We start from the raw sequence: 220866 nt of genomic DNA, 5'->3' as shown, positions 1-220866 counted from the left end.
CCGCGACCGAAGCCCACTCCTCGACGGTCAGGTTCGCCCCGGTCGGGTTGTGACAACACCCGTGCAGCAGGACGAGATCGCCCGCCTTCACGCCCTTGAGGTCTTCCATCATGCCGGCGAAGTCGACGCCGCGGGACTCGCCGTCGAAATAGCGATACTCGCGCATCGGGATGCCGAGATACTTAACGATGGTCAGGTGGTTCGGCCAGGTCGGCGACGAGATCCAGATCGTCGCATCCTTGTCGGCATAGCGCATCAGCTCCAGGCCCTGCCGGATCGCCCCGGTGCCGCCAGGTGTCGCCGCCACAGCGACCCGTCCCGCCTCTACGGCGTCACCGAGGACGAGCCGCCGCATTGCCTCCGTGAAGGCCGGGTCGCCTGCGAGGCCTGTGTATGCCTTCGTTTCCTGAGTCTCGACCAGCCGCCGCTCGGCCGCCTTGACCGCACGCATGACCGGGGTCCGACCGTCGGCATCCTTGTAGACGCCGACGCCAAGGTCGACCTTTCCCTCGCGCGGGTCGTCCCGATAGAGCTGCATCAGCTCGAGGATCTTGTCGGCGGGTTGCGGGGTCAGTTCGCTCAGCATGAAAGGGTCCTCAGGACGGGATTCGGGACAGGTCTCGGTCGCGGGTCAGGATTCGCGTCTTCGTCTCCTGACGGACAGGGGTGAAGCCGGTTTTCTGATAGAGCGCAAGGGCGCGGGGATGGTCCAGCGTGCAGGTGTCGACGATCAGCTTCTCCGTCCCCGCCATGTCCCAGGCGGTCAGGATCGCCGTCTTCAGAAGCCATGTCCCCAGACCGCTTCCGACCGCTTCCGGGACGAGGCCGAAGTAGTCGAGTTCCGTCACTCCGCTCGGTTTCGGTCCGTCGAGAAGGAAGAAGCCTTGCGGCCATCCCTTGTGCATGAGGGTGAAGAGCGACGACCGCGCGAGATAAGCCGCGATCTCGTCGCGGGGGCGGGCAAACATGTCCTCCCACGCATAGTCCTCTCCGACGGCGCCATAAAGCGACAGGAAATACCAGACCGGCGGGGTCTCGGCCTTGAAGAGCGCCGCCGAGACGCCCAGCGGAAGGCGCGGCCAGTTGTAGGTCGGACGCTCGTCCATCTCGAGGTAAGTGACGGTGTACTCGACCTCGGTTCCGGCCTTTTGGACCGTCATTCCGTCTCGACCTTCAGGTCGCCGTACATGCCCCACTCGGCCCAGGAACCGTCGTAAAGCGAATGGTTGCGGTGCCCGGTGCGCTCCAGCGCAAGCGACAGGATCGCCGCCGTCACGCCCGAACCGCAGGAGGTGATGACGGGCTTGCGAAGGTCGACGCCCGAAGACTCGAAGATCGCCTTCAACTCCGGCACGGGTCGAAGCGTGCCGTCGTCATTCAGCAGGCGGCGGTAGTGGACGCTCTTCGAGCCTGGAATGTGACCCGCGCGAAGGCCCGGCCTTGGCTCGGGTTCCTCGCCACGAAAGCGGGCGGGCGCACGGGCGTCGACTATTTCTTGGTCACCAAGCTTCGAGGCTGCGGCGACTTGCGTTACGTCCTTCACAAGCTGGTTCTGGCGGCTGACCGTGATGTGGCGGTCGCGCATGACGGGCGCCATATCCTCGACTGGACGTCCTTCGGCGCGCCACTTCGGAAAGCCCCCGTCCAGCACCGCGACGTCGGTCTTTCCCATCAGGCGAAACAGCCACCAGACGCGTGCGGCCGAAAACAGCCCGGCGCCGTCATAGACGACGACCTGATGTCCGTCACCCACGCCCATGGCACGCATCCGGCTGATGAACTTCTCGACCGGCGGCACCATGTGCGGCAGGTCGGAACGGTGGTCGCTCAGATCGTCGATGTCGAAGAACCGCGCACCGGGAATGTGCGCCTTGTCGTACTCGGCCTTGCCGTCCCGCTTCATGTCCGGAAGATACCACGAGGCATCGAGAACCCTGAGATCCGGGTCATCCAGATGCTGCGCCAGCCACTCGGTCGAGACGAGCGTTTTCGGATCGTCGGCCATGAGTTTCGTCCCTCGGTCGTCCGAGTTCCCTGCTACGACGAGGCGTGCCGCGACGCAAGGCAGGGCCGTGAGGCGGCAATTGTAGCAACCGGGGCCATCCGCTAGTGTCGCGCCGGGGATCGGCGTAACGCACGGGGGGCAGTTGACCGTACTGGCGGAATACCAGCGGCTCGAGGCCGAGGGCGTGTGGCGCCCCGACCCCGAGGCGCAGCGGCGCAACGTCGTCGTCTCGGTCGGCGAGGCGACGCTGACGATTTCCGACTTCAACGGCAGCGCGCTGACCCACTGGTCCCTTCCCGCCGTGCAGCGCCTGAACCCCGGCGAGCGCCCTGCCCTCTACGGACCGGGCGATGACGCGCCCGAGACGCTGGAAGTATCCGACGACGAGATGGTCGCCGCCCTCAATCGCGTCCTGAAGGCCATCCGCCGCGGCGCCGCCCGGCCGGGCCGGGTACGGGGTCTCACAACGCTTGCCGTCGTCCTGGGCGCGGCGGCAATCGCTTTTTTCTGGCTTCCCGGCGCCATCGTCCGCCACACCGCATCGCTTGTGCCCGAAAGCGCCCGCACCGGCATCGGGGCCGCCCTCGTCGAGGAAGTAGAGACCGTCGCCGGCGCCGCCTGCGACAACCCCTCGGGGCAACGCGCGCTTTCCAGCCTCAGCGACGTGCTTTTCCCCGGCAAGCCCACCACGCTGGTCGTCCTGCCGTCGGCGCTGACCGGAACCGCGAACCTGCCGGGCGGGACAATCCTGATTTCCCACACCCTCGTCGAGGATTACGAGACGCCCGAAGTGCTGGCGGGCTATCTTATCGCCGAAGACATGCGGCGGACCCGGCAGGACCCGCTGTCGGAACTTCTCAAGGCGGCCGGGCTCAATGCAGCGCTTACTCTTCTGACAACAGGCAAGCTGTCCGAGGAAACGCTTCGCCCGATGTCTGAGTGGCTGGTGACGCACCCGCCCGCCCGGGTCCCGCAGCCCGTTCTGGCGATGCGGATGAAGGAAGCGGGCATCTCGGGCAAGCCCTACGCCCTTGCCGTCGATTATACCGGCAAGACGACGGACACCGTGGCGGACGCTATTCCCGCGGTGCCGCGACCCGTGCTCGAGGATGGGGACTGGATCGCGCTTCAGCGCATCTGCGAGGACTAGAGCGTCTTGGCGTCGCGGTCGTCCGGGATCGCCTTGCGGCAGTCCGTATCGGTTGGCTCGGCCTGGACCCAAAGCTCCCACCCCGCGATGCGGCGCAGGACGAACGTGCATCCCCGCGCGTCGGTGAAGACCGGGGCGTCGTAACCGGGCGGCGGCACCTTTCGCACGGGATCGGCCTGCTGCGCGCAGGCCGACGAAAACGAGGCCAGGACACCCAGGCCGATGGCAGTCAGCAGCTTCACCGAGACATCCCCACGATTCCCCAGCGTCACTTTGCGTTTCGGGGGGTGCAGGGTAAAGAATTTCTACTTCGTTCCGAACATCCTGTCGCCAGCGTCGCCAAGGCCGGGGACGATATAACCCTTCTCGTTCAGACGTTCGTCGAGTGCGGCCGTGACGATCGGCACGTCGGGATGCGCCTCCTTCATCCGCGCGACGCCTTCGGGCGCGGCGAGCAGGCAGAGGAAGCGGATGTTGTCGGCGCCCGCCTTCTTCAGAAGATCCACGGCCGCCACGGAGCTGTTGCCCGTTGCAAGCATCGGGTCGACCGCGATGACCAGCCGGTTGTCCAGTTCGCCCGGCAGTTTGCAGTAGTACTGGACCGGCTTCAGCGTCGCCTCGTCGCGGTAAAGTCCGACGAAGCCGACCCGCGCCGAGGGGATCAGGTCCAGCATCCCGTCCAGCAAACCGTTCCCCGCCCTCAGGATCGAGACCAGCGCGAGCTTCCGTCCCGAGAGCACCGGCGCATCCATGTCGCAGAGCGGTGTCTCGATGGACCGGGTCGTCATCGGCAGAGACCGCGTCACCTCGTAGGCGAGAAGCGTGCTGATCTCGCGCAGGAGTTGGCGGAAGACGGCGGTCGAGGTGTCCTTCTCGCGCATCAGTGTCAGCTTGTGCTGAACCAGCGGGTGATCGACGACGGTGAGGTGATCGCTCATCTCGGCTCCTGTGCTGTGAAGGGCGTGCCGGCGCCACGAGATGGAACGCCGAGGTGCGTGGCGACGGTTGCGGCGACGTCGACGAAGGCCACCTGTCCGGCCGCCATCGGCGAAGGTCCCTTGCCTACGACGGCCACACGTTCGCGGGTGTGATCGGTGCCCGACCAGGTCGGGTCGTTGCCGTGGTCGGCGGTGAAGAGGATCAGGTCGTCGTCTCGGAGGTTCGCCAAAAGGCGCGGCACCTGGCTGTCGAACCATTCGAGCGCGCGGGCATAGCCCGAGACGTCGCGCCTGTGCCCGTAGAGCGTGTCGAACTCGACGAAGTTGGCGAACGTCAGGCTTCCGTCCTCTGCTTCGGCGATCAGGCGCACAAGATGCTCCATCAGCTCGTCGTCGCTGCCCTTGGCAACGTCGTCTATGCCTCGCATCGAGAAGATGTCGCCGATCTTGCCGACCGCGTGGACCTTGCGCCCCGCCTCCGAGACCCAATCGCACAGCGTCGGAGACGGTGGCTCGATGGCGAAGTCCTTGCGGTTCTTCGTGCGCTTGAAGTCGAGCGCCGTCTCGCCGAGGAAGGGCCGGGCGATGACGCGACCGACCTTCATGGCGTGGAGCGTCGGAGCCAGCCCCTTGCACGTCGACATCAGGCGCTCCAGCCCGAAGCGTTCCTCGTGCGCCGCGATCTGGAAGACGCTGTCGACGGACGTATAGCAGATCGGCCAGCCGGTCCGCAGATGCTCTTCGCCAAGGTCCTCGATGATCTGCGTGCCAGAGGCGTGGCAATTGCCGAGAGTGCCCTCGGTGCCAGCAAGCCGCGCCGCCTCTGCCATGAGGTCGGGCGGGAAAGCGGGCTGCGCGTCGGGGAAGTAGTGCCAGTCCCAGGGAACGGGCACGCCCGCCAGTTCCCAGTGACCCGACGGCGTATCCTTGCCTTGCGACACCTCGGTCGCCGCCGCCCAGACGCCCTCCGGTCTCGCATCGAGTCCCGGCGTCGCCTCACCTCCGGCCAGCCTCACCGCAGCACCAAGGCCTAGGCGGTCGAGATGAGGCATCTTCAGCGGACCCGTCCGGCCTTCTTCCGCCTCGCCGCGCGCACAGGCCTGGGCGATGTGGGCAAGCGTGTTCGATCCTGTATCGGGCCGGTCGCCGTTGAAGTAAGCGGCCGCGTCCGGAGCGCCGCCTGCGCCCGCGCTGTCGAGGACGACGAGGAACGCCCGCGGCATCAGCCCACCCTCTCGATCATCAGCGGCAAGGGTTCGGCGCGCTCCCCGATCGTAAGGGCGTCGAGATAGGCGCGCTCGGCCTCCTGCGCTGCTTTCTCGCCGGCGGCGTGGAGGCGCGCGACGGGCTCACCCTTCGACACCTCGGCCCCAAGGGGCAGAATGTCCGAGAACCCGACCGAGGGGTCGATCCTGTCGCCTTCGCGCAACCGTCCCCCGCCGAGACGCACCACGGCGAGCCCGATCGCATGGCCGTCCAGCGCGGCGATCTTCCCGGACTGTGGCGCCGCGATTTCGCGGATGACGTTGGCCTCGGGCAAGCGGCTCTGCCAATCTTCGCTGAACCGTGCGGGACCGCCGAGAGCTTCTATCATCGCGTCGAACTTCTCGGCGGCCCTGCCTGACTTCAATGTATCTAGAAGCTTGCCCGCCGCCACCTCCGGCGACACGTCGACCTTCGCAAGCAGCATCAACTCTGCCCCCAGGGCCAAAGTCAGGTCGACGAGGCGCGAGTTGCGCGGAGCGGTCAGCGCCTGCATCACCTCGGCCACTTCGAGCGCGTTCCCGGCGGTCGAGGCAAGTGGCTGGTCCATGGCGGTCACCAGCGCCGCCGTACGGCACCCCGCCCCGTTCGCCGTCGAAACGAGCGATCTGGCCAAGGCAACGGCATCATCGCGTGTCTTCATGAAGGCGCCCGAACCGCACTTCACGTCGAGGATCAGCGATCCCAGACCCGCCGCCAGTTTCTTTGACAAGATCGACGCCGTGATGAGGTCGATGCTTTCCACCGTTCCCGTCACGTCGCGCACCGCATAAAGCCGCTTGTCCGCCGGCGCGATCCGCTTCGAGGCCGAGACGATGGCGCAGCCGATGTCATCGACCATGCGGCGGAAGGTGGTCTCGTCCACGTCGGTCGACACACCGGGGATGGCCTCGAGCTTGTCGAGCGTCCCTCCGGTATGTCCAAGGCCCCGGCCCGAGATCATCGGGTTCGCGACGCCGACAGCCGCCAGCATGGGTGCGAGCAAGAGGGACACGCAATCACCGATACCGCCCGTCGAATGCTTGTCGACGACAGGCGTCTTCAGCTTCCATTCCAGAACATCGCCTGAATCCCGCATCGCGAGGGTCAGCGCGACCCGCGCCTCTTCCGACAACCCCCGCAGGCAGACAGCCATGGCGAAGGCCCCGGCCTGGGCGTCGGTCACGGCCCCGGTGGCAAGACCGTTGGCGAACCAGGTCATCTGAGCCTGAGTGGGCTCGCCCCCGTCGCGCAGGGTCTCGATGATCGCGCGGGCGTCCATGCTCAGCGGTCCATCGCGGATTTTGCGAAGGCACCGGGAAGAAGGTCCGACATCGTCATGGTCAGCGTCGCGCCCGAAACCGACGCCATGGTGACGGGAGTGTCCGGAGCAGCGAATTCCGAGAGCTTCTGGCGGCACCCGCCGCACGGCGTGACGGGCTCGGGGCTGTCGGCGATGACGGCGACCTCGGCGATGCGGGTCTCGCCGCCCGCGATCATCGCGGCGATGGCGCCGGCCTCGGCGCAGGTGCCCTGCGGATAGGCGGCGTTCTCGACGTTGACGCCCACGAAGACCTTGCCCGAGGAGGTCCTGAGTGCGGCTCCGACCTTGAAGCCGGAATAGGGGGCATAGGCATTCGGCCGCGCTGCCGCGGCCTCGTCGATCAGGCTCATGGGCTATGTCCTTTTCGGCCAACGTGACCCGTGGCATTGGGGATGGCAAGAGTGCGAGAGGCTTGCTCCGTCAGGAACTTCAACGCAGACTGCGACGCGACCGATGTCCCCCATTGACGCCAAAGAGCAGTGGGGCTACGCGCCGGTCCAAGATTGTTTAACGCTAAACTATCCGGGGGAGGACGCCATGACCAACGACACGCGCGAGATCGCGCTTCGGCAGGCTGCGCTCGATTACCACGAGTTTCCAAAGCCCGGTAAGCTTGAGATCCGCGCCACGAAGCCGCTGGCAAACGGTCGTGATCTGGCCCGCGCCTATAGCCCCGGCGTCGCCGAAGCCTGCCTCGAGATAAAGGCCGACCCACTGACCGCCAGCCGCTATACCGCGCGCGGCAACATGGTCGCCGTGGTGACGAACGGCACCGCTGTCCTCGGGCTGGGCAACATCGGAGCATTGGCGGCAAAGCCCGTGATGGAGGGCAAGGCGGTCCTCTTCAAGAAATTCGGCAACATCGATTGCTTCGACATCGAACTGAACGAGAGCGACCCCGAGAAGCTCGCCGACATCGTCTGTGCGCTTGAACCGACCTTCGGCGCGATCAACCTCGAGGACATCAAGGCACCGGACTGCTTCATCGTCGAGAAGCTGTGCCACGAACGCATGAACATACCCGTCTTCCACGACGACCAGCACGGAACGGCCATCGTGGTCGCCGCCGCCGCGATGAACGCCATGACAGTGTCCGACAGGCGGTTCGAGGACATCAAGGTCGTCTCGACCGGAGGGGGTGCAGCCGGCATCGCTTGCCTGAACATGCTCCTGAAGCTGGGCGTTCGGCGCGAGAACGTCTTCCTCTGCGACCTCGCGGGGCTCGTCCACGAGGGCCGAACTGTCGAGATGACACCGCAAAAGGCCGAGTTTGCGCAACCCGGCGGGCCCCGCAGCCTTGGTGACGTCATCGAAGGCGCAGACCTCTTCCTCGGACTGTCTGGCCCGGGCGTCATGACGCCCGACATGGTGACGCGGATGAACAGACCCCCCATCATCTTCGCACTGGCCAATCCCACGCCCGAGATCGACCCCGTGCTCGCCCGCGCCGCCGCGCCCGACGCCATCATCGCGACCGGACGGTCCGACGTGCCGAACCAGGTCAACAACGTCCTCTGCTTCCCCTTCATTTTCCGCGGCGCTCTCGATGTCGGCGCGACGGGCATCAACGACGAGATGAAGCTCGCCTGCGCCGAGGCCATCGCAAAGCTCGCCCGCGCCACGACCTCGGCCGAGGCAGCCGCAGCCTACAAGGGCGAGGAAATGACCTTTGGACCGAATTACCTGATCCCCAAGCCATTCGACCCGCGTCTCATGGGAGTCGTTGCATCGGCCGTTGCCTTGGCGGCGATGGAGACGGGCGTCGCCACCAAGCCCATCGCCGATGTCGGGGCGTACAAGCGCAAGCTGGACGGATCGGTCTTCAAGTCGACCATGATCATGCGACCGGTCTTCGAGGCCGCCGCCACCGCGCGGCGCCGGATCATCTTCGCCGAAGGCGAGAACGAGCGCGTCCTGCGCGCTGCGACGGCCATGATCGAGGAGACGACCGACGTTCCCATCCTGATCGGCCGTCCCGACGTCGTGAGTTCACGCATCGAGCGGCTTGGTCTGCCGATGCGCGCGGGTGAGGACTTCGAGCTCGTGAACCCCGAGAACGACCCCCGCTACCGCGATTACTGGCAGGACTATCACACCCTCATGGAACGGCGCGGCGTGACGCCCGAGCTGTCGCGGGCGATCATGCGGACCAACACCACCGCGATCGCGGCCGTCATGGTCCATCGCGGCGAGGCCGACAGCCTGATCTGCGGAACCTTCGGGCAGTATCTCTGGCACCTACGCTATATCACCGAGGTTCTGGCGACCGAGGGCCGTCATCCCATTGGCGCGCTGTCTCTTCTGATCCTCGAGGACGGTCCGCTTTTCGTCGCGGATACGCACGTTCACCCCGAACCCACGCCCGAACAGATCGCGGAGGTGGTCGTCGGGGCCGCGCGTCACGTCCGCCGCTTCGGACTGGAGCCGAAGATCGCGCTCTGCTCTCACAGCCAGTTCGGCAACCTCGATTGCGACACCGGCCGCCGGATGCGCGCCGCGCTCGCCATCCTCGATGCCGAGCCGCGCGACTTTCTCTACGAAGGCGAGATGCACACGGACACCGCGCTCGACATCGAGATCCGCGAGCGCATCATGCCGAATTCGCGCTTCCAGGGTCCGGCAAACGTGCTGGTCTTCGCCAACACCGATGCCGCATCTGCGGTGCGTAATATCCTCAAGATGAAGGCCGGCGGTCTCGAGGTCGGGCCGATCCTCATGGGAATGGCGAACCGGGCACATATCGTGACCCCGTCGATCACGGCGCGGGGGCTTCTGAACATCTCGGCGCTGGCCGGAACGCCGGTGTCGATCTACGGCTGACGGCCAATACGCCGCCGGGCGTCCCGGCGGCGCGTTGCTCGTCGGAAACCTTACTTCTTGGTGGTTTTTGTCGCGGGTTTCGCTGGCTTCTGCTTCTTGTCGCCCATGGGCTTACCTCAAGAGAACGGACGCGCGGGATTGCGCGCCCTAGAAGAATCGGAACACCTTTTTCCCTGAGTCGGGCAAAGGATTTTCGAGGACATAGGCGGATCGTGGCCTTCGCAATTTTGCAGAGGCTCATCGGAATTTGCCCTGGCTGCCATGTCTCGCTCGAATCTGCAAAACTTTGCAGGACATGATGGCAAACACTGCAAAAAATTCGCGGCACTCTGCCGCTGCAGGTGCCATCGCACTTGCCTGACCCAAGCCGGCGGTCGTAGCACTCTGCCATCGAGGAGGAGCGTCGCATGGGATACCGTGATGTCTACGCGGCCTGGAAGGCCGACCCGGAGCAGTTCTGGATGGAGGCGGCCGAGGCCATCGACTGGGAGCGGATGCCCTCGAAAGCGCTGTCCGACGAGAACGCACCCTTCTTCGAGTGGTTCGCCGATGGCATGGTGAATACCTGCTGGAACGCCGTCGACCGTCACGTCGAGGCCGGACGCGGCGCGCAGACGGCCATCATTCACGACAGCCCCGTCACCGGCACGATCCACAAGATCAGCTACGCCGAACTGCGCGACCGCGTCGCGTCGCTTGCTGGCGCACTTCGGGCCAGGGGCATCGACAAGGGCGACCGCGTCATCATCTACATGCCGATGGTCCCCGAAGCGGTCGAGGCCATGCTGGCCTGCGCGCGGATCGGCGCCATCCATTCCGTCGTCTTCGGCGGCTTCGCGGCGCACGAACTCGCCGTCCGCATCGACGACGCCAAGCCCAAGGCCATCATCGCGGCCTCCTGCGGGATCGAGCCGGGGCGCGTCGTCCACTACAAGCCGCTTCTGGACGGCGCCATCGAGCAGGCCGCTCACAAGGTCGACTTCTGCGTCATCTTCCAGCGTGAACAGGAGGTCGCAAAGCTGATCGAGGGCCGCGACGTCGACTGGTTCGCCTTCCAGTATGGCGTCGAGCCCGCAGACTGCCTGCCGGTGGAGGGCAACCACCCCGCCTACATCCTCTATACCTCCGGCACGACCGGTCAGCCCAAGGGCGTCGTGCGCCACACCGGCGGTCATCTCGTCGCGCTGAACTGGTCGATGAAGAACATTTATGGCGTCGATCCCGGCGAGGTGTTCTGGGCCGCCTCGGACGTGGGCTGGGTCGTGGGCCACAGTTATATCTGCTACGGACCCCTCATCCACGGGAACACCACCATCGTGTTCGAGGGCAAGCCCGTGGGTACGCCTGACGCAGGGACCTTCTGGCGCGTCATCCAGGACCACAAGGTGCGGGCGTTCTTCACGGCACCCACGGCGTTTCGTGCCATCAAGCGCGAGGATCCGAAGGGCGAATTCCTGAAGAACTACGACATCTCGTCCCTGCGGACCCTCTTCCTCGCCGGCGAACGCGCAGACCCCGACACGGTGCTCTGGGCGCAGGACATGCTCAAGGTGCCGGTCATCGACCACTGGTGGCAGACCGAAACCGGCTGGCCCATGGTCGGCAACCCCATGGGGATCGAGCCGCTGCCGGTGAAGGTCGGCTCTCCCACGGTGCCGATGCCGGGTTACGACATTCACATCCTCGACGAGGCGGGACAGCCGATGGAAGCCGGCCAACTCGGCGCCATCGCAGTGAAACTGCCCTTGCCCCCCGGAACCCTGCCGACGCTCTGGAACGCGGAGGGGCGCTTCCGCAAAGCGTATCTCGACCATTTTCCCGGCTACTACGAGACAGGCGACGCGGGCTACATCGACGAAGAGGGATACCTCTACATCATGGCGCGCACCGACGACGTCATCAACGTCGCGGGCCACAGGCTGTCGACCGGCGGAATGGAGGAGATCCTGGCCTCGCACCCCGACGTTGCGGAATGCGCGGTGATCGGCGTCACGGACCAGCTCAAGGGTCAGCTTCCGCTCGGCTTTCTCTGTACCAACACCGGCACCAATCGCTCGGACGAGGACATCGTGTCGGAATGCGTGAAGCTGGTGCGCGATCGCATCGGACCCGTCGCCGCCTTCAAGCACGCCATCGTGGTCAAGCGGCTTCCCAAGACACGGTCGGGCAAGATCCTTCGCGCCACGATGGTCAAGATCGCCGACAGCGCCGACTTCAAGGTGCCCGCCACCATCGACGATCCCGCGATCATCGATGAAATCCGAGAGGCGCTCAGGACGATCGGTTACGCCTCATAGGCGCAAGGGTTTCGGCCGCGCGAAGAAATGGCTTGTCTCGACGCCTTGAGGCATCACGCGCCCGTTGCGGTCGGTGGTGACGCTGATATAGCCCTCGCCCTCGCGGAAATAGGCCCCGCACACGTCCCCGTAGGAGATGAGCTGCGCGAGCAATAGCTCCTGCAAGAGACTTCGCTGTCCTGGCGTCAGTGTCCCGTCGAAGACCAGGTCGGCGTTGCGCATGTCGCCGCAATAGCGGGTGTCCTCGATCTGGAAGTCGACCTTTAGGCGCATGTTGATCGGATCGCTCGGCCCCGGAACGAGGGCGAACGCCTCGTAGAAGATCCGGTCGCCTTTGACCCGCCGGGTCACTAGGCCCTCGCAACTGTCGCTGCGCAAATCGTAGTTCACGCATTCATATGGGAGCGCGGAATTATCCGACAGAACCTTGCGGATCGGCTCGACCTCGAGGTCGGGCAGCGTCGGACCGCAGGCAGTCAGCCCAGCCAGGATGACGGAAAAAAGGGCGATACGGGTCACGATGGATTTCTCCGTGAAAGGCGCTTGGCAGGCAGCGTAGGACGCAAACATGGCGCGATTGCGGACGTTCATTGGAATTGCTCGCGGATCAGCCGCTCCTCGAGCCCGTGACCCGGATCGAAGAGAATGCGGTGCCGGATGCTCGGCTCGCTCGTGACCTCGACCCACTGGACGTTTCGGACCGGGCGGCCATTGGCATCCGCCATCACGGGCCGCTTCTCGTGCTGGAGGACGTCGAAGCGAACCGTCGCGGTCTTGGGCAGAAGCGCGCCCCGCCAGCGCCTCGGTCGGAAGGGCGCCACTGCGGTCAGGGCGAGGATTTCGGAGCCGATCGGGAGGATCGGACCGTGTGCGGAATAATTGTACGCCGTCGACCCGGCAGGGGTCGCCACAAGCGCGCCGTCGCAGACCAGTTCGTCCAGGCGCGGCTTGCCGTCGACCGAGATGCGCAGCCGCGCGGCCTGAGGACCCTCGCGCAGGAGAGAGACCTCGTTGATCGCAAGCCCCTCGCTGACCATGCCGTCCGCCGTCGCCGCGCGCATCCGGAGGGGGTTGATCACCGCCTCCTCGGCCTCGGCCAGTCTGGCCGGCAGATCGTCGGCGCCGTATTCGTTCATCAGGAAGCCGACCGTCCCGCGGTTCATCCCGTAGACCGGCTTGTCCAGGGGACGCACGTCGTTCAGCGTCTCGAGCATGAACCCGTCGCCCCCGAGAGCGACGACCACGTCCGCCTCCTCGGGCGATACCTGGCCGTATCTCTCGATCAGATTGCGGGCGGCATCCTGCGCGAGACGTGCGTCGCTCGCGCGGAACGAGATGGCATTCGACGGGCGCATGTGCCCTCCCCTGTTGCGGACGCACGATTGCCCGTGCGTCTGAGAAACTCAAGGCCCGCTCCTGCGGCGCTTCCCGCCTCCATGCGTCGGTTTCGCGCCTTCCGGCCCGAGGGCTTTCCGTCTATGGATCGCCAACCGTCCAGACCGGAGACAAGCCCATGAACGCCCCGCACCGTGACACCGGCTTCTTTACCGAACCTCTCGAGACCCGCGATCCCGAGCTCCACGCCGCAATCAGGAACGAGCTGGGACGCCAGCGCGACGAGATCGAGCTGATCGCGTCGGAAAACATCGTCAGCCGCGCGGTTCTGGAGGCTCAGGGATCGGTCCTGACCAACAAGTACGCCGAGGGCTATCCGGGCAAGCGCTACTATGGCGGCTGCCAGTTCGTGGACGTGGCCGAGGAATTGGCCATCGAACGCGCGAAGCAACTGTTCGGAGCGGGCTTCGCCAACGTCCAGCCGAATTCGGGCAGCCAGATGAACCAGGCGGTGTTCCTGGCCCTTCTGAAGCCCGGCGACACCTTCATGGGACTCGACCTCAACTCGGGCGGGCATCTGACGCACGGCTCGCCGGTGAACATGTCGGGGAAATGGTTCAATGTAGTGCCTTACGGTGTCCGGCAGCAGGATCATCGGCTGGACCTGGAGGATATTCGGGCCAAGGCCCACGAGAAGAAACCGAAGCTGATCCTTGCGGGCGGCACGGCCTATAGCCGCGTCTGGGACTGGGCCGAGTTCCGCAAGATAGCGGACGAAGTGGGCGCCTACCTGATGGTCGACATGGCGCATATCGCCGGCCTCGTCGCCGGCGGCGTTCACCCGTCGCCCCTGCCCCACGCCCATGTCGTCACCTCGACCACGCACAAGTCGCTGCGCGGACCGCGGGGGGGTCTGATCCTGACGAATGACGCGGACATCGCGAAGAAGATCAACTCGGCTGTCTTCCCCGGTCTTCAGGGAGGCCCGCTGATGCACGTCATCGCGGCCAAGGCCGTGGCCTTCGGAGAGGCGCTGCGTCCCGAGTTCAAGGCCTACGCCGCACAGGTCGTCGCAAACGCCAAGGCGACGGCGGACGAGTTGATGAAAGGCGGCATCGACATCGTCTCGGGCGGCACCGACAATCACTTGATGCTGGCCGACCTTCGCCCGAAAAAAGTCACCGGCAAAGCGACGGAGGCGGCTCTTGGCCGCGCCCATATCACGACGAACAAGAACGGCATTCCCTTCGATCCGGAGAAGCCCTTCGTCACCAGCGGCATCCGCATCGGTACACCCGCCGGGACGACGCGCGGCTTCGCCGAGGAGGAGTTTCGCCAGATCGCCCGCTGGATCGTGCAGGTGACGGAAGGATTGTCGGCCGACGGCGACGAGGGCAACGCCGGGCTCGAGGCGCGCATCCGGGACGAGGTCGCAGACCTCTGCGGACGCTTCCCGCTTTACCCGGGACTGTGACGCTAGCGGAACGCGCCCTGTTGCACGAGGACGTAGAACAAGACGCCGGCGACCACGAGAACGACGAAGCCCACGGCGGCGAGGCGGTCCAGGATCTCGGCCCGCTTTTCCGATCCGGAGTCGAGCCGGTCGAGGTAGGCCCGCAGCCGTCGCTCGGCCTTCAGGACACGTGCCTGATCCACACGACGCCCGAGTTTGGGATTGCGCGCAAGGGCCTGCGCCTCGATCAGGACCGTCGCCTCGGCCCGCAGCCGTCGGGGCAACTTGCGCCCGGCACGCGAGACGACATCGGTCAAGTCGGTTCCCTTGACGCGAAGCTGCGTCGCCATGCGCTCGGCAAGGTCGCGGGTGGTCCGATCGAGGTCCATACGCTGGCGATAGCGCGTCGCAGAGGGTAAGGAAAGTCATGCTGTCGACTGTCATCCATGGCACCGATACGGGTGCGCCGCCGCTGCTGATCGCTCACGGGCTATTCGGATCGGCGCGGAATTGGGGCGTCATCGCCAAGCGCCTGTCGGAACGGCGCCAAGTGACGGCCGTAGACATGCGCAACCATGCGGACAGCCCGTGGCGCGACGCGCATGGCTATGCCGAAATGGCCGACGATATGGCGCAAGTCATTGACGGCGCTTGGGATGTCCTCGGACATTCCATGGGTGGCAAGGCTGCGATGGTGCTGGCACTCACGCATCCCGAAAAGGTCCGGCGGCTGGTGGTGGCTGATATCGCGCCGGTCGCCTACGGGCATTCGCAGAGCCATCTGATCGAGGCGATGCGGGCGCTGGATTTGGGAGCTGTGACCTCGCGGCGGGAGGCGGACGAGGCGCTGAAGGACGCTATTGCGGAGCCGGGGACGAGGGCTTTTCTCCTGCAATCCCTTGATGTTGGCGAGAAGAGGTGGCGGTTGAACCTGGACGTGCTGGACCGCGAGATGGAGCGGATCACCGGGTTTCCAGACATGGGAGAGCGGGAGTTCGGAGAGCCGGTTCTGTTCCTATCGGGTGACGACAGTTCCTACGTCCAGAGAGAGCACAGGGCGTTGATCCTGAAGCATTTTCCCAAGGCGAGGTTCGCGCGCATTCCAGGTGCCGGCCATTGGCTTCATGCCGACAAGCCGCGTGAATTCGAAGCTGCCGTGGAAACCTTTCTTTCCGCCTAACAGGCGGATCCGGTTCAGTTGCCGATCCGGGACATGCTGCCCGCGACACCGTTCGCGAGCCCCGAAGCACCGCCCCCGACGGAGCGGCCGACCCCAGTTGCGGCCCCGTAACCCCCCGCGAAACCACCGGAAAAGGCACCGTCTATGAGGTTGTAGGCGCGGCGGACTCCGAGGTCTCGGCCGGAGGAGACCTCGGCGAAATAGAGGGCCACGACGAGCGTGACGACGATAACGGCGAAACGCGACATGATGGCGGATATTAACACAAGGTGCAGGCCTCACCTATACTCCGGATGGCGTATGGGTGGCTGCGCGGCACATGATGTGGGGAAACTGAGAAGGCGCCAGGTGGCGGACCGAAGTCCAGCCCGTGCCGTGGGGCACACCCTGACGCCTTCCTGAACCATTTCCCCCCAGAGGGCGACTGGCCCAGTTTTCGAAACAAGACCAAGGCCTTGCTACGAACCGCTGGGGTTCCTTCCACCCGGACTGCCGGACCTGGGCTCATGTCCCCTGCCCTGCCGCCCTGGCTTTCGGAGCCGTCGCGGATCACGATTGCTCGTGACAGGATCAAGGTGCCCCAGCGTCTTGAGTCGGACAAGAAAATTCGCTTGGGTCCCCACAGATTCATGGGGATAAATCCTTGGAAAGACTGTGGAAATACCTGTGGAGAAGAGCTCTTTCGGAAGTCCCCGCAAGGACTTGCCGCAGCGCGACATGGATCGGTTCGAGGGTGGTGCAGAGGGGGTCGCGTGAGACCGAAGACGGGCGGGAACGGCCGCGAATCGGGACAGCCCTTGCTGCGGAGCTTCGGCGCATTAACCTTCTAGGGAAGACATTTTCCCTGGAGGGGCTGCCATGACCACGAAAATCTTTCTTTTCCTTGCACTTACCCTGTCCGCGACGCTGACTTCGGGCTGCGTGCCCGCGGCACTCGGCGCGGCCGGAGCCGTCGCTGCGGACGAAGCCGCAGAGGACCGGGGCGACAACCTGTTCTGATCGGTATCGCGTCGGTATCACGTCGGTATTGCGTCGGTGCGCGTCCGGGCCTCCGGGCGCGCAAATCGGGCCGCTCAGCGGTTCCGGATGAGACGCCGCGCCACGGCCCAGGACACCGGCAGCGACAGCACCGCCCCCGCGAGGGCGGCCACGACGATCGAGCGCGCGTCGGTCATCCCCAGCGTCAGCGCCGCGATGACGGCCGCGCCCGCGAGGGTGGAGCCGATGAAGATGTGCAGGATGAGGGTCAGGGGGAGCATGGGTGCCTCCGGTCGGGTTGCCGTTCGGCCCAAGGGTAGAGGGGGGCTGGAGGTCTGGCTTTGATTTGGGTCAGGAGGAGTCCACGTCTTGCCTACCGTGGCGCAAGCGCCAACGCCGTCTCAGGTTGAACATCTCCGACAAGTCGTCCGGCTTGTTGATCTCTGGCCCGTCCGCCGCCTCCTCCACGGCGACCGCGGGTTCGACGGCGTGGGACCGTTCCTGAGGTTCATGGCGGGCTGACTTCGGCCTGGGCGACCAGCCCGGGCCGCGCCCGACCCTCCCGAAGGGAGGGCGCATTGCGACGTATCACCCCCGTTCAGCCGTCGGAGGAACGTGACGGGATAAATCACACACGCCGACCGGTCCGAAGCGCCGTCCCAGGGTCGGCCGCAGCCCTCGTGCAAACCAAAGATTTAGCGGAGGAAGACGCTTTCGCTTGGCAAGTGAGAGACTTCCAATGTGAAGGGGTCATCGGCGTGACATGTCGGGCCCCACATAAGATGAACGACCCAATGTCGCGTTCCATCTGCGTTTGTCACAAGGACGTCGTCAGTGGCGCCATCTGCGGCAATGACCGTCACCTCATCCCACAACGGGTAAAGCTGATGCCCGTAGTTCATTTCTCGGTGCAATCTGGCGGTAAGGGCCTCCGACCTTTCCGCATCGACGCGTTCCCACGTCGAGCCGTCTGGAATGGTGAACCCGGACTTCATCTCTCGACAACCCACCTGAATCCCACCATATCTCCGCCACCATGACCGACCTCGCACGCATCCGCAATTTCTCGATCGTCGCCCACATCGACCACGGGAAATCCACGCTCGCCGACCGGCTGATCCAGCTCACCGGCACCGTGGCCGAGCGGGACATGAAGGCCCAGATGCTCGACTCGATGGATATCGAACGCGAGCGCGGCATCACCATCAAGGCCAACACCGTGCGGATCGAATACCCCGCGAAGGACGGCCAGACCTATATCCTCAACCTGATCGACACGCCGGGGCACGTCGACTTCGCCTACGAGGTCTCGCGCTCGATGCGCGCGGTCGAGGGCTCGCTTCTCGTCGTCGACGCCTCCCAGGGCGTCGAGGCGCAGACGCTGGCCAACGTCTATCAGGCCATCGACGCCAACCACGAGATCGTTCCCGTCCTCAACAAGATCGACCTGCCCGCCGCCGAGCCCGCGCGCGTCAAGGAACAGATCGAGGATGTCATCGGCATTGACGCCTCGCAGGCCCTCGAGATCTCGGCCAAGACCGGCCTCGGCATCCCCGAGGTGCTGGAGGCCATCGTCACCCGCCTGCCCGCGCCCAAGGGCGACCGCGATGCGCCGCTCAAGGCCATGCTGGTCGACAGCTGGTACGACAGCTATCTCGGCGTCGTCGTGATGATCCGCATCATCGACGGGGTCGTCCGCAAGGGCGACATGATCAAGATGATGCAGACCGGCGCGCGCTACGGCATCGACAAGCTCGCCGTCCTCAAGCCGCAGATGGTCGACATCAAGGAACTGGGGCCCGGCGAGATCGGCATCTTCACCGCATCGATCAAGCAGGTTCGCGACACCCGCGTCGGCGACACCATCACCCACGAGAAGCGCCCCTGCGCCAAGGCGTTGCCCGGCTTCAAGCCGTCGATTCCCGTCGTCTTCTGCGGCCTCTTCCCCGTCGACGCCAACGACTTCGACGACCTCCGCGACGCCATCGAGAAGCTCCAGCTCAACGACGCCTCCTTCACCGCCGAGATGGAGACGTCGGCCGCCCTCGGCTTCGGCTTCCGCTGCGGCTTCCTGGGGCTTCTGCACCTCGAGGTCATCCGCGACCGGCTCGAGCGCGAGTACGACATCGACCTCATCACCACCGCGCCCTCGGTCGTCTACCATATCCACATGAAGGACGGCACGATGCGGGAGCTTCACAACCCCGCCGACATGCCCGACCTCACCTATGTCGAGCGCATCGAGGAGCCGCGGATCAAGGCGACCATCCTCGTCCCCGACGAGTACCTGGGCGCGGTGCTGAAGCTCTGCGAGGACCGCCGCGGCATCCAGATGGACCTGACCTATGCCGGGCAGCGGGCGATGGTCGTCTATGACCTGCCCTTGAACGAGGTCGTCTTCGACTTCTACGACCGCCTGAAGTCGGTGACCAAGGGCTATGCCAGTTTCGACTACCAGATGCAGGGCTACCGCGAGGACAAGCTGGTCAAGATGTCCATCCTCGTGAACGACGAGCCCGTCGACGCACTGTCCATGATGGTCCACCGCGACCGGGCCGACGCGCGCGGCCGCGCCATGTGCGAGAAGCTGAAGGAGCTGATCCCGCGCCACATGTTCAAGATCCCGATCCAGGCCGCCATCGGCGGCAAGGTCATCGCGCGGGAGACGCTCTCGGCCTTGCGCAAGGACGTGACGGCGAAGTGCTATGGCGGGGACGCGACGCGGAAGAAGAAGCTCCTCGAGAAGCAGAAGGCCGGGAAGAAGAAGATGCGCCAGTTCGGGAAGGTGGAGATCCCGCAGGAGGCGTTTATCAACGCGTTGAAGATGGACTCGTAGGGCGGGGTTTACCCCATCGGCAAGGGTTGGATGATGTCCGACGGCGGGGTGGCCCCGCCAGTCCGTCACGCAACACAGGAGGCACATTGGCCTTGGGAACAATGGTTTTTGTGGTTGGCGCTGGGGCCAGCGCTGAGTTCAAATTGCCTGTTGGGCGCCGTCTAGCTGAAATGATCTCGAAAGATTTTCGGTTTGATTTGACGGACAAGATGGATTTTGCGGGTGGGTCCAAAATTGCTTTCGATTTCGCAACCGCTTTAGCCGAACAAATTTGCATTCCGAAACGCTCTAATCTGGCCTCTCTTTCGGAGAGGTTGTTTAATGGCGTTGCTCTCGCGCCTTCTATCGACAACTACTTGCATTCTCATGTATCTGATGAGTTTCGAGTAAGATTTGGAAAGTATTTGATTGCTGAAACCATAGCAAGAAGTGAGAAGGCGAGCATCCTGAATTTTCGAGGTAAAGGTTCATTCGACTTTTCGCTCACAGCGAACACCTGGCTGCACGGACTGTTTGCGCTTCTGGTAACTGCTGGTGACATAGCTTCCTTTAAAGCCAGACTTCGGAATATTTCCTTCATTTGTTTCAACTATGACAGAATAATTGAGTGGTTTCTTTTTCTTGCGGTGCAGACAATGTTCGACCTCTCTGAGGACGAAGCTGCCGATTTGCTTTTGGAATACTTAGATATTTACCATCCATACGGAGTCTTCGCAAAACTTGACTACAGCAACATTGCTTCTGGGTTTGGAGAAGTTAGAGGGCATTCCGCCTACGTAGAAGGTAAGAGTGAGCTGAAGACCTTCACAGAGCAGGCAAACGCGGCCACCATTAGCATTGTAAGAGAAAAGATTGCTCGCGCAGATAAGCTGTTCTTCTTGGGGTTTTCTTACATGAAGATCAACATGGAGTTCCTGACGCCAGAGGCTGGGTGCGACGCATCCCACGTAATTGGAACTGCACGAGGCGTTTCTGAATACAACTTGGACGTAACGAGGGGGCGAGTTAGAAGCTGGTTCGATTACGGGAGGATGGATTCTCTTAGATTTCAGCCGAGCACATGCAGTGAACTCATCAGAGATTTCTCGGAAATGATTCTGGAGGACTAGCACCCGTAGGGTGGGGTTTCACCCCACCATCCCCCCCAAACCGCGCCGCCACGGTGGGTTGAAAACCCACCTTACGCCTCTCGCCTGAACGACGAATACGGCCAATCCTCGGGCCGCTCGACATACCCATGCTTCACCGGGTTGCAACAACGACACCCCTCATGCCCGCGGCAAACCCTCTCCTCCCGGCCGCAACGCTCCCGTAAACCCGCAACCTCCCCTACCTCGCCATGAACCTCAGGAACGGGCCCACGCCGTCGAACTCGCGGTTGCCGTGGAGGAGGCGTCTCACCGGCCAGAGGAGGTGGCCGAGCGGCGCGAAGAGGCGGGCGCGGCGGCGGGCGGTGTCCCAGGTGGCGGGGGCTGCGGCGGCGACGTAGGCGTCTCGGGCGGCGGTCAGGGCGGGGAGGTCGCCTCCGGTTTCGACGGCGACGGAGAAGAGGAAGACGAGGAGGTCGAGGGCGGCGTCGCCCTTCCCGGCCCGTTCGAAGTCGAGAAAGGTGATGCCGCCGTCGCGCAGGCAGATGTCCTTGAGGCCGGGGCGGCCGTGGGTCTCGCCCGCCGCGTGGAAGGCGGCGAGCGCCCGGGCGGCGCGGGCCAGGGCGTCGAGGAAGGCCGGGTCGGAGGGAGACAGGCGGGCCATGCCGCGGATCGGAGTGCCCACGTCTTCGGTCACGACGAAGCTTTCGCCGGAGGCCACGATGCCCGGCACGGGCAGACCCTTCGCGGCGAAGCGTTCATGCGCGGCGCGCTCGCGGGCGAAGGCGGCGCGGGGATCGCCTTTCTGAACGCGCATGCGCGAGGACAGGCTCTCGGGCCGCTTGATCCAGAAGGTCCGGCCCTCGGCCTCGACCCTTTCGATGCGGGGGCCATCCGCCTGTCCGCGCGCCGCGAGGGTGTCGGCGAGGCTCACGCGCCCGGGCCGGCCCAGGGGCCGTGGAAGCCCTTGCCGTCGCGGTCCGTGCGCTGGAAGCCGTGGCGTCCGAAGAAGTCGCGCTGCGCCTGGATCAGGTCGGCGGTGCCGCGCGCGCGGCGCATCGCGTCGAACCACGAGAGCGCCGCCGACATGGCAGGGACGGGCTGGCCGGTCTCGGTCGCACGCGCGACCGTGCGGCGAAGCGCGGGCGTCGTGGCGCGGAGAGTATCGGCGAAGGAGGGTGCGAGGAAAAGCTGGCCCTCGGGCAGGCCATCGCGGATCGCGGTCGCGATGTCGTCGAGCAGCGCCGAGCGGATGATGCAGCCCGCCCGCCAGATTTCGGCCACGCGGGCGAGGTCGACGGACCAGTCGAACGCCTCGGACGCGGCCTGGAGGAGCGAGAAGCCCTGGCCGTAGCCAAGGACGCGCGCGGCGAGGACGGCGTCGTGGAGCGTGGCGTCGTCGAGACCGGGCGCTTCGCTTTGGCCGGGAAAAGCCGCTTCGCCCGCGGCCCGGGTCGAGACCTGCGCCGAGATCGCGCGGGCGGCGACGGCGGCTTCGATGGCGGTGGCGCTTTGCCCGAGCTTCAGGGCCTCGATCACCGTCCAGCGGCCTGTGCCCTTCTGGCCCGCGCTGTCGAGGATGACGTCGAGGATGGGCTTGCCGGTGTCAGTGTCGGAGGTGGCAAGGATCTCGGCCGTGATCTCGACGAGGTAGCCTTTCAGCGGGCCGTCGTTCCAGTCGCGGAACACGGGCGCAAGGTCCGCGGGCGCGCGGCCGTCGGCGCGCATCAGGCCCGTGACCTCGGCCAGCACCTGCATGTCGGCGTATTCGATGCCGTTGTGGACGGTCTTGACGAAGTGCCCCGCCCCATCCGCGCCGAGACGGGCGGCGCAGGGCTCGCCCTCGTAGCGGGCCGCGATGGCGGTGACGATATCGGCGATGCGGTCCCAGGCGTCCTGCGGGCCGCCGACCATGATCGACGGGCCGTGACGCGCGCCCTCCTCCCCGCCCGAGACGCCCATGCCGAGGAAGGCGATGCCCTTCCCGGCCAGCGCGGCGCTGCGGCGGCGGGTGTCGTTGAAGTCGGCGTTGCCCGCGTCGACGATGCAGTCGCCCGGGTCGAGATGGGGCACGAGGCCGCCAATGACCTGATCGACCGGATCGCCGGCGGCGACCATGATGATGACGGTGCGCGGGCTGTCGACCCGGGCCGCGAGAGCGGCAAGGCTGTCGGTCGGCGTCATGGTGGCGGCGAGGTCGCCTGCGTGCCTCATCAAATCGTCCGTGACGCTTCCGGTGCGGTTGTGGACGGCGATCGGAAAGCCCTTCTCGGCGATGTTCATCGCCAGCGCCGCACCCATCGTGCCCAGTCCCGTCAGTCCGATCCGTGCCATGCCGTCTCCCGTCAGATCTTGTGAACGACCGCCACCTGGTTGCGCCGGGTCTTGGTGTAGTGGGTCTGGAAGACGAAGCAACCCGAGATCATGGGAGCCACTGCGCGAAAGGCGGCTTCGGTATCCGGATCGCGATGGCGGAACGTGCGGGTCTCGGCGAACCCGCGAAACAGGGCAGCGGTCTTGGTGATGCCGGGCTTCTCGAAGGTCTCGGGCTGCCAGCGCAGGTCCTCGATGATGTAGAGGGGCCCCGACGGCATCGTGGGAAAGATCTCGAGGAAGGCGTTCTGCTGATGGTGCGAGGCGTGGCTGGCGTCGTCGATGGCGATGTCGACGGGGCCGATCTCGCGCGCCGCGCGGGCGATCAGGGCGCGGTCGTCCATGTCGCACTGGACGAAGCGGAACCTGGGGTGGCGGAACCAGGCGAAATCCGAGATGTCGAGGCCGATGACCTGGGCCTGCGAGAAATAGTCGAGCCACATGCGGATCGACGGCAGATCGCGCGTTTCGCGCGAGGCGTCCTTGCCGTGCTCGGGTCCGCCGATCAGGAGGCCCATCTCGAGGAACGAGACAGGCCGGTCCCGGAAGGGGCGGAACAGCATGTCGTAGAGTTCGGTATAGCGGTGCTTTCGCGCGCCCTTGTCCGATCCATAGGTCTCGGCCAGGGCCGTCAGGCTGGGCTCGGTTGCCGAAATGTCTTCCATCGACTCCTCCCCTCTCTCTGGGGCGCGAGTCTAGGGTGCCGCGCGCGGCGGGTGAAGAGGCGTCGTCAGGCTGCGCGGGGCGCCATGACGTCGACGAGGGCGTCGACGAGTGCGTCCTCGCGCAGGCGCAGCGGTGCGTTCAGCGCGTGGGCCATCGACATGCGCAGGACGAGGCCGAGAAGTGCGGTATGCATCGCGGCGGAGGCACGGCGGGCGTCGATCAGGCGTTCATAGCGGCCCTTGTCGACGAGCTTGGCGGCGAGGATGTCGTACATCTCGGTCGTGGCCGGGTGGATGCGGCCAAGGGTTGTCAGCATGGTGCCGTTGCGGCCGGGACGCTGGCCGATCTGGGGCGTCACGTACATCAGTCGGAAGCGGTCGAGGTCCGAGGTGTGGAACACGGCGAGGGCGCCGATGAAGGCGCGGATCGCTTCGGAGGCGGACAGGTTCTTCGAGATGGCGCCCTTGCCGGCGGCGCTTTCGGCCTCGAGCGCGGGGCGGACGAGCGCCTCGATCAGCCGGGCCTTGTTGGGGAACCAATAGAGCACCGCCTGCTTCGACACGCCCACGCGGGCGGCGACGGCATCGAAGGTGAGCTGGTCGGGTCCGTCGGACTTAACGATGTCACGGGCGGCCGCAAGAATGCGTTCCGCGGTTTCGCCGCGTTTGGATGCCATCGTTACGTCCCCCGATACTCTTACCAACGGTGAAGCTGTGACATGAGCAAGAGCGGCGGGATAGATGCCCTGATGTGCAGAAACCGATGGTTTCGCGGATGGGGACAGTGAACATGAAAAGGCCCCGCCGAAGCGGGGCCTTCTCGAACCGGCTGATCCGGTCTTTTACTTTTCGTCGCCCTTGAGCGCGGCGCCGAGGATGTCGCCGAGAGACGCGCCCGAGTCGGACGAGCCGTACTGTTCCACGGCTTCCTTCTCTTCCGCGATCTCGCGGGCCTTGATCGAGAGGCCGAGGCGGCGCGTCTTGGGATCGACGTTGGTGACGCGGACGTCCACCTTGTCGCCGACCGAGAAGCGGTCGGGGCGCTGCTCGGAGCGGTCGCGGCTGAGGTCGGAGCGGCGGATGAAGGACTTCATGCCCTCGTATTCCACCTCGATCCCGCCGTCCTCGATCGCGGTCACCACGACGGTGACGATCGAGCCGCGCTTCACGCCGTCGACGACTTCGGTGAAGCTGTCGTCGAGCGCCTTGATCGAGAGCGAGATGCGCTCCTTGTCGACGTCGACCTCGGTGACGACGGCCTTGACCATGTCGCCCTTGCGGAAGTTCTGGATCGCCTCTTCGCCACGCTGGTCCCAGCTGATGTCGGAGAGGTGAACCATGCCGTCGATGTCGTTCTCGAGACCGATGAACAGACCGAATTCGGTGATGTTCTTGACCTCACCCTCGACCGGAGTACCCGACGGATGGGTCTCGGCGAAGACTTCCCACGGGTTGCGCTGGGTCTGCTTGAGACCGAGCGACACGCGGCGCTTGGCGCTGTCGATCTCGAGCACCATGACGTCCACTTCCTGCGAGGTGGAGACGATCTTGCCCGGATGGACGTTCTTCTTGGTCCAGCTCATCTCGGAGACGTGGACGAGGCCCTCGACCCCCGGCTCCAGCTCCACGAAGGCGCCGTAGTCGGTGATGTTGGTGACGCGGCCCTGATGGACCGAGCCGAGCGGGAAGTTCGCCTCGACGGCATCCCACGGATCGGCCTGAAGCTGCTTCATGCCGAGCGAGATGCGGTGCGTCTCCTTGTTGATCTTGACGATCTGGACCTTCACCGTCTCGCCGATCGATACGATCTCGGAGGGGTGGTTGACGCGGCGCCAGGCCATGTCGGTGACGTGCAGAAGACCGTCCACACCGCCGAGGTCGACGAAGGCGCCGTACTCGGTGATGTTCTTGACTACGCCGTCAACCGCCTGACCTTCCTCGATCTGGCTGATGACCTCGGCGCGCTGCTCGGCGCGGCTTTCTTCGAGGATCGCGCGGCGCGACACGACGATGTTGCCACGGCGACGGTCCATCTTGAGGATCTGGAACGGCTGCTTCATGCCCATGAGCGGGCCGGCGTCGCGCACCGGGCGCACGTCGACCTGAGAGCCGGGCAGGAACGCCACGGCGCCGCCGAGGTCGACCGTGAAGCCACCCTTGACGCGGCCGAAGATCGCGCCTTCGACGCGCTGCTCGTCGGCATAGGCCTTCTCGAGACGGTCCCAGGCGGCCTCGCGGCGGGCCTTGTCACGGCTGATGACGGCTTCGCCCCGCGCGTTCTCGACACGGTCGAGATAGACCTCGACTTCGTCGCCGACCTGGATCTCGGCGGTCTCGCCGGGGTTCGCGAATTCCTTGAGATCGACGCGGCCTTCCATCTTGTAGCCGACGTCGATGATGGCCTGGCCCGCCTCGATGGCGATGACCCGGCCCTTGACGACAGACCCCTCGGAGGGGGTGTCGATGTCGAGGCTTTCATTAAGGAGGGCCTCGAATTCCTCCATGGATGTGTTGTGAGCCATGTGGCTTTTCGTTTCCTTTGTCTTTGGTTTCACTGGCCGGGCGGTTGTCTCCGCCGGTCTTGGGTTGGTCTGGCGATCCGGGCGTGGTGCGAAACAAGAAGGGTCGGCTGTTGACCGACCCTGCCCAGTCTCTGCGCTCACGACTGTTCCGCCGCTTCGACGCGCGCTCTATAGGCGGAATGCGCTTCGCTGGCAAGGCCCGGAGGAGGGCATGGGGCGGAACCCGCAAAGGGTTGGCCGCGTCTCGTCGAGACCATGACCGTCATTCTGGTTATCATCGTCACCTCGGCCTCGCAGATTGCAGGGGCGGCGATCGGCGTATGGGCCGGGACGGCCGCACTTCTCGCCGGTGCGCCTCTTCTGGGTTACTACGCCCTCGCCGGCGTCTCGGACACGACGCTGTCGTTCATCAGTTGCTTCGCAGCGGGTGCGGTCGTGGCGTCGCTTGCGATAGAAGTCTTCCCTCAGGCCTTCCGCGAGGATCACAAGCTGTCGGGCATCGCCGCTGCGCTGGGGCTGATCCTTGCCTAGGGTCTGACGAAACTGGGCGGCTAGCTGTAGCGTTCGGGTCCGACCCACTGGTCGGCCGAATAGCGGTCGCCGTGCGCCCATCCGACGGGCAGCACCTTTTCGATTGCGGCGATGTCTTCGCGAGTCAGGTCGATCTCGGTGCCGCGGACCAGTTCGGCGAAGTGCGTCCGCGACTTGGTCCCGGGGATCGGCAGGACCTGGTCGCCCTGCGCGATGAGCCAGGCGATGGCGAGAGCTGCGGCGGGTTCGCCCCTGTCGCGCGCCAGCGCGCGGAAGCGGTCCGTCGCGGCGATGTTGGCGGCGTAGTTCGGCTGGAGAAAGCGCGGGTTGGCCTTGGTGAAGACGAGGCCCTGCGCCTTGTCGTGCGGGAAAGGGGCATCCGTCAGGAACGACCGTCCCACGGGCGAGAAGGCGACAAGCGAGGTGCCGAGGTCGCGGCAGGCCTGCACCAGGCCCAGTTCAGGCGCGCGCGTCGAGAGCGAGTATTCCGACTGCACGGCGGCAATGGGCATCACGGCAGCGGCGCGGCGCAGGGTCGAGGGCGCAACCTCGGAGAGGCCCACGGCGCGGGTCTTGCCGGTCTTCAGGATTGCGGCCAGGCCTTCGGCCGTGTCCTCCACGGGACGCTCCGCTTCCAGCCGGTGGACATAGAACAGGTCGACGTGGTCCACGCCGAGGCGCTTGAGGCTGGCGTCCAACTCGGATTCGAGGTGGGCGCGGCTGTTGTCGAAGGCGCGCTTGCCATCCTTCTGGGTGATCCCCGCCTTGGTGGCGATGGTGGTCTCGCCGCGGGCGCCGGTGCGGGCGGCGAACCAGGCGCCGATGATCTCCTCCGACCGGCCCATGCCGTAGACGTTCGAGGTGTCGATATGGGTCACGCCGGCCTCGCGCGCAGCGTCGAGCACAGCGTGGCTTTCGGCCTCGGTCGCATCGCCGTAGACGCCGGCAAAGGACATGGCGCCGACGCCCAGTTGCGAGACGCGGGGGCCGTTTGCGCCGAGGGTCGTGGTCTTCATGCGTGTCGTTCCTTGCGGTCGCGGACATGGGCGAGCGCGGTCTCGAGGGCGGCGTCGATGCTCATGTCCGAGGTGTCGAGGAGGATGGCGTCGGGCGCCTGCTTCATGGGGGCGTCGGCGCGGCCGGCGTCGCGGGCGTCGCGGGCCTTCACGTCGGCGAGGACCTGCGCCTCGTCTGCGTCGTGGCCCGCCTGCGTGAGTTCGAGCCAGCGGCGGTGCGCGCGGATTTCGGCGCTGGCGGTGACGAAGAGCTTGGCCTCGGCCTCGGGGCAGATGACGGTGCCGATGTCGCGCCCGTCGAGAACGGCGCCGCCCTCGCGCCGGGCGAAGTCCTTCTGGAAGGCGACGAGGGCCGCGCGGACCTGCGGGTTGGCGGCGACCTCGCTTGCGGCCTGCGCCACCTCTTGCGTGCGGAGGTCGGTGCGCGAAAGGTCCGAGATGCGCAGCGTAGAGGCCGCGATGACGGCGGGCACCCCGTCGAGCGTCCTGCGCCCAACGGCGCGGTAAAGGAGCCCGGTGTCGAGATGCGCGAAACCGAAGTGCGCGGCCAGCGCCCGCGATATGGTCCCCTTCCCCGCCGCGGCGGGTCCGTCGATGGCAACTGTGAATTGCACGGCCTTCGCTCCAGTGCGGCTCATCTTGACCGTGCATAGCGGGCCGCGCCGATGGTCACAACCTGCGGGGGCGAGCCGTCGGCAGATCTTCGTTGACGACACTTGGCAACAGAGAGCCGGGCAGTAGTGTGATCGGGTGAAGCGAGTTTTCGGCAAGATCCTCGACGGGTCAGGGCTCCTGTCCCTCGACCAAAGAACGCCCAAGCCGTGGCGCGGACGGGCGAGCGCTCCGCCTGCAAATGTGTCTCTCTGGGCAGCTTTCGGTCGCGCGCGAAAGCTGACCTCGAATTTCACAGGGACCTGCCGGTTGAGACGTCGCCAGCCTGGACGAAGCTTCTGGAGCTGATCGATCAGGCCGCCACAGATGGACGCACCGTGTTCGAGCCGGGTACTCACACGTTCATGCACGTTCGGCGGCCTGCGTGCAGGCGCTGTCCACCCCGCCCCAGGACTACATCGACAGGCCGCACAAAGGCGGGCTGGGGCAGGCGCAACCTCGCAGGTGCTAGGGCTTGGGACGCCTCACACCGCCCCCTTCAGCGCCTCCGCCAGATCCGACCGCTCCCACGAGAATCCGCCTTCGGCGTCCGGCGCGCGGCCGAAGTGGCCGTAGGCGGCGGTGCGCTGGTAGATGGGCTTGTTCATCTTCAGCATCTGGCGGATGCCGCGGGGGCTCAGGTCGGCGACCTGGCGGATGGCGGTCTCGATGGCGGCCTCGCCCACCTCTCCCGTGCCGAAGGTGTCGATGTAGACCGAGAGCGGCTTCGACACGCCGATGGCGTAGGAGAGCTGGATCAGGCAGCGCTGCGCCAGGCCGGCGTCGACCACGTTGCGGGCGAGGTAGCGCGCGGCGTAGGCGGCCGAGCGGTCGACCTTGGTGGGGTCCTTGCCGGAGAAGGCTCCGCCGCCGTGGGGCGCGGCCCCGCCGTAGGTGTCGACGATGATCTTGCGGCCGGTGAGGCCAGCGTCGCCGTCGGGTCCGCCGATCACGAAGGTGCCGGTGGGGTTCACCCACCACTCCGTCTTGTCGTCGATCCAACCCTCGGGCAGGACTTCGCGGATGTACGGCTCGACGATGGCGCGGATGTCGTCCGAGGTCTGGTCCTCGCTCTCGTGCTGTGTGGACAGCACGATTGAGGCGACGCCGACCGGGCGGCCGCCCTCGTAGCGGACCGAAAGCTGGGACTTGGCGTCGGGGCGCAGCGTCGGCTCCTGCCCGGACTTCCGCACCTCGGCCAGACGGCGGAGGATGGCGTGGGCGTACTGGATCGGCGCCGGCATCAGCTCAGGCGTCTCGTCGGTGGCATAGCCGAACATGATGCCCTGGTCGCCTGCGCCCTCGTCCTTGTTGCCGACGGCGTCGACGCCCTTGGCGATGTGGGCGGACTGGGCGTGAAGGTAGTTGTCGACTTTCAGGTTCGCCCAATGGAAGCCCTGCTGTTCGTAGCCGATGTCGCGGACGCAGTCGCGCGCGATCTCCTCGACCCGGAGGATCACGTTGCCCGGACCGCGCACCTCGCCGCCGATGACGACGCGGTCCGTCGTGGCGAAGGTCTCGCAGGCCACGCGCGCCTCGGGCTCTTCGGTGAGGAAGGCGTCGAGGACGGCGTCCGAAATACGGTCGCAGACCTTGTCGGGGTGGCCCTCGGAGACGCTTTCCGAGGTGAAGATGTAGTCTTGCCGGTTCATGGGGACGTGCTCCGCTGGTGCTCCGCCGTCACGCCAGGAAGCCGTTGTGACGGTGCCCTGCGGTTACGACGAAGAGGCCCGGTTTGCAATGGCGTTGCGGCGGCCCGCAACGATGAGCACGGCAAGCGTTAACAAAAGGATAAGACCCGTGGGGCGGTCGCCGGTCCGGGCATAGATCGTGGGCGGCAGGGGCCGCGGCATGGCGGCGTCGAGATGGCCGTCCGTGCCGAGGGGAAGCGAGGCGGTCACGCGGCCGGTGGCGTCGATCACGGCCGAGATGCCGGTGTTCGCGGCGCGGATGAGCGGCAGCCCCTGCTCGGCCGCGCGGAAGCGGGCCTGATCCAGGTGCTGGTAGGGCCCCGAGAAGGTGCCGAACCAAGCGTCGTTGGTGATCTGGAGGAGGTAATCGGGACGTCCGGCGTCCCAGCCGTGGCGGGGGAAGATCGCCTCGTAACAGATCAGCGGCAAGGCCGTCCCGAGCGGTGTGTCGACAAGGCGAACGGCCTCGCCCGGCGTGAAACCGAAGCCCGAGAAGCCCGCCATCGAGCGCAGAAGGTCGATCCTGAGCGGAATGTATTCACCGAAGGGGACGAGGTGGACCTTGTCGTAGGTGTCGGCCAGTTCGCCCTCGCCATCGAGGAGGACGAGGCTGTTGAACCAGAGCCCGTCGGGCGTGCGGCGGTTGATGCCGGTGACGAGGCTTGCCTGCCCTGCCGCGTCGGCCGCCGCCTCGAGGATCGGTCCCGCCATGTCGAGCGGCCAGGGAATGGCGCTTTCGGGCCAGACGATCAGATCGGGCGCGCCGTGTTCGCCGCTGAGGCGGATCGCACGGTCGACGTAGATGCGGGCGCGGTCCGGGTCCCATTTCTCGTCCTGCGGCGCGTTCGGCTGGACGATCCGGACGGTGCCCCTGGGGTCGGGGACGAGGTCAAATCGCGTCCAGCCCGCAGCGAAGGCCGCCGCAAGGATGAGAGCGCCGAGGGCCGTGCCCGAGAGCGGCCTGCGCGTCGCGGCGGGAAGGGCCGTGGCGAAAAGTGTCAGCGCCGTCAGTCCGAAGGGTCCGACCCAGGCCGAAGCCAGCCGCAGGGGCGTGTCGGCCCAGACGTACGCGGGCAGCGCCCAGGGAAATCCCGTCAGGATGTAACCCCGCGCCAGTTCCGCCAGCGAGAGTGCGGCGACCCAGCCAAGTGCGCGGGGTCGTGTGCGCGTGGCGACCCAAGCGGCGGCGGCCCAAAGAAGTCCCAGCCCGCCCGCGAGCAGGATCAGCGCGAAGGGCGCCATCCAGCCATGGCGCGCGACGTCGATCAGGAAGGGCTGGACGATCCAGTGCAGCGCCGTGGCGAAGTAGCCGAGACCCCCGAGCCAACCTGCGCTGACGGGACGCGCGGAACGCGAGACGATGAGTGCGAGCCAGGCGAAGCCCGCGAGCGAGACGGGCCAGAGACCGAAGGGCGCATGGCCGAGGGCGGCGAGCGCGCCTGCGGGCAGCGCGAAGACCGCCCGCGATCCCAGCCTGTGGGCCAGGGTCACTCGGCCGCTTTCGCCATGTTCAGTCGGACGCGCAGGCGCTTGATGCGACGCGGATCGGCATCGACGACCTCGAAGTCGAGACCGTCGGGGTGCTTGATGACCTCTCCCCGCGACGGGACGCGGCCCGCCAGCATGAAGACAAGACCGCCAAGCGTGTCGATCTCCTCCTCGTCGTCGCCGATGAGGATCTTGTGGCCAATGGCGTCCTCGAAATCCTCGATCGGCGTGCGCGCCTGGGCAAGCCAGACGTTCGAGCCTTCGCTGGTCCAGAGATCGGCCTCGTCGATGTCATGCTCGTCCTCGATCTCGCCCAGGACCTGTTCGATGAGGTCTTCGATGGTGACGAGGCCATCCACGCCGCCGTATTCGTCGATGACGAGCGCCATGTGCAGACGTTCGGTCTGCATCTTCTGGAGCAGGACGCCGATCGGCATGGACGGCGGAGCATAGAGCAGGGGACGCAGCATCCGGCCAAGCTGGAACTTCTCGCCCGAGCCGTTGAAGCCGTGGCGGAGCGCGAAATCCTTGAGGTGGACAAGGCCCATGGGCTGGTCCAGCGTCTCGCGGAACACGGGCAGGCGCGTCATTCCGCTTTCGCGGAAGACCTCGACCAACTCGTCCTTGCCGATGTCGACAGGCACCGCCACGACCTCGACCTTCGGGATCATCACGTCCTCGACGCGAAGCCGCGTCAGGTTCGCAAGACCGCCGGTGAAACCGTCGCCTGCGGAGATCATCGCACCTTCGCCTGGTTCGTCCGTTCTGTCAGTGGATCCGCTGAGGGCCGACAACCAGCGTGTCAGGATGCCTCTCGAACTGTCGTCCTCGTCCGGCGCGCCCTGCGCCGCGTTAGAGGAGCCTTCGGTTTCGCCCATCAATCCTTTCCATCACAAGTCATCCGGGAAACGGTGTGACCCCCATATGGGTTCCCGATGCCCAGATCCGCAAGTATCGCGATTTCGGTCGATTCCATCAAGTCTCCGTCTCCATCGCGGATGTGATCGTAGCCCAGAAGATGCAGCGTGCCGTGAACGATCAGGTGCGTCGCATGGCCCTCGAGGCTGAGACCCGCCTCGGCGGCTTCCCGCGCGCAGGTGTCGAAGGCGATGGCGACGTCGCCAAGCTCGGGGTCTCCGGACGGCGGCTCTGGCGGCGTCCCCTCGGCCTCGGACCCGCGTTCCTCGGACGGCCAGGACAGCACGTTGGTGGCCTGCGCCTTGTCGCGGAAGCCTTCGTTCAGCGCAGCGATCCGCGTGTCGTCACAGGCCAGAAGGGCGATATCCCAGTCACCGGGCTTCAGGCCCAGGTGTGCAAGCGTGGCGTCGGTGGCGCGAGTCGCCAGCGTTTCGATCCCCGCAGCCTGCCAGCGGTCGTCCTCGATGATGCACTCGACGGTCATGCCGTTTCCCCTACACGCGGCGCGCGGAGGCCGCTAGGGTCGGCGACATGGGAGACGAGACGTTCCGCGCGCAGGTGGCGGCGATCAGCCGGGAGCTTCCGGGGGCCGAGGTGTCCGACCCCTGGGGCGGCGGGCATGACGCCTGGAAGGTGGGCGGCAAGATGTTCGCCTGCATCGGCGCGGCGATGACGGGCGTGGCCGTGAAATGCGCAGACGTCGAGACGGCGGAAATGCTGATCGAGACCGGCGTCGGCGAGCGCGCGCCATACTTCCACCGAAGCTGGGTGAAGCTGCCCGAGGATGGCGACCTGGACGAGTTGAGGCACCGGATCGTGACCTCGTACGACATCGTCCGCGCCGGTCTTCCGAAGAAGGTCCGCACCGCGCTGCCCGACCGCGCTTGATTTCCCGCGCGGTTTCGCGCCTTCTCCGCCGCATGACCGACCGCATCGCCGCCGAATGGATCGCCGTTGACTGGGGCACGTCCAGCCTGCGCGCCTGGGCGATGCGCGGACGCGATATGCTGGCCGAGGCGTCGTCTGAACGCGGGATGGGGTCGCTGTCGCCCGGCGATTACGAGAGCGCGCTTCTAGACCTCATCGGCGACTGGCTTGGCGGCGGCGTGACGCCGGTCGTCGTCTGCGGCATGGCCGGAGCGCGACAGGGCTGGCGCGAGGCCGGTTATGCGGCGGTTCCCTGCCCTCCCGTCGGTCAGGGGGCGGTGCGGCCCGACGTGTCGGATCCGCGCCTGTCGGTCGCGATCCTACCGGGACTCAGCCAGACCCAGCCGGCGGACGTAATGCGGGGCGAGGAGACGCAGATCGCAGGCTTCCTGTCGCAGACGCCGGGCTTCGACGGGGTGATCTGCCTGCCGGGGACGCATACGAAATGGGTCCATGTCTCGGCCGGCGAGGTGATCAGCTTCCGCACCTTCATGACGGGAGAGATCTTCGCGCTGCTGTCGAACCAGTCCGTCCTGCGCCATTCGGTCGGCGACGGTTGGGACGAGGCCGCCTTCGCCGACGCGGTGCGCGACGGGATGGCGCGGCCCGAGGCGCTGGCGGCACGGCTGTTTTCGCTGCGTGCCGAGAGCCTGCTTGCGGGGCTGTCGGCGGCCTCCGCGCGCGCTCGGCTGTCGGGGCTGCTGATCGGGGCCGAACTGACGGCGGCCCGGCCCTACTGGCTGGGGCAGAGGGTCGCCGTCGTGGGGGCCGGTTCGCTGTCGCGGCTCTATGCCTCGGCGCTGGCGCCAGAGGGCGTCGTGGCCGAGACGGCGGATGCGACGAGGGTCACGCTGGCGGGGCTGGCGCAGGCCTATGAGACGCTGAGGGAGACGACATGAGCCGACCCATCATCGCGATCCTGCGCGGGATCACCCCCGACGAGGCGGTACCGGTGGCCGAGGCGCTGATCGAAGCCGGTATCGACCGGATCGAAGTGCCGCTGAACTCGCCGCACCCCATGACCTCGATCGAGCGGATGACCCATGCCGTCGGTCACCATGCGCTGATCGGTGCCGGGACCGTGCTGACGGTGCGCGATGTCGAAGAGGTCCGCGACGCGGGCGGACGGCTGGTCGTGTCGCCCAACTGCGACGCGGACGTGATCCGCGCCACGAAGGCGGCGGGACTGCAGAGCTTTCCGGGCGTCCTGACGCCGTCCGAGTGCTTCGCGGCGCTGAAGGCCGGCGCGGACGGGCTGAAGATCTTCCCGGCCTTCGTGCCGGGGACGGAAGGGCTGAAGGCGGTGCGGGCGGTGCTGCCGGACGCGACGCAGATCTACATGGTCGGCGGCGTGGGACCGGAGAACTTCGCGGAATGGGTGCGCGCCGGGGCCGATGGCTTTGGCCTGGGATCGAGCCTCTACAAGCCGGGCGACAAACCACAGGCAGTCGCCGCAAAGGCGCGCGCGGCGGTGCAGGCATGGGAGGCGCTGTGATGCCCGAGATATTCGACACGACGCGATGCGGGCTTGGCGAGGGGCCGCTCTGGCATCCGACGCGGGGTCAGCTTTTCTGGTTCGACATCGTGGGCCACCGGCTTCACACGCAGGAGAAGGGCAAGACCCGCACGCTCCAGTTCGACGAACATGTCTCGGCGGCGGGCTGGGTGGACGACGCGACGCTTCTGATCGCCTCCGAGACGCGGCTGTTCCTTCTGAACCTCGAGACCGAGAAGCGCGAGGACGTCGAGGGGCTGGAGGCGAGCGACGCCACGACGCGGTCGAACGACGGGCGCGCGGATCCCTGGGGCGGGTTCTGGATCGGTACGATGGCGAAGCAGAATGCGCGGAACGGCGAGGGCGCGATCTATCGCTATTATCGCGGCGCGTTGCGGAAAATGTTCCCCGGGATCTCGATCCCGAACGCCATCTGCTTCTCGCCCGACCGAAAGCACGCCTATTTCGCGGACACCCCGACACGCAAGATCATGCGGGTGAGGCTCGAAGCCGACTTCGGATGGCCGGAGGGCAACCCAGAGGTTTTCCTGGACCTGACCGAAGAAGGTCTCTGGCCCGACGGTGCGGTGACGGATGCCGAGGGCAACCTGTGGAACGCGCAATGGGGAGCGTGGCGGGTGGCCTGCTATGCGCCGGACGGGACTTTCCTTCGCGAGGTGCGCGTCGACGCCGCGCATTCCTCTTGCCCGGCCTTTGGAGGAGCGGACCTGTCGACGCTCTTCTGCACCACGGCCCTTCAAGCGCTGTCGGTCGAGGACAAGGCAGCGTCGGCGCACAACGGCATGACCTTTGCCGCGCCCGAGACGGGGCGGGGTGTGCCGGAATACAGGGTCAGGCTTTAGGAGATCGCCCGTGGACCTGACCGGACTGACCGCCTTCGCGCTGGTGACGGCTCTGCTCGTGATGTCGCCCGGACCGAACGGCGTCCTGATCGCGCGGACGGTGCCCACCTCGGGCAAGTCGGCGGGGTTCGCGAACATCGCGGGCTTCGTCGCGGCCTTCTACGTCCACGGGACGCTGTCGATCCTGGGGATCTCGGTGATCCTCGTCCAATCGGCGGCGGCCTTCACGGCGGTCAAGCTTCTGGGTGCCGCCTACCTGGTCTGGATCGGGCTCAAGGCGCTTCACGCGGCATGGCGCGGCGGCGTCTCACAGGTTGCGGTTGCCCCCGCCCGGCGCGAACGCACTCTCGCGCGCGCCTTCGTCGAGGGATTCCTGACCAACGCGCTTAACCCCAAGGTGTCTATGTTCTACCTCGCCGCCTTTCCCCAGTTCGTCAGCCACGGCGAGAGCGCGGCGGCGGCCTATGCGCTTGTCTCGGTCCACTCCAGCATCAACGTGCTGTGGTTCGGGTCGATGGTCCTTCTGTTCTCGAAGGTGTCGCAGGCGGCGCGGGGTCCCGGGTTCCAGCGCGGTGTCAAATTGGTGACCGGCGTGGTTTTCATAGGCTTCGGCCTGAAGCTCGCGACGCAGCGGGCGCCCGTTTAGTCGGTCGTCCAGAAGAACGGCTCGCCGGGATCGCGCGCCACGATCTCGTCCGGGATGACGCCGGGACCGGTAAGAAAGACGGCGGCGCCGAACTTCGTTGTCATGCGCGACAGCTTTTCCATCCGGGGCGAGGTGATCGCCTCCCACAGCGCCGCATTCGCGGGATCGGCACGAAGGGTGGCGGCGCGGGCGCTGTGCCAGGCCACGGCTCCCGCATGGGCTTCGGCGACGCCCGGAAGGGCCAGAAGCCGCGCCTTCTCGGCCTCGACGCGGGGGGAGAGGCGGAGGATCGAGGTTTCTTCCTCGGCGTTGTGGTTCATGCGGAACCAATAGGCGAGGCCCTGCGCCCTGTCGGTGTGGTTCACCCGGCCCCGCTCGCGCTTGACGAGGAAGCTCTCGCAGGTCCGGACCGCGTAATGGTTCAGCGTCACGAGGTCATAGCCCCAGTTGGCCTTCGACATCCGCCAGGCCGCGCGCCAGGTTGCAGGCGGCAAGGGCCGCCCTGCCCCATCGATCCAGCGGATCTGACCCTGCGTGTCGCCGACAAGACCCTTGGGGCGGTGGACGCCGAGACGGCGGAAGAGACCTTCGTTGCGGAAGAGGCTCTTGAAGGCCCAGGCCTGAAGCGGGCGCGGGGCATAGGCGGGTGCCGCGCGGGTGAACAACTCCGTCACCGGGCGATCATCGTAGGCATGGCGGTCGGCGTTGCCGAACAGCCGCCAGGGCATCGACAGGACATGCGCCTCGGGCGCGGCGGCGAAGAGGTCGGCCAGCCTCCCCTCGCCCGCGTGGATGTTGACGTACTCGTCCACGTCGAGCGTCATCAGCCAGTCGGAGGAGGTGACGGCCGCCTCGTCCTCGGCGGCGCGGAACGCGGCGTGTTGAGGCACGCCGCCGGTCTCGCGGAAGGGGTTGTCGCGTCGCGTGACGCCCGCTTCGGACAGGGCGTCGAGCAGGCGGTCGGTGCCGTCGGCGCAATCGTTGGTGTAGACGAGGTGCCGGGCGACGCCGAGGACGCGGTTGTGCGCGATCCAGTCGAGGATGAAGGGACCTTCGTTCTTCATCGCGGTCACCACCGTGACGCGGGCCGAGGCAGGACGCGGCGGGATGGTCTTCTTCTCGGGCAGGCGGATCGGCTGGTGGCCGGGGAAGGCCTGCGCCAGCCAGTCGACCAGCGCCGGATCCTCGACGAGGTCGGCCTTGCGGACAAGGCGATTCACCTCGACACCTGCGAAGGTCACGCCGAGGGCCCGGCGGAATTGCGCGGGGCGCGCGTCGGTCGCCTCGGCCCCCATCATGCGGACCGGCAGCCAGAGCGCGTCCTGGGGCAGTCCGGCCGGCGCGGCGGCCCAGCTTGTCAGCCAGCGCCGTTCGTTCCGGCGGACGGCAATGTGATCGGCATGGGGCGCCACGGCCCCTTGTCGCAGCCGCCAGGGATAGGTCTCGACCCCGTGGAGGAAGAGGATCCGCGAGGGGTCGGACAGCACGCGGTCGAAGGGCGATCCGTCGGGATCGGGAAGCCAAAGGTCCCCGATGTCGAAGAACGCGACCGCCGCAGCGCGCGACAGGAAGCGGTGGTGGAGAAGTTCATGGAGCGTCAGCTCTCCCAGCGGCGCGTGCCAGGCGTCCGGCGGCGGCAGATCGCGCTGCGGCGCACCTGGGGCAAGGGCCGGATGCCGTGCGTCGGGGGCATCGGCAAGGCCCAGGGGACGGGACAGTGTTACGACGACGACGGGCAAGTCGGGGGCGAGGGCCGCAATGTCGCTGGCGAAGGACCCGCCGGGCGGGTCGCGGTCCACGATCAGGGCGGCGTCCGCCCCGGTCTCACGCGCATGGCAGGCCAGCCAGTCGGAAGCGGCCCGCGCCGTCTCGCCGTTGCGGATCGCGACGAGGGTACGCCTGCCGGCGAACAGCTCGGCCTCCGCCGGGTCGGCATCGAGCGTGCCGTGAGGCAGCCGGGCAAGGATGCCCCGTCCGATCTGGCGCAGCCCCGACACCTCGGGACAGGCCTGCCGCAGCGCCTCGGACGAGGTCCCGGCCGGCAGGGCCGCGACGATGCCTCGCGGCGTTGCGACCGAGCCCAGAACGGGCAGAAGGCCCAGCCGCAGCGAGCGGACGTGGCGCGTGGCGACCGTCATGCCGGGGTTCGAGGGTCGCGCCGGCTCATACGATGACCGTATTCGGAAGGGCGGCGATGGCGTCGAGGTCCTCGGCGAAGCGTTGTTCGAGAAGGATGCCCGTGACCTTGTCGATGCCGAGACGCGCGGCTACGTCGGCCCGGTCGGTTCGCCGCCGGAAAGCCGTGTGAAGCTCGTCGAGCGGAGGCGGCGTGCCTTCGAACAGCATCCGATCGAGCACGGCCGTGCCTGTTTCGGTCATCGCCGCCCGCGTGAGACTGTAGAGGTCCGGCAGCGCCGACGAGGCGGGTCCGAACACGCGGTCGAGCACCTCGCGCGGACGGGTCGCGGTGCCGCGCGGGGTCAGGACGGTCAGCGTCGCGTCGGGGACAGCTTCGACGATCTCGCGCGCGAGGTCGGCCCAGGACAGTTCGTAAAGCGTCTCCCAGACCGTCCGGCGGGCGCGGGCCTCCAGCACCTCGGACCCGGCTGCCAGCAGGAAGTCCGGCAGAGGTTCGGGCATCAGGACAAGGTGTGCGGCGCCGGCGAGGTCGCCCAGCCCCGCCAGCCCGGCTGCGGCGTCGGGGAAAAGCTCGCCCCGGTGCAGTGCGGTTTCGGGCGGACCGAGAAGGTTGACGGCCGACAGGAGGGCGGGACGGGGCGTTGTCGCCCGCGAGAAATCGATGACCCGCTCGGAGGCCGAAAGATGCAGGTCGAGGTTGCGGCGGATGAGCGGCGAGGCGATGCGGCTCGGGAGAGCCGTCAGTCCTGCCTTCGCCAGGCGCTGGCGCTGCGTGCGGATGAGAGCGTTCAGCGACAGGCCATGCGAGGATTGCGGCCCGATCACGATGGTGAGCGATGGCGTGTCCAGGGTCATCCCCTGAAGATGTCTTCGAAATCCGAGCGCGCGGCCTCGAGATCGTCGATCCGGCCGATGTCGCGCCAGTAGTCGCGCAAAGGATAGACGCCGACACGGCCGCCCGCGTCACGCAGACGCGTCAGAAGCGTCGGCATGTCCAGCGGTTCGCCCTCGCGGACGTGGTCCAGCGCCCGGGGCGACAGGACATAGATGCCTCCGTTCACGAAATGCCGCGCGACGGGCTTCTCCTCGATGCCCGTCATCAGGCCGTCCTCGGCCCGGACCACCCCGTAGGGCACCTGTTGTTCGTACTCGCGCACGACGAGGGTGCCGTCGGCGCGCTTTTCGCGGTGGAAGGCCAGAAGCTCGGAGAACTGGAGCGACACGAGAAGGTCGCCGTTCATCACGATGAAGGGCTCGTCAGGACGCTCCTTCAGCAGGGACAGCGCCCCGGCGGTGCCTAGGGCGCGGTCCTCTTCGATGTAGTCGATCGACACGCCAAAGGCCGAGCCGTCGCCGAAATGCTCCTGCACCATCTCGCGGCGGTAATTGACCGAGATCGAGATGCGCCAGAACCCCTGGTCGGCGAAGACGCCGATGATCTGTTCCAGAAGCGGCCGCCCGCCCACGTCGATCATCGGCTTCGGGATCGTCTCGGTCAGGGGGCGGAGGCGCGTGCCGAGACCGCCCGCCATCAGGATGACGCGCGTGGACTTGGGCGTGACCCCGAAGAGGTCCTCGACGGTCGCGAGGTCGACGGGCCGGCCCTCGGCGTCGAGGACGGGGACGTGGTGCAGCTTTCGCGCCCGGATGAGCGCGCGGGTTTCGGCGTCAGGCGCGCCCTCGGTCACGGTGGTGGGCGCGGTGTGCATCACCTGCGACACCGGCCCGTCGAGGTCGACGCCCCGCAGGATGCCGCGCCGCACGTCGCCATCCGTCACGGTGGCGACGAGACGCCCGGTGTCGTCCACCACCAGCGCGATCTGCCGCCGCGACCGGTCGATGGCTTCGATCGCCGCGCGGACGGTCGCGTCCGGCTTGACGGTCAGGGCTGTCAGGTCCGCTCGGTTCATGGCGCGGATACTGTCGCGGTTGCGGCGGAGATTCCAGCGGGAGTTTCCGGACGCCTTGACGCCATTCGCGGTCAAGCCAGGCCCCGGCCGATGATGTTCTCGAGCGTCTTCCCTCTGGCCTGAACGGACTTCGGTTCGCGGCGCGACACGAGCCAGTCAGGAGTGCCCTGCCGTCTGCGGGCCTGTCGGGAATAGATAAAACCATGACCGACAGACAAGGAAATGCGTCGGGCGAGGTCCGCGTGCAGGAATTCGTCGACATGAGTTTGGAGTTCGATGCGCAGGAGACTTCATCGTCTGGCGCATCAATGCCGAAAGCCGCGTCGTCTGCTTCTCATGCTGTTTCTTCTGTCGGACACCGGGCCGGACGACGCACTCACCCGACCGCGCCTCGGCTCCCATCGCATCGTGGCGCGGGAGCTTGCGTCTCGCGGTGGCGAGGGAATGACACTGGGGGAGTTGTCGGCCGATGGCTATGTCTCGACGGCGGATTGCGAGGAGGTGGCGGCCACCGGTGCAGCGGGCACCGTCTGGCTTTGCCACCCCTTCATCGTCCACGCCGCACAGGCTCTCAGGGGACGGCGGCCGCGCTTCATGGCCCAGCCGCCGCTTCTTCCGCGCGGTCCGCAGGATCCGGCGTCGCCGGTGCAGACCGCGATCCGCCTTGCGATGCAGGACGGAGGCTGATGCCTCAGACGATCTCGACGAGTTCGATCTGGAAGGTCAGGTCCTTGCCGGCGAGCGGGTGGTTCGCGTCAAGCACGACCACCTCGTCCGTTACCTCGGCTACGACGACCTGGACAGGCTGGCCGGACGGCGTCTCGAGTTGAAGCCGCGTGCCGATGTCGAGCGGCACGTCGGAGGGCACCTTCTCGCGCGGGAAGTTCTGCTTGCCGTTCGGATCGTGGGGACCGTAGGCCTTCTCGGCCGGGATCTCGACCGTCTTCTGCTCGCCGACCTCCATGCCGGCCACGGCATCGTCGAAACCGGGAATCACCTGGCCGGTGCCGAGCGTGAACTGGAGCGGATCGCGCCCCTGCGAGGAATCGAACGGCGCGCCGTCGTCGAGGGTGCCGGTATAGTGGATGCGGACCGTGTCGCCGGTCTTGGCTTCTTGCATGTCGTGTCTCTCAGTCTGGGATTGTTGGACGGGCGCACATCGTGGCGCGCCCTCGGGTGATGCCCGAATCCAACATGTCTGAGCCTCTGTGTAAACCCCCGGGGCCTACGCGGGCCCGCGCGCGCGGGGTTCCGCCGGAACGCGGGGCGTGCCACTGTCGGCGCTGAAGGAGGTCGTCCATGCCCATAACAACCTGTGTTTTCGACGCTTACGGCACTCTCTTCGACGTTGCCGCCGCCGCCAGAATCGCGGCGGAGGAACCAGATGGCGCGCGTCTGGCGAAGGTCTGGCCCAAGCTTGCGGCCGATTGGCGGTCGAAGCAGTTGCAGTACACCTGGCTGCGGGCTGTGATGGGCCAGCACGCGGACTTCTGGCAGGTCACGCAGGACGGGCTCGACTGGGCGATGGAGGCCTCGGGGCTGGACGATGCCGAGATGCGGGAGAGGCTTCTGGCGCTCTACTGGGAGCTTCCGGCCTATCCTGAGGTGCCCGCAATGCTGGCGGAACTGAAGCAGCGCGGCTTCGCGACGGCGATCCTGTCGAACGGCTCGCCCGAGATGCTGGCGGGCGCGGTGGACCACGCCGGCGTGGGAGAGTTCCTCGACGCCGTGCTCTCGGTCGAAGAGGTCGGCGTCTTCAAGCCCGCGCGTGCAGTCTACGACCTTGTCGGCGAACGGATGAAGGCGATGCCCGAGGCGGTGCTCTTCGTGTCCTCGAACGGCTGGGACGCCGCGGCAGCGGCGGGATACGGCTTCCGCACGGCCTGGGTGAACCGGGCGGGCGAACCGGTCGACAGGCTGCCGGCGCGGCCGGAGCGGATCCTGTCGGACCTGACAGGCATTCCGGACCTGGCAGGGTCGGTCTGATGGCAAGCTTCACGGCGCCCGACGGCGCGCGGATCGCCTATGACGACGAGGGCGGCGGCGTGCCGATCCTCGCCCTGTCGGGGCTGACGCGGAACGCGACCGACTTCGACTACCTCGCGCCGCACCTGAAGGGCGTCCGCCTGATCCGCATGGATTACCGCGGGCGCGGCCGGTCGGAGTGGACGGGAGCCTCGACCTACACCATCGCGACCGAAGCCGGCGACGCGATCGCTCTTCTCGACCACCTGGGTCTGACGAAGGCCGCGATCCTCGGCACCTCGCGCGGCGGGCTGATAGCACTTGTGCTGGCGGCCATCGCCCGCGACCGGCTGACGGGTGTGGCCTTCGTCGACATCGGTCCCGAAGTGGCGCCCGAGGGGCTCGAGGTCATCAAGGGCTATGTCGGGCGCAACCCCTCGCAGAAGACCCACGCCGAGGCTGCGGCGATGCGGGCGACGCTGATGGCCGGGTTCGAGGGCGTGCCGGACAGCCGTTGGCTGGAGGAGGTGCGCAAGCACTATCACGAGACGCCGGAGGGTCTGAGGATCAACTACGACCCCGCGCTGCGCGACGCGCTTCTTGCCCCGCAGGAGGGTCCGACGCCGGATCTCTGGCCGCTCTACGACGCTCTGGCGGGACTGCCGGTGGCGCTTGTCCGTGGAGCGAACTCTGACCTCCTGTCCGTCGAGACGGCAGACGAAATGCAGAGGCGTCGGCCGGACCTGATCCGCGCCGAAGTGCCAGGGCGCGGACATGTGCCCTTCCTCGACGAACCCGAGGCGGTGGAAGCGATCAGAACATGGATCGGGCGACTGGAATGACGACGATAGACGACATCGAAGCCGCGGCGGAACGGCTGGCTGGGCATGCGGTAAGGACACCCCTCCTCCATGCGCCGCTCCTCGACGCATTGGCCGGGCGGCGGGTCTTCGTGAAGGCCGAGTGCCTGCAGAAGACCGGGTCGTTCAAGTACCGCGGCGCGCGGGCGGCGGTGTCGTCACTGGACGCGGCGACACGGGCGCGGGGTGTCCTCGCCTTCTCGTCGGGCAACCACGCGCAGGGCGTTGCTCTCGCCGCGCAGGAAATGGGCGTGCCGGCGGTCATCGTAATGCCCTCCGACGCGCCCGACCTGAAGATCGTCAACACCCGTGCCTATGGTGCCGAAATCGTCCTCTACGACCGCGAGCGCGAAGACCGGGACGCCATTGGCGAGGCGCTGGCCGAGGAACGCGGGCTGACGCTGATCCGGCCCTTCGACGATGCCCGCGTGATCGCGGGCCAGGGCACCTGCGGGCTGGAAATCGCCGAGCAGGCGGCGGAGGCCGGGATCGGCGCGGCGGACGTTTTCGTGTGTTGCGGTGGCGGCGGTCTGACCTCGGGCATAGCACTTGCGCTCGAGGCGCGGGCCCCGCGGTTGCGGGTCAGGCCGGTCGAACCCGAGGGCTTCGACGACGTGGCACGCTCAATGGCGGCAGGGCGGATCGAGAAGAACGCGCGCGCCACGGGGTCGATCTGCGACGCGATCCTGACGCCCGCGCCGGGCAAGCTGACCTTTCCGGTGATGGCACGGCTGTGCGGACCAGCGGTCGCCGTCACGGACGACGAGGCGCTTCGGGCAATGGCGGCGGCGCTCATCCGCCTGAAGATCGCACTGGAGCCCGGCGGTGCGGTCGCGCTCGCGGCAGCGCTGTTTCGGGCCGAGGGCGACGGCGACGTGATCGCGCTCACCTCGGGCGGCAACGCGGATCCGGCGATGCTGGCGCGCGCGGTGCAGAGGGGTTTTGATTGACACTGACAACCAGTAGAGGTTGAAGTGTCATGGGGAGGACAGGCGATGCAGATCGCGCGGCTCGACGGCGTCGACATCCATTACCGCGAGGACGGCAGGCGCGACGGCGCGCCGGTGGTCTTCCTCAATTCGCTCGGCACCGACCTGCGGCTTTGGGACGACGTGCTGCCGCACCTGCCCGACACGCTCCGCCTGATCCGTTGCGACAAGCGCGGCCACGGGCTGTCGTCCTGCCCGCCCGCCCCCTACTCGATGGGCTCCCTCGTCACGGACGTCGAGAGGCTGCTCGACCTGTTGGACGTCCGCGAAGCGGTCGTCGTCGGCTGCTCCATCGGAGGCATGATCGCGCAAGGACTGGCGGTGAAGCGGCTGGACCAGATCCGCGCCATCGTCCTTTCGAACACCGCGGCCAGGATCGGCACCGCGCAGATGTGGGACGACCGGATCGCTGCCGTGCGCTCGGGCGGGATCGAGTCGCTGGCCGACAGCATCATGGAGCGCTGGTTCTCGGCCGCCTTCCGCGCAACGCCCGAACTTGCGGCATGGCGTGCCATGCTGGTCCGTCAGCCGGCCGAGGGCTATGTCGGCTGCTCGGCCGCGATCTCGGGCACGGATTTCTTCACGCCGACATCCGGTCTGACCCTGCCGACGCTCGCCATCGCGGGCAGCGAGGATGGCTCGACCCCGCCCGACCTCGTGCGCGAGACGGCGGGTCTCATCAAGGGCAGCCGTTTCGAGTTGATGCGCGGGGCAGGTCACCTGCCGATGGTCGAGAAGCCGGAAGAGTATGCGCTGTTGTTGACGGGCTTCCTGAAGGACATCGGCCATGTCTGAGCATCACGACAAGGGCATGTCCATCCGCCGGCGCGTTCTGGGCGATGCGCATGTCGACCGGGCCGAGGCCGCGAAGACCGACTTCGACGCGCCCTTCCAGGAGATGATTACCGAAGGCGCCTGGGGCACGGTCTGGGCGCGCGACACGATCCCGCTGCGCGAACGCTCGATGCTGACCATCGCGCTTCTGGCGGCGACGGGAAACTTCGAGGAAATCCCGATGCACATCCGCGCCACCCGCAATACCGGCGCCACCGAGGCCGACGTGATCGAGGCGCTTCTGCACGTCGCGGTCTATGCCGGCGTGCCGAAAGCGAACCACGCCATCAAGCTGGCCAAGACCACGTTCAAGGAAATGGAGGACAACGCATGAGCGGCACCCTGATCCCGCGCGACCGGACCGCGCATCCCGAGCCCTACGATCCGGGCTACAAGACCTCGGTCGTCCGCTCGCCGCGCAATGCGCTTCTGTCGCTCGACGCGACGGTGACCGAGAACACGGGTCCGACCTTCGGCCACGACCTGATCGGGCCGCTCGACAACAACCTGATCCTGAACTTCACCCAAGGTAAGGCCCCTGCCGTGGGCGAGCGCATCCGCATGCACGGCCGCGTCATCGACGAGACCGGGCGCGCCGTTCCGAACACACTGGTCGAGATCTGGCAGGCCAACGCGGGCGGGCGCTATCGCCATATCCGGGACACCTACTTCGCGCCGCTCGACCCCAACTTCGGCGGGTGCGGACGGACCCTGACGGACGACGAGGGGTACTACGAATTCCTGACCATTCGCCCTGGCGCCTATCCCTGGCCGAACCGGGGCAACGACTGGCGGCCCATGCACATCCACGTCTCGGTCTTCGGCTCGGGCTTCGGGCAGCGGCTGATCACCCAGATGTATTTCCAGGGCGATCCGCTGATCGACCTCTGCCCAATCGCGCACACAGTCAAGGACCGGGGCCAGCTCGACAGCCTCGTGGCACCCCTCGACATGGCCGGATCGCGGCCGATGGACTATCTCGCCTACAAGTTCGACATCGTGCTGCGCGGCCGCCGCCAGACGATGTTCGAGAACCGCCCGGAGGGCCTGTGACATGCCTCAACCCCTGACGCGCCACCGCGAGACCGCCAGCCAGACCGGCGGACCCTATGTCCACATCGGCTGCATCCCGACCTTCGCCGGGCTCGAGGGCGTATACCCCGAGGATCTGGGCAAGCGCGCCATCGAGGAGGGCGCGAAGGGCGAAATCATCGAGATTTCGGGCGAGGTCTTCGACGGAACCGGCTGGGCGCTGCGCGACGCGATGATCGAAAGCTGGCAGGCCGACGCCGAGGGTCGCTATCCCGGACAGGAGGGCGCCGACCCCAAGGTCAACGGCTTCTGCCGTTTCGCGGCCGACAAGGACACCGGGCTGTTCACCCTGCGCACCGTCAAACCGGGCCGCGCCGGCGGGCAGGCGCCTCACATCGCGCTCTGGATCGCGGCGCGGGGCATCAACGTGGGCCTTCAGACGCGCATCTACTTCGACGACGAGGACAACGCGGGCGACCCGGTCCTGTCGCGCATCGAGCAGAAGAACCGCGCTTCCACGCTGATCGCGAAGAAGGACGGCGCGAGCCGCTACCGCTTCGACATCAAGCTTCAGGGCGAGGGCGAGACCGTCTTCCTCGACATGTAGGATGGCGCGCTTCCTGCTGATCCACGGCGCGATGCACGGGGCGTGGTGCTGGCACAAGGTCGTGCCGCTCCTCGAGGCGCACGGCCACGAAGCCGTGGCGATCGACCTTCCGTCTCACGGAGACGACCCGACCGCGCCCGAGGGTGTCACCATCTCCGATTACGTCGCGCGGGCGGTCGAGCACCTGGAGCCTCAGACGGTCCTCGTCGGCCACTCTCTCGGAGGGCTGACGATCACGCTGGCTGCGGCGGCACGGCCGGACCTCGCGGGTGCGCTCGTCTATCTCTGCGCCTTCGTGCCGCCGCCCGGCGTGGCGGCCTCGTCCTATCGCCGCGACGCGGTGACGGACGAACTGGTCGCGGCGCAGGAAGGGCATCGCGACCGGGGCGTGACGACCCCCGTGCTCGACCGGGCGGGACCTGTGTTTTATTCCGGGTGCTCGGCGGAGGACGTGGCCTTCGCCCTGCCGCGCCTGTCGCCGCAGCCGGTGGCGATCATGCAGGAGGTTCTGGACTTCGATCTGCCTGACATCCCGCGCCACTACATCCGCTGCCTCGAGGACCGGACGGTTAAGCCCTCCTACCAGCGCGCCATGACCGAGGGTTGGCCGGAGGGCACCGTCCACGACATGCAGAGCGGGCACTCGCCGTTCTTCTCGGACCCCGATGGCCTTGTGCGCATCCTCGATGCTATTGCGGATACATGACGCAAGACTGGAGCGACCATGCCCGCCTCCCCCGCTGACAGCGCGATCTACGGCAAGCTTTTCGGCGACGCCGAGGTCGGCCAGCTCTTCACCGACAGCGCCGAAGTGCGGGCGATGATGTTGGTCGAGGGTGCGCTGGCCAAGGTTCAGGGCGAGCTTGGGCTGATCCCCGAGATCTCGGCCCGCGCAATCCACCGGGCGTCGATGGAGCTGCAGCTTGATCCGAGTGGTCTGGGGACAAGTGTCGCGTCGAACGCCGTCCCCGTGCCGGAGTTCGTGGCGATGTTCCGCGCCGCAATGCAGGCGCCGGAACATGCGGCGTGGCTGCACTGGGGCGCGACGAGCCAGGACATCATGGACACCGGCCAGGCCTTGAGGCTGCGGCAGGCGCTCGCGATCCTCGACACCCGGCTGTCGCGAACGGCGAAGGCGCTGGCGACGCTGGCCGAGACCCACGCCGCGACGCCCATGGTGGCGCGGACCTACGGGCAGGCGGCGGTGGTGACCTCTTTCGGAGCCGTCGTCGCCTCATGGGGCGCCCCCCTGCTGCGACACCGGGCGAGGCTCCGCGCGGTCCGCGAGGACGTGCAGATCGTCAGCCTCTCGGGCGCGGCGGGCACTCTGTCCGCCATGGGCGACCGGGGACCGAAGGTCCGCGCCGCCTTGGCCGAGGCCCTTGGTTTGCGCGACCCGCAAGCGAGCTGGCACAGCGAGAGGGACGGGATCGCGGCGCTGGCGGGCTGGCTGGCAGGCGTTGCCGGATCGCTCGGCAAGATGGGCGAGGACCTGCTGACGCTGACGCTTTCCGGCCTGAACGAGGTGCGGCTTGGCGCGGGCGGCGGCTCGTCGACCATGCCGCAGAAGTCGAACCCCGTCCTGCCCTCCGTGCTATCGGCGCTGGCACGTCAGACGGCGGCGCTGAACGGGGCGATCCAGTCGGCCCTGCCGCACCGCCAGCAGAGGGACGCGGCGGCCTGGCTGACCGAATGGATGAGCCTGCCGCAACTGGTGATCCTGTCGGGACGCGCGCTGGCCATCGCCGAGGAGCTGGCCCAAACGCTGACGCCGGATGAAAGCGCCATGCGGGCCCAGATCGAGGCCACCGGCGGAATGATCTTCGCCGAGGCCCTCAGCTTCGCGCTTGCCGCGGCCATGCCGAGACCGGACGCGCAGGCGGCTTCGAAGATGCTGGTCGGACGCGCAAAGGACACGGGCCGCTCGCTTGGAGACATCGCGCGCGAGGCGCACCCCGGCCTCGACCTGTCGGCGGTGTTCGACCCCTCGCAGCAACTCGGCACCGCCCCCGCGGAGGCGCGCGCCTTCGCGAAGGCGGCGCGGTCGGAGGCATGACACGCGCCGCCCCGCCCCGCACCCGTGTCTAGTCGGCGTGGAAAACGCCGGCGAAGTCAACATCCGACCCGGCCTCGGTCGCGCTGCCGGAATAGGTTCCGGCGACGACCTGCGCTGCGTCGCCATAGAAGCGTCCGGTGGCCGTCCCCTCGTTCAGCGTCGCGGTGGCGCTGAATATCTCGAGATCGCCGCTGAACGTGTTGCCGACGATCGGAACCGGCCCGTCGAAGGCGAGCGTCGTGCCGCCGCCGACGAAGACGTTTCCCCCGACCGTCTGTGCCCCGAAGTCAGCCGTGAGGTTGGCCGCCCCGGTGTCGAAGAACGGCACATCATTCACGGTTCCGTGCAGCTCGGATCCTCCCAAGAAGTTGGCGACGACAGCAGCCTCTGGAACGTCCTCGGGCCGCGTCTCGAGACCGAAGACCCCGGTCGCGACCAGCACGTTGCCCATGCCGTCGGTGACCTCAAGCCCAAGACCTTCGAGGAAGTCGTGCCCCCAGCCCAAGCTGGTCAGAAAGTAGTCCGACCCGTTCAGCGAACCGGTAAAGTTCATGCCGCCGCCATCGGTCAATTCGACCGTACCGGCGGGCGTGGTCAGGTTCGCCGTGGTGCCCGAGGTGAACTCGATCGTATAGGTCGACAGGCCCGCATTTGCGGTGGTGAACCCGTCATCGCTGGTCAGCCGCGCAGAGCGGAGCGGGAACTGGAGCCCCACGATCTCGTCGATGGACGCCGGTGACGGACCATCGGCGTAGACCGCGCCGCCGCCTCCGCCGCTGCAACCCGACAGCGTCGCGAGGGCGAGAAGTCCGGGAATCAGTGCCTTGCATGTCATGTTGCGTTTCCTTTCGTTGCGAGCGCCCGACCCAGAGCGTCAATCCGTGACGAAGAAGCCTGAAAGCGTTGCCGGTGCCCCGCCATCCAGGCCTCTCCAGAAAAGGTCCCGACGCGTACGCCGGGTCGCCCTCAGCTGGCGGTGACGACGTGACAGGCGTCGACGGACGCGGACAGGATCGGCAGCGGAAACGCGGAACCTTTACGGAAATGCACTCCGTCAAATGCGCCGCATTCGGCGCGCCGAGTTGACCGAAGGCAACGAAAAACGCGCCGCGTTTTCGCCGGTCGATCCTGCAGGATTTCCTCTTGCAAGCCTGCGACTCGATTTCCCGCTGGCGCACCCTTCGTTCCCTTGGCAGGGTCGCGCCGACTAGGGGAGATCGTCCATGACCCGCATCCGCGCCGCCGTCTGCACCGCCTTCGGAGATCCCCTGCGCATCGAAGACCTGGACCTGGCCGCGCCAGAGGGCCGCGAAGTTGAGGTGACGCTCGAAGCCTGCGCGATCTGCCACTCGGACATCACCTATGCCGAAGGTCGGTGGGGCGGGCCCTTGCCGGCGGTCTACGGCCACGAAGCGGCGGGCCATGTGACGGCGACCGGCCCCGACACGGTCGGAGTGTCGATCGGAGATCGGGTCATCGTGACCCTGATCCGCTCCTGCGGAGCCTGCGCTTCCTGCGCGACAGGGCAGCCGTACATCTGCTACACCGCGAAGCGCACGGCGCCCCTCACCCGGCCCGACGGAACGGCGGTGTTCCAGGCGATGAACTGCGGCGCTTTCGCCGACAAGGTCGTGGTCGATCCCAGCCAGATCGCGCGCGTTCCGGACGAGATGCCGCTCGACGTGGCCTCGCTCCTCTCCTGCGGCGTCATCACAGGCGTGGGTGCGGTGGTGAATGCGGGCCGCGTTCGGGCGGGCGAGGACGTGGTGGTGATCGGCGCGGGCGGCGTCGGCCTCAACGCCATCCAGGGCGCGCGGATCGCGGGCGCGCGGCGGATCGTGGCCGTCGACATGGTGCCCGAAAAGCTCGAGGATGCCCGCGCCTTCGGCGCGACAGACGGCATTCTCGCCTCGGAGGACAAACCCTGGGAACGGCTCGCGGACCTGACGGGGCGTCTGGCCGATGTCGTCCTCGTCACCGTGGGCCATACCGGCGCCTACGACCAGGCGCCACGCTACATCGGGCCGAACGGGCGGCTGGTGATGGTGGGGATGCCCGGCAACGACCGCATGTCCTCTTATGCCCCCGACATGATCGCCAGCTACGGGCAAAGCCTCATCGGGACCAAGATGGGGGATACGGTGCTGGCGCGGGACATTCCGTGGATGTGCGATCTTTACCTTCAGGGTCGCCTGAAGCTCGACGAGCTGATCTCGAACCGCTGGCCGCTGGACCGCATCAACGAGGCAATCGCCGACACCAAGGCGGGCCGCGCCCGGCGCAACGTCATCATGTTCTAGGGCGTCAGCCCTCGTCCCACTCGTACATCACGATGTCGCCCGTCTCGCGCCCACTCAGCGCGGAATAGAGAGCGCGCGCCTCCACGTTGTCGCCCTCCGTCGCCACCCAGATCGCCGCGCAGCCCCGGTCGCGCGCAAGGTCCCTGATCCGCTCGACCAGCCGGCGGCCGATGCCCTGCCTGCGATAATCGGCATGGACCGAGACCTCGTTGACGAAGAACGCGGTCGGCTTGTCGGGATGCATCAGTACCGTGCCAGACACGAAACCGACCACCTCGCCCCGATCCAGCGCCACGACGATCTCGTTCACCCGCGTGGCCAGGAACCCGTAGGCCCACCCCGGGTCCACGGGATTGTCGAAGGTGCCGGGGCGGACCCGGTCGAGGACATGCGCCTCCTCTGGACCGAGATTGCGAATGGTGATTGGGTTCGGGGACATGGTTAACGACGTAAGGGCAAGGTCACGGTGAAACTTAGCGATATCGACGTGATTGTCACGGCTCCTCCCGCACCGGGCTGGGGCGGGCGCTACTGGATCCTCGTGAAGCTGACCACCGACACCGGACTTACCGGCTGGGGCGAGTGCTATGCCTCGACCGTGGGGCCGCAGGCGATGACCGCCGTCATCCGCGACGTCTTCGCCCGGCACGTCGAGGGCGAAAACCCCGAGAACGTCGAGATGATGTTCCGGCGGGTCTATTCCTCCGGCTTCACGCAGCGACCCGATCCGACCGTCATCGGCGCCTTCTCGGGTATCGAAATCGCCTGCTGGGACATTCTCGGCAAGGACCGCGACCGCCCGGTCTGGGCTCTGATGGGCGGGCGGATGAACGACCGCGTTCGCGCCTACACCTATCTCTACCCGATGGACAAGCACCCCCTCCCGGCCTTCTGGGGCGACGCCGACATGGCGGCCGAGGCGGCGCTCGACCTCGTCGGCAAGGGGTGGACGGCGCTGAAGTTCGATCCCGCCGGGCCCTACACCGTCCGCGGCGGGCACCAGCCGTCGCTTTTCGACGTCGAGACCAGTGCCGCCTTTTGCACCACGCTCCGCAGAGCGGTCGGGCCGCGCGCCGACCTGCTCTTCGGCACGCATGGCCAGTTCACCGCCTCGGGTGCGATCCGGCTGGCGCGCGCGATTGTCGCCGCCGATCCGCTCTGGTTCGAGGAGCCGGTGCCGCCCGACGACTGGGAAGGTCTGGCGAAGGTCGCCCGTGCCACGTCGATCCCCGTAGCCACGGGCGAACGGCTCACCACGAAGGCTGAGTTTGCCCTGGCCCTGCGCGCGGGCGCATCGATCCTGCAACCCGCGCTAGGCCGCGCGGGCGGTCTGTGGGAGGGAAAGAAGATCGCCGTCCTCGCCGAAGCTGCCGGCGCCCAGATCGCGCCGCATCTTTACGCCGGGCCGGTCGAATGGGCGGCGAACATCCACCTCGCCGTCACCTGCCCGAACCTCCTCATGGCCGAGACGATAGAGACGCCCTTCCACGACGCGCTCATCAAGGGTGCGATCCGGGTCGAGGACGGCCACATCGCCGCGCCCGAGGCACCGGGGCTCGGGATCGAGGTCGACGAGGCGCTCGCCCGCGCCCATCCCTACGAGGGCGACGGCCTGCATCTCCAGATGCAAGAGGCGCCAATTTCCCATGCCGCCCCGAACCTGTTCGAAGGCGGCGCGCCGGTGAAGCGCGCCTGACTCTTCTTCTGTCGAAAAATACTCCGGAGGGGGCCGGGAGAGGCGGCGCCTCCCCCTCCCCGCTCACTGACCGAGCATCCGGCGGTGAACCGAAAACGCCTCGTCGAGATCGTCGAACCAGGCCGCGCGCCCCTCTTCCAGGACGACGCCCGATTGGCAGACCCGGCGCAGGAAGCCCGCGCTGTGCGACACGACCACGGCGCCCGCATGGCGCAGACGGTCCGCCAGGGCTTCCTCGCATCGTGTCCGGAACTCGGCGTCGCCGACGGCGGTGACCTCGTCGATCAGGTAGGTGTCGAAGGCGATACCCATGGACAGCGCGAAGCCCAGGCGCGCACGCATCCCCTGGCTGTAGCCGCGGACCGGAAGCGCCAGCTTCTCGCCAAGCCCAGAAAACCCGCGGACCGCATCGACCAGCACGTCGCTGTCGACGCCGTAGAGCCGCGCGACGAAGCGGACATTCTGCACACCCGTGAGGTCGCCGTGGAAACTGCCCGCGAAGCCCACCGGCCAGGACACCGTTCCCGCGATCTCGATGCGCCCCGATGCCGGCTTCAGCGTCCCGGCGATCATCCGCAGCAGCGTCGATTTCCCCGCCCCGTTCCGTCCCAGGAGAGCCACTGAGGCGCCCGCGGGGAACGCAAGGCTCAACCGGTCCGCGACGACGGTCTCGACGCCGCCCGAGTGGAAGGACTTCGAAACCTCGTGGAGACGGATCATCGCCGGTCGCGGATCGAATAATAGAGAAGGACGACGACGCCCCAGCCCGAGAGAAGGAAGAAGGCGAGCGCCGCGAGAAGGACCTCCTTGCGCGGAAACTCGGAGGCTTCCGCCGTGGTGGGGCGGATGTAGGCGGCAAGGTAGCGGCTCTTGCGCCGCGCCTCGGCCAGCGCCTGGTCATAGGCCGCAAGGGCGACCGTATAGGCCTCCTCGGCGAACTGACGATCCACGGCGAGCCGTTCGTATTCGGCCAGAAGCGTGGCATAGTCCTGCCCGCTTTCGCCCGTACCCACGCCAAGCTTGCGCCGCTCCTCCGCGATGCGCGCCTCGATGACGCGGATGCGCAGGTCGGCCTGCTGGATGCGGGGGTCGCTGTCCCGCGTGCTGTCGCGCAGAAGATCCGCCGCGATCAGCGCTTCGGCGAGTTGCGTCTCGAGCGTCGACAGAAGGCCCATCTGCCCCTGAAGGTCGGCGGTCGGATCGACGATCTGCGTGCGCGAACGGTACTCCGTGACCGCCTCGCGCGCCGCCTTCAGCCTTTCGACGGCGCGGGCAAGCTCAACCTCGGCAAAGGCGATGGTGTCGGCGCGCGCAATGGCGGACAGATCCTCGACCAGCCTCGCGCTTTCGTCGAATACGGCCGTGGTGATGCGCCTCGCGTCCTCGGGCGTGAAGGCCAGGGCGCGGACCTCTATCAACTCGGTCGACGTGTCGTAGGTGACCCGTACCATGCGGCGCCAGAAGTCGCGCAGATCCTCGACGGTGCCCGACGCCTCGTGCGCGAAGACCGGATCGTCGTCCGGCTGCGACCACAGCGTCGACAGCCCGATCTGCGCCTCGAGCGTCTCGACGATCTCCTGGCTCTGAATGAATTCATAGAGGATGTCGCTGTCCGAGCTGCCCGACGAGGAGATGTCGGCGATGCCGCCGAAAAGCTCTATCGGCGAGGCGACCTCTTCCTTCCTCACCGAAAACCCGACGGTCGAGGCGTATTGGTCGGCGGCGACCCACCAGAGATACCATGCCGCCAGCCCGAGGGGGAGCGCGACCGTGGCGAGAAACAGCGTGGCAAGCCCATAGTGTCGAGCCCGCGCCCGCAACGGCGGCGCCGGCTGCGGCAGAAGCGTCAGGCGCGGAGCGCCCAGGTCGGCGAGGGAGCTGTCAGGGGCGGCCATGTGCAGCACCTCGTTCACGGATTGGAAAGGAATGCAGCCTATCGACGGGGCGCCTGATCAGGGGGGCCCATTGATCCGTACCGCACAGGACACCGCCCTTGCCGCGCGCCCTCCGCGCCACCGGACCGCGCGCGCCATCTTCGCCCTCGTGCTGCGCGAGATGTCGACGACCTATGGCCGGTCTCCGGGCGGCTACCTCTGGGCCGTGGCCGAGCCCGTGGCCGCCATTGCCCTTCTGTCCTTCGCCTTCTCGCTCGCCTTCCGGGCGCCCTCTCTCGGCGACAGCTTTCCGCTGTTCTACGCCACGGGCTACCTGCCCTACATGCTGTTCCACGACACCGCGGGACGTGTCGCCACGGCGGTTCGCTTTTCCAAGCCGCTGATGAACTTCGGCGCCGTCACCTGGGCCGACATCCTTCTGGCGCGCTTCCTTCTGTCCGTCTTCACCCATGTCGTGATCGCGATCCTCATCCTCGTGGCCCTGATGCCGCTTGCCGACCTGTCCTATGTCGCGGACCCCCTGAGCCTCGCCGGCGCGATGGCCATGGCTGCGCTTCTCGCCCTCGGGGTTGGAAGCCTGAACGCCTACCTCTTCCTGGCCTTCCCCGCATGGGAAAGGGTGTGGACGGTCCTGACCCGCCCCCTTTTCATCGTCTCGGGCATCTTTTTCCTGTTCGAGGATGTACCGCACGAATACCGCGACCTTCTCTGGTTCAATCCGTTGTTCCACGTCACGGGCGCCATGCGGGCGGGCATCTATGCCACCTATGAGGGCGCCCATGTCTCGCCCGCCTTCGTTTGCGCGACCAGCCTCGGCCTTCTCGTCCTGGGCCTTCTCCTGATGTCGCGTCACGCCAGCGGACTGGTCCACAAATGACGCGCATTCTTAAGGAAATCGTTAACCACGATGCCCTGGGACGCTCGGTCCCGTTGGCCGAGGAGACGGGACCCGAGCACGTCCGCATCCTCCTCGGGCTCCACGACGGCGCAGCCACGCTCGGCGCGCAACTGGGGAGCATCGCCGCGCAGGACCATACGGACTGGTCGCTGATCCTTTCGGACGACGGTAGCCGGGACGACTGGCGGCCGCTGGTGACCGCCTTCGCCGAACGCCGGGCGCCGGGCCGAACTTTCGTCATGCAGGGGCCAAATGCCGGCTTCGCACGGAATTTTCTCGGCCTCGCCCGTGCAGCAGGGCCACTGGTGCCCTATGCCGCCTTCTGCGATCAGGACGACGTCTGGACACCCTGCAAGCTGGCCCGGGCAATCTCGGCGCTGCGAGAGGTGCCCGAGGGCCGTCCCGGCCTCTATTGCAGCCGCACCCTGATCTGCGGTCCGGACCTCGCGCCGCTCCGGCTGTCGCCTGCGTTTCTCCGGCCGCCCGCTTTCCAGAACGCGATGACGCAGAATATCGCGGGCGGAAACACGATGGTGATGAACCGCGCCGCGCTCGATCTCGTGCAGGACACCGCGTCAATGGCCTCGGGCGTCGTGGCACACGACTGGTGGACCTACCAGATCGTCACCGGCGCCGGCGGCGAGGTTCTCTACGACAGCCTGCCCACGGTCCACTACCGCCAGCACGCCTCAAACCTGATCGGAGCGAACGACACGCTGGCCGCGGGGTTGAGGCGGGTCGCGGGCGTCCTGTCGGGCCGATATCGCGACTGGAACGGCACGAACATCGCCGCGCTAAGGCGTGCGGGTTACCTGTTGACGCCCGATGCGAAAGCGACGCTCGACCGCTTCGCCGATGCTAGGCGCGGATCCCTACCCAAGCGTCTCAAGGCCCTGCGTGCGTCGGGCGTCTATCGCCAGCGCCGCCGCGGCACTGCGGCGCTTTGGCTTGCCGCCGTCGGCGGCCGCCTCTAGCACGCGCTTTTCCTTTCGCGACCGGCGGAATCCCGCTAGAACCCGACGGATTCGAGTTCATTTGGTGGTGTCATGGCTGCGAAGACCAAACCCACGACCCAGGCGCCCGCCCTGGACGCGGCGCGGCAACAATCGCGGCACTTCCTGAGCTACGCATTTCTCTTCAGCGTCTTCGTCAACATACTGATGCTGACCGGCCCGCTCTTCATGCTCCAGGTCTATGACCGTGTGCTGGGCTCGCGGTCGGAAGAGACGCTCGTCGCACTCCTGATCCTCGTCATCATGCTCTACGGGCTGATGTGGCTTCTGGACTTCGCGCGCTCCCGGCTCGTGGCGCGCTACGGCGCGCGGTTCCAGTCGGCTCTCGACGACCGCGTCTTCCGCGCCCAGATCCTCCAGAGGCAAGGGGCGTCGACACCCGAGGCGCTGTCGGCCAGCCGGGACCTCGAGGCGATCCAGGCCTATTACGCCTCCCCCGCCTTCACCGCGCTGATGGACCTGCCGTTCACGCCGCTCTTTCTCGGTGCGATCTTCGTCTTTCACAGCTGGCTCGGCTGGTTCGCCGTCGCAGGCGGACTTGTCCTCGTCGCGATCACGGTCCTGACCCAGGTTCTGACGTCCGAGCGCGTGCGCGATGCTCAGGCGACCTCCGAGGCCGCGCACCGCTTCGGCGAGAACGCCCGCCGCGCCAGCGAAATCATCCGCAGCCAGGGCATGATGGACCCGGTGGCCGAGCGCTGGATGGCCCGACGCGTCGCGGCGCTGTCGCAGAACATGTCGGCGGTGGACTGGACCTCCAGCTTCTCGACCTTCACGCGCGCCTTCCGCCTGGCACTTCAGTCCTTCGTCCTCGCACTGGGCGCCTGGCTCGTGCTGCGGGGCGAAATGACGGCGGGCGCGATGATCGCGGGCTCCATCCTCCTTGGCCGTGCCCTGTCGCCCATCGAGCAGCTTCTCGCCCGCTGGCCGCAGGTCGCGAGGGCGCGTCAGGGCCGCAAGTCGCTCGCCGCCTTCCTGGAGGCGACGCCCGAGCCCGAAAAGCGCACCCGCCTGCCCCGTCCCGAGGGTCGTATCGAAGCCAAGGGCGTCACCGTCACGCGCGGACCGGGACGTCACTGCTCTACAACGTCAGCTTCGCGCTGGCGCCCGGAGAGGCGCTCGGCGTCATCGGTCGCAGCGGGTCCGGCAAGACCACCATCGCCAAGACGCTTCTCGGCCTGATCGAGCCCAACGTGGGCGAGGTTCGGCTCGGCGGCGCGCTTCTGTCGCACTACGATCCCGCCGACCTTGGGGCCTACGTCGGCTACCTGCCGCAGGAGCCGACGCTGATCTCGGGAAGCATCGCCGAGAACATCGCGCGGATGTCGCTTCGGCCCGACAGCGACAAGATCGTGGCGGCGGCAATGAAGGCGCAGGCTCACGAGTTGATCCTGAACCTGCCTGACGGCTACGAGACGCGCGTCGAGGACAACACCGTCGGTCTTTCGGGCGGCCAGCGTCAGCGTATCGCTCTAGCGCGCGCGCTTTACGGCGATCCTGTCCTCCTGGTCCTGGACGAGCCCAACTCGGCCCTCGATCTCGAGGGGACCGAGGCCCTGAACGCCGCCATCCGCGCCATGAAGGCCGAGGGGCGCTCGGTCATCGTCATGACGCACCGTCCGATGGCGATCTCGGAGTGCGACCGTCTCATGGTCATCGAGGCGGGATGCGTGAAGGCCGACGGCCCGCGCGACGAGATCGTCCGCTCGATGATGAAGAACGCGGGCGACATTCAGCGCACCCTCGCGCGGACGGGAGAGATCACGTGACCGAGGCTCCCCGCTACAGCGCGCGCCTGCCGCTCTTCGTCGGCTTTCTTGCGCTGGCCCTCCTGGTCGGCGGCGTCGGCTGGTGGAGCGGGCAGACCCGTATTGCTGGCGCGGTCATCGCCAGCGGCATGATCGTTCTCGAAAGCAACCGGCAGGTCGTTCAGCACGCCGAGGGCGGCACCGTGGGCGAAATCGCCGCCCGCGACGGCGACCGCGTGCAGGCCGGCGACCTTCTGATCCGGCTGGACGACACCCTGCTCAAGTCCGAACTGAACGTGATCGAGACGCAGCTCGTCGAGATCCGCGCCCGCCGCGCCCGTCTCGAAGCCGAACGCGACGGCAAGGACGCGATCGTCTTCCCGGCCGACCTTCTGGTCCAGGCCGAAGCCGCTCCGGGGGCCGCCGAGCAGGTCGAGGGCCAGCGCAGTCTTTTCGTCGCAAGGCGCGACACGCTGGAAAAGGAGCTGGGACAGCTCGCCGAGCGCATTGCCCAGACCGGCAACCAGATCGAAGGCGCCGAAGCCCAGCTTGCGGCGCTCGCCACGCAGGAGGAACTGATCCGCGAGGAGCTGACCGACCAGGAGACGCTTCTCGAGAAGGGGCTCGTGCAGATGCAGCGTGTGACCGCACTCCGGCGGGAAGCTGCGCGTCTGGCGGGCGAGATCGGACGGCTGACATCGGACGCGGCACAATTCCGCGGCCAGATCGCGGGCCTCGAGATCGAAAAGCTGAAGCTGGAAACCGCCCGGCGCGAGGAAGCGATCGTGACGCTGCGCGACCTCCAGTTCCGCGAGCTGGAGTTGACGGAACAGCGCGTGGGCCTTCTGGAACGCATGGCGCGGCTCGAACTTCGGGCGCCGGTGTCGGGCGCCGTCTACGGCTCGACCGTCTTCGCGGTGAAGTCGGTGATCCAGCCCGCAGAGGCACTGATGTACGTCATCCCGCAGGACCAGCCCCTTGTCGTGTCGGCGCGGGTCGAGGCGATCCACATCGACCAGATACACGTCGGGCAGGACGCGACCCTTCGGTTCACCGCCTTCAACCAGCGCCAGACGCCCGAGATCGAGGGCCGTGTCACGGACGTCTCGGCCGACGTGTTCACGGACGAGGTGACGGGGATCAACTATTATCGCGTCGAGGTCGTGCCAGACGAAACTGACCTCCTCAAGCTGGAAAGCCAGGAACTGCTGCCGGGCATGCCCGTCGAGGCATACCTGAGAACCGACGAGCGCACGCCGCTCTCCTATCTCATGAAGCCCGTCACCGACTATTTCGACCGCGCGATGCGCGAAGGTTGAGCCTCAGCGCGCGGGTTCGAGACGCGTGACGCCAGGCGTGACCTCTGCGCCCCGCGACGCCTTGACCGCGCGCAGGCGCCGTTCCGACAGCCTGATCGGGATGAGCCGCGAGAAGGTGCGCCACAGGATGACGAGGTTGAGCCAGGGGCCGCGCCGGTCCCGGTAGAGCAGGTCGAGCCGTGCCTTCACGGGAATGCAGCGGCGGCGATAGACGGCTTCCGTCTCTGCGGCAGAACGGCAGGCGGACAGAAGCCGTTCTTCCCGCGCGTGAAGCATGACGGTAGCGAGACCCGTGATGCCGGGCGGCGTGTCAGCGAGGATCGCCGCGTATAGGGACGGATAGGCGTCGACATAGCGACGAGCTGGCGGACGCGGTCCGATGAAGCGCATGTCGCCCCTGAGCACGTTGAAAATTTGCGGCAACTCATCCAGCCGCAGGCGGCGAAGCCAGAGACCGAGCGGCGTGATGCGCGCCATCTGGTGCCCGCCAAGCGCACCAAGCTCGGCCGCCGGGTCGGGCGGATGCATGGTGCGGACCTTGAACAGGGTGAAGGCCGCGTCGCGCGACTTCATCCGTTCGGACGCGAAGATGAAGGGCCGTCCCTGAAGCGGAACGACCACCACGAAAAGCACCGCCAGAACTACCAGAACCACCGGAAGGAGGAGGGCGGCGACGACCTGATCGAGGTTGATTCGGACGGGCATGACGACCCCACCTTGAGGTTCCGATTCGGAACTTGCGGAAACGGACTCGAGCTACGACGGTGTCTGTTTCCCAGAAAGCGGTAAGCAAACCCTTAGCGGCGATCCTCGCCTCGGGCCGTGATGAACGATGCCTTAACTCATCCGCGCCAGAAGCTTGGGGATGCAGCTGAGACGCCTCCGCTCGATTCCCCGGATGTCGTGCCGGGTCATGGCATGCCTGCTCGACCGCCGTGCGACGCTCGCTCGACAGGGGCCTCTGCCGTTGCAGGGGGCTGTAGGTGTCATCGGCGAGGTGACGTGGCGGCGGCGCAGCGTGGTCGTGCGCGGCTGGACGCACAGCGCTGATCTGGGCCTGGGGTTCGATGACCGCGTGCCGCTTCCGGCGGGGCCCGGAAGCTTCGTTCTGGACCTCGTGCGCCCGGCGCGTCGGGCGAACCTCTTCGTGCGGGCGGGGGACGGCCTGGCCTGCCACGTCCTGACAGCGCCAAGCCGGCTCCACGAACTCTCTGCTCTCCTCCGCGCGCTGCCAGAAGCCCTTGTCGAGGTCGCTCGCGAATGGCGCGCCTTGGTCCGTTTCCTCGGGACGGGCGACCCGACGGCTTCGGCTCGCTTGCGTCACAGGTTCGGGCTGATGTCCGACGCGATACAGGTCCCGGCGTTTCCCACCGACTTCTTTAAGGGGGACGACCGCACCTATCCGATCGCGCGCTGCCCAGTGGTCGTGATCCCCGTCCACGATGCGGCGGAGGACCTGGCGCGCCTCGTCGCCGTGCTGCCCTCCTCGCTTCCCGCCGACGCGCGGGTCGTCGTGGTCGATGACGGGTCGACCGACCCGCGCATCGCGCGTCTCCTCGCCGAACTCGGCGCCGTCCTCGGAGACCGGCTCGCTGTTCTCCGTCACGACCGAAGCTACGGGTTCGTCGCCGCCGCCAACGCCGGTCTGTCCCACGCGACGGCGACCGGCACAGGCCACGCCGTCCTCCTGAACAGCGACACGATTCCGCCGCCCGACTGACTGCCGCGCCTCCTCGCCCCGATCGAGGCCGAACCCCAGGTCGCAAGCGTCACGCCCCTGTCGACGAACGCCGAAATCCTGACCGTCCCCGCCCCGGGCGTCGTCACCGAGCCAGACGTGTCCCTGATCGAAGCGATGGACGGCGCGGCGCGGCGCATCGCATCCCGTCACGCCTCATGCGAGGTGCCGACGGGCGTCGGGTTCTGCATGGCGATGAACCGGCGCTTTCTCGACAGCGTCGGGCTGTTCGACCCGGCCTTCGGGCGGGGATACGGCGAAGAGGTCGACTGGTGCCGTCGAGCGCGCGCGGCGGGCGGGCGAAACGTCGCGGCCCTGAACCTTGTCGTCGGTCACAGGGGCGGCGCGAGCTTCGGGTCCGAGGAAAAGCAAAGACGCATCCGCGCCGCCGGACTCGTGATTTCATCGCGCTGGCCGGACTACGACGCCGCGGTGCGGGACTGGAGCGCCGCCGATCCCGTCGCCCTGCACCGGATGGCGGTGTCGATGGCATGGCTCGATCACGCGTCATCGGCTCCGGTGCCGGTCTTCCTCGGACACGCCTTCGGGGGCGGAGCCGACCGCGCCCTGTCCGACGAGGTGGCGCAGGCTCTGGTCGACGGTCCGGGTGCGCTGGTCCTGCGTGCGGGTCTTGGATCCGGGTGGCGGGTCGAGATGCACCGCGCCGACCGGATCGAACGCGCGGATGCCGGGACGTCAGAGGCCGTCGAGGCTCTCCTCGCCCCCCTCGCGCGCCGTCGCGTGGTTTACTCCTGCGGCGTCGGCGCGTCGGATCCGGCCTCTGTCCCGCGCCTCCTGTCGTGTCTGACCCGACGGGGCGACATCCTCGAGTTGCGCCTGCACGACTTTTTCCCCGTCAGCCCGTCGTGGAACCTTCTTGACAGTGATGGCGTCCACCGCGGCCTGCCGCCCGAGACCAGTCTCGATCCGGCGCACAGTTGCCCGAAACTGGAAGGCCGACCGCACCTGTCGCTTGCCGACTGGCAAAGGCTCTGGCGTCCCGTCGTCGCGCGTGCCGACCGCATCGTCGCCTATTCGACCTCGACCGCGCGACTGTTCGATCAGGCCTATCCGGGCGCCGCACGTCGCACCGAGATCGTGCCGCATCGGCTGTGCGGCCTGCCCCAGCGCCTGCCTGCGGGCGGCGGGGCCATCGGCGTCCTGGGCGGCATCAACCTCGCCAAGGGCGCGCGTGTGCTGGAAGCCCTCGCCCGCCGCCTGCCTCAAGGACCGCGCATCGTGGTCCTGGGCGAGATGGACGGCCAGTTTCGCCTGCCACGACCGCACCTCGTCCACGGCCGCTACGAGCGCGCACGGATTGGCGCTTTGGCCCGTGCTTATGACATCGGCGCATGGGTCATCCCCTCGGTCTGCCCCGAGACCTTCTCCTTCTCGACGCACGAGGCCCTTGCGACCGGGCTTCCCGTCCTCTGCTTCGGGCTGGGCGCGCAGGCCGAAGCCCTGCGCCATGCGCCGAACGGCATCGTCGTGGACGGATCACCTGGCGATGCAGACGCGCTTCTCGCCGCGCTGTCGACCTGCCTGCCGGGGCTCAAAGGCTGAGGACGTCGCGGTCCGCGCCATGCGCCTGGATCGTCGTCCAGAGCTCGGCCTTCGCGTTGATTCCGTGGCGGCGGAGATAGCTGTAGTAGGATCCGCCCGACTGGTCGACGGGACGCTCGTGCGTCGCCCGCACATCGTCGAGGACGGCGACGCGCCCGCCCCTGTCCCTCACGATCCGCCCCCAGGCCAGGTCGAGCCCGAAGCCCGACACCGAGGCGTCGAAGGTGGGCGAGATCCACTCCAGCGCGCGATGCGAGACGACGGGCATCATGATCTCGACCGCCGTCACCTCGCGCGGGCCACGCTGCCCCTCGCAGGCGAAAAGCTGGGGCCAGTTGCATGACGACTGGGGTGTCAGGGTCATCTGGGCGAGGTCGAGCACGTGCACCCGGCACGCCTCGAAGAGCGCGTTCAGCTCATCGACCCCGACCGACACGTCGTCGTCCAGGAAGAGGACATGCTCGTAGGGCGAAAGACAGGACCGATAGCGTCTCCAGAACATCCACATGGCGGTGAACTTCGTGCCCTTCTGGAACATCGCCATGTCCCCGAACCCCGGCCGAAAGCCTCGTGCATCATAGTAGTTGACCAGAAGGTCCCAGGTCCGCCCTTCTCCCGACCAGTCGCGCGCCACGGCGCCCGCCCCGGCTTGAAGGACGACGAGCGCGCGCTTCGGCGTCGCGGGCGGCCTCATGCGGTGCGCCAGAGGCGAAATCGCGTCAAGAAATGCGCTCTGCCGGCGACGCAGATCGTCCGGACCGTCGTAGACGCCAAGCGAAGGGCCGCGCAGCCCGGCGAGGATCATCTCGTAGGCCCGCGTCGGATCGGAAAGGCCCGTCGCATCGAGGTATCGCCTCATGTCGACAAAGGGCGACGGATCGCGGCCTTCCGCCCTGCCCCGGTCAAGGTAATGCAGGTAAGGTGCCGCGTGCGAGGTCCAGTCCGGGTTCTGCCAGGCATACCAGTCAGTTGCGAAGAAGGGCGTCGGATCCAGACGCTGCGCCAGACCATGCGACAGGTAGTGCGAAGCGAGGTCCGCAGGCGTCCCCGTTACTTGCCGCATGAGATGATCGCGGTCGATCGGCACCTCGTCCGGCACAACGCCCCGCGGCCTGGTACGGGCCGCGATCACGATCCGCTCCGGCGCGCGGCCTCCAGCCGTTCGATCTTCTCCGCCATGTGGAAAACGGCGCGGGTCAGCATCGCGATCTCGTCCGACCTCTGTTTCGCCTCGCTTTCGACCCTGACATCGGGCACGCGCGGCGGCGCGAACAGGGGGCCAGGCGCGTCAGGCAGGAAACGCGCCCGAAGGGCTTCGTTGTCCTCGGCATAGCGCGACAGGATGCGGTGCCGGGTATCTAGGTCCAGAAGCGACGAGGCCGACCCCTGCTTCAGCGCACGGCTCCCGAGAAGCCGCACCATCACCTCGTAGAAGCGATTGTCGTGCTGGCCGCCGAACAGGTCCCGGGCACGGTGCGCCAGGCGCGCGAGCGCCTCGTCGAACGACGGGTTCGCCGCCCGTGCCAAAGGCTTCAGACCCTCGGCCGACAGGCCGGTGACGTCCAGGAAATCGGTCACGATGTCGTGGCCCGCAAGTCGGTCGCGCACGAAGGGGCGCACGGTAATCCGGTCGTCCCCGAAGGCTTCCGCCCAAGGCAGGATCATGTTGTACCAGCAGGCCACGCGGCCGACCCGGTCGGCGAGAAAGGCTTCGAGGGTGTCGTAAAGCTTCAGGTACCACTGCTGCCAACTCGACAGCAAGAAGTCGTCCTGCCGGCGCACGTAGAACACAATCCGCACAAGGCGCTCCTGCGTGACGCGGGCGAGCAGGGGCGCCAGGCCCGGGTGGTTGCACATGTTCTCGGCCGAGAGGATCACGCGGGCCGCGCCCCTTTTGTCCGCGTCCGACAGAAGCGCTTCGATCCGACTGGGAAGGCCGGGCGTCTCGATCCCGCCTGCGACGCCGTCCTCGAAGGCCCAGATCTGTTCGCCCGTCACCTCCGACACGAAGTCGAGCGCCTTGCCCGGCACCAGGACGCCCCTCTCGGCCAGCGCCGCGGCGTTCTGCTTCAGGAACGCCTGTATCGCCGAGCTGCCGCATTTCGCGCCGCCGATGTGAAGGGTGACCTCTGCCCTATTCGCCCGCGACACCGATGAGCCCTCCCCGCAAGAGCCCGCGCAGCTCCTCGATTTCGGCCCGCGCGCTGTCCAGCTCCTGGCGCAGCCAACTTGTTTCTTCGGCGCGAGCGCCAAGCGCCGCTCCGCGCATCTCGGCCTGCGCCATGTCGTAGCGGCGCGAGAAAAGCTCGGCCGAAAGCTCCCCCATCCGCTGGAAATGCTCGGCCAGCAGAACGGCGACCGACGGATCCGCGGCGGCGCGCGCGACCGAGAGAAGCGCGGGCGGCGGCGCCTTGCCCGCCAGCACCGCGCCGAGACCCTGCGCGTGCCGGAACTCCAGCGTCGGAGCGCGGCCCTTGATCTCTTCCCACAGCCGCCAGACGCCGAAACCCGCTTCGTGCGCGGCGATGTCGTGGATCAGCATCACGCCGCGGTCGGACAGTTTGGGCCACCAGGCGTCCAGCGCCCTACGCGCTGGCTCCAACCCGCGCAGGCCGTCGAGGTGCAGAAGGTCGATCGAGCCGTCGTCGAAACGGTGCAGAGCCGTCTCGGGCGCCATGCGCAGGATCGCGGCGCGGTCGGCATATTTGCGCGCGAGGTAGACGAAATCCTCGTACGCGCCCGCGAAGTCGGCCTCGCGCTGGGGTTCGACGGCCCAGGTCGACACCGCGACGGCCCCTGCGTCCTCGCCCAGCGTCGTCATCGCCTGCATGGCCGCAAAGAAGCTCGTTCCGCGCATCGTGCCCACCTCGACGAAGCGGCGCGGACGCAGAAGGCCGACCAGCGCGAACATGAACGGGACGTGCCCTGACCAGTCGTCGGGCACGAGGTCCGCGATGTTGTCGTAGGACGGCCGCAGAAGGGCTCCCAGCGCGTCGGCCTCCAGCACCGCGCGCAATGCCGGAAGGTCGGGCAGACGGCTGTATTCAGCCTGGTCGGACGCTCGCACGAGCCGCGAACCTTCGGTCCTTAGACAAGTCGCGCCCGGTCGATCTTCGGTCGCGACGTCCCTGTCGTCGATCGCGTGAAGAGACATCAGCGTCTCGGCCAATCCGCGGCGCCGCACAGGGGGGTGATCGGAGAGGTCGGCCTGCGCAACCGTCAGGGTCTCGACGCGGAACCCCTCAGCCAGAAGCTCGGCCTGCGTCAACGAGACCAGCGTCGGTTTTTCCTCGCTGTACCTGTCCGCCAGCGCGTTCAGATGCGCGGGCGTCAGGCTGGCGCCGGTGATCGCCTGGTGCATCTGCATCCAGTGCGTCCCCTGGCCCGCATCGCGGCGACGCCCGATCCGGCGATAGGCCGCCACGCCCTGGCTCAGTTTCAGCAGGATCTGCTCGACCGACCGCACCGGGACATGAAGAAGCGGAAAATCGGCGTCGAACACCGGCACTTCGACACCGTTCAGCGTCTCGACCAGTGCATGGTTGCCCTGTGCGACGACGGTCCTGTCGAGCGCCACGCGCGATGGCTGGAACGCGATCTTGCGGAACTGGCTGGGGGCGGGCGGGACAAGGACGCTGATGCCGGACGACAGGTCGGCCTCACCCTCCCAGTAGGTCTCTGGGATAAGGTTCCGCCAGCGCATCGAGATCGCGGGACAACCGGTGAAGGGAGCAAGCGCGCGTTCGAAATCGGCGCGCGTCGCGAAGGGCAGGAATTCGTCGGCGTCCAGCAGGAAAACCCAGTCGGCAGCGCGGATCTGAGGACGGTCGCGGACGACGTGAGTCATGGTGACCGACTGGATGTAGGACGGCTCGTCCAGCGTCAGGACCTCGACCCGGCGGTTCCGCAGCGCGAGGTCCGCGAGAAACGCCTCCGACCCGTCGTCAGAGCGATGATCGACGATCACGATGTCGTCGAAGAGCGCCAGCAGATGCGACGCGAAGCTGCGCAGGATATCGGCCTCGTTTCGCACCATCGCGACGGCGGCGAGCCTGGGGCGGACGCAGGGCTCGCCCGCAGCATGTCTCCGGACCGTCGAGGCGAAGATCCGGCGGCCTTCGCCACAGCCCGTCAGGACGTAGTGCGCGAAGGGGTTCAGCCCTGCCTCCGCCACGTCGGCGTGGGCCCTCAGATAGGGCTCGGTCGCGAACCATGGCGCCGGGTCGCGCCGCTGGTACCAGCCCGGCCCCATGAAATGCGCGAAGGCGTCCGCCTCCCTCAGGTCCGGGTTGGCGGCGCGGTAGAAGTCCTCGTCGAAGGCCTGCCGGACCCGTTCCAGCGCTTCGCTGCCAAGCGCTTCGGCCGTGCCCGTCTGGCGCCCGTGGGCATCGCGCGCGACGCGGCCTTCCTGCCGGCCGAAGCGAAGGTAATGCAGCAAGGCGTTGATCCCCGCCTCGCGGACATCGGGATAGGCGTCGAGATAGGCTGACGTGCAGAACGCCGGACCGGGATCGTGGCCCCTCGCCGCGCCCACGCGCAGGAAATGCGACAGCGCGCGGGCCTCTCCCCCCGCCTCGGGATAGCGGCTTGCGTACCAGGCGGCGTCCCAGAAGCCCGAGGTGCGGACCAGACGCTCTTGGTCGAGGACACGCAGACCGCCGTCGAGGAACCGCGACAGCACCGTCACAGCCCGAAGTCGAAGTCGGAGAGGTCGAGCGTGCCGGTAAAGCCGGCGAGGATGATGGTCTCGTCCCCCGCGCCGATGGTTGTCGAGCCGCCCGTGGCGATCGTCAGGTCTCCGATGCCGGACAGGCCTGCGACGCCCGACAGGTCGATCACGTCGAGGCCCTGCTGGAAGTCATTGATGCGGTCCGTCCCTGTCCCGTCCGAAAAGACGAAGCGATCTGCGCCCGCGCCGCCGAGGAGGACGTCGTCGCCCCCCGGTCCGCCCGACAGGGTGTCGTTGCCATCGTTGCCGAAGATCGTGTCGTTCCCCATCCCGCCCGTGAAGGCGTCGTGACCCCCGTTGGCCCAGAGGAACAAGGAACCGGTCTGGCCCGAGGCGTCGACCGTTTCGGACCCGCCCGCGCCGTCGATCCGCTCGATCCCTGCCCAGGTGCCGTCGACGGTCAGCGTCAGCCCGGCCTTGATGATGACGACGCGGTCATAGCCGCTCCCGCCGTCCGCGACGCGGTCGGTGGCATCGGCGAGATAGAACCAGTCGTCGCCCGCGCCGCCCTCGAACACATCCGCGCCTGCGTCGCCCCAGATGTTGTCGTTGCCGCCGCCGCCGCGCAGCGTGTCGTCGCCCGCATTTCCGAACAGCAGGTCCGCCCCGCCCGTGCCCGTCACGAGGTCGTGGCCCGCGCCCGCGTTGATCGACATGCCCGACGACAGGGATGAGCCATCGAGGGTGTCGTTGCCGCCGGTCAGCGTCAGCCGTTCCACCCCGCTCCACCCGGTCAGGGTCAGCGAGATCGACGCGATTCCCGCCTCTATCCGCGCACGGTCCAGACCGTCACCCCCGATGACCACGTCGCCGTCCTGCGAGACGAAGAACACGTCGTCGCCCGCGCCGCCGTCCATCGTGTCCGCGCCCGCGTCGCCGACCAGGACATCGACGCCGCCGCCGCCCGACAGGCTGTCGTTGCCCGCGCCGCCGAAGACCTGGTCGTTGCCCGACCCACCGATCAGCGTGTCGCCGCCGTCGCCGCCCTGAAGCCGGATCGCGGTCGTCACGCTCGACGCGTCGATGCGGTCCGCGCCCGCGCTTCCATCGACCCGCTCGACCCCGCTCCATGTCGCCAGGTCGACATTGAGGCTCGAGGCGACCAGCGTCGCGCGGTCGAAATCGGCTCCGCCGATGACCACGTCGCCCGCATCGTCCACATAGAAATAGTCGTTGCCCTGCCCGCCCTCCATCCGGTCGGCGCCGGCATTTCCGAAAAGAAAATCTCGTTTCGCCCCGCCGATGAGCGTGTCGTCGCCCGCACCGCCCTCAAGCGTGTCCTCTTCGTCGCCGCCGGTGAGGCTGTCGTTCCCGTCCTGCCCGAGCATCTTCAGCGCGATGCCGTATCCTGCGGCGTTGATCGTATCGTCGCCCGTGCCGCCATCGACACGCTCGACCCCCGTCCATGCGGCGAGGCTGATCGACAGCCCCTGCGCGGAGGAGACCAGCACACGGTCGCTGCCGGCACCGCCCTCGACCACGTCCAGCGCGGAATCGACGAGGATCAGGTCGTTGCCGTCGCCGCCCGCCAGCGTGTCCGCGCCGGAGCCGCCGTTGAGGGTGTCGTTGCCCGTCCCCGCCTCCAGCCGGTCGTCGCCGGCCGCACCGGACAGGCTGTCGTCGCCGTCGCCGGAGAGAAGGCGGTTGGCGGAGCTACTGCCCGTCATAGTGACCGAGATGTCGCCCAGAAGCGTGTAGTTCTCGATCCCCGCCAAGGTATCGACACCGACCGTCGGCTGTTCGACGACATAGCGAAGCCCGGTCGCGAGGTTGACGGACACCGAGAAGACACGCGACGCCATTCCGCGCAGATCCTCGACCACCGTATCGATCCCGAGACCGCCGTCGACCGAATCCGACCCGCCCGTCAGCCCGGGCGCCAGCCAGATCGTGTCGTCGTCAGCGCCGCCGTCGACGGTGTCGTCACCCTCGCCGTCGAAGATCAGGTCGTTTCCCGGCCCGCCGAAGATCAGGTCGTTGCCGATCCCCGCGAAGATCGTGTCGTTGCCGGATCCGCCGTTGAGAGTGTCGTTGCTCATGCCCGTGCCGGTGCCCATACGCCCGGTCCGGGTTCTCGCCAATCTTCGTTAAGACGGGGTTACCGCCTCCGCGATCAGCGCCTTCTGCTGGCGGAGGCAGTGGGCCAGCGCATAGCGGCGCACGACCGTTTCGCGCGCCGCATTCCGAAGGCCCTGCACCCGGTCGCGCGCCGCCAGGGCCGCGACGATCCGGTCCGCCATCGCGCCCGTGTCGAAGAAGTCGACCAGCCACCCGTTCCGGCCGTCCTCGATCACTTCCTCGACCGGTGGCGTGGCCGAACCGAGGACGAAGGCGCCGGCCGCCATAGCCTCCAGCATCGACCACGACAGAACGAAGGGATAGGTCAGGTAGAGGTGTACCGACGAAACCCGCAAGAGGTCGAGGTAGGCGTTATACGGGATGCGCCCCGTGAAGCTCACTCGTTCGGGCAGCGGGCCTGTTTCGGCCAGCATCGCGTCGCGCCACGACCCGCCGCCCCTGGGGCGCGCGCCATAGCTCACCTCGTCGCCGCCCACGATCACCACTCTCGCCTCGGGCCTGCCCTCCAGCACGCGGGGCAGCGCCCGCATGAAGCTGTGGAAGCCGCGATAGGGCTCGAGGTTGCGCGACACGTAGGTCAGGACCTCGTCCCCTCGTGTCAGCGTGGTTCCGTCCGGCAGCGTGAACGAAGCGCCGGGATCGGGCCGCACGCGGTCCACGTCGATCCCGTCGTGGATCACCCGGATCTTGCCGTGATAGGCTGCAGGGAACTGCGCCTTCTGCCATTCCGTCGGCGCATAGGCGAAGTCGGCGGCGTCGATGGCCAGAAGATGCTGCGCGTTCCGCGCCCGCGCCCGCAAAAGCGCGTCCGGCCCGGTCGCGAATTCGGGATCGAAGCCCACGTCCGACCCCGACCCGTTGTAATAGAACTCGGACAGCGAGATCAGGGGCCGGTCGGGCCAGACGTCCTTGAGAAACAGCGTCTCGCCCCAGCCCGGGTTGCCGATCATCGCGTCAGGGCTCCAGCCCTGACCCTTGAGGGTGAAGGCGACCCGCGCGACCGCCTGTCCGTTCAGTACCGCCGCCTCGGTCCCGGCGAGATAGGGATGGACCTTTGGCGTCACCGCGCGGTGCGGCTCGTACTCCAGCCGCTTCACGCCCGCCGGCGTCTGTTTGTCCTTCTGCCCGATGAACACCACCTCGTGCCCCTCGGCGGCAAGCGCGGGCGCGATGTGCCGGAACTGCCCCGGGCAATTCTGGTGGACGAAGAGGATCCTCATGCGGCGGGTGTACTCGAAAAGTGCGACACGCGAACCCCCAGAGAGAAGCCCGGGATGACGCGGGCTGCCTTGGCCAGTCCGAGGACTCGACCCCTAGCGACGGCTTTGGACCTTGTCCACCGGGCGGGCCGCTCCTCCGGCGGTCCAATCCTACGGTAGACCTTTGCAGCCGCGTCGGTTTATCCTCCCATCCCACTCGCTTCGCGTCCGACCAGACGTTGACCATCTCAGAATTTCCCCCTTTGTGCGGAGGAAGTCACAATGACGGCATTCATCATGGGGCAGATGGAAATTCACAGCCGGGACTGGATGGAAGAATACTTCGCCAGGATCCCCGAGTTGGTGACCCGGCACGTGGGCAAGTTCGTCGTGCGCGGCGGCGACCCGACACGCACGGAGGGAGACAGCCCGGCGCCTGACGCCGCCTTCATACTCGAGTTCCCTGACCGAGCACATGCTGAGGCATTCTGGAATTCGAAGGAGTTTCAGACTCTCGCCACCCTGCGGCGGTCTGGTTCGACCCTCGACTCCATTCTTGTCGACGCGCTCGATTAGGTCTCCGTCCGCCTCTGCCGCCCTGCGGCCGTTCAGGGGCAGGGCGATGCTGCGTGCTGGTGCGAAATGGCGCGCGCAACGACCGCTTCCGGAAAGCCGCACGCGACGTGGGCTGCAGGGTGAAGGGCAGGTTCGGGCCGACGACGGCGCGTGAACCGATGCTCGAGCCGGGGCCTTTACACGACTTCAACGGGCGTCGCTAAACTGCGGACTGGTGCCTTTTGCTCTTGGTTAGCGTCGCGCTTCTTCGGCCGGGAAGCACTAGATCAACGGCCAGGCCTCCCAAGGCGTCGGATGATCCGAGAGTCACAGAGCCGCCGTAGGCATCGGCCAATTCCTGCGTGATGGAAAGGCCAAGACCGGTTCCCGGCTTGGCTAGGTCGAGGCGTCCCCCCGGCTTGAGTGCCTCAAGTCGAAGTTGCGGCTCTATGCCCGGGCCATCGTCTTCAACACGTATTCTGACGTCACTTCCCTCGTCGCTGACCGAAATAACGACGCGCGACCGGCACCATTTGATCGCGTTTTCCATGACATTGCCGAGCATCTCTTCAAAATCCTGCTGCTCGACAGAGATGCAGGATGCGGTGCAAGTGCTGACCGAGAGGTCTACGCCATCTCCCTCTGGCGCGGCTTTGAAGAGCCGCTCGAGGCGCCGCAACGAGTTCGTCACGTCTGTCCGAGCGTGAGCGGTTTGGGCAGCGTTTATCGCTGTCAGCCGCGCAAGCGAGCGGACGATCTGCGCATCGATGCGATCCAGTGCATGAAGGGCATCGGAAGCGTTGGCGCTGCGCGACAGCGTGATGAGTTCATTTCTCAGCGCGGCGGACGGCGTTTTCAGGGCGTGCGCGAGGTCTGCAACCTGCCGCCGCCCGCGCGCCACGATCTCGCGGTTCTTTCGAAGCAGTTCGTTGACGTCCGCGACCAGGGGGGCGACCTCGCTGGGATACTTGTCCGGTTCGATCGCCTCGCCGGCCACCCAGCGTTCGGTGACGTCACGCTGCAACTGCCTGATCGGCTGCACCACGTTGGAGACGAGCGCCACGGCCCCGAGAATGACGAACAGACCGACGAAACCGAAGGAGAAACCCACGTTCTTGCGCATCTCCTGCCGATCGGTCTCGAACGCGGCAAGAGTTTCTGCGACCGACACGACCCACTCGGAGCCGTCCCCGAGCAGAATCTTCTGGCTCACTCCTCGCACCGGGCCATTTGGGCCCCTGCCTTGCCAGAGCGAGGGTTCGTCAGCTGTGCCGAGCGGCATCGTCAGCGTGGCGTCAAAAAGCGACCTCGAGGCAAAGAACCCGCCGGGTCCCTCGACTTGCCAATAGCGCCCCGAATAAGGCCGGCTATAGGCCGGATCGGTGAGGAAAGGTCCGATTTCATTCGGCGAGTTCGTATTCGACAATGCTGCGACGACCTGCAGGTGCCTGTCGCGGAGAGCCTCCTGGAAACGCTGGGCGGCCATGCCGTCGAAGACCGAGAACAGTGCAAATGTGCCCGTGAAGAGGACAACCAGGGCCCATACAAGCCCGCCGACGATTGCGCGCCGCTGTAGGGAGCGCATCAGTCGACTTCGATCATGTACCCGTGACCACGGGATGTGACGATCATGTCCCTGCCGAGTTTGTTGCGAAGCCGATTGACGAAGACGGCGATCGTATTGGAGTCCTTGTCTCCATCGTACTCGTAGATGTGCTCGGACAGTTCGGTGCGCGAGACGTTTCGCCCGGCCCTGTGAAAAAGGTACGACAAGACGGCAAGTTCGCCTGCCGTCAGGCTGACGGTCTCGCCGTTCACGGTGACCCTGTTGGTCCTCGTGTCCAGCGTCACGGGCCCTTTCTCGAACACCGGACTGGCAACGCCTGCGCGACGGCGAAGCATGGCTCGAACGCGTGCGGAAAGTTCTGGCAGGTGGAAGGGTTTGCTCAGGTAGTCGTCGGCCCCGGCATCAAGTCCATCCACGCGATCCGACCAACTGTTTCGCGCGGTCAGGATCAGCACCGGCGTGTCTATCTTGTCCTGTCGCCAGCTCTTCAGGACGGAGATGCCGTCTCGCTCCGGCAGTCCGATGTCCAGGATCACGACGTCGTAGGGCTCGTTGGCGCCAAGATAGAGCGCCTCTTCCCCGGTGCTGGCCGTGTCGACCGCCCGTCCCTCCTCGCAGAGGGCGCCCTTTATCTGGGCACTGAGCACCGCATCGTCTTCGGCCAGAAGAATTCTCATTGGAGTCGGCTACAGGTCAAATTTGACCAAAGAATGTCAGGCGATCCCGACCTCAGGGACGGCCCCTGTCACCGGAATTGCCGCCTCCCGAGTTACCGCCCCCCGAGTTTCCGCCTCCGGAGCTGCCGCCTCTTCCGGTTCCTCCGGAGTTGTGGGTTTCGGCAGGAGAGCCGCCGCCAATGACGCCTGCGGCCGAGTTGCTCATTCCGCCGCCAGCCTGGGTGCTCGGCAGATCTCCGTCGCTTGCAGCCGCCGCGTTCTTGCTCGCCGCCATGACCTCTTTCGCCTTCGAGGACTTGCTACTCAGAAGCCGGCCGACGCGAGCATCGATGATGACCGCCACAAGCTGCCCGTCAGGACGCTTGGCAATGATGCGGTAGTAGATCTTGTCGTCGGCGAAAGCGCGAACATCGACAAGATCGCCGTCGAGGCGGGCCTTGGTCATGGCCCATGCTTCCGAGAGTCCGATCGCAACACCCGATTGCACGCTCGCGCGCAACTCGTTCTGTCCCATCTCCCGCATTTCGGCCATCGCCGCAGAGCAGGGGACGCCAGCAAGAACGGCGACAAGGAGCATGAAGCGTTTCATTGAAGCCTTCTTACGATCTTCGAGATGAACCCAGCATGAACGCGCGTCAGGAATCAGGCAGAAAGCGTTCCATTTATGGAGTGTGGCCGAACGGACGCCACAGCGTGAACCGTTCCGCGCGCAGCCCACAGGTCCATCTAATCGGCTGTTATTGCTTTATATTTCATCGTTCATCGTGGGTTTAACTACGAAAGGTTAAGAGTTTGGTCGGCGCCGGAGGGTCTAGGTCCCAACGAAAACTCCGCCTCCGGCTGCCACCGTATCGTACGAGTTCTTTGAAGCCGTCGCTTCGTCACGAGTCGCATGTGCCACTGGAAGGGGCTGTTCCAAGGCAGTGACGTCAAAAGGAGAAGATGGATGTCCGTCACGAACTCGGCCCCTTCCAGCCACAACGTTTTCGACAGGGTAAGACGGTTCGCACGCCGCGAAGACGGCACCGCGTCGGTGGAATCCGTCCTGTGGATGCCGATCTTCATCGCGCTTTTCGGACTGATGGTCGACACGTCCCTGATCTTTTTCGGCCAATCGAAGGTTCTGCGCGTGATCCAGGATGGAAACCGCAACCTGTCGATCGGCCGGCTTGACGGCGAGGCCGGAGCCGAGGCCTACATCGAGAACACGCTGGCCGCGCTCAACGTCACTGCCGATGTCACGTCGACTGTAACCGCCGGGGTCGTTCACACCCGAGTTCAGTACGACGCCGCGCAACTCCAGGCGCTCGGTTTCTTCTCCAGCCTTCTGAATCTCAAGGTGACCGTGAGCGCGGACCACATGCTCGAGAACTGGGAGGCGTGAGCGATGGTTGTCCGTTCCAAGATCACCGAGTTTGGCCGCCGCACCGACGGCGCAATGACCTCCTTCGGGGTCCTGCTGGCCATTACGATCATCATCGTTGGAGGCCTGGCGATCGATGTTTCCAATGTCGTCATGGCTCGAACGCACCTGCAGGTAGCTGCCGACTCCGCGGCTCACGCAGCCCTTGTCGTCCGTGAGACAACCGTCGACGAGGGCGTTGCGAAAGGCGTGGCCATCGATATCGCGAACGGCAGCCTTCCGCCCTCCTACTTTGGGTCGACGATCACGGAAGCCGACATCCAGTTCGGCACCTGGGACGCAGCATCGCAGGTCTTCACGCCCTCACCTGGGGCTGATGACGCCGTACTGGTCAACACGCAGCGGCTGGCGGCCCGACAGAACTCGGTCGGCACCTACTTCCTGCGGTTTATCGGCATGAACCACATGGATGTTGTCAGCCAGTCCGTCTTCGAGACCTACATCCCGACATGCTTCCGCGAAGGCTTCGTCGCAGAAGGGCCGGTCGACGTCACCAGCAGCAATCTCTACACCTCGGGGTTCTGCATACACTCGAACTCGTTCGTCGAATTGAACTGCGACAACGAGTACCAGGACGACGTTATCGTCTCGATGCCTGACAAGCGCGACCTCGTCCTCCCTTCGGAGGGATTCGACTGCAATGTGGGGCTGGAGCCTGCATTGCGGGACGGATCCTACGAGCTTCGGATCCTGCAGCGCGTCGCGGAGATAATAGCAGGCGTCCAGGACAAGACCTCGCCGCACTACCGAAGCTACATCACCTCCGATACCCCCGTGTTCATGGATCGAAACCAGAAGATCGATACACAATGGGTTGAAGGGCGTATCCACGTCCTGGACTGCGCGAATTCAACGCAGAAGGCGATGGCGGCGGCAGGCTCTACCATGCGCAGGGGTATCCTCGTGACCGATTGCCAGCTCAACTTCCCCGAGAATGTCGCCTTCGAGGATGCTGTGATCGCCAGTGAGAACCCGACAGCGGGATACGCCATCTCTGCGGCCGAGGGGTTCCGCCTCGGCAAAGTCGACAATTGCGCGGACGGAGGGGATGCGCAGATCGTGACCCGAGGTGGAGTCAAGTTTGCAATGGGCGTCGAGTTCCACAATGGCCAGGTCATTGCGGCGAAGGACATCGCCTTCACCTCGAATGCCGGCACGATCCGCGGCGTCTCTCTTGTCTCAGGAGGCACGATTCACGGCACCACGGAGTCGACGATTGGCTTCTGTGGAGGCGCCGGCATGGAGAACAACTTCTACGCCTGGTACTTCCGTCTGGCGGCATGATCCCGGATATCGATTGCGTGAACGGCGGACTCAAGGTCATCACAGAGCCGACGATGGGCCTCGGAATTCGGAACTTCGGGCGCTACTTCGACAGGTGTCGGCTCAAGCCCATCGCCGCCATGCGGGCGGTCTCGGGTCTTACGAGAGTGGAAGCGGAGGGCTGGGACAAGCGCGGAGGCTTCCCAGCGCCTCTGCCTCGCTACAACGGGTCTGGTGTCGACATGACCGTCAGACCGAGTCCAGCTCCACGGGGACATAGCTGTAGGCGCCGTCCTTGTAGACGCGGAGGAGCAGGGGACGGTCCTCTTCCGCGGCCGTCGCCGCAGCCTCTCGGAGTTGTTCGACACTCGTGACCGCTGTCCGGTCCGCCGACACGATGACGTCGCCGTCGGCGATGTCCGCCTCCGCGGCCGGACTACCTTGCTCGACGCGCGAGACGATCAGGCCCTCGATATCCGCCGGGAGACCCTGCTAGTCCCTCATTCCGGGAGAGAGGCTTGCGACCGCGATGCCAAGCCGTGGCCGCGCCGCCTCGGCCTGATCCGCATCACCGCCGACCTCGTCGCGCGAGGGGCGATTGCCGATAGTCACGGCGATCTGCCGGGTCTCTTCCGCGCCCGTCCGAAGAGTGAGCGTCACCTGCTCCCCCTCTCCGTGCCCCGAGATCGCCGAGGCGAGATCACGTGCCCCATCGATCCGGGTGTCATCTACAGCGGTAATGATCGAACCGGGCTCGATGCCCTCCCTGGCGGCGGGGCTTCCGGGTTCGACCGCGGCCACGAGCGCTCCTTTCGCGTCAGGATAGCCAAGAGAGCGCGCGATCTGCGGTGTGACGTCCTGGATCTGCACACCGACCCAGCCTCCCGCGGATGGCGCCTTTTCCGTCGCCTCTACACCCGCCTGCTTCTGCGGCTGGCTCTGCTCGGCGGTCGTGCCGGTGGCGTCTGCCGACCCGCTGCTGCTCTGCGTTCCGCTAAGCTGCTCTTGCCCTGACCCGCTCCGCGTCTCCGAGACCGGTTGTCCGCCCGGGCCGTAGAGGACGATCTCCGCACCTTGGCGGAGCCTGTTTCGGATCTCCTGAGCCGCTTGCTGACGCAGGTGTTGTTCGATCTGAGGGCGCAGTTGTTCCAGCGGTGGCACGGCCGCTCCGCCTCGCGGCTGAATGGTCTCATACGTGCGCTGGACCGCCTCCTCGGTGACAGCTCCCCTTGTCTCCCGGTCGAGCCAGACCTGCACCATCGCATCCTCCTCGACAGTCTGCGCGGAGTTCTCGACAAGGGCGACAACTTCGGGATCGTCGGCGAGGTTCTGGCTGCGGGCTTCCTCGAGGATCAGTTCCCGGAGGATCAGCTGTTCCAGCGCAAGCGGCACCAGCATCTGCGGCGGCTGCGATTGCAACTGCGGCGGTAGCATCCCGATGATCGTCCTCAGGTCGGAACCGCGGATCTCGGCATCGCCGACGGTGGCCACGAGGTCATCCTGCTGCACTCCGCCTGACTCCGACCGAAAAGGCTGTTGAGCGTTGGGCGACGGCGTCGCGGATTGATCCGTTTGGCCGGCCTGCTGCGCCAGGACGCTTCCACTCGCGAAGGGAAGGCTCAGGAGCGCGACGACGGCCGCGCTGCACATGTTCGGGTTCAGCATCTTCATCTCGATCTCCTTTGTCCGATTGCAGTATTTCAACAGGGCAACCTGCCGGACGTTCCGGACTTTCGGGCCGTCAGCCTCACGTCTCCGCTACCGGTCGAAGCGTGCCTGAGGGTCCATTCCGCCGGTGGCGGATGAAGGGCTTGGTGCGCGGTCGTCTGCGGCCTCTCTTAACAAGGTCGTGAGCAATAATCGGGAAACACCTGCTGCGTTCCCCTGTTGAAGGGTCACTGGCGGCACAGGCCGCCGCAGACCAAAAGGAGAGACTTTATGAATATGGAACTGAAGAAACTCGCCGGTATCGGAGCCATTCTCGCCGCGTTTGCAGCGACGCCCGTGATGGCACAGGAAGACTTCGGCGGCTGGGACGCCGACGGCGACGGCGCGGTAAATCAGGAAGAGTTTACCGAGGGCTGGGGCAACACGTTCGGCGATGAAAGCCCTTACGAAGCCTGGGACGAAGACGGCGACGGCATGCTGACCGAGGATGAGTTTCATACCGGCATCTACAGCTCCTACGACGCTGACGACAGCGGCGTGATCGAAGAGCCGGAATTCGGTGACGCCGGCGACGACATCGGCGACGGCGGCTTCTGGGACGTCTGACTATCCCCCGGGCGGCACAGGCGGGCGCGTGCCTGACTGTTTTCGCTCCAGCCACCACGAGTGGCCGGGCGCCGACGCCGTCGGCGCCCGGACCCGTTGAGCACCTCGAGGCGAACCTGGTTTCGATAGCGCGCGCGATGGGCCGCAAGAGCTGTTCTCGGTTCCTCGGAGGCCCCGCGAGCGTTATCCCTCATCCCCGAATTTATGGCGATCCCGGAAGGACTCGAACCCTCAACCTGCTGATTAGAAGTCAGCTGCTCTATCCTGTTGAGCTACGGGACCGCTCGGGAACTTATGGTCGCGGGCCGGTCGGCTTGGCAAGACGGTTGCGTCGCGCTATGTGGTGAACAGCGTTCAAGAGGAGGCCCGATGGCCCGAGACACCACCCAGCGCCGCGCCGAGCTTCGCGACCGCCTGATCGACATCGCCGAGGACGAAATCCGCGCGAACGGCCTCGCCTCGCTCCGTGCTCGCGCGCTGGCCGACAAGGCGGGCTGCGCGGTCGGCGCCATTTACAACGTCTTCGACGACCTCACCGGGCTTGTCCTCGCCGTCAACGGGCGCACGTTCGGCCGCATGGGGGCCGAGGTGTCCGACGCCGTGCGGCAGGGTCCATCCGATCCCGTGGGCACCATGGTCGTGATGGCGAAAGGCTATCTGCGCTTCGCCCTGCGCAATCCGCGCCTCTGGCGCGCCCTCTTCGACGTTCAGATGACCGCCGACAGCGACGTGCCGCGCTGGTACCTCGAAGAACTCCAGCGCCTCTTCGCGCTGATCGCCGCGCCCCTCCGCATCCTGCACCCCGAGACTCCTGCCGACCGCATCGACCTGATGACCCGCGCGCTTTTCTCGTCCGTTCACGGCATGGTTCTCCTCGGAACCGAGCACCGCATCTCGGCCGTCCCGGAGGACCGCATCGACGAGATGATCGAATTCCTCATCCCCCGCGTCGCGCGGCCGTAGCTAAAAAAAAAGGCCCCGCACCTGCGGAGCCGGTCAGGAAAGAAGGCGGTCGGGTCAGGCCATTGCGGCCGTCATGTCCTCGACCTTGGCATCGCTGGCGTTCTTCGCCACCGAAGCGATGCCGTTGTCGCGCGCGCTGGCGCTCTCATAGGTCTCGGACGAGCCGATGACCTGGCCGTTCGTGGCGCGAAGGTTGAACGAGAACTTGCCGTTCTTCGTCTCCTTGCGCTCGAACCGCGCGTCGATCTGCGAGTTCTTGCGGACGGACTCGACGCCGTTCATGCAGCTCGACTTCCGCTTGTAGCCCTCGCTGGCGAGGATGATCTGCCCGTTGCCGGCCTTCAGCCGGAAACGCGTCTCGCCCTTCTTGTCCTTGTAGACTTCAAACTTTCCCGCCATGTGTCCCTCTTTCTGCTGAATAGGCTATGGGTGCCCAGACGAAAGCAGGGGAGCCGTCGCAAAACAATTCTTTTTTGCGAGAAGGGGGCGGAATGAGCGGGTTCAGTGCGTCCAGCCGTTGCGCCGGTCGGTCGCGAAGTTCTCGCCATACCCGCGCGGACGGACGTTCGGCCGGCGCGGCTTGGGCTCGATCACCACGGCGTCGATCCCATGATCCTTGGCATAGTCCAGCGCCGCTTCCTTCGTCGGAAACGTCATCCGCACCTGCGCGCTGGTGTCGTCTGACGAGGTCCAGCCCATCAGCGGGTCGATGTCGCGTCCGGTCTCGTTGACGAATTCCAGAATCCACATCCGCGTCTTGGCGATGCCGGAGGACATGGCGGACCTGGCCGGGCGATAGATGCGAGCAGTCATGGCGTTGATCCCTTGGTTGGCGAAGCTATCGGAGAAAACGGCGCCGGGATCAAGCACGGGATGAAAGTGCCGGCCGGACGTCGAGGAGCGAGGGGTGGGTGGGTCGCGACGTCCGGCCGGCGGGCCGATCTGCTGCTAGCACGTCCGTTGTTGCACGCCTGACGCGGTCGATCAACACCTAATTCATCTTAAGGTTGTTTCGCGTGCAGACCGCCCAAAACGCACCCGCCTGGCGGTCATACCCTTCATGCCCCCGGCGCATCGCTCACACGCCAATCACGGCTCCTGACACACCCTGTCAGGGGAACAGCTTGAACCGGGACGGAAAGAGAACAAATGTAGGGCTCAGCAAACCCCCGAGTCTTGAACATCATGCACAACAACTCGCCCGAGCAGATGCCGGTCCTGAACCACGTCTCGCCCGATGTCCGCTCGCGCGAAAAGCTCGAGGGCGGACGCCGCTTCGTCATGCGCACCGACTTCCTGCCGGCCGGCGACCAGCCGACTGCCATCGCCGAGCTGTCCGCGGGCGTGAAGGCGGGCGAGCAGAACCAGGTTCTCCTCGGCGCCACGGGCACCGGCAAGACCTACACCATGGCCAAGGTCATCGAAGAGACGCAGCGCCCGGCCATCATCCTCGCCCCCAACAAGACGCTCGCGGCCCAGCTCTACGGCGAGTTCAAGGGCTTCTTCCCGGACAACGCGGTCGAGTACTTCGTCAGCTACTACGACTACTACCAGCCCGAGGCCTACGTCGCGCGCTCGGACACCTACATCGAGAAGGAATCCCAGATCAACGAGCAGATCGACCGGATGCGCCACTCGGCCACCCGGGCGCTTCTGGAACGCGACGACGTCATCATCGTCGCCTCCGTCTCGTGCATCTACGGCATCGGCTCGGTGGAGACCTATGGCGCCATGACGCTCGACCTGCACAAGGGCCGCAATTACGACCCCCGCAAGGTCATCGCCGACCTCGTCGCCCAGCAGTACCGCCGCAACGACCAGTCCTTCCACCGCGGCACCTTCCGCGTCCGCGGCGACGTGATCGAGCTCTGGCCCGCCCACCTCGAGGACAGCGCCTGGCGCCTGTCCTTCTTCGGCGACGAGCTGGAAAGCATCGTCGAGTTCGACCCTCTCACCGGCGCGAAAACGGGAGAATTCGACCGCGTCCGCGTCTACGCCAACTCGCACTACGTCACGCCGCGCCCGACGCTCCAGCAGGCGATCCGCGGCATCAAGGCCGAGCTCAAGACCCGCCTCGCGCAGTTCGTCGACGAGGGCAAGCTGCTCGAGGCGCAGCGGCTGGAACAGCGCACCAACTTCGACCTCGAGATGATGGAGGCCACCGGCTCCTGCAACGGGATCGAGAACTACTCCCGCTACCTCACCGGCCGCGCACCGGGCGAGCCTCCCCCCACGCTCTTCGAATTCATTCCTGACACCGCCATCGTCTTCGCCGACGAAAGCCACGTCAGCGTCCCCCAGATCGGCGGCATGTACCGGGGCGACTTCCGCCGCAAGGCCACGCTGTCCGAGCACGGCTTCCGCCTGCCCTCCTGCACCGACAACCGTCCGCTGAAGTTCGAGGAATGGGACGCCATGCGCCCCCAGTCCGTCTTCGTCTCCGCCACCCCCCAGGCCTGGGAACTGGAGCAGACCGGCGGCGTCTTCACCGAACAGGTCATCCGCCCCACCGGCCTCGTCGACCCCGAGGTCGAGATCCGGCCCGTCTCCATGCAGGTCGACGACCTCCTCGACGAGATCCGCAAGGTCACCCTCCGCGGCTTCCGCACCCTCGTCACCACGCTCACGAAACGCATGGCCGAAGATCTGACCGAGTACCTGCACGAGCAGGGTATCAAGGTCCGCTACATGCACTCGGACATCGACACCCTCGAACGCATCGAGATCCTCCGCGACCTTCGCCTCGGTGCCTTCGACGTGCTCATCGGCATCAACCTCCTGCGCGAAGGCCTCGACATCCCCGAATGCGGGCTGGTGGCGATCCTCGACGCCGACAAGGAAGGCTTCCTCCGCTCCGAGACCTCTCTCGTCCAGACCATCGGCCGCGCCGCGCGCAACGCCGAGGGCCGCGTCATCCTCTACGCCGACCGCATGACCGGCTCGATGGAACGCGCGCTGGCCGAAACCAACCGCCGGCGCGAGAAGCAGCACGCCTACAACGTCGAGCACGGCATCACCCCCTCCACGGTCAAGAAGAACGTCGAGGACGTCCTCGCCGGTCTCTACAAGGGCGACACCGACATGAGCCGCGTGACGGCCAAGGTCGGCAAGACCGTCGTCGGCTCCAACCTCCGCGCCCACCTCGACGGCCTCCGCGACGCCATGCGCAAGGCGGCCGAGAACCTCGAGTTCGAGGAAGCCGCGCGCCTGCGCGACGAGGTCAGGCGCCTCGAGACGGTGGACCTCGTGGTGTCTGACGATCCCCTCGCGCGCCAGTCGGCGGTCGAGGAGGCCGTCGAGAGCGCGCAGAAGGCGAGCGGGCGCAGCAAGGCCGGGAGGGCCGGACAGAGGGGCGGGAACGTGAAGCGGAGGGGGAGGTAGGTTAGTCATGGGAAGAGGCAGCGTTCAGGAAAGACACGTTGACTTCTCACTAGGCCTTGCGATCGCAAGACGATATTACGACGCGGCTGCAGACTTTCTCCCGACCGACCCCCAAGAGTTGGAAATTAGCTTCGCGGCAGTAAGCGATAGGATCGCATTTGCTGCAAGCAATTTGATATTCAGCACAGAACTGTACATAAGAAATGCAGCCATTGATCGAAAAAACGCTCCAAGCCATCACAATGTTTGGAGTCATTATCGAAGAATAGCGCCCGATAACAGAAGTTTATTGCAGGAGCGGTTCAACGACAGGATCGGGCGCAGAACGCATCCAGTTTCTTTATCAGTTGTAGTAAGCCATAGTAAAAAACTGCGAGACGAGCAGGTGAAGGAACTTGCGTCCACAGATCCAAGCAGATCGAAAGGTGAATTTCTTAATCTTGAACGAATACTAAAAGATACCGGTGAGAGCTATAGTGTCTGGCGCTATCTCTACCAGAGCATTGCGGCCCAGAAGGATCACAAGATTGTTCGTTTACACTATGTTCATTTGTTTTGCCTTTGTGAGTGCCTAGACGAGATCTTAGCGAAAACCTACGGTCATGCTACTAAAGATTTCGTTCTTTCTCATCATCCGATTAAGCGGGCTTAGCTTGCATCGCCATCACTGATTGCGCACCAGTACTATGGCAGGACTCATCTCGCCACTCGCCTAAGCAAACTTCCCCATCCTTCCGGCGAGCAATCCGTCCACCGACACGTCCTCGTCCAGCGCCGCCCAGTGCAACCCGAACGGCGTGATCTCCACCGCTGCTCGCTCCGCTGCGCTCGCACCGGCCAACCGCGGGAACCATGCAAGCGGCACGCCCAGCACGCGCCCGTCAGCCAGCGCGACCCACATCGCGCCCTCATCGAACCAGACCCTTTCGGCCAAAACCCTCACCGCTCCCACTCCAGCCCCACCTCGTCCCGGCTGATGAACCCCCGCACCAGGAACCCCTCCTCCTGAACGCGCGGAAACCGCTCCACCCAATCCCGGTACTTGTCGTTCGTGACAACGCGCGCGCCCAGCTTCTCGGCCCGTTCAAGCAGCAGCGGATCCGCCGGCGTCCCCTTCTCGGCGACGAACACATGCTCGCGCGACAGTCCCAGGCGCTCGGCCAATGGCCCCGGCCCCATCCACTTCGTGCCGATCAGGTAGCCGACGTTGGCGTCGAACCAGACCAGCGGGTCATAGCCCTCGGCTTTCAGGATCGACAGGACGTGGCCCACACTGGCGAGGTCGGGCGTGTCGCGATCCCAGTAGAGGACGTTCGAGCCGTCGACGACGATCCAGTTGCCTTTCGGCGTCCGCTCGGGCCGCTTGCGGAAGACAAGGATGAGAAGCGCCGCAACAGCGGCAAGGACGGCGATTTCAACCATAAGGCGCAGCCTAACCGAGGACGTTTCCCGATCAAGTGCCGCCTTGCGTCTACTTCATGATCGCCCGGCCGATGATCAGCACGATCACCGCGCCCGCCAAGGCCACCAGGGCCAGCACCAGGATCCCGCCTGCCGCGATGGCCGTGACGCCCAGGGCCGCCAGAATGAACGGAAGCAGCAAGGCCCCCACGATCCCCAGCAGGATATAGCCCGCCGTATTTTTTCCCGCGACCCGACCGGCGATCGCTCCCGCAAGCGCGCCGATGATGGCGAGGATCACCAACGCGGTCACCCCCAGCCCTTGTAGCAGTCCTTCCATCTCGAATACCTCTCCATCGTCCCCGACTCGACCAACATGGGGCGCGACGGATAGTTTCCCACCTCATGATGCATCTTTCCGCCAGCGGCAGCCACCTCTATCCCGGCGCGACCGGCACCGTCTCGGGAGACGGCCCCGACGTCGTCGTCGACTTCGCCGACCTGTCGCGCACGACGGGTTCGCTCACAGGCGACCGTCTCGTCACGCTGCCCTACGAGACGTCGGCAGGGACGCGTATTCCGACCAAGTCGTGGCGTGTGGACGTCAAGGATGGCCGCTTCCGCATCCTCGCCCGCCACCCCTCCGGCACCGACGCGATACCGACGTGATACCGACGCGATACCGAAACAGTCTTGTGACGCCACTTCCGGCGAATCCGTGCTAGGCTTCTCCCGTAAGCTGGGGGGCTTTGTATGTTAAAGATTGCTTCTGGCGCGCTGTGCGCCATCCTGACCGTAACCGGCGCGAGCGCTCAGGAAACGGTTCCTTGGGCATCCTCGAATGTCGGCGGCTGGAACGTCGCGGTGGACCGTACCATCGGCGATAGCTGCTTCATCCTCGCCGCCTTCGAGAATGACTTCGTCGTCCGTTTCCAGTTCAACAACCGGGCGCAGAACGTCCAGTTCATCATCGGCAACCTGAAGTGGGGGTCGGTCGAGGACGGCGAAGCCTACGACATGGAGGTCGCCTTCGGCGCCGAAGAGCCCTGGTCCGGCGACGGCATGGGCTATCTCTGGAACGACATCCTGCCCAGCCTGGTCCTATCCGTCCCGGTCGAGGGAGAACGCGCCTCGGCCTTCCTGCACGAGTTCGCGCAGATGAACGGCGTCAAGGTCCGCCATGACGGGGTAGAGGTCGCGAACCTCGCCTTCCAGAACAACTCCCAGGCCGTGGCCGAGATGCTGGCCTGCCAGGAGATGATGATGGCGAATGCCGGATCTCTCGACCCCTTCGAGGGCTCCGAGGTCCCGGCCGAGCCGCTCTAGTCCCCGGATTCCGCTGGACAAACGGTGCGGCAGCGGACACCTCTTCGTCATGCGCGAAGGGTTTCCGCCTGTCCGACCGGGGATGTGCATCGGTCTTCTCGGCGGGTCGTTCGACCCTGCCCACGCAGGGCATGCTCTCATCACGCGCGAGGCGCTGAAGCGGTTCGGGCTGGACGAAGTCTGGTGGCTCGTCTCGCCCGGCAACCCGCTCAAGACCGAAGGCCCGGCCCCGATGGCCGACCGCATCCGGCGCGCCCGCGAGGTGATGTCCCACCCCCGCGTCCGCATCACCGATCTCGAGGCGCGCTTCGGCACCCGCTACACCCATGCCACGCTGCGCGCCTTGACCCAAGCTTACCCCGGCGTGCGCTTCGTTTGGCTGATGGGCGCCGACAACCTCGCCGACTTCCACAAGTGGGAGAACTGGCGAGACATCCTCGCCCTCGTCCCCCTGGGCGTCATCGCCCGCCCCGGACAGCGAATCTCGGCCCGCATGTCGCGGGCGGCGCGCATCTTTTCGTCGCACCGACTCAGACCCCGCGACGCCATGCGCCTCTGCGCCGCAACGCCGCCCGCCTGGGTCTTTCTCAACGTACCCATGAGCGACCAGTCCTCGACCCGAATCCGAGCCGAAGGCCACTGGTCAAGGCGCTGAGTCGCTCCGGTCACAATTCCGCTGGTCCTGCCGTCTCCCGCTTGTGCCTCGCCACGGGCGGCCTACAAGGTTTCGCATGAGCAGTAACGTCACGCGCCGCCTCCTTCTGGCCGGCCTTCTGTCCGGTGCGGCCAGCGCCGCTCTGGCTGAAGCGCCCCTCGCCACTCAAAGGCCGCTTCCGCGCGGCATGGCCCCGGTTCCCCCGCCCCGCATCCCGCAGAGCGAGGCTCTGGTGCAGAAGGCGAACCTTGGCGGAAAGGTCGCCTTTGCCGTCGCCGACGCGGGCACGGGCGAAATCCTCGAGGCGCGCCTCGGCGGCGAGCCGATGCCGCCCGCCTCCACGCTCAAGGTGCTGACGGCGCTTTACGGCCTCGACCGACTGGGGTCGGCCTACCGCTTCAAGACGCAGGTGATCGCCACCGGACCCATCGTCGATGGCCGGCTCGACGGCGACCTCGTCCTGGTCGGCGGGGGAGATCCCACGCTCGACACCGATCGCCTCGCCGACCTGGCCAAGGCGATGCGGGAATCCGGGCTGCACGAGGTGAAAGGCCGTTACCTTCTGTGGCCGGGCGCCTTGCCGACGGCAGACCGCATTGACGACGAACAGCCCGAGATCGTGAGCTACAACCCGTCATTCGGCGGCCTGAATCTCAATTACAACCGCGTTCACTTCCAGTGGCAAAGGCAGCAGGACGACTACCTCGTGACCATGCACGCACGTGCCCGGAACTTCAGTCCGGCGACGGACGTGGCGACCATGACCATCATCGATCGCAAGGCGCCCGTCTTCGACTACCGGGCCGGCTCGCGTCGGGATTACTGGTCGGTCGCGCGCGGCGCACTCGGCCAGGATGGCGCGCGTTGGCTGCCGGTACGCTTTCCCGAATGGTACGCGGGCGACGTCTTCCGCACGCTCGCCCGCTCGAACGGCATCCTCCTCGGCAACGCCGAGGTGATCGATGCACCGCCGGAAGGCACGGTCGTGGCCACCATCGAAAGCGACCCGCTCGAGCCCGTCCTGTCCGACATGCTGACGTATTCCACGAACCTGACGGCCGAGGTCGTGGGCCTTGCCGCAAGCCAGGCCGGGGGCGCATCGCCCCAGACCCTCGCCCAGTCCGCCGCCGCCATGCAGTCCTGGGCGTTGATAAACTTCGGCGTAAAGGGCGCGATGCTGGGTGATCACTCGGGCCTCGGCTATGACACGGTCCTTCCGGCCCAGGGCATGGTTCGCGTCCTGGCCGCAAATCCGCGTCTCGCCCCCCTGCTCAAGACCGTAAACCTGTCTCTGGACAAGGCTCGACCCGCTCCGCCGGGTGTGATCGTCCATGCCAAGACCGGGACGCTGAACTTCGTCAGCGCCCTCGCCGGCTACATTCTCGTCGCCGGAGGCCGCACCCTCGTCTTCTCGATCATGACCGCGGACAACGCGCGGCGCGACGCGGTGCCGCGGGAAGAGCGGGAAAGACCGCAGGGGTCGAAAGGGTGGGCAACGCGCTCGCGGCAGCTTCAGAAAGAGCTGATACGCGACTGGGTCAGGCTCTACGCCTGAGCTCAAACGGAAAGGGGCGGCCCCCGAAGGACCGCCCCGTACTCGATAAACCATCAACTCTTGAACTGTTACACCGTCGCGGACGAGCCGCGCGGACCTGCGATGAGCCAGATGATGAAGCCCACGACGGGCAGGATCAGGATCAGTGCGGTCCAGAGTATTTTGGCAAGGACCGAGGCCCCGCTCGTCAGAACTTTGTAGATCGCGTAAATATCCGCGATCAGGACGATAATTCCGAGAAGTCCATATTCCATGGCGGTGTCTCCTTTCGACAATGAAACATCCCGCCCGCCGATGAGTTCCCGAAAAATCTATGGAACGGCTCGGCCCGAGCCGTGTTGTTCCGCGGATTGAAAAGGAGACACCAATGAAACTCGGATATGTTCTGGGTGCTATCGCCATCGCTCTTCTCGTGGCGTTCGGAATCTACTTCGTGGACGTCGATCAGACGCAAGAAGGTGCGATGCCTGACGTAGATGTAAGCGTCGAAGGCGGTCAGCTGCCCGAGACCGAGACCGAAGTCGGTGACATTAACGTCGGCACCGAAGAGGTCGACGTCGAGGTCCCGACCGTCGATGTCCAGTCGCCTGAAGAAGAAGCGACCGAGGAAGGCGCAACCAACTGACACCTCCCTCACCCGGTACGACAGGAAGACGGCCATCAGGGCCGTCTTTTCTGTTCAGGGGCGGGACTAGAGCTTCCGGTGACGCGCCCTCGCTCCTGCCTCGATTGCGGCGGCAAGCAAACGGTCGAGGTTCAGCTCATACCGCATTTCCTCGAGAAACCGCAGCTCTCCCTCGCGCGCGGCGCCGTCCGCGGCCGCGACATCGCACGCCATCGCGTAAGCCGTGTCGAAGAGCCGTTCGGGAAGCGTCCGCCGCACCGTCGCCCACAGGTCGTCAAGCCCGTCTTCGTCGGCAAGGATGCCGAAAAGACGGTTCGACACCTCGCGGATGCGGTCCATGTCATACCCGCTGAAGACCGGCAGGTGGTTCACCATCCGCTCGATCGAAATCAGCTCCGACGTCCGGATCGTCTCGTCCGACGCGGAAACCGAGATCATGAGAGCGATGAGGGTGTCCTCGGGTGTGAAATCGGTCAGGGGCACAGGCTGTTCCTTTGATGCGTTGGCCCAGAATTTATTGACCTCGCGCATGGGTCGCAATAGGACACGCGGGCTTCGACCCAGGGATCCCCAACATGACCGACATGCGTGACGCCGCGATGACCTCGAAGGCCTGGCCTTTCGAAGAGGCGCGGCGGCTGCTGAAACGCTACGAATCCGGCGCCCCCGCTAAGGGATATGTGCTCTTCGAAACGGGCTACGGACCTTCGGGTCTGCCGCACATCGGGACCTTCGGCGAAGTGCTGCGCACCACGATGATCCGCCGCGCCTTCGAGACGATCAGCGACATCCCGACGCGAATGATCTGCTTCTCCGACGACATGGACGGAATGCGCAAGATCCCCGGCAACGTCCCGAACCAGGAGATGCTGCGCGAACATCTCCAGAAGCCCCTCACCAGCGTGCCCGATCCGTTCGGCGAGTTCGAAAGCTTCGGCCACCACAACAACGCGATGCTGCGCCGTTTTCTCGATACCTTCGGGTTCGAGTACGAGTTCTACTCCGCGACGGACTTCTACAAGTCAGGCCAGTTCGACGAGACGTTGCTGAGGGCGGTCGAACGCTACGACGACCTGATGGCGGTGATGCTGAAATCGCTGCGGGACGAGCGGCAGCAGACGTATTCTATCTTCCTTCCGCTCCACCCCGAGACCGGCCGCGTCATGTACGTTCCCCTGAAGGAGATCAGCGCCCGCGACGGCACCATCACCTTTGACGACGACAGCGGCCGGGAATGGACTGTTCCGGTCACGGGCGGCAACGTGAAGCTTCAGTGGAAGCCTGACTTCGGCGCCCGGTGGGCCGCGCTCGACGTCGACTTCGAGATGTACGGCAAGGACCATTCGACCAACACGCCCATCTACGACTCGATCTGCGAGATCCTGGGCGGCCGCGCCCCGGAACACTTCACCTACGAGCTTTTCCTCGACGACAAGGGGCAGAAGATTTCCAAATCCTCGGGCAACGGCATCTCGATCGACGAGTGGCTGACCTACGCCTCGTCCGAAAGCCTGTCGTATTTCATGTTCCAGAAACCGAAGACGGCGAAACGTTTGTTCTTCGATGTCATTCCGAAGGCCGTGGACGAATACCACCAGCAGCTTCGCGCCTATCCCGAGCAGGACGCGGCGGGCAAGCTGGCAAACCCCGTCCACCATATCCACAACGGCAAGGTTCCGGCCTCGAACATGGTCGTGCCCTTTGCCATGCTTCTGAACCTCGCCAGCGTTTCGGGCGCCGAGGACAAGGGGACGCTCTGGGGCTTCATCCGCCGATACGCGCCGGATGCCTCGGCCGCGACGCATCCCGATCTCGACGCCGCCGTGGGTCACGCGGTGCGCTATTTCAACGACTTCGTGAAGCCCGAGCGCAGTTTCCGCGCCCCCGACGCCCGCGAGCGTGCGGCGCTGGAGGATCTGAAGGCGAAGCTGCAGGAGTGGACCGGCGGGACCGATCCCGAGGAGCTTCAGACCATGGTCTTCGCGGTGGGCAAGGATCACGGGTTCGAACCTCTGCGCGACTGGTTCAAGGCGCTTTACGAGGTTCTTCTGGGCGCCAGCCAGGGACCGCGCTTCGGCGGGTTCATCGCGCTCTATGGCATCGACGAGACCGTGGCGCTGATCGACAGGGGGCTTGCAGGCGAGCTGGGCTGAGGCGGTCCCGGTCCAGGGACGCGGAATTGATCCCCCGCTTGTGAACTTTCCCGGACCTCCGGTCGTATATCCTGTCGAACAGACAGGAGACGGACATGACCAACCTCCTTCGCATCGCGTTTCTGCTTCTCGTCGTCGCGGGTCCTCTCCGCGCGGACACGACCCTTCCCGAAGACCCCGAGATCCGCGGCGTCATCGGGTCCCAGATGGACGCCTTCCTCGCCGAGGATCCTACGACCGCCTTCAGCTTTGCCTCGCCCATGATCCAGGGCCGCTTCGGCACCGCGGAGACGTTCGGCGACATGGTCCGCAACGGCTATCCCATGGTCTGGGCACCCGACGAGACGCGGTTTCTCGAACTGCGCGAGATCGACGGCAAGACCTGGCAGAAAGTCATGGTCCGCGACGGCGCGGGTGCCTTCCACGTCCTCGACTACGAAATGATCCAGACCGACGACGGCTGGAAGATCAACGGGGTCCAGCTTTTGCGCCCGCCGGGTGTCGGGGCCTGAAAAGCGGGACCGCACCGAACGCCCTGTTGTGCGACGCTTAACGAGCCATTCCTAGCTTCCCGTCCCAAACGCGCATCGCGATAAAGGGTCAATGGAATGAACAAGGTCATCACCGACGGGCTGGTTCTGATGCCGCCCTCCTTCTCAGCCGGTCTGGCTGTCTGGTCCGCGGGCGACGGCACGCCGGGCTCCACCACATATGATGGCGTCGGAACCGCCGCCGTCGTACCCGGCGACGCCGACTTCGGCGCCTGCCTCGAGGTTCTCAAGACCGACAGCGTCCAGAAGCTGCGCTGGATGGGCGAAACTCCCATCCTTCCCGGATGCTACCTGCGCGTGACAGCAAGGATGAAGGCGATCTCCGGCCCGATCCCGTCGATCCGCATCGCGGGCTGGGCCTCGGACGGCTCGGACGTCCACGTCGCGGGACTGGTCGAGACCGGCTCCAGCGCCATCCCGTCCACCTATGGTGAGGTGGCAGAGGTCTCGGCCATCATCGGGTCCGGCCCGCGCATCGGCGTCGACATGGTCTGGGGCGCGCCCGTCGTCTACGGCCACATCGGGATCGACCTTACAGGCCCCACGGGTGGAGTGGTGCGCATCGACGATATCCGCATCGAAGACGCGACCGACGTCTTCCACCGCACCATGATGGACTGGGTCGACGTCCGCGACTACGGCGCGGCGGGCGACGGCGTGACCGACTGCACCGCCGCCTTCCTCGCCGCCAATGCCGCAGCCCTGGGACGCGGCATCCTGATCCCCGAGGGCATCTACGCCCTGTCAGACGACATCACCCTCGAATACGCCGCCCGCTTTACCGGCACCGTCACCCTTCCCTCCCACAAGGCGCTGATCCTGCGCCGCAACTTCGACCTTCCGAGCTACGCCGCGGCCTTCGGCGACGAAGAGACGGGCTTCAGACGAGGGTTCCAGGCGCTCCTGTCTTTCGCCGACCACGAAAGCTTCGACCTGGGCGGCCGCCGGATCGAGGTCACGGGCCCGATCGACATGGCCGCCGCTGCCGGACAGGACACCTTCGAGATCCGCCGCGTCATCCGCAACGGCCAGTTCAACGTCGTCCCCGGCCCGGCATGGGACAGCGGCACCGTCACCAGTCAAGCATCCTACGACGCCGCCCAGCCCCACACGCTGACCGCCGTCGCCAACGTCGCCAACATCGAGGTCGGCAGCCTCGTCACCGGCCCCGGCGTCGGGCGCGAGGTCTATGTCGCGGCCACGAACGTCGGCGCCGGCACCGTCACGCTGTCGCAGCCGCTCCATGCCGCCCCCGCGAGTCAGACCTACACCTTCACCCGCTTCCGCTACGTCCTCGACTTCTCGGGCTTCTCGAAGCTGTCGAAGTTCACGCTCACCGACGTCGAGATCCACTGCCAGGGCGTGGCCTCCGGCATCCTCCTCGCTCCCTCCGGCGAGACCTTCCACCTGAAGGACAGCTTCGTCACCAAGCCCAGGGACCGGGGCGTCACCAGCCACGGCACGGGCTGCCAGGACCTCCAGATCGACCGCTGCCACTTCACCAGCGATGAGCAGGCCGTGGCCGCCGACGCCCGCATCAGCCGCGCCCTGAACGTCAAGGCCAACGACGCCAAGCTCCGCGACAGCCGCTTTCAGCGCTTCGGCACCACGATGATCCTGCACGGCAACGGCCACCTGATCGTCGGCAACCACTGGTTCCAGGGCGACAACGTGACCGACGGCCCCCGCGCCGCCGGCCTCGTCTTCACCGAGCCGAACGTGAAATCGGTCGTCACCGGCAACTACATCGACAACTGCTTCATAGAGTGGACGAACGAGCACGACGCCGCGCCCGATTTCTCGTCCGAGTACTCCTTCGGCGGCCTGTCTCTCACCGGCAACGTCTTCACGGTCAACGACGCCGCGAGCTGGTTCATGGATCGTGCTCAAGCCCTACGGCGGCGGACACTTCCTGCATGGCCTCTCGGTCACGGGCAACGTGTTCAAGTCGCTGAACGGCACCACCGACCGGGTCGAGAAGGTCGACGCAGCCATGGCGCCTCTCGCCTATGGCTCCGTGCGCAACATCGTTTTCGACGGCAACACCTTCAACGGTGTGGGGCAGGTCACGCAGAACCCCGTCACGCTCGCCTTCGACCAGGAGACCGAGGCCACGACATGGTCCATCGAAACCGGGCCCTGGCTGCCCTTCGGCGGCCGCGCCCGAGAGGCGGTGTCGGTTACGGCCGAGGGCCCGGTGACGAAGACGGGGGGTGCTCCGGTCTTTGCCATGCCCTACGTCATCTGCGAAGCCGGACCGTCGAAGACCGAGATCCGGCTGACTTGGCCTGAACCAGTCAAGGGACGTGTCCACGTCACAGCGCGTGTCGACCGTCCCATCTGACGCAGATCAAGGACACGCCCTCCGCATCATGCTTTCCTTTCGGCGAAACCGAAGGGGAAGCAGATGTACAAGAACATTCTCGTTCCGATCGACCCGTCGCATGGGACGAAGCATGACGATGCGCTCAAGATGGCGCTTCACCTCGCAGAGGACGCCAACGCCTCCATCACCGCGCTCACGGTGATCGAACCCGCGCCCAGCTACATTGGCCTGACGGACACGGCGGCCGACTACGAGAAGATGGCGGCGGACAAGGCGATGGCCGCCCTCCGGCGCTTCGTCGGTCCGGGGTCGGAAGTGAAGACCGTGATCCTCCACGGCTCGCCCGGAACGCAGATCGTCGAGTATGCCCGCGATCACGGCAACGACGTCATCGTCATCGCCTCGCACAAGCCGGGGCTGTCCGACTACTTCCTCGGCTCGACCGCCGCGCGGGTGGTACGCCACGCCGCCTGCTGCGTCCATGTCATGCGATAGAACGTGACCCATGTCTCTGCCGTGCTAGGCTGAGGGGCAGGAGGATCGCCCATGCCGCAGATCACCACGGACCGCGCCCGCCAGACGGTCATCACCACCTTCGAATGCTCGCCGGGCACCTGCACCGACCTTCTCGAGGCGCTCGAAGACGCCTACCGCGACTTCATCTCGAAGCAACCGGGCTTCATCGGCTCGGGTCTCCACGTCAACGATGCGCAGACCCGGATCGCGAACTACACGCAGTGGACGTCCCGCGAGCATTTCCAAGCCATGCTTCGGTCCGACGAGATGCGCCAGCGAAACCGCCATATCGCGTCGCTCTGTTCGCGCTTCGAGCCGGTGATGTACGACGTCGCCTCGGTCTTTTCCTAAACTCGCAGCAGCTTCTGCGAGGGCGTCGCGAGAGGCGATGGCATTCGGCCGGATCGTGCTAGGTCGCTCGAAGGACGACGATGGAGGCCGGCTTGGACAACGCGTTGCTGTGGATTCTCATCCTTCCCGGCATGATCCTCGGGGGGCTCGCGCAGACCTGGGTGAAGGGCGCGGTGTCGCGCTTCTCCCGCGTTCCGCTCTCGCAGGGCCTGACCGGCGCGCAGGTCGCGCGCATGGTCCTCGATTCGAAAGGCCTGCGCCAGGTCCGCATCGAACCTGTCCGCGGCGTCCTGTCCGACCATTACGATCCCCGCTCCCAGGTCCTTCGCCTGTCCGAGCCCGTCTACGGCGCAAGCACCATCGCCGCCGCCGGCATTGCGGCGCACGAGGCCGGCCACGCCATCCAGGATGCCGAGGACTATGCACCGATGGAGTTCCGGACCGCCATCGTGCCGCTCGTCAAGGCCGGCTCCTCGATCGCACCGCTCATCTTCTTCGGGGGTCTGCTGATCCAGTCGCCCGCCGTGATGTGGGCAGGCGCCATCCTCTTCGGCGCCTCGTCGCTCTTCGCCCTCGTGACACTGCCGGTCGAGTTCGACGCCAGCCGACGGGCGCTGAACCACCTTCAGGGCCTCGGCATCCTGCGCGGCGAGGGCGAGATGGACGGCGCGCGCAAGGTCCTCCGCGCCGCCGCCTGGACCTACGTCGCCGCCGCCGTCGCTGCGATCGGAAGCTGGGCCATCTACCTTCTGATGAGCCGCCGCCGCTAGCGCGGCAAAGGCTGCGCGGGCTCCTCGCACGCATAGGGACTACCGTCCGGCAGGACGCAGAGATCGCGCAGTGTCGCGGGGTCGAGGGACAGCGTGCCGCTGGTCACCTTCCGATCCTCGCGGTCCGTGAGGTAGGCCTCGCAGGTCGAGACATAGTAGCGCTCCCGCCTCTCCTCCGAGCCGTACCACGCGGCAAAGGCGGCGGCGGCCGCCTGGGTGTCGTCGCCTGACTTCGACATTTCCGCCGCAAAGGCCGCCGCAATGTCCGCGCTGAGGTCGAACGCCGAGAATGCTCCGAAGGCCGATCCTCCCTCCGCGCCCCTCATCCGCCATGCCACCAGAGCCGCGACGGCCATGGCGTCCGCCTCGAGCGCGAAGACGGCGCGGGCGTAATCGCGCATCGAAAGGTCGGGCGACAGGCAGACGCCGCGCGTCGCCTGATCGAGGTGTCGCAACTCGTGGATCAGGACCACCGACGCCTCGCCCGCAGTCAGGTCCGATGCCAATGAGATCGCCTTCGACACCCGGTCGAAGGTGCCGTGCGCCTCTGCCGGCCCGTCCGAGACGCAAAGCGACGGACCGATCGCGTCCGCCACCCTGGAAAGCGGCGGAGACGCCTCCAGCACTGCCTTTGCCGCGGCCGCGATGGCGGGCGGAAGTCCCTCTTCCGCCCAGGGCCATTCGATGCAGGTCTCGGCGTCTGCGGCTCCGCAGCAGAACCCCAGCAACAGGATGGCGGCACCTCTCATGCCGCCATCCTATCCGATCAGGCTGGCTGCGCCATCAATGCCATGGCCGCAATCGCGCATCCCACGCCCGCGGCATCCCGCATCGCAAGCGGTTCGTCGAAGACGACGGCGCCGATGACGCAAAGCGCCACCAGGGTGAGCATGGAATAGGCGACCGCGGCCTGCGCGAGCGTGATGTGGCGCATGGCTACATACCAAAGCACTGCGGAGATGGCGTAGAACGCAATCCCCAGGATCATGGGCCGCGACAGGAAAGCCGACCTGTCAGCGGCAAGCTTGATGAAGCTGTCCCCCGTGATCGCGACCATCGCGGCGAAGAGGACGAAGAAAAGTCCGGTTGCGAATGTCATCGAAATAAATCCGTGAAGACCGGCAATGCGTCCGGTCGCGGTCACTCTCAGCCCTCCCGACGGTCGCTGTCAAACTGCGGCACGCGCTGCGTGAAAAGCCCGTGAACCGCTCACGAAAGGTCGACCGGCGTCAGCTTGTAAGCCTGCCCGAACCCTCCGTTCAACAGGGCCGACACCGGCGACAGCCGCACCATGTGGAAGTCCCCGAACCCGATGTAGAGCCGCGCCTTGGGCTGCGCCTCGAGGTAGGTCTCGGCGAAGTCCGCCTTGTCGACGAACGCGGCCGTCACCCTCAGCGACAGCCTCGGATGCGCCAGCGGATCGCCCCGGCCCGGCTCGCCCACCATCAGCCCCGCGCGCGGATCGGACCTCAGCGCGGCGGTGTGCGGCGCGAGGTCCGAGACGAGAGCAAGGAAACCGCCTCCTGCCTCGGGCGCAAGGGCCACCCGCGACACCATCGGTTGCCCGTCCGGCTCCAGGACCGCCAGTGCCCCATGACGCGCCTCGCCCCGCAACCTCCGCGCCAGGCCCCGCGCCTCCTCGTCGACCGGCCGGAAGGGATCGCCCGCCATTCAGGTCCGCGCCTCCAGAAGCGCACCCTCCATCGTCAGCTCCTCGATCCGGGCGAGGTCCTCCCCCGAAAACGGCGCCCCTCCGACCGCGCCCACGCAATCCTCGATCTGCGTCGGCCGCGACGCCCCGATCAGGGCCGAGGTCGCGCGACCCTCGCGCAGAATCCAGGCCAGCGCCATCTGAGCCAGCGTCTGGCCCCGTTCGCGCGCCAGGTCGTTCAGTCCGCGCAGCCGATCGACGATGCCCGGTGCAAGATGCTCCTCCTTCAGCGACTTGCCCTGCGTCGCCCGGCTGTCCCCCGGGACGCCGTCCAGATAGCGCCCCGTCAGCAGCCCCTGCGCCAAGGGCGAGAAGGCGATGGAGCCCACGCAAAGGTCGTCGAGCGCCGCCCACAGCCCATCCCGCTCGGTCCAGCGGTTCAGCATGCTGTAGCTCGGCTGGTGGATCAGGCAGGGCGTGCCGAGGGCCTCCAGGATCCCCACCGCCTCCCGCGTCTGTTCCGTCGTATAGGACGAGATCCCCGCATATCGCGCCCGCCCCGACCGCACGATGAAGTCGAGCGCCCCCATGGTCTCGTCCAGCGGCGTCTCGGGATCGAAGCGGTGCGAATAGAAGATGTCGACGTGATCGACGCGCATCCGGCGCAGGGACTGGTCGCACGACGCGATCAGATACTTCCGGCTGCCCCATTCGCCATAGGGTCCCGGCCACATGCCATAGCCAGCCTTGGTCGACAGCACGAGTTCGTCGCGATACCCCGCGAAGTCCGTCGCCAGAATCTCTCCGAAAGCCTCCTCGGCGCTGCCCGGCGGCGGCCCGTAGTTGTTCGCCAGGTCGAAGTGCGTGATGCCCAGGTCGAAGGCCCTCCGGCACATCGCGCGCTTGACGTCGTGGGGCGTGTCGCCGCCGAAATTGTGCCAGAGGCCAAGGCTGATCGCCGGCAGCTTCAACCCCGAAGCACCGCAGCGGCGATACTCCATCCGGTCATAGCGGTCGTCGGCGGGCGTGTAGCGGGGGGTGGAGGCGGGTCGCGTCATGCGGCCAAGCCTCTGACTGCCGCAACACGAAGTCAATCGCGCGAGCCCCGACTCTTCTTCTGTCGCAAAATACTCCGGGCAGTCCCGACGCACGCCGGGACGGGGCAGGCCCCTCCGACCTCAGACGCCTCGCGCCAGCAGGTCGACGTCAGAGGCGCTCAGGTGCTCTTCATGCACCTCCATCGCCCGGCCAGGGCAAAGGACGGATGAACGCCCGCCTTGACCCTCCCACGTCACGGCGTCACCTTCCTCGCCGGAGGTGCCTCGATGCCCACGTTCGACAGCAAGAAGATCGCCCACGCGCACCGAGAGGTTCACGCCCACCTGCCGTCGGACCCGGCCCTTCGCGTCAAGGCGCTGGAAAGCCTACTCGTCGAGAAAGGCCTCGTGGCGAGCGAGACCATCGACAACTGGATCGAGCTCTATTCCGAACGCATCGGTCCGATGCGCGGCGCGCGTCTCGTCGCCCGCTCCTGGACCGACCCCGCCTTCCGCGACCGGCTGCTGTCCGACGCGGGTCAGGTGGTGAAGGACTACGGCTACCAAGGTCACGCGACCGAGCACCTGAAGGCCGTCGAGAACACGCCCGGGGTCCACAACCTCGTCGTCTGCACGCTCTGCTCCTGCTATCCTTTCTCGATCCTCGGCATGTCGCCCATCTGGTACCGCTCGGCGGCCTACCGCGCCCGCGCGGTGAAGGAGCCCCGCGTCGTCCTGCATGAATTCGGCGTAACCCTCCCCGAGGACGTTGGCGTCCGCGTCTGGGATTCCACCGCAGAACTGCGCTATCTCGTGATCCCCGAGCGCCCGAAAGGCACCGAGGGCTGGGACGAGGACCACCTCGCCGCCATCGTCACCCGCGATTCCATGATCGGCACGCAGCGCGACCTGTCGGTGGAGCCCGCCTGATGGACGGCCCCCAGGATCTCGGCGGGAAAGAGGACTTCGGCCCCATCGACGTCGCCTCGCCGGACTTCCGACACGACTGGGAACGGCGGCAATGGGCGCTGTCGAAGCTCTGCCCCGTGCCCGGCATCACCATCGACTGGTTCCGTCACGGGCTCGAAAACATGCCGCCCGCCGTCTACCTCTCGGTCCCCTACTTCAAGAAGTGGAACGCCAACGAGATGGCGCTCGGCCTCGACGCGGGCGTCTACAGCCTCTCCGAACTCGTCTCGGGCCATGCGAAAGACCCGGCCGACCCGGCCCCGGTCCAGTCCGTCGACGCGCTCGAAGACCGCCAGCGCGCCCTCGCCCGCAGCTTCGCCGTCGAGGCTGACACCCAGCCCCTCTTCCGCGTCGGCGACCGCGTCACCACGGCGGCCCGCCCGACCGAGGGCCACAGCCGCCTGCCCGCCTACGCCCGCGCGGCGACCGGCACCGTGACCCATCATCACGGCGCACACCTCTTCGCCGACGCAGGCGCGCGCGGCGAGCACATCGGCCACCACCTCTATACCGTCGAATTCGCCGCCCCAGACCTCTGGACCGGCGCCGACCCGCGCGACACCGTCCGCATCGACCTCTGGGAGCCCTGCCTTGATCGCGCCTGACGACCCCTTCGCGCCCCTCGGCCACCGCTTCGCCGAACCCTGGCACGCCCAGACCCTCGCCGCCGCCCACGCGCTGGTCGACGAGGGCCACGCCACACCCGCGCAGTGGGCCGACGCCCTCGGCGCCGCCCTCGCCCGCGCCGCCGTCCAAGGCGCGCCCGACACCGAAGACACCTACTACCTCGCCGCCCTCGAGGCGCTCGAATCCCTTGCGCCCCTCGACCCCGCGCAGCTCTCCGACCGCAAGTCCGAATGGCGCGACGCCTACCTCCGCACACCCCACGGACAGCCCGTCACGCTCTGAGAACCCCAGACCCCCGATTGCGCCCGGCCCGCCCCATCGCTACATCGGGGGCCGAACGCGAACCCGGGAGATCACGATGGCCAGCTACCAGTACGTCTACCACATGGACGGGGTGTCCAAGACCTATCCCGGCGGCAAGAAGACCTTCGAGAACATCCGCCTGTCCTTCCTTCCCGGCGTCAAGATCGGCGTCGTCGGCGTCAACGGCGCGGGCAAATCGACCCTGCTGCGCATCATGGCCGGCCTCGACAAGGACTTCTCGGGCGAGGCCTGGGCGGCCGAGGGTGCGCGCGTGGGCTACCTGCCCCAGGAGCCCGAACTCGACCCCCAGCTCGACGTGCGCGGCAACGTCATGGAGGGTGTCGCGGCCAAGAAGGCCAAGCTCGACAAGTACAACGAACTCGCCATGAACTACTCCGACGAGACCGCCGACGAGATGGCGCGCCTCCAGGACGAGATCGACTCCGAGAACCTCTGGGATCTCGACAGCCAGATCGACGTCGCGATGGAGGCGCTGCGCTGCCCGCCCGACGATGCCTCGGTCGACAGCCTTTCGGGCGGCGAGAAGCGCCGCGTGGCGCTCTGCAAGCTCCTCCTCGAGGCGCCCGAGATGCTGCTGCTCGACGAACCGACCAACCACCTCGACGCCGAGACCATCGCCTGGCTCCAGCAGCACCTGATCGAGTACAAGGGCACCATCCTGATCGTCACCCACGACCGCTACTTCCTCGACGACATCACCGGCTGGATCCTCGAGTTGGACCGCGGCCGCGGCATCCCCTACGAGGGCAACTACTCCGCCTGGCTGGAACAGAAGGCCAAGCGCCTGTCGCAGGAGGCGCGCGAGGACAAGTCCCGCCAGAAGACGCTCGAGCGCGAACTCGACTGGATCCGCCAGGGCGCCAAGGCGCGGCAGGCCAAGCAGAAGGCCCGGATCAACGCCTACAACGACCTCGCCGCGCAGTCCGAGCGCGAGAAGATGGCCAAGGCCCAGATCATCATCCCGAACGGCGCCCGCCTCGGCGGCAAGGTGATCGAGGTCGAGGGCCTGAAGAAGGCCATGGGCGACAAGCTCCTCGTCGAGGACCTGTCCTTCTCGCTGCCGCCCGGTGGCATCGTCGGCGTCATCGGCCCGAACGGCGCCGGCAAGACCACGCTCTTCCGGATCCTGACCGGGCAGGAGAAGCCCGACGCGGGCGAGGTCAGCTACGGCGACACCGTCAAGCTCTCCTATGTCGACCAGTCCCGCGACGCGCTCGACGCCGGCAAGACGGTCTGGGAGGAGATCTCGGGCGGCGCCGAGATCATCGTGCTGGGCGACGCGCAGATGAACTCCCGCGCCTACTGCGGCGCCTTCAACTTCAAGGGCGGCGACCAGCAGAAGAAGGTCGGCCTTCTTTCGGGCGGCGAGCGCAACCGGGTCCACATGGCGAAACTCCTCAAGTCCGGGGGCAACGTCCTTCTCCTCGACGAACCCACCAACGACCTTGACGTGGAAACGTTAAGGGCGCTTGAAGACGCGCTGGTCGACTTCGCCGGCTGCGCCGTCGTCATCTCGCACGACCGCTTCTTCCTCGACCGCATCTGCACCCACATCCTCGCCTTCGAGGGCGAGGCCCACGTCGAGTGGTTCCAGGGCAACTTCGAGGACTACGAGGAAGACAAGAAGCGGCGGCTGGGACCGGATGCCGTCGAACCCAAACGACTGAAATACAAGAAGTTCACCCGCTAGGGTGAGCTTCTTGGATTTCGCGGGTGGGTTCGACGCGTGCGCGAAAGCGGTTTTGCACTAGCAAAACTGCGTGCGGCACCCGGTTGAGGTGTTATGCTTCGATGGAGCCGAAGCGGTTGAAGTACAAGAAGTTTACTCGTTGAGATCCGAGGGCAGAACATAACTTTTTATGTTCGCTTGCCAAGTCCGACCGTAGTGAACATGTTCGTTTCACAACCTCGGAGTGATCCGGTCAGTAGACCGGCGTCGCGGATCTGAGTTGTGATGAATATGAAAGAACTCTCATGTCTGAAAGCAGCATTGAGCTGAACTATCAGCTTATCCGTAACCTAACCTCTCCAGAAGAGAAGGCAAACGGAATCCAAACGTATTTCGCAAACATTCCTATTTTGGAACTGCGAAAAATGAACACTCGTGATAACTTGCGAGACTATATTCCAGGCGCAGATCCGTTCAAGCCCGCAAAGAGAAACTCCGTCCACAAAGCCATTGAGGCTACAATACACAATGAGCCTGATCGATTTATCAATCGAAACGGAGGCTTGACGATTACCTGCAGCACAATCGAAATAGATGACAAACAGAAGGTCGCGATACTATCGGAAGACTCAGTTATCAACGGCGCGCAGACTAGGGGTGAAATTCTTCGATATCTCGAGTCATTCGAGCAGGAAACCGAGATCGATTATCAAGAAATTCCCGACAACTTTCACGTTAGGGCTGAGATCATCGCGGATCCAGAACATTCATCGGTTGTTGAAACAGCAATAGCTCGAAACAGCGCCTCTCCTGTAAAATCAATCTCACAAGCAGGCGGTCGCGGTCAGCTGAATGAGCTCGGGGAAGTCGTGTTCAAGGCTACTGGAAAGCTGATAAAAAAATCAGAAACCGACCTTGATGGAACACTCGATACATTTCACATTCTTCAGGCGACAAGACTTCTTATGCCCTTCGAAGTCTCACAGAACGATACGCCATCGGAACTATTGCGCCCTTACAAGCAACGTGCACTCTGCTTAGAAGACTTTACCAAGTGGTACGAGAGAAAAGGAACGGACGAAGGGGATCGACGTCGCTATCAATTTACTTTGGACATCGCCGCGACTGCTCTGCAAGAGTTTGAATATTGGCAAGCCGGCTCGATGTTTAACGGGAAGAGCATACGCGCTGAAACAGGAGGCATAAAGAAAAGGACATTCAAGCGAGATAAGAAGGGTGGAAAGATTGTATGGGTTTCTCCTGGAATGGTCTTCCCAATCCTTAGCGCTATGAGGCATTTTGTAGTAATGAAGAATGGGAAGTGGATCTTGGAAAAGCCTGAGTTGTTTGAGGAAGCGGAACTAGTAGACGCGGCGATCGAGCAATGGCGCGCAGCAGACACTAACTTGGTACTTCTTGGCAGAAGTGCGGCGGCCTATTCAGCGCTGAGCTTTATTACCCGAACGGCCAAGCGAGCATCCGACCGTATGAACTGACAAACATCCTAGGGTGCGCAAGGATGCGCACCCTAGGACAAAACCCCGACCCACATCTTTCCCGTGGGATGCGAGAGGGTTCCGCCCCGGAACCCCTCCCCACTCCGGCGTTCCCTCCTCCGTCCTGACCACCAGAGCCTCCCCTGACGCGTATCCTCGCCTCAGCGAACGGCATCCCGATCCCGATCATCATCCTCCTCTCCCTGCTCGACGTCTTCTGACCGGACGCCGGGGTGCGCCGGCCCGGCGAGCCTCCGCCGCCTCCCGGCACGCGGACAAATTTCCCTTGCAAAACCCGCCCCCATCCCCCATATCGATCCTGCTACGTTATTCTTTATCGACCACTGTCTTCCTCACGGCTGTCAGTCTTTCGATCCAGACCGACCAAGCCAGGCTGCCGCACCCTGCGGGCAGCGCACTTTGAAGGAGACTTTCACATGGCCAAGGGCACAGTGAAGTGGTTCAACACCCAAAAAGGCTTCGGCTTCATCGCACCGGAAACCGGTGGCAAGGACGTTTTCGTCCACATCTCGTCGCTTGAGCGGTCGGGCATGACCAGCCTCGCCGACAACCAGAAGGTGACCTACGATGTGGAATCCGGCCGTGACGGCCGTGAGTCCGCGGTGAACCTGCAGCTCGCCTGAGCCTCGCTCGGCAGTTCTGATTAGGGGGCGCGCGGGTTCATCGCGCGCCCTTTTTCTTTCCGGGGCCCGGGTCCGGGCCGACGGGTGCCATACGTTTTGCCGACACGTTGCAGACGCGATGCCGACGGGCATTTTCGCGTCCGTCTTGATTTTTGCCGTCGGTTGCTCTAGATCATCCGCGCTAACTTCTGCTCGACCCACTGTCTCCCTAACCGGCCTCAGTCTCGATCCCAGACGCTCTGGCCAGGCCGCTGCATACCGCGAGCGGCGACACTCAGGAGACCACGGAATGGCCACCGGCACCGTGAAATGGTTCAATACCACCAAGGGCTTCGGCTTCATTGCCCCCGATTCGGGCGGCAAGGACATCTTCGTCCACATCTCTGCCGTCGAGCGTTCGGGCCTCACCGGCCTCGCCGACAACCAGAAGGTCGAGTACGAGCTTCAGTCCGGCCGTGACGGCCGCGAAAGCGCGGGCAACCTCAAGCTTCGCTGAGACGCCTCCGGGCGGGTGGTCCCACCCGCCCTTTTCCTCTGGCAGACGGCCCCGATCCGCCTAGGTTCGGGACATGCACCTGCCGCGCTTCCTGCACCGCATCGACATTTCCACCCTTGTCCTGCTGATCCTCACGACCGGCGCGCTCTGGGCCTTTGCCGCTCTGGCCGCCGAGATGGTCGAGGGCGATCTTTCCGCCTTCGACGAAACGCTCCTCCTCTCTCTCCGCACCGTAGGCAACCCCGACGATCCCCTTGGCCCGCAATGGGTCGAAGAGATGATGCGCGACATCACCGCGCTTGGCGGCGCCACGGTTCTCACGCTTGTCACGGCCTGCGTCGTCACGGCGTTCCTGCTGCGCCGCCGGTGGCGCGACGCGATCTTCCTGCTGGTCGCCGTCATAGGCGGACGCATCCTGGGCGTGGTGGCGAAGTCGGGCTTCTCGCGCCCTCGTCCCGATCTCGTGCCGCATGGGATGGAGGTCTATTCCCATGCGTTCCCCTCAGGGCACTCGATGATGGCGGCCACGACCTACCTCACGCTCGCCGTCATGCTGTCTCGCGCCGAGGCCAGCGTCCGGATGAAGCTCTTCTATTTTGCGCTCGCCGTGATCCTGACCGTCGCGGTCGGCATCTCGCGGGTATACCTCGGCGTCCATTGGCCCTCGGACGTGCTGGGCGGATGGGCGGCGGGTGCCTTCTGGGCCCTCCTTTGCGCCCTGGCCGCAGGCTGGCTCGACCGGCACGGGACGATCGAGCACGAAGCAGGGACACCCGAGGTCAAAGGCGGATGACGTACTCCTTTCGCGTGGTCTCGATCACCTCCCACGTTCCCTCGAAGCCCGGGCGCAGAATGAAACCGTCGCCCGGCCCCACGTCGACAGAGATGCCGTCCGTGGAGGTGATGACCGACCGGCCCTCGAGGATCCGGCAGTATTCCCACTCGTCATAGAGGATCCGCCACTTCCCCGGCGTCGCCTCCCAAACCCCGGCATAAAGCCCGTCACGCTTCTCGAGGTTCCAGGTTCGGAACTTTGGATCGCCCGACAGGACCCGGTCAGGCGCGGGTGCGCCCTCCTCCGGGACGATCCCCTCGAGGCTCATGGTCAGAAGATGGGTCATTGCGACTCCGACGACTGGGCGCGGCAAAAGTAGGAGTCGACGCCACTGTCGTCGAGGAGCAACTGCATCCGGTCCCTTTTTGGCAAGGGGGAACCGATTGCATCGGCGGACGTTGGCCGCCCGGAGCAACTTTGGGGAAACCCCATGCTATACACCATCCTGATCGTGCTACTGATCCTACTGCTGATCGGTGCACTACCGCGTTGGGGACATTCGGCAAATTGGGGCTACGGCCCGTCCGGCGGTCTCGGCCTCATCCTTCTCATCATCATCATCCTTCTGCTCATGGGAGCCATCTGATGCGACGCACCGTAGCCCTAACCCTGATGGGCCCGTTGGCGCTTGCCGCCTGCGGCGCCGAAATGAACGCAGCCACTCAGTCGCAGATGCGCTCGGCCTGCCTCGAGCGCTTCGCTGCCAGCATCAGTGCGCCACTCGCCGGTGTTGAAGTGAATGCGATGGGTCGTGTGTCGAACAAGGACACCACCGGCATCTACGTCGGAGCCGCGGCAGGCACTGAACGCGCCTATTGCGAGGTCGACCGGTCGGGCCAGATCGTCCGCTTCGAAGCCGTCTACTGACCCATCCACGACACTATGGCGGACGCCTGCACGGCGCCCGCCAGACGTGCCTCCTCGCGCCCGTTCCTGAACCGGATCAATAGCGGGATGCCACGGATGCCGAACCGCGCGCTCGCCTGAGAGTGTGCCTCGGTGTCCAGCTTCGCAAAGCGCGCGCGACCTGACATCTCCTTCGCGGCTTTTGAGAATTCAGGGGCCATCATGCGGCAGGGCCCGCACCATCCCGCCCAGAAATCAACCACCAGCGGCACCTCGTCCATGGTGCGCGCCTTTTCCAGGACATCGAACCCGATCTCGACCGGCGACGAAGGCATCAATCCCGCGCCGCAGGTTCCGCATTTCGGCGCATCGCCTAGCTTTTCCGCGGGCACTCGATTTCCCTGACCGCAGGTCAGACACGCCAGCTTCACGTTCATTTCGCTCTCCCTCCAAGGCACGCCCGGTTCAGTTGGGATGACGATGTCAATCATTCAATATCCCGAATGTAACATCGACCTTGATCCGTGATCCGGAAGCGGCATTGATGCCGCCCATGTTGCCTGTCCGCGTCGCTCCTTACGTGATCTCTGTCCTGATCGTGATCGTCGCCGCTCATTGGGGTGTTTCGCGGGCCTATGGAGCGCACCCGTTCTGGTCCACGTCGATTGCATGGATCGGTGCCCCGACGGGGGTCGTCTTCGCGCTTCTGATCCGACGCAGGAGCTGGCCGGTGCGGCTGTGTATCGTGTCCAGTCTTCTTGCCCTGTCCGCAGCAACCGCACACCAGGGCCGCCTCGCATTTGCGGCCTCCTTCGCCGAGAACCGCCTCGCCGGTCAGGCGTGGTACCTCGGCTGGATCGGGGTCGCGGTCGCCTCCTCGGCGCTGATCGCCGTGATCCTGACGCCACTGCGTCGGTGACCACTTTCGCCTCGGGTTTCGCCGTCAGCCTCTCGCTGATCATGGCCATCGGCGCACAGAACGCCTTCGTGCTTCGACAGGGCGTGACGAGGCGACACGTAGAACTGGTCGTCCTGATCTGCATCCTGTCGGAAGCGATCCTGATCGCGTCCGGCGTCGCCGGCTTCGGCGCGCTGATGGAAGCGACGCCCTGGATCGAGCCTCTGGCGAAATGGGGCGGTGCCGCCTTCCTGATCGTCTACGGCGCCCTCAGCGCACGCCGTGCTCTGACCGAAACCCAATCCCTCGTGGCAGGCGAAGGACCGCAGCAGACGGCACGTTCCGCGGTGCTGACGTGCCTTGCGCTGACCTGGCTCAACCCGCACGTCTACCTCGACACGGTCGTTCTCCTCGGTGCCATCGCGGCGCAGTACGGCGACGACCGCTGGGCCTTCGGCGCGGGCGCTCTTGCGGCGTCCACGGTCTTCTTCGTCGCCCTCGGCTACGGCGCGACGCTGCTGGCGCCCGTCTTTGCACGGCCCGCGGCCTGGCGTGTGCTCGACATGGGCGTCGCCGTCGTGATGTGGAGCATCGCCCTCGCCCTCGTCGCGGGTTGAGCCTCCGCATCCGACGTCGCATAGAGATGCCAATGCCCGACGCGCCCTTCGCCCCGCCTCCCGTGATCCGCGTTCCCGTCGACCGGCCGCTAGCCGGGATCGGCTGGATGGTCCTGACCGGATTGCTCTTCGTGGGAGTGACGGCGGGCGTGAAACACGGCGCGAAAGACTTGCCTGCCCCCGAAAGCGCATTCCTGCGCTATGTCTTCGGCCTCGTCTGGCTGTTGCCGGCCTGGCGCGAAATCAGGGGCGCACCCCTCACGCGGCAGCAATTGCGCATCCTCGGCATTCGGGGCTTCGCCCATTCCTTCGCGGTGATGCTGTGGTTCTTCGCCATGACCCGCATCACCATCGCCGAGGTGACGGCGATGAATTACATGACGCCGGTGTACGTCACCCTCGCCGCTGCATTCGTCCTCGGCGAGAAGCTGGCGGCCCGCAGGATCTTGGCCATCCTCCTGGCGTTTCTCGGCGCGCTTCTGATCCTGCGTCCGGGTCTGAGAGCGTTGGACGACGGTCATTACGCAATGATATTCGCCGCAATGCTCTTCGCGTTCAGCTACCTGATCGCAAAGCGGTTCTCGGGTGAATTGCCTGCGACCAGCATCGTCGCCATGTTGTCCATCGTCGTCACGGTCTGCCTCGCTCCCTTCGCTTTCGCCGTCTGGCGCACGCCGACACTGTCCGAGGCCGCATGGATCATGGGCGTCGCCTGTCTCGCGACCGCCGGACACTATTCCATGACCCGCGCCTTCGCCGCCGCGCCCGTTTCGGTGACACAGCCCGTGACCTTCCTCCAACTCATCTGGTCGGTCCTTCTGGGCGTCTTCGTCTTCAGCGAGGAGGCCGACGCCTGGGTCATCCTCGGCGGGACCGTCATCATCGCGGCCACGACCTTCATCGCCATCCGCGAGGCCATGCTGTCGCGCGCCATCGCCAACGGAAAGGATCTCAAATGATCGACCTCTACACCTGGACCACCCCGAACGGCCGCAAGGTCTCGATCGCACTCGAAGAGCTCGGCCTGCCCTACGAGGCCCACGCCGTGAACATCGGGCAGGACGAACAGTTCGCTCCCGACTTCCTGAAGATTTCGCCAAACAACAAGATTCCCGCCATCCTCGAGCGCGAGACAGGCTTTCACCTGATGGAGTCGGGCGCGATCCTGCTGTGGCTGGCCGAACGCGAAGGCAAGCTGATGCCGAAAGGCGACGGAAAGTGGGAGGTCATCGAATGGCTGATGTGGCAGATGGGCGGCGTCGGTCCGATGCTGGGGCAGGTCCACCACTTCGTGAAGTACAACGCTGGAAAGGCCCAGTATGCCGAGGAACGCTTCTCGAAAGAGGCGCGTCGGCTCTACGGCGTCCTCGACAAGCGGCTTCAGGGTCGCGACTTCATCGCGGGCGACTATTCCATAGCAGACATAGCCACTTGGCCGTGGATCAGCCGGTTCGAGTGGCAGGAGATAGACCTCAACGACTTCCCGCGCGTACGGGACTGGTATCTCCGGATCGCCGAACGGCCCGCAGTCCAGCGGGGCTACGACCAGCCGAAGAAAGTGGCCGACATCCCCCTGCCTTGATCGCAATCGGGGGTGGCGCGGGGCGAATGTCAGGGAAACTCAGCCTTTTCGCCCCGATTTCGCCCCTTTCGACAACGAAACTCCCGCCGATCCAGCAGGAGTTTCGTTCGATGAGCAGCCCCCAGACCGCGTCGCCCGACGGCAAGTTCCAGAACCGCATCGAACGCCTGGCCGAAAAGCACGCGCCCGCCGCGGCCGCGAGGGCGCAGGTCCAGGTCATCCCGCACTGGTCGGAAAACTTCATGTATCCGCTGTCGCTCATCGGTGCGGCGCTCGTCGGCATGCTCGCCGTCGTCCTGTCGCGCTACGTGCGCTTCCAACTTCTTGGCGGTTCGCTGGCCGGCGACGACGCGGACATCGCGATGCTGATGGACGGCGCTCTCGCCGCGGGTTGTTCCTTCATGCTCTTCACGGTGCTCCGCTACGGGGGCGCGGTTCACAAGGCGGCGCAGGCCTTTGGCATCGCCGCGATGATCCTTGTGATGCACAATTTCGTCCACTGGATGCCGAGGGCTTTCGACCTGACCTTCTCGCCCAAGTGGACGTCCGAGGTCATCGCGATGACCGAGCCCAACTCGCTCCTGTTCCGCGGCGTCTCCTTCGCGCTGGCGCCGGAAAACGTCGCCGAAGAAGACGCCGAGCCGGCAAAGCCGGTCGTGCGGCGGTTCGGAAAGCTCTAGACGCCGAGCCGCGACAGAACTTCCGCCGTAAGGGCGTCCATCTCGGCGGTCCAGGCACCTTTCGGGCGCTCCAGCACGCCTTTCCCGATGCCAAGCGTCTCGGGATAGGCGACGCGGTGACCGATCATGGTGTCCGCCCGGGTGACGCCCAGGTCGGTCAGCGCCGCGTCTACCGCGTCGGCGACCTTCGTACCGGCCTTGGCGCGGTTCAGAACCACCATGACCTCCGCCTTCTCGCGCGTCGCAAGGTCCAGGACGCCCTCGGTCGCCCAGACATCGACCTGGCTGGCCGAGACGGGAACGATGACAAGATCGCTTTCCCGGATGGCGGGCTTCAGATCGCTGTCGATCTTCGGCGGCGTATCCACGATTACGAAATCGACCTCGCCCCTCAGCTTGTCGCACTCGTAGCTGACACCCCAGGCGCTCGCAGTCGAGAAGGACAGACCCGGATCGCCCCCCTCACGCCGTGCGAGAAACCAGCGGCCGAGTGAGCCTTGCGGGTCGGTATCCAGAAGTGCCACCTTGTGCCCCATGCGCGATAGCGACACGGCGAGGTTCGCGGCGAGGGTGGTCTTGCCCGCACCGCCCTTCTGCTGAGCGACGGTAATGATCTTTCCAGCCACGACAGACCCCTTCTTGCTGCATTGCAGCATAGCCCATGCCGCGACGCCACACAACTGCGGGCGCATAGGCGCCCTCCGGCCGTTCATTCAAGGCGCGACGGCAGCCACGACCTCGACTTCCACCAGGAATTCGACCCTGGTGAATCCAGAAACGATGACGAGCGTGGAGGCCGGCAGACGCTCGATATCTTTCAACCACGCGTCGCGGGCGGTCATGTAGCCCGGCATGTGAGCGCGATCCGTGACATAGGCGTTGATGCGCACGACGTCCGCACGCGTCGCTCCGCCTGCGGCAAGGATGCGGTCGACGTTGCCGAAGCAGATCGCCGCCTGAGCCGCCGCTCCCTCCGGCACCGATCCGTCCTCTGCCAGACCCAGCTGGCCGGATGTGTAGACGAAGCGCAGTCCGGCGGGCACTGCGACGCCCTGCGCATAGCGTGCGAACGGCGGGGCGATTCCCTCGGGTGTCAGGGCTGCGATCCGATTTTCGGTCATGCGGGGCAGGCTGACGGATCACCCGTGCCGATGCAACCGGCCTCGCGCTCGCCTCCTCCCTGTGCGAATCGCGATGGAGTGACTATCAAATGAGCAGTCGCCCGCGCCGGCCATGTGCTGCATGTCGGGCTGAATGGAACGTCGATCCGGCGAGAGATAAGCCGGGACCGCAAAAACACCTGTCCGGGGGATCACCAATGTTCTGCAAGATCACTGTTTCGGCCTGCGCGCTTGTCGTGTCGGCCGGCGCCGCACTGGCCGAGAGCCATGTGATGGAAGTCAACTTCGGCACCAACTGGGTCGCTCAGGCCGAGCACGGCGGCTATTACCAGGCCGTCGCGGATGGCACCTACGAGGCCTGCGGCCTCAAGGTCACCATCGTGCCCGGCGGTCCGCAGGTGAACAACCGTGCTCTGATGCTGGCCGGCAAGATCGACTTTTCCATGGGCGGCAACCTTCTTCAGGCCTTTTCGGCGGTGAAGGAGGGCATTCCGCTCAAGGTCGTGGCGGCGCACTTCCAGAAAGAGCCGCAGGTCCTCCTGACCCATCCGGGTAAGGTCACGGACTTCGAGGGTCTCAAGGACCTCGAAACGATGATCATCGGCGACAACGGCTTCCAGAGCTTCTACCAGTGGATGATGGCCGACTACGGTTTCGACGCCGGAAAGCGCGTGCCCTACACTTTCAACCCCGCCCCCTTCATCGCGGACGAGAACTCGGCGCAACAGGGCTACATCACCTCCGAGCCCTTCGCGATCGAGAAGGAAGGCGGCTTCGCGCCAGACATCTGGCTACTGTCCGACGCGGGCTTCAACACCTACGCCACCACGGTCGAGACGATGCAGGAGACGATCGACACCAAGCCCGATGCGGTAAAGTGCTTCGTCGAAGGATCCGCCATCGGCTGGACGAATTATCTCTACGGCGACCCCTCGGCGGCGAACGCGCTGATCCAGGAAGCCAACCCCGAGATGTCGGACGAGCAGATCGCCTTCTCGATCGAGAAGATGAAGGAATACGGCATCGTCCTGTCCGGCGATGCCGAGACGGCGGGCATCGGCGCGATGACGGCCGAGACGATCCAGAGCTTCTATGACAAGATGGTCGATGCGGGCGTTCTTGAGGCCGGGATCGACGTGTCGCAGTCCTACACGCTCGACTTCGCCAACACCGGTGCCTCCCTCGAACTTCAGAAACAACTCGCCAGCAAGTGAGAACGGCCACTCATACGGTCCCGTCCGCCACTGCGGACGGGACGTCGCGCACGCTTCTGGCGATGCAGAACGTCGACAAGATATTCGGCGCCGACGTCGTGGCGCTGCGCAACATGACGCTGGACGTGCAGGAGGGCGACTTCCTGTCCCTCCTCGGCCCGTCAGGCTGTGGTAAGTCCACCGCGCTCCGCCTGATCGCCGGTCTCAGCCAGCCCACGCGCGGCGCGATCCGGTGGGGAACGCCGATGGCCGATGGCGACCTCTCGGTCGTGTTCCAGGAGCCGACGCTGATGCCTTGGGCCACGGTCATCGATAACGTCCTTCTTCCCTTCCGCATCGCCGGATCCTTGACGGACGAAGCGCGGGACCGCGCGCGGGACATGCTGGCCCGTGTCGGACTGGCGGCTTTCGAAGGCGCCTATCCGCGCGAGCTTTCGGGCGGAATGAAGATGCGCGTCTCGATCGCGCGCGCCCTCGTCACGCGCCCGAAGCTGATGCTGATGGACGAGCCCTTCGCGGCGCTCGACGAGATCACGCGTTTCAAGCTGAACGACGACCTGCTGCAGTTGAAGGACTCGATGGACTGCACCGTGGTATTCGTCACCCACTCGGTATTCGAAAGCGTCTTCTTGTCGAACCGCATCGTCATCATGGCCGCCCGACCCGGACGAGTGATCCGCGAGCTGGCCGTCGAGGCCCCCTATCCGCGCACCGAGGCGTTCCGCACCTCGGCCGAATACGCCGCGCAGTGCCGGGCTGCGTCCGACGCGCTGCACGAAGCCATGGGAGGCGACGTTGGTGTCCATTGATCCCGCCGTTCCGATGGCCGATTCCGCGCCCGTCCTCGACCGTGAGGAAGCGCAGCGCCTGCGCGCCGAACGCCTCTCGCGCACCGGAAGATGGGCGCTCCCCATCCTCGTCTTCGTCCTCGTCATCGCGGGATGGCACTGGCTTGTGACGGCCAAGGAGATTCCGCACTACATCCTGCCCGGACCTGGCCTCGTCGCTTCCACCCTGTGGCAGGACTTCGGCATTCTTGCAGGAAGCTGGCTCGTGACCCTGACTGTCACCGGCCTCGCACTTCTCCTCGCCGTCGTCTTCGGCGGCGGCCTCGCGATCCTCTTCACCCAGTCGAAGTGGATCGAGATGAGCTTCTTTCCCTATGCGGTGGTGCTTCAGGTGACGCCGATCGTCGCCATTGCGCCGCTCATCTTCATCTACGTTGATTCTAAGATCGCGGGCCTTCTCATCTGCGCCTGGATCGTCGCCTTCTTTCCGATCCTGTCGAACACGACGCTGGGACTGAACTCTGCCGACCATAACCTGCGCGACCTCTTCAGCGTCTACGGCGCCTCTCGCTGGCAAAGACTGCGCTACCTCCAGCTTCCTGCCGCCCTGCCCTATTTCCTCGGGGGCCTGCGCATCGCGGGCGGCCTCAGCCTGATCGGGGCGGTTGTGGCCGAGTTCGTCGCGGGCTCCGGCGGCATCGGGTCGGGCCTTGCCTTCCGCATCCTCGAGTCGAGTTACCGGCTGAACACGCCCCGCATGTTCGCGGCGCTCACACTGATCGTCGTGACAGGCGTGGCGATCTACCTCGTCTTGTCCTGGGTGACCTGGATGCTTCTGAGGAAGTGGCACGAAAGTGCCCTCAAGCGCGACGCATGAGGAGCTGGCGAACCGACGGCCCCGTGCGGCTGCGCAATGTCTCCGTGCCCGGAAGCCTGATCGGCCTATCGGACGAGCTTGCGACGACTGACATCACGATCCATCAGGGCCGCATCGCGGACCGGGGCGGCGTCGATATCGAGATGGACCGGGCGATGATCCTGCCCTGCTTCGTCGACATGCACACCCATCTGGACAAAGGCCACATCTGGCCCCGTGCCGGCAATCCGGACGGCACCTTCCCGGGTGCTCTCTCCACTGTCGCCGCCGACCGTCAGGCCAACTGGAGCCCCGAGGACGTGGCAGCCCGGATGGAGTTCTCCCTGAAATGCGCCTGGGCCCACGGCACACGGGCGATCCGGACCCACATCGACAGCCTGGCGCCCCAGGATGAAATCTCCTGGCCCGTCTTCGTCGAGATGCGTTCCAAGTGGGCTGACCGGATCGTGCTCCAGGGGTCGAGCCTGATCGGCTGCGATTCCCTGGACGACATCGGTCGCGACTACGCGGACACCGCAGACATCGTCGCCGCGGCGGGCGGTGTTCTGGGCATGGTAACCTACGATGTGCCGGATCTTCGGGACCGCCTGATCGACTTCTTCACCTTGGCGGGCGAGCGCGACCTCGAAGTCGACTTTCACGTCGACGAAACCCTCGATGCGTCGTCCGAGACCTTGCGCACCATCGCGGATCTCGTTCTCGAGATCGGTTGGACGCGAGCGGTGACCGTTGGCCACTGCTGTTCCCTGTCGGCTCAGGACGAGGCGCGTGCGCTCGACACGCTCGACGTCGTCGCGAAGGCCGGGTTGAACGTCGTCAGCCTGCCGATGTGCAACCTCTACCTGCAGGACCGGCAGGCGGATCGCACGCCTCGGAGGCGCGGCGTCACCCTCGTCCACGAGATGTTCGCTCGCGGCATCAACGTCAGCTTCGCCTCGGACAACACCCGCGACCCGTTCTATGCTTACGGCGACCTCGACATGCTCGAGGTGATGCGGCAGGCCACACGGATCGCGCATCTTGACCACAGCGAGATGAACTGGCCCGACGCCTTCCTTCGCAACCCGGCTGAAGCCTGCGGTTTCGCGCCGCCCTCGCTGGCCGAAGGCGCGACGGCGGACTTCATCATCTTCCGCGCCCGCAACTGGACCGAGCTTTTCGCCAGGCCTCAATCCGACCGCATTATTGTGCGCCGCGGTGTTCCGATCGACACCACCCTGCCGGACTATGCCGAGCTCGATCACCTGATGGACCCAGACCAATGAAGCCGAACGTCGCCGCCGCCAAGGCTGCTCTGCCCCACCTCGACCTCGACACGTCCGAGGCGGCTATCCGAGCGAAAAGCCGCGACTTCTTCTGGTATTCCCCTGTCCTGAAGGCTCGCCTCGACCACGTCATGGCCGACTTCGTCGTCTCGCCCCGCTCCGAGGCCGAGGTGATAGAGGTTCTGAGGACGTGCTACGCCCACGATGTCCCCGTGACCACGCGCGGCGCCGGCACCGGCAACTATGGCCAAGCCATGCCGCTGGCCGGCGGCTGCGTCATGCACCTGCGCCACATGACGGGGGTGAAGGAGATCGGCCCTGGCCGCGTCATCTGCGAACCCGGAATCCTGCTGAAGGACCTCGACACCGCGACGAAGGCGCATTCGGGCCAGGAACTGCGCATGTTTTCATCGACCTGGGCCACGGCCACTATCGGCGGCTTCATCGCGGGCGGCTCTGGCGGGGTCGGCTCCTGCACCTGGGGATCCTTGCGCGACCTCGGCAACATCATCCGCCTCCGTGTCGTGACCATGGAGGCCGAGCCGCGCGTCCTCGATTTCCGGGGCGAGGAACTGCCCCGCGTCAGCCACGCCTACGGCACCAACGGAATCATCACCGAGATCGAGATGCCCCTCGCGCCCGCCTACGACTGGGTCGAGATGTTCGTCGCCTGCGACGACTTCATGGACGCCGTCCGCTTCGCCGAAGACCTCGCCAATCAGGACGGCATCCTGATGAAGCTCGGCACCGTCTTCGAAGCCCCCATCGCCAAGGATTACTTCCAGCGCGTCGCTCCTCATGTCGAACCCGATACCAACCTCGTCGGCCTGATGATCGCGCCGCATTCGATGGAGGGATTTCTCACCTTCCTCGGGCGACGTTCAGAAGCGCGTCTCATCTACCGCAACGACGAAGACGACTGGCCCCGGAGCCCCGGCCCCGTCTTCGAATACGGCTGGAACCACACCACGCTGCGTGCGCTGAAGGTCGATCCCTCGATCACCTACCTCCAGGTCCGCTACGGCTTTCCGGAGCACAAGGCTCTGATCGAAAAGATGCAGACCGCGCTCAGCCCCGAGGTCCTGCAACACCTCGAAGTCCTTCGCGAAGGCGGCCGCGTCATCTTCGCGGGGCTTTCACTCGTGAAGTTCACGACGGAGGAGCGCCTCGACGAGATCGTGCGGATGCACGAGGACGCCGGAGCCATGATCTTCAACCCGCACCGCTATACGCTCGAGGAGGGCGGTCGCCAGACCGTCGACGATCGCCAGCTGCGCTTCAAGCGCGAGGCCGATCCGAAGGGCCTGCTCAACCCGGGCAAGATGATCGCATGGGATGATCCCGACTGGTCCTACGACCGGATGTACGCCTATCCGAAACTTCAGGCGGCGGAATGACGGATCGGCTGAGGGCCCTCGTCGTCTACGCCCACCCCTGCGAGGAAAGCTTCGGCGGCGCGCTGCACCGCACGGTCGTCGAAAGCCTTGGAGCCCGAGGCTGGGACGTGGACGACTGCGATCTCTACGCCGAAGGCTTCTCGCCCGTTCTGACGGCCGAGGAGCGCCGCGGGTACCACGACGTGCCTCAGAACATTGAACCCGTGCGCAACTATGTCGACCGCCTCCGCGCGGCCGAGGCTCTTGTCTTCTCGTTCCCGGTCTGGAACTTCGGTTACCCGGCCATCCTGAAAGGCTTTTTCGACCGCGTGTTTCTGCCCGGCGTCTCGTTCCGGCTGGAGGACGGACGCGTCCTGCCGAACCTCACACATGTAAAGAAGCTCGCGGCCGTCACGACCTATGGCGGGACCCGGATGCGCGCCTTCCTGGCCGGGGATCCGCCGCGCAGGCACTTCACGCGCTCCGTCTGGCACGTCACGCGGCCCGAGCGGATGAAATACGTCGCCCTCTACGACATGAACCGCAACACGCCCGCTGCCCTTTCGGCGCATCTGGACCGTGTCCGGCGCGAGATGGAGACGCTGTGAGACGCGTTCTCCTCGTCTACTGCCATCCGCGCGAGAACAGCTTCACCGCCGCGGTCCGTGACGAGGTGCTGGCGGTGCTGGACCGTCATGGCGCCGAAGTCAGGGTGTCCGACCTCTATGCCATCGGCTTTTCTCCAGCGCTTTCGACGGAAGAGCATGGCGCCTATCTCTCCGGCGACACCTCGGCCGTCGCCGCAGAGGTCGAGGCGATCAAGTGGTGCGATACGCTGATCTTCGTCTATCCGACATGGTGGTATGGTCTTCCGGCCGTTCTGAAAGGCTGGCTCGACCGCGTCCTTCTTCCGGGCGTCGCTTTCCTCATGCCACAGGCCGAGGGAGAGACGATCCGCCCGAACCTTACCCACATCCAGCGGCTTGGCGTCTTCACGACCTGCGGGGCGTCGCGGTGGCTGACCCTTCTGGTCGGCTCGCCCGGCAAGCGCACGCTGACGCGCGGCATCGGCTTTCTCTGCGCACGCCGCCGCCGCATCGCCTTTGCGGCGCATTACCTGATGGACAGTTCAACCGATGACAGCCGTGCCGCGCACCTTGACCGCGTCAGGCGCAAGCTCGAGCATCTTCTCAGATGACCGCCCCACCCAAGGAGATCTCGCCCATGAGACGGCTGGACTGGTCCGCCTATCGCGCCTCCGAGTTCGCGGACCTCGACCCCGAGCGCGTCATCGCCATTCTCCCGACCGCCGCCATCGAGCAGCACGGACCCCACCTGCCGACAGGGACGGACACCATGATCGCCGAGGGGATGCTGGACGAGTTGCGCCGAGAATGCCCCGACGACCTCGATATCCGAATCCTGCCGGTGCAGGCCGTGGGCAAATCGAATGAGCATGTCCATGCACCCGGCACGCTGACACTGACCGCCGAAACAGCGCTGCGCGCCTGGACCGAGATCGGGCTCTCCGTCGCCCGCACCGGCGTGCGGAAGATCGTCGTCGTCAACTCGCACGGCGGGAACCTCGATCTCGTTTCGATCCTGTCGCGCGAACTGCGGGTGCGGGCCGGGATGCTGGCGGTGAAATGCCAGTGGGGCGGTTTCGGCGCGCCCGCTGGCCTCTATTCGCCCCGTGAGGTCGCATTCGGCATTCACGGCGGCGACCGCGAAACGTCGCTCATGCTGCACTTCCGGCCCGACACCGTAGACATGGAAAAGGCGCGGGACTTCCCGTCGACGGCAGAATCGGCTGCGATCTCTCCGATAGGCCCGTTGTCCTATGGATGGATCGCATCGGACCTGAACCCCGAGGGAGTGGTGGGCGAGGCACATCTTGCGACGGCCGAAAAGGGAACAGCCACGTGTCGTCACCAGGTTCGGGGCTTCATCGAGCTGCTGCGGCAGGTTCGGGACCGCCCGATCGGCGAGATCGTGCCGTCCTCACCGGACAGTTGATAGGCTTTGACAACACTTTCTTGACATTCGCGCCATTTCCCACTGACATGTAGCGGAGAAGCAACAGTTGCTTCAGGAGGGTGAAAGACCCGGGGGGTGATATGGCTATCGGTGCAATGATCCTGACATATCCGACCGCCCTTCTGGGGTCGCTGTACCTGTCAGCGTTCGGCGGCCTCGACAGCTCGGAAGCCTTCGCGGCCTATGCCCTTCTCGGCGCGCTGACGATGGCGGCGCTGACCCTCGTAAACGGGACGCGCCCCGAAGGTAGCCGCTAAGCGACCACCTCGTAACCCGCCGCCGTCATGACCCGCATCAGTTCGGCATGGCCGATCTGCGCCATCTTCAGCGGCGGCGCTTTCTTGGGATCCTGTTCGGCTTCGACGACGAACCAGCCTTCATAACCGTAATCCGCCAGCCTTTGAACGATGGCCTGGAAGTCCAGAGAGCCATCTCCGGGGACCGTGAAGGCGCCCTTGATGACAGCATCGAGGAAACTTTCCTTCGAGCGGTCGAGGCTTTCCGTCACCGACCGCCGGATGTCCTTCGTATGGACGTGGGTGATCCGTGCATGGTGACTGTCGACGGCGCGCAGCGGATCGCCACCCGCGAAGGCCAGGTGGCCCGCGTCGAGGAGCAGCGAGATCCCCTCACCCGAATTGCGCATGAAGGCGTCAAGCTCGGGTTCGAACTGCACCACGGCGCCCATGTGATGGTGATAGGCCAGCGGCATGCCTTGCTCTGCACACCATTCGCCGAAGGCCGTCACCCTGCGCGCATAGTCCGCCATCTCGAGGTCGGACAGGACGGGCTTACGATCCAGCGGGATCGATTGATCGCCCTGGATCGACCGCCCGACTTCGCCGTAGACGATGCAAGGCGCATCGACCGCGCTGAAGAGCTCGATCATCGGCAGGATGCGGTCCTTGTTCTCCTCAAGCCCCTCGATGGTCAGCGTCCCCGAGAACCAGCCGCCGCAGAGCGTCACGTCGGCGGCCCGCAGGATCGGAAGCATTTCGTCCGGGCTGGAGGGGAACCGGCGACCCAGTTCCATCCCGGTGAACCCGGCGCTACGCGATTGACGCAGGCATTCCTCGAGGCTGACATCGTCCGAAAGCTGGGGAAGGTCGTCGTTCCACCATGCGATCGGGGACATGCCGAGTCTTGCTTTCATGGCGTCACACTCCAACGCGCTGTTTCTTGCGGATGTCTTCTTGATGGGCGCGGGCTTCCCTGACGTCGGACCGGTCCGAAACCTCGGGTACGCCCACGTCCCAGTCGGCGTCGCCCGGCACCCAGGCATAGGCGTCCGTCGCAATCGAGATGACCGTGGTGCGGTCCGTCGTCTTGGCCCAGGCCAGTGCCGCCTCGAGATCGGCGAGGCTGTCGCAATGGCGCGCCTCGGCCCCCATCGAACGGGCATGCGCCACCCAGTCGACGTGCGGGACGTCGTCGGGGGTCTCGACATTGCAGTCCTTCAGCAGGTTGTTGAACCCCGGCGTGCCCTTCGCCACCTGCAGTCGGCTGATGACCGCGAAGCCTCCGTTGTCGCAGACGACGACGATCATCTTGTGCCCCGACAGGACCGACGAATAGATGTCCGAATTCATCATCATGTAGGTGCCGTCACCCAGCATCACGTAGGGCGTCGACCGGCCGGCGTTGGCCATCGCGTTGCCCCAGCCGGCGGCAATCTCGTAGCCCATGCACGAGAACCCGAATTCGAGGTCATAAGTGTTGGGGTTCTTCACCCGCCAGCCCTTCTGCACCTCGCCCGGCAACCCGCCAGCCGCAACGATCAGGTGGTCGTCGTCGCCCGCGGATGCGTTCACCAGCCCAACGACCTGCGCATAGGTCGGCACCGGCGCATTCGTCGGCGTCTGGTGATCGTCGAGAAGCTTGTCCCACTCGGCGAAGAGGCCCTTCGCCCGCGTCATGTAGGACGCGTCCATCTTCCAGTCGCCCAAGGCGGCATCGAGTTCGTTCACCGTCTCCCGCGCATCGCCGACAACGGCCAGCGAGCGGTGCTTCATCGCGTCCCACCGTGCAACGTTGATCGACACGAATTGCGCATCCTTTGCGAAAGCCGTCCACGATCCCGTGGTGAAGTCCTGAAGACGCGTGCCGATGGCCACGATCACGTCGGCCTCTTCCGCCAGGGTGTTTGCAGAGGTCGAGCCGAGGATACCGACCGGCCCGGCATGGACCGGGTGGTAATGCGTCAGCCCGCCCTTTCCGGCCACGGTCTCGACCACGGGGATCCCGCGCTTGGCGGCGAAGGCGGCGACCGCTTCCTCGGCACCCGAATAGCGAACGCCGCCGCCCGAGATGATCAGCGGTTTCTTCGCCGACTTCAGCATCTGCGCCGCCTCGACGATGCGGTCGCGGTCCGCGCGCGGACGCGGGATCGACCACAGGCGCTCCTCGAAAAAGACCTCGGGGTAATCGAAGGCCAGCTCCTGCGTGTCCTGGGGCAGCGCGATGAAGGCGGGACCGCAATCTGCAGGGTCCAGCATCGTCGCGATGGCTTGAGGCAGCGAGTTGATGATTTGGGCAGGATGGGTGATCCGGTCCCAGTAGCGGACGACGGCCTTGAAGGCGTCGTTCACAGTCGTGGTCGGATTGCCGTAATGCTCGACCTGTTGCAGCACCGGATCGGGCAGGCGATTGTTGAAGGTGTCACCCGCGATCAGAAGGACGGGCAGACGGTTCGCATGGGCGACACCGGCCGCCGTCACCATGTTCAGCGCGCCCGGTCCGATCGACGAAGTGGCGACCATGAGCTGCCGCCGACGCTTCGCCTTGGCAAACCCGATCGCAGCCAGCGCCATCGACTGCTCGTTCTGTCCGCGCCAGGTGGGAAGGGTATCCTTCACGGCTTCCAGCGCTTCGGAAAGACAGGTGACATTCCCATGCCCAAAGATCGCGAACACGCCGGCGAACAGCGGTACGCGCTCGCCGTCGATTTCGGTGAACTGGTTGCAGAGATAGCGGACGACGGCCTGTGCCATCGTCAGGCGAACGGTCTTCGACATGATGGTGTCCTCCCTGTCCACGCCCTCCGGGCTGTCGAGGCTTTATTGACATCGCGGAATGTCTGCAATGATGCTGGCGGCGACGACGGGCGCTTTGCCTCAAAAGATATCAAAACGTTTCAGGGAGGATGAGGTGAAAAACCCATTGAACGACGTGTGGGCTGCGGGTCGGTCGGTGCTGAACGGGTGGCTGTCGATCGGCAGTCCGTTCACGGCCGAGATCATGGCCTCCCAGGGTTTCGACTCGCTGACCATCGACGGCCAGCACGGCGCGCTCGACTATTCGGCGCTCCTGCCGATGCTCCAGGCGCTGCGCGGCCGTGGACCCGTGGTTTTCGCCCGCGTGCCGTGGCGCGATCCGACCTGGGTGATGAAGTTCCTCGACGCGGGAGCGCTTGGCATCATCTGCCCGATGGTCAACAGCCGCGCGCAGGCCGAGGAATTCGTCTCCTACATGCGCTATCCGCCGCTTGGCCAGCGCAGCTATGGTCCGACCCGCGCGGCCTATGCCTATCCCGGCTATGGCACCACGGCGAACGAGGCCGTCCTCGCCTTCGCCATGATCGAAACCGCCGAGGCGATGCATAACCTCGAAGAGATCGCCGCCACGCCCGGTCTCGACGGTCTCTACGTCGGACCCGCCGACCTGTCGATCGGGATCAGCAACGGCCGCCTCGCACCCGGCTTCGACCGCCGCGAACCCGAAGTGATGGATGCCCAGCAGCGCATCGCCGAGGCCGCGCGCGCAAACGGCATCCATGCCGCACTCCATTGCGGGTCCGCGGAATACGCTGCCGAAGCGCTTGGCTGGGGCTATGACATGGTGACGGTCGGAGGCGATTCGCGGTTCCTTGCCGAGGCCGCCGGCGCGACCGTGACGCGCTTCCGCACCCTCACCGACACCGGACGCGCCGGAACGGCCACCGAAGGATACTGACGTTGAAGAAAAGGGAACTGCGGGTCGGGTTGATCGGCACCGGCTTCATGGGCCAGGCCCACGTCTTCGGCTATGCCACGGCCGAAAAGGTCTTCGACCTGCCCGTGCGCTTCGTCCTGGACACCGTCGCGGACGTGACGGACGACGCCGCAAACAGCGCCGCGCGCCGGTTCGGGTTCGAGACGGCGACCACTGAATGGCGGAGGATCGTCGAGAGCCCGTCCATCGACATCGTCAACATCACGGCCCCGAACGCGCTTCACAAGGAGATGGCGCTGGCAGCCATCGCCGCCGGAAAGCACGTCTACTGCGAAAAGCCCCTCGCCCCGCTTGCCGACGACGCGCGCGAGATGACCGAAGCCGCCGAGGCCGCGGGCATCATGACGCAAGTGGGGTTCAATTACCTTTGCAATCCCATGCTGGCGCTGGCGAAGGAGATGATCGAGGCCGGTGAACTGGGCGAGATCCGCGCCTGGCGCGGCGTGCACGCCGAAGACTACATGCGTGACGCAGCAGGCCCCTGGACCTTCCGCCACGACCCGGCCGGCGGCGGCGCCTTCGCCGACATAGGCAGCCATGCGCTGGCAACGGCGGAATACCTCTGCGGCCCGATCACCCGCGTCATGGGGGACTGCGTCACGCACATCCCCGAACGTCCATCTCGGGATGGACCGCGTAGAATCGAGGTCGACGACATCGGACGAGCCTTGTTGCGGTTCTCGTCCGGCGCCTCGGGCTCGGTCGAAGCGAACTGGCTCGCGACGGGACGCAAGATGCAACACGACTTCGAGGTTTACGGCTCGAAAGGCGGTCTGGCCTTCAGCCAGGAGCGCTTCAACGAGCTCCACTACTTTGACACGGACGACCGCAAGGGCCGACAGGGCTACCGCCGCATCGAGGCCGGCCCGGATCACCCGCCTTACGGCAATTTCTGTGTCGCAGCGGGCCACCAGATCGGCTTCAACGACCTGAAGGCCATCGAGGTCGCGGGATACGTCCGCGCCATTCTCGGCGAGGCGGAAGAGCCGTTCAACTTCCGCGCCGGCTGGCGCATCCAGCACCTGGTCGAGACCGTCCACCGCTCCTCGCGTGAAGAACGGTGGCTCGACGTCTGAACTAGAGCACGAGACGTCGGTCGGTACGCGGAACGGTCCGCACCATCGACGGCTCGGGGTGACGCGGGCGCGGCGGCAGGCTGACCTTCTGCGGCTGGCCAGTCTTGGCGGATTGCTCGATCGCCAGCATGATCGCCACGTCCGCCAGCCCCTCGGCGCCATCGGGCTCGGGCGCTTTACCTGTCAGGATGCAATCCGAGAAGTATGCGACCTGCCCCCCGAAATGATCGCTTTCCGGAACCTCGACCGTCTGGTGGTCGTCACCGCGCGAGACCCTGATCTTCGGCGTGACCTGGAACCGATAGCCTGGTTCGACGAGGATCGAACCGGTCTCGCCGATGACGGTGTAGAAATCCGTCTCGCCGCTCTCGAAGCTGACGATGAATTGCGCCAGCCGATCCTCGGGAAAGCGCAGCGTCACGGCCATAGACCCTTCGACCTCGGTAAAGCGCGGATCGCCGTTGCCGTGGACCTTCATCGCGTGGACCTCGACCGGCTCGGCTTCGAAGACATGCCGGCAGGCGTTGAGGCAGTAGACACCGATGTCCTGCAAGGGTCCGCCCCAGTGTTCGCCTTTCAGCCGGTGGTTCGTGTCCGGTGATTGAAACGAAAAGGTCGAAGCGAACAGCTTCGGCTTCCCGATCTCGCCCTTCCGTAGACGCTCCAACACCTCGATTGTCCCCGGCTCGGAGTGCAAGCGGTAGGCTGTCATCAGAAAGACGCCGTTCTCCTCTGCGACGCGGATCATCTCCTCGCACTCCTCGACCGAGATCGCGAGCGGCTTCTCCACAATGGCGTGCTTGCCGGCCTTCATCGCGCGGATGGCGTATTCGGCGTGCATCGAGTTCGGGAGCGCCACGTAGACGGCATCCACCACGTCCTCTGCCAATAGAGCGTCATATCCGTCGTAGTCGCAGGTCCGGCCGATCCCGTAAAAGTCGGTCAGTTTCCTGGCCGCTTCGGCATTGCCCGTGACGATCGCGGTCATCTCGGAATTGCCGGAGTTCGCGACGGACGGCATGAATGCCACCTGGCTGATCCAGCCGGCCCCGACGATGGCGTAGCGCACTTTCTTCATGGAAATTTCCTCACAATGTCAGCGGTTCGGCCGGCGCCGGGGCCTGACCGTCGTAGCCGCCCCAGACGGACTGGTCGAAATGGACGACCGAGCCCGTCATCATGCCACTGTCCTCGGACGCGAGGAACAGGACCGCTTTCGCCACCTCTTCCGGCTCGAGCAGTCGCCCGAACGGCATCGACGACGCCGCGCGGTCGATGAAGCCGGTGTCGCCCGACTCCTCGGCTTGAAGCGCCCTTTCGTGGTCCGAATTCATCCAGCCGATATCGAGCTGGTTCACCCGGATGCGGTTGCGCATCAGCGCATAGCCGGAGTTGCGTGTGAGCGTCGCAAGCGCGCCTTTCGACGCGCAGTAAGGCGCGATGAAGGGCTGGCCGGCGCGCTCGGACGTCGAGCCGATATTGACGATGCGCCCTTCGACGCCCTCGCGGATCATCAGCTTGACCGTCTCCTGCATCAGGAAGAAGGGGGCGCGCACATTGACGGCGAACATACGGTCGAACAGTTCGGGCGTCGTGTTCAGCAGGTTGCCGCGATCCGTGAGGCCGGCCGCGTTCACCAGGATGTCGACGCGCCCGAAGACCTGATCCGCCGCCGCGACGACGCTCCGGCAGTCCTCGACAGACTCGAGGTCGGCGGCGACGAATTCCACCTGCGTCTCGGGAGCCAGCTCGGCGATTCCGTCCGCGACAAGCCTCCCCTTTGCCGCATTCCGCCCGCAGGTCACGATCCCCGCCGCACCGGCACGGGCGAAGAGCCGTGCGATGGCCGCACCCAGTCCCTGCGTACCGCCGGTGACGACCGCTACTGCTCCGTCGATCCGGTTCACGTCAGACGTCCCACTTGGGTGCCCAGGGCACGGACGCGGTGATCCGGTGATGCACCCGAGCAGCCAATTCGTCGATCCGCGCCATTTCGACGTTCGACAGGCTGAAATCCAGGATGTCGAAATTCGCCCGCATGTTCTTGGGCTTCGTCGACATGGAAATCGGGCTCACGCCTTTCTGGAGGATCCAGCGCAGCGACACCTGCGCCGCGGATTTTCCGTGCGCCTCGCCGAGCTCCGCAAGCTCTGGGTGCTCGAAGATCTTGCCGCGCGCGATCGAGCAATAGGCCGACAGCGGAATGCCCAGGCGCGAGGCGGCAGCCAGCAGCTTGCTCTGGTCCAGAAGCGGATGGAATTCGACCTGGTTCGTCGTGACCGGGGCGTCCAGAACGGACACCGCAGTCTCCATCTGCGCGATGGTATAGTTCGACACGCCGATACTCCTGGCCAAACCTCGCTCGAAGGCGTTCTGCAAAAGCGTCAGCGCCGGCACGACGTCTCCTCCAAGGGTCGGCCAATGAAGAAGCAGAAGATCGGGCGCTTCACCGCCAAGAGCCTTGATGCTCTCCTCCACCGACGGCAGAAAGCGCGCCTCGTCGTAGTTGTCGGGATGGACCTTTGTCGTGATGCAAAGCTCGGACCGGGGCACGCCGCATTCGGCCAGCGCGGCGCCGACCTCTGCTTCGTTCCCATACATCTGTGCCGTGTCGAAGGCGCGATAACCGACCTCGACCGCGTCAAGAACGGCGCGCCGTGCCGTGTCCCCTGTCAGGGGCCATGTTCCGAAGCCGCGTTGGTTGACGCCCGTGTAGAGCAGGTTCATAGCGCATCCTCCCGCTGCCGTTATGGCTAACATGCCACGACGGACGCAAGGGCGATCAGGCCGTGATGGGCCTTCGGGTCAGGTCCAGCCCGCCTATCTCGGCGATATGCGCCAGGACTGCGTCCACGCCCTGCCGATGGCGAAGGGCCGTGAACACGAAGGGCAGGTCGCCCCGCATCCGCCGCGCATCGCGGTCCATCACCTCAAGGCTGGCGCCGACATGCGGGGCAAGGTCGGTCTTGTTGATGACGAGGATGTCCGACTTCGTGATTGCAGGGCCACCCTTGCGGGGAATCTCCTCGCCCGCCGCCACGTCAATGACATAGACGGTGAGGTCGGCAAGCTCGGGCGAGAAGGTGGCCGACAAGTTGTCGCCGCCCGACTCGATCAGCACCACTTCTACCTCGGGGTGACGCTTCACCATCTCGGCCACGGCGGCGAGGTTGATCGAGGCATCTTCGCGGATCGCGGTGTGGGGGCAGCCGCCTGTCTCGACTCCGATGACACGGTCCGAGGGCAGGATCTGCATCCGCATCAGGGCCTCGGCATCTTCCTGAGTGTAGATGTCGTTCGTGATGACGCCGATGGAATGCGTGTCCCTCAGCACCTCCGCCAGACGCGCCGTCAGCGTCGTCTTGCCGGCGCCCACGGGGCCGCCGATGCCGATGCGAAGGGGGCCGTTCAGCGTCATGACTGGAATATCCTCGGCTCAAGCGTTTCGTGCCGCATCGAGGCGATGTCGGCAAGGAAGGTCGACGACGACAGGTCGTCGAGCGTCGAGTTGGCGGCCTCGCGCGCGATCCGTTCGCAGAGAGGTGTGACCGAGGCAAGCACCGCCTGCCCTTCGGTCTGCCCCAGAGGCACAAGGCGGACGGCGACAGACACAAGCGTCGCCGCGGCAGCGTGAAGATAGAGGGCCGCCGTGTCCTCGACGGCGATGCCGCGGAGAGCCGCGGCGCGGCCGACGACCACAGGATAAGGCGCATCGGCCACGCCAAGTCCCCAGACCGCGCGGACGGTGCGCGAAAACGCCTCGCCCATCCTCTCGGTCTCGCGCAGCCGCTCGGCCGTGGGCTGAAAGGCGCGCGCCACCTCGTCGACGTCTTCACCGCGCCACGCAGCGGCAAGCAGGATCGCGTCCGAGCGGCCAGCGCCGTGATCCAGAACGTCCTCGACCCAGAGCGTCAGCCCCTTCGCATCGGCGATGTGGCCGTCCCGGATCGCGACTTCAAGTCCTTGGGAATAAGCAAAGGCACCGACTGGAAACGCCGGCGAAAGCCATTGCGCCAGAGTGAGAAGATCGCGCGTCATCGCCTAGTGGGCATGGGCGGAATGCCCGTGCTCGTGGCTGTGCGTGCGGCCATGGCCATAGGCACCGCCCTCGGGAGTGAACGGCTCGACGACCTCCACGACCGACGCCCCCAGATGCTCCAGCATGTGGCCTATCACAGGATCGCGCTGGATCAGAAGGCGATCCCTCTCGATCCGGCAGGGCGTGTGGCGGTTGCCGATGTGCCAGGCCAGGCGCGCCAGGTCGGGACCTGTCACAGCATAAAGATCCTCGGGCGCAGCAATCACCTCGACTAGCCTGCCGTCAGACAGGACGAGGGCGTCACCGTGACCGAGCGATGTGGTCTTTTCGAGATCGACAAGGAAGTCCGTCCCGCCGTCCCCTGACAGCTTCTTGCGACGCAAGAAACGCTCGTCGTAGGACAGGACGCAACAGTCCGAGGCGCCGGACCAGTCGCCGGCCTTGCGGACGGTTTGCGCGACTAGGCTCATGGCACGCGTCCCGATCCAGTGGCGGGACCACGCAACGCGGCTGCGGCCGCAAGGGATCTCCCCGCGGCCGCCAGCGTCCGGTTCAGACGTAATAGATGTCGCGGAAGACGTGGTGCACGATCCTGTCGCGCTGGATGCCAAGCTCCGCCAGTTCCGCGTCCGACATCGCGTTCAGTCGCGAGATGCGGTTCATCCGGGTCTGCATCCCCGCCTGCATCGAGAACGCCTTCCCGAAGGCGTGCAGGGCGCGTCCCAGAACTTCGAAGATCGAACGGTCGGACGAGACGTAAGCCGTCGTCGGTTGTGCTGCATGTGCCAATGTGGAAACCCTCTTTCAACTGCAAGCTTCGGTTTCCTCCCTTTCCAATCCAGATAAGTCAGCCGTGCTGCCCTTACCAATGCCATCCTCGAAGATGCGCCATGCGTCTTGTGCATGGCAGACCGTTAACAAATTGTTCAGAATAGGAAATACCTCTGGGCCATCGGCAGCACCTCTGCTGGCTGACAGGTCAGAAGCTCTCCATCCGCACGCACCTCGTAGGTTTCGGGATGCACCTCGATGTGTGGCGTCGCGTCGTTCAGGATCAGGTCCTTCTTGCCGATCCCCCGCGTGTTCCTGACCGCCAGCGTGGTCTTCGCAAGTCCCAGCCGGTTACCGATCCCATCTGCCTGAGCCGCCTCCGACACGAAGACCACCGCAGAGTTCTCGACCGAGCGCCCATAGGCTCCGAACATCGGCCGCGAATAGACCGGCTGCGGCGTCGGGATCGAGGCGTTGGGATCGCCCATCTGCGCCATCACGATCGTCCCCCCGATCAGCACCATCTCGGGCTTCACCCCGAAGAAGGCGGGCGACCATAGGACGAGGTCTGCGCGCTTGCCCACCTCGATCGACCCGATCTCGTGCGAAAGCCCGTGCGCGATGGCCGGGTTGATCGTGTACTTTGCGACATAGCGGCGAACGCGGAAGTTGTCGTTGTCGCCCGTCTCCTCGGCCAGCCGCCCGCGCTGCTTCCTCATCTTGTCGGCGGTCTGCCAGGTCCGGATGATGACCTCGCCTACCCGGCCCATGGCTTGGCTGTCCGACGCGATGATACTGAAGGCGCCCATGTCGTGCAGGATGTCCTCGGCCGCGATGGTCTCGCGCCGGATGCGGCTTTCGGCGAAGGCCACGTCCTCGGGGATCGACTTGTCGAGGTGGTGGCACACCATCAGCATATCGAGATGTTCCTCGACGGTATTCACGGTGAAAGGCCGCGTCGGGTTGGTGGACGACGGCAGCACGAAGGCCTCGCCACAGATCTTGATGATGTCCGGTGCGTGTCCGCCGCCCGCACCCTCGGTATGGAAGGCGTGGATCGTCCGGCCCTTCATGGCGGCGACCGTGTTCTCGACGAAGCCGCTCTCGTTCAGCGTGTCGGTGTGAATCATCACCTGCACATCCATCGCGTCCGCCACCGTCAGGCAGCAGTCGATGGCGCCGGGCGTCGTCCCCCAGTCCTCGTGCAGCTTCAGCGCACAGGCCCCGGCCCTGATCTGTTCCTCCAGAGCGGCGGGAAGCGAGGCATTGCCCTTTCCGGCGAAGGCAAGGTTCATGGGGAAGGCGTCCGCCGCCTGAAGCATCCGCGCCAGGTGCCAGGGTCCCGGCGTGCAAGTGGTGGCAAGCGTCCCGTGGGCCGGGCCGGTGCCGCCCCCCAGCATCGTCGTCAGGCCCGAGTGCAGGGCATCCTCGATCTGCTGTGGGCAGATGAAGTGGATGTGGCTGTCGAACCCGCCAGCGGTCAGGATGCGCCCTTCTCCCGCGATGGCCTCGGTCCCCGGCCCCACGACGATGTTCACGCCGGGCTGGGTGTCCGGGTTCCCGGCCTTGCCGATGGCGGCGATGCGGCCGTCGCGGAGACCGATGTCGGCTTTGTAGATGCCCGAGTGATCCAGCACGAGCGCATTGGTGATGACCGTGTCGACAGCGCCCTGCGCCCGCGTCGACTGGGATTGCCCCATGCCGTCGCGAATGACCTTTCCGCCGCCGAACTTTACCTCTTCGCCGTAAACCGCCGAATTGGGGCCAGTGCCGCCGTTCGTCGCCCGACCCACAGCTTCGGCGCTCAGGTCACGCTCAACCTCGATGATGAGGTCGGTGTCGGCGAGCCGCAGCCGGTCGCCGGTGGTCGGTCCGAACATGGCAGCATAGGAGGCGCGGGAAATCGTGGCAGGCATCAGACGGCTCCGCTGTGCATCGAGTCACGGTTGCTGGGACGACGACCCGATGCGAAAGCGAAGCGCGTCGTTAGCGGCGCGTCTCTTTTCCGAGCCTCCGCGAATTGGCGCGCGTCTTCAATCCTATCGGCCTCAGCGCCGCCTCGAGAATCTGGTCCGGTCGCTTGCCCGACATGGCAGCGGAGGTCGCGGCCCCCGACGCCGAAATGAAGGCCGGAATCTTTTCGGACATCATGCGGGCGTTCTCGGACGGCGAAACGGGCCAGACGCCCGCCATGCCCATCATGCGATACGCCATGACCATTTGGGCCTCGGCCATCATCTGCGCGGTGCGGATCGACAGACCCCACCAGCCAAACGCGTGGTTGTTCATTAAACGGTCCGATCTGTTCCTGTGGCAACATGCTTCGTGCAGTCAACTCCTCTGCCTCGCTTCGGTTGCGCTGACGTACCGTCATAACGCGCCCATGACCTTCTGGTTGAAGCCGTAGATGCGGCGCGCGCCAGCGATGGGGATGAGTTGGACTTCGCGTCTCTGACCCGGCTCGAAGCGCACGGCCGTTCCGGCGGCGATGTCGAGCCGCATTCCCCGGGCCGCCGTCCGATCGAACTCGAGCGCCGCGTTCGCTTCGCCGAAGTGATAGTGCGAGCCGACCTGCACCGGACGGTCACCCGTGTTCGCGACCATCAGGGTGACCGCCTCCCGCCCCGCGTTCAGCGTCAGCGTGCCCTCGGCCGGGAAGAGTTCGCCGGGGATCATCGGCGGACCCGCGCGACCCTTGCCTTCAGCCCCGCGCCGACGGCGGCCACCGCAATCAGGCACAGGCCGGCGGGAAGGCCCCAGTCGGTGTGGGCGTGGGGCAAGGTCGCTTCATGCGCAAGCGCGGGCGATGCGGCCAGAAGACAGGAAAGGATGAGAAACCGCATGTTATCTCCTATCGGATCGGGTTGTGAACGGTGACGAGCTTGGTGCCGTCGGGAAAGGTGGCCTCGATCTGTACCTCGTGGATCATCTCGGCGATCCCCTCCATGCATTGGTCGCGGGTGATGACATGTGCGCCCGCCTCCATCATGTCGGCGACCGAGCGCCCGTCGCGTGCGCCCTCGACGACGGCGTCGGAAATCAGCGCGATGGCCTCGGGGTGGTTCAGCTTCACGCCGCGCGCAAGACGCTTGCGGGCGACTTCAGCGGCCATGGCCACCAAAAGCTTGTCGCGTTCTCGAGGAGTCAGGTTCATGTCAGATCATCCAGGGTCTTGGCAGGTCGTCGTCGGCGAGAAGCCGGATCAGGGGCAGAAGCGCGCGGCGTAAATCGAAGCCGTCCTCGGCCAGAAGTCGCGCCGCGAGAAGGCCCGGGCGCACCAGGCTGATGCCGGCCGTCTCGGGAAGAATGGCGCGCGCCGCCGCAAGCCTGGCCTCGGCGCCCTCTCCGGCAAAAAGCACGGTCGAGGTGGCCGCCGCCCCCTGCCCGGTTGCCGGACGGGACATACGGGCGACGAGATCGCCCTCCATGCAGATACGGTCGAGATAGATCGGCACACCGTCGCGGCGCAGCGTGATCCGGTCGGAGAGCCTGGCGCTGCTGACGCCTTCGTTCATGGCACGTCGGCCGAAGATCAGGGGCTCGACGATCAGCGCCGACGCCCCCGCGCCCAGATCCACCGTCAGGCGCCGCTCGAGCGACGAACCGTCGAAGAGGATCGTTTCCTGCGGGAGCCAGGCCAGGCGCGCGTTCGGACCGATCGTCAGAACGGTATCGACGCGGCCGGTCTGGCCAGGTTGCGCACGATAGGCTCTCTCGGCCGCCTGCGTCGTGATGGTGATGTCGGCGCCCTCGCCCGCCTCGACGCGGACGCTGAAGCGGTCGCCGCCGGTTACCCCTCCGGCAGTGTTGACGAGAACCGCCGTGATGCGCTGACTGTCGCGCCGGGGGAAGAGGGCGCGCATGGACCCTTCGTGCCGAAGCCTCGCAATCTCGGTGCCGCGGTCGGACGCCGTCACCTTCAGCGACACGGACCCCACGGCGCGGGGTTGCGCGTCTGTCACGATCAATGTCGGCAAGGCAGTCAAGCGGTCGCATCCCCCCGTTCGCCGGACCGTTTCACCATTCTCAGACGCTGTTGTCCGCTGCTTTCGCCCGAATGCGGGCACACCAAGCGTCGTCGCCCAATTTTTCGGCACTACTCAGGGTAATGCGCCAAAATTCTGTGCAAGGAACGCCGCAGTGCAGAAAAGCTGGGCAGTACGATTGCCAAGCCGCGCCCCATCCAGAATCGATTTGGGTGCCCACTGGCAGCGCATGTTGCCAAAAAATCTGGGGGTGTGCGGCAGCCGATGGAAGTGGAGCTCCGGGCCGCCGCACTGGTGCAACAACTTAAGTTGCAGGGTCGAGCTAGGCGTTCCTCGCCATTTGGCAAGGAACCCGCGCCCTGCGGGGAGACGAAGGATGACAAATCTGAAATCGACACTGGCCGGAACCGCGCTGCTCGCGGCGCTCGCCGGTCCGGCCCTGGCCCAGGACTGCCCGATCAAGGTCGGCGTGCTGCACTCGCTGTCCGGCACGATGGCCATTTCCGAAACCACCCTGAAGGACACGATGGAGATGCTCGTGGCCGCCCAGAACGAGAAGGGCGGCGTTCTCGGCTGCGAACTCGAGGCGGTCGTGGTCGATCCGGCCTCCGACTGGCCGCTCTTCGCCGAGAAGGCGCGAGAGTTGCTGACCGTTCACGAGGTCGACGTGATCTTCGGCAACTGGACCTCCGTCTCGCGGAAGTCGGTCCTGCCGGTGATCGAGGAGTTGAACGGCCTCCTCTTTTACCCCGTCCAGTACGAGGGCGAAGAAAGCTCGAAGAACGTCTTCTACACGGGCGCTGCCCCGAACCAGCAGGCGATCCCGGCCACCGACTACTTCCTCGAAGAGCTCGGCGTCGAGAAGTTCGCGCTCCTGGGCACCGACTATGTCTATCCGCGCACGACGAACAACATCCTCGAGTCCTACCTGAAGTCCAAGGGCATCGCGCAGGAAGACATCTTCGTGAACTACACGCCGTTCGGACACTCTGACTGGTCGAAGATCGTGGCTGACGTCGTCGCCCTCGGTGCCGATGGAAAGAAGGTCGGCGTGATTTCGACGATCAACGGCGACGCCAACGTAGGCTTCTACAAGGAACTCGCCGCCGCCGGCATTTCGGCCGACGATATCCCCGTCGTCGCCTTCTCGGTCGGTGAGGAAGAGCTCTCCGGCCTCGACACCACCAACCTCGTCGGTCACCTCGCGGCCTGGAACTACTTCATGTCCGCCGACACGCCCGCGAACGCCGAATTCATCGCCGCCTGGCAGGACTTCATCGGCAGCACCGATCGCGTGACCAACGACCCGATGGAAGCCCACTACATCGGCTTCAACATGTGGGTGAACGCAGTAACCGCCGCCGGCACCACCGACGTCGACGCCGTACGCTCCGCCATGTGGGGGCAGGAGTTCCCGAACCTGACCGGCGGCACGGCCGTGATGGGCGTGAACCACCACCTCTCGAAGCCCGTGCTGATCGGCGAGATCCAGGCCGACGGCCAGTTCGACATCGTCTCCGAGACCGAGCCGGTGGCGGGCGATGCCTGGACCGACTTCCTCCCGGAATCGGCGGTGCTCGAGTCCGATTGGAAGGACCTCGAGTGTGGCATGTACAACACCGAGACCAAGACCTGCGTCCAGATCAAGTCGAACTACTGACCTGACGCGACCGCTGCCTGAAGGGGCCTCCCCCCTTCAGGCACACTTTCCGGGGGATGGGCAGAATGCGGACTTGGGCCACGGCACTCCTTTGCCTGTTGGCGGGGCTCACCGAGGCCTCCGCGCAGGACACACCGATCCAGGACATCCTTCAGGAACACCGCGAAATCATCCTCGAAAGCTCGCGGCGCACCATCGAACCCGCGATCCAGGCGATGGCCTCCAGCGGATTGCCGCAGGCCCAGACCGTGCTCGAAGCCTGGCAGGACAAGAATATCTGGGTCCGCACCTCGGACGGGCTGTTCTTCCGCGCCGATCCGGCCGAGGGGCGCAGCTACACCCTCACCGACTTCGACACGGGCGCCGAGGCCGGGACAGCGGACAAGGACGACCTCGAACAGATCAAGCCCAACAGCGGCATCCGCGGGCTTCTGGGAACCGCGCTCGTCCAGTTCCAACTCATGGACCCGAACCCCGCGAACCGCCGCTCCGCGCTCCTCTCGCTCGAACGCCGCCCGGACCCCGAGGCTCTCGTGCCCCTCCGGGGATCGCTGGAGGGCGAGGCCGATCCCGCTATCCTCGCCCGCAAGGAGCGCCTCGTGCGTCTCCTGACCGCCGCCTTCGATCCCGACGAGCCGGCCCGCATCGAGGCGATCCGGGGCCTTGAAGGCGATACCGGCGTGGACGTGCGCGCCACGCTGAACCCCATCCTGACGACGCGCCTTCAGGTGTTCGAAGGCGGAATAGCGGCCGAGGCGAACGTCGCCCGGCAACTGCGCCCCGGATCCGAAGCGTTTCCCGTCGCCGCCGCCTACGACCTCCTCGTCGCGGACGGCCTCGTCCCGGCCCGGCTCGACAACGACACCGTCAAATCGGCCCTTGCCGCCAACATCGTCGATGGCGCGGTTGCCGGCATTCCGGTCGCCGACCTCGACACGCAGGAGGCCCGCGCCCGCGCCTATGCCGCCCTGGTCGAGGCGGGCACCGTCCAGCCCGGCATCACCGAAATCGAGATCGACGACGAACTCGCCCGTTTTTCCTTCGCCGAGGTCTACGTCGAACCCTCCGCCGCCGTCACTGACGCCGCGCGCGACACGCTTCGGTCCATCTCGACCCGAGTCGGCATAGCGCAAGCCATCGACCTCGGGCTCGACGCCCTGTCCCTCGCCTCGATTTATTTCCTGGCCGCCATCGGCCTCGCCATCACCTTCGGCGTCATGGGCGTCATCAACATGGCTCATGGCGAGCTCATCATGATGGGCGCCTACACGGGCTACGTCACCCAACAGTTGATCCCGAACCACACGGCGTCAATCCTCGTCGCCATTCCCCTCGCCTTCGCCGTCACCTTCGCCGCTGGCGTCCTCCTGGAACGCCTCGTGATCCGCCACCTCTACAACCGCCCGCTCGAGACGGTGCTCGCGACCTTCGGAATCTCCATCGCGCTTCAGCAACTCGCCAAGAACATCTTCGGCACCCAGGCGCGGCCCCTGACCGCACCCTCCTGGCTGGACGGAGCCTGGTCGATCAACGACATCGTATCGATCAGTTACATCCGTATCGCCATCTTCGTGCTGGCGCTCATGTTCCTCGCCCTCTTCCTCTTCATCATGAAGCGCACCCGTTTCGGGCTCGAGACCCGCGCCGTGACCCAGAACCGTCGCATGGCGGGCAGCATGGGCATCAACCCCGACCGCGTGAACATGCTCACCTTCGGCCTCGGCTCGGGCATCGCGGGGATCGCCGGCGTCGCCATCGGTCTCTATGCGAAGGTCACGTCCGAGCTTGGCGCAGACTACATCGTCCAAAGCTTCATGACCGTGGTGGTCGGCGGCGTCGGCAACATCTGGGGAACGTTGTTCGGCGCGACGATGATCGGCTTTCTGCAAAAGGGGATCGAATGGGCGAACCCGTCGAACACCCTCGCCGCCCAGACCTACATGATCATCTTCATCATCATCTTCATCCAGTTCCGGCCAAGGGGCATCATCGCCCTCAAAGGCCGCGCGGCGGGGGACTGAGGCCATGAGAACCAGCTTCTTCGCCCGCAACCCGTCGGTCCCGATCTTTCTCGTGCTGCTCGCCGCTTTCACCATCGGCGTCACGATCCTGGGCGAGGCCTACGGCACCGGAGACATCTCGACCTCCTTCACCAAGACGCTCGGCAAGACGCTGTGCCTTTGCCTGATCGCCGTCGCTCTCGACCTCGTCTGGGGCTACACCGGCATCCTGTCGCTGGGCCACTTCGCATTCTTCGGCCTGGGCGGATACATGATCGGCATGTGGCTGATGTACGAGCGCACGCGCGCCATCGTCGAACGCTCGCTGGCAAACGCCCCCATCCCGCCGACCCCGCAGGAGATCGTCGACGGCATCGGCACCCAGATCTTCGGCGTCGTCGGCTCGAACGAGTTTCCCGTCGTCTGGGCCTTCGCCGACAGCCTGTTCCTGCAACTTCTCATGGTCGTGGCCGTCCCGGGCCTCCTCGCCCTCGTCTTCGGCTGGCTCGCCTTCCGTAGCCGCGTCACGGGTGTTTACCTCTCGATCCTGACGCAGGCCATGACGCTGGCCCTCGCGCTCTACCTCTTCCAGAACGACAGCGGGCTCAGGGGCAACAACGGCCTCTCCGGCCTCCAGAACCTTCCCGGCCTCGGCTCCGTCCCGCAGTCGAAAGTGTCGATCTGGTTCCTCTGGGCCTCCGCTGCCGCTCTCGGGCTTGGCTACCTCCTTGCCGCCTGGATAGTCTCGGGCAAGTTCGGCTCGGTGATGCGCGGCATCCGCGACGACGAGGCGCGGGTCCGCTTCCTCGGCTACTCGGTCGAGGGCTACAAGCTCTTCGTCTTCACCCTCACGGCCATGATCGCCGGCATCGCGGGGGCGCTCTACTACCCTCAGGCCGGGATCGTGAACCCGGCCGAGATCGCGCCGATCGCCTCGATCTACCTCGTGGTCTGGGTGGCCATCGGCGGCCGCGGACGTCTCTACGGCGCGGTCATCGGCGCGACCTTCGTCAGCCTCGTCTCGTCCTGGTTCACCGGTGGACAGGCGCCCGACATCCCGCTTGGGGTCTACACGATCAAATGGGTCGACTGGTGGCTGATCGTCCTGGGTCTCTCCTTCGTCGGCGTCACGCTCTTCGCGCCCAAGGGCATCGGCGGCCTCGTCGATCTCTGGACCGGTCGCCGTGCGCCCGACCGACACGGCGCCGACCTCGGACCCGACCAGGGCAGCTTCCGCGAGAGGGAGGCCGGGGAATGAGCCTCCTCGAAGTCTCCGGCGTCTCGGTCTCCTTCGACGGCTTCAAGGCGATCAACAACCTGTCCTTCCAGATCGGGGACGCCGAGATGCGCGCCGTCATCGGCCCGAACGGCGCGGGCAAGACCACGTTCATGGACATTATCACCGGAAAAACCCGCCCCGACGAGGGCCGCGTGATCTGGGGCGAAAAGTCGAAGTCGCTCTTGTCCATGTCCGAGGCGCAGATCGCGCGAGAGGGGATCGGGCGGAAGTTCCAGAAGCCCACGGTCTTCGAGGACCAGACCGTCCACGCCAACCTCCTTATGGCGCTGAAGAACGAGCGCGGCCCCCTCTCGGTCCTGTTCTGGAAACCCAAACCGGACGACCTCGCCCGCGTAGAGGCTCTGGCCTCCGAGATCGCCCTCTCCGACCAGCTTGCCCGCAAGGCGGGCGAGCTGTCCCATGGCCAGAAGCAATGGCTCGAGATCGGGATGCTGCTGGCGCAGGACCCGAAGCTTCTTCTCGTGGACGAGCCCGCCGCCGGCATGACGCCATCCGAACGCGAGCACACCACATCGATTCTCGTCGAGGCCGCGAAGACCCGCGCCGTCGTCGTCGTCGAGCACGACATGGAGTTCATCCGCCGCCTGAACTGCCGCGTCACCGTGCTGCACGAAGGTTCGGTTCTGGCCGAGGGCAGCCTCGATCACGTCACGTCGGACCCGCGCGTCATCGACGTCTACCTGGGGCGCTAGACCATGCTCACCGTCCGCGACCTCACCCTCCATTACGGCCACTCGCAGATCCTGAACGGCATCTCTCTCGACGCCGCACTGGGGCAAGTCACCTGCGTCATGGGCACCAACGGCGTCGGCAAGACAAGCCTGATGAAGGCGATCTCGGGCACCCACCCGCGCACCGGCGGAGAGGTCACGCTCGACGGACGGACCATCGGCAGGCTCCGCGCTCACGACCTCGCCCGCCTCGGCGTAGGCTACGTGCCCCAGGGCCGCGAGATTTTTCCCCTACTAACGGTCGAAGAGAACCTCGAGACGGGCTTCGCCTGCCTGCCAAAGTCCGAGCACGGCATCCCGGCCGAAATCTACGACCTCTTCCCGGTCCTGAAGGAAATGAAGCACCGCAACGGCGGCGACCTATCGGGCGGGCAGCAGCAGCAGCTAGCGATCGCCCGCGCCCTCATCACCCGCCCGAAGCTCCTGCTCCTCGACGAGCCGACCGAGGGCATCCAGCCCAACATCATCCAGCAGATCGGCAACGTCATCCGCCAACTCCGCGACCGGGGCGACATGGCCATTGTCCTCGTCGAGCAGTATTTCGACTTCGCCTGCGCTCTCGCCGACCGCGTCGTCGTCCTGAAACGCGGCGCCGTCACTATGCAAGGCGCGATAGGTGATATTCCGCGCGAGGACCTGCTGAAGGCCGTGACGGTCTGAGCGCCAGCTTGCTTGACGTCGTTTCGCCGTTACATTGTTGGGTCAAGGCTGGGGCCGACAACGCGGAAAGGGCTGACCCATGAAAATAGCAATCTTAGGCGGCGACGGCTTCGTCGGCTGGCCCACGACGCTGCACCTGTCGAACCTCGGGCACGAGGTCCACATCGTCGACAACCTCTCGCGCCGCTGGATCGACACTGAACTCGGCGTACAGTCCCTCACGCCGATGGACTCGATCCAGGAGCGCTGCCGAATCTGGCACCAGGAGACGGGGCGGCGCATCCGCTTTCACCTCCTCGACCTCGCCAAGGAATACGAGCGCCTCAAGGCCTGGTTGGCCGACGAGACGCCCGACGCCGTCATCCACTTCGCCGAACAGCGCGCCGCGCCCTATTCGATGAAATCCGACCGTCACAAGGTCTACACCGTCAACAACAACACCAACGCGACACACAACCTGTTGGCCGCGCTGGTGGAAACCGGCATCGACGCCCACCTCGTCCACCTCGGCACCATGGGCGTCTACGGCTATTCCAGCGTCGGCGCACCGATCCCCGAGGGCTATCTCGACGTCGAGATCGACACGCCTTCGGGCAAGAGGAGCCAGGAAATCCTCTACCCGACGAAGCCCGGCTCGGTCTATCACATGACGAAGTCGCTCGATCAGATCCTCTTCCAGTTCTACGCCCAGAACGACGGCCTGAGGATCACCGACCTGCACCAGGGCATCGTCTGGGGCACGCACACCGACCAGACGCGCCGGCACGAGCAGCTCATCAACCGCTTCGACTACGACGGCGACTATGGCACCGTCCTGAACCGCTTCCTGATCCAGGCCGCCATCGGCTATCCGCTGACCGTCCACGGCACCGGTGGCCAGACCCGCGCCTTCATCCATATCCAGGACTCGGTCCGCTGCATCGAGCTCGCCCTGGGCGATGCGCCCGAAGCCGGCGACCGCGTGAAGATCTTCAACCAGATGACGGAAACGCACCGTGTCCGCGACCTCGCCGAGCTGGTCGCCCGCCTGAGCGGGGCCGAGGTCGCCTATCTGCCGAACCCGCGCAAGGAAGCCGCCGAAAACGACCTGATCGTGAAGAACGACCAGTTCCGCGCGCTCGGTCTCGACCCCACCACCCTGGCTGATGGCCTTCTGTCCGAGGTGGTCGAGGTGGCCCGCAAGTATGCGCATCGGATCGACCGTAGCCGCGTTCCCGCCGTCTCGGCCTGGACGAAGGAATTGGGCACCAAGGTCGACCATGATCCCGAGAAGAAGGGCCTTCGGCGGGTGTCGTGAAACGCGCCTACGTCACGCTGGTCACCAACGCCGACTTCGCACTTGGGGCGGGCGCGCTTCTGCGTTCGCTCGACCTCAGCGGGACCTCGGCGGATCGTGTCGTCATGCACACGGGCGGCGTTCCTTCCGACGCGCTGACCGCCCTTGCCGACCGGGGAGCGTCCCTCGTCCCGGTCGACCTTCTGCCGACCTCCGCCGCCTTCAACGACGCCCACGCCCGCGACCGCCTGCACGGGGTGGCGCCCTTCACCAAGGGCGAGAAGCCCGCCTTTCACACACCCCTCGACAACTTCGCCAAGTTGCGGCTCTGGCAGTTACCCTATGACCGCGTCGTCTTCCTCGACGCCGACACGCTTGTGCTCAGGAACATCGACCGCCTGTTCGACTATCCCGAGTTCTCGGCTGCGCCGAACGTCTATGAGAGCCTCACCGACTTTCACCGGCTCAACTCGGGTGTCTTCACCGCGCACCCCGCTCCCGAAACCTTCGACGCCATGATGGCGGCGCTCGATGCACCGGGCGCCTTCTGGCGTCGGACCGATCAGACCTTTCTCCAGACCTTCTTTCCTGCCTGGCACGGTCTTCCGGTCTTCGACAACATGCTCCAATACGTCTGGATCAACCTGCCGGAGCTCTGGGACTGGGGCTCGATCAATGTCGTCCACTACCAATACGAGAAACCGTGGCAGGACCACGCAAAGGCAGACGCCCTGTGGCCCCTTGTCGACCTTTGGCGGGCCTACGCGGGCGGCGGCCCCGTGCCGGACACAGCATCCCTCAAGGGACCCGCGCAATGAAAGTCGCGCTCACAGGAGCGACCGGCCTCGTCGGCCATCCCGTCCTGCGTCGCCTCCTCGGCGCCGGTCACGAAGTGACGGCGTTCGGCCGCCGTCCCCCGGACTTCGGCTCCAGGCATCGTCCCTGGGACCTCGACACGGCAGCCGATCTGGCCGGAATGAATGCGCTGGTCCATGCCGCCTTCTCGCACGTCCCGGGCCGGTATCGCGGTGGTGAGGGAGAGGACCCCGACGGCTTTCGCCGGACGAACCTGCACGGAACGGTCGCGCTCTTCGAAGCCGCTCGCAAAGCAGGGGTCGGACGCGTCGTCTTCCTGTCCTCGCGCGCGGTCTATGGCACGCATCCCCCGGGTACACTTCTGGACGAAACGATGACTCCAGAGCCCGACACCCTCTACGGCGAGGTGAAACTTGAAGCGGAACGCGCCCTCTCCGCCATGTCTTCCAAGGACTTCGAGGTGGCCGTCGTCCGCGCGACGGGCATCTACGGCCCCCCCGTCCCGAATGTTCCTCACAAGTGGGCGCAGCTTTTCCAGGACCATGACGAAGGCGTGCCGATCTCCCCCCGCGCCGGGACCGAGGTCCACGCCGACGACCTTGCCCGCGCTATCCTCCGTCTCCTCGAGGCTCCCTCCGAAGCGCTGGAGCCCGTAGTCTTCAACGCCTCCGACTTCACACTCGACCGGCGCGAGCTTCTCGACCTCTACGCCTGCCTCAAAGGCATCCCGGCGCGTCTGCCCGACGCCGCCGACCGGGCGGCTGTTTGCGCGCCAGGCACACAGCGGCTGCGCCGTCTCGGATGGTCCCCCATGGGACCGGGCGCGCTGCCCGCGACCTTGCGCGCGCTTCTGTCCGCCTGAAAAGCGGCTAGGCGCCCTGCTTCTGGCCGCGACGGCGACGGAAGAAAGTCCTGAACGCCTGCCAGCGCCGTCCGACACGGCTGTCCTTCGACCGCGTCATGATCATCAGCATCGACGGCGTGACGATCAGCGTGAGTACGGTCGAGAATGCGAGGCCGAACACGATGGCGCTCGAGAGCGAAATCCACCACTGCGTCGAGGGCGCGCCGGAGGTCGTCTCATGTGACATGAGTTCGAGGTTGTATCCAAAGGCGATAGGCAGCACGCCCAAGATCGCGGTCAGCGCGGTCAACACCACTGGCCGCGCGCGCTCCCTGCAGGTCTGTAGGATCGCCTCCCGCTTGTCGATGCCCTCGGACCTGAGGTGATCGTAGGTGTCGATCAGCACGATGTTGTTGTTCACCACAATGCCCGCAAGCGCGATCAGCCCGATCCCCGACATGACGATGCCAAAGGGCTGGCCCATGATCATCAGCCCCAGGAACACGCCGATGGTGGACATGATCACCGCGACCAGCACGAGACCGACGGACAGGAAGCGGTTGAACTGCGCCAAGAGCACCACGAAAATCAGGAAGATCGCGGCCATGCCCGCCTTGGCGAGGAAGGCGCCCGCCTCCTTCTGCTCTTCGTCCTCACCGGCGAGACGGTATCTAATCCCATCTTCCGCGAGGTTCATCTTCTCGATGCTCGCGATGACCTGCTGCCGCACTGCGTCGGCCTGCACGCCTTCGGTGATGCCGGCGGACACCGTCACCGTCCGCGCACCGTCGATGCGCGTCAGCGTTCCGACACTGGGCGTCGGCTCGCGGGTGACGAAGTTCGACAAAGGCACCGATCCCTGCGAGGTCTCGATCCGCAATTCGTCCAGCGTCGAAAGTGTGCGCTCCTCTTGGGGCAGTCTCAGACGAATTTCGACAGGGTCGTCGGTCCCCGCCGGGCGATACTCCGTCAGCTTCACGCCGTCGGTCACCAGTTGCACCATCGTGCCCACGGATCCGGGTCCGATGCCATAGCGCGCGGCCTTGGCGCGATCGACCTTGATCTCCCAGTCCAGACCGGGCGGAGGCAGGCCGTTCGACACGTCGATGACGTCTGGCGTCCCCTCCAGCATCGCTGCGACTTCGCGCGCCGTGTCGGCCAGCCCCGAAGGGTCATCCGCCGACAGAAGAATCTGGATCGCCTTGCCCGTGGGCGGACCGGCCTGGGGCACCGACACTTCGATTTCGACGCCAGGAATGCCTTCCATGGCTACCCGCAGGTCCGCGAGGATCGCGTTGGCGTTCTTGCGCTCGCGCCAGTCGACGAATTCGTACTGGATCGTGCCGATCACGTCCTCGTCGACGTTCTGGCCAAAGCCGCCGCCGCCCGATCCGACGCGCGTATAGACGCTCGTCAAGCCCGGCCAGCCCAGGATGCGCTCCTCGGCCGTACGGACCAGCCGGTCCTTCTCGTCGATGGACAGGTTGCCGCGCGCATGGACGTAGAGAAGGCCGTAGTCCGGCTCGACATCGGGGAAGAATTCGACGCCGTTGCCATACTTGCCGTAGGCCATCGGCACGGCGACAAGAAGGGCGGTGGCAAGGAACACGACGATGAACGGATGGCTCATCGCGCGCTTCACGACCCACATGTAGATCCCGTCCTTCTTGGGTTCTTCGGGGGGCGTGTTGCGGGCGAAGACCGCGCCAAGCGTCGGCGTGAAGACCAGCGCATAAAGCATCGAGGCCGACAGCGTCGCGATCAGCGTGATCGGCAGGTACTTCATGAACTCGCCGACGATCCCCGGCCAGAACAGCAAGGGCGAAAAGGCAGCGACCCGCGTCATCGTCGCCGCGATCACCGGTCCCGCCATGCGCTGCGAGGCGAGGTGGAACGCCTCCTTGCGCTCCATGCCTTCCTGCATCCGCCGCTCGGCGAACTCGGTCACGATGATCGCATCGTCGACGAGCATACCGACCGCCAGGATCAGGCTGAAGAGGACGACGAGGTTCACCGTCAGCCCCGCCATGTCCAGAAGCAGGATGCCCATGAGGAACGACGACGGGATGGCAAGGCCGATGAACAGGGACGCCCGCACGGTCAGGGCGAAGAGGATGACCACGAAGACCAGGATCACCGCGGTCAGCACGCTGTTCTGAAGATCGCCCAGAAGCTGCCGGATCGTGACCGACTTGTCCTGCGAGAAGGTGATGGCCACGCTGTCGGGAAGCCGCTGCTGGAACTCATCGGCAACGGCCTTCACGCTGTCGACGGTTTCGATCAGGTTGGCGCCGGTGCGTTTCGAGATCTCGATAGCCACCGCGGTCTCGCCGTTCAGGCGCGTGATCGAAGTGGGATCCTTGAACGTGGAGCGCAGATCGGCAACGTCTCGGGCGCGGACCGTCGCATTGGCGCCGACGACGATCGGGAAATCGGCCGCATCCTGCAGCGTCTCGATCAGCGCAGGCACCTTAACCGCATAGCGGCCCTGGTTGCCTTCGATGGACCCCGCCGCAACAAGGCTGTTGCCCGAGTTGATCGCCGCCACGACCTGGTCGACCTGAAGCCCATAGCTGGCCAGCCGGGTGCGGTCGATCACCGCTTCGACAAGGTCGTCGCGCACGCCCTGAAGGTTCGCGTCGAGAACGCCGGGGATTTCCTCGATCCGGTCTCGCAAGGACCGCGCGGCCGTCGCCAGCGCCCGCTCCGGCACATCGCCCGACAGCGTCAGGACCAGAACCGGAAACTCCGAGATGTTCACCTCGTTGACGGTCGGCTCGTCGACGCCCTGCGGCAGGTCGCGCCGCGCGTCGTCGACCTTGTTGCGTACGTCGTCCAGCGCCTTGTCGAGGTCGGCGCCGGCCATGAACTCCACCAGCACGTTACCGCCGCCCTGGTAGGCGGTGGAGGTCATCTTCTTGATCCCTGCGATGGTCTTGATCCGCGTCTCCATCGGACGCAGCAGCAGACGCTCGGAATCTTCGGGCGAGATGCCCTGATAACTCATGCTGACGTAGATGATCGGGATCTGGATGTCCGGCTCGGCTTCCTTCGGGATGGCCGCATAGGACATCGCGCCGGCGATGATGAGGAAGATCAGGATCGAGATCGTCAGCCGGGCGTTCCGGATGGCGAGGCCGACGATATCCATCACTCGCTCGGCAGCAGCGCGGCCGCCGCGGCGGTCTGATCGACGCCGACGACGCTTTGCCCGTCGTTGACAAGATCCTGTCCCGACACGATGACCCGCATCCCATCCTCGATCCCCGCCACGACCAGGCCGCTTGCGGTGTCGTCGACGATCTCCACGGGAAGGAAGCCGACCGTGTCGTCTTCCTCGATGATGCGCACGCCGATCTCGCCCTTCGGCCCAAGCGTTATGACCGACCGCGGCACGAGGATCGACGAGACCGGACTCGCCTCCAGCCGGATCGTCACGGACATGCCGGCCGAGACCTTAAGGTCCGGGTTCGGCACGGCGATTTCGAGGGGAAACGTCCGCGTCAGGTCCGACGCCTCGCGGCGGATATAGCGGATCACGCCATCGGCGGTGGTTCCATCCGCGAAGGTCACCTCGGCGGTCCCGCCAACGGAGACCATTGGCAGGTTCTGCTCGCTGATTTCGCCGGTCGCGATGATCGGATCCAGCGCGATGATGGACGCGACGTTCGTACCGGGCTGAACCCAGGCGCCTGCCTCGACCATGACGTCGTCGACGATGCCAGCGAATGGCGCGCGAACTTCCAGCCGGTCGACTTCGGCACGGGCCGCATCCAGCGCCGACCGCGCCGCGACAAGCTCGGCCTGCGAGGCGTCGATCCGCAGACGCCCGACCTGACCGCTCGCCAGCAGCTTCTGGTCCGCCGCGGCGGCCTTCTCGCGCTGCTCCAGAAGCGATTCAGCGGCCTGGACCGCCGTGTATTTCTCGGGACCGTCCAGCGCCATGATGAGGTCGCCATCATCGACCGCGCTGCCTTTCGCCACCGGAAGTGCTGCGATGACACCTGCCGTCCGGGCGGCAAGCACCGACGCCTTGTCGGCCTTCGTCACGCCCGACACCTGAAGCATCCTCTGGTAGTCGCTGTTGGTGGCAAAGGCGAAGGCCACTGTCTGCAATTCGGGCTCTGAGGCGGGCGCGGCCTCAGGCTCGGGCGCCGGCGCGGCAGCAGCCGACTCGCCCGCAGCCTCACTTCCGACAGAGGTGAACTCGCCGGTCGCGACCCACGCTCCGGCGACGACCAGGACAATGATCGCAAGAAGTGTATGAAATCTCATGTGCGCCACGAAAATGCAGGGTCCGGCCGGAAGGCTTATGGATGATCAAGGCACATATCAGGTGCCGGCCCGGACAAGACAACCCTTCGGACTGGTTTCGACGCGACAATTACCCCCTTGCAGCAACGGGAACAACCGGAACTGCCGAAAGACGTTGCGTCCAAGGCTAATTGACACGCGGCGTGACGATGCAAGCCGCCCCGAGGCCGGGAAAGGGCGGTGGCCGTCGGGCCACCGCTGCAACTCAGGCGATGTTGTCCAGCGAGAAGTGCGACTCGGTCAGGCTGCCCGCAACGAGGTCGGCGAAAAACACCTTGTCCGTCGCCGAGAAAGCAAGCTCCACTCCACCGTCCGCCTGGGTCAGGGCCGAGACGACGTCCGCGGTCGATCCGAAGGTCGTGCCCACGAGGTCGATGTGGTCCACGCTCAAATCGAAGGCGAGCACCGTATCGCTGCCGACCGCCGGCCCGAACACGAAGACATCGGCACCAAGACCGGCTGTCATCACGTCGTTGCCGAGACCCGCGTTCACCGTCCGGCCCTGATCGGACAGAAGGATGAAGTCGTCATCCGCCGTGCCCAGGACCGTCGTGCCCGACTGATAGTCGATGTCGCCGTTGTGGACCCCCACGGTTCCAAAACTCATCGTCAGGGTGTCGCCGCTGCGCGACACGCTGTCCGCTCCCGACGCCACCACCGAGTTGTCGCCGAGGCTCTTCAGCTCCACGCCGACATCGCCCCGTCCGTCGAACGAGAACTCGAGGTCGGACCCATTGCCCAGGACCGAGATCAGATCCGCCCGCATCGGCAGCTTGACGATGTGCGTGACGTCATCCGACTGGCTGCCGAAGGCGACTGTGTAAACGCCGCCGTCGCGGTCGAGGAAGACCTTGCCGTCGTCATAGGCATACCAGTTGTCGACGTTGGCGATGGTCGACCCTTCCTCCATGTCCAGCGCGAAGGTGCCAAGGTCGTTGCCGGTCGCCGTCACGACAAGGTTCGATCCGCTCTGCTGAATCTGAAGCTGCGCCTGCGAGAAGGCCAGGATGCGTTCGGCCAGGTCGGCGCCGGTCACGAACTCGGTGCCGTCGGCATAGGCGCGCGCGATGAAGTTGGTGAACATCTCCTCGGTGTACTGCGGCGCGTTTGGCCCGTCGCCGAGGTCCCAGTTGGTCGGACCGTAATCGTGCCACGGGAAGTGGATGATCGGCGCCCCGCCGTGCGAGGTGATGTTGGCGTATTCCTGCGCCCAGACCGCCTCCGCCTGTGCGGGCGAAAGATTTCGGAATCCGATCAGCGAGAAGTCGAACGACACGTTCGGCGCGAAGTAGACCTGGTCGGTGTGGTTCGGATCAAGGAACCCGAAGGCGCCCGGATAACCCGCGCCGACCCCGGCATAGCCGCCCGTGAGGTAGCTGACGAAGGGCAGGATGTTGAACGTCGAATAAAGCTGTTCCGGCGCGCCGGGAACGGCCCCGCCCAGGTTCGTCAGCCCGAGCTGCTGCTCGATGATCTGCCGTGAGTACTCCCACTGGAAGGTGAAGGAGTGCTGGAGCAGGGCGGCCTGAGCATCGGTGAACGACGACGATGTCAGATCCACCGATGACACCGTGTCCGGATCTGACGCGGCAAGCGCTGCGGCCATGGCTGCGTTGACCTCAGACAGCGACATGTTCCCGAGCGCCGAGGCGAGAGCCGGGCTGCCGGCCTTGGCCGCGTCCAGCTCGGCCTGGGTCATCACGTCAGGCAGAAGGAAGTTCGTATTGTCGGGGTGCGTGTAGGAGTGCGTCCCGATCTCGTTCTCCATCGCCAGAAGCTGCTGGTAGTAGGGCGACGAGACGGCCCAGTTCGTCTCCTGGTCCGGAGGGTTGGCGCCCACGTTGATGTAGTAGGAGCCGACGAAGTTGTACTCCTCGTACCAGCTCTGCACGATCGGGATCATCGCGTCGTAGATGCGCGGCGGATCGACGACGTCGTACGTCTCCTGCGACTGGTCCATGTCGTTGCGCGAGAAGAACAACGAGGTCCCCCGCGTCATCTCGAGCGACACCTCGGGCAGATCCCCCAGCGCCGACCACTGGATCGCTTCCTGAAGGATGTTGTTGTTTCCGCTGATCGCATCCGACGCGAAGTGAACGTTACGCCCGCCCGTCGTCGTCGCGATCACCGCGGCGACCTCTCCCTGCGTGGTCGTCGTTTGCGTGAACAGCACCTGTCCCGTGCCGTTGAAGTCGATGAAGCTCTGGAAGCCCGAATTGGTATAGGTCCCGACCAGCTCGTTCGCCGTATAGCCGTCCGAGATCGGATGCGTCACGTCTTCGGCGTTCATGGTCAACCCGGCGGTCGAGCCCGACGCCCCCAAAGTCACACCCAGAAGCGACTTCATCCGCGCATAGGCGTCAGAGCCGATGATTGCTCCCGTGTCAGTGTTCGTCATGAAGTTGCCCGACGCGATCAGGCCGATGCCATAGGTCTGGCTGGCCTCGGTCAGCGTGTCGGTGATGCCCTGCACCAGCGAGGCCTCGACGTGACTGAACTCGGGGAAGACGATCGCGTCGTAGTCCTTGATCTTCGCGATGTCGGTCAGATCCGCCTCGCTGATCAGGTCGAACGGAATGCCCGCCTGCATCGCCTGGTTCTGCGCCGACATCACAAGCTGCCCGTAGGCCGTCTTGTCGAAATAGGCGTTGGCCGAGCTTTCCGAATAGACGATGGCGATCCGCACCGTGGGATCGGTCGGTTGCACCGGAGTCGCCTCGCGCACCACGAACCCGCCCGACGCATAGGCTTCCGGCAGGAACGTCGTGTTGTTGACGTCGATGTACATCTCGAGGTTCGTCGACCCGCCCACCAGCGTGGACGGCAGGGCGATCTCGACCGTCCCGTGGTCGGCGTCGAAGAAGTAGTTCAGGTTCGACACGAAGGTCTGCCCGGCGTCCCCCGAATAGAGCGCCAGCGTGCCGTCGGCCTCGAACTCGATGTTGTACTCGGCGCCCACGCCGTTGCCGAACACCTGGAAGCCGGTGGCGGCATTGCGGTCGGTGTTCAGCCAGATGGTCGTGTCCGCTCCGATCTCCAGCGTCTCGGCCTCGAGAGCGATCAGGAAAGCGCCCGCGCCATAGGTGCCGTTGACCGTATAGTCCACGCCGCCCGTCGACCGCGTGTAGAGCTGAGTATTCGCCGCCCATTCGGCGGTCGAACCGTCAAGCGTGACGGCGCCGAACTGCTCCGCGACGTCTGTGACGGTAACGGCGAAGGGCGCGGTGGCCTCTATAGATCCGGCAGTACCCACGGAGGTGTCGTCAACGTCGACGTTGATATCCAGCGTCGCGTTCGTCTCGAAGTCGAGAACGGCCCCCGCCTTGATGTACAGCTCGGTGCCCAGGATCTCGAACAGCCCGGCATCGGCGCCCGACAGCTTCAACTCGTTGGTTCCGATACCGTCGTCGGTGACGACGATATCAGCAACCTTCGTGCGGCCAAGCACGCTCGCGTTCTCGGCGATTTGGAACAAGGTCTGCGTCAGCGTCACGGTTGGCGCGAGGTTGTTGCCGATCGCGAGGCCAGTGCTGCCAAAGTAGTTCCCGGGAATAAAGACGGTGTCGTTCACGTCGAGGTACAGCTTCGCCGCAGCCGATCCGCCGACGAGGTCCGACGGCAGTGCGAACTCGAGCACGCTGCGGTCAGCGTTGAAGCTGAAGATCAGCGGCGACACCAACGTCTCTCCGACCGCACCGCTGTAGAGCGCGGGCCGGCCGTCGGGACCGATGTTGATGTTGTATTCCGCACCGACGGTTGAGCCGAAGACCTGATAGCCCGTCGCCGGGTCGAGGTCGGTGTTCAGCCAGAAGGTCGTGTTCGGACCGATGGCCGCCCCGCCCGTTGACAGGGCCATGACGAAAGCGCCGTCCTGATAGGTGCCGCGCACCTCGTAACCGCCGTCCGACGCCAGAAGCGTGTAGCCGGGCCATTCGCCCACAGCACCATCCAGTTCGATGATGCCCCAGGTCTCCTTGACGTCGGTGACCGCAAGCGTCAGCGGGGCCGAGCTTTCGACCGACCCCGGCGCACCGATGGTCGTGTCGTCGAGGTCGACGGAAACCGACAGCGAGGTCAGCGTCTCGAAGTCGAGCGCCGTGCCCGCCTTCAGGAACAGTTCCGTCCCCACGATCTCGAACAACGCCGCATTGGCGCCCGACAGTGACAGCGTGTTGGTCCCGATGGTGTCGTCGCTCACGACGATGTCGGCGACCTTCAGGGCCGTCGTCAGGTTCTGGTCCTCGGGGATCGAGGTGATCTGGTTCGCAAGCGTCACCGTCGCCGAAAGGTTGTCGCCGATGGGCAGACCGCCCAGGGAGTAGTCGCCCGGAATGAAGACGCTGTTGTTGAGGTCGACGAACAGCTTCGCCGCCGTGGCGCCTCCGACGAGGTTCGACGGCAGGGCGAACTCCAGCACCGTGCCGTCGGCGCTGAACTTGTGGATCAGCGGCGTGATTTCCGTCTCGCCGTCTGCGCCCGTGTAGAGCACTGGCCGACCGTCCGCGTCGATGTTCACGTTGAACTCGGCACCCGCGGTGCTGCCGAACACCTGATAGCCCGTCGCAGAATTGAGGTCGGTATCGAACCAGAACGTCGTATTGGGCCCGATCGGCACGCCGTTCGTCGAGAGCGCGACGATGAAGGCGCCGTCCTGATAGGTGCCGCGCACCTCGGCCCCGGAGGGGTCAGAGGCGAGAAGCGAGAAGGCAGGCCATTCGCCGACCGCACCATCCACCTCGATGGCGCCCCAGGTCTCCTTCACGTCGGTGACGGCCAGCGTGAAGGGCGTTGAACCGTCGACGCCCGTGCCGAGCGTCGCATCGTCCACGTCGACACTGACCGAGAGGCTCGGCAAGGTCTCGAAGTCGAGAGCCGTACCCGCCTTGAGGAACAGTTCCGTCCCCACGATCTCGAACAGCGCGGCATCCGCCCCTGACAGCGTCAGGGCATTCGTGCCAAGCGCATCGTCCGTCACGACGATGTCCGCCACCTTCAGGGCAGCGGTCAGGTTCTGGTCCTCGGAGACCGAGGCCACGACGTTGGCCAGTGTCACCACCGGCGCATCGTTGGAGTCCGTCACCGGAAGCGTCAACGGGGCGCTGCTCTCGACCGAGCCGGACGCGCCGATGGTCGTGTCGTCCACGTCGACGCTGATCGACAGGCTCGGCAGGGTCTCGAAGTCGAGGATTACGCCGGCCTTCAGGAACAGCTCGGTTCCCACGATCTCGAACAGCGCGGCATCGGCGCCCGAGAGAACCAGCGTGTTCGTCCCGACGCCATCGTCCGTCACGACGATGTCCGCCACCTTGAACGGCGCGCTCAGATCCTGGCCTTCCGACACCGAGGCGACCACGTTCGCCAGCGTCACCGCCGGCGGCTCGTTGGCATCCGTCACCGCCAGCGTCAGCCCGGCCGTGCTCTCGATGGACCCCGCAAGCCCCAGGGTCGTGTCGTCAAGGTCCACGCTGACCGACAGGCTCTGCACCGTCTCGAAGTCGAGCACCGTGCCCGCCCGCAGGAACAACTCGGTGCCCACAATCTCGAAGAGGGCCGCATCCGCGCCCGACAGCGTCAGTAGGTTCGTGCCCAGCGCGTCGTCGGTCACGACGATGTCCGCCACCTTCAGGCGCACCGACAGGTCCTGCGTTTCCGCGACGCCCGTCACGACGTTCGCCAGCGTCACCACTGGCGCTTCGTTCGCGTCTGCGACGGGCAGCATCAGCAAGGTGCTGCTCTCGACCGACCCGGCGGTTCCGATGGTGGTGTCGTCCACATCGACGTTCACCGACAGGCTCGGCAGCGTCTCGAAGTCGAGCGCCACGCCCGCCTTCAGGAACAGCTCTGTTCCCACGATCTCGAACAGGCCCGCATCCGTGCCGGACAACGAAAGGATGTTCGATCCGACGCCGTCATCGGTGACCACGATGTCCGCGACCTTGAGCGGAACGCTTGTGTCCTGCGCTTCCGACACCGAGGCGATGACGTTCGCCAGCGTCACGATCGGCCCCTCGTTGGCATCGGTCACGCTCAGGACGAAGGGCACCGTGGCCTCGACCGACCCTGCCGCTCCAAGGGTCGTGTCGTCGACCGTAACCGTCACCTGGAGGCTTTGCGCGGTCTCGAAGTCGAGCACCGTTCCGGCCTTGAGGAACAGTTCGGTTCCCACGATCTCGAACAGCGCCGCGTTCGCACCCGTCAGGCCAAGGACGTTCGTCCCCATGCCGTCGTCGCCGACCACGATGTCCGCGACCTTCAGCGCCACGCTCATGTCGCGCGTTTCCGCCACCGAGGCGACGATGTTCGCCAGCGAGACCGTCGGGGGCAGGTTCGTCGGCGGCGGCGTGCCGCCTCCGCCGCGGTGAAGCGTGAGATCGCCGACCGAGAAGCCGCCGATGCCGATTCCGCCGATGGTGATCGCCGCCTGGTCGCTTGCCGCGAACTCGCTGAAGAACTGCGACGCCGCACCCGCCGGCAGGGCCTGCCCGTTGACGGTAAAGCTGCTCGTGGCGAAATCGATGCGGACGATGTCTCCGTCGTTCAGGTCGATCGTCAGAAGGGCATCCGGCGTGGCCAGCCGGCCGTTGCCGTAGCTGCCGCTCAGGATCGTGTCGCCGTCGATGTCGAAGGCTGCCGAAACGGTGCCGGAGGAATGAACGACAAAGCTCACCGCCGCCAGCTTCTGCGCCACGCCGTCCTTGTCGTTCAGCCGCCAGGTCAGGCTGTCACCCGGCCGACTGCTCGACGACTCGATGCGGAATCCCGTGGCGGGGTCGTACACCATGGCAGCGTTGAGATTGAGCTGCGAGACGGCGCTCGACCGATACCAGCCGTGGCCGGTGATGGTGACCGGGTCCGTGTCGGTGTTCAGCGTCGTCAGCCGCGTGTGAACCAGGTCGTCCTTCACGGCGGCGAGGATATAGCCGGTCTCGCCCGCCTCGAAGGCGCGGTCGCCGTCACCCTCGATGGCGATGAGAGCCTGCTTGCGATAGTCCGTCCCGGTCCCGAGGTTATCGGTAGAGATCGGGTCGATGACGTTGCCCGGTTGCGATGTCAATTGCACCGAGCCGAAGCTGATCATGCTCTCGACCGTGACCGCGTCGCGGACCTGCACGACGACCTCGGCACTGACCGGAGCGTCCGGCAGGCTCTGATCCTCGACCGTCACGAAGACGCGCAGCGTCGGGTTCGTGGCCATGTCGATGTCGGTGCCGGCCTTCAGGTACAGACCCGTTCCGATGATCTCGAACAGCGACGCGTCCTCGCCCGAAAGCGACAGGATGTTCGTGCCGATGCCGTCGTCCAGGATCTGGATGTCCGCGACCTTGACGCGGTCCACTAGGTCCGCGCCGTCCAGGAGGTCGCTCACAACCTGCGAGACGGCGATGAACGGCGCTTTGTTCGGCGCGGCCGTCTTGTCCGACCGCTCCAGCGTCAGGTCCTTGACGGCGAAGGTGGCCGTGTCGGCGCTGCCGATGGTCAGGGTGTTGCCCGCGCTCGCCGTGTAGGCTGCGAAGAACTGGTCGATCTCGGTTCCCGTGACCGGGACGCCGTTGAGAGTGAAGGTGTTGGCCAGGAAATCGATGGCGATGACGTCGCCATCCTGCGCCTGAAGGGTCAGGGCGGCCTCGGCGGGCGCGTCCGTCTCGGAATAGATGCCCGACGCGATGATGTCTCCGTCAAAGTCCATCGCCACACTGACGGGACCGGCCACACCGCCCGTGTTGACGACGAACTCTGCGGCGTCCAGCTTCTGCGCCGCCCCGTCCTTGTCGTTCAGCGTCCAGGTGATGCTGTTGCCGGGTCGCGCATTCGCGCCGCTGACTTTGAAGCCCTGCTCCGTCGTGAAGGTCAGGTAATCGTTGAGATAAAGCGGCTCGACCGCGCGAATCCGTGCCCAGCCATGTGCCGTCACCGTCACGGGATCGTTCGCGCCGTTCAGCGTCGTCCGCGTGATCCCGCCCTCGAGGTTCGATCCGTTGGCGAGGATGAAGCCCGTCTCGCCACTTTCCAGAAGACTGTCCCCGTCACCCACGATCGCCGCGACGACACGCTGCGTCACCGTGTCCGGACCGCCGACCTGCGCCGTGGTTATCGGCTCGGCAAGGATTCCGGACCGGAGACCGGAGGCAAGCTGCTGGGTCGAGAAGGAAATCGTTTCGGACATAACGGACTCGCTGCTACAGGGCGGACGGGATCAGTACGAAGACGGGATCGGGACGGCGGGAAGCAAGATTGGCCGGGCGCGAGGGAAGGCGCCCGACAGAAGATATGGCGTAAAGGCCCGCGACAGCGCCGCGGTAAAATGGTGAATCTCAGTCATCCAGCTTCCCCCCGGACGCTCTCGAGGCCGATTGCCGGATTCTGCCCACTCTGCCCCGTTAATGATTTCCCATGCAGGGTAAGGAATGGTCAAGAATTCATAGGACGTAGGGACGGCCTCAAGCCTGAACCTCCCATCCGATTTTGCTATGCAATATCAGCGTGTTGCTAAACCAGACCCCCGGCACGCAGAGGCAGGGATTAACCCTTTTTGCGTATGCCTGCGAAACGCCGGCCCAAGAAGGCAAAGCCCTCTTTTGTTTCCGGATAAGGTCTAAATTCCAATTTGATTGCATGATCGTGGACGGATTGGATATAGGCCGCCTTCAATCGCTCCCGCACCAGCGCGACGCTGACCGAGGACATCGAAATGCTCTCACGCCGCATCGAACCTGCGACGCAAAATTCCCGGAAGAGGGAGGATTTGGTGGAGCCGATCGGGATCGAACCGACGACCTCGTCATTGCGAACGACGCGCTCTCCCAACTGAGCTACGGCCCCACTGGATCGGGTGTTTGGGCGTATTTTACTGCCAAGTCAAGACGGGAGGGCCGGCCTTCCGCCCTCCCCCCGACACCCCGCTGCGGCCCTATTCCGCCGCCTGCGCATAGTCCTCCAGCGGCGGGCAGGTGCAGACCAGGTGACGGTCACCCCAGGCGTTGTCGACACGGTTGACCGGCGGCCAATACTTGTCGACGCGGAACGCTCCCTTGGGATAGCACCCGGCCTCGCGGCTATAAGGCCTGTCCCAGTCGCCGACCAGGTCCTCGACCGTGTGGGGCGCATTTTTCAGGGGGTTGTTCTCGCGCTCCATCTCTCCCGTCTCGACGGCCCGGATCTCCTCGCGGATATGCAGCATCGCGTCGCAGAACCGGTCGAGCTCGGCCTTCGTCTCCGATTCCGTCGGCTCGACCATCAGCGTTCCTGGCACCGGCCAGCTCATCGTCGGCGCGTGAAACCCGTTGTCGATCAGCCGCTTGGCGATGTCGTCCACCGTCACGCCCGCGCTGTCGGCAAAGGGCCGGGTGTCGAGGATGCACTCGTGTGCCACCCTCCCCTTGCGCCCCTTGAACAGAACGTCGAAGGCCCCCTCCAGCCGCTTCGCGATATAGTTCGCGTTCAGGATCGCCACCCGCGTCGCCTGCGTCAGCCCGGCTCCGCCCATCAGCAGCAGATAGGCATAGGGAATGACCAGGATGCCCGGCGAGCCGTAAGGCGCCGCCGACACCGGACCCTCGCGGCCGCCGGTGTGCGGATGCCCCGGCAGGAAGGGCGCCAGATGCGCCTTGACCCCGATCGGTCCCATGCCGGGACCGCCGCCGCCGTGCGGGATGCAGAAGGTCTTGTGCAGGTTCAGGTGGCTGACGTCGCCGCCCACGTCCCCGGGTTTCGCGAGCCCCACCATCGCATTGAGGTTCGCGCCGTCGATATAGACCTGCCCGCCATGCGCGTGGGTGATCTCGCAGACCTCACTCACAGTCTCCTCGAACACGCCGTGGGTCGAAGGATAGGTGATCATGCAGGCCGCCAGCCGGTTGCCCGCCGCCTCGGCCTTGGCGCGGAAGTCGTCGACGTCCACGTCGCCATTCGCCGCCGACTTCACGACCACGACCTCCATCCCGCACATCTGCGCGCTGGCCGGGTTCGTGCCATGCGCCGACACCGGGATCAGGCAGACCTTCCGCGCCCCGTCGCCGCGCGCGCGGTGATAGGCCATGATGGTCAGAAGCCCCGCGTATTCGCCCTGCGCGCCCGAATTCGGCTGCATCGACATCGCGTCATAGCCCGTGATGGTGCAGAGCCGAGCGCAGAGGTCCTCGATCATCGCGGTATAGCCCTTCACCTGTTCGGCCGGTGCGAAGGGGTGGATGTTCGAAAACTGAGGCCAGGTGACCGGCATCATCTCGACCGCCGCGTTCAGCTTCATGGTGCATGACCCCAGGGGGATCATCGCCCGGTCCAGCGCCAGGTCCCGGTCGGCGAGACGGCGCATGTAGCGCATCATCTCGGTCTCGGCCCGGTTCAGGTGAAAGATCGGATGGGTCAGGAACTCGCTCGTCCGGTGCAACTCCTGCGGCAGGCGCGTGTACCCCGCCTCGAAATCGTCTCGGCCGTAGGACAACCCGAAGGCCCGCCACACCGCCTCGATGGTCGCGGGACGCAGCGACTCGTCGACCGACATCCCGATCTTCGTCGTCCCCACCCGGCGGAAGTTGATCCGCTCGCGCTTGCCCGCCTCCATGATGACGCCTTGCATCGGGCCGACCTCGACCGTGATCGTGTCGAAGAACAGCTTCGGCTCGACGGCATAGCCGCCCGCCTCCAGCCCCATCACCAGCCGCTCGGTCTTGCGGTGGACGCGCTGCGCGATGGCTTTCAGCCCCTCGGGTCCGTGGAACACCGCATAGAACGACGCCATGACCGCAAGAAGCGCCTGAGCCGTGCAGACGTTCGACGTCGCCTTCTCGCGCCGGATGTGCTGCTCGCGGGTCTGAAGCGACAGACGGTACGCCTTGTTCCCTCGTGCATCGATCGACACGCCGACCAGCCGCCCCGGCATCGCCCGCTTCAGCCCGTCCTTGCACGCCATGTAGGCCGCATGCGGTCCGCCGAAGCCCAAAGGCACCCCGAAGCGTTGCGTAGACCCGACAGCGATATCCGCACCCATTGCGCCCGGCTCCTTAAGAAGCGTCAGCGCCAGCGGGTCCGCGATGACGATGCCAAGGGCCCCCGCCGCGTGCAGAGCCTCGATCTGCGGCGTGAAGTCCCGGACGTGCCCGTAGGTGCCGGGATACTGGAAGATCGCGCCGAAAACCTTGTCCGCCTCCAGGTCGTCCGGCGATCCCACGATCACCTCGATGTCCAGAGGCTCGGCCCTTGTCCGCATCACCGCGATGTTCTGCGGGTGGCAGTTCTCGTCGATGAAGAAGGCCTTGGCCTTCGACTTCGCCGTCCGCTCGGCCATCGTCATCGCTTCGGCCGCCGCCGTCGCCTCGTCCAGGAGCGAGGCGTTGGCGATCTCGAGCCCCGTCAGGTCCGAGATCATCGTCTGGTAATTCAGAAGCGCCTCCAGCCGCCCCTGCGAGATCTCCGGCTGATACGGCGTATAGGCCGTGTACCAGGCCGGGTTCTCCAGGATGTTGCGCTGGATCGCGGGCGGGGTGACGGTGCCGTGATACCCCTGCCCGATCATCGTCGTGAAGACCTCGTTCCGGTCCGCGATCTGCCGCATCTCCCAGAGCATCTCGCGCTCGGACCGGGGCTTGCCGAAGTCCAGCGGCTCGGCCTGCCGGATCGTCGAGGGGATGGTCTGGTCGATCAGCTCGTCCAGCGAAGCGACGCCAAGCGTCTTCAGCATCGCCTCCATCTCGGCCGGCGACGGCCCGATATGGCGGCGGTTGGCGAAGTCGTAGGGAAGGTAGTCGGTCGGCGTGAAGGTCATGGGTCCACCGTCAAGGGTCAGGTTCGTTCGATGTAGCGGGCGAGGTTGGCGAGCGACGACTGCAAGCCCATGTCATGCGCCTCGGGTGAGATGCCGGCCGGCACGTCGCGGGCCTCGACGGTCACCTCGGTCCCTGCGCCGTCGGGGCGGAAGGTCCAGTCCATCCGCATGGTCCCGGCGAAGCGCGGGTCGTCGCTGTCGAAGTCGACCGAAATCGCCAGGTGCGACGGCGGATCGAGCTCCAGGAACCGCCCCTGCACCCGGTCCGTCCGCGCGCTGGTCTTGCCGGTCGCCTCGTCGAAGTGCAGGACGATGACCAGCGCGCCACCCGGCTCGGGCACGAAGCTCTCGACCGTCATCGAGGCTCCTTCGGGCGGCAGCCAGTGCGCCAGCGCCTCAGCGTCGATCCAGGCCGCATAGGCGGTCGCAGGCTCCGCCGCGACATGCCGCGCGGCCCGGTCGACGCGAGGGGTCAAGCGATCACCCGATCATGTCCTTGTACTCGTCCTCGGACATGAAGGTGTCGAGCTGCTCCATGTCCGTGACCTTCATCTTGAAGAACCACGCGGCCCCAAGGGGATCCTCGTTGACGAGGCCCGGGTTGTCGGCGAGATCGACGTTCACCTCGACGATCTCGCCGTCCACCGGCGCGGCGATGTCGGACGCCGCCTTCACGCTCTCGATCACCACGATGTCGTCGCCCTTGGCCACCTGCGTCTCGGTCTCGGGCAGTTCGATGAAGACGACGTCGCCCAGTTGCTCGGCCGCATGTTCGGTGATGCCCACGACGACGACATCGCCGTCCACCCGCAGCCACTCGTGATCTTCGGTGTATTTCATCGCGTCTGATCCTTCTCAGCGTTTGTAGGTCGAGGGCCGGAACGGCAGGTCGGCGACGGTGGCGGGCAGGCGCTTGCCGCGCACCTCCGCCTCGACGCCCGTGCCGGTCGCGGCATGGTCGGTTGAAACATAGCCCATGCTCACGGGCCGTTCGAGCGACGGTGCGAAGCCGCCCGAGGTGACGGACCCGATCCGCGTATCGCCCACGAAAAGCTCGGTCCCCTCGCGCATCGGCGCGCGTCCGTCGGGCAGAAGCCCGACGCGACGCCGTGCCGCCCCGGTCTCAAGTTCCTCCAGGATGCGGTCCGCGCCGGGAAAGCCGCCCGCACGATCCCCGCCCCGCCGGCGTACCTTCTGGATTGCCCACTCCAAGGCCGCCTCGACCGGAGAGGTGGTGCGGTCAATGTCGTGCCCATAGAGGCACATCCCCGCTTCCAGCCGCAGGGAATCCCGCGCGCCGAGGCCGATCGCCTCGACCTCATCCATCGCCAGCAGCGCTTCGGCAAGGCCCACGGTCCGGCCCTCTGGCACCGAGATCTCGAACCCGTCCTCGCCGGTATAGCCCGACCGCGACACCCAAAGTTCCGCGCCCTCCCAGTCGAAGGTTGCAACGTCCATGAAGCGCAGGCCCGCAACCCCGGGCACAAGCCGAGCCAGCGCCGCCTCGGCCTCCGGTCCCTGCAACGCCAGAAGCCCGCGGTCCGTCACCGGCTCGACCGAGACCGGACCGCCAAGACCCGCCTGCATGTGCGCGATGTCGTCGTCCTTGCAGGCCGCGTTCACGACGACGAACAGGTGATCGCCCCGGTTCGCGACCATCAGGTCGTCGAGAATCCCGCCTTCGTCGTCGGTGAAAAGAGCATAGCGCTGCCGCCCTTCCTTCAGCCCAAGCACGTCGACCGGCACCAGCGTCTCGAGAGCCAGCGCCGCGTCCGACACCGACCCCTCAGGCACCAGCCGCGCCTGCCCCATGTGGCTCACGTCGAAAAGCCCGGCATGCTGCCGCGTCCAAAGGTGCTCCTTGAGCACCCCCAGACCATATTGCACCGGCATGTCGTAACCCGCGAACGGCACGATCTTCGCGCCGAGCGATGTGTGCAGATCGTAGAGCGGTGTCCGCTTCAGCTCAGGCATCGCAACCCTCTTCCCGCCGACGGCCGATGCGTCGGGCACCTCTCGGGCAACGGCCTTGCCCTCTGGCGCCCCCTCTGTCCCTTCGCCTGAGATCGCTATCCCTTCGGCGCCCCGATCGCGGGGTCTCTCCAGAGTGTCCGTCACGCGGCGGTCCGTTGGCCTGAGAGTTTACCGGGGCGGTTGCTCCTTCGGCACCGGGTCGAACCCGGATTCTCCCGTCGCGCAGTTCAGGGATACGCCGGTTCCGCGCGCGCTGGCAAGATCTTGCATCACGCCCCCGCCCACGCCAAACCTCGCCGCATGGATGGTCCCTGGTTCTTCGGATACGGCAGCCTCGTGAACCGGGCGACCCACACCTATGCCGAGGCGCATCCTGCGAGCATATCGGGCTGGCGCCGCGCCTGGCGGCATGTCGAGGGCCGCGAGGTCGCCTTCCTGACCGCCGTGCCGGCGCCCGAGGACCAGATCGACGGGCTGATGGCGCGCGTTCCCGGCGGCGACTGGTCCGCGCTGGACATGCGCGAACATGCTTACGCCCGCGTCATGGCCACGGGCGTCGCCCATGCCCTCGGCGGGCAACCCGAGATCCACATCTACCACGCGCCCGACGACATGCACCGGCCCGCGACGACCATGCGCCCGGTGCTTCTGTCCTACATCGACGTGGTGGTGCAGGGCTTCCTGCGCGAGTTCGGAGAGGGCGGCGTGCAGAGGTTCTTCGACACGACGGACGGCTGGGACGCCCCCGTCCTGAACGACCGCGACGCGCCTCGCTACCCAAGGCACCAGTGCCTGACGGACGAGGAGACGGCCCTTGTGGACCGCCACCTCGCCCTGAAGGGCGTTAACCCTTAATTCATTGGTTTCGCATGCGAAACCTTCGGATCACAGCATCATCTGATAGGTCGTGGGCACATAGTGGAACATGCCCGGTCCTTCCTCGGTGACATAGCCCATTCCGGGGAAGGGCATGTGATAGCCGATCAGCGGATGACGGTCCGCTGCGACCATGCCGAGGATCTTCTTGCGAGTCTCCGCCGCCATCGCCTTGTCCGCGTCGAAACGGACCTCCCACTCGGGATAGGCCAGCGACCAGACGTAATGGTTCGCCGTGTCGGCCATCACCAGCACCTGCTCGCCGCCCGATTCCAGCATGTAGGCCATGTGACCGGGTGTGTGGCCGAACGCCTCGACCGCCGTCAGGCCGGACACAACGCTGCCGCCATCGTTGAGGAAGGTGAACTGCTCGGCGAAGGGCTTCACCTTGGCCGCGAAGTTCTCGTCCTCGGTGCCGTTCCAGTGATCGAACTCGACCTGCCCCGTGACATATCGCGCGTTCGGGAAGGTGGCCGCCCCGCCCTCTCCCGCCATGCCGCCGATGTGATCGCCGTGCATGTGCGTGAGGACGACGACGTCGATCTCCTCGGGTGTCAGACCGGCGGCGGCAAGGGCCGCAACCATGCCCACGGGAGAGGGACCGGTGTCGAAGAGGACCGTCTCGTTCCCGGTCCGCACCACCGTCGGGGTGAAGAAGAACTGCGCCTTGTCGGCCGGGATGAAATTCTGCTGGCTGACCTGCTCGAATTCCTCGGGCGGCACGTTGGTGCCGAAGATCGACTGGATGTCCTCGACGGTCCGCGTCCCGGCCAGAAGGGTCGACACCTGGAAGTCGCCCAGCGCGAAAGTGTTCTGCACGGCGTTCTGCGACTCGCCCATGTGGGCGGCGGCGAAGGCCGGGCGGACGGCTGCGGCAAATGGCAGGGCCGCGGCGCCCCCCAGAAGGGTACGGCGCGAGAAGGTCGGATTTATCATTGAAGTGCTCCCTGAGACGTTGACGTCAGGTCAGCAGTCTAGCGCGGCACCGGGGCCTTTCCACAGAATGAGCCTGTGCGATCACGCATGGGTGAGTGCGCGTTAGCATCAGGTCCACCATTCATCGATGGTGGCGATGTCGCTGTCGGACCAACCGAAGTGATGCGCCAGCTCGTGGACCACGACATGGCCCACCAGTTCGGCCAGCGTCACGTCGCCCCGCTGTATCCATTCGTCCAGGATCGGCCGCCGGAACAGCCAGATCGCATCCGGCCTGTGCGGCTGGTCCGACACCGACTTCTCGATCAGGGGAATGCCGTCATAAAGGCCCGTCAGCTCGAACGGATCCTCGATGTCTAATTCGTCCAGCAGTTCCTCCGACGCGAAGTCCTCGACCTGCAGCGCGACGCCGCGTGCCGGCAGCCTGAACTCGTCCGGAAGTGCCGCGATGGCGGCAAGAGCCATCGCTTCGATATCTGCTGCGTCGGGGGCGGTCGCCTGGGTCCAATCCATCAGGCCTACCTATGCAGGTCGCCCGTCCCGCGCCAGAGCCCGTGACGCACTTGCCCACAGGCAGTAAGATCGTGGAATGACCACCGCGCATCCTAGCGAACCCGACGTCGCCGCCTTTCTCGCCGCCGTCGAAACCGACCGCAGGCGCGACGAAGCGCAGCCCTCGATGCGCTCTGCCGGAGTGTGACGGGCTTCACGCCCCGTCTGTGGCCCTCGGGCATCGTGGGCTACGGCAGCTACGACTACACCTACGCCCGCGGCCATGCCGGCCGCTACCTGGCAACCGGTTTCTCGCCGCGGGCCGCGAAGCTTTCGATCTACATCCTGCCCGGGTATGCCGACTTCGGCCCGATCCTGGCACGGCTCGGCAAGCACAAGACAGGCAAATCCTGCCTCTACGTGAACAAGCTCGAGGATATTGACATGGACGTGCTTGAAGAGTTGATCCGCGCAGGTCTCGAAGACCTCGCGACGCACTGGCCCGTCCTGCCCACCTGATCCCTGATGGACATTCGCGCGACCTTGTGAAAAAGCCTCCCCCCGCAAGGAGAGCCCCATGACCACGACCCGCTTCGCGCCCTCGCCGACCGGCTACATCCACATCGGCAACCTGCGCACGGCGCTGTTCAACTGGCTGATCGCCCGCAAGTCCGGCGGCACCTTCATCCTGCGCATCGACGACACCGACCCCGAGCGGTCGAAGGAAGAATACGTCGACGCCCTGAAGCAGGACCTGGAATGGCTGGGCCTGACCTGGGACCGCGTCGAGCGCCAGTCGCTGCGGCTGGACCGCTATGCCGAAGAGGCGCAGCGCCTGCGCGACATGGGGCGCTTCTACGAGGCGTGGGAGACGCCGACCGAACTGGACCTGAAGCGCAAGAAGCAGCTCAACATGGGCAAGCCCCCGGTCTACGACCGCTCGGCGCTGGCGCTGTCGGACGCCGACCGCGAGAAGATGCGCGCCGAGCGTGGGCAAGGCGTGTGGCGCTTCCGTCTCGACCACGAGCGGATCGAATGGACCGACGGCATCCTTGGACCCATCTCGATCGATGCGGCGTCGGTGTCGGACCCGGTGCTGATCCGGCAGGACGGGCAGGTTCTCTATACCTTCGCCTCGTCGGTCGACGACATCGACATGGGCGTGACTGACATCGTGCGGGGCGCAGACCACGTCACCAACACGGCGACCCAGATCCAGATCATCGAGGCCCTGGGCGGCACCCCGCCGCGCTTCGCGCACCATTCGCTTCTGACCGGCCCGCAGGGCGAGGCGCTGTCGAAGCGGCTTGGCACCCTGTCGCTGCGCGACCTGCGCGCGCAGGGGATCGAGCCGATGGCGCTGCTGTCGCTGATGGCGCGGCTCGGGTCGTCGCAGCCTGTGGAGTTGCGCGGAAACCTCGACGAGTTGATCGAGGGCTTCGACCTCTCGGCCTTCGGTGCGGCGCCCACCAAGTTCGACGCCGAGGACCTGAAGCCGCTGACCGCTCGCGTTATCCAGTCGCTCGACGCCTCGGATGTCGACGCCGAACTGGATGCGGCGGGCGTCCCCGCTGACCGCCGCGACGCCTACTGGCAGGCCGTTCGCGGCAACGTCGACATCCGCGCCGACGCGGGCCGCTGGTGGCCGGTGTTCACGGGCGGTGCGACTCCGATCGTCGCCGAGGAGGACCGCGAGTTCGTCGCGACCGCCCTCGCCCTGCTGCCCGAGCCGCCCTACACAGCCGAGACGTGGAGCCAGTGGACTAACGTCGTGAAGTTCGAGACGGGCCGCAAGGGCAAGGGTCTTTTCATGCCGCTGCGTTTGGCCATCACCGGCGAGACGAGAGGCCCCGAGATGGCCGACGTCATGCCGCTTTTGACGCGCAAACCGGGCTGAAGCGGAAGCCGGCTTGCACTGGTGGCGCTAACGGGCGATGAAGGATGCCGGAGGCGGCGCCCATGAAATCGCACATCCTGACCATCACGCTGAACCCGACGGTGGACTTCTCGACCACCGCCGCCAGCATCGAGCCCGGCCCCAAGCTGCGCTGCACCGATCCCCAGATCGACCCCGGCGGCGGCGGCATCAACGTCGCCCGCGCGATCAAGCTGCTCGGCGGCCAGGCCACGGCGCTCGTCGCCATCGGCGGCGCGACCGGCGCGCATCTTCTCCAGCTTCTAGCATTGGAAGGCGTGCCCACGGTCGCCTTCCAGGGCCCCGGCGAGACGCGCCAGTCGATGTCCGTCATCGACCGCGAGAGCGGCGAACAGTACCGCTTCGTCATGCCCGGCCCGATCTGGCAGGACAGCGACGTACCCCGCGCGCTCAACTCGGTCGACCAGGCCACGGGCGAGGATACCCTCGTGGTTCTCTCGGGCAGCCAGCCGCCGGGCGTCGCCAAGGACTTCCCTTCGATCCTTGCCGACCACGTCGCGGGACGCGGCGCGCGTCTGATCGTCGATACCTCGGGCCCGGCGCTGTTTCACCTCGCCGAACGCCCCCACGATGCGCTCTACGTCCTGCGCATGAACGGCGAGGAAGGCGAGGAATTGGCGGGGCGTCCCCTGCCGACGCGCGAGGACACGGCCGAGTTCGCGCAGGGCCTCGTTCGTACCGGCGTCGCCCGCATCGTCATTGTCGCGCGTGGTTCGGACGGGTCGGTCATGGCCGATACGACCGGGGCCTGGCACGCGGTCAGCCCGCCTGTTCCCGTCGTCTCGAAGGTGGGCGCGGGCGACAGCTTCGTCGGCGCCTTCACCAACGCGCTGGCCGGCCAGGCGACGCCCGAGGACTGCCTCAGATGGGGCGTGGCCGCCGCCAGCGCCGCGACCATGACCGAGGCCACGCGCCTCTGCGACCGCGAGACGACGCGGCGCCAGCTCGAGGATTGCGTGGTCGTCCGGCTCTAGGCCCCGCTCAGCTCTTGATCCGGTAGCCGGTGCGGAAGATCCACCAGACGATCGCAAGACAGGCGCAGGTGAAGATCAGGATCGCCGCGAGGCTCGCGCCGATAGGCACGTCGGCCATTCCGAAGAACGACCAGCGGAACCCGGACACGAGGTAGAGTACCGGGTTGAAGTGCGACACCGCCTCCCAGAAGGGCGGCAGCATCGACACCGAGTAGAACGAGCCCCCAAGGAACACGAGAGGCGTCACGACCAGAAGCGGAACGATATTGAGCTGCTCGAAGCTTTTTGCCCAGATCCCCAGGATGAAGCCCAGAAGCGAGAAGCTGACGGCGGTCATCACCAGGAACGCGAGCATCCAAAAGGGATGCGCGATGCGGACGTCGACGAAGAAGAACGAGGTCAGAAGGATGATGAGGCCGATCAGGATCGCCTTCGCCGCCGCCGCGCCCACATATCCCATGACGATCTCGAAGGCCGAGATGGGGGCCGACAGCACCTCGAAGATCGTGCCGATGAACTTGGGGAAATAGATCCCGAAAGCCGCGTTCTGGATCGACTGCTGCAGGACCGTCAGCATGATGAGTCCAGGCACGATGAAGGCGCCGTAGGGTACCCCCTCGACCTCCTGAATCCGGCTGCCGATGGCGGCGCCGAAGACGACGAAATACAGCGAGGTCGAGACCACCGGGGAGACCACCGACTGGATGATCGACCTGAAGAAGCGCGCCATCTCGAAACGCCAGATGGCGAATATGCCTGTCCAGTTCATTTGCCGCCGTCCTTCACGATGTCGACGAAGATTTCCTCGAGCGAGCTCTGGCTGGTGCGAATGTCGGCAAGCGTCAGCCCCGCCGCCTGCACCGCGCCCAGAAGCCGGGTGATCCCGGTCCGCTCGCCCGTGGTGTCGTAGGTGTAGATCAATGCGCGGCCGTCGTCGGCGCGGCGCAGGTCGAAGGCCGACAGGGTCTCGGGGATATGGTCCACCGGCGACTGAAGGTCTATGCGAAGCTCTTTCTTGGCGAGCCGCTTCATCAGCGCCGCCTTCTCCTCGACCAGGAGAAGCTGACCGCCGCTGATGATGCCGATGCGGTCGGCGATGGCCTCGGCCTCTTCGATGTAGTGGGTCGTCAGGATGATCGTGACGCCGTCGGCGCGCAGCGTCTCGACGATGCGCCACATGTCGCGGCGAAGTTCCACGTCGACGCCCGCCGTGGGCTCGTCGAGGAAGAGGACGCGCGGCTCGTGCGACAGAGCCTTGGCGATCAGCACCCGGCGCTTCATGCCGCCCGACAACGCGTTGATACGCGAGTCTTTCTTGTCCCACAGCGACAGGTCGCGAAGGATTTTCTCGATCAGCGCATCGTTGCGGGGCCGGCCGAACAGTCCGCGTGAGAAGCGCACGGTGTTCATCACCAGCTCGAACGGTTCGAGGTTGATTTCCTGCGGGACGAGGCCAATGAGCTTGCGCGCCGCCCGCCAGTCGTCCTGGATGTCGTGACCGCCCACCCTGACCTTGCCGTCGGTCGGCGCAGTGATGCCGCAGACGGCCGAGATCAGCGTCGTCTTGCCCGCGCCGTTCGGGCCGAGAAGTGCCAGGATCTCGCCCTGCTCGATGGTCAGGTCGATGCCCTTCAGCGCCTCGAACCCGCTGTCATAAGTCTTTTTGAGGTGCTCGACCTCAACGATTGCCGTCATGGGAAACTCCGTCGTCGAGGCGCAAGTTAACGCCATCGGCAGAAAAGTGAACCGATCATTTCAGTAGAGAGGGGGCTGCGGGGGTGCGGGATGTGGGGGGCATTACCTAGCATTATTGGTTTTGCGCAGACGCATCGGTCATCCGGACTGGATCAGAGACTTTGTCCTAAAGCAGTCAAAACAAACGAAGACGAAGACCATGCCAACGTCGGCAAAACAGATCTCATCTCCGACAGAATCTAGCTGCGCGAAGAACGTCATTTCCTCGCCACAGCTATCACAGCCAACGTCTTCCCTTCCCTGCAGAAAATCGGGGCGACCACCAATTTTAGACCTCTTCCCCACGCCGTCTTCTGCCCAGTCGAAACCGACGACAGCCTTCGCTTCTCGTGTCTTCGGTTTCATTTCGAGACGAATTTCAGGGATGGTCTTCATAGCAGTCCAAAGGGGTGCAAGAATTGAAGTGCGCCCCAGGATACTGCCAATAGTTCAGATAATATGCCACCTAGAATGGTTCAGAACAGTCGTTCCCTGAATACACCTGTCGTTCGCGCCTCCGAAACATCAAGCACAAAAAAGGCCGCCCCGGAGGGCGGCCCCTGTCTCTCCGCAACAGACCGAAATCAGTTCTGCGCGTAATATTCGATGACCAGGTTCGGCTCCATCAGGACCGGGTAGGGCACGTCCGAGAGACCGGGCGTGCGCACGAAGGTGGCCTTCATCTTGGAGTGGTCGACCTCGAGATAGTCGGGCACGTCGCGCTCGGGCAGCCCTGCGGCTTCCAGCACCAGCGCCATCTGCTTGGACTTGTCGCGGACCTCGACGACATCGCCCTCACCGACGCGGTAGGACGCGATGTTGACGCGCTGGCCGTTCACCGTCACGTGGCCGTGGTTCACGAACTGGCGCGCGGCGAAGATGGTCGGCACGAACTTCGAGCGGTACACGACGGCGTCGAGACGGCGCTCGAGGAGGCCGATCAGAAGCTCGCCCGTGTCACCGCGCTGACGCTCGGCCTCGACGAAGATCTTCTTGAACTGCTTCTCGGTCAGGTCGCCGTAATAGCCCTTGAGCTTCTGCTTGGCGCGAAGCTGGAGGCCGAAGTCGGACACCTTGCCCTTGCGGCGCTGGCCGTGCTGGCCGGGGCCGTATTCGCGGCGGTTGACCGGGGACTTCGGGCGGCCCCAGATGTTCTCGCCCATCCGGCGGTCGAGTTTGTACTTGGCAGAGGTGCGTTTGGTCACCGTCTGATCTCCTTCTGCTCTTGCGAAGGGCGTTGTCCTTTCCCCGGATTTGGCCGGGGCGACAGGTCATCCCCTTGCGGGGGCCACCAACACCAATGAAGCGGCGCTTGTACAGGGATTCCCGGGCCTGTCAAGCAAGGGAGCGGGCGCCTAGTTGGACGCTCCGCGCATCATGCGCTCGTGAACGGCATGCATTCCACGTTCGGCCATGTCCGAGACTTCGCCCGCATGGGTGTGAAGTGCTGCGACTACCTCTGGATCGGCCGAGGTCTGGGTGACGACGATGCCCTCATCCGTCACCGCGATATCGCTCTCGATGGCGTCACCCCGCGCGAAGAAGATGTCTAGCGTGGGGCTCTGGATGAAGATGCCGGGGTCGCGGCCCTCTTCAACCCGCCCGATCATGCCCGAGACGTGGCTCACCAGCGCCTCCATCACCTGCGGGTCGGAGGACCGCGTGACGGTGCGGATGCCGTCGTCGAGGAGCGACACCTCGCGCTCGAAGGTCTGGAAGCCGTTGAACATGACCGCGAGCTCGTCGCTTTCTTCCTGCGTCGCGTCGGTGCCGCGCAGGCCGGGCATGCCGGCCATGTCGTGCATCATTCCCATGCCGCCACCGCCACCGTGGCCGTGCATCATCTGGGAAAAGGCGGCCGAGCCCGCGACGGCGGCAACGACGGTGATCGCGATGGCGGCGAACGCAAGGCGGAAGGCGGTCATGGCAGGCGCTCCTTGAAACGTGAGCCCAGTATATATGCAATTCGTCGAATGCGTGGAATGACCTGCGTCAACCCGTCCCGGCTCAGTCCCACCAGACCCACAGCCGCGCCGCGCCGACGATCGTTTCGCCCGAGGTGTGGCGGGTGTCGCCGTTGACCTCGGACGCGCCGAGAAGCGCCACGCGGCGCAGAACCTCGCGCGCGTCCTCGATCCGGGCAATGGGGCGTTCGACCTGGAAGCCGATGTGATCGGTCGACGCCGTGATGATGCGCGCCCCGTGAGTGTCCCACAGCCAGCGGCAGCAGGCGACGAGGACGGCACGCGGGGCGCAGACGGCATAGGTGCCGTGCTGAAGCCAGGCCATGCTCTCCCACGGCTCGGCTGTGTCGACGAGACCCGCGACCATCTCGTCGCCCCGGCGCGGTGTGACATAGTCGATCGGATCGGGGAACATCATGGGCGCATCGCCGCATTCGACGGCGCGGATGATCTCGCGGATCTCGGCCAGTTCCTCGACGCTGCCCTCGCCGGACGCTTCCAGGTCGCGGGCGTGATCCTTCAGCGCGTCGATCCGGCGACGGCTGGGTAAGGGGACGACGGGGTCGGGCCGCGCGAACAGCCGCGTGGACAGGCGGCGGGCCAGACCCTCGCGACGAACGACCGGGCGCGGCGGGGGCGGCAGGGTGCGCTCGGCGAACCAGGCGTCGATATCGAGAGCGCGCGCGGCCGACAGGATCGCGGCGGGCTCCTCGAAAATATCGACCGTTTCGGCCCATTCGGCCGAGAAGACGTCGACGTCGCCAAGAAGGATCGGCTGCGACGCCGGGCGCTCGGCGCGGAGGCGGCTCAGCGCGGTCTCGATCTGCGCGACCGGCAATCTCTCCAGCGGAAAGGGAATCTCCAGCATCGACTCGGGCCCACGTTCGCAAAGCCCGAGGTAGGCAGAGGATTGCGGCGGAATCGTGTCCTCCCTCCCCCGTTGGGTCAGGCCGCGACGGGCAGAAGGGCCGCTTCGGCCTGCGTCAGCGCCCTGCGGCACATCGGCCCGTAGGACTGCGGCGCATAGGTCAGGTCGGGCATCACGTCGAACAGGCGCTGGCGCTGGACATCGTCGATGGCGTCAAGCCGCGCCGCTGCGGGATGGAAGCTTTCGGTCTCGATCCCGTTGGCGACGAGAATGTGGTGCTTCTCGAGCATGAGGTGGACATAGGTGACGGACCGCGCGCCCATGTCACGCGCGATGCCGGCCCCGTCGACGAGATCGCGGGCGGCGACCAGCACCTCGTCCGTGCCCCAGAGGGCGCGGGCGGGCTGGCCCTGGATCAGCATGCGGTGATCGGGCGACACGATCAGGTCGCCCGAGGGGCGGCCTCGTCCGAGGGCGCCCTCGCGTATCCGGACCGGGCGCAGGTCGGGCATGGCGTAGAGACGCGCGCCCGAGACGTTGCGGCTGCCAACCCAGAGCACCGGCTGCGCGCCGCCGTCCTTGGTCACCACCTTGTCGCCGGCGACCAGGTCCTCGACCCGGCGCGGCCCTTCGGGCGTCTCGAGGAAGGTGCCGGGCGTGAAGCAGACAACGCCCTCGCCGCCGTCCGAAAGGCGATTGGGAAGTGCCGGCTCCATGACCCCGGACGAGACGTAGAGCGGGGTTCCAGACGGCGGCATGGCGCCTGCGAACATCAGAAGCGGCCGCGCCACCTCCGGCATCTCGATCAGTGTGGCGGTCCACGAGCGGTGACCGTCGGTCACCGAGAACGAGCGGTCGAATTCGACCATGTCGTCGACGAAGGGCGTGCGCACACCTTCCTGAACGAGAGCGCGGGCCACGATGCGCCGTGCGCTGGCCGCGGCACGCTTGCGGTGAAGTTCCCTCGCTTCGGGGCAACTGACGCCCACGAGACCGCCCGCGGCGGAGTCGATCCGCACGGGTTCGCCTTTCCAGCTCCACATCGCGCCAGCGTCGAGGGATGTCACGGGTGCCCCCGCCAGTCCGTCGATCTCGGTCTGCGACCAAGATATGACGAACGTGCCCATCCGGCCCGTCATCGCGTTCATGCTACCTGCCTCGGTATATGTTCATTTTTTTCAGGGACTTTGCGCCCTTTGTTAAATGGTTAACGAGGTCAAGGATCAACGCAATCGATTTGAGCGGCGTTCAATGCGGGCAGGTCAGAAGGTGAGACCGAGATGCAACATACCAACGGCCTGGCCCTCGGGCTGGGCCTCGAATTCGCGGTCGAGCCACGCGACACCGCCGAAAACCGAGAACCGTTCCCCTTGCCAGCCCAGGCCCGCGCGGACGCGGCGGCGAAGCGGCGTCAACTCATAACCCAGGCTTTCCGGCAGGTAGAGGCTGTCTGTGACCTTCGCCACGTCGGCACCGATCTGCACACTGAACCCACGCCCGCCGTCGACGGTCGGCAGCCGGTGGCCGGTCGAGCCCATACGCGCCATAGGCCCCGCGCCGGGAGACGGCGACCACGCAAGGTCGATACCCGCCCGCAGCATGTCCTCGGGTCCCAGGATCGCTTCGGCAAAAGGGCGAGCCGACAGCTGATGCCACGCGAAGCTGCGGCCCATCTCGGCTGAGAATTGCGGGCGCAGGGCGTCCTCGATCTCGAAGCCGTCGTAGTCGGGGATGGGATAGCCGAAGATCTCGTGGATCTTCTTCTGAAGTTCGAGAATGCCCGTATCCGGGCCGACCGCCACGATATCGCCGCCAAAGCGCAGGTCGGCCGCACCGAGATCGCGGTAGGCGTGGAGGCCGAAGGACAGTACGCCCGCATGCCGCCGGTCGTCCGGATCGACGGGCGTTTTCAGCTCGGGCGACAGGATGTCCGAGCGGAAGCGGTATTCGAGGATCGGCCCGCCCCCCTGCCGCGTGAAGACGCCGGCCTGGACCGAGTTGCTTTGCCAGCGGTCGTAGACCCCCTGGCTGTCGTTCGAGACCGCAAGCGACGTGCCGATGACCTCGGCGGGGGCCGGGGTCGCGCAAGAAAGGACGAGCGCGGCAAAGGCCGCTCTCAGCCGCACTTCGAGTGTCCGCAGGACGGGCAGGTCATGCAGCCCTCGATCATCTGCATCCCGTACTGGCCGCAATTCGGACAGGCCGGTCCACGCCCGGCGGTCAGGTTCACCACCTGAGCCTTCGGATCGGACTTGAGCCCCAGCCCCTCGCCCGCGATGAAGCCGATCGAGATCATGTGCCGCTCGATCACGCCCCCGATGGCGGCGAGGATCGAGGGGACGTACTTGCCGTTCATCCAGGCGCCGCCGCGCGGATCGAAGACGGCTTTCAGCTCCTCGACGACGAAGGACACGTCGCCGCCGCGCCGGAACACTGCCGAGATCATCCGCGTCAGGGCGACCGTCCAGGCGAAATGCTCCATGTTCTTCGAGTTGATGAAGACCTCGAAGGGCTGGCGCCGCCCGGCGTGGACGATGTCGTTGATGGTGATGTAGATCGCGTGCTCGCTGTCGGGCCACTTGAGCTTGTAGGTGTTTCCTTCCAGCGCCGCGGGCCGGTTCAGAGGCTCGGTGATGTAGATGACGTCTCCGTGGGGAACGGGAGGTTCGGCCAGCGAGGCCGACACGACCTCGGGCGTCTTGGGCTGCTCCTCCTCGACGCTCAGAACGCTGCCGGTCACTGCGTTCGGGCGGTAGGTCGTGCAGCCCTTGCAGCCGGTGTCCCAGGCCAGCATGTAGACGTCCTTGAACGCCTCGAACGAGATGTCCTCGGGGCAGTTGATCGTCTTCGAGATCGAGGAATCCACCCACTTCTGCGCCGCTGCCTGCATCCGGACGTGATCCGAGGGCGACAGGGTCTGGGCGTTGACGAAATGCTCGGGCAAGGGCGCCTCGCCCTTCAGGTCGCGCCACATCTGGACGGCATAGTCGACGACCTCCTCCTCGGTCCGCGACCCGTCGCGCTGGAGCACCTTGCGGGTGTAGACGAAGGCGAAGACGGGCTCGATTCCCGACGAGACGTTGCCCGCCAGAAGGCTGATCGTGCCCGTGGGGGCGATGGAGGTCAGAAGCGCGTTGCGGATGCCCTTTTCGCGTATCGCGGCGCGCACGTCCTCGTCCATCGTCTTCAGCGACCCGCTGTCGAGATAGGCCTCGGCATCGAACAGCGGGAACGCGCCCTTCTCGGCGGCAAGGTCGGTCGAGGCGAGGTAGGATGCCCGCGCGATGGCATGGAGCCAGCGCTCGGTCAGCGCCGCCGCCTCGTCCGAGCCATAGCGCGCACCGACCATGAGCAGCGCGTCGGCGAGTCCGGTGACGCCAAGGCCGATGCGGCGCTTGTTCCGCGCCTCCTCGGCCTGTTGCGGCAGCGGGAAGCGCGAGGCGTCGACGACGTTGTCCATCATCCGGACGGCGGTCGCCACGAGGTCGGCGAGTTCGTCCTCGTCCAGCGCGGCGCCCTCGCCGAAGGGGTCGCGCACCAACCGTGCGAGGTTGATCGAGCCGAGAAGGCAGGCGCCATAGGGCGGCAGGGGCTGCTCGCCGCAGGGGTTCGTCGCCGCGATGGTCTCGGCATAGGCCAGGTTGTTCATCGCGTTGATGCGGTCGATGAAGATCACGCCCGGCTCGGCGTAATCGTAGGTGGCGCGCATGATGCGGTTCCAGAGGTCGCGCGCCTGTGTCGTGCGGTAGACCTTGCCGTCGAACACGAGGTCCCAGGGGCCGTCGGCCTTCACCGCGTCCATGAAGGCGTCCGTCACCAGCACGCTGACGTTGAAGTTGCGCAGGCGCGAGGCGTCGGACTTGGCCGCGATGAAGGCCTCGATGTCGGGGTGGTCGCAGCGCATCGTCGCCATCATCGCGCCCCGCCGCGCGCCGGCCGACATGATCGTGCGGCACATCGCGTCCCAGACGTCCATGAACGATAGCGGCCCAGAGGCGTCGGCGGCGACACCCTTCACGTCGGCGCCCTTGGGGCGGATTGTCGAGAAGTCGTAGCCGATCCCCCCGCCCTGCTGCATCGTCAGGGCGGCTTCCTTGAGGCCTTGGAAGATGCCCTCGAGGCTGTCGGGGATCGTGCCCATGACGAAGCAGTTGAACAGCGTCACCGTGCGGCCCGTCCCTGCCCCCGCGACGATGCGGCCGGCGGGAAGGAAGCGGAAATCCTCGAGCGCTTCGTAGAAGCGGTCTTCCCATGCGGCGGGCTCGGCCTCGTTCGCGGCCAGCGACCGGGCGATGCGGCGCCAGGTGTCCTCGATCGTGCCGTCGAGAGCTGAGCCCGCGGCATCCTTGAGACGGTACTTCATGTCCCATATCTGTTCGGCGATAGGCGCGGCGAAACGGGTCATGGCGAGTCCTTCAGGCTAGGGAGACCAATCTAGCTTTTGCGCCTTCCCTGCACAACCGGTTGCAGGTGGCCCAGTGTAAGCTACGATATCCAGTGCGACTTGTGGACGACTCTGTGGATAAACACCTCAATCTCATCAAGCTCTGTGTCGGCGCCGAAACGGTCTCCGACCTGACCGACTGGCAGAAGACCGCACGGGCCAAGGGTCCGGACGGGCTGCCACGTCATGTCACGCGGATGTGGCCGAAGCGCGAGGAGGAGATCCTGCGCGGCGGCTCGCTCTATTGGGTGTTCAAGGGCGTGGTCCTGGCGCGGCAGGCGATCCTGCGTCTGGACGAGGTCGACCGGGGCGACGGCATCCGCCGCTGCGGGCTGGTGCTGAACCCCGAGGTGGTCCGCACCGAGGCGATGCCGAAGCGTCCGTTCCAGGGCTGGCGCTACCTGGAAACCGAGGCCGCCCCACGCGATCTGCCGCGCGGACGGGCCAACGACGACCTGCCGCCGATGCTGATGGCGGCGCTGTCCGAGATCGGGATCAGGTAGGGGGCGCTGCCCCCTCGGCGCTGCGCGCCTCACCCCCGGAGTATTTTCGCCAAGAAGAAGCTTCAGACCCTCAACCGCTTCGATAGGACTACCCACGCCTCGCGGGCGGCGGGGGTCCATGTCTCGGCGCGGGTCTTGAAGAGAGCCGCCTGCGAGCGAGCGGACCATGCAGCGAAAGCAATCAGTACTTCTTGTACTTTTCGGCCCAGCCGTCCTCCATTACCAGATCCGCTCCGGGGTCATCCGAAAAGTCTAAAAGCGAGCTCACACCCCCGCCATGTTCTATGCTTAAATCGAATGCATAGACTTGGTCTTCGTCGCCATTATGCTTAGTTATGAAATTAAGAAGCGCATGCATCGTTGTTATGCAGCAATGATCGAGAAGCTTGGCTACCGCTTCTCGGCTTTCTTCAGGAATGTCCTCTATCATCGATCCGAGAAGTTCGTTCTTCCTTAGGGAGAACGTGGGGTCGAACAGGAGACGAGCGTACTGTCGCATGACGCGATTGAGGACGTTCTCAACCATGTCCTGTCCAATCTTTTCATTGGTTAGGTCTGTCATCGGTCAGAAATCCTGCTCCGGGATTTTCATTCCCATTCCTAGGTACTCAGGTCACCGAAAACTGAGAGCCCGCTAGCGAACCTCCACCGAAATCCGAAATCAGACCCCCAACCGCTTCGACAGCGCGGCCCAGGCGTCGCGGGCGGTGGGGGTCCAGGTCTCGGCGCGGGTCTTGAAGAGAGCCGCCTGCGAGCGCAGGACGAGACCGTCCTCGAGCACGCGGAGGTGGTTGGCGCGCAGCGTCTCGCCGGTCGAGGTGATGTCGGCGATGGCCTCGGCCGTCAGGTTCTTGACGGTGCCCTCGGTCGCGCCCTGGCTGTCGACGAGCTGGTAGTCTCCCACGCCCTGTTCGCGAAGGAAGTCGCGGATCACGCGGTGATACTTGGTCGCGATCCGCAGGCGGTGGCCGTGGGCGGCGCGGAACAGGGTCGCCACCTGGTCGAGGTCGTCCAGCGTGGCGACGTCCACCCAGCAGTCCGGGACCGCGATCACCAGATCCGCGCCGCCGAAGCCGAGGCTGGCGACCTGACGCACCTTGTCCTCCCACCGCGCGATCTTCTCGCGCACCATGTCGATGCCGGTGACGCCCAGGTGGATGCGCCCCGCCTCAAGCTCGCGCGGCACCTCGCCGGCCGAGACCATGACCAGTTCGACGCCGTCGACGCCCTCGACGGCTCCGGCGTATTCGCGGGCGTGGCCCGACAGCGCCAGGTCGACGCCTCGCGCGCCGAACCAGGCGAAGGTCTTTTCCATCAGGCGGCCCTTCGAGGGCACTCCCAGACGCAGGGTCATGCGGCCATCCCCAGGTCGATGAGAAGGCCCGGGCGGATCACGCCGCCGACGGCCGGTACGCCATCGCCCCCGCCGATGGCGCGGGTCAGCGCGTCGTAGCGGCCTCCGGAAGCGACGGGCGGCAGGCCGGGGCGGCCCTCGGCGTAGAAGCCGAAGACGAAGCCGTCGTAGTATTCCAGCGTCGTGCGTCCGTAGGCGGCTTCGAAATCCAGCCGACGGAGGTCGACGCCGCGGCCCTCCAGCGCGTCGAAGCGGTCGGTCAGCCGGTCGACGGCCGCGCCGATGGACGGCAGGTCGATGGCGAGGTCGCGAAGCTGCGAGACCGCGTCGTGGGCCTTGCCGCGCACGGCGAGAAGGGCGTCGACCAGGGCGATCTCGTCGCGCGGCAGGGGCGGCACCTCGCGGTCGTCGCGAAGATGGTGGAGGCGGGCGAGGATCTCCTCGGCGGTGCGTAGCCCGACCTCGACCTTGCCGGCGAGCGGGTCGGAGGATTGCAGGATCGCGCGGTCTTCGCCCGGTTTCGCGTAGCGGCCGAGAAGCGACCGGAAGCGGCGGGGGCGCCAGAGATGGTGAAGAAGGGCCGCCTTTCGCGCGGCGCTGGTCGGCAGCCCTTCGACGGCGGCGCGGAGAAGGCCGATGTCGCCCATCGCGGCCTTGAGGCCGAGCGGCAGCAGGATCTCGGCGAAGGTGGCGAAGACCTCGGCGTCGGTCTGGGCCGGACCCTGCCCGTCGAACAGCTCGAACCCGACCTGGAAGTATTCGGACGCACGGTCCGGGTCGTCCTCCTGCCGGCGGAACACCTCGCCCGCGTAGGTATAGCGGCCCTGCCCCCGGCCCTCGCGCATGTGGCGCTGGACGAGGGGGATGGTGAAGTCGGGGCGCAGCATCATCTCGCCGCGCAAGGGATCGTGGGTGACGAAGGCGCGGGCGCGGATGTCCTCGCCGTAAAGGTCCAGAAGCGCGCCGGCGGGTTGCAGGACGTCGGTCTCGAACACCTCGGCGCCGCGTGCCTCGAAGGTGCCGCGCAGGCGGTCGGCCTCGGCCTTGATGGCGGCCTTGCGGCTCACCTCGACAGGATCTCGTGGACGCGGGCGACCATGTCCTCGCGCTTGCACTCGAATTGCGCCGGCTGGTCCTTCCATTCCTCGTGCGTCGCGGTCTCGGCGATCTTCGCGCCGAGGATCAGGTCCTTGACCTGCACGACGCCTTTCGCGTGCTCGTCCCCGCCCTGGATGATCGCGACGGGCGAGCCGCGCTTGTCGGCGTACTTGAGCTGGTTGCCGAAGTTCTTGGGATTGCCGAGGTAGACCTCGGCGCGGATACCCGCCTGTCGCAGTTCGGAGGCCATCGCCTGGTAGTCGGCCATGCGGTCGCGGTCCATGACGGTGACGACGACGGGGCCGGTGGTATCGGACTGGCTGCGGCCCTTGGCGCGGAGGGCGGCGAGAAGGCGGTCGACGCCGATGGAGATGCCGGTGGCGGGGACTTCCTGGCCGGTGAAGCGCTTGACGAGGTCATCATAGCGCCCACCGCCCGCGACCGAGCCGAACTGGCGCGGGTTGCCCTTCTCGTCGGTGATCTCGAAGGTCAGCTCGGCCTCGAACACGGGGCCGGTGTAGTAGCCGAGGCCGCGCACGACGGAGGGGTCGATGACGATGCGGTCGGGGCCGTACTTGTTGGCTCTTGTAAGGTTTGCCAAAGCAACAAGCTCTTCTACTCCCTCCGTGCCAACTTCAGACTCCGCAACGAGTCTCCTCAGGTGCTGAATAGTAAAAACGTACGGATAGTATTCTGGTCCAATCTCGGAAGCTTCGAATATTTCACCCTGCTTGTTTTCAAATGCGCGAATACGACCGTCTTGGACTCCACGTGTCTTCTCACTGAGCGCGATCTGCCTCGTGATTTCATTCTGAACCAAGGTGGGAGCGGTTGCGAAACTTAAGAGAACCTCAATCTGGGCTTTGGAGAGACCCGCGCCCTTAGTGTAGTCGCCGCTTTCGTCCTTCCGCCCTTCTCCGAGCAACGCCCGCACGCCCTCCGGCCCCAGACGGTCCAGCTTGTCGATGGCGCGCAGAACGATACCGCGTGCAGCATGGTGCGCCTCGGTGTCGGGCAGCCCCGCCACCTCCAGCACCCCGTTTAGCACCTTCCGGTTGTTCACCCGGATGACGTAGTCCCCGCGCTCGATGCCCACCGCCTCCAGCGCATCGGCCAGCATCATGCAGATCTCGGCATCCGCCGCGACCGACGCCGTCCCCACCGTATCCGCGTCGCACTGGTAGAACTGCCGGAAGCGTCCCGGCCCCGGCTTCTCGTTCCGCCAGACGGGTCCCATCGCGAACCGCCTATACGGCGTCGGCAACTCGTTCCGGTGCTGGGCGTAGACGCGCGCCAAGGGCGCCGTCAGGTCATAGCGCAGCGCCAGCCAGTCGCCGGGCTTTTCGCCCTCGGCGTCCTCCTGCCAGGCGAAGACGCCCTCGTTGGGGCGGTCGACGTCGGGGAGGAACTTGCCCAGGGCCTCGACCGTCTCGACGGCGGAGCTTTCCAGCGCCTCGAACCCATAGAGGTGGTAGACCCGCGCGATGGCATCGAGCATCGCCTTGCGTTCGGCGACGTCCGGACCGAAATAGTCGCGGAACCCCTTCGGCGTTTCCGCCTTGGGGCGCGGGGCTTTCTTCTCCTTGGCCATGCACCTTCCTCGGGTCGGGTCGCGCGGGGGTTTAGCCCGTGTCCCGCGAGGGGGCAAGGAGGACCGGATGACCGAGAGGATCGAAGAAAGGCTGGCCCATCTCGAGCGGCTGGCCGAGGACCTGAGCGACGTCGTGGCGACCCAGGGACGCGAGATCGAGCGGCTGACCGAGCGCGTGCGCCGCCTGATGGACCGCGAGGCGATGCGCGAGTCCGAAGGCACGGGCGGCGTGATCCTGAGAGACGAGCGGCCACCGCACTACTGAGCCGCCAGCCGTCACGGAATCGTTGCACGCCGCGCCTAGGGTCGCGGCACGGGTTCCCCGACCCGCTTTGGCTGGCCACACCTACGTCCCGACCGCACCTGCGGTGATCGCGAGGCCGGCTTCGACATGCGCTGCCCGAGGCGCGTCTGGTCCCCCGGCGCGAGACCGCGACCGGGCGACATTTTCGCACAGTCGCTTTGCAGATATCGCTCTACCGTGCGCGGACCCTACGGCGTAGGTTCTGGTCAAAGGAGACATCCTATGACCTATCAAGCCTCGCCCGGCCTCAGCGTCGGGCACGTCCACCTCAAGGTGACCGACCTGGAACGCTCCGTGGCCTTTTATCGCGAGGTGATCGGGCTCGACCTCGTGCAGCGCTACGGGCGGCAGGCGGCCTTCCTGTCGGCGGGCGGCTATCACCACCATCTTGGCCTGAACACCTGGGAAAGCCTCGGCGCCCCGCCCGCTCCGCGCCGTGCGCCCGGTCTGTATCACGTCGCTTTCCTGTTCCCCGACCGCCCGTCGCTTGGCCGTGCTGTCGGCAACGTCGTGGCGAAGGGTGTGCCCATCACTGGCGCGGCGGACCACGGCGTCAGCCTGGCGGTCTACCTGGACGATCCCGACGGCAACGGTATCGAGCTGTATTGGGACCGCCCTCGCGAGGACTGGCCGCGCGACGCGGCGGGTGAACTCGAGATGTTCAACGCGCCCTTCGACGTGCCCGCCCTGATCGCGGAAGGCGAGGCCGCCACCGTCTGAGGCTCTGGACCCGCGCGGCCGGCCCCAATAGGCTGGCCGACGGAGGAACGGGCATGGCGATCAGCAAGACAATCCGCACCTGGTTCGAAGGCCGCTGGCACGACGGCGACACGGCGGTGATGCGGGCCGCCGACCACGGCGCGTGGCTCGGCTCCTCGGTCTTCGACGGCGCGCGGTACTTCGAGGGCGTGGCGCCCGACCTTCTCGCGCATTGCCGGCGCGTCAACGCCTCGGCCCGCGCGCTGATGCTCACGCCGACGAAGACCGACGAGGAGATCGCGGCGCTCGCCTGGGAGGGGCTGACGGGCTTCGACTGGTCCGGCCCGGTCTACATCCGCCCGATGTACTGGGGCATCGACGGCGACATCACCGCCATCGTGCCGGGGCCAGAGCGCACAGGTTTCGCGCTCTGCCTCGAAGAGGTGCCGCTTGCACCCGCCGAGGCGACGACACGCACCACGACGACGCGATTCCGGCGTCCGGTCCTCGAGTCGGCGGTGGTCAACGCGAAGGCCGGTTGCCTTTACCCGAACAACGCGCGGATGCTGACCGAAGTGCGCGCCAAGGGCTTCCAGAACGCCATGGTCGCCGACGCCATGGGCAACCTCGCCGAAAGCGCCACCGCGAACGTCTTCCTGGTGAAGGACGGCGAGGTCCTGACGCCGATCCCGAACGGCACCTTCCTCGCCGGAATCACCCGCGCCCGCCACATGACGAACCTCGCCGCCGATGGGACGCCGGTGCGCGAGGCCGTGCTGACCTTCGACGACCTGCGCGACGCGGACGAGGTCTTCCTGTCGGGCAACATGAACAAGGTCACGCCGGTGATCGAATTCGACGGCACGCATTATCAGGTCGGCCCCGTCACCCGGCGCGTGCGCGAGATGTACTGGGATTGGGCGCTGTCGGAGCGTCCCTGATGCGCGCGCTGGCGCGGGCCATCCTTGGCCTCGCCGCCGCCGTCACGTTTATCGCTTCTGGTTGGACCCTGTCGCAGTCGCCCTTCGCGGCGCCCTATGTCGAGAGGACCGAAGCGCAGGTGAAGGTCGCCGTCGAGGCAGCCTTGACCCGCAACATGGACATGCGCACCGTCGAGGCGCGGCTGCGCGCGGCTCTGGCCGAGGGCGAGGCCGACGAGGCCGCGGCCATCCTGGCACTCGCCGACCGTCGCGGCGTTGCGGTCATGCCGTTCCTTCGGGCCGAGGTCGAGGCGGCGGTCGAGGTGGCGGAGGGCTGGTCCGCCTGCCTCTCCTGCGCCGTCGATCCCGCTGAGTGTCCAGACCTGACCCGTGTCGCCGCCTGCAACCTGCCCCTGGAGCTGACGCCTGTGGGCGACGCCAAGGCGGTGTGGCGCGCGGTCGACGCCTATCTCGAGGATCGCGCCATCGACCGCGTCGACCTTGGCCTTGGCGTCGTCGGCCTGGGGGCGACGGCCGCGATCCTGGTCAGCGGCGGCTCCAGTGCGTCGGTGAAGGGCGGCGCCACGGTTCTGCGCGTGGGCCGGAAGGTCGGGGCCTTGCCGCCCCGCCTGACGGACGAGGTCGCGACCCTCGCCTCGGACGCGCTCAGGCTGGACCGCGCCGGCGAGGCGATGCGGACGCGCAAGCTGGCGCTTCTCGTCGAGCCCGCCGCCGCCGCGCGCCTGTCGGGCGTCGCCTCGGACGTGGGCCGTCTGACCGACGCCATGCCCCTCGGCGACGCCTTCGCCGTCGTCCGCCGGGCCGAGAGCGCCGACGATCTCGCGCGCCTCGCCCGCGTGGCGAACGCGACCGGCGACGAGACCCGCGCCACGCTCGCCGTCCTCGGCAAGGCCCGCCTCGTCCGCCTCACGACGCGCCTCGCCGACATGACGATCCTCGCCGCCGCCCTTCTGGCCGCGCTGGCGGGTCAGGTGGTGTCCTTCGCGATCTGGCTGCTCCGGCGCTTTCTTCGCCCCGCGCGAGGTGGACAGCGCGGCCGGCCTCAGCCACCCTCGCAGAGCCGAAGGGAGGCGCGACGATGACCGACAAACCGATCCGCTACCTGTCCGACGAGACGCTCGACGGGCTTGGCATCGCCCCGCGCGAGATCGCGGACGCCATCGAGGCCGCGCTTCGCGGCAAGGCCGCCGGACGGCTGCACGTCACGCCCAAGTCCTCGCTTCTGCCTGGCGAGGGACGCTACATGATGTCGACGCTCGCGGTCGGCAACGACGAGGACCTGACGGTGCTGAAGACGGTCGCCGTCTGCCCCGACAATCCCGCGAAAGGCCTGCCCGCGATCAACGGCGCGATCCTCGTACTCGACGCGCGCACCGGCCTTCTGCTGGCGGTCATGGGGGCGAACTGGATCACCGCGCACCGCACCGCCGCCCTCTCGGCCGTCGCGGCGCGCAGGCTGGCCGATCCCGACAGCGCGACCCTGGCCTTCGTCGGCTGCGGCGTGCAGGCTCACAGCCACCTCGCCGCCGTCGCGGACGCCTATCCCCTGCGCCGGGTGCTGGCCTGCGGGCGGGGCGAGGCGAACCGCGAGGCGCTTCTGGACGCAGCGCGGCAGCGTGGTCTCGACGCGCAGGCGGCGACCCCGGACGAGGCCCTGACCGAGGCCGACATCGTCGTGACTTCGGTCACGCTCGACTACACCATCGCGCCCTTCCTCGACGCTCGGCTCCTCAAGCCCAATGCCTTCGCCGCCATCACCGACCTCTGCATTCCCTGGACGCAGGACAGCCTGTCGGCCTTCTCTACCGTCGTCGTCGACGACCTCGTGCAGGAACGCACGGCCGAGCGGCCGATGCTGCCCGCCGACCTCGTTTCGGGCGACCTGACCGGCCTGGTCGGCGGTGAGATCGAGCCTGGCCCAACCGGCCCCCGCGCCTTCGCCTTCCGAGGCATCGCCCTTGGCGACTATGCCGCCGCCGCCCTCGCGCTGGCCCGCGCCGAGGCGACAGGCGCCGGAACGCCGATCGGCACGCGGTGATGGACAGCCCCGCGCGAAGTCAGCATCATCGCCGCCGCGAAAGAGAGTGAGATGCGCAAGTTCCTCGTCATCCTCGACGACAGCCGCGAGTGCCTGAACGCCATGCGCTTCGCCGCCATGCGCGCCGCACGCACGGCCGGCAGCGTCCAGATCCTCGCCGTCATCCCGCCAGAGGAGTTCCAGCACTGGATCGGGGTGGGCGAGATCATGCGGGAAGAAGCCCGCGAGCGGATCCACGTCCACTTCGAGGTCTTCGCAAAGTGGATGCGCGACCGCCAGAACGTCGACCCCGAGCTGGTGATCCGCGAAGGCGACCCGGTGCCGGAGATCCTCGCCCAGATCGAGGAGGACGGCGACATCGGCGTCCTCGTCCTCGGAGCCTCCGCCGAGAAGGGCGGGCCGGGTCCCATCGTGCAGGCGCTCTCGCGCAGCTTCGGCTCGCTGCCCGTGCCGCTGACCATAGTGCCGGGGGAGTTGTCGAAGGAGCGGCTTGAAGCGGTGAGCTGAGGCGTTAGACCTTCAGACTAAAGGGCCTTGATGGCCAAAAGCCCGATGGCCGAAACCGCGACGCCGAAGACCGCTCCTGCGAGAAAGGTCGCGAAACGGTTCCAAAGAAGCCTTTCGAGTCCCGAGATCCTCATATCCACGCGCCCGATCTCGGATCTTAGCTCAAGCATCGCCTGATCGGTTCTTTCTCGGGTGAACTCTTTCAAGTCACTCGCGTTTTCTCGAATCTTGGTCTCAAGCCGCTTCTTGAGCGCCTGCACATCCTCGTCCATCCTCGCGTACCCCTCCGTCCCGACTGCCCAAGTTCTATACGTAGTCATTTCAAGACGTCGATGACCGGCGTAGGGGCACTTTAGAACCGTTCCAATCCATTGACACTCCAGGGTACGGGGCGCATATATCTTGTCCAACCCGGAGAAAGCCGATGTTCATCCAGACCGAGTCCACGCCGAACCCCGCGACCCTGAAATTCCTGCCCGGCCAGTCCGTGCTGGGAGCGGGCACCGCGGATTTCCCCTCGGCGGGCACTGCCGGCAAATCGCCGCTCGCCAGCCGCATCTTCGCGGTCGAAGGCGTGACGGGCGTGTTCCTGGGCACCGACTTCGTCACCGTGACCAAGGCCGAAGCGACGGAATGGGACGTGGTCAAGGCCCCGATCCTGGGCGCGATCATGGAGCACTTCCAGTCCGGCCAGCCCGCCATCGAGGGCGAGGCGGCGGCGGCCCATGCCGAGCATGACGGCGAGGACGGCGAGATCGTCAGCCAGATCAAGGAACTCCTCGACACCCGCGTGCGTCCCGCCGTGGCGCAGGACGGGGGCGACATCGTGTTCCACGGCTTCGACCGCGGCATCGTCTACCTGCACATGCAGGGCGCCTGCGCGGGCTGCCCGTCCTCGACCCTGACGCTGAAGATGGGGATCGAGAACCTGCTGCGACACTACATCCCCGAAGTGGTCGAGGTCAGGCCGGTTGCCGTCTGAACCGACGATCCTCGCTTTCGACACATCGGCCGCGCACTGCGCGGCCGCTTTGCTGATGGGCGGCCGGATCTTAGCCGAACGGCTCGAGGAGATGGGCAAGGGTCAGGCCGAGCGGCTGTTCCCGATGCTGGAGGAAGTGCTGGCCCAGGCTGACGCGGCGTGGTCCGATCTCGACGCCGTCGCGGTCGGGACCGGGCCGGGCAACTTCACCGGCATCCGCATTGCGGTCTCGGCCGCGCGCGGGCTTTCGCTCTCGCTCGGCATCCCTGCAATCGGCGTCGACGGGTTCGACGTGGTCCGCGAGGTCGCGGGACTCTCGACCGTGGCGCTTCCGGCCCCGCGCGGGCAAGTCTACCTGAAGGATTTCACGCACGGCGGTGCGCCGATCCTCGCAGAAGCCGAAGCGGCGGAACGGCCGCTCCCGCTGAACGGAAACCCGGCCGGGATCATCGCCCGCCTCGCCGCCCGCCGCCTCTCGGTCTCCACCGACATCCCCCGCCCCGCTCCCCTCTACATCCGCCCCGCCGACGCGGCCCCGGCCTCGGATCCGCCGCCCGTCATCCTGCCGTGACGCCCGCCGCCCTCGCCGCGATCCACGCCGCCGCGATGGAGGTGCCCGCGCCCTGGTCGGAGAAGGACTTCGCGGACCTTCTCGCCGATCCGGCAGTCTTCCTGGCACAGCCTTTCATCGGTCCCGAAATATCCCGGGGAGCGCGAGGGGCAGAGCCCCTCGCCTTCGCCCTCGGCAGGGTTGCTCTGGATGAGGCCGAGCTTCTCACCATCGCCGTTCACCGGGACGTCCGCCGCCGGGGCCTCGGCGCTGAAACGCTCGCCGCCTTCGAGGCCGCCGCCCGCGGCCGCTCCGCTTCCCGCGCCTTCCTCGAAGTCGCCGCGACCAACGCACCGGCACGCGCGCTCTACGCCCGCGCGGGGTGGTCCGAGGACGGTGTCAGGCGTGCCTATTACCGCGCCGCATCGGGCCGGATCGACGCCATCCTGATGAGCAAAACCCTCGCCCCTGCATGACCTTGCGTCGCGGCCGCGCATTTCGACCAGATGGTCAAGACTCCTATTGACGCCTTACGGGCTCTGCGGCCTTAATCCGTCATCAATAAGGGCGCCGGGGGGTTCTGCCCGCGATCCGCGCCCAGGTCCGCAACTGGGAGACGACCATGACCATCCTCAACAAATTTCTTGGCGGCGCCGCGGCGCTGGCGCTGACGTCGGGCGCCGCGCTGGCCGAGCCCGCGCTGATCTTCGACCTGGGCGGCAAGTTCGACAAGTCGTTCAACGAGGCCGCCTTTAACGGAGCCCAGAAGTGGGCCGAAGAGACCGGCAACACCTTCCGCGAGATCGAGCTGACCTCGGAAGCGCAGCGCGAGCAGGCGCTCCGCCGCTTTGCCGAGGCGGGCGCGAACCCCGTCGTGATGACTGGCTTCGCCTTCGGGTCGGTGCTGGGCGAGGTCGCCCCCGACTATCCCGACACGACTTTCGCGATCATCGACATGGTCGTCGACGCGCCGAACGTCCGTTCGGTCGTGTTCAACGAGCATGAAGGCTCCTACCTCGTCGGCATGCTGGCCGCTATGGCGTCGGAAACCGGCACCGTGGGCTTCATCGGCGGCATGGACATTCCGCTGATCCGCAAGTTCGCCTGCGGCTATGCCCAGGGCGTGAAGGCCGTGAACCCCGATGCCACGGTCGTCGCCAACATGACCGGCACCACGCCCGCCGCGTGGAACGACCCCGTGAAGGGCGGCGAGTTGACCAAGGCGCAGATCAGCCAGGGCGCGGACGTGGTCTATGCGGCGGCCGGCGGCACCGGCGTGGGCGTCCTCCAGGCGGCAGCGGACGCCGACATCCTGTCGATCGGCGTCGACTCGAACCAGAACTACCTGCATCCGGGCGAAGTCCTGACCTCGATGCTCAAGCGCGTCGACAACGCCGTCTACGAAGCCTTCTCGCAGGGCCCCGAGATGGAGACGGGCATCCAGGTTCTGGGCCTCGCCGACGACGGCGTGGGCTATGCCGTCGACGACAACAACGCCTCGCTCATCACCGACGAGATGACGGCGGCGGTCGAGGACGCGAAGGCCAAGATCGTCTCGGGCGAGGTCCAGGTTCACGACTACATGTCGGACGACAGCTGCCCCGCGATCGACTTCTGATGCGCGATGGCGCGGAAAATGCGGGGCGGCCGGACACGGCCGCCCCGGCCATTGAACTGAAAGGTATTTCCAAGGCCTTCGGTCCGGTCCAGGCCAACAAGGACATTTCCATCCGCGTGATGCCAGGCACGATCCACGGCATCATCGGCGAGAACGGCGCGGGCAAGTCCACCCTCATGTCGATCCTCTACGGCTTCTACAAGGCCGACGCGGGCGAGATCTTCATCCAGGGACGCAAGACCGAGATCCCCGACAGCCAGGCTGCCATCGCCGCCGGCATCGGCATGGTCTTCCAGCACTTCAAGCTGGTCGAGAACTTCACCGTGCTGGAAAACGTGGTCCTCGGCGCCGAGGAGGGCGCGCTTCTCAAGCCCTCGCTCGCCAAGGCGCGGAAACTCCTGTCCGAACTCGCCGCCGAATACGAACTGAACGTCGACCCGGACGAGATGATCGAGGAGCTGTCCGTCGGCCACCAGCAGCGCGTCGAGATCCTGAAGGCGCTCTATCGTCAGGCCGACATCCTGATCCTGGACGAGCCCACGGGCGTCCTGACGCCCGCCGAGGCCGATCACCTGTTCCGCATCCTCAATGGCCTCAAGGACCAGGGCAAGACGATTATCCTGATCACCCACAAGCTGCGCGAGATCATGGAGATCACCGACACCGTCAGCGTGATGCGGCGCGGCGAGATGACGGCGACCGTCAAGACGAAGGAAACCTCGCCCGAGGAACTGGCCGAGCTGATGGTGGGCCGCAAGGTCCTTCTCCGCGTCGACAAGAAGCCCGCCGAGCCCTACGCCCGCGTTCTCGAGGTTGAAAACCTGCGCATCGTGGACGAGGACGGAGTCGAGCGCGTCAAGGGCGTCGACCTGCACGTCCGGGGCGGCGAGATTCTGGGGATCGCGGGCGTGGCCGGCAACGGACAGTCCGAGCTTCTGCACGTCCTCGGCGGCTATGGCCGTGCGGCGGGAACCGTCCGCGTCAACGGCGAGGACATCGACCTGACCGGTTCCCGGTCCGACGGCCAGTCCCGCCGCGCGCGCGGCATCGCCCACGTCCCCGAGGACCGGCACCGCGAAGGGCTGATCCTCGACTTCTTCGCCTGGGAGAACATGGTCTTCGGCTATCACAACGCGCCGGAATACCAGAAGTCGTCCTGGTTCATGGACAACGCCGCCATCCGCCGCATCACCCAAGAGAAGATGCAGCGCTTCGACGTGCGCCCGCCGAACCCGGCGCTGGCGGCCAAGAACTTCTCGGGCGGCAACCAGCAGAAGATCGTTCTGGCGCGCGAGATCGAACGCGACCCCGATCTTCTGCTTGTCGGCCAGCCGACGCGCGGCGTCGACATCGGCGCCATCGAATTCATCCACCAGCAGATCATCGCGCTCCGCGACCGGGGAAAGGCGATCCTCCTCGTCTCGGTCGAACTGGATGAGATCCTGTCGATGTCCGACCGCATCGCCGTCATGTTCGACGGCCGCATCATGGGCGAGCGTCTGCCTGCCGAGACCGACGAGCGAGAGCTTGGCATGCTGATGGCCGGGATCACCGACACCGGCCGCGCGCCTGTCCACAGACCGCCAAGCGGTCTCGTGACCGGGAACGGAACGCAGGCATGATGCGCAGGCGGCAGGGGAGACCTTCGGCATGGACGTGATCCCCAAGTGGGCCGACGCGATCCTCGTCCCGCTGATTTCGCTTCTGATCTCGTTCGCGCTCTCGGCGCTCGTCATCCTGTCGATCGGCAAGGACCCCATCGAGGCCGTGAAGATCATGGTCACGGGCGCGCTCGGGTCGTCCTATGGCTGGGGCTACACGCTCTACTATGCGACCAACTTCATCTTCACCGGCCTTTGCGTCGCCGTCGCCTTCCATGCCCGGATGTTCAACATCGGCGGCGAGGGTCAGGCGGCCTTGGGCGGTCTGGGTGTGGCGCTGGTGTGCCTTTCGGTCGACTGGCCGCACTGGCTGGTCGCCCTGCCCGTCGCGCTGATCGCGGGGGCGCTGTTCGGCGCAGCCTGGGCCTTCATTCCTGCCTACCTTCAGGCCAAGCGCGGCAGCCACATCGTCATCACAACGATCATGTTCAACTTCATCGCCGCGTCTTTCCTGACCTACATGCTGGTCGAGCACCTGAGGCCCGCAGGCGCGATGGACCCGGCAACGGCCAAGTTCCCCGCGGGCACGCATCTGCCGTCGCTTGCCGACGCGCTCGGCCTCGTCGGCATCCCGTTCTCGCAGGCGGCGCCCGCGAACATCACCTTCTTCATAGCACTCCTCGCCTGCTACCTCGTGTGGCTGCTGATCTGGCGGACGCGCCTCGGCTACGAGATCCGGGCCTACGGCCATTCCGAGCCCGCCGCCCGCTACGCCGGAATTTCGCCCACCAAGATCATCGTCGTGTCGATGATGATCTCGGGCGCGCTGGCGGGGTGCATGGCGGTCAACAACGTCATGGGCGAGGCCGAAAGGCTGGTCCTGAACTCGGTCGAGGGCGCGGGCTTCATCGGCATCGCGGTGGCGCTGATGGGGCGGTCGCATCCCCTCGGCGTCCTGCTGGCAGCGCTTCTTTTCGGGTTCCTCTACCAGGGGGGGGCCGAGCTGTCGCTCTGGGCCAACATCCAGCGCGAGCTGATCGTGGTCATCCAGGCGCTGGTGATCCTGTTCACCGGCGCTCTCGACAACATGGTGCGGATGCCGATCGAGGCGCTGTTCCTGAACTTCCGCCGCAAGGCGCCGGTCGAGGCGACCACCGCGCCCAAACCCGACGCCAAGTCGGCGCAGGGAGGGCACGGCGCGTGATCGGGGAGTGGCTGCCGAACCTTCTGACCGGATGGGGCGTCCAGCTTCTGGGGGTGCTGTCGCCCGGTCCCGGTGTCGCGCTGATCCTGACGGTGGCGACGACGCGCGGACGCGCACCCGCACTTGCCACCTGCCTCGGCATCGCGCTGGGCGCGGTACTTCTGGCGCTGATCGCCGTCCTCGGTCTGGCGGCGCTTCTCGCCGACATCGCCTGGGCGATGACGGCGGTGCGCTTTGCCGGGGCGGCTTTCCTTCTGTGGCTGGCGTGGAAATCCTTCGGACGCATGATGGCTCCGGGAGAACTGCCTGCCGCGAAGGGCACGGCACGCGCGGACAATTCGGCGGCGGCGGGCTTTGCCATGCAGATGACCAATCCCAAGGCCATCCTCTATTGGATCGCAGCGGCAGCCGTGGCGGGGCTGGAGACCGCGCCCCTGCCGATCCTCGCGCTGTTCCTTGGGGGCGCCTTCGTCAATTCCTTCGCGGGACACGGGGCTTGGGCCGTCGCCCTGTCCTCCCGGCCGTTCCTGTCCCTCTATGCCGGCGCGCGGCGCTGGATCGAGGGCGTCCTCGGCGTGTTCTTCGCCTTTGCCGCCTTCAAGCTCGCCACGGCCCGGGAGTGACGCCTTGGACTACCTGACGCTCCTCCAGATCCTCGACACCACGGTCCGGCTCGCCACGCCGCTTCTCTTCGCCTGCCTCGCGGGCCTCGTGTCCGAGCGCGCGGGCATCTTCGACATCGGGCTCGAAGGCAAGCTGCTGATGTCGGCCTTCTTCTCGGCCGCCGTCGCCGCGACCACGGGTTCGGTCTGGGCCGGACTTGCCGCAGGCGTGGGCGCGTCGCTGGTCCTGTCGGCGATCCACGGCCTTGCCTCGATCACCTTCCGGGGCAACCAGTTGATCTCGGGCGTCGCCATCAACTTCCTCGCGTCCGGCCTGACCGTCCTCATCGCGCAGGACTGGTTCGGACAAGGCGGGCGCACGCCGTCCCTGTCGGGTGACGCGCGGTTCAACGAGATCACCCTGCCCTTCGCACAGTCGCTGTCGGGCCTGCCCTACGCCGGCCAGGGATACACCGAGCTGATCTCGGGCCATTCGCTTCTGGTCTATGTCGGGCTCCTGACGGTGCCGCTGATCTGGTGGATGCTCTACCGCACGCGCTTCGGGCTGAGGCTTCGCGCCGTGGGCGAAAACCCGGCGGCCGTCGACACAGCCGGCGTGTCGGTCCTGCGCCTGCGCTATACGGCGGTCGCCATCGCAGGTGTCCTTTGCGGCCTCGGAGGCGTCTACCTTGCGACCGGCCTGCAGGCGGGCTTCGTCAAGGAGATGTCGTCGGGCCGGGGCTACATCGCGCTCGCGGCCCTGATCTTCGCCAAATGGAGGCCGTGGTACGCCCTTTTCGCCTGCCTTCTCTTCGGCTTCTTCCAGGCTTTGTCGTTCCGGCCGGACGTGGTCGAGAGAGTTGCCCGCATCGACATACCCGGACAGTTCCTCGATGCGCTTCCCTATATCCTGACCGTCGTCATACTCGCCGGTTTCGTGGGCAAGGCGATCCCTCCCCGCGCCGGCGGAGAGCCCTATGTGAAGGAACGCTGACCCCGGCAGCGGCAGCCCCTTGAAAGCGAACGGCGACGGGGCGTAAGGGAGACCATGCAGATCTACCTCCCCATTGCCGAGGTCTCGGTCAACGCCTTCCTTCTTCTGGGATTGGGAGGAATGGTCGGGGTCCTTTCGGGGATGTTCGGGGTGGGGGGCGGCTTTCTTCTGACGCCGCTTCTGTTCTTCATCGGCATCCCGCCCGCCGTCGCGGTGGCCACGGGCGCGAACCAGATTGTCGCGGCCTCGTTCTCGGGCGTGCTCGCGCACCTGAAGCGCCGCACGGTCGATCTGAGGATGGGAGGCGTCCTTCTGGTCGGCGGTCTCGCCGGGGCGCTCCTTGGCGTTCAGGTGTTCAACCTGCTCCGGGCGCGAGGCCAGGTCGATCTTCTGGTCCAGCTGTCCTACGTCCTGTTCCTCGGCGTCATCGGCGCGCTGATGTTCGTCGAAAGCCTCAACGCCATCCGCAAGACGCGCGCGGGCCGCGCAGCGCCGACCCGGCGCAAGCACGGCTGGGTCCATGCGATGCCGTTCAAGATGCAGTTCCGCGCCTCGCGGCTCTACATCTCGGTCATCCCGCCCCTGATGGTCGGCTTCCTCGTCGGCATCCTTGCGGCGGTGATGGGCGTCGGCGGCGGCTTCGTCATGGTGCCGGCGATGATCTACATCCTCCACATGCCGACCAAGGTCGTCATCGGCACCTCGCTCTTCCAGATCATCTTCGTCACCGCCTTCACGACGATCCTGCACGCGACGACGAACTATACCGTCGACATCGTGCTCGCCCTTCTCCTGATCGTGGGAGGCGTCCTCGGGGCGCAGATCGGAACTCAGATCGGGGCAAAGATGAAGGCCGAGCAACTGCGCGTCCTTCTCGCCCTTCTCGTCCTCCTGGTCTGCGGCAAGCTGGCGCTCGACCTCCTTCTCGAGCCGTCCGAGCTTTACAGCCTCGGCACCGGGAAGGCGCACTGATGCGCGCGGCTCTCCTGTCCCTTCTCCTTCTCGCCGCCTTGCCCGCGCGGGCGGAAGAGGTGGTGGCCGGCCTCAGCCAGAGCCGGATCCAGATCTCGACGAACTTCGACGGGTCCGAAATCCTGATCTTCGGTGCCGTGAAGCGTGAAACGCAGATCGTCGAGGATCCGGCGCTTCAGGTTCTCATCACCGTGTCGGGGCCGTCCGAGCCGCTGACGGTACGCCGGAAGGAACGGCGTTTTGGCATCTGGGTGAACACCGACACGGTCGAGGTGGACGCAGCCCCAAGCTTCTATTCGGTCTCGACCTCGGGCACATGGTCCGAGACGATCAAGGACGTCGAGGACCTGCGCCACCGCATCTCGATCCACCGCGCGATCCGCTCGGTCGGCGCGACGATCTCCGGCACGAATGACTTCACCGAGGCTCTGATCCGGCTGCGCATGCGCGAGACGCTGTACCAGACGAATATCGGCGCTGTGACCTTCGACGAGGACACGCTCTTCTCGACCAGCATCCAGTTGCCCGCCAACCTGCACGAAGGCCGGTACGTCGCGCGCTTCTACCTGACGCGCGGCGGCTTCATCGTCGACACGCATACCGCCGCGATCGAGGTCCACAAGGTCGGGCTGGAGCGCTGGCTGTTCCACCTGTCCCGGGAACAGCCGCTAATCTATGGCCTGATGTCGCTGACGATCGCCATCTTCGCGGGATGGGCGGCCTCCGCCGCCTTCCGCGTGTTCCGGTCCTAGCCGCGCCCGACGAAGGGCATCTTGGTCGCCATGATGGTGACGAACTGCACGTTCGTCTCCAGCGGCAGGCGGCACATCGACAGCACCGTCTCGGCCACGTGGCGCGCATCCATCGTCGGCTCGGGCTTCATGCTGCCATCCGCCTGCGGCCGGCCCGAGGCCATGTCCTGCGTCATGTCGGTCAGCGCGTTGCCGATGTCGATCTGCCCGCAGGCGATGTCAAACTCGCGGCCGTCAAGCGCGAGGCTCTTCGTCAGGCCCGTGATGGCGTGCTTGGTCGTCGTGTAGGGCACCGAATGCCAGCGCGGAGAATGCGCCGAAATCGACCCGTTGTTGACGATCCGACCGCCCTGCGGCGCCTGCCTCCGCATCTGCCGGAACGCCGCTCGGGCGCAGTTGAACATTCCGTTCAGGTTCACGCCGACGACGGCATTCCAGGTCTCGTCGTCGATCTCGTCGATGCTGACGGGCTTCGACCCGCGCCCGGCGTTGTTGAAGATCGCGTCGATCCGTCCGGCCTTCTCGACGAACTGCGCGAAGGCCGCGTCGACCGCAGCGCTGTCGGCAACGTCGGCTGCCAGAGGCACGGCCTTGTCGCGTCCCTTGCAGAAGGCGTCCAGCTTCTCGGCGCTGCGAGCAAGGACGCCGACCGTCCAGCCGGCCTCGAGAAAAACCTCGGCCGTGGTCTTGCCGATGCCCTGGCTTGCGCCCGTGATGATGATGGTTCCGCTCATTCCCCGTCGTCCTCCCTGTCCAGCGAGAACGGCGCGGGGGGCGCGTCGAGATCGCGTGTCGTCAATGGTTCTGCCGGCTTTCCGAGGCGATAGCGCGTGACCCAGTAAAGCCGCTCCTCTGCCCGAGTGATAGCGACGTAGGCCAGTCGTTTCCAGAGCGGGATGCCCGCCTCGTTCCGTCCCGCCCGGCTGGCGGCGTAGAGATCCGGCGCGAAAACCTGAACCTCGCGCCATTGGGAGCCTTGCGCCTTGTGGATCGTCACGGCCGCGCCGTGCAGGAAGGCTGCGCCCATGTTCGCGGCGAAGGGGATGAACGGCTCTTCCTCGTCCGGCATCTCGATCTTGACGATGGACGCGGCCGACACCTGCGGCTCGATCGCCCCGATGACGTGCAGCCGCGAGAAGCCGGGACGCCGCCCTGGTCCGAGATAGATCACCTGAGCGCCCTTGATGAGCCCCCGCGCCTCGAGGTCGAGCCGCTTCTTGCGATGCTTGAGCGGCAGCTCGATGCCGTCGCAGATCAGCGGCTCGCCCGGCAGGAGCGCATCGGCGGGCGCGTCGAAGGCGGCGCGGAAGGCGTGAATCAGCCTTATGCGCGTCGCGTTCCGCCAGACGAGCACGGGAGACCGCGCCATCAGCCCCGCTTCGACGCGCGGGCTGACGACGACCCGGTCGTCGGTGCGCGCGGCATCCTCGATCATCCGCTCGAAGTCCTCGAAGGTCAGGGCGTCGTCGCCGAGCGCGTGCGCGAGGTCGAGGATGGGGTTGTCGAGGTCCTGACGGTGGACCCGGTGCAGCACCAGCTTGCGCGGCTCAGGCAGGGTCTCGAAGATCATTTGCCCGGACTGGTTGACCGGCGCGAGCTGCGCGGGATCCCCGAAGAGAAGGAGCGTCGGGAAGATTTCCCGAAGGTCGTCGAACTGCTTCTGGTCCAGCATCGAGGCCTCGTCGACGAAGCCGATGTCCAGCGGATCCTCGCGCCGCTTCCAGCCGAGGATGAAGTCCGACCCCTTCAAACCTGCCGTCGCCAGCGCGCCCGGCACCGACCTGACGGTCTGGAAGAACGCGAACGCCCGGTCGAGCGCCGCGTCGGTCAGCCCTTCGACCGAAGGCCGCTCGCCGTTGCCGACCAGCCATTCCGCGATCTTTTCGTACTCGGGATCGTAGACCGGAGTGTAGAGGATCCGGTGGATCGTCGTCGCGGGCACGCGCTGGTTGCGCAGGACGCTCGCGGCCTTGTTCGTCGGAGCGAGGATGGCAAGCGTGCGACGATCCTTGCGCCGCCGCCCCTCGTAGTCCCCGCTGACCGTGTCGACGCCCGCTTCCGTCAGCGCCTCGGCCAGCCGCGCCAGCAGCATCGTCTTGCCCGACCCGGCCTTGCCGATCACCGCCAGAACGCCCTGCCCGCCCTCGGTCCGGGGCGAGACGGAGCTTTCCTCGATGTCGACGCCAGCCCCGCGCAAGGCTTCGGCCACGCGGTCGAAGGCCTCTGCCTGGTCCTCGGAGAACGCGGTGACGGGAAGCGACATGCCCGGACCCTAGCCTGCCCGCCCGGCGTGGGCCAGCGGTCAGGCCGCCATTGCACATGCTCCTCCAAGAGACCGCGACACCCAGAAGCGCGACACCTCGTCCGACACGCCCGCCGCCACCAGAAGCCGCGCGCGGACCCGCGCATCGATCGCCCAGAGACCCGCGCTGGTCGCATCGCGCCCCTGCCCCTCGGTGCCCAGGATCGTCGGGCCCCAGCCAAGCCGGCGATAGATCCGCACCATGCGCGCATCAAAGACACCGACGAGGTGCGACAGGCCGAAATGCCGCCCGACCTCCATCGCGCCAAGCATCATGGCAGCCGACACACCCGCTGCCGCGTCAGGGGCAAGACAGAACCTCGTGCATTCCCAGATCGACGAACTTTCGATCCGGGCGCCATCCGTCAGGGACGCGAAGTGATCGTTGACCATGGTGATGCCGGTCGTCGGCAGAAACCGCATGGACCCGCCATGCGTGCCGTCGGGACGCGCCCACAGCACATAGAGCGGATCTTCGGCGTCATACGCATCGCGCTCGAAGCCGTCGGCGCCCACGCTCACCTCCCACCCCAGCCGTTCGCGAAACTGCACGGCGCGGTCGCGGAACATGCCGTCCCTCAGCCTGGGCAAGCGCGGCAGCTCGACGGCATGAAGATAGCGAAGCATGAAACCCTCCCACTTGCGGTGGAAGGGTCCTAGTCAGCCGTGGTTAACGCGCGCGGATCCAGCCGTGCGCGAGGGTTGTCACACGATTAACAGCCCCTGGTTCAGGGCGCGAGCGACGGCGTGGGTCGTGTTCATCGCCGCCAGCTTCATCCGCGCGCCTTCGATATAGACGCGCAGCGTATGCTCCGAGATCGACAGGCTCTCGGCCGCCTGCGCCCGGCTGTGTCCAAGCGCCAGAAGGGTCAGCGCATCGGTCTCGCGCGGGCTGAGGCTGACGACCTTCAGGGTGTCCGATCCGCGCTCCAGCTCCAGCGCCTTCTGGTTGATGAAGTGCGAGATCAGGATCAGCTCTCTCGCACGCGCTTCGGTGAAACGGCTCCAGGCCGCGTCGTCGTCCCGGCTCGACACCGTGAACAGGGCGAACTGGCCCGAGGGTCCCCGGATCGGGATCGAATACCCCTGGTTTCCCACGCCCGCGTCGACGGCCTCGTCCACGAAAGCGCGCACCGAACGCCCGCTCCAGTCGAGCCGCTTCCAGTCGACGGGGTTGAACTGCCTCAGGCAGGCCTGCACCACGGGATCGAGCCGGGCATAGTCCTGCGTCAGGTAGCGGGTCGTCCACTCTTCGGAATAGGTCAGCGCGGCGCAATGTTCGCCGGTCGAATTGACCCAGTGATAGATGACGTGCTCGGTCTCCAGCACGTCCCGCAGGCCGACAATGACGTCGTTCAGCCGATCAAAACTTTCGACCGAACCCAGCTTGTCGATGAAGCTCTCCAGTATGGCCAATGTTAAGCGGCGTCCCCGGCGCCATCCCACGCACCGACGTCAGCTCCTCCGCGACGATGCCGATGGCCGTGACCATCTGCATTTCCGTGGCCTTCAATCCGTTCTTGCAGGCGAAGGATCGAAGGTCGGTCAGAACGTCGAGTATCCAGTCGTTTGCCATACAGTTCTCGCCCCTAGATGGTTAACGATTCACTAATACAACCATAGCATGTATTCATGATGCAGCGTCACTCACCATTTTCAACTCCCCAGATATAGCGAGGGGGAAGACTGCAAGATATTGAAAAACTTGGGGTTAGGGCCTCCAGAACGGAGAACGCCGCAAGGGTGCGGACCCTCGCGGCGTTTGATTCCGATATGGAAACAGACTGTCTCTTATCTGGAAACGCTCGCCTCTAGCGTGTCTTCCCAGGTCCGAAGCCCCGTGCGCGGCGCCTGAACCAGAACGGCCATGTTCCCCGGCTTGTGTTCGTTGCGGCGCATCTTGACGTGCGCAGCCGGTATGTCCGCCCAGGGAAACACCTCGGACATGCAGGGGTCGAGCCGCCGCTCGACCATCAGCTTGTTCGCCGCTGCCGCCTGCTTCAGATGCGCGAAGTGCGAGCCCTGGATGCGTTTCTGGTGCATCCAGATATACCGCGCGTCCATTGTCAGGTTGTATCCGGTGGTGCCGGCGCAGATCACGACCATGCCGCCTTTCTTCACCACGAAGGTCGAGACCGGGAAGGTCGCCTCGCCCGGATGCTCGAACACCATGTCGACGTTCACGCCCTTGCCGGTGATGTCCCAGATCGCCTTGCCGAACTTCCTGACTTCGCCGAACCACGCCTTGTATTCGTCGGTATTGACCGTCGGAAGCTGGCCCCAGCAGTCGAAATCCTTGCGGTTGATGACGCCCTTGGCGCCGAGGCTCATCACGAAGTCCCGCTTGTCTTCTTCCGAGATCACGCCGATCGCGTTCGCCCCCGCCGTGTTGATGAGCTGGATCGCATAAGACCCAAGCCCCCCCGACGCGCCCCAGACCAGCACGTTCTGCCCCGGCTTCAGCTCGTGCGGATGATGCCCGAACAGCATTCGATAGGCCGTGGCGAGCGTCAGCGTGTAGCAGGCGCTTTCTTCCCAGGTCAGGTGCTTCGGGCGCGGCATCAACTGCTGCGACTGTACCGTGGTGAACTGCGCGAAGGAGCCGTCCGGCGTCTCATAGCCCCAAATCCGCTGGCTGGGACTGAACATCGGGTCGCCGCCGTTGCACTCCTCGTCCTCGCCGTCGTCCTGGTTGCAGTGGATCACGACCTCGTCGCCGACCTTCCAGCGCGAGACCTTGTCGCCGACGGCCCAGACGATGCCCGCCGCGTCCGACCCCGCGATGTGATACTCGGCCTTGTGGACGTCGAAGGGGCTGATCGGGATCCCGAGCCCCGCCCAGACGCCGTTATAGTTCACGCCCGCCGCCATCACCATCACGACGACCTCGTGGCTGTCGGGCCTGTCGACCGGCACCACTTCGAGTTGGAAGGATTTGTCGGGCTCGCCGTGACGCTCTCTCCGGATGGCCCAGGCGTGCATCTTCCCGGGAAGATGCCCCAGCGGAGGCATCTCGCCCACCGCGTACAGGTCCTTCTTCGGCGCCGTCTCGGTCATCGTGCCAGCCTCGTCCAAAGCCATGATCGTCCCCTTCTACGCTGCGATGCAGAATCGCAAAACTCAAGTCAGGAAATAGAACTGGCCACGCAAGATTGCAACCCAGAGGTCGTGTTATTTGAAATTTTATGTCTCGTCGGCTGTTAGAGGGTCAGGTTTTCTTCGCAAGCGCAGCACTCCGTATCAGCGGAAAGTCGCAGAGGCTGTCTCCAAGGGTTACACGATCGCCGAAAACGGGTACGATAGGGAGAATTCCGTAAACTTTCAGGTGGCTAGTCTAATGTCGTCCGGCGCGCGCGAACCAGACCTGCAGTCGATGCCGTCGACCACCCACCGCTTCCTCTACAATCGCTGGATGGCACGGCGCACCGTCGCGCTGGCGATGATCCTTCTCTATCCCACCCTGATCGCGCTGATCTTCGGCAATCCCGGCCCGGTCCTCGCCCTTGTCGAGGGAATGGTGCTTGGCGTCTGCCTTGTCGTCGCCACTGTTTTCATGGTGATTTCGCGGCATCCCGTAACGCGCCTCACCGTAGGCCCCGAAGGCCTGACGTCGCCCTTCGGCCTTCTGCGCAGCATCGCCTGGCATGAGGTCGAGCGCGCCCACTACGTCCCCCGCCGCCCCGTCTTCTGGCACGCGCAGGAGTGGCTCTACCTCGAGCTTCGCCCCCGCACCTCGGGTGTCCTCCGCCTCCCGCTGCCCTCGTGGATGGAATCCTGGATCCTCAGCCGCCTCGGCGTCCGCATCCCCCTCCACGCCCTCAAAGAGCCCTCGGGCGAGGTCCTGGCGTCGATCGAGCGCTTCGTTTCCGTGATCCAGACCGACCTCGCGGTCGAGACCGGGGCGATCCGCCACTAGGCATCGCCCCTCGCCGCGTCGCAGCGAATTGACACGGCCATTTCCTTGCGCATACTTGACCTCCAGCGAAATTATATTTCAACGCCGGTCGAGGATATCCGCAGATGTCGCACGCGCAGAAAGACCGTCCCTGGCTGTTCCGCACCTATGCCGGCCACTCGACCGCTGCCGCGTCGAACGCGCTATACCGCTCGAACCTGTCGCGCGGCCAGACCGGCCTGTCGGTCGCCTTCGACCTGCCCACCCAGACCGGCTATGACAGCGACCACCGCCTGGCGCGCGGCGAGGTCGGCAAGGTCGGCGTCCCGATAGCCCACCTCGGCGACATGCGCGCCCTCTTCGACGGCCTGCCGGTCGAGGAGATGAACACCTCGATGACGATCAACGCCACCGCGCCGTGGCTCCTGGCGCTCTACATCGCCGTGGCCGAGGAGCAGGGCGCGGACGTCTCGAAGCTGCAGGGCACCGTCCAGAACGACATCATCAAGGAATACCTCTCGCGCGGCACCTACGTCTGCCCGCCCCGGCCCAGCCTGAACATGATCACCGACGTCGCCGCCTACACGCGCGAGCACCTTCCGAAATGGAACCCGATGAACGTGTGTTCCTACCACCTTCAGGAGGCCGGAGCGACGCCGGAACAGGAACTGGCCTATGCGCTGGCCACCGCGCAGGCCGTCCTCGACGACCTCCGCGCAAAAGTGCCCGCCGAGCACTTCCCCGAGATGGTCGGCCGCATCTCGTTCTTCGTGAACGCCGGCATCCGCTTCGTCACCGAACTCTGCAAGATGCGCGCCTTCACCGAGCTTTGGGACGAGATCTGCCGCGCCCGTTATGGTGTCGAGGACGAGAAATTCCGCCGTTTCCGCTACGGCGTGCAGGTCAACTCGCTGGGACTGACCGAGCAGCAGCCCGAAAACAACGTCTACCGCATCCTGATCGAGATGCTGGCCGTCACCCTGTCGAAGAACGCCCGCGCCCGCGCGGTGCAGCTTCCGGCCTGGAACGAAGCCCTGGGCCTGCCCCGTCCCTGGGACCAGCAGTGGTCACTGAGGATGCAGCAGATCCTCGCCTACGAGACCGACCTTCTCGAATACGACGACCTCTTCGACGGCAACCCGGCGGTGACCGCGAAGGTGGAAGAACTGAAAGACGGCGCCCGGTCCGAGCTTGCCCACATCGACGCGATGGGCGGCGCAGTCGAGGCTATCGAATACATGAAATCCCGCCTCGTCGAGGCGAACTCCGACCGCATCGGCCGGATCGAGCAGGGCGAAACCACCGTCGTCGGCGTCAACCGCTGGCAGGCGGGCGAGCCCTCGCCGCTGACCAGCGGGCCCGAAGCGATCATGGTCGCCGATCCCGAAGCCGAGGCCGACCAAGTCGCGCGCCTGACGGACTGGCGCGCCTCTCGCGACGAGACAAGGGTCCGAGCTGCCCTCGACGCCCTCCGCAATGCCTGCGCCTCCGGCCAGAACGTCATGCCCGCTTCCATCGCCGCCGCGAAGGCAGGTGCCACGACCGGCGAATGGGGCGACGTCGTGCGCGCCGCCTTCGGCCAGTACCGCGCACCCACGGGCGTCAGCCGCAACCCCTCGAACCGGACCGAGGGACTGGACGAGATCCGCGCCGCCGTAGATGCCGTCTCGGCACGCCTCGGGACGCGCCTGAAGTTCCTCGTCGGCAAGCCCGGCCTCGACGGCCATTCGAACGGGGCCGAGCAGATCGCAACCCGCGCCCGCGACGCCGGCATGGACATCACCTACGAGGGCATTCGCCTGACGCCGTCCGAGATCGTCACCGCCGCGCGCGATGCGGGCGCCCATGTCGTGGGTCTGTCCATCCTGTCGGGAAGCCACCTGCCGCTGATCGAGGAAACGCTGGCCGAGATGACCTCGGCCGGACTCTCGCATGTGCCGCTGGTCGTGGGCGGGATCATCCCCGACTCCGACGCCGAGCGCCTGCGCGCGATGGGCGTCGCGCGTGTTTACACCCCCAAGGATTTCGAGCTGAACCGCATCATGTTCGACATCGTCGCATTGGCCGACCCCGAGGCGGTGGCGGCGGAATAGGATCTCAGGTCGCCGCGCCGTTCCTGCCGAAGGGGTCGTGGCCCCAATTCTTCAACGAATAGGCCCAGTTCGATCCCTCTGGCTCTTTCGGCTTCTGGGCCGAATGCCTTGCGATATAGCCAAGGACCTTCGCCATGTGATCCCATTGGGCGTCCGTCAGGTCGTCCTTGTCGGTCCGCTTGATCTCGACGATCCGGCGTCCCGACTTGTGGCCGGTGCTCTCGTCCCCATCGCTGCTGTCACCGACCGACCTGGACTCGTCGGTCAGGCCTCAAGCTCCTTGGGCGCCATGTTCACCTTCGTGCGCCACTCGCTCCAGATCTCGTCTCTCGACTTTTCCGTCATCGCAGCCTCAGGCTGATTGGAAGGCCCCGCCGATGGCGAGGCCCTCTGTTGTTCATTTCCGAAGGAACTCGATCAGCGCGCTGTTGAAATCGTCCGCGTGACTGACGTTGCAGCCGTGCGGTGCGTCCCGAATGACATGCATCTCCGACCCCGGCACCATGCGGTGCGTCCGCTCGCCCGAGCCCTCGATGGGCACGACCCCGTCGGAATCGCCGTGAATGACCAGCGTGGGCACGGTGATTTTCTTCAGGTCGTCGCGGAAGTCCGTGGTCCCGAACGCTTCCATGCACTTGAGCGCCGCGGTCTGGTCCGATTGCTCGCAAAGCGAGATCGCCATCTGCCGCTCGGGCTCGGACACCTTCAAGTCTCCATTCGCAGTGAAGAAGTTCTTTGTGAACCCCTCGAAGAAAGTCGCGCGGTTCTGCTTCAGATCCGCTTCCATCTTCTCGGCCTTGTCTTCGTCAAGCGGCCCTCCGGGGTTGTCGTCCGTCTTCATCATGAAGGGCGGCACGGCCGAGGCGAAGACGACGCTGTGGAGACGGTCTTCGCCGTGTGCCGAAATGTAGCGCGCGACTTCGCCGCCTCCCATCGAGAAGCCGACCAGGGTCACGTCTCGCAGATCCTTGTCGTCCATGACGGCCTCGAGATCGTCGGCCAGGGTGTCGTAGTCGTAGCCGTGGTTGGGCTTGTCCGACCGGCCGAAGCCTCGGCGGTCGTAGGTGATGACGCGAAAGCCCGCATCTCTCAGCGCGGGCAACTGGTGGGCCCAGGCCTCGCCCGACAGAGGCCAGCCGTGGATCAGGACGACGGGGCGGCCGGGGCCTCCCGTATCCTCGACACGAATGTTGACGGCGGAGTCGATACGCTGGTCCATGTGGTCCTCTTTCTTCGGATTGGTGGACGCGCCAATGGTCGGCGCGGCGTTGCGAATTCAACAGAAGAACGGCAGCGATGTTCCCGGCCCGTCCCCGACCCGACACCGATGTGATACCGACGTGATACCGACGCGATACCGACACGGCTTTTCGCCCTCCCCGCAGCTCGCTACTCTGTCCTTCGACCACAGAAAGGGATCGAGGGAATGACCGTCCACATCGGCGCCGAGCCCGGCGACATCGCCGAAACCGTCCTTCTGCCAGGCGATCCCTATCGCGCCAGATGGGCGGCCCAGACCTTCCTCGACGCGCCGCGACTGGTGAACGAGGTGCGGGGGATGCTGGCTTATACCGGGACGTGGAAGGGCAACCCCGTCACCATCCACGGCACCGGCATGGGGATGCCGTCGCTGTCGATCTACGTCAACGAACTGATCCGCGACTACGGCGCCAAGACCTTGATCCGCATAGGTTCTTGCGGCGGAATGCAGGACAGCGTCAAGGTTCGTGATATCGTCATCGCGATGACGGCCAGCACCTTGTCGACCCCCTCCCGAGGCATCTTCCGCGAGCTGAATTTCGCCCCCTGTGCCGACTGGACCCTCCTCCGCGCCGCCGCCCGTGCAGCCGAAGCCTCGGGCGTCGCCACCCACGTCGGCGGCATCTATTCCTCGGACGTTTTCTACGACGAACGCCCCGACCTGACCGAGCAGATGACCCGCCACGGAATCCTCGGCGTCGAGATGGAAGCCGCCGAGCTCTACACCCTCGCCGCCCGCCACAACCGGCGCGCTCTCGCCATCCTGACGGTGTCCGATCATCTCCTGAGCGGAGAGGCGCTACCCTCGGAAGACCGCGAGAGGAGTTTCGGGGAAATGGTGCGCATCGCCCTTGAAGCAGCTTTTTGACGAGCTAACGTTTCCTGTCAGCCCGCATGAGCGGTGCAATCGTTTCGACAGGAGACAGTTATGAAGATATTCAAATCCGCCGCGGTTCTTTCCGCGCTCGTGCTCGCCACTGCCTGCGCCCAGCAGGAAGAAGTGATGGTCGAGACCCCGCAGCAGACCCCGATCTATGCCAAGGACGGCACGATCATCGGGATGGAGCCCATGGTTCGCCCGGGTGGCATGATGTCAAGCAATAGCACCATGAGCTTGGACGATTGCACCGGCGCCGTCGCCGGCGGTGACGATACCGCGTGCGAGGAGGTCAACAACGACCTTCCCAGCGGTGTGGACGGCTGACTGCCGTAGGGCTTCGCTTGGGATTCAGCGGCCGTGCGAGCGATCGTAGCCGCTGACCTCGGGCGAGGCCCACCCTTCGGGGGGGTCTCCCTCGAAGACTTCGACTAGGAGCGGATGACACGCTGCGACGTCGGACGAATGTTCGCCGCCGCAATCGCCGCCCGGACAGGCGGAGAGAGCCCCAAGAAGGTCGATCTCGGCAAATAGCGTAAGCCTGTCCCCCGGCCTGACCGGCGACGCCTTCATGAAATACTGGCCGGTGTCCCGCGTAAACCCCGTGCACATGAATACGTTAAGAACGTCGTGAACGTGACGCTCCGCGTCGTTCAAGGCCATGCCCAGTTCGTCCGCCAGCGCCCGCGTCAAGTTCGAATGACAGCAGCGATGATAGGTCGTGCCCGACAATAGCTGCCCCGTGTAGGGGTCGCAGCGCGTTCCGATGACGTCGTGTACGCCGCCTCCGTCCGCGTCGATCCCGTACCAGCCAAGCGTGTCCTCGATCAGCGTCGCCATCGGCCGCAGATAGGGCAGCACCGACCACAGGCGGTCTCCCGTCGTCACATGTGTGCCGTGAAGCGCCCGGGTCTTTCCCGAGAACAACCTCTCGGACAGAGCGCCCGCGTTCCAGAGGTTCAGATCCCCCACTTGCGGACCTTCGACTGAGACGATGCGAAAGACTCCGCCCGCCGGAACGCGAAAGCAACGAGCCTCGCGGGGTGGGACGAGCATCTCTCCCGTCTTCGCATAGCCTGAAAGAGCCGCCAGTTTTGCCGCCACACCGGCATCGGGAAGCGTCTCGGGCGGGTACACGACGACGGGCTTGGCGGAGCGGCGTCGGTCGGCGTCAGAGGGAGTGCTATTCATTCCGGTCCAGTGCATGCCTTCGGCCAAAGCGTCGCCACAGTGGCCTGATGTCCATCGCGGCGATCGCGATGCCCAAAGGTATCATCCAGAAGCCGAGGATGGGAAGAAATCCCAGAAAGCCCAACGCGATGACGACCAACCCGACGAGCCAACGCAGACCGACAGGGATATGACGTCTCACCCATAGCCGTGTCCTCGCAACCATGCGGACGAGCTTGTTCTTGACTGTCATGCTACTTCTCGGCTCCCTTCGCCAGACAGAGATAGAGTGCGGCACCCCGACGCCCAAGGTCACATGGCCGACTTTTCCATCCGCTCAGGCGCCAACCCGCCACCCGACTGGACCGAACTGCACGCCCTTCTCGTGGCAGCCTTCAAGGTGATGGAGGGGAAAATCGACCCGCCCTCGTCCCTGGGGACGATGACCGCCGGCAGTCTGCGGATGAAGGCCGGAAAGGAATTCCTGGTACTGGCCGAGAAGGACGAGCGTCTGGTCGGTTGCGGCTTCGGAACCGCCAGCGATAAAGCCTTCTACCTCTCGAAGATCGCCGTTGCTCCGTCGATGCAGGGTCAGCATATCCTGCGCCGGATGCTGCCCCTGTTCGAAAACGAAGCGCGGCGGCTTGGATGTGACGCACTGACCCTGCAAAGCCGTGTAGAGATGACCGAGACCCATGCTGCCTTCGAGGCTTTGGGCTTCCGAAAGGTCTCTGGATCGTCTCACCCAGGCTTTGACAGGACGACAAGCTGGCACTTCCGCAAGGCGGTGTGACGGCCCCGCGAGGGGCCGCCACGAGGTATTCACGCAGGGACGGGGTCGGCCTTGGGTCGTCGCCAGGGAAGGGACCGGGGAAGGCCGGAGCCACGCCATTCTTCGTTCCGCGTCAGCCACATCGTCAGGGCAAGCGCCACGAAGGCGAGGGTCGATCCTGCCAGCATGGCCTGATCCTCACTCTGGAGGATGAGGTACAGAACCCCGTAGACCGCGACGAGGACGCCGCCCAGCAACCCGGTTTTGCGCCCGAGCTTCAGCGCCGTGGCACCGAAGACGGTAAGAAGCCCGATCGTCGCCCCGGCGGCAAGAAGGTAGGCCGCCCCGAAGCCGATGTGTTCGGCGTAGGACACCATGAGCAGGATGAAGACCGACTGCGCAAGCCCGACCATCAGGTACTGGACGGGATGTGCCGGCCTTGACGCCGCGCGGTCGAGGAGGAGAATAGTCAGGAAGGTCAGCGAGATGAACAGGATGCCATAGCGCGACGCCCTCCAGGCCTTCTGGTAGAAGTCGTTCGGCGTCAGGAATCGCGCACCCATCGTGGCACCCGCGCGTGCCTCGGCATCGGGATAGCGCCGTCCCGCCTGCGGCAGCGACCGTGCGAGGTGGGGAACCCTCCAGCTCGCGCTGAACCCCTCGGCCGTCACCTCCCTTTCGTCCGGAAGGAAGTCGCCGAAGAAACTGGGATCGGGCCAGTCGCTTGTCATGCGAAATCGCGTCGTCCGTCCGGTGGCGGCGACGGCGAAGGTGCCGGCGCCGTTGACCCCGAGATCGAGGGTGTAGCCCGACCTGTCGCGCGGGTCGCCCGTCACCGCCACGATGCCGGTGCGCTCCGCATCGCCCCGTGCAACGGGTTCCAGATCGAGAGCGTCTCCGCCCGCGACGAGCGTCGCCTCGCCCCTCAGTCCCCTGTTCGCGTTCAGGAAGATGGTCAGCGTCGCATCGTCCCAGTGCACCTCTTCCGTTTCGGTCGCCTCGGCCTCGGCCTGCGCGGTGTCGAAGTTGAAGGCCATGGCCAGATCGGCCGTATAGACGGGCACCTCGAACAGGCCGCGGCTTCGGATCGAGCTTCGGCTGGTCACGTCTATGTCGAGATCGTCGGGGTAGAGATAGATGGGCGGCCGTGTCTCGGTGACGGTCTCCTCGAAGTGCTCATAGATGACGTTGCCCTTGTCGTCGCGAAGCGTCAGGCCGGTGACGGAATCAACCGCCTCGCGCCGGCGGTCGTAGGTCACCTCTTCCGTTACGGGGATCGTCAGAAGCGGGCCGGAGAAAAGCTGCTCCCCACCCCATTCGCGGCTCAAGTCCGCGATCGTGCCGTCGGAATAGCGCGAGCGCTCCTGCACGATGTCGCTGACGAGGCCCAAAGGAATGAACATCAGAAGGGCGAGCGCGCCCACCATGATGAAGCGCAGGCCTGCGGAATGTGTCACGTCACTGTCCTTTCGTATCGTTTCTTCCGCCACGTCTGACGGCAGCTCCGCGCAATCGCCGTTGCGAAAGCGTGGACGAAGGGATCAGCGGTCGTGCATCTATGAGGAGGAGTTGCGCAGGCAGACGGTAGGCGCGCCGCCCTCTTCGGGGCAGGTGCGCGCGCCGCACGACGCGCAGACCCAGTCACCCGCCGCGCGGTCCTCCCGCCAGCGGCAGAGCCGGGTCAGCGAGGTTGTGCGCCGCATCCACCACAGATAGGCGAACGTGCCGGCGAGAAGAACGAGGGCGAGGACGACCATCGTCCAGATATGTCCCGCGCCAGCCGCGGGCGCAACCGGACCTCAGCGCTCGAAGGCCTCGACGCACAGCACAGTCGGCAGGTGGCGCGCGGCCTCGATCCAGCTTTCGCCTTCGTCGGCCGAGGCGAAGATCGAGCCCGAGTTGGTGCCGAAATAGACGCCGGCCGGGCTTTGGCGGTCCCCGGCCATCGCCTGCCGCAGGACGGTGAAATAGCAGTTCTGCTGAGGCAGCCCGTCGCGCTTCGCGGTCCAGGTGTCCCCGCCGTCGCGCGACGTCCAGACCGCGGCGCTGGCGTCGGGCGGAAAGCGTCCCTCGGTGTCGCCGTTGAGCGGAATGGTCCAGATCGTGTCGCGGTCCGTCGGGTGGACGCGGATCGGAAAGCCGAAGGTCGACGGCAGCCCCTCGGTGATATCGTCCCAGCTTCGTCCGCCGTCCCGGCTTCGGAACACGCCGTGGTGGTTCTGCTGGTAAAGCGTGTCCGCATCTCCCGGCGCCCGCATCATGTTGTGGACGCAGTGCCCGGTCTCGCCGTCCTGCCCCGCCGCCGGATGGTCGTGATGCGCGTGAGCCTCTTCGTTCGACATGCGATTGCGCCGCTCCCAGGAGCCGCCGCCGTCCTCTGACGCAAAGACGCCCGCCGCAGACACGGCAAGCCACAGTTTCTTCGGCACGCCCGGATCGGTGACGATGGTGTGCAGGGTCAGCCCGGCCGCGCCGGGGTTCCAGCTTTCGCGACCCTCGAAGTCGGCAAAGGCGTCGTTGCGCGTCCAGGACTTTCCCCCGTCGGAGGATTCGAACAGCTGCGCAGGCTTCGCCCCGGTCCACACCTTCCCGTGGGCCGCGTGGAGCGACCACAGGGCGTCGACCGTGCCGTCCTCGAACAGGGGCTCGCGCTTTTCCCACCCGAACATGCGCGCCATGTCGGGGTCGTTCGCGAACCATTTGTCCATCTGACCGTCGGTGAACTTCGCCAGCTCCCAGGTTTCGCCGCCGTCCTCGGACCGCCAGACGCCCGCACCGAACCATTCGTTGCCGCCCGCCGCCCAGAGCATCCCGGTCTCGGGATCGCCCACGGCGTGATTGATGGGCCAGAGGCCGCAGTGCGGCCCGGACACCGTCCAGGTCTGGCGATCGTCGGACGACAAGAGGAACGCACCTTTCGTCGTTCCTACAAGCAGGGTCACGGTCATGGCGTCTCTCTCTGATCGACTGACGGGCGAGTCGGTTGATCCAGATCATGATCCGGAGGCCCTGGCTTGGCTAGAAGCCTCTTTCATGGAAATATTCGCACTTGAGAATGCGTTGGAGGCCTACGGCGAGGGCACCGTCCTTGCGGCGGCCGGCCTCACCGTGGGCCTCGTCTTCGGGGCGGCGGCGCAACGATCCCGCTTCTGCCTTCGCGCAGCGACCGTCGAGGTGTTTGCGAGGCGGCCCGGCGAGAGGATGGCTGTCTGGCTTCTGGTCTTCTTCTCGGCGCTAGCGGCGACGCAGGGCGCGATCGTCGCGGGGTGGCTCGACGTGTCGGGCGCAAGGCAGATCGCGGCCGAGGGCAGCATGAGCGGGGCCATTGCAGGCGGACTGATGTTCGGCGCCGGGATGATCCTCGCCCGCGGATGCGCAAGTCGCCTGCTGGTCCTGTCGGGCACGGGAAACATGCGCGCCCTCGTCACCGGTCTAGTGGTGACACTGGTGGCGCAGGCGTCCTATCGCGGCGTCCTTGCTCCGCTTCGCGAGGACATCTCACGGATATGGACAGTCGCCGGCGGCGCTGACCGCGATCTTGCGTCCCTCGCTGGCCTCGGTCACGGCAGCGTCGTCCTCTTCGCGCTCACGGGCCTCGCCGCTGCGGCAGCATTGGCCCTTGCTTCGCACACCGGCTTGGGAACGGCCTTCGCCGCCGTCGTCACCGGGCTTGCCGTGGCGCTTGGCTGGCTGGCCACCTGGGCCGTGGCGTCGACCTCTTTCGAGGTCGTCCCGATCTCCTCCGTCACCTTCACGGGTCCGTCGACCGACACACTGATGGCGCTTGTAACGCAACCGGACCTGCCTCTGTCCTTCGGCATCGGCCTCGTCCCCGGCGTCTTTCTCGGTTCGCTGGCGATGGCGGTCCTTCGGCACGAGTGGCGCATCGAACGCTTCGGCCCGGACACCCCGATGGAGACCTATCTGCTGGGTGCAGTCCTCATGGGCTTCGGCGCGATGTTGGCCGGGGGATGCGCCGTCGGCGCGGGAGTGTCCGGCGGGGCGATCCTGTCGCTGACCGCCTGGGTCGCCGCCGTCTCGATGTGGGCCGGATCCTTTGCCATGCAGGCGATCCTCAGGGTGGCGGACGCCCGCAGGACCGCCGCCGCCTGACGCGTCAGACGATCCGCTCGACCATCATCTTCTTGATTTCCTGGATCGCCTTGGCCGGGTTCAGCCCCTTGGGACAGGTCTTGGCGCAGTTCATGATCGTGTGGCAGCGGTACAGCTTGAACGGATCCTCGAGGTCGTCCAGCCGCTCACCCGTGGCCTCGTCGCGGCTGTCGATGATCCAGCGGTACGCGTGGAGAAGCGCCGCAGGCCCGAGATAGCGGTCGCCGTTCCACCAGTAGGACGGGCACGAGGTGGAGCAGCAGGCGCACATAACGCACTCGTAGAGACCGTCCAGCTTCCGCCGGTCGTCGATCGACTGCTTCCATTCCTTCTGCGGGCGGTTCGTCTTGGTCTCGAGCCACGGCATGATCGAGGCGTGCTGCGCGTAGAAGAGTGTCAGGTCCGGGATCAGGTCCTTGATGACCGGCATGTGCGGCAGCGGATAGATGCGGATGTCGCCCTTGATCTCGTCGTGGCCATAGATGCAGGCCAGCGTGTTGATGCCGTCGATGTTCATCGCGCAGGACCCGCAAATCCCCTCGCGGCACGACCGGCGGAAGGTCAGCGTCGGGTCGATCTCGGTCTTGATCTTGATGAGGACATCCAGGACCATCGGGCCGCATGTGTCCATGTCGACGAAATAGGTATCGACGCGCGGGTTCTCACCGTCGTCGGGATTCCAGCGGTAGACCATCACCTTGCGGACGTCCTTCGCCCCCTCCGGCCGGGGCCATGTCTTGCCGACGCGGATCGTCGAATTCTTGGGAAGGGTCAGTTGAACCATGGCACACTCTCCTTAACGCAGTCCGCCCAGGAGGACGGGAAGCCCCTCGGTCGCGAGGCACTGGATGGTGCCCTGGCGCGAGAGGATGATCGATACGATCTCGACCGTGTTCGCCGTCGGCCCGGTCACCGCGTCCGCGGCCAGTGACAGAAGCTCTCGCGAGTTGGCGTTGTCGATGATGCAGTCCGTCGCAGGCTCGAGAGGGATGCCCGGAAAGCGCTGCTCCAAGACCGGTCGCACGGCGTTGCGTGCCGCATCGCGGGTGATCTCGTCCTGCTGCTGCGGCGTGCAGGCGGCGAGGAAGATCAAGGCCAGAATACGAAGCTTCATGCTGTTTTCCTTATTCTTGCGTAACCGGCTAATTCTTCTGCCTTGTCTATGATGACCCGGGCCCGGGCATCGAAGGAGTGGGTCTCGCGCATCGACAGCGCCAGCGCGCGTCTTTCAGAGCGGCGATCCTCGTCCTCTTCGGCGATGGACCGCGCCGCATCACGCACCTGTTGCGCATCGCGGACCTGGTGGACGAAGGGCGCTATGTCATCCGGCAGCCAGGAGACCGGGTCGGAGATGACCGGCGTCCCGCAGGCGAGGGCGTCGAAAATACGGTTGGACGGAATGCCGAGACGGCTCATGTCGGGACGGTGATCGTTCAGGACGATCTGGGACGTCGCATAGACCGCGCCAAGTTCATCCTGCTCCAAACGCTCTCCCTTGGCGAAGTCGGCGGCCGGGCTTTCGGCCCAGCCTCTGCCCCACAATTGCAGCGGCAGCCCCGCGCGCATTGCCTGACGCACGATAGGACGGCGAAACCGCTTGGAGATTCCCACGAAGGTTGCGCCTTCGCGCGGCGCGCCTTCATCAGGCGGTCCCATGCGGGTGGCGTCGAAGGCCTGAGGCAGCAGGGTGACGAAATCGGGCCCGTAGATCATGGCGATCTCGTCCTTCAGCGGCTGACCTGCCGCAAAGACATGGTCCGCACCAAGCGCATCCTGACGAAGCGCGCCCAGATCGTCGCCATACAAGGCCCAGAAAAGGGTCAGATGACCAAACCGCCGCTCGTAGGATGTGTCGCCGCGCAACACGATATCGATCTGGTCGCTTGGCCCCGGTGCATGCCAGTCCCGCACGGTGCGGATTTCGGCAAAGTGCCCGGCGCGCTCAAGGGCTTCGGCCAGAGAGACCGCGAAGGCATGGTCGCCCCACGAGGCTTGGGCGCGCGGTTTGGGAACTGGCGTCTGGATGCGGAACGACAAGGCTCCCTCGGCCGGGAGAGGAGCGATGTACCGACGGTAGGGTTCGATGGCCGCCGCCGCGAGAAATGCCGTCAGGCCGAGGTCTTCGAATGTCATGTCGCCGTAGCGCGCAATGATTTCGTCGCGCTTCTCCGACAGCACGCGGTTCGTGACGTCCAGCCCCGTGATGACCACGAGGCCCGACGGCGGTGTGTCGAAGGTCCGGACGTTCAAGTCCGGACGGTAAGCGCGAAGGATCGGAAGCAGCTTCCAGACGTCTCCAGTCCACGAGCGGGTGACGCGGCGGTCCCCGTCGCGACGCGCTCCCGCCGAACTGAAGGGCACGCAATCGTGCAGCACGATCATCCCATCGGCCGCCATATGGTGTTCGGTATTGATGAAGTCGTCCAGGAGGTACTCGAAGAGATGCATACCGTCGAGAAACGCGAGATCGATTGTTACGCCGAGACGGTCGAGCAGACCCGAGGCGAAGAACGCCTCGCTCGTCGTCTGCTGGAGAATTAGCCCGGGCTTGCCGCCCATCACATCTGCTTCGATCCGGAAAGCGGGATCGACAGCGACGGAGAGACATTTCGCAAGCCCGAGTGAAGCACCGCTTTCGGTCCCGATCTCAAGGTAGGCCTTCGGTTTGAGCCTTTGATGCAACTCATGAAGCAGGGCGAAGTAATGGGTCCGTCCCAGGACCGGAAAACCCTCGTCCGGCACGAGGTTCAACTCGTCCCGGATCTTGCCGATCAGCGTCGGGAAATGCGCCATGCCGCCTGCCCTCCTACCCCAGCACCAGCGGCCGGATCGGGCCTTGCCCGGTCTCGCGGCGCACGCAGTCCTCGTAGACCTGGTAGGGGTCGAGCCCGCGAAGGTAGTCGCTCGTCACCCCGATCTCGAGCCGCGAGTCGACCTTGCCGCCCGTTCCGATGCCGATGCCGATTTCCCCGGTAGGTCCCGTGGCAGCCCGCGCCTTGTCCTCGCAGACCTCGGCGGCACGCTCGGGCGACAGGGGACCGCAGGCGGCAAGAATCATGAGCGCCGGAAGAAGGAGCACGACTCTCATTCTAATAGCGCCACGTTGTTCGCCGCGATGCATGTCTGCACCTCTTCCCGCGTCAGCATGTCCTGAACCAGGGCGACCGCCTCGATCGAGGGGTTGCGCGCGTCGTCCGTGGACAGGGTCAGGAGTTCATCGAACTTCGCATGGTCTCGGACGCAGGTCGCCACGGGCGCGCGGTCCACACCGGGCTGAAGCGTGACGAGCGTGGCCGAGGCGACCTGTTCGGCCAGCTCCTCGACTGTGGATTCCGGCTGCGGCGCGCAGGCGGCCAGCGCAACGACGGCGATGAGAAGCAGCCGCATCAGTAGACCCTCGCCTTGGGCGCGATACGTTTCAGGTCGATCCCGCCTTCGTCGCTCGTCGTCAGCGGGTCGAGGTGGACAGGACGGTAATCCAGCCGAACGTCGGCGCCCTCTACCCAGGCCAGCGTGTGCTTGCGCCAGGTTTGGTCGTCGCGGTCGGGATAGTCCTCGTGCGCATGAGCGCCGCGCGATTCCTTCCGCGCCTCGGCACTGACGATCGTCGCCAGCGCATTCGGCATCAGGTTCGCCAGCTCCAGCGTCTCCATCAGGTCGCTGTTCCAGATCAGGCTCCGGTCGGTCACCTTGATGTCGTCCATCTTGCGCGCGACGGAGTCCATCTTCTCGACGCCCTCGGCAAGCGTCCTGTCGGTGCGGAACACCGCCGCATCGGCCTGCATCGTCTTCTGCATCTCTAGCCTCAGCTCGGCCGTGGGGACCGTTCCGTCAGCATGGCGGAAACGGTCGAAGCGGTCGAGCGCGGCGTCGATCGAAGCCTGATTGAGCGACGGATTGCCGCCGGTGCGGTCGACGACCTGCCCCGCCCGGATGGCGGCGGCGCGGCCGAACACCACGAGGTCGATGAGGCTGTTGGACCCGAGCCGGTTGGCGCCGTGAACGCTGGCGCAGCCCGCCTCGCCCACGGCCATCAGGCCGGGAGCGGTCCGTTCCGGGTTCTCGCCGTCGGCGTTCAGAACCTCGCCCCAATAGTTCGTGGGAATGCCGCCCATGTTGTAGTGAACGGTCGGGATCACCGGGATCGGCTCCTTCGTCAGGTCGACGCCCGCGAAGATCTTGGCCGACTCGCTGATGCCCGGAAGACGCTCGTGCAGCGTCTCGGGCGGCAGGTGGTTCAGGTGCAGGTGGATGTGGTCCCCCTCCGTTCCGACGCCCCGCCCCTCGCGGATCTCCATCGTCATGCAGCGGCTGACGACGTCGCGCGACGCCAGGTCCTTGTAGGTCGGCGCATAGCGTTCCATGAACCGCTCGCCTTCGGAATTGGTCAGGTATCCGCCCTCGCCCCTGGCGCCTTCGGTGATCAGGCAGCCCGAACCGTAGATGCCGGTCGGGTGAAACTGCACGAATTCCATGTCCTGAAGCGGCAGCCCCGCCCGCGCCACCATGCCCCCACCGTCGCCGGTGCAGGTGTGGGCGCTGGTCGCGCTGAAGTAGGCGCGGCCGTAACCGCCAGTGGCCAGAACGGTCATCTTTGCGTTGAAGACGTGGATCGAGCCGTCGTCGAGACACCACGCCACGACTCCCTGGCAGGTGCCGTCCTCGGACATGATGAGGTCGAGCGCGAAATACTCGATGAAAAACTCGGCATTGTTCTTCAGCGACTGACCATAGAGCGTGTGCAGGATCGCGTGCCCGGTCCGGTCGGCGGCGGCGCAGGTGCGCTGCACGGGTGGGCCTTCGCCGAACTCGGTGGTGTGGCCGCCGAAGGGCCGCTGATAGATACGCCCCTCCTCGGTGCGCGAGAATGGCACGCCGTAATGTTCCAACTCGTAGACCGCCTTCGGCGCTTCCCGTGCGAGGTATTCCATCGCGTCGGTGTCGCCCAGCCAGTCCGACCCCTTCACGGTGTCGTACATGTGCCACTGCCAGTGGTCGGGACCCATGTTGCCCAGGGACGCCGCGATCCCACCCTGCGCCGCCACCGTGTGCGACCGCGTCGGGAAGACCTTGGTGATGCAGGCCGTCCGCAGGCCCTGCTCGGCCATGCCGAGCGTCGCACGCAAGCCGGATCCTCCTGCGCCGACGACGATGCAGTCGTACTCGTGTGTCTCGTAGTCGTAAGCGGCCATGTCGTTACCTCAGAGCGCGATCTTGGCGATGGCGAAGACGCCGGCGGCGGCGGCGGCATAGGACAGCACCGTCGTCAGGATGATCGCCCATTCCCGCCCGGGCTGGTCGACATAGTCCTCGATCACAACCTGGATGCCGTTCTTGAAATGCATGAACCCGGTCATGATCATCAGAGCCGCCACGATCGCCGGGAAGGGCTGCGAGAAATAGACGATGACCTCGAGATGGGGACGCCCGAGCATCGGGCCGAAGGTGAAGACGAACAACGGCGTCAAAAGGAGGAGCGCCACGCTCGACTTGGTCATCGTCCAATGCCGGTGGGTGCCCTCGCGGGCCGAACCATGGCCCGTCGCACGTTTGAGATCGGTCAGATAGGACATCGCCACTCTCCTCAAACGGCCAGGACGGTCAGGATCGTCATGGCGACCGAGGCGACGATGACCACGATGCCAAGCCGCTCGGCCGTCTCGATTTCCAGCCCGCGCCCGCTGTCCCAGTAGAGATGCCTCAGCCCCGCCAGCGCATGATACCAAAGCGCCCAGGCCGACACGACCATGACGAGATCGCCGAGGAAGGACGTGATCACGCCGTCGGCGGTCGCAAAGGAGTCTGCGGACGTGGCCGCGGCGAGGAACCACCACACGACCAAGATCGCCGCCACGCCAAGACCCGTGCCGGCGATGCGGTTCGCGATGGACGTCATCGACGTGATCTGGGGCCTGTAGTACGGCCCGATCATGAACGGAGAAAGGGGGCGCTTGCCTCTGAGGTCATCTGCCATGTCTCCAGCTCCTTCTGGTGGCGGCGTTGGGTTGTCATAGCACTGTGGTCAGCCGTGTCACGCCTCTGCGGCGCCGCGGCGCAGCAAATATCGCTAACAGTCGCGAGAATTCTAGCCTTGTGATCACACGCAGAATTCCTGCGATCACAAAACCACCCTTTCCGTCACACAGGCATCAGGGCCCAGTAGTCGAGGTCCAGAAGAACGCCCGGCAGATACTTGCCGCCCTCTGTCCTCAATTGTCCCGCTGGCGCCTCCGGCTTGTGAGCGACAAGACGCAGACGAACGGCGCCCACGCCCGGCGCTGCCGTCTCCGCCTTCTCCAGAACCTCGGACCAGGCGCAGACCGTGTCGCCCGCAAACAGCGGGCTGACATGCGCCCCGCCGTTCAGCGCCACGAGGATCTGCGCATTCGCAAGACCGTTGAACGAGAGCGCACGAGCCAGGCTTATGACGTGTCCGCCATAGATCAGGCGGCGTCCGTCGTCGCGGTGCGTGGCGTCGAAATGAACCTTCGCGGTGTTCTGCCATAGCCGCGTCGCCAACATGTGCTCGGCGTCCTCGACGGTCACGCGGTCGACATGGTCGATGGTCTCGCCGACGTCGTAGTCGCCCCACCTGTGCGGTTCACCGGCGAGAGCGAAGTCGTACCCCGTGAAATCCAGGCCACCGGGCACGATCAAACGGTCCGCACTCACCATCGGCGACAGCGTCGGCACCGTCGGCTCGGGCGCCGGCGCGCCCGGGTCCCGCTTTCGGACCATGACCCACCGGACATACTCCAGCACGGGGTCGCCCTCCCCGGCCCGCCCGGTCGTACGCACCCAGACCACGCCCGTTGTCCCGTTCGAGTTCTCCTTGAGCCCGATCACCTCGGAGGTTGCCGTCAGGGTTTCGCCCGTCACCACCGGCCTCAGCCAGCGGCCTTCGGCGTATCCGAGGTTTGCAACCGCATTCAGCGAGACGTCGGGAACCGTCTTTCCGAAGACCGTGTGAAATACGAGAAGGTCGTCGAGAACCCCGCGTGGCAGACCGCAGGCCTCTGCGAAATCGTCCGAGGAATGGATCGCGTGCCGCTGCGGATAAAGCGCGTGGTAGAGCGCACGTTCGCCACCGCTCAGGGTCCGCGGCACGGCGTGGCGGATCGTCTCGCCAAGCCTGTAGTCCTCGAAGAACCGACCGGGGTTCGTCTTCACCTCAGGCTCCGAAAGGGACGTACCCCAGCCACCAATGGATTCCGGAGATCACGGCGTAGACGACGAGGGTGATGACGGCCAGCCGGACGTCGCCGGCGAAGCTGCCCCCGTCGTATGGGACGTACTCGTGCTCGGCCCGGTTCACGAGGATCATCTCGAGAAGCGCCCAGGCGATCAGCCCGCCGAACAGGACGAAGGACGGAACGTCGCCGTTCACCAGAAGATGCGCGACGCCCCAGACGATCAGGCCCGTCAGCATCGGATGCCGCATCTTTCCGCGCAGCCGGCTTTTCGAGTTGCCGACCCCGAACAGCGCGACCGCGACGACCATGAGAAGGTTGTTGATCCCGACCATCGCACCGGTCCGGCCCCAGTAGACCGCGCCGTCGGCCGACCGATAACCCAGCACCATCAGGACCACGGACAAGAGGATGAGAGCCGCGATCAGCCCCTTCGATCCGTCGCCCATCTTGTCCTGAAGGACCGCGCGCGCGCCGGGCGCAAGCCGTTTCACCAGGTGGGCGCCCGCCCACAGCAGCAGTCCGAGGATGAGAAGTGTCATGGTTCCGATCTTTCCCGGATCGCGTCGGCCCGTGCAAGGACGGCTTTCGCGGTCTCGACATGAAGGTTCTCGACGATCCGGCCGTCCACGACCGCCACGGCCTGCCCTTCGGCCAGTGCGGCGTCATGGGCGGCGATCTGACGTTCGGCCAGGTCGATCTGGTCCGGCGACGGGGCGAAGACCCGATTGGCGGCCTCGACCTGCGACGGATGGATCAGGGACTTCCCGTCCATGCCGAGCGCGCGTCCCTGGATCGCCTCGGCTTCGAAGCCCGCCTCGTCGCGAAACCCGTTGAAGACGCCGTCGACGCAGACGAGGCCCGCCGCCCGCGCCGCCAGGAGGCACATCTGGATGGCCGTCATCAGCGCTGCGCGGTCGCCGCCGGTCTCGCAACCGATGTCCTTGGCAAGGTCGTTCGTGCCAAGGACGAAGCCGGCGACACCCGGCGTGTCGGCGATCTCGAGCGCATTCAGCGCGCCCCGGGGCGTCTCCATCATGCACCAGACCGGCAGCCCCGGCGTCAGAGAGGACAGGGCTTCGATCTGGCCCCGCGACTCGGCCTTGGGAATGAGCACACCGTCACAGCCCATGTCCGCGACGGCGCGCGCATCGTCTTCGCCCCAGGGTGTGGCGAGCCCGTTGATCCGGACGAGACGGACCCGGTGGCCATAGCCGCCCGAGGCCAGTTCGGTCCGCAAGGTCTCGCGCGCGGCCTGCTTTTCGTTCGGCGCAACGGCGTCCTCGAGATCGAAGATGATGGCGTCAACCGGCAGGCTCCGCGCCTTGTCCAGCGCACGAGGCTTCGAGCCGGGGATATACAGCACTGACCTGTACAGGCGCATCGAGACATTTTCTCCGCAACAAAATTGCGCGAAACCTGCACCGCGACGCATTTTTCCGCAAGGCAATTCATGCCGCAACGCAGAATAGCGACAATTCTTCGCAAATTCCATGTCGTTGCCTCTGCACGGAAGATCTGTCGTTTGGCGCTGCCAACGTTGCCGATGCCGGGACGCAGGGCACGAAGGGTTAACCTCATTTTCGTTTTCCCGGTCTCAGACTGGTCACGCTTCGCCCCCAGACCTCGGGGCCTCATCCGAGGGGACATTGGTCCCCTGAAAGGACAGAGATGAAAACAAAGCTTGCCACTCTCGCTCTCGCGGCCCTTTTGCCGTCCGCCGCCCTCGCGCAATCGCAGAACTGCGCGAGCCGGGACGCCGTCCTGGAACGGCTCTCCTCCCGCTACGGCGAAAGCCGCCAGTCGATCGGAATGGCGACGCAGGGCCGCGTGATGGAAGTCTATGCCTCGCTCGAAACGGGCACCTGGACGATCACGGTCACGCTGCCCAACGGCATCACCTGCCTCGTCGCCAGCGGACAAGCCTATGAGCCGCTCGACGAGCCGCGCGAACCCTCCGGCATCCCCAGCTAGGTCAGCGCATCCCAGATCAGCTTCCCGCCGGTCAGCGTCAGCAGCAGGTAGGTGATCCCGAAGTAGACCCGCTCGGGTATCGCGTCGTGTGCCTTGACCCCGATCAGCACGCCTACAAGGGCAGCCGGCCACAGGTACAGGCCGGCCGTCAGCGACGCCTGCGAGAAGATGCCCAGATAGGCATAGGGGATCGCCTTTGCGGCGTTCAGCACCCAGAAGACGACGACCGTGCTCGCCTGGTATTCTGTCTTGGTGATCGGTCGCGACAACAGGTAGACCGCCGCGGGCGGACCGCCCGCGTGGCTGATGAAGCTGGTGAACCCCGCCGCAGCGCCAGCGATCAGCCCTGCGACTGTGCCCGCAGGTCGCGCCGCCGCCCGGATCCAGCCCCTCCCTCGCGCCAACTGGAACGCGACGAAGCCCACGGCAAGGACCCCGATCAGCAACCGCAGGACGTCGGGGTTGGCGCTGTTCCAGAACAGAGCGCCGATGACGACGCCGGGAATGCCGCCCAGGACAAGAACGCGCACCGCCGACGCCGACCACTTGCCCCAGTAGGCCTTGAGCGCGGCGACATCCATCACCATGAGCAAGGGCAGCATGATCCCCACGGCCAGTTCCGGCGGCAGGATCAGCGCCAGGATCGGCGTCGCCGCAAAGGCCGCGCCCGACCCGAACCCGCCCTTCGAGATGCCAGCGAAAATGACCGCCGGGATGGCCACGGCGAAGAATGTCGCATCGAAGATCATGGCTGCTTCCGCTGGATCGTGAAGGCCCTCTTACCCGCCCCGCGTCCCGACGGAAAGGCCGACCCGCCCGGTCAAGTCCCTTGCGCCGCATCCCGGAGGGGCGTATGGCGCGGGCCCGAACAGACAACGGATCGGAGACCTCCATGCCCAGACCCAAGATCGCGCTCATCGGCGCGGGCCAGATCGGTGGCACTCTCGCGCATCTCGCGGCCCTGAAGGAACTCGGCGACGTCGTCCTGTTCGACATCGCCGAAGGCACGCCTCAGGGCAAGGCGCTCGACATCGCCGAGGCCGGCCCCGCAGAGGGCTTCGACGCGCGCCTCAAGGGCACCAACGACTATGCCGACATTTCGGGCGCGGACGTCTGCATCGTCACTGCCGGCGTGCCGCGCAAACCCGGCATGAGCCGCGACGACCTTCTCGGCATCAACCTCAAGGTGATGAAGGCCGTGGGCGAGGGCATCCGGGTCAACGCTCCCGACGCCTTCGTCATCTGCATCACCAACCCGCTCGACGCGATGGTCTGGGCGCTGCGCGAATACTCGGGCCTGCCGCACAATATGGTCTGCGGCATGGCCGGCGTTCTCGACAGCGCGCGCTTCCGCCATTTCCTGTCGGTCGAATTCGATGTCTCGATGAAGGATGTCACCGCCTTCGTCCTTGGCGGCCACGGCGATACCATGGTGCCGCTCGTGCGCTACTCGACGGTGGCGGGCATTCCGCTTCCCGACCTCATCGAGATGGGCTGGACCACGCAGGAAAAGCTCGACGCCATCGTGCAGCGTACCCGTGACGGCGGCGCCGAGATCGTGGGTCTGCTCGGCAACGGATCGGCCTTCTACGCCCCCGCGACCAGTGCCATCGAGATGGCCGAGGCCTTCCTCAAGGACCAGAAGCGCCTCCTGCCCTGCGCCGCCCACGTCGACGGCGCCTTCGGCCTGAAGGGCATGTACGTCGGCGTGCCGACGATCATCGGGGCCGGCGGCATCGAGCGCGTGGTCGATATCAGGATGGCCAAGAACGAGCAGGCAATGTTCGACAAGTCCGTCGAGGCCGTGAAGGGCCTCGTCGAGGCCTGCCGCAAGATCGACGGCAGCCTGACGTAAGGGTCCGCCGCCCTTCCCGGCCTCGGGGAGGGCGGCCTTTACATCCGGCGTGTCGCCTGCTTCCCTTTTGGCGTCGTGACCCGGACTGTCCTCTTCTCCGCCCAGAAGAACGAGGGCCCTTTCCTTCTGGAATGGGTCGCCTACCACCGCGTGCTGGGCTTCTCGGACATCGTCATCGTGTCGAACGACTGCGACGACGGCGGCGACGCCCTCCTCGACCGGCTTGCAGATGCCGGCGAACTCACGCACATCCGGCAAGAGGTCCCGCCCGGCGTCGCCCCCCAGGTCAGCGCCGAACGCCTCGCGCGCGAGGCGGGCTGCTTCCGCCCAGGTGACTGGATCATGTGGCTCGACCTAGACGAATTCCTGCTGCCGAGCCCGCCCCACCGCACCGTCCGGGATCTGATCGCGGCCTTGGGCGACGCGGCCGCGCTCATGGTGGCCTGGCGATTCTTCGGCGACAGCGGCAACACAACCTGGCCCGGTCGCCATGTCGGACCGGCGTTCACACGCGCCGCGCCACGCCGCAAGGGCGCCAACGCTCAGGTCAAGACGCTCTTCCGCTACGGCCCCGAGATCGAACGGCTGGACATCCACAGGCCTCGGCTCGCGCCCGGCGTCGGGCGAGCGCATTTTCCCGTCCTGATCTCTTCCGGAAACCCGGCCGACGATCTCTTCTACGACGCGGCCCGGCAGCGGCCCTTCAACCGCCTCGTGGGGCAGAGGCGGCCCTACATCCTCGCGCAGGTCGCGCATTTTTCCGTACGCACCCCCGACATGTTTCTGCGCAAGGCGCAGCGCGGCGACGGCTATCACACGCGTCCCGACGCCGTGGTGCGTGACACTGCGCTCTACGACGGCCGCAACTTCAACCAGGTCGCTGAAACCAGCCTCGCGCACCGTGCCCCGGAGACCGACGAGGAGATCGCGCGTCTCCTTTCGCGGCCGGGCGCGACCGAGGCCTGCGCCGGGATCGAGGGCTTCCGGGACCCCCTTCCCGAAGCCGCAGACACTTCGTGATCACACGAGTTTTTGTGTGATCACAATGCGCGGAAAATCGCGGATGATGGCGTTGCTCTCGCCGATTTTCATTCCTTTCTTCACGCATTCCATGCCAAGGCAACGCGCGACGCGAATGCACAGGAGGCCACCCAGGTGAACATCCACGAATACCAGGCGAAGGGGTTGCTTCGGGCGTATGGGGCGCCTGTGGCGGAGGGGCGTGTGGTCCTGCGGGGCGAGGAAGCGAAG

At 66.0% G+C, this 220866-nt stretch carries 234 protein-coding genes, 2 tRNA genes, 1 pseudogene and 3 riboswitches (1 of these 240 only partly in view); of the genes and pseudogenes, 115 read left to right on the top strand and 122 right to left on the bottom strand.

What is annotated here, in order from left to right:
* The 3 genes in view from C8D95_RS12890 to sseA are tightly spaced (at most 10 nt apart) and all read right to left on the bottom strand, a layout consistent with a single transcriptional unit that may run on beyond the window.
* Positions 1-586, bottom strand: the beginning of a protein-coding gene (locus C8D95_RS12890) for an amino acid aminotransferase (RefSeq protein ID WP_109759594.1). The gene continues 599 nt to the left of window position 1, outside the view; only the first 586 of its 1185 coding nucleotides appear in the window; the start codon lies at positions 584-586; the stop codon falls past the left edge of the window.
* Positions 587-596: 10 nt separating this feature from the next.
* Entirely contained in the window at positions 597-1160 is a 564-nt protein-coding gene (locus tag C8D95_RS12885; protein WP_109759593.1) for a GNAT family N-acetyltransferase, read from the bottom strand.
* Positions 1157-2005, bottom strand: a complete 849-nt coding sequence (sseA, locus tag C8D95_RS12880; RefSeq protein WP_109759592.1) for a 3-mercaptopyruvate sulfurtransferase — start codon at positions 2003-2005, stop codon at positions 1157-1159. The genes C8D95_RS12885 and sseA overlap by 4 nt, the downstream gene beginning before the upstream one ends.
* 142 nt (positions 2006-2147) lie before the next feature.
* Between sseA and C8D95_RS12875 the strand changes: the two genes are divergently transcribed.
* Positions 2148-3155, top strand: a complete 1008-nt coding sequence (locus tag C8D95_RS12875) for a M48 family metalloprotease (RefSeq protein ID WP_109759591.1) — start codon at positions 2148-2150, stop codon at positions 3153-3155.
* On the opposite strand, the gene C8D95_RS12870 is transcribed toward C8D95_RS12875, so the two are convergent.
* The 5 genes from C8D95_RS12870 to cdd all read right to left on the bottom strand — a co-directional run bounded on the left by C8D95_RS12870 (position 3152) and on the right by cdd (position 7009).
* Positions 3152-3397 carry a hypothetical protein gene (locus tag C8D95_RS12870; RefSeq protein ID WP_109759590.1) on the bottom strand — a complete coding sequence of 82 codons (246 nt, stop codon included), beginning with the start codon at positions 3395-3397 and terminating at the stop codon, positions 3152-3154. The genes C8D95_RS12875 and C8D95_RS12870 overlap by 4 nt on opposite strands.
* Before the next feature lie 63 nt (positions 3398-3460).
* A complete protein-coding gene (gene upp, locus C8D95_RS12865; RefSeq protein ID WP_109759589.1) occupies positions 3461-4093 on the bottom strand; it encodes a uracil phosphoribosyltransferase in 633 nt (210 codons plus the stop codon).
* Positions 4090-5316, bottom strand: a complete 1227-nt coding sequence (locus C8D95_RS12860; RefSeq protein WP_109759588.1) for a phosphopentomutase — start codon at positions 5314-5316, stop codon at positions 4090-4092. The genes upp and C8D95_RS12860 overlap by 4 nt, the downstream gene beginning before the upstream one ends.
* Positions 5316-6617, bottom strand: coding sequence for a thymidine phosphorylase (locus C8D95_RS12855; RefSeq protein WP_109759587.1), 1302 nt, complete (start codon positions 6615-6617; stop codon positions 5316-5318). The genes C8D95_RS12860 and C8D95_RS12855 overlap by 1 nt, the downstream gene beginning before the upstream one ends.
* Positions 6618-6619: 2 nt before the next feature.
* On the bottom strand, positions 6620-7009 hold the full coding sequence (cdd, locus tag C8D95_RS12850) for a cytidine deaminase (protein WP_109759586.1): 390 nt from the start codon (positions 7007-7009) through the stop codon (positions 6620-6622).
* 187 nt (positions 7010-7196) lie between these two features.
* Between cdd and C8D95_RS12845 the strand changes: the two genes are divergently transcribed.
* Both C8D95_RS12845 and C8D95_RS12840 read left to right on the top strand, forming a co-directional pair.
* A complete protein-coding gene (locus tag C8D95_RS12845) occupies positions 7197-9479 on the top strand; it encodes an NADP-dependent malic enzyme (RefSeq protein WP_109759585.1) in 2283 nt (760 codons plus the stop codon).
* 407 nt (positions 9480-9886) lie between these two features.
* Positions 9887-11776, top strand: a complete 1890-nt coding sequence (locus tag C8D95_RS12840; protein WP_109759584.1) for a propionyl-CoA synthetase — start codon at positions 9887-9889, stop codon at positions 11774-11776.
* Here the strand turns inward: C8D95_RS12840 and C8D95_RS12835 are convergent.
* A complete protein-coding gene (locus C8D95_RS12835) occupies positions 11771-12295 on the bottom strand; it encodes a hypothetical protein (protein WP_126918609.1) in 525 nt (174 codons plus the stop codon). The two genes, C8D95_RS12840 and C8D95_RS12835, sit on opposite strands and share 6 nt — an antisense overlap.
* Positions 12296-12363: 68 nt before the next feature.
* Complete coding sequence (locus C8D95_RS12830; RefSeq protein WP_109759582.1) at positions 12364-13131, bottom strand: NAD kinase; 768 nt, start codon at positions 13129-13131, stop codon at positions 12364-12366.
* 158 nt (positions 13132-13289) lie between these two features.
* Here C8D95_RS12830 and glyA point away from each other — a divergent pair, with 158 nt between their 5' ends.
* On the top strand, positions 13290-14585 hold the full coding sequence (glyA, locus tag C8D95_RS12825; RefSeq protein ID WP_109759581.1) for a serine hydroxymethyltransferase: 1296 nt from the start codon (positions 13290-13292) through the stop codon (positions 14583-14585).
* A 2-nt stretch (positions 14586-14587) separates the two neighbouring features.
* On the opposite strand, the gene C8D95_RS12820 is transcribed toward glyA, so the two are convergent.
* Positions 14588-14953 (bottom strand): hypothetical protein, encoded by a 366-nt coding sequence (locus C8D95_RS12820; RefSeq protein WP_109759580.1) that lies wholly within the window; start codon positions 14951-14953, stop codon positions 14588-14590.
* A 38-nt stretch (positions 14954-14991) separates the two neighbouring features.
* On the opposite strand from C8D95_RS12820, the gene C8D95_RS12815 reads away from it, so the two are divergent.
* Positions 14992-15744, top strand: a complete 753-nt coding sequence (locus tag C8D95_RS12815) for an alpha/beta fold hydrolase (protein WP_109759579.1) — start codon at positions 14992-14994, stop codon at positions 15742-15744.
* Between the two features lie 14 nt (positions 15745-15758).
* Here the strand turns inward: C8D95_RS12815 and C8D95_RS12810 are convergent, their stop codons facing one another.
* Positions 15759-15992 (bottom strand): hypothetical protein, encoded by a 234-nt coding sequence (locus C8D95_RS12810; protein ID WP_109759578.1) that lies wholly within the window; start codon positions 15990-15992, stop codon positions 15759-15761.
* A gap of 610 nt (positions 15993-16602) precedes the next feature.
* Here C8D95_RS12810 and C8D95_RS22050 point away from each other — a divergent pair.
* The gene (locus tag C8D95_RS22050) at positions 16603-16743 is read left to right on the top strand and encodes a hypothetical protein (RefSeq protein WP_164721747.1); all 141 of its coding nucleotides are present in this window, start codon (positions 16603-16605) and stop codon (positions 16741-16743) included.
* 74 nt (positions 16744-16817) lie between these two features.
* Here the strand turns inward: C8D95_RS22050 and C8D95_RS12805 are convergent, their stop codons facing one another.
* Positions 16818-17003: a CTP synthetase gene (locus tag C8D95_RS12805; protein ID WP_109759577.1), complete on the bottom strand. Its 186-nt coding sequence runs from the start codon at positions 17001-17003 to the stop codon at positions 16818-16820.
* A 755-nt stretch (positions 17004-17758) separates the two neighbouring features.
* Here C8D95_RS12805 and lepA point away from each other — a divergent pair.
* Both lepA and C8D95_RS12785 read left to right on the top strand, forming a co-directional pair.
* The gene (gene lepA, locus C8D95_RS12790; protein WP_109759574.1) at positions 17759-19558 is read left to right on the top strand and encodes a translation elongation factor 4; all 1800 of its coding nucleotides are present in this window, start codon (positions 17759-17761) and stop codon (positions 19556-19558) included.
* A gap of 86 nt (positions 19559-19644) precedes the next feature.
* Positions 19645-20667 (top strand): hypothetical protein, encoded by a 1023-nt coding sequence (locus tag C8D95_RS12785; protein WP_126918610.1) that lies wholly within the window; start codon positions 19645-19647, stop codon positions 20665-20667.
* A 220-nt stretch (positions 20668-20887) separates the two neighbouring features.
* On the opposite strand, the gene C8D95_RS12780 is transcribed toward C8D95_RS12785, so the two are convergent.
* From C8D95_RS12780 to rpsA, 5 genes are all read right to left on the bottom strand, one after another.
* Positions 20888-21580: a BUD32 family EKC/KEOPS complex subunit gene (locus tag C8D95_RS12780; protein WP_109759572.1), complete on the bottom strand. Its 693-nt coding sequence runs from the start codon at positions 21578-21580 to the stop codon at positions 20888-20890.
* Positions 21577-22980 (bottom strand): NADP-dependent phosphogluconate dehydrogenase, encoded by a 1404-nt coding sequence (gndA, locus tag C8D95_RS12775; RefSeq protein WP_109759571.1) that lies wholly within the window; start codon positions 22978-22980, stop codon positions 21577-21579. The genes C8D95_RS12780 and gndA overlap by 4 nt, the downstream gene beginning before the upstream one ends.
* Positions 22981-22991: 11 nt before the next feature.
* Positions 22992-23684, bottom strand: coding sequence for a hypothetical protein (locus tag C8D95_RS12770; protein WP_109759570.1), 693 nt, complete (start codon positions 23682-23684; stop codon positions 22992-22994).
* Between the two features lie 65 nt (positions 23685-23749).
* Positions 23750-24361 carry a TetR/AcrR family transcriptional regulator gene (locus C8D95_RS12765; RefSeq protein ID WP_109759569.1) on the bottom strand — a complete coding sequence of 204 codons (612 nt, stop codon included), beginning with the start codon at positions 24359-24361 and terminating at the stop codon, positions 23750-23752.
* A gap of 165 nt (positions 24362-24526) precedes the next feature.
* A complete protein-coding gene (rpsA, locus tag C8D95_RS12760) occupies positions 24527-26239 on the bottom strand; it encodes a 30S ribosomal protein S1 (RefSeq protein ID WP_282957636.1) in 1713 nt (570 codons plus the stop codon).
* Between the two features lie 222 nt (positions 26240-26461).
* On the opposite strand from rpsA, the gene C8D95_RS12755 reads away from it, so the two are divergent.
* Entirely contained in the window at positions 26462-26737 is a 276-nt protein-coding gene (locus C8D95_RS12755) for a hypothetical protein (RefSeq protein ID WP_109759567.1), read from the top strand.
* 20 nt (positions 26738-26757) lie between these two features.
* Here C8D95_RS12755 and C8D95_RS12750 read toward each other — a convergent pair whose 3' ends face one another.
* The 6 genes from C8D95_RS12750 to ybeY all read right to left on the bottom strand — a co-directional run bounded on the left by C8D95_RS12750 (position 26758) and on the right by ybeY (position 32985).
* On the bottom strand, positions 26758-27753 hold the full coding sequence (locus C8D95_RS12750; protein WP_109759566.1) for an aldo/keto reductase: 996 nt from the start codon (positions 27751-27753) through the stop codon (positions 26758-26760).
* Positions 27750-28367 carry a (d)CMP kinase gene (locus tag C8D95_RS12745; protein WP_109759565.1) on the bottom strand — a complete coding sequence of 206 codons (618 nt, stop codon included), beginning with the start codon at positions 28365-28367 and terminating at the stop codon, positions 27750-27752. Before C8D95_RS12745 ends, C8D95_RS12750 begins: the two co-directional genes overlap by 4 nt.
* A gap of 522 nt (positions 28368-28889) precedes the next feature.
* The gene (gene metK, locus C8D95_RS12740; protein WP_109759564.1) at positions 28890-30056 is read right to left on the bottom strand and encodes a methionine adenosyltransferase; all 1167 of its coding nucleotides are present in this window, start codon (positions 30054-30056) and stop codon (positions 28890-28892) included.
* 7 nt (positions 30057-30063) lie between these two features.
* Positions 30064-30112: riboswitch (SAM-SAH riboswitch) on the bottom strand.
* Positions 30113-30119: 7 nt separating this feature from the next.
* A complete protein-coding gene (gene lnt / locus C8D95_RS12735) occupies positions 30120-31586 on the bottom strand; it encodes an apolipoprotein N-acyltransferase (protein ID WP_109759563.1) in 1467 nt (488 codons plus the stop codon).
* A complete protein-coding gene (locus C8D95_RS12730; RefSeq protein WP_109759562.1) occupies positions 31583-32461 on the bottom strand; it encodes a hemolysin family protein in 879 nt (292 codons plus the stop codon). Before C8D95_RS12730 ends, lnt begins: the two co-directional genes overlap by 4 nt.
* Positions 32461-32985: an rRNA maturation RNase YbeY gene (gene ybeY, locus C8D95_RS12725; RefSeq protein WP_109759561.1), complete on the bottom strand. Its 525-nt coding sequence runs from the start codon at positions 32983-32985 to the stop codon at positions 32461-32463. The genes C8D95_RS12730 and ybeY overlap by 1 nt, the downstream gene beginning before the upstream one ends.
* A gap of 47 nt (positions 32986-33032) precedes the next feature.
* On the opposite strand from ybeY, the gene C8D95_RS12720 reads away from it, so the two are divergent.
* From C8D95_RS12720 to C8D95_RS12700, 5 genes are read left to right on the top strand one after another with little or no spacing between them, the layout of a single operon-like run.
* The gene (locus C8D95_RS12720) at positions 33033-33389 is read left to right on the top strand and encodes an MmcQ/YjbR family DNA-binding protein (RefSeq protein WP_109759560.1); all 357 of its coding nucleotides are present in this window, start codon (positions 33033-33035) and stop codon (positions 33387-33389) included.
* 32 nt (positions 33390-33421) lie between these two features.
* A complete protein-coding gene (locus C8D95_RS12715) occupies positions 33422-34327 on the top strand; it encodes a 2-dehydro-3-deoxygalactonokinase (protein WP_109759693.1) in 906 nt (301 codons plus the stop codon).
* Positions 34324-34923 (top strand): 2-dehydro-3-deoxy-6-phosphogalactonate aldolase, encoded by a 600-nt coding sequence (locus tag C8D95_RS12710; protein WP_109759559.1) that lies wholly within the window; start codon positions 34324-34326, stop codon positions 34921-34923. The genes C8D95_RS12715 and C8D95_RS12710 overlap by 4 nt, the downstream gene beginning before the upstream one ends.
* Positions 34923-35786, top strand: a complete 864-nt coding sequence (locus tag C8D95_RS12705) for an SMP-30/gluconolactonase/LRE family protein (RefSeq protein ID WP_109759558.1) — start codon at positions 34923-34925, stop codon at positions 35784-35786. Before C8D95_RS12710 ends, C8D95_RS12705 begins: the two co-directional genes overlap by 1 nt.
* A 10-nt stretch (positions 35787-35796) precedes the next feature.
* Entirely contained in the window at positions 35797-36432 is a 636-nt protein-coding gene (locus C8D95_RS12700; protein WP_241239721.1) for a LysE family translocator, read from the top strand.
* On the opposite strand, the gene C8D95_RS12695 is transcribed toward C8D95_RS12700, so the two are convergent.
* From C8D95_RS12695 to C8D95_RS12685, 3 genes are read right to left on the bottom strand one after another with little or no spacing between them, the layout of a single operon-like run.
* Positions 36429-38570, bottom strand: coding sequence for a glycosyltransferase family 2 protein (locus C8D95_RS12695; RefSeq protein ID WP_109759557.1), 2142 nt, complete (start codon positions 38568-38570; stop codon positions 36429-36431). The two genes, C8D95_RS12700 and C8D95_RS12695, sit on opposite strands and share 4 nt — an antisense overlap.
* A 25-nt stretch (positions 38571-38595) precedes the next feature.
* Positions 38596-39426: a hypothetical protein gene (locus C8D95_RS12690; protein ID WP_109759556.1), complete on the bottom strand. Its 831-nt coding sequence runs from the start codon at positions 39424-39426 to the stop codon at positions 38596-38598.
* Entirely contained in the window at positions 39423-40481 is a 1059-nt protein-coding gene (locus C8D95_RS12685; protein ID WP_109759691.1) for a nucleotidyltransferase family protein, read from the bottom strand. The genes C8D95_RS12690 and C8D95_RS12685 overlap by 4 nt, the downstream gene beginning before the upstream one ends.
* Positions 40482-40817: 336 nt before the next feature.
* Between C8D95_RS12685 and C8D95_RS12680 the strand changes: the two genes are divergently transcribed.
* On the top strand, positions 40818-41168 hold the full coding sequence (locus tag C8D95_RS12680; protein WP_146202998.1) for a hypothetical protein: 351 nt from the start codon (positions 40818-40820) through the stop codon (positions 41166-41168).
* A gap of 4 nt (positions 41169-41172) precedes the next feature.
* Here C8D95_RS12680 and C8D95_RS12675 read toward each other — a convergent pair whose 3' ends face one another.
* Positions 41173-41601, bottom strand: coding sequence for an FKBP-type peptidyl-prolyl cis-trans isomerase (locus C8D95_RS12675; protein WP_109759554.1), 429 nt, complete (start codon positions 41599-41601; stop codon positions 41173-41175).
* A 179-nt stretch (positions 41602-41780) separates the two neighbouring features.
* Between C8D95_RS12675 and C8D95_RS12670 the strand changes: the two genes are divergently transcribed.
* Genes C8D95_RS12670 through C8D95_RS12630 form a run of 9 tightly spaced genes read left to right on the top strand, consistent with a single transcriptional unit; the run spans position 41781 to position 48824 of the window.
* On the top strand, positions 41781-42467 hold the full coding sequence (locus C8D95_RS12670; RefSeq protein ID WP_109759553.1) for a haloacid dehalogenase type II: 687 nt from the start codon (positions 41781-41783) through the stop codon (positions 42465-42467).
* Complete coding sequence (locus C8D95_RS12665; protein WP_109759552.1) at positions 42467-43288, top strand: alpha/beta fold hydrolase; 822 nt, start codon at positions 42467-42469, stop codon at positions 43286-43288. The genes C8D95_RS12670 and C8D95_RS12665 overlap by 1 nt, the downstream gene beginning before the upstream one ends.
* On the top strand, positions 43285-44256 hold the full coding sequence (locus C8D95_RS12660; RefSeq protein ID WP_109759551.1) for a threonine ammonia-lyase: 972 nt from the start codon (positions 43285-43287) through the stop codon (positions 44254-44256). Before C8D95_RS12665 ends, C8D95_RS12660 begins: the two co-directional genes overlap by 4 nt.
* Positions 44257-44301: 45 nt before the next feature.
* Positions 44302-45090 (top strand): 3-oxoadipate enol-lactonase, encoded by a 789-nt coding sequence (gene pcaD / locus C8D95_RS12655; protein WP_109759550.1) that lies wholly within the window; start codon positions 44302-44304, stop codon positions 45088-45090.
* The gene (pcaC, locus tag C8D95_RS12650; RefSeq protein WP_109759549.1) at positions 45083-45463 is read left to right on the top strand and encodes a 4-carboxymuconolactone decarboxylase; all 381 of its coding nucleotides are present in this window, start codon (positions 45083-45085) and stop codon (positions 45461-45463) included. Before pcaD ends, pcaC begins: the two co-directional genes overlap by 8 nt.
* Positions 45460-46182 carry a protocatechuate 3,4-dioxygenase subunit beta gene (pcaH, locus tag C8D95_RS12645; RefSeq protein WP_109759548.1) on the top strand — a complete coding sequence of 241 codons (723 nt, stop codon included), beginning with the start codon at positions 45460-45462 and terminating at the stop codon, positions 46180-46182. The genes pcaC and pcaH overlap by 4 nt, the downstream gene beginning before the upstream one ends.
* Before the next feature lies 1 nt (position 46183).
* A complete protein-coding gene (gene pcaG / locus C8D95_RS12640; RefSeq protein ID WP_109759547.1) occupies positions 46184-46768 on the top strand; it encodes a protocatechuate 3,4-dioxygenase subunit alpha in 585 nt (194 codons plus the stop codon).
* Between the two features lies 1 nt (position 46769).
* Positions 46770-47474, top strand: coding sequence for an alpha/beta fold hydrolase (locus C8D95_RS12635; protein ID WP_109759546.1), 705 nt, complete (start codon positions 46770-46772; stop codon positions 47472-47474).
* A gap of 18 nt (positions 47475-47492) precedes the next feature.
* Positions 47493-48824: a class-II fumarase/aspartase family protein gene (locus C8D95_RS12630; protein ID WP_109759545.1), complete on the top strand. Its 1332-nt coding sequence runs from the start codon at positions 47493-47495 to the stop codon at positions 48822-48824.
* A gap of 28 nt (positions 48825-48852) precedes the next feature.
* On the opposite strand, the gene C8D95_RS12625 is transcribed toward C8D95_RS12630, so the two are convergent.
* Positions 48853-49659 (bottom strand): transferrin-binding protein-like solute binding protein, encoded by an 807-nt coding sequence (locus tag C8D95_RS12625; RefSeq protein ID WP_109759544.1) that lies wholly within the window; start codon positions 49657-49659, stop codon positions 48853-48855.
* Between the two features lie 388 nt (positions 49660-50047).
* Here C8D95_RS12625 and C8D95_RS12620 point away from each other — a divergent pair, with 388 nt between their 5' ends.
* A complete protein-coding gene (locus C8D95_RS12620; RefSeq protein ID WP_109759543.1) occupies positions 50048-51124 on the top strand; it encodes a Zn-dependent alcohol dehydrogenase in 1077 nt (358 codons plus the stop codon).
* A gap of 4 nt (positions 51125-51128) precedes the next feature.
* Here the strand turns inward: C8D95_RS12620 and C8D95_RS12615 are convergent, their stop codons facing one another.
* Entirely contained in the window at positions 51129-51563 is a 435-nt protein-coding gene (locus C8D95_RS12615) for a GNAT family N-acetyltransferase (RefSeq protein WP_109759542.1), read from the bottom strand.
* Between the two features lie 27 nt (positions 51564-51590).
* Here C8D95_RS12615 and C8D95_RS12610 point away from each other — a divergent pair, with 27 nt between their 5' ends.
* On the top strand, positions 51591-52820 hold the full coding sequence (locus C8D95_RS12610; protein WP_109759541.1) for a mandelate racemase/muconate lactonizing enzyme family protein: 1230 nt from the start codon (positions 51591-51593) through the stop codon (positions 52818-52820).
* Between the two features lie 63 nt (positions 52821-52883).
* On the opposite strand, the gene C8D95_RS12605 is transcribed toward C8D95_RS12610, so the two are convergent.
* Entirely contained in the window at positions 52884-53540 is a 657-nt protein-coding gene (locus C8D95_RS12605; protein WP_109759540.1) for an ABC transporter ATP-binding protein, read from the bottom strand.
* A complete protein-coding gene (locus tag C8D95_RS12600) occupies positions 53537-54715 on the bottom strand; it encodes a KpsE/RkpR family capsule polysaccharide export protein (protein WP_241239722.1) in 1179 nt (392 codons plus the stop codon). The genes C8D95_RS12605 and C8D95_RS12600 overlap by 4 nt, the downstream gene beginning before the upstream one ends.
* 70 nt (positions 54716-54785) lie before the next feature.
* Between C8D95_RS12600 and C8D95_RS12595 the strand changes: the two genes are divergently transcribed.
* The 5 genes from C8D95_RS12595 (at position 54786) to C8D95_RS12580 (ending at position 59693) form a co-directional block, all read left to right on the top strand.
* Complete coding sequence (locus tag C8D95_RS12595; protein WP_241239723.1) at positions 54786-55592, top strand: ABC transporter permease; 807 nt, start codon at positions 54786-54788, stop codon at positions 55590-55592.
* On the top strand, positions 55589-56587 hold the full coding sequence (locus tag C8D95_RS12590; protein WP_241239724.1) for a glycosyltransferase: 999 nt from the start codon (positions 55589-55591) through the stop codon (positions 56585-56587). The genes C8D95_RS12595 and C8D95_RS12590 overlap by 4 nt, the downstream gene beginning before the upstream one ends.
* Before the next feature lie 72 nt (positions 56588-56659).
* Entirely contained in the window at positions 56660-57808 is a 1149-nt protein-coding gene (locus C8D95_RS12585; protein WP_241239725.1) for an ABC transporter transmembrane domain-containing protein, read from the top strand.
* Entirely contained in the window at positions 57703-58395 is a 693-nt protein-coding gene (locus C8D95_RS22520; RefSeq protein WP_249033320.1) for an ATP-binding cassette domain-containing protein, read from the top strand. The genes C8D95_RS12585 and C8D95_RS22520 overlap by 106 nt, the downstream gene beginning before the upstream one ends.
* A complete protein-coding gene (locus C8D95_RS12580) occupies positions 58392-59693 on the top strand; it encodes an HlyD family type I secretion periplasmic adaptor subunit (protein WP_241239726.1) in 1302 nt (433 codons plus the stop codon). Before C8D95_RS22520 ends, C8D95_RS12580 begins: the two co-directional genes overlap by 4 nt.
* 3 nt (positions 59694-59696) lie before the next feature.
* On the opposite strand, the gene C8D95_RS12575 is transcribed toward C8D95_RS12580, so the two are convergent.
* A complete protein-coding gene (locus C8D95_RS12575; protein ID WP_109759537.1) occupies positions 59697-60398 on the bottom strand; it encodes a sugar transferase in 702 nt (233 codons plus the stop codon).
* 160 nt (positions 60399-60558) lie between these two features.
* Here C8D95_RS12575 and C8D95_RS12570 point away from each other — a divergent pair, with 160 nt between their 5' ends.
* Positions 60559-61413 (top strand): glycosyltransferase family 2 protein, encoded by an 855-nt coding sequence (locus tag C8D95_RS12570; RefSeq protein ID WP_109759536.1) that lies wholly within the window; start codon positions 60559-60561, stop codon positions 61411-61413.
* A 117-nt stretch (positions 61414-61530) separates the two neighbouring features.
* The gene (locus tag C8D95_RS12565; RefSeq protein WP_109759535.1) at positions 61531-62994 is read left to right on the top strand and encodes a glycosyltransferase; all 1464 of its coding nucleotides are present in this window, start codon (positions 61531-61533) and stop codon (positions 62992-62994) included.
* On the opposite strand, the gene C8D95_RS12560 is transcribed toward C8D95_RS12565, so the two are convergent.
* From C8D95_RS12560 to C8D95_RS12540, 5 genes are read right to left on the bottom strand one after another with little or no spacing between them, the layout of a single operon-like run.
* On the bottom strand, positions 62984-64126 hold the full coding sequence (locus tag C8D95_RS12560; RefSeq protein WP_109759534.1) for a hypothetical protein: 1143 nt from the start codon (positions 64124-64126) through the stop codon (positions 62984-62986). The genes C8D95_RS12565 and C8D95_RS12560 overlap by 11 nt on opposite strands.
* Positions 64123-65145: a hypothetical protein gene (locus tag C8D95_RS12555; RefSeq protein WP_109759533.1), complete on the bottom strand. Its 1023-nt coding sequence runs from the start codon at positions 65143-65145 to the stop codon at positions 64123-64125. The genes C8D95_RS12560 and C8D95_RS12555 overlap by 4 nt, the downstream gene beginning before the upstream one ends.
* Entirely contained in the window at positions 65129-67681 is a 2553-nt protein-coding gene (locus tag C8D95_RS12550; protein ID WP_164721748.1) for a class I SAM-dependent methyltransferase, read from the bottom strand. Before C8D95_RS12550 ends, C8D95_RS12555 begins: the two co-directional genes overlap by 17 nt.
* A complete protein-coding gene (locus C8D95_RS12545) occupies positions 67678-69762 on the bottom strand; it encodes a calcium-binding protein (RefSeq protein WP_164721749.1) in 2085 nt (694 codons plus the stop codon). Before C8D95_RS12545 ends, C8D95_RS12550 begins: the two co-directional genes overlap by 4 nt.
* A 48-nt stretch (positions 69763-69810) precedes the next feature.
* Entirely contained in the window at positions 69811-71022 is a 1212-nt protein-coding gene (locus C8D95_RS12540) for a glycosyltransferase family 4 protein (RefSeq protein WP_109759530.1), read from the bottom strand.
* A 261-nt stretch (positions 71023-71283) separates the two neighbouring features.
* On the opposite strand from C8D95_RS12540, the gene C8D95_RS12535 reads away from it, so the two are divergent.
* Positions 71284-71577, top strand: a complete 294-nt coding sequence (locus C8D95_RS12535) for a DUF1330 domain-containing protein (protein WP_109759529.1) — start codon at positions 71284-71286, stop codon at positions 71575-71577.
* Between the two features lie 199 nt (positions 71578-71776).
* On the opposite strand, the gene C8D95_RS12530 is transcribed toward C8D95_RS12535, so the two are convergent.
* From C8D95_RS12530 to C8D95_RS12520, 3 genes are read right to left on the bottom strand one after another with little or no spacing between them, the layout of a single operon-like run.
* Positions 71777-73141, bottom strand: a complete 1365-nt coding sequence (locus tag C8D95_RS12530; protein ID WP_109759528.1) for an ATP-binding protein — start codon at positions 73139-73141, stop codon at positions 71777-71779.
* Positions 73141-73800: a response regulator gene (locus C8D95_RS12525; protein WP_109759527.1), complete on the bottom strand. Its 660-nt coding sequence runs from the start codon at positions 73798-73800 to the stop codon at positions 73141-73143. The genes C8D95_RS12530 and C8D95_RS12525 overlap by 1 nt, the downstream gene beginning before the upstream one ends.
* Before the next feature lie 52 nt (positions 73801-73852).
* Positions 73853-74389 (bottom strand): PepSY domain-containing protein, encoded by a 537-nt coding sequence (locus C8D95_RS12520; protein WP_109759526.1) that lies wholly within the window; start codon positions 74387-74389, stop codon positions 73853-73855.
* A gap of 357 nt (positions 74390-74746) precedes the next feature.
* On the opposite strand from C8D95_RS12520, the gene C8D95_RS12515 reads away from it, so the two are divergent.
* Both C8D95_RS12515 and C8D95_RS12510 read left to right on the top strand, forming a co-directional pair.
* The gene (locus C8D95_RS12515) at positions 74747-75184 is read left to right on the top strand and encodes a TadE/TadG family type IV pilus assembly protein (RefSeq protein ID WP_164721750.1); all 438 of its coding nucleotides are present in this window, start codon (positions 74747-74749) and stop codon (positions 75182-75184) included.
* Positions 75185-75187: 3 nt separating this feature from the next.
* Positions 75188-76507 (top strand): pilus assembly protein TadG-related protein, encoded by a 1320-nt coding sequence (locus C8D95_RS12510; protein ID WP_109759524.1) that lies wholly within the window; start codon positions 75188-75190, stop codon positions 76505-76507.
* Positions 76508-76735: 228 nt separating this feature from the next.
* On the opposite strand, the gene C8D95_RS12505 is transcribed toward C8D95_RS12510, so the two are convergent.
* Positions 76736-76948, bottom strand: coding sequence for a PDZ domain-containing protein (locus tag C8D95_RS12505; protein WP_282957637.1), 213 nt, complete (start codon positions 76946-76948; stop codon positions 76736-76738).
* A gap of 30 nt (positions 76949-76978) precedes the next feature.
* The gene (locus C8D95_RS12500; RefSeq protein WP_109759522.1) at positions 76979-78157 is read right to left on the bottom strand and encodes a PDZ domain-containing protein; all 1179 of its coding nucleotides are present in this window, start codon (positions 78155-78157) and stop codon (positions 76979-76981) included.
* A gap of 267 nt (positions 78158-78424) precedes the next feature.
* Here C8D95_RS12500 and C8D95_RS12495 point away from each other — a divergent pair, with 267 nt between their 5' ends.
* Entirely contained in the window at positions 78425-78760 is a 336-nt protein-coding gene (locus C8D95_RS12495; protein WP_206508359.1) for an EF-hand domain-containing protein, read from the top strand.
* Between the two features lie 205 nt (positions 78761-78965).
* Here the strand turns inward: C8D95_RS12495 and C8D95_RS12490 are convergent.
* Positions 78966-79042: transfer RNA gene (locus C8D95_RS12490), tRNA-Arg, on the bottom strand.
* A gap of 87 nt (positions 79043-79129) precedes the next feature.
* On the opposite strand from C8D95_RS12490, the gene C8D95_RS12485 reads away from it, so the two are divergent.
* Positions 79130-79723, top strand: a complete 594-nt coding sequence (locus C8D95_RS12485; RefSeq protein WP_109759521.1) for a TetR/AcrR family transcriptional regulator — start codon at positions 79130-79132, stop codon at positions 79721-79723.
* A gap of 54 nt (positions 79724-79777) precedes the next feature.
* Here the strand turns inward: C8D95_RS12485 and C8D95_RS12480 are convergent, their stop codons facing one another.
* Both C8D95_RS12480 and C8D95_RS12475 read right to left on the bottom strand, forming a co-directional pair.
* The gene (locus C8D95_RS12480; protein ID WP_109759520.1) at positions 79778-80122 is read right to left on the bottom strand and encodes a YegP family protein; all 345 of its coding nucleotides are present in this window, start codon (positions 80120-80122) and stop codon (positions 79778-79780) included.
* Positions 80123-80224: 102 nt separating this feature from the next.
* Positions 80225-80536 (bottom strand): ETC complex I subunit, encoded by a 312-nt coding sequence (locus C8D95_RS12475; protein WP_109759519.1) that lies wholly within the window; start codon positions 80534-80536, stop codon positions 80225-80227.
* Between the two features lie 372 nt (positions 80537-80908).
* Between C8D95_RS12475 and uvrB the strand changes: the two genes are divergently transcribed.
* Together uvrB and C8D95_RS21725 are read left to right on the top strand one after the other, a co-directional pair.
* Positions 80909-83104, top strand: a complete 2196-nt coding sequence (uvrB, locus tag C8D95_RS12470; RefSeq protein WP_206508545.1) for an excinuclease ABC subunit UvrB — start codon at positions 80909-80911, stop codon at positions 83102-83104.
* A 7-nt stretch (positions 83105-83111) separates the two neighbouring features.
* Positions 83112-83756 (top strand): hypothetical protein, encoded by a 645-nt coding sequence (locus tag C8D95_RS21725; RefSeq protein ID WP_126918611.1) that lies wholly within the window; start codon positions 83112-83114, stop codon positions 83754-83756.
* 60 nt (positions 83757-83816) lie between these two features.
* On the opposite strand, the gene C8D95_RS12465 is transcribed toward C8D95_RS21725, so the two are convergent.
* The 3 genes from C8D95_RS12465 to C8D95_RS12455 are packed head-to-tail and all read right to left on the bottom strand — an operon-like array spanning position 83817 to position 84845.
* The gene (locus C8D95_RS12465) at positions 83817-84047 is read right to left on the bottom strand and encodes a DUF2442 domain-containing protein (RefSeq protein WP_109759686.1); all 231 of its coding nucleotides are present in this window, start codon (positions 84045-84047) and stop codon (positions 83817-83819) included.
* Positions 84044-84526, bottom strand: coding sequence for an NYN domain-containing protein (locus tag C8D95_RS12460; RefSeq protein ID WP_109759518.1), 483 nt, complete (start codon positions 84524-84526; stop codon positions 84044-84046). The genes C8D95_RS12465 and C8D95_RS12460 overlap by 4 nt, the downstream gene beginning before the upstream one ends.
* Before the next feature lie 49 nt (positions 84527-84575).
* Positions 84576-84845, bottom strand: coding sequence for a GlsB/YeaQ/YmgE family stress response membrane protein (locus C8D95_RS12455; protein ID WP_109759517.1), 270 nt, complete (start codon positions 84843-84845; stop codon positions 84576-84578).
* Between the two features lie 65 nt (positions 84846-84910).
* Here C8D95_RS12455 and C8D95_RS12450 point away from each other — a divergent pair, with 65 nt between their 5' ends.
* From C8D95_RS12450 to dacB, 4 genes are all read left to right on the top strand, one after another.
* On the top strand, positions 84911-85174 hold the full coding sequence (locus C8D95_RS12450) for a hypothetical protein (protein ID WP_109759516.1): 264 nt from the start codon (positions 84911-84913) through the stop codon (positions 85172-85174).
* Between the two features lie 84 nt (positions 85175-85258).
* Positions 85259-85831, top strand: coding sequence for a hypothetical protein (locus C8D95_RS12445; RefSeq protein WP_109759515.1), 573 nt, complete (start codon positions 85259-85261; stop codon positions 85829-85831).
* Positions 85832-85880: 49 nt separating this feature from the next.
* Positions 85881-86486 (top strand): nicotinate-nucleotide adenylyltransferase, encoded by a 606-nt coding sequence (locus C8D95_RS12440; protein ID WP_109759514.1) that lies wholly within the window; start codon positions 85881-85883, stop codon positions 86484-86486.
* 76 nt (positions 86487-86562) lie between these two features.
* Positions 86563-88041 carry a D-alanyl-D-alanine carboxypeptidase/D-alanyl-D-alanine endopeptidase gene (gene dacB, locus C8D95_RS12435; protein WP_109759513.1) on the top strand — a complete coding sequence of 493 codons (1479 nt, stop codon included), beginning with the start codon at positions 86563-86565 and terminating at the stop codon, positions 88039-88041.
* A 68-nt stretch (positions 88042-88109) separates the two neighbouring features.
* Here dacB and C8D95_RS12430 read toward each other — a convergent pair whose 3' ends face one another.
* Entirely contained in the window at positions 88110-88295 is a 186-nt protein-coding gene (locus C8D95_RS12430; protein ID WP_109759512.1) for a PLDc N-terminal domain-containing protein, read from the bottom strand.
* A gap of 113 nt (positions 88296-88408) precedes the next feature.
* Between C8D95_RS12430 and C8D95_RS12425 the strand changes: the two genes are divergently transcribed.
* Positions 88409-88666, top strand: coding sequence for a hypothetical protein (locus tag C8D95_RS12425; protein WP_109759511.1), 258 nt, complete (start codon positions 88409-88411; stop codon positions 88664-88666).
* 66 nt (positions 88667-88732) lie between these two features.
* Here the strand turns inward: C8D95_RS12425 and C8D95_RS12420 are convergent, their stop codons facing one another.
* Positions 88733-89197, bottom strand: coding sequence for a tellurite resistance TerB family protein (locus C8D95_RS12420; RefSeq protein ID WP_109759510.1), 465 nt, complete (start codon positions 89195-89197; stop codon positions 88733-88735).
* A gap of 44 nt (positions 89198-89241) precedes the next feature.
* Between C8D95_RS12420 and C8D95_RS12415 the strand changes: the two genes are divergently transcribed.
* The 6 genes from C8D95_RS12415 to C8D95_RS12390 all read left to right on the top strand — a co-directional run bounded on the left by C8D95_RS12415 (position 89242) and on the right by C8D95_RS12390 (position 95333).
* Complete coding sequence (locus C8D95_RS12415; RefSeq protein ID WP_109759509.1) at positions 89242-90819, top strand: lysine--tRNA ligase; 1578 nt, start codon at positions 89242-89244, stop codon at positions 90817-90819.
* A 95-nt stretch (positions 90820-90914) separates the two neighbouring features.
* Positions 90915-91331: a DUF4864 domain-containing protein gene (locus C8D95_RS12410; protein WP_109759508.1), complete on the top strand. Its 417-nt coding sequence runs from the start codon at positions 90915-90917 to the stop codon at positions 91329-91331.
* Positions 91332-91427: 96 nt separating this feature from the next.
* A complete protein-coding gene (locus tag C8D95_RS12405; RefSeq protein WP_338143038.1) occupies positions 91428-93662 on the top strand; it encodes a glycosyl hydrolase family 28-related protein in 2235 nt (744 codons plus the stop codon).
* Between the two features lie 115 nt (positions 93663-93777).
* On the top strand, positions 93778-94191 hold the full coding sequence (locus C8D95_RS12400; RefSeq protein ID WP_109759507.1) for a universal stress protein: 414 nt from the start codon (positions 93778-93780) through the stop codon (positions 94189-94191).
* A 51-nt stretch (positions 94192-94242) separates the two neighbouring features.
* Entirely contained in the window at positions 94243-94563 is a 321-nt protein-coding gene (locus tag C8D95_RS12395) for an antibiotic biosynthesis monooxygenase family protein (protein WP_109759506.1), read from the top strand.
* Between the two features lie 92 nt (positions 94564-94655).
* Entirely contained in the window at positions 94656-95333 is a 678-nt protein-coding gene (locus C8D95_RS12390; protein WP_206508361.1) for a zinc metallopeptidase, read from the top strand.
* On the opposite strand, the gene C8D95_RS12385 is transcribed toward C8D95_RS12390, so the two are convergent.
* The 4 genes from C8D95_RS12385 to C8D95_RS12370 all read right to left on the bottom strand — a co-directional run bounded on the left by C8D95_RS12385 (position 95330) and on the right by C8D95_RS12370 (position 98042).
* Complete coding sequence (locus tag C8D95_RS12385) at positions 95330-96082, bottom strand: DUF6782 family putative metallopeptidase (RefSeq protein ID WP_109759504.1); 753 nt, start codon at positions 96080-96082, stop codon at positions 95330-95332. The two genes, C8D95_RS12390 and C8D95_RS12385, sit on opposite strands and share 4 nt — an antisense overlap.
* Before the next feature lie 17 nt (positions 96083-96099).
* The gene (locus C8D95_RS12380; RefSeq protein ID WP_109759503.1) at positions 96100-96432 is read right to left on the bottom strand and encodes a DMT family transporter; all 333 of its coding nucleotides are present in this window, start codon (positions 96430-96432) and stop codon (positions 96100-96102) included.
* A 110-nt stretch (positions 96433-96542) separates the two neighbouring features.
* Positions 96543-97004: a HugZ family pyridoxamine 5'-phosphate oxidase gene (locus C8D95_RS12375; RefSeq protein WP_109759502.1), complete on the bottom strand. Its 462-nt coding sequence runs from the start codon at positions 97002-97004 to the stop codon at positions 96543-96545.
* Complete coding sequence (locus tag C8D95_RS12370) at positions 97005-98042, bottom strand: aldo/keto reductase (RefSeq protein WP_109759501.1); 1038 nt, start codon at positions 98040-98042, stop codon at positions 97005-97007. It abuts the gene before it with no gap.
* Positions 98043-98333: 291 nt separating this feature from the next.
* Between C8D95_RS12370 and nthA the strand changes: the two genes are divergently transcribed.
* The 8 genes from nthA to C8D95_RS12330 all read left to right on the top strand — a co-directional run bounded on the left by nthA (position 98334) and on the right by C8D95_RS12330 (position 105039).
* The gene (gene nthA / locus C8D95_RS12365) at positions 98334-98951 is read left to right on the top strand and encodes a nitrile hydratase subunit alpha (RefSeq protein ID WP_420902678.1); all 618 of its coding nucleotides are present in this window, start codon (positions 98334-98336) and stop codon (positions 98949-98951) included.
* The gene (gene nthB / locus C8D95_RS12360) at positions 98951-99595 is read left to right on the top strand and encodes a nitrile hydratase subunit beta (protein WP_109759500.1); all 645 of its coding nucleotides are present in this window, start codon (positions 98951-98953) and stop codon (positions 99593-99595) included. The genes nthA and nthB overlap by 1 nt, the downstream gene beginning before the upstream one ends.
* A complete protein-coding gene (locus C8D95_RS12355; RefSeq protein ID WP_109759499.1) occupies positions 99582-99899 on the top strand; it encodes a nitrile hydratase accessory protein in 318 nt (105 codons plus the stop codon). Before nthB ends, C8D95_RS12355 begins: the two co-directional genes overlap by 14 nt.
* 76 nt (positions 99900-99975) lie before the next feature.
* Entirely contained in the window at positions 99976-101631 is a 1656-nt protein-coding gene (gene ettA, locus C8D95_RS12350; RefSeq protein ID WP_109759498.1) for an energy-dependent translational throttle protein EttA, read from the top strand.
* 284 nt (positions 101632-101915) lie between these two features.
* Entirely contained in the window at positions 101916-103106 is a 1191-nt protein-coding gene (locus C8D95_RS12345; RefSeq protein WP_109759497.1) for an AIPR family protein, read from the top strand.
* A gap of 437 nt (positions 103107-103543) precedes the next feature.
* On the top strand, positions 103544-103750 hold the full coding sequence (locus C8D95_RS12340) for a cold-shock protein (protein WP_109759496.1): 207 nt from the start codon (positions 103544-103546) through the stop codon (positions 103748-103750).
* Between the two features lie 289 nt (positions 103751-104039).
* Positions 104040-104246, top strand: coding sequence for a cold-shock protein (locus C8D95_RS12335; RefSeq protein ID WP_109759495.1), 207 nt, complete (start codon positions 104040-104042; stop codon positions 104244-104246).
* A gap of 73 nt (positions 104247-104319) precedes the next feature.
* Positions 104320-105039, top strand: coding sequence for a phosphatase PAP2 family protein (locus C8D95_RS12330; protein ID WP_109759494.1), 720 nt, complete (start codon positions 104320-104322; stop codon positions 105037-105039).
* On the opposite strand, the gene C8D95_RS12325 is transcribed toward C8D95_RS12330, so the two are convergent.
* On the bottom strand, positions 105026-105367 hold the full coding sequence (locus C8D95_RS12325) for a cupin domain-containing protein (RefSeq protein ID WP_109759493.1): 342 nt from the start codon (positions 105365-105367) through the stop codon (positions 105026-105028). The two genes, C8D95_RS12330 and C8D95_RS12325, sit on opposite strands and share 14 nt — an antisense overlap.
* A gap of 144 nt (positions 105368-105511) precedes the next feature.
* Between C8D95_RS12325 and C8D95_RS12320 the strand changes: the two genes are divergently transcribed.
* Together C8D95_RS12320 and C8D95_RS12315 are read left to right on the top strand one after the other, a co-directional pair.
* A complete protein-coding gene (locus C8D95_RS12320; RefSeq protein WP_109759492.1) occupies positions 105512-105667 on the top strand; it encodes a DUF3309 family protein in 156 nt (51 codons plus the stop codon).
* Positions 105667-105948 (top strand): hypothetical protein, encoded by a 282-nt coding sequence (locus C8D95_RS12315; RefSeq protein WP_109759491.1) that lies wholly within the window; start codon positions 105667-105669, stop codon positions 105946-105948. Before C8D95_RS12320 ends, C8D95_RS12315 begins: the two co-directional genes overlap by 1 nt.
* Here the strand turns inward: C8D95_RS12315 and trxC are convergent.
* Positions 105942-106364, bottom strand: a complete 423-nt coding sequence (gene trxC, locus C8D95_RS12310) for a thioredoxin TrxC (RefSeq protein ID WP_109759490.1) — start codon at positions 106362-106364, stop codon at positions 105942-105944. The genes C8D95_RS12315 and trxC overlap by 7 nt on opposite strands.
* Positions 106365-106471: 107 nt before the next feature.
* Between trxC and C8D95_RS12305 the strand changes: the two genes are divergently transcribed.
* From C8D95_RS12305 to C8D95_RS12285, 5 genes are all read left to right on the top strand, one after another.
* Positions 106472-106846, top strand: a complete 375-nt coding sequence (locus C8D95_RS12305; protein WP_109759489.1) for a hypothetical protein — start codon at positions 106472-106474, stop codon at positions 106844-106846.
* Positions 106843-107442, top strand: a complete 600-nt coding sequence (locus C8D95_RS12300) for a LysE/ArgO family amino acid transporter (protein ID WP_241239727.1) — start codon at positions 106843-106845, stop codon at positions 107440-107442. The genes C8D95_RS12305 and C8D95_RS12300 overlap by 4 nt, the downstream gene beginning before the upstream one ends.
* A 32-nt stretch (positions 107443-107474) precedes the next feature.
* Positions 107475-108401, top strand: a complete 927-nt coding sequence (locus tag C8D95_RS12295; RefSeq protein ID WP_241239728.1) for a DMT family transporter — start codon at positions 107475-107477, stop codon at positions 108399-108401.
* Positions 108398-109024: a glutathione S-transferase family protein gene (locus C8D95_RS12290; RefSeq protein WP_109759488.1), complete on the top strand. Its 627-nt coding sequence runs from the start codon at positions 108398-108400 to the stop codon at positions 109022-109024. The genes C8D95_RS12295 and C8D95_RS12290 overlap by 4 nt, the downstream gene beginning before the upstream one ends.
* Before the next feature lie 110 nt (positions 109025-109134).
* Positions 109135-109704 carry a hypothetical protein gene (locus tag C8D95_RS12285; RefSeq protein ID WP_109759487.1) on the top strand — a complete coding sequence of 190 codons (570 nt, stop codon included), beginning with the start codon at positions 109135-109137 and terminating at the stop codon, positions 109702-109704.
* Here the strand turns inward: C8D95_RS12285 and parA are convergent.
* Entirely contained in the window at positions 109701-110330 is a 630-nt protein-coding gene (gene parA / locus C8D95_RS12280) for a ParA family partition ATPase (protein WP_109759682.1), read from the bottom strand. The two genes, C8D95_RS12285 and parA, sit on opposite strands and share 4 nt — an antisense overlap.
* 87 nt (positions 110331-110417) lie before the next feature.
* Complete coding sequence (locus C8D95_RS12275) at positions 110418-110825, bottom strand: RidA family protein (RefSeq protein ID WP_109759486.1); 408 nt, start codon at positions 110823-110825, stop codon at positions 110418-110420.
* 197 nt (positions 110826-111022) lie between these two features.
* Here C8D95_RS12275 and C8D95_RS12270 point away from each other — a divergent pair, with 197 nt between their 5' ends.
* The 9 genes from C8D95_RS12270 to C8D95_RS22045 all read left to right on the top strand — a co-directional run bounded on the left by C8D95_RS12270 (position 111023) and on the right by C8D95_RS22045 (position 118639).
* Complete coding sequence (locus C8D95_RS12270; RefSeq protein WP_109759485.1) at positions 111023-112039, top strand: ABC transporter substrate-binding protein; 1017 nt, start codon at positions 111023-111025, stop codon at positions 112037-112039.
* Positions 112036-112848 carry an ABC transporter ATP-binding protein gene (locus C8D95_RS12265; RefSeq protein WP_420902642.1) on the top strand — a complete coding sequence of 271 codons (813 nt, stop codon included), beginning with the start codon at positions 112036-112038 and terminating at the stop codon, positions 112846-112848. Before C8D95_RS12270 ends, C8D95_RS12265 begins: the two co-directional genes overlap by 4 nt.
* The gene (locus tag C8D95_RS12260; RefSeq protein ID WP_420902643.1) at positions 112838-113704 is read left to right on the top strand and encodes an ABC transporter permease; all 867 of its coding nucleotides are present in this window, start codon (positions 112838-112840) and stop codon (positions 113702-113704) included. The genes C8D95_RS12265 and C8D95_RS12260 overlap by 11 nt, the downstream gene beginning before the upstream one ends.
* Complete coding sequence (locus C8D95_RS12255) at positions 113701-114969, top strand: cytosine deaminase (protein ID WP_109759482.1); 1269 nt, start codon at positions 113701-113703, stop codon at positions 114967-114969. The genes C8D95_RS12260 and C8D95_RS12255 overlap by 4 nt, the downstream gene beginning before the upstream one ends.
* Positions 114966-116366: an FAD-binding oxidoreductase gene (locus C8D95_RS12250; protein ID WP_109759481.1), complete on the top strand. Its 1401-nt coding sequence runs from the start codon at positions 114966-114968 to the stop codon at positions 116364-116366. The genes C8D95_RS12255 and C8D95_RS12250 overlap by 4 nt, the downstream gene beginning before the upstream one ends.
* On the top strand, positions 116363-116953 hold the full coding sequence (locus C8D95_RS12245) for an NAD(P)H-dependent oxidoreductase (RefSeq protein WP_206508363.1): 591 nt from the start codon (positions 116363-116365) through the stop codon (positions 116951-116953). Before C8D95_RS12250 ends, C8D95_RS12245 begins: the two co-directional genes overlap by 4 nt.
* On the top strand, positions 116950-117543 hold the full coding sequence (locus C8D95_RS12240; protein ID WP_109759480.1) for an NAD(P)H-dependent oxidoreductase: 594 nt from the start codon (positions 116950-116952) through the stop codon (positions 117541-117543). The genes C8D95_RS12245 and C8D95_RS12240 overlap by 4 nt, the downstream gene beginning before the upstream one ends.
* A gap of 26 nt (positions 117544-117569) precedes the next feature.
* On the top strand, positions 117570-118361 hold the full coding sequence (locus C8D95_RS12235) for a creatininase family protein (protein ID WP_109759479.1): 792 nt from the start codon (positions 117570-117572) through the stop codon (positions 118359-118361).
* 101 nt (positions 118362-118462) lie between these two features.
* Entirely contained in the window at positions 118463-118639 is a 177-nt protein-coding gene (locus C8D95_RS22045; RefSeq protein WP_170121482.1) for a hypothetical protein, read from the top strand.
* Here C8D95_RS22045 and iolE read toward each other — a convergent pair.
* Complete coding sequence (gene iolE / locus C8D95_RS12230) at positions 118636-119535, bottom strand: myo-inosose-2 dehydratase (RefSeq protein WP_109759478.1); 900 nt, start codon at positions 119533-119535, stop codon at positions 118636-118638. The two genes, C8D95_RS22045 and iolE, sit on opposite strands and share 4 nt — an antisense overlap.
* A gap of 4 nt (positions 119536-119539) precedes the next feature.
* Entirely contained in the window at positions 119540-121396 is a 1857-nt protein-coding gene (gene iolD / locus C8D95_RS12225; RefSeq protein ID WP_241239729.1) for a 3D-(3,5/4)-trihydroxycyclohexane-1,2-dione acylhydrolase (decyclizing), read from the bottom strand.
* Positions 121397-121529: 133 nt separating this feature from the next.
* On the opposite strand from iolD, the gene C8D95_RS12220 reads away from it, so the two are divergent.
* Together C8D95_RS12220 and C8D95_RS12215 are read left to right on the top strand one after the other, a co-directional pair.
* Positions 121530-122333, top strand: coding sequence for an HpcH/HpaI aldolase family protein (locus C8D95_RS12220; RefSeq protein ID WP_241239730.1), 804 nt, complete (start codon positions 121530-121532; stop codon positions 122331-122333).
* Positions 122334-122335: 2 nt separating this feature from the next.
* Positions 122336-123448, top strand: coding sequence for a Gfo/Idh/MocA family protein (locus tag C8D95_RS12215; protein ID WP_109759477.1), 1113 nt, complete (start codon positions 122336-122338; stop codon positions 123446-123448).
* 1 nt (position 123449) lies between these two features.
* On the opposite strand, the gene C8D95_RS12210 is transcribed toward C8D95_RS12215, so the two are convergent.
* The 13 genes from C8D95_RS12210 to C8D95_RS12155 all read right to left on the bottom strand — a co-directional run bounded on the left by C8D95_RS12210 (position 123450) and on the right by C8D95_RS12155 (position 132220).
* Positions 123450-124526, bottom strand: a complete 1077-nt coding sequence (locus C8D95_RS12210) for a Gfo/Idh/MocA family protein (RefSeq protein ID WP_109759476.1) — start codon at positions 124524-124526, stop codon at positions 123450-123452.
* 10 nt (positions 124527-124536) lie between these two features.
* The gene (locus C8D95_RS12205; protein WP_109759475.1) at positions 124537-125355 is read right to left on the bottom strand and encodes an SDR family oxidoreductase; all 819 of its coding nucleotides are present in this window, start codon (positions 125353-125355) and stop codon (positions 124537-124539) included.
* A gap of 1 nt (position 125356) precedes the next feature.
* Positions 125357-126175, bottom strand: coding sequence for an aldo/keto reductase (locus C8D95_RS12200; RefSeq protein WP_109759474.1), 819 nt, complete (start codon positions 126173-126175; stop codon positions 125357-125359).
* A 55-nt stretch (positions 126176-126230) separates the two neighbouring features.
* The gene (ureG, locus tag C8D95_RS12195; RefSeq protein ID WP_109759473.1) at positions 126231-126866 is read right to left on the bottom strand and encodes an urease accessory protein UreG; all 636 of its coding nucleotides are present in this window, start codon (positions 126864-126866) and stop codon (positions 126231-126233) included.
* Positions 126863-127486: an urease accessory protein UreF gene (locus tag C8D95_RS12190; RefSeq protein WP_109759472.1), complete on the bottom strand. Its 624-nt coding sequence runs from the start codon at positions 127484-127486 to the stop codon at positions 126863-126865. The genes ureG and C8D95_RS12190 overlap by 4 nt, the downstream gene beginning before the upstream one ends.
* A 3-nt stretch (positions 127487-127489) precedes the next feature.
* On the bottom strand, positions 127490-127957 hold the full coding sequence (locus tag C8D95_RS12185) for an urease accessory protein UreE (protein ID WP_109759471.1): 468 nt from the start codon (positions 127955-127957) through the stop codon (positions 127490-127492).
* 82 nt (positions 127958-128039) lie between these two features.
* Positions 128040-128276 carry a DUF1127 domain-containing protein gene (locus C8D95_RS12180; protein ID WP_109759470.1) on the bottom strand — a complete coding sequence of 79 codons (237 nt, stop codon included), beginning with the start codon at positions 128274-128276 and terminating at the stop codon, positions 128040-128042.
* Positions 128277-128413: 137 nt separating this feature from the next.
* Positions 128414-130174 (bottom strand): urease subunit alpha, encoded by a 1761-nt coding sequence (gene ureC, locus C8D95_RS12175; protein ID WP_109759469.1) that lies wholly within the window; start codon positions 130172-130174, stop codon positions 128414-128416.
* A 70-nt stretch (positions 130175-130244) separates the two neighbouring features.
* Positions 130245-130547, bottom strand: a complete 303-nt coding sequence (locus tag C8D95_RS12170) for an antifreeze protein (protein ID WP_109759468.1) — start codon at positions 130545-130547, stop codon at positions 130245-130247.
* 81 nt (positions 130548-130628) lie between these two features.
* The gene (locus C8D95_RS12165; protein WP_109759467.1) at positions 130629-130934 is read right to left on the bottom strand and encodes an urease subunit beta; all 306 of its coding nucleotides are present in this window, start codon (positions 130932-130934) and stop codon (positions 130629-130631) included.
* A complete protein-coding gene (locus C8D95_RS22040) occupies positions 130931-131101 on the bottom strand; it encodes a hypothetical protein (RefSeq protein ID WP_164721752.1) in 171 nt (56 codons plus the stop codon). The genes C8D95_RS12165 and C8D95_RS22040 overlap by 4 nt, the downstream gene beginning before the upstream one ends.
* A gap of 8 nt (positions 131102-131109) precedes the next feature.
* Complete coding sequence (locus C8D95_RS12160; protein WP_109759466.1) at positions 131110-131412, bottom strand: urease subunit gamma; 303 nt, start codon at positions 131410-131412, stop codon at positions 131110-131112.
* Between the two features lies 1 nt (position 131413).
* Positions 131414-132220, bottom strand: coding sequence for an urease accessory protein UreD (locus C8D95_RS12155; protein WP_241239731.1), 807 nt, complete (start codon positions 132218-132220; stop codon positions 131414-131416).
* 400 nt (positions 132221-132620) lie between these two features.
* Between C8D95_RS12155 and urtA the strand changes: the two genes are divergently transcribed.
* The 8 genes from urtA to C8D95_RS12115 all read left to right on the top strand — a co-directional run bounded on the left by urtA (position 132621) and on the right by C8D95_RS12115 (position 141549).
* Positions 132621-133904: an urea ABC transporter substrate-binding protein gene (urtA, locus tag C8D95_RS12150; RefSeq protein ID WP_109759465.1), complete on the top strand. Its 1284-nt coding sequence runs from the start codon at positions 132621-132623 to the stop codon at positions 133902-133904.
* A gap of 65 nt (positions 133905-133969) precedes the next feature.
* Positions 133970-135925 (top strand): urea ABC transporter permease subunit UrtB, encoded by a 1956-nt coding sequence (gene urtB, locus C8D95_RS12145; protein WP_109759464.1) that lies wholly within the window; start codon positions 133970-133972, stop codon positions 135923-135925.
* A gap of 4 nt (positions 135926-135929) precedes the next feature.
* The gene (urtC, locus tag C8D95_RS12140; RefSeq protein WP_109759463.1) at positions 135930-137162 is read left to right on the top strand and encodes an urea ABC transporter permease subunit UrtC; all 1233 of its coding nucleotides are present in this window, start codon (positions 135930-135932) and stop codon (positions 137160-137162) included.
* On the top strand, positions 137159-137896 hold the full coding sequence (gene urtD, locus C8D95_RS12135) for an urea ABC transporter ATP-binding protein UrtD (RefSeq protein ID WP_109759462.1): 738 nt from the start codon (positions 137159-137161) through the stop codon (positions 137894-137896). Before urtC ends, urtD begins: the two co-directional genes overlap by 4 nt.
* Positions 137897-137899: 3 nt before the next feature.
* Positions 137900-138595 carry an urea ABC transporter ATP-binding subunit UrtE gene (gene urtE / locus C8D95_RS12130; protein ID WP_109759461.1) on the top strand — a complete coding sequence of 232 codons (696 nt, stop codon included), beginning with the start codon at positions 137900-137902 and terminating at the stop codon, positions 138593-138595.
* Positions 138596-138674: 79 nt separating this feature from the next.
* Positions 138675-139892, top strand: coding sequence for an NAD-dependent epimerase/dehydratase family protein (locus C8D95_RS12125; protein ID WP_109759460.1), 1218 nt, complete (start codon positions 138675-138677; stop codon positions 139890-139892).
* Positions 139889-140689 carry a glycosyltransferase gene (locus C8D95_RS12120; RefSeq protein WP_109759459.1) on the top strand — a complete coding sequence of 267 codons (801 nt, stop codon included), beginning with the start codon at positions 139889-139891 and terminating at the stop codon, positions 140687-140689. The genes C8D95_RS12125 and C8D95_RS12120 overlap by 4 nt, the downstream gene beginning before the upstream one ends.
* Positions 140686-141549, top strand: a complete 864-nt coding sequence (locus C8D95_RS12115; protein ID WP_109759458.1) for an NAD-dependent epimerase/dehydratase family protein — start codon at positions 140686-140688, stop codon at positions 141547-141549. The genes C8D95_RS12120 and C8D95_RS12115 overlap by 4 nt, the downstream gene beginning before the upstream one ends.
* 7 nt (positions 141550-141556) lie before the next feature.
* Here the strand turns inward: C8D95_RS12115 and C8D95_RS12110 are convergent, their stop codons facing one another.
* The 8 genes from C8D95_RS12110 to gcvT all read right to left on the bottom strand — a co-directional run bounded on the left by C8D95_RS12110 (position 141557) and on the right by gcvT (position 159580).
* Positions 141557-144682 (bottom strand): efflux RND transporter permease subunit, encoded by a 3126-nt coding sequence (locus tag C8D95_RS12110; RefSeq protein ID WP_109759457.1) that lies wholly within the window; start codon positions 144680-144682, stop codon positions 141557-141559.
* Complete coding sequence (locus tag C8D95_RS12105; protein WP_109759456.1) at positions 144682-145806, bottom strand: efflux RND transporter periplasmic adaptor subunit; 1125 nt, start codon at positions 145804-145806, stop codon at positions 144682-144684. Before C8D95_RS12105 ends, C8D95_RS12110 begins: the two co-directional genes overlap by 1 nt.
* Positions 145807-146050: 244 nt before the next feature.
* Complete coding sequence (locus C8D95_RS12100) at positions 146051-154009, bottom strand: hypothetical protein (protein ID WP_109759455.1); 7959 nt, start codon at positions 154007-154009, stop codon at positions 146051-146053.
* A gap of 580 nt (positions 154010-154589) precedes the next feature.
* Positions 154590-154665 (bottom strand) — tRNA-Ala (locus C8D95_RS12095).
* Positions 154666-154753: 88 nt separating this feature from the next.
* Entirely contained in the window at positions 154754-157606 is a 2853-nt protein-coding gene (gene gcvP, locus C8D95_RS12090; RefSeq protein WP_109759454.1) for an aminomethyl-transferring glycine dehydrogenase, read from the bottom strand.
* Positions 157607-157623: 17 nt separating this feature from the next.
* Positions 157624-158082 (bottom strand): SRPBCC domain-containing protein, encoded by a 459-nt coding sequence (locus C8D95_RS12085; RefSeq protein ID WP_109759453.1) that lies wholly within the window; start codon positions 158080-158082, stop codon positions 157624-157626.
* Between the two features lie 4 nt (positions 158083-158086).
* Positions 158087-158446, bottom strand: coding sequence for a glycine cleavage system protein GcvH (gene gcvH / locus C8D95_RS12080; protein WP_109759452.1), 360 nt, complete (start codon positions 158444-158446; stop codon positions 158087-158089).
* Positions 158447-158461: 15 nt separating this feature from the next.
* Complete coding sequence (gene gcvT, locus C8D95_RS12075; RefSeq protein WP_109759451.1) at positions 158462-159580, bottom strand: glycine cleavage system aminomethyltransferase GcvT; 1119 nt, start codon at positions 159578-159580, stop codon at positions 158462-158464.
* Positions 159581-159650: 70 nt separating this feature from the next.
* A riboswitch (glycine riboswitch) is annotated at positions 159651-159716 on the bottom strand.
* Between the two features lie 2 nt (positions 159717-159718).
* A riboswitch (glycine riboswitch) is annotated at positions 159719-159808 on the bottom strand.
* Positions 159809-159880: 72 nt separating this feature from the next.
* Here gcvT and C8D95_RS12070 point away from each other — a divergent pair.
* On the top strand, positions 159881-160435 hold the full coding sequence (locus tag C8D95_RS12070) for a gamma-glutamylcyclotransferase (protein WP_109759450.1): 555 nt from the start codon (positions 159881-159883) through the stop codon (positions 160433-160435).
* Between the two features lie 30 nt (positions 160436-160465).
* Here the strand turns inward: C8D95_RS12070 and C8D95_RS12065 are convergent, their stop codons facing one another.
* Both C8D95_RS12065 and C8D95_RS12060 read right to left on the bottom strand, forming a co-directional pair.
* Positions 160466-161392: an MBL fold metallo-hydrolase gene (locus C8D95_RS12065; protein WP_109759449.1), complete on the bottom strand. Its 927-nt coding sequence runs from the start codon at positions 161390-161392 to the stop codon at positions 160466-160468.
* Positions 161393-161500: 108 nt separating this feature from the next.
* Positions 161501-161905 (bottom strand): metallopeptidase family protein, encoded by a 405-nt coding sequence (locus tag C8D95_RS12060; RefSeq protein ID WP_109759448.1) that lies wholly within the window; start codon positions 161903-161905, stop codon positions 161501-161503.
* A gap of 183 nt (positions 161906-162088) precedes the next feature.
* Here C8D95_RS12060 and C8D95_RS12055 point away from each other — a divergent pair, with 183 nt between their 5' ends.
* The 3 genes from C8D95_RS12055 to C8D95_RS12045 all read left to right on the top strand — a co-directional run bounded on the left by C8D95_RS12055 (position 162089) and on the right by C8D95_RS12045 (position 164794).
* Positions 162089-162403 (top strand): DUF1801 domain-containing protein, encoded by a 315-nt coding sequence (locus C8D95_RS12055; protein WP_338143039.1) that lies wholly within the window; start codon positions 162089-162091, stop codon positions 162401-162403.
* Between the two features lie 58 nt (positions 162404-162461).
* Positions 162462-163781, top strand: a complete 1320-nt coding sequence (gltX, locus tag C8D95_RS12050; RefSeq protein ID WP_109759447.1) for a glutamate--tRNA ligase — start codon at positions 162462-162464, stop codon at positions 163779-163781.
* Between the two features lie 62 nt (positions 163782-163843).
* On the top strand, positions 163844-164794 hold the full coding sequence (locus C8D95_RS12045) for a 1-phosphofructokinase family hexose kinase (protein WP_109759446.1): 951 nt from the start codon (positions 163844-163846) through the stop codon (positions 164792-164794).
* A gap of 7 nt (positions 164795-164801) precedes the next feature.
* Here the strand turns inward: C8D95_RS12045 and C8D95_RS12040 are convergent, their stop codons facing one another.
* The 9 genes from C8D95_RS12040 to C8D95_RS12000 form a co-directional block, all read right to left on the bottom strand.
* On the bottom strand, positions 164802-165563 hold the full coding sequence (locus tag C8D95_RS12040; protein WP_109759445.1) for an ABC transporter permease: 762 nt from the start codon (positions 165561-165563) through the stop codon (positions 164802-164804).
* Positions 165560-166489 (bottom strand): ABC transporter ATP-binding protein, encoded by a 930-nt coding sequence (locus C8D95_RS12035; protein ID WP_109759444.1) that lies wholly within the window; start codon positions 166487-166489, stop codon positions 165560-165562. Before C8D95_RS12035 ends, C8D95_RS12040 begins: the two co-directional genes overlap by 4 nt.
* Before the next feature lie 138 nt (positions 166490-166627).
* Entirely contained in the window at positions 166628-166924 is a 297-nt protein-coding gene (locus C8D95_RS12030; protein ID WP_109759443.1) for a YwqG family protein, read from the bottom strand.
* A 188-nt stretch (positions 166925-167112) separates the two neighbouring features.
* Positions 167113-167733, bottom strand: coding sequence for a 30S ribosomal protein S4 (gene rpsD, locus C8D95_RS12025; protein ID WP_109759442.1), 621 nt, complete (start codon positions 167731-167733; stop codon positions 167113-167115).
* Positions 167734-167883: 150 nt separating this feature from the next.
* The gene (locus C8D95_RS12020; protein ID WP_241239732.1) at positions 167884-168453 is read right to left on the bottom strand and encodes a hypothetical protein; all 570 of its coding nucleotides are present in this window, start codon (positions 168451-168453) and stop codon (positions 167884-167886) included.
* Positions 168454-168535: 82 nt separating this feature from the next.
* A complete protein-coding gene (locus C8D95_RS12015) occupies positions 168536-169360 on the bottom strand; it encodes a DUF4253 domain-containing protein (protein WP_109759441.1) in 825 nt (274 codons plus the stop codon).
* Positions 169361-169437: 77 nt separating this feature from the next.
* Positions 169438-170508 carry a Hint domain-containing protein gene (locus tag C8D95_RS12010; protein WP_241239733.1) on the bottom strand — a complete coding sequence of 357 codons (1071 nt, stop codon included), beginning with the start codon at positions 170506-170508 and terminating at the stop codon, positions 169438-169440.
* Between the two features lie 114 nt (positions 170509-170622).
* Positions 170623-171486, bottom strand: a complete 864-nt coding sequence (locus tag C8D95_RS12005) for a lipid A-modifier LpxR family protein (RefSeq protein WP_164721753.1) — start codon at positions 171484-171486, stop codon at positions 170623-170625.
* Positions 171477-173765, bottom strand: coding sequence for an adenosylcobalamin-dependent ribonucleoside-diphosphate reductase (locus C8D95_RS12000; protein ID WP_109759439.1), 2289 nt, complete (start codon positions 173763-173765; stop codon positions 171477-171479). The genes C8D95_RS12005 and C8D95_RS12000 overlap by 10 nt, the downstream gene beginning before the upstream one ends.
* Positions 173766-173878: 113 nt before the next feature.
* Here C8D95_RS12000 and C8D95_RS11995 point away from each other — a divergent pair, with 113 nt between their 5' ends.
* Positions 173879-174307 carry a DUF1489 family protein gene (locus C8D95_RS11995; RefSeq protein WP_109759438.1) on the top strand — a complete coding sequence of 143 codons (429 nt, stop codon included), beginning with the start codon at positions 173879-173881 and terminating at the stop codon, positions 174305-174307.
* 181 nt (positions 174308-174488) lie between these two features.
* Here the strand turns inward: C8D95_RS11995 and C8D95_RS11990 are convergent, their stop codons facing one another.
* The 4 genes from C8D95_RS11990 to hisS form a co-directional block, all read right to left on the bottom strand.
* Complete coding sequence (locus tag C8D95_RS11990; protein ID WP_109759437.1) at positions 174489-174869, bottom strand: hypothetical protein; 381 nt, start codon at positions 174867-174869, stop codon at positions 174489-174491.
* A gap of 99 nt (positions 174870-174968) precedes the next feature.
* Positions 174969-175661 (bottom strand): ATP phosphoribosyltransferase, encoded by a 693-nt coding sequence (gene hisG, locus C8D95_RS11985; RefSeq protein WP_109759436.1) that lies wholly within the window; start codon positions 175659-175661, stop codon positions 174969-174971.
* Positions 175658-176728, bottom strand: a complete 1071-nt coding sequence (locus C8D95_RS11980; RefSeq protein ID WP_109759435.1) for an ATP phosphoribosyltransferase regulatory subunit — start codon at positions 176726-176728, stop codon at positions 175658-175660. Before C8D95_RS11980 ends, hisG begins: the two co-directional genes overlap by 4 nt.
* Positions 176725-178350 (bottom strand): histidine--tRNA ligase, encoded by a 1626-nt coding sequence (hisS, locus tag C8D95_RS11975; RefSeq protein ID WP_109759434.1) that lies wholly within the window; start codon positions 178348-178350, stop codon positions 176725-176727. Before hisS ends, C8D95_RS11980 begins: the two co-directional genes overlap by 4 nt.
* Before the next feature lie 67 nt (positions 178351-178417).
* On the opposite strand from hisS, the gene C8D95_RS11970 reads away from it, so the two are divergent.
* The 6 genes from C8D95_RS11970 (at position 178418) to C8D95_RS11945 (ending at position 182839) form a co-directional block, all read left to right on the top strand.
* The gene (locus C8D95_RS11970; protein WP_109759433.1) at positions 178418-178615 is read left to right on the top strand and encodes a SlyX family protein; all 198 of its coding nucleotides are present in this window, start codon (positions 178418-178420) and stop codon (positions 178613-178615) included.
* Between the two features lie 261 nt (positions 178616-178876).
* A complete protein-coding gene (locus C8D95_RS11965; RefSeq protein ID WP_109759432.1) occupies positions 178877-179374 on the top strand; it encodes a VOC family protein in 498 nt (165 codons plus the stop codon).
* A 53-nt stretch (positions 179375-179427) separates the two neighbouring features.
* Positions 179428-180294, top strand: a complete 867-nt coding sequence (locus tag C8D95_RS11960) for a branched-chain amino acid aminotransferase (RefSeq protein WP_109759431.1) — start codon at positions 179428-179430, stop codon at positions 180292-180294.
* Positions 180294-181376: a hypothetical protein gene (locus C8D95_RS11955; protein WP_109759430.1), complete on the top strand. Its 1083-nt coding sequence runs from the start codon at positions 180294-180296 to the stop codon at positions 181374-181376. The genes C8D95_RS11960 and C8D95_RS11955 overlap by 1 nt, the downstream gene beginning before the upstream one ends.
* Complete coding sequence (locus tag C8D95_RS11950) at positions 181373-182332, top strand: ornithine cyclodeaminase family protein (RefSeq protein WP_109759429.1); 960 nt, start codon at positions 181373-181375, stop codon at positions 182330-182332. The genes C8D95_RS11955 and C8D95_RS11950 overlap by 4 nt, the downstream gene beginning before the upstream one ends.
* Before the next feature lie 51 nt (positions 182333-182383).
* Complete coding sequence (locus C8D95_RS11945) at positions 182384-182839, top strand: universal stress protein (RefSeq protein ID WP_109759428.1); 456 nt, start codon at positions 182384-182386, stop codon at positions 182837-182839.
* A 17-nt stretch (positions 182840-182856) separates the two neighbouring features.
* Here C8D95_RS11945 and C8D95_RS11940 read toward each other — a convergent pair whose 3' ends face one another.
* Positions 182857-183111 carry a hypothetical protein gene (locus tag C8D95_RS11940; protein ID WP_109759427.1) on the bottom strand — a complete coding sequence of 85 codons (255 nt, stop codon included), beginning with the start codon at positions 183109-183111 and terminating at the stop codon, positions 182857-182859.
* A gap of 152 nt (positions 183112-183263) precedes the next feature.
* Here C8D95_RS11940 and C8D95_RS11935 point away from each other — a divergent pair, with 152 nt between their 5' ends.
* The 10 genes from C8D95_RS11935 (at position 183264) to C8D95_RS11890 (ending at position 192114) form a co-directional block, all read left to right on the top strand.
* Complete coding sequence (locus tag C8D95_RS11935) at positions 183264-183821, top strand: NifU family protein (protein ID WP_109759426.1); 558 nt, start codon at positions 183264-183266, stop codon at positions 183819-183821.
* Complete coding sequence (gene tsaB / locus C8D95_RS11930; RefSeq protein WP_109759425.1) at positions 183811-184392, top strand: tRNA (adenosine(37)-N6)-threonylcarbamoyltransferase complex dimerization subunit type 1 TsaB; 582 nt, start codon at positions 183811-183813, stop codon at positions 184390-184392. The genes C8D95_RS11935 and tsaB overlap by 11 nt, the downstream gene beginning before the upstream one ends.
* Positions 184389-184847 carry a GNAT family N-acetyltransferase gene (locus C8D95_RS11925; protein ID WP_241239734.1) on the top strand — a complete coding sequence of 153 codons (459 nt, stop codon included), beginning with the start codon at positions 184389-184391 and terminating at the stop codon, positions 184845-184847. Before tsaB ends, C8D95_RS11925 begins: the two co-directional genes overlap by 4 nt.
* 146 nt (positions 184848-184993) lie before the next feature.
* Complete coding sequence (locus C8D95_RS11920) at positions 184994-185989, top strand: BMP family lipoprotein (protein WP_109759424.1); 996 nt, start codon at positions 184994-184996, stop codon at positions 185987-185989.
* Complete coding sequence (locus C8D95_RS11915; protein WP_109759423.1) at positions 185989-187611, top strand: ABC transporter ATP-binding protein; 1623 nt, start codon at positions 185989-185991, stop codon at positions 187609-187611. Before C8D95_RS11920 ends, C8D95_RS11915 begins: the two co-directional genes overlap by 1 nt.
* A 28-nt stretch (positions 187612-187639) precedes the next feature.
* Positions 187640-188794, top strand: coding sequence for an ABC transporter permease (locus tag C8D95_RS11910; protein WP_109759422.1), 1155 nt, complete (start codon positions 187640-187642; stop codon positions 188792-188794).
* Positions 188791-189417 (top strand): LysE family translocator, encoded by a 627-nt coding sequence (locus C8D95_RS11905; protein WP_109759421.1) that lies wholly within the window; start codon positions 188791-188793, stop codon positions 189415-189417. The genes C8D95_RS11910 and C8D95_RS11905 overlap by 4 nt, the downstream gene beginning before the upstream one ends.
* A gap of 4 nt (positions 189418-189421) precedes the next feature.
* A complete protein-coding gene (locus C8D95_RS11900; RefSeq protein ID WP_109759420.1) occupies positions 189422-190390 on the top strand; it encodes an ABC transporter permease in 969 nt (322 codons plus the stop codon).
* A gap of 54 nt (positions 190391-190444) precedes the next feature.
* Positions 190445-191362, top strand: a complete 918-nt coding sequence (locus tag C8D95_RS11895) for a sulfite exporter TauE/SafE family protein (protein WP_109759419.1) — start codon at positions 190445-190447, stop codon at positions 191360-191362.
* Entirely contained in the window at positions 191362-192114 is a 753-nt protein-coding gene (locus C8D95_RS11890; protein WP_109759418.1) for a TIGR02186 family protein, read from the top strand. Before C8D95_RS11895 ends, C8D95_RS11890 begins: the two co-directional genes overlap by 1 nt.
* Here the strand turns inward: C8D95_RS11890 and C8D95_RS11885 are convergent.
* From C8D95_RS11885 to ccrA, 5 genes are all read right to left on the bottom strand, one after another.
* A complete protein-coding gene (locus C8D95_RS11885) occupies positions 192111-192848 on the bottom strand; it encodes an SDR family oxidoreductase (protein ID WP_109759417.1) in 738 nt (245 codons plus the stop codon). The genes C8D95_RS11890 and C8D95_RS11885 overlap by 4 nt on opposite strands.
* Entirely contained in the window at positions 192845-194377 is a 1533-nt protein-coding gene (locus C8D95_RS11880) for an ATP-dependent DNA helicase (protein ID WP_109759416.1), read from the bottom strand. Before C8D95_RS11880 ends, C8D95_RS11885 begins: the two co-directional genes overlap by 4 nt.
* A 39-nt stretch (positions 194378-194416) precedes the next feature.
* Positions 194417-195043: an acyl-homoserine-lactone synthase gene (locus tag C8D95_RS11875; protein ID WP_109759415.1), complete on the bottom strand. Its 627-nt coding sequence runs from the start codon at positions 195041-195043 to the stop codon at positions 194417-194419.
* Between the two features lie 78 nt (positions 195044-195121).
* A complete protein-coding gene (locus C8D95_RS11870) occupies positions 195122-195832 on the bottom strand; it encodes a helix-turn-helix transcriptional regulator (RefSeq protein WP_241239735.1) in 711 nt (236 codons plus the stop codon).
* Positions 195833-196207: 375 nt separating this feature from the next.
* Positions 196208-197497 carry a crotonyl-CoA carboxylase/reductase gene (ccrA, locus tag C8D95_RS11860; RefSeq protein WP_109759413.1) on the bottom strand — a complete coding sequence of 430 codons (1290 nt, stop codon included), beginning with the start codon at positions 197495-197497 and terminating at the stop codon, positions 196208-196210.
* Between the two features lie 292 nt (positions 197498-197789).
* On the opposite strand from ccrA, the gene C8D95_RS11855 reads away from it, so the two are divergent.
* Both C8D95_RS11855 and C8D95_RS11850 read left to right on the top strand, forming a co-directional pair.
* Positions 197790-198332: a hypothetical protein gene (locus C8D95_RS11855; RefSeq protein WP_146202995.1), complete on the top strand. Its 543-nt coding sequence runs from the start codon at positions 197790-197792 to the stop codon at positions 198330-198332.
* 104 nt (positions 198333-198436) lie between these two features.
* Positions 198437-200404 (top strand): protein meaA, encoded by a 1968-nt coding sequence (locus C8D95_RS11850; RefSeq protein WP_109759411.1) that lies wholly within the window; start codon positions 198437-198439, stop codon positions 200402-200404.
* A gap of 4 nt (positions 200405-200408) precedes the next feature.
* Here C8D95_RS11850 and C8D95_RS11845 read toward each other — a convergent pair.
* A pseudogene (locus tag C8D95_RS11845) lies at positions 200409-200749 on the bottom strand (DUF3140 domain-containing protein).
* Between the two features lie 52 nt (positions 200750-200801).
* On the bottom strand, positions 200802-201623 hold the full coding sequence (locus C8D95_RS11840) for an alpha/beta fold hydrolase (RefSeq protein ID WP_109759410.1): 822 nt from the start codon (positions 201621-201623) through the stop codon (positions 200802-200804).
* 207 nt (positions 201624-201830) lie between these two features.
* Between C8D95_RS11840 and deoD the strand changes: the two genes are divergently transcribed.
* Together deoD and C8D95_RS11830 are read left to right on the top strand one after the other, a co-directional pair.
* Positions 201831-202532, top strand: coding sequence for a purine-nucleoside phosphorylase (deoD, locus tag C8D95_RS11835; protein WP_109759409.1), 702 nt, complete (start codon positions 201831-201833; stop codon positions 202530-202532).
* Between the two features lie 60 nt (positions 202533-202592).
* Positions 202593-202868, top strand: coding sequence for a hypothetical protein (locus tag C8D95_RS11830; RefSeq protein WP_109759408.1), 276 nt, complete (start codon positions 202593-202595; stop codon positions 202866-202868).
* Between the two features lie 24 nt (positions 202869-202892).
* Here C8D95_RS11830 and C8D95_RS11825 read toward each other — a convergent pair whose 3' ends face one another.
* The gene (locus tag C8D95_RS11825) at positions 202893-203732 is read right to left on the bottom strand and encodes an urea carboxylase-associated family protein (protein ID WP_109759407.1); all 840 of its coding nucleotides are present in this window, start codon (positions 203730-203732) and stop codon (positions 202893-202895) included.
* Positions 203733-204027: 295 nt separating this feature from the next.
* On the opposite strand from C8D95_RS11825, the gene C8D95_RS11815 reads away from it, so the two are divergent.
* Positions 204028-204504, top strand: coding sequence for a GNAT family N-acetyltransferase (locus C8D95_RS11815; RefSeq protein ID WP_109759405.1), 477 nt, complete (start codon positions 204028-204030; stop codon positions 204502-204504).
* Positions 204505-204533: 29 nt separating this feature from the next.
* Here the strand turns inward: C8D95_RS11815 and creD are convergent, their stop codons facing one another.
* The 3 genes from creD to C8D95_RS11800 form a co-directional block, all read right to left on the bottom strand.
* Positions 204534-205940, bottom strand: a complete 1407-nt coding sequence (gene creD / locus C8D95_RS11810) for a cell envelope integrity protein CreD (protein WP_109759404.1) — start codon at positions 205938-205940, stop codon at positions 204534-204536.
* A gap of 99 nt (positions 205941-206039) precedes the next feature.
* Positions 206040-206240 (bottom strand): hypothetical protein, encoded by a 201-nt coding sequence (locus C8D95_RS11805; protein ID WP_109759403.1) that lies wholly within the window; start codon positions 206238-206240, stop codon positions 206040-206042.
* Between the two features lie 42 nt (positions 206241-206282).
* A complete protein-coding gene (locus tag C8D95_RS11800) occupies positions 206283-207431 on the bottom strand; it encodes a WD40/YVTN/BNR-like repeat-containing protein (RefSeq protein ID WP_109759402.1) in 1149 nt (382 codons plus the stop codon).
* Positions 207432-207516: 85 nt separating this feature from the next.
* Here C8D95_RS11800 and C8D95_RS11795 point away from each other — a divergent pair, with 85 nt between their 5' ends.
* Complete coding sequence (locus C8D95_RS11795; RefSeq protein ID WP_109759401.1) at positions 207517-208596, top strand: YeeE/YedE family protein; 1080 nt, start codon at positions 207517-207519, stop codon at positions 208594-208596.
* A 4-nt stretch (positions 208597-208600) separates the two neighbouring features.
* Here C8D95_RS11795 and C8D95_RS11790 read toward each other — a convergent pair whose 3' ends face one another.
* The 11 genes from C8D95_RS11790 to C8D95_RS11740 form a co-directional block, all read right to left on the bottom strand.
* Positions 208601-209380 (bottom strand): succinate dehydrogenase iron-sulfur subunit, encoded by a 780-nt coding sequence (locus C8D95_RS11790; RefSeq protein WP_109759400.1) that lies wholly within the window; start codon positions 209378-209380, stop codon positions 208601-208603.
* Between the two features lie 12 nt (positions 209381-209392).
* Positions 209393-209710: a hypothetical protein gene (locus C8D95_RS11785; protein ID WP_109759399.1), complete on the bottom strand. Its 318-nt coding sequence runs from the start codon at positions 209708-209710 to the stop codon at positions 209393-209395.
* Positions 209707-211389 carry a glycosyltransferase family protein gene (locus C8D95_RS11780; protein ID WP_109759398.1) on the bottom strand — a complete coding sequence of 561 codons (1683 nt, stop codon included), beginning with the start codon at positions 211387-211389 and terminating at the stop codon, positions 209707-209709. The genes C8D95_RS11785 and C8D95_RS11780 overlap by 4 nt, the downstream gene beginning before the upstream one ends.
* A 13-nt stretch (positions 211390-211402) precedes the next feature.
* Complete coding sequence (locus C8D95_RS11775; RefSeq protein ID WP_109759397.1) at positions 211403-211684, bottom strand: hypothetical protein; 282 nt, start codon at positions 211682-211684, stop codon at positions 211403-211405.
* Positions 211681-211983 (bottom strand): hypothetical protein, encoded by a 303-nt coding sequence (locus C8D95_RS11770; RefSeq protein ID WP_109759396.1) that lies wholly within the window; start codon positions 211981-211983, stop codon positions 211681-211683. The genes C8D95_RS11775 and C8D95_RS11770 overlap by 4 nt, the downstream gene beginning before the upstream one ends.
* Positions 211983-213788 (bottom strand): succinate dehydrogenase flavoprotein subunit, encoded by a 1806-nt coding sequence (gene sdhA / locus C8D95_RS11765; RefSeq protein WP_109759395.1) that lies wholly within the window; start codon positions 213786-213788, stop codon positions 211983-211985. The genes C8D95_RS11770 and sdhA overlap by 1 nt, the downstream gene beginning before the upstream one ends.
* A 9-nt stretch (positions 213789-213797) precedes the next feature.
* Positions 213798-214169: a succinate dehydrogenase, hydrophobic membrane anchor protein gene (gene sdhD, locus C8D95_RS11760; protein ID WP_109759394.1), complete on the bottom strand. Its 372-nt coding sequence runs from the start codon at positions 214167-214169 to the stop codon at positions 213798-213800.
* Between the two features lie 11 nt (positions 214170-214180).
* Positions 214181-214570 carry a succinate dehydrogenase, cytochrome b556 subunit gene (gene sdhC, locus C8D95_RS11755; RefSeq protein WP_109759393.1) on the bottom strand — a complete coding sequence of 130 codons (390 nt, stop codon included), beginning with the start codon at positions 214568-214570 and terminating at the stop codon, positions 214181-214183.
* A gap of 164 nt (positions 214571-214734) precedes the next feature.
* Positions 214735-215766, bottom strand: a complete 1032-nt coding sequence (locus tag C8D95_RS11750) for a MaoC family dehydratase (protein WP_109759392.1) — start codon at positions 215764-215766, stop codon at positions 214735-214737.
* A gap of 1 nt (position 215767) precedes the next feature.
* Positions 215768-216328: an NnrU family protein gene (locus C8D95_RS11745; protein ID WP_109759391.1), complete on the bottom strand. Its 561-nt coding sequence runs from the start codon at positions 216326-216328 to the stop codon at positions 215768-215770.
* A complete protein-coding gene (locus tag C8D95_RS11740) occupies positions 216325-217170 on the bottom strand; it encodes an HpcH/HpaI aldolase/citrate lyase family protein (RefSeq protein ID WP_241239736.1) in 846 nt (281 codons plus the stop codon). The genes C8D95_RS11745 and C8D95_RS11740 overlap by 4 nt, the downstream gene beginning before the upstream one ends.
* A 287-nt stretch (positions 217171-217457) precedes the next feature.
* On the opposite strand from C8D95_RS11740, the gene C8D95_RS11735 reads away from it, so the two are divergent.
* Entirely contained in the window at positions 217458-217760 is a 303-nt protein-coding gene (locus C8D95_RS11735; protein ID WP_109759389.1) for a hypothetical protein, read from the top strand.
* Here the strand turns inward: C8D95_RS11735 and C8D95_RS11730 are convergent.
* The gene (locus C8D95_RS11730; RefSeq protein ID WP_109759388.1) at positions 217757-218509 is read right to left on the bottom strand and encodes a sulfite exporter TauE/SafE family protein; all 753 of its coding nucleotides are present in this window, start codon (positions 218507-218509) and stop codon (positions 217757-217759) included. The genes C8D95_RS11735 and C8D95_RS11730 overlap by 4 nt on opposite strands.
* A gap of 143 nt (positions 218510-218652) precedes the next feature.
* Here C8D95_RS11730 and mdh point away from each other — a divergent pair, with 143 nt between their 5' ends.
* Positions 218653-219615 (top strand): malate dehydrogenase, encoded by a 963-nt coding sequence (mdh, locus tag C8D95_RS11725; RefSeq protein ID WP_109759673.1) that lies wholly within the window; start codon positions 218653-218655, stop codon positions 219613-219615.
* Positions 219616-219690: 75 nt separating this feature from the next.
* Positions 219691-220635, top strand: a complete 945-nt coding sequence (locus tag C8D95_RS11720) for a glycosyltransferase family 2 protein (protein ID WP_164721754.1) — start codon at positions 219691-219693, stop codon at positions 220633-220635.
* On the opposite strand, the gene C8D95_RS22265 is transcribed toward C8D95_RS11720, so the two are convergent.
* On the bottom strand, positions 220636-220866 hold a 231-nt coding region (locus tag C8D95_RS22265; protein ID WP_211312640.1), incomplete at its 5' end, for a hypothetical protein.

Origin of the sequence: Silicimonas algicola (assembly GCF_003148765.1) — a bacterium.
GTDB lineage: Bacteria > Pseudomonadota > Alphaproteobacteria > Rhodobacterales > Rhodobacteraceae > Silicimonas > Silicimonas algicola.
Note: the sequence above shows the minus strand (reverse complement) of the source record. Positions and strands in the feature narration are given on the sequence as shown.

Excerpts from the sequence above, each read along its gene's own strand:
- C8D95_RS12885 (WP_109759593.1), bottom strand. The coding sequence starts at position 1,160 with ATGACGGTCCAAAAGGCCGGAACCGAGGTCGAGTACACCGTCACTTAC.
- sseA (WP_109759592.1), bottom strand. The coding sequence starts at position 2,005 with ATGGCCGACGATCCGAAAACGCTCGTCTCGACCGAGTGGCTGGCGCAG.
- upp (WP_109759589.1), bottom strand. The coding sequence starts at position 4,093 with ATGAGCGATCACCTCACCGTCGTCGATCACCCGCTGGTTCAGCACAAG.
- C8D95_RS12860 (WP_109759588.1), bottom strand. The coding sequence starts at position 5,316 with ATGCCGCGGGCGTTCCTCGTCGTCCTCGACAGCGCGGGCGCAGGCGGC.
- C8D95_RS12855 (WP_109759587.1), bottom strand. The coding sequence starts at position 6,617 with ATGGACGCCCGCGCGATCATCGAGACCCTGCGCGACGGGGGCGAGCCC.
- cdd (WP_109759586.1), bottom strand. The coding sequence starts at position 7,009 with ATGAGCCTGATCGACGAGGCCGCGGCAGCGCGGCCGAATGCCTATGCC.
- C8D95_RS12845 (WP_109759585.1), top strand. The coding sequence starts at position 7,197 with ATGACCAACGACACGCGCGAGATCGCGCTTCGGCAGGCTGCGCTCGAT.
- C8D95_RS12840 (WP_109759584.1), top strand. The coding sequence starts at position 9,887 with ATGGGATACCGTGATGTCTACGCGGCCTGGAAGGCCGACCCGGAGCAG.
- C8D95_RS12830 (WP_109759582.1), bottom strand. The coding sequence starts at position 13,131 with ATGCGCCCGTCGAATGCCATCTCGTTCCGCGCGAGCGACGCACGTCTC.
- glyA (WP_109759581.1), top strand. The coding sequence starts at position 13,290 with ATGAACGCCCCGCACCGTGACACCGGCTTCTTTACCGAACCTCTCGAG.
- C8D95_RS12820 (WP_109759580.1), bottom strand. The coding sequence starts at position 14,953 with ATGGACCTCGATCGGACCACCCGCGACCTTGCCGAGCGCATGGCGACG.
- C8D95_RS12815 (WP_109759579.1), top strand. The coding sequence starts at position 14,992 with ATGCTGTCGACTGTCATCCATGGCACCGATACGGGTGCGCCGCCGCTG.
- C8D95_RS12810 (WP_109759578.1), bottom strand. The coding sequence starts at position 15,992 with ATGTCGCGTTTCGCCGTTATCGTCGTCACGCTCGTCGTGGCCCTCTAT.
- C8D95_RS22050 (WP_164721747.1), top strand. The coding sequence starts at position 16,603 with ATGACCACGAAAATCTTTCTTTTCCTTGCACTTACCCTGTCCGCGACG.
- C8D95_RS12805 (WP_109759577.1), bottom strand. The coding sequence starts at position 17,003 with ATGCTCCCCCTGACCCTCATCCTGCACATCTTCATCGGCTCCACCCTC.
- lepA (WP_109759574.1), top strand. The coding sequence starts at position 17,759 with ATGACCGACCTCGCACGCATCCGCAATTTCTCGATCGTCGCCCACATC.
- gndA (WP_109759571.1), bottom strand. The coding sequence starts at position 22,980 with ATGGCACGGATCGGACTGACGGGACTGGGCACGATGGGTGCGGCGCTG.
- C8D95_RS12770 (WP_109759570.1), bottom strand. The coding sequence starts at position 23,684 with ATGGAAGACATTTCGGCAACCGAGCCCAGCCTGACGGCCCTGGCCGAG.
- C8D95_RS12765 (WP_109759569.1), bottom strand. The coding sequence starts at position 24,361 with ATGGCATCCAAACGCGGCGAAACCGCGGAACGCATTCTTGCGGCCGCC.
- C8D95_RS12755 (WP_109759567.1), top strand. The coding sequence starts at position 26,462 with ATGACCGTCATTCTGGTTATCATCGTCACCTCGGCCTCGCAGATTGCA.
- C8D95_RS12750 (WP_109759566.1), bottom strand. The coding sequence starts at position 27,753 with ATGAAGACCACGACCCTCGGCGCAAACGGCCCCCGCGTCTCGCAACTG.
- metK (WP_109759564.1), bottom strand. The coding sequence starts at position 30,056 with ATGAACCGGCAAGACTACATCTTCACCTCGGAAAGCGTCTCCGAGGGC.
- C8D95_RS12730 (WP_109759562.1), bottom strand. The coding sequence starts at position 32,461 with ATGGGCGAAACCGAAGGCTCCTCTAACGCGGCGCAGGGCGCGCCGGAC.
- ybeY (WP_109759561.1), bottom strand. The coding sequence starts at position 32,985 with ATGACCGTCGAGTGCATCATCGAGGACGACCGCTGGCAGGCTGCGGGG.
- C8D95_RS12720 (WP_109759560.1), top strand. The coding sequence starts at position 33,033 with ATGGGAGACGAGACGTTCCGCGCGCAGGTGGCGGCGATCAGCCGGGAG.
- C8D95_RS12715 (WP_109759693.1), top strand. The coding sequence starts at position 33,422 with ATGACCGACCGCATCGCCGCCGAATGGATCGCCGTTGACTGGGGCACG.
- C8D95_RS12710 (WP_109759559.1), top strand. The coding sequence starts at position 34,324 with ATGAGCCGACCCATCATCGCGATCCTGCGCGGGATCACCCCCGACGAG.
- C8D95_RS12705 (WP_109759558.1), top strand. The coding sequence starts at position 34,923 with ATGCCCGAGATATTCGACACGACGCGATGCGGGCTTGGCGAGGGGCCG.
- C8D95_RS12695 (WP_109759557.1), bottom strand. The coding sequence starts at position 38,570 with ATGACGGTCGCCACGCGCCACGTCCGCTCGCTGCGGCTGGGCCTTCTG.
- C8D95_RS12690 (WP_109759556.1), bottom strand. The coding sequence starts at position 39,426 with ATGACCCTGGACACGCCATCGCTCACCATCGTGATCGGGCCGCAATCC.
- C8D95_RS12685 (WP_109759691.1), bottom strand. The coding sequence starts at position 40,481 with ATGAACCGAGCGGACCTGACAGCCCTGACCGTCAAGCCGGACGCGACC.
- C8D95_RS12680 (WP_146202998.1), top strand. The coding sequence starts at position 40,818 with ATGCTGTTTCTTCTGTCGGACACCGGGCCGGACGACGCACTCACCCGA.
- C8D95_RS12675 (WP_109759554.1), bottom strand. The coding sequence starts at position 41,601 with ATGCAAGAAGCCAAGACCGGCGACACGGTCCGCATCCACTATACCGGC.
- C8D95_RS12670 (WP_109759553.1), top strand. The coding sequence starts at position 41,781 with ATGCCCATAACAACCTGTGTTTTCGACGCTTACGGCACTCTCTTCGAC.
- C8D95_RS12665 (WP_109759552.1), top strand. The coding sequence starts at position 42,467 with ATGGCAAGCTTCACGGCGCCCGACGGCGCGCGGATCGCCTATGACGAC.
- C8D95_RS12660 (WP_109759551.1), top strand. The coding sequence starts at position 43,285 with ATGACGACGATAGACGACATCGAAGCCGCGGCGGAACGGCTGGCTGGG.
- pcaD (WP_109759550.1), top strand. The coding sequence starts at position 44,302 with ATGCAGATCGCGCGGCTCGACGGCGTCGACATCCATTACCGCGAGGAC.
- pcaC (WP_109759549.1), top strand. The coding sequence starts at position 45,083 with ATGTCTGAGCATCACGACAAGGGCATGTCCATCCGCCGGCGCGTTCTG.
- pcaH (WP_109759548.1), top strand. The coding sequence starts at position 45,460 with ATGAGCGGCACCCTGATCCCGCGCGACCGGACCGCGCATCCCGAGCCC.
- pcaG (WP_109759547.1), top strand. The coding sequence starts at position 46,184 with ATGCCTCAACCCCTGACGCGCCACCGCGAGACCGCCAGCCAGACCGGC.
- C8D95_RS12635 (WP_109759546.1), top strand. The coding sequence starts at position 46,770 with ATGGCGCGCTTCCTGCTGATCCACGGCGCGATGCACGGGGCGTGGTGC.
- C8D95_RS12630 (WP_109759545.1), top strand. The coding sequence starts at position 47,493 with ATGCCCGCCTCCCCCGCTGACAGCGCGATCTACGGCAAGCTTTTCGGC.
- C8D95_RS12625 (WP_109759544.1), bottom strand. The coding sequence starts at position 49,659 with ATGACATGCAAGGCACTGATTCCCGGACTTCTCGCCCTCGCGACGCTG.
- C8D95_RS12620 (WP_109759543.1), top strand. The coding sequence starts at position 50,048 with ATGACCCGCATCCGCGCCGCCGTCTGCACCGCCTTCGGAGATCCCCTG.
- C8D95_RS12615 (WP_109759542.1), bottom strand. The coding sequence starts at position 51,563 with ATGTCCCCGAACCCAATCACCATTCGCAATCTCGGTCCAGAGGAGGCG.
- C8D95_RS12605 (WP_109759540.1), bottom strand. The coding sequence starts at position 53,540 with ATGATCCGTCTCCACGAGGTTTCGAAGTCCTTCCACTCGGGCGGCGTC.
- C8D95_RS12600 (WP_241239722.1), bottom strand. The coding sequence starts at position 54,715 with ATGGCCGCCCCTGACAGCTCCCTCGCCGACCTGGGCGCTCCGCGCCTG.
- C8D95_RS12590 (WP_241239724.1), top strand. The coding sequence starts at position 55,589 with ATGACGCGCATTCTTAAGGAAATCGTTAACCACGATGCCCTGGGACGC.
- C8D95_RS12585 (WP_241239725.1), top strand. The coding sequence starts at position 56,660 with ATGGCTGCGAAGACCAAACCCACGACCCAGGCGCCCGCCCTGGACGCG.
- C8D95_RS12575 (WP_109759537.1), bottom strand. The coding sequence starts at position 60,398 with ATGCCCGTCCGAATCAACCTCGATCAGGTCGTCGCCGCCCTCCTCCTT.
- C8D95_RS12570 (WP_109759536.1), top strand. The coding sequence starts at position 60,559 with ATGCAGCTGAGACGCCTCCGCTCGATTCCCCGGATGTCGTGCCGGGTC.
- C8D95_RS12545 (WP_164721749.1), bottom strand. The coding sequence starts at position 69,762 with ATGAGCAACGACACTCTCAACGGCGGATCCGGCAACGACACGATCTTC.
- C8D95_RS12540 (WP_109759530.1), bottom strand. The coding sequence starts at position 71,022 with ATGAGGATCCTCTTCGTCCACCAGAATTGCCCGGGGCAGTTCCGGCAC.
- C8D95_RS12535 (WP_109759529.1), top strand. The coding sequence starts at position 71,284 with ATGACGGCATTCATCATGGGGCAGATGGAAATTCACAGCCGGGACTGG.
- C8D95_RS12530 (WP_109759528.1), bottom strand. The coding sequence starts at position 73,141 with ATGCGCTCCCTACAGCGGCGCGCAATCGTCGGCGGGCTTGTATGGGCC.
- C8D95_RS12525 (WP_109759527.1), bottom strand. The coding sequence starts at position 73,800 with ATGAGAATTCTTCTGGCCGAAGACGATGCGGTGCTCAGTGCCCAGATA.
- C8D95_RS12520 (WP_109759526.1), bottom strand. The coding sequence starts at position 74,389 with ATGAAACGCTTCATGCTCCTTGTCGCCGTTCTTGCTGGCGTCCCCTGC.
- C8D95_RS12515 (WP_164721750.1), top strand. The coding sequence starts at position 74,747 with ATGTCCGTCACGAACTCGGCCCCTTCCAGCCACAACGTTTTCGACAGG.
- C8D95_RS12510 (WP_109759524.1), top strand. The coding sequence starts at position 75,188 with ATGGTTGTCCGTTCCAAGATCACCGAGTTTGGCCGCCGCACCGACGGC.
- C8D95_RS12500 (WP_109759522.1), bottom strand. The coding sequence starts at position 78,157 with ATGAAGATGCTGAACCCGAACATGTGCAGCGCGGCCGTCGTCGCGCTC.
- C8D95_RS12495 (WP_206508359.1), top strand. The coding sequence starts at position 78,425 with ATGAATATGGAACTGAAGAAACTCGCCGGTATCGGAGCCATTCTCGCC.
- C8D95_RS12485 (WP_109759521.1), top strand. The coding sequence starts at position 79,130 with ATGGCCCGAGACACCACCCAGCGCCGCGCCGAGCTTCGCGACCGCCTG.
- C8D95_RS12480 (WP_109759520.1), bottom strand. The coding sequence starts at position 80,122 with ATGGCGGGAAAGTTTGAAGTCTACAAGGACAAGAAGGGCGAGACGCGT.
- C8D95_RS12475 (WP_109759519.1), bottom strand. The coding sequence starts at position 80,536 with ATGACTGCTCGCATCTATCGCCCGGCCAGGTCCGCCATGTCCTCCGGC.
- uvrB (WP_206508545.1), top strand. The coding sequence starts at position 80,909 with ATGCACAACAACTCGCCCGAGCAGATGCCGGTCCTGAACCACGTCTCG.
- C8D95_RS21725 (WP_126918611.1), top strand. The coding sequence starts at position 83,112 with ATGGGAAGAGGCAGCGTTCAGGAAAGACACGTTGACTTCTCACTAGGC.
- C8D95_RS12460 (WP_109759518.1), bottom strand. The coding sequence starts at position 84,526 with ATGGTTGAAATCGCCGTCCTTGCCGCTGTTGCGGCGCTTCTCATCCTT.
- C8D95_RS12455 (WP_109759517.1), bottom strand. The coding sequence starts at position 84,845 with ATGGAAGGACTGCTACAAGGGCTGGGGGTGACCGCGTTGGTGATCCTC.
- C8D95_RS12450 (WP_109759516.1), top strand. The coding sequence starts at position 84,911 with ATGATGCATCTTTCCGCCAGCGGCAGCCACCTCTATCCCGGCGCGACC.
- C8D95_RS12445 (WP_109759515.1), top strand. The coding sequence starts at position 85,259 with ATGTTAAAGATTGCTTCTGGCGCGCTGTGCGCCATCCTGACCGTAACC.
- C8D95_RS12440 (WP_109759514.1), top strand. The coding sequence starts at position 85,881 with ATGCGCGAAGGGTTTCCGCCTGTCCGACCGGGGATGTGCATCGGTCTT.
- dacB (WP_109759513.1), top strand. The coding sequence starts at position 86,563 with ATGAGCAGTAACGTCACGCGCCGCCTCCTTCTGGCCGGCCTTCTGTCC.
- C8D95_RS12430 (WP_109759512.1), bottom strand. The coding sequence starts at position 88,295 with ATGGAATATGGACTTCTCGGAATTATCGTCCTGATCGCGGATATTTAC.
- C8D95_RS12425 (WP_109759511.1), top strand. The coding sequence starts at position 88,409 with ATGAAACTCGGATATGTTCTGGGTGCTATCGCCATCGCTCTTCTCGTG.
- C8D95_RS12420 (WP_109759510.1), bottom strand. The coding sequence starts at position 89,197 with ATGCGCGAGGTCAATAAATTCTGGGCCAACGCATCAAAGGAACAGCCT.
- C8D95_RS12415 (WP_109759509.1), top strand. The coding sequence starts at position 89,242 with ATGACCGACATGCGTGACGCCGCGATGACCTCGAAGGCCTGGCCTTTC.
- C8D95_RS12410 (WP_109759508.1), top strand. The coding sequence starts at position 90,915 with ATGACCAACCTCCTTCGCATCGCGTTTCTGCTTCTCGTCGTCGCGGGT.
- C8D95_RS12405 (WP_338143038.1), top strand. The coding sequence starts at position 91,428 with ATGAACAAGGTCATCACCGACGGGCTGGTTCTGATGCCGCCCTCCTTC.
- C8D95_RS12400 (WP_109759507.1), top strand. The coding sequence starts at position 93,778 with ATGTACAAGAACATTCTCGTTCCGATCGACCCGTCGCATGGGACGAAG.
- C8D95_RS12395 (WP_109759506.1), top strand. The coding sequence starts at position 94,243 with ATGCCGCAGATCACCACGGACCGCGCCCGCCAGACGGTCATCACCACC.
- C8D95_RS12385 (WP_109759504.1), bottom strand. The coding sequence starts at position 96,082 with ATGAGAGGTGCCGCCATCCTGTTGCTGGGGTTCTGCTGCGGAGCCGCA.
- C8D95_RS12380 (WP_109759503.1), bottom strand. The coding sequence starts at position 96,432 with ATGACATTCGCAACCGGACTTTTCTTCGTCCTCTTCGCCGCGATGGTC.
- C8D95_RS12375 (WP_109759502.1), bottom strand. The coding sequence starts at position 97,004 with ATGGCGGGCGATCCCTTCCGGCCGGTCGACGAGGAGGCGCGGGGCCTG.
- C8D95_RS12370 (WP_109759501.1), bottom strand. The coding sequence starts at position 98,042 with ATGACGCGACCCGCCTCCACCCCCCGCTACACGCCCGCCGACGACCGC.
- nthB (WP_109759500.1), top strand. The coding sequence starts at position 98,951 with ATGGACGGCCCCCAGGATCTCGGCGGGAAAGAGGACTTCGGCCCCATC.
- ettA (WP_109759498.1), top strand. The coding sequence starts at position 99,976 with ATGGCCAGCTACCAGTACGTCTACCACATGGACGGGGTGTCCAAGACC.
- C8D95_RS12345 (WP_109759497.1), top strand. The coding sequence starts at position 101,916 with ATGTCTGAAAGCAGCATTGAGCTGAACTATCAGCTTATCCGTAACCTA.
- C8D95_RS12340 (WP_109759496.1), top strand. The coding sequence starts at position 103,544 with ATGGCCAAGGGCACAGTGAAGTGGTTCAACACCCAAAAAGGCTTCGGC.
- C8D95_RS12335 (WP_109759495.1), top strand. The coding sequence starts at position 104,040 with ATGGCCACCGGCACCGTGAAATGGTTCAATACCACCAAGGGCTTCGGC.
- C8D95_RS12330 (WP_109759494.1), top strand. The coding sequence starts at position 104,320 with ATGCACCTGCCGCGCTTCCTGCACCGCATCGACATTTCCACCCTTGTC.
- C8D95_RS12325 (WP_109759493.1), bottom strand. The coding sequence starts at position 105,367 with ATGACCCATCTTCTGACCATGAGCCTCGAGGGGATCGTCCCGGAGGAG.
- C8D95_RS12320 (WP_109759492.1), top strand. The coding sequence starts at position 105,512 with ATGCTATACACCATCCTGATCGTGCTACTGATCCTACTGCTGATCGGT.
- C8D95_RS12315 (WP_109759491.1), top strand. The coding sequence starts at position 105,667 with ATGCGACGCACCGTAGCCCTAACCCTGATGGGCCCGTTGGCGCTTGCC.
- trxC (WP_109759490.1), bottom strand. The coding sequence starts at position 106,364 with ATGAACGTGAAGCTGGCGTGTCTGACCTGCGGTCAGGGAAATCGAGTG.
- C8D95_RS12305 (WP_109759489.1), top strand. The coding sequence starts at position 106,472 with ATGCCGCCCATGTTGCCTGTCCGCGTCGCTCCTTACGTGATCTCTGTC.
- C8D95_RS12295 (WP_241239728.1), top strand. The coding sequence starts at position 107,475 with ATGCCCGACGCGCCCTTCGCCCCGCCTCCCGTGATCCGCGTTCCCGTC.
- C8D95_RS12290 (WP_109759488.1), top strand. The coding sequence starts at position 108,398 with ATGATCGACCTCTACACCTGGACCACCCCGAACGGCCGCAAGGTCTCG.
- C8D95_RS12285 (WP_109759487.1), top strand. The coding sequence starts at position 109,135 with ATGAGCAGCCCCCAGACCGCGTCGCCCGACGGCAAGTTCCAGAACCGC.
- C8D95_RS12275 (WP_109759486.1), bottom strand. The coding sequence starts at position 110,825 with ATGACCGAAAATCGGATCGCAGCCCTGACACCCGAGGGAATCGCCCCG.
- C8D95_RS12270 (WP_109759485.1), top strand. The coding sequence starts at position 111,023 with ATGTTCTGCAAGATCACTGTTTCGGCCTGCGCGCTTGTCGTGTCGGCC.
- C8D95_RS12255 (WP_109759482.1), top strand. The coding sequence starts at position 113,701 with ATGAGGAGCTGGCGAACCGACGGCCCCGTGCGGCTGCGCAATGTCTCC.
- C8D95_RS12250 (WP_109759481.1), top strand. The coding sequence starts at position 114,966 with ATGAAGCCGAACGTCGCCGCCGCCAAGGCTGCTCTGCCCCACCTCGAC.
- C8D95_RS12245 (WP_206508363.1), top strand. The coding sequence starts at position 116,363 with ATGACGGATCGGCTGAGGGCCCTCGTCGTCTACGCCCACCCCTGCGAG.
- C8D95_RS12235 (WP_109759479.1), top strand. The coding sequence starts at position 117,570 with ATGAGACGGCTGGACTGGTCCGCCTATCGCGCCTCCGAGTTCGCGGAC.
- C8D95_RS22045 (WP_170121482.1), top strand. The coding sequence starts at position 118,463 with ATGGCTATCGGTGCAATGATCCTGACATATCCGACCGCCCTTCTGGGG.
- iolE (WP_109759478.1), bottom strand. The coding sequence starts at position 119,535 with ATGAAAGCAAGACTCGGCATGTCCCCGATCGCATGGTGGAACGACGAC.
- iolD (WP_241239729.1), bottom strand. The coding sequence starts at position 121,396 with ATGTCGAAGACCGTTCGCCTGACGATGGCACAGGCCGTCGTCCGCTAT.
- C8D95_RS12210 (WP_109759476.1), bottom strand. The coding sequence starts at position 124,526 with ATGAAGAAAGTGCGCTACGCCATCGTCGGGGCCGGCTGGATCAGCCAG.
- C8D95_RS12200 (WP_109759474.1), bottom strand. The coding sequence starts at position 126,175 with ATGAACCTGCTCTACACGGGCGTCAACCAACGCGGCTTCGGAACATGG.
- ureG (WP_109759473.1), bottom strand. The coding sequence starts at position 126,866 with ATGACGCTGAACGGCCCCCTTCGCATCGGCATCGGCGGCCCCGTGGGC.
- C8D95_RS12190 (WP_109759472.1), bottom strand. The coding sequence starts at position 127,486 with ATGACGCGCGATCTTCTCACTCTGGCGCAATGGCTTTCGCCGGCGTTT.
- C8D95_RS12185 (WP_109759471.1), bottom strand. The coding sequence starts at position 127,957 with ATGAGCCTAGTCGCGCAAACCGTCCGCAAGGCCGGCGACTGGTCCGGC.
- ureC (WP_109759469.1), bottom strand. The coding sequence starts at position 130,174 with ATGCCTGCCACGATTTCCCGCGCCTCCTATGCTGCCATGTTCGGACCG.
- C8D95_RS12170 (WP_109759468.1), bottom strand. The coding sequence starts at position 130,547 with ATGAACAACCACGCGTTTGGCTGGTGGGGTCTGTCGATCCGCACCGCG.
- C8D95_RS12165 (WP_109759467.1), bottom strand. The coding sequence starts at position 130,934 with ATGATCCCCGGCGAACTCTTCCCGGCCGAGGGCACGCTGACGCTGAAC.
- C8D95_RS22040 (WP_164721752.1), bottom strand. The coding sequence starts at position 131,101 with ATGCGGTTTCTCATCCTTTCCTGTCTTCTGGCCGCATCGCCCGCGCTT.
- C8D95_RS12160 (WP_109759466.1), bottom strand. The coding sequence starts at position 131,412 with ATGAACCTGACTCCTCGAGAACGCGACAAGCTTTTGGTGGCCATGGCC.
- urtA (WP_109759465.1), top strand. The coding sequence starts at position 132,621 with ATGACAAATCTGAAATCGACACTGGCCGGAACCGCGCTGCTCGCGGCG.
- urtB (WP_109759464.1), top strand. The coding sequence starts at position 133,970 with ATGCGGACTTGGGCCACGGCACTCCTTTGCCTGTTGGCGGGGCTCACC.
- urtC (WP_109759463.1), top strand. The coding sequence starts at position 135,930 with ATGAGAACCAGCTTCTTCGCCCGCAACCCGTCGGTCCCGATCTTTCTC.
- urtD (WP_109759462.1), top strand. The coding sequence starts at position 137,159 with ATGAGCCTCCTCGAAGTCTCCGGCGTCTCGGTCTCCTTCGACGGCTTC.
- urtE (WP_109759461.1), top strand. The coding sequence starts at position 137,900 with ATGCTCACCGTCCGCGACCTCACCCTCCATTACGGCCACTCGCAGATC.
- C8D95_RS12125 (WP_109759460.1), top strand. The coding sequence starts at position 138,675 with ATGAAAATAGCAATCTTAGGCGGCGACGGCTTCGTCGGCTGGCCCACG.
- C8D95_RS12115 (WP_109759458.1), top strand. The coding sequence starts at position 140,686 with ATGAAAGTCGCGCTCACAGGAGCGACCGGCCTCGTCGGCCATCCCGTC.
- C8D95_RS12110 (WP_109759457.1), bottom strand. The coding sequence starts at position 144,682 with ATGGATATCGTCGGCCTCGCCATCCGGAACGCCCGGCTGACGATCTCG.
- C8D95_RS12105 (WP_109759456.1), bottom strand. The coding sequence starts at position 145,806 with ATGAGATTTCATACACTTCTTGCGATCATTGTCCTGGTCGTCGCCGGA.
- C8D95_RS12100 (WP_109759455.1), bottom strand. The coding sequence starts at position 154,009 with ATGTCCGAAACGATTTCCTTCTCGACCCAGCAGCTTGCCTCCGGTCTC.
- gcvP (WP_109759454.1), bottom strand. The coding sequence starts at position 157,606 with ATGACCTTCACGCCGACCGACTACCTTCCCTACGACTTCGCCAACCGC.
- gcvH (WP_109759452.1), bottom strand. The coding sequence starts at position 158,446 with ATGAAATACACCGAAGATCACGAGTGGCTGCGGGTGGACGGCGATGTC.
- gcvT (WP_109759451.1), bottom strand. The coding sequence starts at position 159,580 with ATGCCTGAGCTGAAGCGGACACCGCTCTACGATCTGCACACATCGCTC.
- C8D95_RS12070 (WP_109759450.1), top strand. The coding sequence starts at position 159,881 with ATGGATGGTCCCTGGTTCTTCGGATACGGCAGCCTCGTGAACCGGGCG.
- C8D95_RS12065 (WP_109759449.1), bottom strand. The coding sequence starts at position 161,392 with ATGATAAATCCGACCTTCTCGCGCCGTACCCTTCTGGGGGGCGCCGCG.
- C8D95_RS12060 (WP_109759448.1), bottom strand. The coding sequence starts at position 161,905 with ATGGATTGGACCCAGGCGACCGCCCCCGACGCAGCAGATATCGAAGCG.
- gltX (WP_109759447.1), top strand. The coding sequence starts at position 162,462 with ATGACCACGACCCGCTTCGCGCCCTCGCCGACCGGCTACATCCACATC.
- C8D95_RS12045 (WP_109759446.1), top strand. The coding sequence starts at position 163,844 with ATGAAATCGCACATCCTGACCATCACGCTGAACCCGACGGTGGACTTC.
- C8D95_RS12040 (WP_109759445.1), bottom strand. The coding sequence starts at position 165,563 with ATGAACTGGACAGGCATATTCGCCATCTGGCGTTTCGAGATGGCGCGC.
- C8D95_RS12035 (WP_109759444.1), bottom strand. The coding sequence starts at position 166,489 with ATGACGGCAATCGTTGAGGTCGAGCACCTCAAAAAGACTTATGACAGC.
- C8D95_RS12030 (WP_109759443.1), bottom strand. The coding sequence starts at position 166,924 with ATGAAGACCATCCCTGAAATTCGTCTCGAAATGAAACCGAAGACACGA.
- C8D95_RS12020 (WP_241239732.1), bottom strand. The coding sequence starts at position 168,453 with ATGACCGCCTTCCGCCTTGCGTTCGCCGCCATCGCGATCACCGTCGTT.
- C8D95_RS12015 (WP_109759441.1), bottom strand. The coding sequence starts at position 169,360 with ATGCTGGAGATTCCCTTTCCGCTGGAGAGATTGCCGGTCGCGCAGATC.
- C8D95_RS12010 (WP_241239733.1), bottom strand. The coding sequence starts at position 170,508 with ATGAACGCGATGACGGGCCGGATGGGCACGTTCGTCATATCTTGGTCG.
- C8D95_RS12000 (WP_109759439.1), bottom strand. The coding sequence starts at position 173,765 with ATGACCCGTTTCGCCGCGCCTATCGCCGAACAGATATGGGACATGAAG.
- C8D95_RS11990 (WP_109759437.1), bottom strand. The coding sequence starts at position 174,869 with ATGACAGACCTAACCAATGAAAAGATTGGACAGGACATGGTTGAGAAC.
- hisG (WP_109759436.1), bottom strand. The coding sequence starts at position 175,661 with ATGACCCTGCGTCTGGGAGTGCCCTCGAAGGGCCGCCTGATGGAAAAG.
- hisS (WP_109759434.1), bottom strand. The coding sequence starts at position 178,350 with ATGGCCAAGGAGAAGAAAGCCCCGCGCCCCAAGGCGGAAACGCCGAAG.
- C8D95_RS11970 (WP_109759433.1), top strand. The coding sequence starts at position 178,418 with ATGACCGAGAGGATCGAAGAAAGGCTGGCCCATCTCGAGCGGCTGGCC.
- C8D95_RS11965 (WP_109759432.1), top strand. The coding sequence starts at position 178,877 with ATGACCTATCAAGCCTCGCCCGGCCTCAGCGTCGGGCACGTCCACCTC.
- C8D95_RS11960 (WP_109759431.1), top strand. The coding sequence starts at position 179,428 with ATGGCGATCAGCAAGACAATCCGCACCTGGTTCGAAGGCCGCTGGCAC.
- C8D95_RS11955 (WP_109759430.1), top strand. The coding sequence starts at position 180,294 with ATGCGCGCGCTGGCGCGGGCCATCCTTGGCCTCGCCGCCGCCGTCACG.
- C8D95_RS11950 (WP_109759429.1), top strand. The coding sequence starts at position 181,373 with ATGACCGACAAACCGATCCGCTACCTGTCCGACGAGACGCTCGACGGG.
- C8D95_RS11945 (WP_109759428.1), top strand. The coding sequence starts at position 182,384 with ATGCGCAAGTTCCTCGTCATCCTCGACGACAGCCGCGAGTGCCTGAAC.
- C8D95_RS11940 (WP_109759427.1), bottom strand. The coding sequence starts at position 183,111 with ATGGACGAGGATGTGCAGGCGCTCAAGAAGCGGCTTGAGACCAAGATT.
- C8D95_RS11935 (WP_109759426.1), top strand. The coding sequence starts at position 183,264 with ATGTTCATCCAGACCGAGTCCACGCCGAACCCCGCGACCCTGAAATTC.
- C8D95_RS11920 (WP_109759424.1), top strand. The coding sequence starts at position 184,994 with ATGACCATCCTCAACAAATTTCTTGGCGGCGCCGCGGCGCTGGCGCTG.
- C8D95_RS11915 (WP_109759423.1), top strand. The coding sequence starts at position 185,989 with ATGCGCGATGGCGCGGAAAATGCGGGGCGGCCGGACACGGCCGCCCCG.
- C8D95_RS11910 (WP_109759422.1), top strand. The coding sequence starts at position 187,640 with ATGGACGTGATCCCCAAGTGGGCCGACGCGATCCTCGTCCCGCTGATT.
- C8D95_RS11895 (WP_109759419.1), top strand. The coding sequence starts at position 190,445 with ATGCAGATCTACCTCCCCATTGCCGAGGTCTCGGTCAACGCCTTCCTT.
- C8D95_RS11890 (WP_109759418.1), top strand. The coding sequence starts at position 191,362 with ATGCGCGCGGCTCTCCTGTCCCTTCTCCTTCTCGCCGCCTTGCCCGCG.
- C8D95_RS11885 (WP_109759417.1), bottom strand. The coding sequence starts at position 192,848 with ATGAGCGGAACCATCATCATCACGGGCGCAAGCCAGGGCATCGGCAAG.
- C8D95_RS11880 (WP_109759416.1), bottom strand. The coding sequence starts at position 194,377 with ATGTCGCTTCCCGTCACCGCGTTCTCCGAGGACCAGGCAGAGGCCTTC.
- C8D95_RS11875 (WP_109759415.1), bottom strand. The coding sequence starts at position 195,043 with ATGCTTCGCTATCTTCATGCCGTCGAGCTGCCGCGCTTGCCCAGGCTG.
- ccrA (WP_109759413.1), bottom strand. The coding sequence starts at position 197,497 with ATGGCTTTGGACGAGGCTGGCACGATGACCGAGACGGCGCCGAAGAAG.
- C8D95_RS11855 (WP_146202995.1), top strand. The coding sequence starts at position 197,790 with ATGCCGTCGACCACCCACCGCTTCCTCTACAATCGCTGGATGGCACGG.
- C8D95_RS11850 (WP_109759411.1), top strand. The coding sequence starts at position 198,437 with ATGTCGCACGCGCAGAAAGACCGTCCCTGGCTGTTCCGCACCTATGCC.
- C8D95_RS11840 (WP_109759410.1), bottom strand. The coding sequence starts at position 201,623 with ATGGACCAGCGTATCGACTCCGCCGTCAACATTCGTGTCGAGGATACG.
- deoD (WP_109759409.1), top strand. The coding sequence starts at position 201,831 with ATGACCGTCCACATCGGCGCCGAGCCCGGCGACATCGCCGAAACCGTC.
- C8D95_RS11830 (WP_109759408.1), top strand. The coding sequence starts at position 202,593 with ATGAAGATATTCAAATCCGCCGCGGTTCTTTCCGCGCTCGTGCTCGCC.
- C8D95_RS11825 (WP_109759407.1), bottom strand. The coding sequence starts at position 203,732 with ATGAATAGCACTCCCTCTGACGCCGACCGACGCCGCTCCGCCAAGCCC.
- C8D95_RS11815 (WP_109759405.1), top strand. The coding sequence starts at position 204,028 with ATGGCCGACTTTTCCATCCGCTCAGGCGCCAACCCGCCACCCGACTGG.
- C8D95_RS11805 (WP_109759403.1), bottom strand. The coding sequence starts at position 206,240 with ATGGTCGTCCTCGCCCTCGTTCTTCTCGCCGGCACGTTCGCCTATCTG.
- C8D95_RS11800 (WP_109759402.1), bottom strand. The coding sequence starts at position 207,431 with ATGACCGTGACCCTGCTTGTAGGAACGACGAAAGGTGCGTTCCTCTTG.
- C8D95_RS11795 (WP_109759401.1), top strand. The coding sequence starts at position 207,517 with ATGGAAATATTCGCACTTGAGAATGCGTTGGAGGCCTACGGCGAGGGC.
- C8D95_RS11790 (WP_109759400.1), bottom strand. The coding sequence starts at position 209,380 with ATGGTTCAACTGACCCTTCCCAAGAATTCGACGATCCGCGTCGGCAAG.
- C8D95_RS11785 (WP_109759399.1), bottom strand. The coding sequence starts at position 209,710 with ATGAAGCTTCGTATTCTGGCCTTGATCTTCCTCGCCGCCTGCACGCCG.
- C8D95_RS11780 (WP_109759398.1), bottom strand. The coding sequence starts at position 211,389 with ATGGCGCATTTCCCGACGCTGATCGGCAAGATCCGGGACGAGTTGAAC.
- C8D95_RS11775 (WP_109759397.1), bottom strand. The coding sequence starts at position 211,684 with ATGAGAGTCGTGCTCCTTCTTCCGGCGCTCATGATTCTTGCCGCCTGC.
- C8D95_RS11770 (WP_109759396.1), bottom strand. The coding sequence starts at position 211,983 with ATGCGGCTGCTTCTCATCGCCGTCGTTGCGCTGGCCGCCTGCGCGCCG.
- sdhA (WP_109759395.1), bottom strand. The coding sequence starts at position 213,788 with ATGGCCGCTTACGACTACGAGACACACGAGTACGACTGCATCGTCGTC.
- sdhD (WP_109759394.1), bottom strand. The coding sequence starts at position 214,169 with ATGTCCTATCTGACCGATCTCAAACGTGCGACGGGCCATGGTTCGGCC.
- sdhC (WP_109759393.1), bottom strand. The coding sequence starts at position 214,570 with ATGGCAGATGACCTCAGAGGCAAGCGCCCCCTTTCTCCGTTCATGATC.
- C8D95_RS11745 (WP_109759391.1), bottom strand. The coding sequence starts at position 216,328 with ATGACACTTCTCATCCTCGGACTGCTGCTGTGGGCGGGCGCCCACCTG.
- C8D95_RS11740 (WP_241239736.1), bottom strand. The coding sequence starts at position 217,170 with ATGCGCCTGTACAGGTCAGTGCTGTATATCCCCGGCTCGAAGCCTCGT.
- C8D95_RS11735 (WP_109759389.1), top strand. The coding sequence starts at position 217,458 with ATGAAAACAAAGCTTGCCACTCTCGCTCTCGCGGCCCTTTTGCCGTCC.
- C8D95_RS11730 (WP_109759388.1), bottom strand. The coding sequence starts at position 218,509 with ATGATCTTCGATGCGACATTCTTCGCCGTGGCCATCCCGGCGGTCATT.
- mdh (WP_109759673.1), top strand. The coding sequence starts at position 218,653 with ATGCCCAGACCCAAGATCGCGCTCATCGGCGCGGGCCAGATCGGTGGC.